At 30.7% G+C, this 230,686-nt stretch carries 184 protein-coding genes and 5 tRNA genes (2 of these 189 only partly in view); 71 read left to right on the top strand and 118 right to left on the bottom strand.

What is annotated here, in order from left to right; all coding sequences use genetic code 11:
• From AQ1685_RS07080 to AQ1685_RS07050, 7 genes are all read left to right on the top strand, one after another.
• On the top strand, positions 1 to 1,445 hold the 3' portion of the coding sequence (locus AQ1685_RS07080) for a flotillin family protein (protein WP_095070738.1). 625 nt of this gene lie to the left of the window's left edge; only the last 1,445 of its 2,070 coding nucleotides appear in the window; the start codon falls outside the window, past its left edge; its stop codon occupies positions 1,443 to 1,445.
• A 73-nt stretch (positions 1,446 to 1,518) separates the two neighbouring features.
• Positions 1,519 to 2,214 (top strand): hypothetical protein, encoded by a 696-nt coding sequence (locus AQ1685_RS07075; RefSeq protein ID WP_095070737.1) that lies wholly within the window; start codon positions 1,519 to 1,521, stop codon positions 2,212 to 2,214.
• A gap of 73 nt (positions 2,215 to 2,287) precedes the next feature.
• A complete protein-coding gene (locus AQ1685_RS07070; protein WP_095070735.1) occupies positions 2,288 to 7,141 on the top strand; it encodes a DNA repair ATPase in 4,854 nt (1,617 codons plus the stop codon).
• A gap of 59 nt (positions 7,142 to 7,200) precedes the next feature.
• Complete coding sequence (locus tag AQ1685_RS07065) at positions 7,201 to 7,926, top strand: hypothetical protein (RefSeq protein ID WP_095070734.1); 726 nt, start codon at positions 7,201 to 7,203, stop codon at positions 7,924 to 7,926.
• Between the two features lies 1 nt (position 7,927).
• Entirely contained in the window at positions 7,928 to 8,461 is a 534-nt protein-coding gene (locus AQ1685_RS07060; protein ID WP_095070732.1) for a hypothetical protein, read from the top strand.
• Positions 8,462 to 8,504: 43 nt separating this feature from the next.
• A complete protein-coding gene (locus AQ1685_RS07055; RefSeq protein ID WP_095070731.1) occupies positions 8,505 to 9,119 on the top strand; it encodes a hypothetical protein in 615 nt (204 codons plus the stop codon).
• Positions 9,120 to 9,274: 155 nt separating this feature from the next.
• Positions 9,275 to 9,490, top strand: coding sequence for a hypothetical protein (locus tag AQ1685_RS07050; RefSeq protein ID WP_095070729.1), 216 nt, complete (start codon positions 9,275 to 9,277; stop codon positions 9,488 to 9,490).
• Between the two features lie 52 nt (positions 9,491 to 9,542).
• Here the strand turns inward: AQ1685_RS07050 and AQ1685_RS07045 are convergent, their stop codons facing one another.
• The 9 genes from AQ1685_RS07045 to AQ1685_RS07005 all read right to left on the bottom strand — a co-directional run bounded on the left by AQ1685_RS07045 (position 9,543) and on the right by AQ1685_RS07005 (position 22,881).
• Positions 9,543 to 9,965 (bottom strand): secondary thiamine-phosphate synthase enzyme YjbQ, encoded by a 423-nt coding sequence (locus AQ1685_RS07045; protein WP_095070727.1) that lies wholly within the window; start codon positions 9,963 to 9,965, stop codon positions 9,543 to 9,545.
• An 11-nt stretch (positions 9,966 to 9,976) separates the two neighbouring features.
• Positions 9,977 to 10,504 carry a hypothetical protein gene (locus tag AQ1685_RS07040; protein ID WP_095070726.1) on the bottom strand — a complete coding sequence of 176 codons (528 nt, stop codon included), beginning with the start codon at positions 10,502 to 10,504 and terminating at the stop codon, positions 9,977 to 9,979.
• Positions 10,505 to 10,688: 184 nt separating this feature from the next.
• Positions 10,689 to 14,993, bottom strand: a complete 4,305-nt coding sequence (locus AQ1685_RS07035; protein ID WP_231970259.1) for an InlB B-repeat-containing protein — start codon at positions 14,991 to 14,993, stop codon at positions 10,689 to 10,691.
• Between the two features lie 116 nt (positions 14,994 to 15,109).
• Positions 15,110 to 15,850 carry a LytR/AlgR family response regulator transcription factor gene (locus AQ1685_RS07030; protein WP_095070723.1) on the bottom strand — a complete coding sequence of 247 codons (741 nt, stop codon included), beginning with the start codon at positions 15,848 to 15,850 and terminating at the stop codon, positions 15,110 to 15,112.
• Entirely contained in the window at positions 15,843 to 16,307 is a 465-nt protein-coding gene (locus AQ1685_RS07025) for a LytS family sensor histidine kinase (protein WP_095070722.1), read from the bottom strand. Before AQ1685_RS07025 ends, AQ1685_RS07030 begins: the two co-directional genes overlap by 8 nt.
• Positions 16,279 to 17,061 (bottom strand): histidine kinase, encoded by a 783-nt coding sequence (locus tag AQ1685_RS07020; RefSeq protein ID WP_095070721.1) that lies wholly within the window; start codon positions 17,059 to 17,061, stop codon positions 16,279 to 16,281. Before AQ1685_RS07020 ends, AQ1685_RS07025 begins: the two co-directional genes overlap by 29 nt.
• A 99-nt stretch (positions 17,062 to 17,160) precedes the next feature.
• Positions 17,161 to 20,079 (bottom strand): sensor histidine kinase, encoded by a 2,919-nt coding sequence (locus tag AQ1685_RS07015; protein ID WP_095070719.1) that lies wholly within the window; start codon positions 20,077 to 20,079, stop codon positions 17,161 to 17,163.
• Between the two features lie 157 nt (positions 20,080 to 20,236).
• The gene (gene dnaK, locus AQ1685_RS07010) at positions 20,237 to 22,150 is read right to left on the bottom strand and encodes a molecular chaperone DnaK (RefSeq protein ID WP_095070718.1); all 1,914 of its coding nucleotides are present in this window, start codon (positions 22,148 to 22,150) and stop codon (positions 20,237 to 20,239) included.
• A 125-nt stretch (positions 22,151 to 22,275) separates the two neighbouring features.
• The gene (locus AQ1685_RS07005; RefSeq protein ID WP_231970258.1) at positions 22,276 to 22,881 is read right to left on the bottom strand and encodes an NUDIX hydrolase; all 606 of its coding nucleotides are present in this window, start codon (positions 22,879 to 22,881) and stop codon (positions 22,276 to 22,278) included.
• Positions 22,882 to 22,888: 7 nt separating this feature from the next.
• Here AQ1685_RS07005 and pyrE point away from each other — a divergent pair, with 7 nt between their 5' ends.
• Together pyrE and AQ1685_RS06995 are read left to right on the top strand one after the other, a co-directional pair.
• Positions 22,889 to 23,530: an orotate phosphoribosyltransferase gene (pyrE, locus tag AQ1685_RS07000; protein WP_095070714.1), complete on the top strand. Its 642-nt coding sequence runs from the start codon at positions 22,889 to 22,891 to the stop codon at positions 23,528 to 23,530.
• Between the two features lie 31 nt (positions 23,531 to 23,561).
• The gene (locus AQ1685_RS06995; RefSeq protein WP_095070712.1) at positions 23,562 to 23,951 is read left to right on the top strand and encodes an orotate phosphoribosyltransferase; all 390 of its coding nucleotides are present in this window, start codon (positions 23,562 to 23,564) and stop codon (positions 23,949 to 23,951) included.
• Positions 23,952 to 23,954: 3 nt separating this feature from the next.
• Here the strand turns inward: AQ1685_RS06995 and AQ1685_RS06990 are convergent, their stop codons facing one another.
• Positions 23,955 to 24,689 (bottom strand): biotin--[acetyl-CoA-carboxylase] ligase, encoded by a 735-nt coding sequence (locus AQ1685_RS06990; protein ID WP_095070710.1) that lies wholly within the window; start codon positions 24,687 to 24,689, stop codon positions 23,955 to 23,957.
• An 87-nt stretch (positions 24,690 to 24,776) separates the two neighbouring features.
• On the opposite strand from AQ1685_RS06990, the gene rsfS reads away from it, so the two are divergent.
• The 10 genes from rsfS to AQ1685_RS06940 all read left to right on the top strand — a co-directional run bounded on the left by rsfS (position 24,777) and on the right by AQ1685_RS06940 (position 36,220).
• Complete coding sequence (gene rsfS, locus AQ1685_RS06985; protein WP_095070708.1) at positions 24,777 to 25,145, top strand: ribosome silencing factor; 369 nt, start codon at positions 24,777 to 24,779, stop codon at positions 25,143 to 25,145.
• A 24-nt stretch (positions 25,146 to 25,169) separates the two neighbouring features.
• Positions 25,170 to 27,116, top strand: a complete 1,947-nt coding sequence (gene ftsH, locus AQ1685_RS06980) for an ATP-dependent zinc metalloprotease FtsH (protein WP_095070706.1) — start codon at positions 25,170 to 25,172, stop codon at positions 27,114 to 27,116.
• Between the two features lie 19 nt (positions 27,117 to 27,135).
• Positions 27,136 to 27,723: an LUD domain-containing protein gene (locus AQ1685_RS06975; protein WP_095070704.1), complete on the top strand. Its 588-nt coding sequence runs from the start codon at positions 27,136 to 27,138 to the stop codon at positions 27,721 to 27,723.
• Positions 27,724 to 27,725: 2 nt separating this feature from the next.
• Entirely contained in the window at positions 27,726 to 28,523 is a 798-nt protein-coding gene (locus AQ1685_RS06970; RefSeq protein ID WP_095070701.1) for a phosphatidate cytidylyltransferase, read from the top strand.
• 1 nt (position 28,524) lies between these two features.
• Positions 28,525 to 28,785, top strand: a complete 261-nt coding sequence (locus AQ1685_RS06965; RefSeq protein ID WP_095070699.1) for an acyl-CoA-binding protein — start codon at positions 28,525 to 28,527, stop codon at positions 28,783 to 28,785.
• A gap of 75 nt (positions 28,786 to 28,860) precedes the next feature.
• Complete coding sequence (locus tag AQ1685_RS06960; RefSeq protein ID WP_095070697.1) at positions 28,861 to 29,496, top strand: YceI family protein; 636 nt, start codon at positions 28,861 to 28,863, stop codon at positions 29,494 to 29,496.
• 350 nt (positions 29,497 to 29,846) lie between these two features.
• Complete coding sequence (locus tag AQ1685_RS06955) at positions 29,847 to 30,824, top strand: hypothetical protein (RefSeq protein WP_095070695.1); 978 nt, start codon at positions 29,847 to 29,849, stop codon at positions 30,822 to 30,824.
• A 68-nt stretch (positions 30,825 to 30,892) separates the two neighbouring features.
• Positions 30,893 to 31,669, top strand: coding sequence for a hypothetical protein (locus AQ1685_RS06950; protein WP_095070693.1), 777 nt, complete (start codon positions 30,893 to 30,895; stop codon positions 31,667 to 31,669).
• A 302-nt stretch (positions 31,670 to 31,971) separates the two neighbouring features.
• A complete protein-coding gene (locus AQ1685_RS06945; protein WP_095070691.1) occupies positions 31,972 to 35,232 on the top strand; it encodes a cellulase family glycosylhydrolase in 3,261 nt (1,086 codons plus the stop codon).
• A 103-nt stretch (positions 35,233 to 35,335) separates the two neighbouring features.
• Complete coding sequence (locus AQ1685_RS06940; protein ID WP_157730138.1) at positions 35,336 to 36,220, top strand: hypothetical protein; 885 nt, start codon at positions 35,336 to 35,338, stop codon at positions 36,218 to 36,220.
• A gap of 69 nt (positions 36,221 to 36,289) precedes the next feature.
• Here AQ1685_RS06940 and AQ1685_RS06935 read toward each other — a convergent pair whose 3' ends face one another.
• The 3 genes from AQ1685_RS06935 to AQ1685_RS06925 all read right to left on the bottom strand — a co-directional run bounded on the left by AQ1685_RS06935 (position 36,290) and on the right by AQ1685_RS06925 (position 42,137).
• The gene (locus AQ1685_RS06935) at positions 36,290 to 40,315 is read right to left on the bottom strand and encodes a hybrid sensor histidine kinase/response regulator (RefSeq protein ID WP_162288556.1); all 4,026 of its coding nucleotides are present in this window, start codon (positions 40,313 to 40,315) and stop codon (positions 36,290 to 36,292) included.
• A 170-nt stretch (positions 40,316 to 40,485) separates the two neighbouring features.
• Entirely contained in the window at positions 40,486 to 41,574 is a 1,089-nt protein-coding gene (locus tag AQ1685_RS06930; RefSeq protein WP_095070685.1) for an amidohydrolase family protein, read from the bottom strand.
• Positions 41,575 to 41,603: 29 nt separating this feature from the next.
• A complete protein-coding gene (locus AQ1685_RS06925; protein ID WP_095070684.1) occupies positions 41,604 to 42,137 on the bottom strand; it encodes a 3-hydroxyanthranilate 3,4-dioxygenase in 534 nt (177 codons plus the stop codon).
• Between the two features lie 305 nt (positions 42,138 to 42,442).
• On the opposite strand from AQ1685_RS06925, the gene AQ1685_RS06920 reads away from it, so the two are divergent.
• From AQ1685_RS06920 to AQ1685_RS06905, 4 genes are all read left to right on the top strand, one after another.
• Positions 42,443 to 43,237: a hypothetical protein gene (locus AQ1685_RS06920; RefSeq protein ID WP_095070682.1), complete on the top strand. Its 795-nt coding sequence runs from the start codon at positions 42,443 to 42,445 to the stop codon at positions 43,235 to 43,237.
• 52 nt (positions 43,238 to 43,289) lie between these two features.
• Entirely contained in the window at positions 43,290 to 43,916 is a 627-nt protein-coding gene (locus AQ1685_RS06915) for a hypothetical protein (protein WP_095070681.1), read from the top strand.
• A gap of 465 nt (positions 43,917 to 44,381) precedes the next feature.
• On the top strand, positions 44,382 to 46,736 hold the full coding sequence (locus AQ1685_RS06910) for a penicillin acylase family protein (RefSeq protein WP_095070679.1): 2,355 nt from the start codon (positions 44,382 to 44,384) through the stop codon (positions 46,734 to 46,736).
• 18 nt (positions 46,737 to 46,754) lie between these two features.
• Entirely contained in the window at positions 46,755 to 47,198 is a 444-nt protein-coding gene (locus AQ1685_RS06905; protein WP_095070677.1) for a thioredoxin family protein, read from the top strand.
• A gap of 39 nt (positions 47,199 to 47,237) precedes the next feature.
• On the opposite strand, the gene AQ1685_RS06900 is transcribed toward AQ1685_RS06905, so the two are convergent.
• The 10 genes from AQ1685_RS06900 to kynU form a co-directional block, all read right to left on the bottom strand.
• The gene (locus AQ1685_RS06900; RefSeq protein WP_157730137.1) at positions 47,238 to 47,813 is read right to left on the bottom strand and encodes a hypothetical protein; all 576 of its coding nucleotides are present in this window, start codon (positions 47,811 to 47,813) and stop codon (positions 47,238 to 47,240) included.
• A 144-nt stretch (positions 47,814 to 47,957) separates the two neighbouring features.
• Positions 47,958 to 48,749, bottom strand: a complete 792-nt coding sequence (locus tag AQ1685_RS06895; protein WP_095070675.1) for an SDR family oxidoreductase — start codon at positions 48,747 to 48,749, stop codon at positions 47,958 to 47,960.
• Between the two features lie 9 nt (positions 48,750 to 48,758).
• Complete coding sequence (locus AQ1685_RS06890) at positions 48,759 to 50,198, bottom strand: aldehyde dehydrogenase (RefSeq protein WP_095075020.1); 1,440 nt, start codon at positions 50,196 to 50,198, stop codon at positions 48,759 to 48,761.
• Positions 50,199 to 50,206: 8 nt separating this feature from the next.
• Positions 50,207 to 50,890 (bottom strand): phytanoyl-CoA dioxygenase family protein, encoded by a 684-nt coding sequence (locus AQ1685_RS06885; RefSeq protein WP_317042157.1) that lies wholly within the window; start codon positions 50,888 to 50,890, stop codon positions 50,207 to 50,209.
• Positions 50,891 to 51,292 (bottom strand): RidA family protein, encoded by a 402-nt coding sequence (locus AQ1685_RS06880; protein ID WP_095070674.1) that lies wholly within the window; start codon positions 51,290 to 51,292, stop codon positions 50,891 to 50,893.
• Between the two features lie 9 nt (positions 51,293 to 51,301).
• Positions 51,302 to 51,505: a hypothetical protein gene (locus AQ1685_RS06875; RefSeq protein WP_095070672.1), complete on the bottom strand. Its 204-nt coding sequence runs from the start codon at positions 51,503 to 51,505 to the stop codon at positions 51,302 to 51,304.
• A 9-nt stretch (positions 51,506 to 51,514) separates the two neighbouring features.
• Positions 51,515 to 52,030, bottom strand: coding sequence for a DUF1697 domain-containing protein (locus tag AQ1685_RS06870; protein ID WP_095070671.1), 516 nt, complete (start codon positions 52,028 to 52,030; stop codon positions 51,515 to 51,517).
• Positions 52,030 to 53,442: an FAD-dependent oxidoreductase gene (locus tag AQ1685_RS06865; RefSeq protein WP_095070669.1), complete on the bottom strand. Its 1,413-nt coding sequence runs from the start codon at positions 53,440 to 53,442 to the stop codon at positions 52,030 to 52,032. The genes AQ1685_RS06870 and AQ1685_RS06865 overlap by 1 nt, the downstream gene beginning before the upstream one ends.
• Before the next feature lie 33 nt (positions 53,443 to 53,475).
• Positions 53,476 to 54,078, bottom strand: coding sequence for a hypothetical protein (locus AQ1685_RS06860; RefSeq protein WP_095070667.1), 603 nt, complete (start codon positions 54,076 to 54,078; stop codon positions 53,476 to 53,478).
• A gap of 1 nt (position 54,079) precedes the next feature.
• Positions 54,080 to 55,342 (bottom strand): kynureninase, encoded by a 1,263-nt coding sequence (gene kynU / locus AQ1685_RS06855; protein ID WP_095070666.1) that lies wholly within the window; start codon positions 55,340 to 55,342, stop codon positions 54,080 to 54,082.
• A 178-nt stretch (positions 55,343 to 55,520) separates the two neighbouring features.
• On the opposite strand from kynU, the gene AQ1685_RS06850 reads away from it, so the two are divergent.
• Positions 55,521 to 56,888, top strand: a complete 1,368-nt coding sequence (locus tag AQ1685_RS06850) for a hypothetical protein (RefSeq protein ID WP_095070664.1) — start codon at positions 55,521 to 55,523, stop codon at positions 56,886 to 56,888.
• A gap of 106 nt (positions 56,889 to 56,994) precedes the next feature.
• Here the strand turns inward: AQ1685_RS06850 and serA are convergent, their stop codons facing one another.
• The 8 genes from serA to AQ1685_RS06810 form a co-directional block, all read right to left on the bottom strand.
• Complete coding sequence (gene serA / locus AQ1685_RS06845; RefSeq protein WP_095070663.1) at positions 56,995 to 58,878, bottom strand: phosphoglycerate dehydrogenase; 1,884 nt, start codon at positions 58,876 to 58,878, stop codon at positions 56,995 to 56,997.
• 227 nt (positions 58,879 to 59,105) lie between these two features.
• Entirely contained in the window at positions 59,106 to 59,663 is a 558-nt protein-coding gene (locus tag AQ1685_RS06840; RefSeq protein ID WP_095070661.1) for a collagen-like protein, read from the bottom strand.
• A gap of 158 nt (positions 59,664 to 59,821) precedes the next feature.
• Complete coding sequence (locus AQ1685_RS06835; RefSeq protein WP_095070659.1) at positions 59,822 to 60,181, bottom strand: hypothetical protein; 360 nt, start codon at positions 60,179 to 60,181, stop codon at positions 59,822 to 59,824.
• A 220-nt stretch (positions 60,182 to 60,401) separates the two neighbouring features.
• Positions 60,402 to 62,093: an energy-dependent translational throttle protein EttA gene (gene ettA / locus AQ1685_RS06830; RefSeq protein WP_095070657.1), complete on the bottom strand. Its 1,692-nt coding sequence runs from the start codon at positions 62,091 to 62,093 to the stop codon at positions 60,402 to 60,404.
• 62 nt (positions 62,094 to 62,155) lie between these two features.
• Positions 62,156 to 62,335, bottom strand: coding sequence for a CAL67264 family membrane protein (locus tag AQ1685_RS06825; protein ID WP_095070655.1), 180 nt, complete (start codon positions 62,333 to 62,335; stop codon positions 62,156 to 62,158).
• 65 nt (positions 62,336 to 62,400) lie between these two features.
• A complete protein-coding gene (locus tag AQ1685_RS06820; RefSeq protein WP_095070653.1) occupies positions 62,401 to 63,351 on the bottom strand; it encodes a PorP/SprF family type IX secretion system membrane protein in 951 nt (316 codons plus the stop codon).
• A 2-nt stretch (positions 63,352 to 63,353) separates the two neighbouring features.
• Positions 63,354 to 65,435, bottom strand: coding sequence for a T9SS type B sorting domain-containing protein (locus AQ1685_RS06815; protein ID WP_095070651.1), 2,082 nt, complete (start codon positions 65,433 to 65,435; stop codon positions 63,354 to 63,356).
• Between the two features lie 147 nt (positions 65,436 to 65,582).
• The gene (locus tag AQ1685_RS06810; protein ID WP_095070649.1) at positions 65,583 to 67,610 is read right to left on the bottom strand and encodes an NADPH-dependent 2,4-dienoyl-CoA reductase; all 2,028 of its coding nucleotides are present in this window, start codon (positions 67,608 to 67,610) and stop codon (positions 65,583 to 65,585) included.
• A 156-nt stretch (positions 67,611 to 67,766) separates the two neighbouring features.
• On the opposite strand from AQ1685_RS06810, the gene AQ1685_RS06805 reads away from it, so the two are divergent.
• A complete protein-coding gene (locus AQ1685_RS06805; RefSeq protein ID WP_095070648.1) occupies positions 67,767 to 69,491 on the top strand; it encodes a T9SS type A sorting domain-containing protein in 1,725 nt (574 codons plus the stop codon).
• 66 nt (positions 69,492 to 69,557) lie between these two features.
• Here the strand turns inward: AQ1685_RS06805 and AQ1685_RS06800 are convergent, their stop codons facing one another.
• From AQ1685_RS06800 to AQ1685_RS06780, 5 genes are all read right to left on the bottom strand, one after another.
• On the bottom strand, positions 69,558 to 70,040 hold the full coding sequence (locus tag AQ1685_RS06800) for a hypothetical protein (RefSeq protein WP_095070646.1): 483 nt from the start codon (positions 70,038 to 70,040) through the stop codon (positions 69,558 to 69,560).
• Positions 70,041 to 70,250: 210 nt separating this feature from the next.
• Positions 70,251 to 70,973 carry a pirin family protein gene (locus AQ1685_RS06795; protein ID WP_095070644.1) on the bottom strand — a complete coding sequence of 241 codons (723 nt, stop codon included), beginning with the start codon at positions 70,971 to 70,973 and terminating at the stop codon, positions 70,251 to 70,253.
• Between the two features lie 6 nt (positions 70,974 to 70,979).
• Positions 70,980 to 71,420, bottom strand: coding sequence for a MarR family winged helix-turn-helix transcriptional regulator (locus AQ1685_RS06790; protein WP_095070642.1), 441 nt, complete (start codon positions 71,418 to 71,420; stop codon positions 70,980 to 70,982).
• 3 nt (positions 71,421 to 71,423) lie between these two features.
• Complete coding sequence (locus tag AQ1685_RS06785) at positions 71,424 to 71,954, bottom strand: NADPH-dependent FMN reductase (protein WP_095070640.1); 531 nt, start codon at positions 71,952 to 71,954, stop codon at positions 71,424 to 71,426.
• Positions 71,942 to 72,301: a DoxX family protein gene (locus AQ1685_RS06780; protein ID WP_095070638.1), complete on the bottom strand. Its 360-nt coding sequence runs from the start codon at positions 72,299 to 72,301 to the stop codon at positions 71,942 to 71,944. The genes AQ1685_RS06785 and AQ1685_RS06780 overlap by 13 nt, the downstream gene beginning before the upstream one ends.
• Before the next feature lie 132 nt (positions 72,302 to 72,433).
• Here AQ1685_RS06780 and AQ1685_RS20620 point away from each other — a divergent pair, with 132 nt between their 5' ends.
• Positions 72,434 to 73,387 (top strand): bifunctional helix-turn-helix transcriptional regulator/GNAT family N-acetyltransferase, encoded by a 954-nt coding sequence (locus tag AQ1685_RS20620; protein WP_162288555.1) that lies wholly within the window; start codon positions 72,434 to 72,436, stop codon positions 73,385 to 73,387.
• A 108-nt stretch (positions 73,388 to 73,495) separates the two neighbouring features.
• Positions 73,496 to 74,398, top strand: a complete 903-nt coding sequence (locus AQ1685_RS06770) for a DMT family transporter (protein WP_095070634.1) — start codon at positions 73,496 to 73,498, stop codon at positions 74,396 to 74,398.
• Here AQ1685_RS06770 and AQ1685_RS06765 read toward each other — a convergent pair.
• From AQ1685_RS06765 to AQ1685_RS06750, 4 genes are all read right to left on the bottom strand, one after another.
• A complete protein-coding gene (locus AQ1685_RS06765; protein ID WP_095070632.1) occupies positions 74,391 to 75,203 on the bottom strand; it encodes a helix-turn-helix domain-containing protein in 813 nt (270 codons plus the stop codon). The two genes, AQ1685_RS06770 and AQ1685_RS06765, sit on opposite strands and share 8 nt — an antisense overlap.
• A complete protein-coding gene (locus tag AQ1685_RS06760) occupies positions 75,203 to 75,481 on the bottom strand; it encodes a putative quinol monooxygenase (RefSeq protein WP_095070630.1) in 279 nt (92 codons plus the stop codon). The genes AQ1685_RS06765 and AQ1685_RS06760 overlap by 1 nt, the downstream gene beginning before the upstream one ends.
• Positions 75,482 to 75,568: 87 nt before the next feature.
• Positions 75,569 to 76,180 carry a hypothetical protein gene (locus AQ1685_RS06755; RefSeq protein WP_095070628.1) on the bottom strand — a complete coding sequence of 204 codons (612 nt, stop codon included), beginning with the start codon at positions 76,178 to 76,180 and terminating at the stop codon, positions 75,569 to 75,571.
• A gap of 63 nt (positions 76,181 to 76,243) precedes the next feature.
• Positions 76,244 to 76,678 (bottom strand): hypothetical protein, encoded by a 435-nt coding sequence (locus tag AQ1685_RS06750; protein ID WP_095070626.1) that lies wholly within the window; start codon positions 76,676 to 76,678, stop codon positions 76,244 to 76,246.
• Between the two features lie 191 nt (positions 76,679 to 76,869).
• Here AQ1685_RS06750 and AQ1685_RS06745 point away from each other — a divergent pair, with 191 nt between their 5' ends.
• Complete coding sequence (locus tag AQ1685_RS06745; protein ID WP_095070624.1) at positions 76,870 to 77,061, top strand: hypothetical protein; 192 nt, start codon at positions 76,870 to 76,872, stop codon at positions 77,059 to 77,061.
• Positions 77,062 to 77,188: 127 nt separating this feature from the next.
• Here the strand turns inward: AQ1685_RS06745 and AQ1685_RS06740 are convergent, their stop codons facing one another.
• The 12 genes from AQ1685_RS06740 to aceB all read right to left on the bottom strand — a co-directional run bounded on the left by AQ1685_RS06740 (position 77,189) and on the right by aceB (position 91,854).
• Positions 77,189 to 78,898, bottom strand: a complete 1,710-nt coding sequence (locus AQ1685_RS06740; RefSeq protein ID WP_095070622.1) for a hypothetical protein — start codon at positions 78,896 to 78,898, stop codon at positions 77,189 to 77,191.
• Between the two features lie 88 nt (positions 78,899 to 78,986).
• The gene (locus tag AQ1685_RS06735) at positions 78,987 to 79,511 is read right to left on the bottom strand and encodes a hypothetical protein (RefSeq protein WP_095070620.1); all 525 of its coding nucleotides are present in this window, start codon (positions 79,509 to 79,511) and stop codon (positions 78,987 to 78,989) included.
• An 83-nt stretch (positions 79,512 to 79,594) separates the two neighbouring features.
• Complete coding sequence (locus AQ1685_RS06730; protein ID WP_095070618.1) at positions 79,595 to 80,956, bottom strand: hypothetical protein; 1,362 nt, start codon at positions 80,954 to 80,956, stop codon at positions 79,595 to 79,597.
• Positions 80,957 to 80,983: 27 nt separating this feature from the next.
• Positions 80,984 to 82,219, bottom strand: coding sequence for a DUF6638 family protein (locus tag AQ1685_RS06725; RefSeq protein ID WP_095070616.1), 1,236 nt, complete (start codon positions 82,217 to 82,219; stop codon positions 80,984 to 80,986).
• A complete protein-coding gene (locus tag AQ1685_RS06720; RefSeq protein ID WP_095070614.1) occupies positions 82,212 to 82,682 on the bottom strand; it encodes an RDD family protein in 471 nt (156 codons plus the stop codon). Before AQ1685_RS06720 ends, AQ1685_RS06725 begins: the two co-directional genes overlap by 8 nt.
• Before the next feature lie 9 nt (positions 82,683 to 82,691).
• Positions 82,692 to 83,288 carry an NUDIX domain-containing protein gene (locus tag AQ1685_RS06715; protein ID WP_095070612.1) on the bottom strand — a complete coding sequence of 199 codons (597 nt, stop codon included), beginning with the start codon at positions 83,286 to 83,288 and terminating at the stop codon, positions 82,692 to 82,694.
• A gap of 173 nt (positions 83,289 to 83,461) precedes the next feature.
• Positions 83,462 to 85,423: an AAA family ATPase gene (locus AQ1685_RS06710; RefSeq protein WP_095070610.1), complete on the bottom strand. Its 1,962-nt coding sequence runs from the start codon at positions 85,421 to 85,423 to the stop codon at positions 83,462 to 83,464.
• 6 nt (positions 85,424 to 85,429) lie between these two features.
• Positions 85,430 to 85,702, bottom strand: coding sequence for a hypothetical protein (locus AQ1685_RS06705; protein WP_095070608.1), 273 nt, complete (start codon positions 85,700 to 85,702; stop codon positions 85,430 to 85,432).
• Positions 85,703 to 85,730: 28 nt separating this feature from the next.
• Positions 85,731 to 86,777, bottom strand: coding sequence for a hypothetical protein (locus tag AQ1685_RS06700; RefSeq protein WP_095070606.1), 1,047 nt, complete (start codon positions 86,775 to 86,777; stop codon positions 85,731 to 85,733).
• Between the two features lie 78 nt (positions 86,778 to 86,855).
• Positions 86,856 to 88,196 carry a microtubule-binding protein gene (locus AQ1685_RS06695; protein ID WP_095070604.1) on the bottom strand — a complete coding sequence of 447 codons (1,341 nt, stop codon included), beginning with the start codon at positions 88,194 to 88,196 and terminating at the stop codon, positions 86,856 to 86,858.
• 233 nt (positions 88,197 to 88,429) lie between these two features.
• A complete protein-coding gene (locus tag AQ1685_RS06690; protein ID WP_095075018.1) occupies positions 88,430 to 90,058 on the bottom strand; it encodes an isocitrate lyase in 1,629 nt (542 codons plus the stop codon).
• Positions 90,059 to 90,258: 200 nt separating this feature from the next.
• Entirely contained in the window at positions 90,259 to 91,854 is a 1,596-nt protein-coding gene (gene aceB / locus AQ1685_RS06685; RefSeq protein ID WP_095070602.1) for a malate synthase A, read from the bottom strand.
• A 127-nt stretch (positions 91,855 to 91,981) separates the two neighbouring features.
• Here aceB and AQ1685_RS06680 point away from each other — a divergent pair, with 127 nt between their 5' ends.
• Entirely contained in the window at positions 91,982 to 93,466 is a 1,485-nt protein-coding gene (locus AQ1685_RS06680) for a helix-turn-helix domain-containing protein (protein ID WP_095070600.1), read from the top strand.
• A gap of 62 nt (positions 93,467 to 93,528) precedes the next feature.
• Here the strand turns inward: AQ1685_RS06680 and AQ1685_RS06675 are convergent, their stop codons facing one another.
• Entirely contained in the window at positions 93,529 to 94,251 is a 723-nt protein-coding gene (locus AQ1685_RS06675) for a hypothetical protein (RefSeq protein WP_095070599.1), read from the bottom strand.
• A 208-nt stretch (positions 94,252 to 94,459) separates the two neighbouring features.
• On the opposite strand from AQ1685_RS06675, the gene AQ1685_RS06670 reads away from it, so the two are divergent.
• The 7 genes from AQ1685_RS06670 (at position 94,460) to AQ1685_RS06640 (ending at position 101,982) form a co-directional block, all read left to right on the top strand.
• Positions 94,460 to 96,103 (top strand): acyl-CoA carboxylase subunit beta, encoded by a 1,644-nt coding sequence (locus AQ1685_RS06670; protein WP_095070597.1) that lies wholly within the window; start codon positions 94,460 to 94,462, stop codon positions 96,101 to 96,103.
• Positions 96,104 to 96,142: 39 nt separating this feature from the next.
• Entirely contained in the window at positions 96,143 to 97,927 is a 1,785-nt protein-coding gene (locus tag AQ1685_RS06665) for a tetratricopeptide repeat-containing sensor histidine kinase (protein ID WP_162288554.1), read from the top strand.
• Entirely contained in the window at positions 97,927 to 98,661 is a 735-nt protein-coding gene (locus AQ1685_RS06660; protein ID WP_095070593.1) for a LytR/AlgR family response regulator transcription factor, read from the top strand. Before AQ1685_RS06665 ends, AQ1685_RS06660 begins: the two co-directional genes overlap by 1 nt.
• Before the next feature lie 164 nt (positions 98,662 to 98,825).
• Positions 98,826 to 100,013, top strand: a complete 1,188-nt coding sequence (locus tag AQ1685_RS06655; RefSeq protein ID WP_095070591.1) for an OmpA family protein — start codon at positions 98,826 to 98,828, stop codon at positions 100,011 to 100,013.
• A gap of 104 nt (positions 100,014 to 100,117) precedes the next feature.
• Positions 100,118 to 100,840: a YebC/PmpR family DNA-binding transcriptional regulator gene (locus AQ1685_RS06650; protein ID WP_095070589.1), complete on the top strand. Its 723-nt coding sequence runs from the start codon at positions 100,118 to 100,120 to the stop codon at positions 100,838 to 100,840.
• Between the two features lie 21 nt (positions 100,841 to 100,861).
• Positions 100,862 to 101,617: a hypothetical protein gene (locus tag AQ1685_RS06645; protein WP_157730136.1), complete on the top strand. Its 756-nt coding sequence runs from the start codon at positions 100,862 to 100,864 to the stop codon at positions 101,615 to 101,617.
• A 164-nt stretch (positions 101,618 to 101,781) separates the two neighbouring features.
• Positions 101,782 to 101,982, top strand: coding sequence for a hypothetical protein (locus AQ1685_RS06640; RefSeq protein ID WP_095070585.1), 201 nt, complete (start codon positions 101,782 to 101,784; stop codon positions 101,980 to 101,982).
• Positions 101,983 to 102,021: 39 nt separating this feature from the next.
• Here the strand turns inward: AQ1685_RS06640 and AQ1685_RS06635 are convergent, their stop codons facing one another.
• The 17 genes from AQ1685_RS06635 to AQ1685_RS06555 form a co-directional block, all read right to left on the bottom strand.
• The gene (locus tag AQ1685_RS06635; protein WP_095070583.1) at positions 102,022 to 104,118 is read right to left on the bottom strand and encodes a vWA domain-containing protein; all 2,097 of its coding nucleotides are present in this window, start codon (positions 104,116 to 104,118) and stop codon (positions 102,022 to 102,024) included.
• Positions 104,119 to 104,295: 177 nt separating this feature from the next.
• The gene (locus AQ1685_RS06630) at positions 104,296 to 107,715 is read right to left on the bottom strand and encodes a VIT domain-containing protein (RefSeq protein WP_095070581.1); all 3,420 of its coding nucleotides are present in this window, start codon (positions 107,713 to 107,715) and stop codon (positions 104,296 to 104,298) included.
• 146 nt (positions 107,716 to 107,861) lie between these two features.
• Positions 107,862 to 108,887, bottom strand: a complete 1,026-nt coding sequence (locus tag AQ1685_RS06625) for an AMP-binding protein (protein ID WP_095070579.1) — start codon at positions 108,885 to 108,887, stop codon at positions 107,862 to 107,864.
• Positions 108,877 to 109,857: a CPBP family intramembrane glutamic endopeptidase gene (locus AQ1685_RS06620; RefSeq protein ID WP_095070577.1), complete on the bottom strand. Its 981-nt coding sequence runs from the start codon at positions 109,855 to 109,857 to the stop codon at positions 108,877 to 108,879. The genes AQ1685_RS06625 and AQ1685_RS06620 overlap by 11 nt, the downstream gene beginning before the upstream one ends.
• A 6-nt stretch (positions 109,858 to 109,863) precedes the next feature.
• A complete protein-coding gene (locus AQ1685_RS06615; protein WP_095070575.1) occupies positions 109,864 to 110,904 on the bottom strand; it encodes an o-succinylbenzoate synthase in 1,041 nt (346 codons plus the stop codon).
• Positions 110,905 to 110,908: 4 nt separating this feature from the next.
• Positions 110,909 to 111,427 carry an SRPBCC family protein gene (locus tag AQ1685_RS06610; protein ID WP_095070573.1) on the bottom strand — a complete coding sequence of 173 codons (519 nt, stop codon included), beginning with the start codon at positions 111,425 to 111,427 and terminating at the stop codon, positions 110,909 to 110,911.
• A gap of 1 nt (position 111,428) precedes the next feature.
• Complete coding sequence (locus tag AQ1685_RS06605; RefSeq protein ID WP_095070571.1) at positions 111,429 to 112,106, bottom strand: metal-dependent hydrolase; 678 nt, start codon at positions 112,104 to 112,106, stop codon at positions 111,429 to 111,431.
• A 41-nt stretch (positions 112,107 to 112,147) separates the two neighbouring features.
• The gene (gene menA / locus AQ1685_RS06600) at positions 112,148 to 113,086 is read right to left on the bottom strand and encodes a 1,4-dihydroxy-2-naphthoate octaprenyltransferase (protein ID WP_095070569.1); all 939 of its coding nucleotides are present in this window, start codon (positions 113,084 to 113,086) and stop codon (positions 112,148 to 112,150) included.
• Positions 113,077 to 114,582: a PH domain-containing protein gene (locus tag AQ1685_RS06595; protein ID WP_095070567.1), complete on the bottom strand. Its 1,506-nt coding sequence runs from the start codon at positions 114,580 to 114,582 to the stop codon at positions 113,077 to 113,079. Before AQ1685_RS06595 ends, menA begins: the two co-directional genes overlap by 10 nt.
• Complete coding sequence (locus tag AQ1685_RS06590) at positions 114,575 to 115,090, bottom strand: PH domain-containing protein (protein ID WP_095070565.1); 516 nt, start codon at positions 115,088 to 115,090, stop codon at positions 114,575 to 114,577. Before AQ1685_RS06590 ends, AQ1685_RS06595 begins: the two co-directional genes overlap by 8 nt.
• 10 nt (positions 115,091 to 115,100) lie before the next feature.
• A complete protein-coding gene (locus tag AQ1685_RS06585; RefSeq protein ID WP_157730135.1) occupies positions 115,101 to 115,709 on the bottom strand; it encodes a hypothetical protein in 609 nt (202 codons plus the stop codon).
• 17 nt (positions 115,710 to 115,726) lie between these two features.
• A complete protein-coding gene (locus AQ1685_RS06580) occupies positions 115,727 to 116,506 on the bottom strand; it encodes a (Fe-S)-binding protein (RefSeq protein ID WP_095070561.1) in 780 nt (259 codons plus the stop codon).
• A 26-nt stretch (positions 116,507 to 116,532) separates the two neighbouring features.
• Positions 116,533 to 117,204 (bottom strand): hypothetical protein, encoded by a 672-nt coding sequence (locus tag AQ1685_RS06575; protein ID WP_095070560.1) that lies wholly within the window; start codon positions 117,202 to 117,204, stop codon positions 116,533 to 116,535.
• Positions 117,197 to 118,513: a (Fe-S)-binding protein gene (locus tag AQ1685_RS06570; RefSeq protein WP_095070558.1), complete on the bottom strand. Its 1,317-nt coding sequence runs from the start codon at positions 118,511 to 118,513 to the stop codon at positions 117,197 to 117,199. The genes AQ1685_RS06575 and AQ1685_RS06570 overlap by 8 nt, the downstream gene beginning before the upstream one ends.
• Positions 118,514 to 118,528: 15 nt before the next feature.
• Positions 118,529 to 119,128 (bottom strand): carboxymuconolactone decarboxylase family protein, encoded by a 600-nt coding sequence (locus AQ1685_RS06565; protein WP_095070556.1) that lies wholly within the window; start codon positions 119,126 to 119,128, stop codon positions 118,529 to 118,531.
• A 3-nt stretch (positions 119,129 to 119,131) separates the two neighbouring features.
• Entirely contained in the window at positions 119,132 to 120,100 is a 969-nt protein-coding gene (locus AQ1685_RS06560) for an MlaD family protein (protein ID WP_095070555.1), read from the bottom strand.
• A 66-nt stretch (positions 120,101 to 120,166) separates the two neighbouring features.
• Positions 120,167 to 121,528, bottom strand: a complete 1,362-nt coding sequence (locus tag AQ1685_RS06555) for an N-acetylmuramoyl-L-alanine amidase family protein (protein ID WP_095070553.1) — start codon at positions 121,526 to 121,528, stop codon at positions 120,167 to 120,169.
• 139 nt (positions 121,529 to 121,667) lie between these two features.
• On the opposite strand from AQ1685_RS06555, the gene AQ1685_RS06550 reads away from it, so the two are divergent.
• From AQ1685_RS06550 to AQ1685_RS06535, 4 genes are all read left to right on the top strand, one after another.
• Complete coding sequence (locus AQ1685_RS06550; protein ID WP_231970257.1) at positions 121,668 to 124,298, top strand: putative LPS assembly protein LptD; 2,631 nt, start codon at positions 121,668 to 121,670, stop codon at positions 124,296 to 124,298.
• Positions 124,299 to 124,320: 22 nt separating this feature from the next.
• Entirely contained in the window at positions 124,321 to 124,704 is a 384-nt protein-coding gene (locus AQ1685_RS06545; RefSeq protein WP_095070551.1) for a RidA family protein, read from the top strand.
• A gap of 81 nt (positions 124,705 to 124,785) precedes the next feature.
• Entirely contained in the window at positions 124,786 to 125,436 is a 651-nt protein-coding gene (locus AQ1685_RS06540) for a hypothetical protein (RefSeq protein WP_095070549.1), read from the top strand.
• Between the two features lie 57 nt (positions 125,437 to 125,493).
• The gene (locus AQ1685_RS06535; RefSeq protein ID WP_095070547.1) at positions 125,494 to 128,301 is read left to right on the top strand and encodes a CHAT domain-containing protein; all 2,808 of its coding nucleotides are present in this window, start codon (positions 125,494 to 125,496) and stop codon (positions 128,299 to 128,301) included.
• On the opposite strand, the gene AQ1685_RS06530 is transcribed toward AQ1685_RS06535, so the two are convergent.
• Positions 128,284 to 129,003 carry a tetratricopeptide repeat protein gene (locus AQ1685_RS06530; RefSeq protein ID WP_095070545.1) on the bottom strand — a complete coding sequence of 240 codons (720 nt, stop codon included), beginning with the start codon at positions 129,001 to 129,003 and terminating at the stop codon, positions 128,284 to 128,286. The two genes, AQ1685_RS06535 and AQ1685_RS06530, sit on opposite strands and share 18 nt — an antisense overlap.
• 314 nt (positions 129,004 to 129,317) lie before the next feature.
• On the opposite strand from AQ1685_RS06530, the gene AQ1685_RS06525 reads away from it, so the two are divergent.
• Positions 129,318 to 129,788 (top strand): outer membrane beta-barrel protein, encoded by a 471-nt coding sequence (locus AQ1685_RS06525; RefSeq protein WP_095070543.1) that lies wholly within the window; start codon positions 129,318 to 129,320, stop codon positions 129,786 to 129,788.
• 32 nt (positions 129,789 to 129,820) lie between these two features.
• The gene (locus tag AQ1685_RS06520) at positions 129,821 to 130,537 is read left to right on the top strand and encodes a hypothetical protein (RefSeq protein WP_095070541.1); all 717 of its coding nucleotides are present in this window, start codon (positions 129,821 to 129,823) and stop codon (positions 130,535 to 130,537) included.
• A gap of 174 nt (positions 130,538 to 130,711) precedes the next feature.
• Here the strand turns inward: AQ1685_RS06520 and gap are convergent, their stop codons facing one another.
• Both gap and pfkA read right to left on the bottom strand, forming a co-directional pair.
• Positions 130,712 to 131,704, bottom strand: coding sequence for a type I glyceraldehyde-3-phosphate dehydrogenase (gene gap, locus AQ1685_RS06515; protein ID WP_095070539.1), 993 nt, complete (start codon positions 131,702 to 131,704; stop codon positions 130,712 to 130,714).
• A gap of 23 nt (positions 131,705 to 131,727) precedes the next feature.
• A complete protein-coding gene (pfkA, locus tag AQ1685_RS06510) occupies positions 131,728 to 132,714 on the bottom strand; it encodes a 6-phosphofructokinase (RefSeq protein WP_095070537.1) in 987 nt (328 codons plus the stop codon).
• 127 nt (positions 132,715 to 132,841) lie between these two features.
• On the opposite strand from pfkA, the gene AQ1685_RS06505 reads away from it, so the two are divergent.
• The gene (locus AQ1685_RS06505; RefSeq protein ID WP_095070511.1) at positions 132,842 to 134,572 is read left to right on the top strand and encodes a sodium:solute symporter family protein; all 1,731 of its coding nucleotides are present in this window, start codon (positions 132,842 to 132,844) and stop codon (positions 134,570 to 134,572) included.
• On the opposite strand, the gene AQ1685_RS06500 is transcribed toward AQ1685_RS06505, so the two are convergent.
• Positions 134,561 to 135,904, bottom strand: coding sequence for a tetratricopeptide repeat protein (locus tag AQ1685_RS06500; protein ID WP_231970256.1), 1,344 nt, complete (start codon positions 135,902 to 135,904; stop codon positions 134,561 to 134,563). The two genes, AQ1685_RS06505 and AQ1685_RS06500, sit on opposite strands and share 12 nt — an antisense overlap.
• 236 nt (positions 135,905 to 136,140) lie before the next feature.
• Between AQ1685_RS06500 and AQ1685_RS06495 the strand changes: the two genes are divergently transcribed.
• The 3 genes from AQ1685_RS06495 to AQ1685_RS06485 all read left to right on the top strand — a co-directional run bounded on the left by AQ1685_RS06495 (position 136,141) and on the right by AQ1685_RS06485 (position 138,383).
• The gene (locus AQ1685_RS06495; protein WP_095070507.1) at positions 136,141 to 136,482 is read left to right on the top strand and encodes a DUF2853 family protein; all 342 of its coding nucleotides are present in this window, start codon (positions 136,141 to 136,143) and stop codon (positions 136,480 to 136,482) included.
• Positions 136,483 to 136,568: 86 nt separating this feature from the next.
• Positions 136,569 to 137,993, top strand: coding sequence for an L-serine ammonia-lyase (locus AQ1685_RS06490; RefSeq protein ID WP_095070505.1), 1,425 nt, complete (start codon positions 136,569 to 136,571; stop codon positions 137,991 to 137,993).
• A gap of 207 nt (positions 137,994 to 138,200) precedes the next feature.
• Positions 138,201 to 138,383 (top strand): hypothetical protein, encoded by a 183-nt coding sequence (locus AQ1685_RS06485; RefSeq protein WP_095070503.1) that lies wholly within the window; start codon positions 138,201 to 138,203, stop codon positions 138,381 to 138,383.
• Between the two features lie 86 nt (positions 138,384 to 138,469).
• Here AQ1685_RS06485 and yaaA read toward each other — a convergent pair whose 3' ends face one another.
• Positions 138,470 to 139,228: a peroxide stress protein YaaA gene (yaaA, locus tag AQ1685_RS06480; protein WP_095070501.1), complete on the bottom strand. Its 759-nt coding sequence runs from the start codon at positions 139,226 to 139,228 to the stop codon at positions 138,470 to 138,472.
• 167 nt (positions 139,229 to 139,395) lie between these two features.
• On the opposite strand from yaaA, the gene AQ1685_RS06475 reads away from it, so the two are divergent.
• Positions 139,396 to 140,193: a hypothetical protein gene (locus AQ1685_RS06475; RefSeq protein ID WP_095070499.1), complete on the top strand. Its 798-nt coding sequence runs from the start codon at positions 139,396 to 139,398 to the stop codon at positions 140,191 to 140,193.
• A gap of 43 nt (positions 140,194 to 140,236) precedes the next feature.
• Here the strand turns inward: AQ1685_RS06475 and AQ1685_RS06470 are convergent, their stop codons facing one another.
• Positions 140,237 to 141,049, bottom strand: a complete 813-nt coding sequence (locus tag AQ1685_RS06470; RefSeq protein ID WP_095070497.1) for a UbiA prenyltransferase family protein — start codon at positions 141,047 to 141,049, stop codon at positions 140,237 to 140,239.
• Positions 141,050 to 141,169: 120 nt separating this feature from the next.
• Here AQ1685_RS06470 and gcvP point away from each other — a divergent pair, with 120 nt between their 5' ends.
• Entirely contained in the window at positions 141,170 to 144,025 is a 2,856-nt protein-coding gene (gene gcvP / locus AQ1685_RS06465; protein WP_095070495.1) for an aminomethyl-transferring glycine dehydrogenase, read from the top strand.
• A 35-nt stretch (positions 144,026 to 144,060) separates the two neighbouring features.
• Here gcvP and AQ1685_RS06460 read toward each other — a convergent pair whose 3' ends face one another.
• Complete coding sequence (locus tag AQ1685_RS06460; protein ID WP_095070493.1) at positions 144,061 to 144,735, bottom strand: pirin family protein; 675 nt, start codon at positions 144,733 to 144,735, stop codon at positions 144,061 to 144,063.
• Positions 144,736 to 145,384: 649 nt separating this feature from the next.
• On the opposite strand from AQ1685_RS06460, the gene AQ1685_RS06455 reads away from it, so the two are divergent.
• Positions 145,385 to 146,182 (top strand): EcsC family protein, encoded by a 798-nt coding sequence (locus tag AQ1685_RS06455; RefSeq protein ID WP_095070491.1) that lies wholly within the window; start codon positions 145,385 to 145,387, stop codon positions 146,180 to 146,182.
• Positions 146,183 to 146,342: 160 nt separating this feature from the next.
• Positions 146,343 to 146,990, top strand: coding sequence for a DUF6850 family outer membrane beta-barrel protein (locus AQ1685_RS06450; RefSeq protein ID WP_095070489.1), 648 nt, complete (start codon positions 146,343 to 146,345; stop codon positions 146,988 to 146,990).
• A 66-nt stretch (positions 146,991 to 147,056) separates the two neighbouring features.
• Here the strand turns inward: AQ1685_RS06450 and AQ1685_RS06445 are convergent, their stop codons facing one another.
• Positions 147,057 to 147,344 carry a hypothetical protein gene (locus AQ1685_RS06445; protein ID WP_095070487.1) on the bottom strand — a complete coding sequence of 96 codons (288 nt, stop codon included), beginning with the start codon at positions 147,342 to 147,344 and terminating at the stop codon, positions 147,057 to 147,059.
• 266 nt (positions 147,345 to 147,610) lie between these two features.
• On the opposite strand from AQ1685_RS06445, the gene AQ1685_RS06440 reads away from it, so the two are divergent.
• Entirely contained in the window at positions 147,611 to 147,844 is a 234-nt protein-coding gene (locus AQ1685_RS06440; protein ID WP_095070485.1) for a hypothetical protein, read from the top strand.
• A gap of 8 nt (positions 147,845 to 147,852) precedes the next feature.
• Here the strand turns inward: AQ1685_RS06440 and AQ1685_RS06435 are convergent, their stop codons facing one another.
• The 3 genes from AQ1685_RS06435 to AQ1685_RS06425 form a co-directional block, all read right to left on the bottom strand.
• On the bottom strand, positions 147,853 to 148,950 hold the full coding sequence (locus AQ1685_RS06435) for a methyltransferase (RefSeq protein WP_095070483.1): 1,098 nt from the start codon (positions 148,948 to 148,950) through the stop codon (positions 147,853 to 147,855).
• Between the two features lie 16 nt (positions 148,951 to 148,966).
• The gene (locus tag AQ1685_RS06430) at positions 148,967 to 150,484 is read right to left on the bottom strand and encodes an FMN-binding glutamate synthase family protein (protein WP_095070481.1); all 1,518 of its coding nucleotides are present in this window, start codon (positions 150,482 to 150,484) and stop codon (positions 148,967 to 148,969) included.
• A gap of 100 nt (positions 150,485 to 150,584) precedes the next feature.
• Positions 150,585 to 150,836: a type B 50S ribosomal protein L31 gene (locus AQ1685_RS06425; protein WP_095070479.1), complete on the bottom strand. Its 252-nt coding sequence runs from the start codon at positions 150,834 to 150,836 to the stop codon at positions 150,585 to 150,587.
• A gap of 188 nt (positions 150,837 to 151,024) precedes the next feature.
• Here AQ1685_RS06425 and AQ1685_RS06420 point away from each other — a divergent pair, with 188 nt between their 5' ends.
• Both AQ1685_RS06420 and AQ1685_RS06415 read left to right on the top strand, forming a co-directional pair.
• Positions 151,025 to 152,080: a glutaminyl-peptide cyclotransferase gene (locus tag AQ1685_RS06420; protein ID WP_095070477.1), complete on the top strand. Its 1,056-nt coding sequence runs from the start codon at positions 151,025 to 151,027 to the stop codon at positions 152,078 to 152,080.
• A gap of 4 nt (positions 152,081 to 152,084) precedes the next feature.
• Positions 152,085 to 153,599 (top strand): hypothetical protein, encoded by a 1,515-nt coding sequence (locus AQ1685_RS06415; RefSeq protein ID WP_095070475.1) that lies wholly within the window; start codon positions 152,085 to 152,087, stop codon positions 153,597 to 153,599.
• A gap of 275 nt (positions 153,600 to 153,874) precedes the next feature.
• On the opposite strand, the gene AQ1685_RS06410 is transcribed toward AQ1685_RS06415, so the two are convergent.
• Positions 153,875 to 154,879, bottom strand: a complete 1,005-nt coding sequence (locus AQ1685_RS06410; RefSeq protein ID WP_157730134.1) for a hypothetical protein — start codon at positions 154,877 to 154,879, stop codon at positions 153,875 to 153,877.
• A 132-nt stretch (positions 154,880 to 155,011) separates the two neighbouring features.
• On the bottom strand, positions 155,012 to 156,295 hold the full coding sequence (locus AQ1685_RS06405) for a metal-dependent hydrolase family protein (protein ID WP_095070471.1): 1,284 nt from the start codon (positions 156,293 to 156,295) through the stop codon (positions 155,012 to 155,014).
• 107 nt (positions 156,296 to 156,402) lie between these two features.
• Here AQ1685_RS06405 and AQ1685_RS06400 point away from each other — a divergent pair, with 107 nt between their 5' ends.
• The 5 genes from AQ1685_RS06400 (at position 156,403) to AQ1685_RS06380 (ending at position 161,369) form a co-directional block, all read left to right on the top strand.
• On the top strand, positions 156,403 to 157,374 hold the full coding sequence (locus AQ1685_RS06400) for a YjgN family protein (RefSeq protein WP_095070469.1): 972 nt from the start codon (positions 156,403 to 156,405) through the stop codon (positions 157,372 to 157,374).
• 322 nt (positions 157,375 to 157,696) lie between these two features.
• On the top strand, positions 157,697 to 158,383 hold the full coding sequence (locus tag AQ1685_RS06395; RefSeq protein ID WP_095070466.1) for an SDR family NAD(P)-dependent oxidoreductase: 687 nt from the start codon (positions 157,697 to 157,699) through the stop codon (positions 158,381 to 158,383).
• Positions 158,384 to 158,751: 368 nt separating this feature from the next.
• Entirely contained in the window at positions 158,752 to 159,414 is a 663-nt protein-coding gene (locus AQ1685_RS06390) for an ATP-binding cassette domain-containing protein (protein ID WP_095070462.1), read from the top strand.
• Positions 159,415 to 159,682: 268 nt separating this feature from the next.
• Positions 159,683 to 160,279, top strand: a complete 597-nt coding sequence (locus AQ1685_RS06385; RefSeq protein WP_095070460.1) for a SprT-like domain-containing protein — start codon at positions 159,683 to 159,685, stop codon at positions 160,277 to 160,279.
• A gap of 13 nt (positions 160,280 to 160,292) precedes the next feature.
• Positions 160,293 to 161,369 (top strand): mannose-1-phosphate guanylyltransferase, encoded by a 1,077-nt coding sequence (locus AQ1685_RS06380; protein ID WP_095070459.1) that lies wholly within the window; start codon positions 160,293 to 160,295, stop codon positions 161,367 to 161,369.
• Between the two features lie 57 nt (positions 161,370 to 161,426).
• On the opposite strand, the gene AQ1685_RS06375 is transcribed toward AQ1685_RS06380, so the two are convergent.
• Entirely contained in the window at positions 161,427 to 161,903 is a 477-nt protein-coding gene (locus tag AQ1685_RS06375) for a thioredoxin family protein (protein ID WP_157730133.1), read from the bottom strand.
• Between the two features lie 51 nt (positions 161,904 to 161,954).
• Complete coding sequence (gene lpxK, locus AQ1685_RS06370; RefSeq protein ID WP_095070455.1) at positions 161,955 to 162,977, bottom strand: tetraacyldisaccharide 4'-kinase; 1,023 nt, start codon at positions 162,975 to 162,977, stop codon at positions 161,955 to 161,957.
• Between the two features lie 53 nt (positions 162,978 to 163,030).
• Here lpxK and AQ1685_RS06365 point away from each other — a divergent pair, with 53 nt between their 5' ends.
• On the top strand, positions 163,031 to 164,125 hold the full coding sequence (locus AQ1685_RS06365) for a Nif3-like dinuclear metal center hexameric protein (protein ID WP_095070454.1): 1,095 nt from the start codon (positions 163,031 to 163,033) through the stop codon (positions 164,123 to 164,125).
• A gap of 2 nt (positions 164,126 to 164,127) precedes the next feature.
• Positions 164,128 to 164,898: a zinc ribbon domain-containing protein gene (locus tag AQ1685_RS06360; RefSeq protein ID WP_095070452.1), complete on the top strand. Its 771-nt coding sequence runs from the start codon at positions 164,128 to 164,130 to the stop codon at positions 164,896 to 164,898.
• An 82-nt stretch (positions 164,899 to 164,980) separates the two neighbouring features.
• Here AQ1685_RS06360 and AQ1685_RS06355 read toward each other — a convergent pair whose 3' ends face one another.
• The 6 genes from AQ1685_RS06355 to AQ1685_RS06330 form a co-directional block, all read right to left on the bottom strand.
• On the bottom strand, positions 164,981 to 165,172 hold the full coding sequence (locus AQ1685_RS06355) for a bacteriocin (protein WP_095070450.1): 192 nt from the start codon (positions 165,170 to 165,172) through the stop codon (positions 164,981 to 164,983).
• Between the two features lie 496 nt (positions 165,173 to 165,668).
• A complete protein-coding gene (locus AQ1685_RS06350) occupies positions 165,669 to 167,522 on the bottom strand; it encodes a DUF349 domain-containing protein (RefSeq protein ID WP_095070448.1) in 1,854 nt (617 codons plus the stop codon).
• A gap of 107 nt (positions 167,523 to 167,629) precedes the next feature.
• Positions 167,630 to 168,385, bottom strand: a complete 756-nt coding sequence (locus AQ1685_RS06345; protein WP_095070446.1) for a shikimate dehydrogenase family protein — start codon at positions 168,383 to 168,385, stop codon at positions 167,630 to 167,632.
• Positions 168,366 to 169,373 (bottom strand): DUF368 domain-containing protein, encoded by a 1,008-nt coding sequence (locus AQ1685_RS06340; RefSeq protein ID WP_095070444.1) that lies wholly within the window; start codon positions 169,371 to 169,373, stop codon positions 168,366 to 168,368. The genes AQ1685_RS06345 and AQ1685_RS06340 overlap by 20 nt, the downstream gene beginning before the upstream one ends.
• Positions 169,374 to 169,392: 19 nt before the next feature.
• Positions 169,393 to 170,313 carry a DUF368 domain-containing protein gene (locus AQ1685_RS06335; RefSeq protein ID WP_095070442.1) on the bottom strand — a complete coding sequence of 307 codons (921 nt, stop codon included), beginning with the start codon at positions 170,311 to 170,313 and terminating at the stop codon, positions 169,393 to 169,395.
• Positions 170,310 to 174,740: a translocation/assembly module TamB domain-containing protein gene (locus tag AQ1685_RS06330; protein WP_095070440.1), complete on the bottom strand. Its 4,431-nt coding sequence runs from the start codon at positions 174,738 to 174,740 to the stop codon at positions 170,310 to 170,312. Before AQ1685_RS06330 ends, AQ1685_RS06335 begins: the two co-directional genes overlap by 4 nt.
• A 167-nt stretch (positions 174,741 to 174,907) precedes the next feature.
• Between AQ1685_RS06330 and tsaD the strand changes: the two genes are divergently transcribed.
• The gene (tsaD, locus tag AQ1685_RS06325; protein ID WP_095075016.1) at positions 174,908 to 175,936 is read left to right on the top strand and encodes a tRNA (adenosine(37)-N6)-threonylcarbamoyltransferase complex transferase subunit TsaD; all 1,029 of its coding nucleotides are present in this window, start codon (positions 174,908 to 174,910) and stop codon (positions 175,934 to 175,936) included.
• Positions 175,937 to 175,991: 55 nt separating this feature from the next.
• On the opposite strand, the gene AQ1685_RS06320 is transcribed toward tsaD, so the two are convergent.
• From AQ1685_RS06320 to AQ1685_RS06310, 3 genes are all read right to left on the bottom strand, one after another.
• Positions 175,992 to 177,131, bottom strand: coding sequence for a glycerophosphodiester phosphodiesterase (locus tag AQ1685_RS06320; protein ID WP_095070438.1), 1,140 nt, complete (start codon positions 177,129 to 177,131; stop codon positions 175,992 to 175,994).
• Positions 177,132 to 177,339: 208 nt separating this feature from the next.
• Complete coding sequence (locus AQ1685_RS06315; RefSeq protein WP_095070437.1) at positions 177,340 to 177,954, bottom strand: thioredoxin family protein; 615 nt, start codon at positions 177,952 to 177,954, stop codon at positions 177,340 to 177,342.
• 5 nt (positions 177,955 to 177,959) lie between these two features.
• A complete protein-coding gene (locus tag AQ1685_RS06310; protein ID WP_095070435.1) occupies positions 177,960 to 178,481 on the bottom strand; it encodes a TlpA disulfide reductase family protein in 522 nt (173 codons plus the stop codon).
• Between the two features lie 220 nt (positions 178,482 to 178,701).
• Here AQ1685_RS06310 and AQ1685_RS06305 point away from each other — a divergent pair, with 220 nt between their 5' ends.
• The 4 genes from AQ1685_RS06305 to AQ1685_RS06290 all read left to right on the top strand — a co-directional run bounded on the left by AQ1685_RS06305 (position 178,702) and on the right by AQ1685_RS06290 (position 180,494).
• The gene (locus tag AQ1685_RS06305; RefSeq protein ID WP_095070434.1) at positions 178,702 to 179,562 is read left to right on the top strand and encodes an SPFH domain-containing protein; all 861 of its coding nucleotides are present in this window, start codon (positions 178,702 to 178,704) and stop codon (positions 179,560 to 179,562) included.
• Between the two features lie 11 nt (positions 179,563 to 179,573).
• Positions 179,574 to 179,732, top strand: coding sequence for a DUF4177 domain-containing protein (locus AQ1685_RS06300; RefSeq protein ID WP_157730132.1), 159 nt, complete (start codon positions 179,574 to 179,576; stop codon positions 179,730 to 179,732).
• Between the two features lie 2 nt (positions 179,733 to 179,734).
• Positions 179,735 to 180,229 carry a hypothetical protein gene (locus tag AQ1685_RS20375; protein ID WP_173862346.1) on the top strand — a complete coding sequence of 165 codons (495 nt, stop codon included), beginning with the start codon at positions 179,735 to 179,737 and terminating at the stop codon, positions 180,227 to 180,229.
• Positions 180,230 to 180,326: 97 nt separating this feature from the next.
• Positions 180,327 to 180,494, top strand: a complete 168-nt coding sequence (locus AQ1685_RS06290) for an Arc family DNA binding domain-containing protein (protein WP_095070432.1) — start codon at positions 180,327 to 180,329, stop codon at positions 180,492 to 180,494.
• Positions 180,495 to 180,510: 16 nt separating this feature from the next.
• On the opposite strand, the gene AQ1685_RS06285 is transcribed toward AQ1685_RS06290, so the two are convergent.
• The gene (locus tag AQ1685_RS06285; RefSeq protein ID WP_157730131.1) at positions 180,511 to 182,202 is read right to left on the bottom strand and encodes a CocE/NonD family hydrolase; all 1,692 of its coding nucleotides are present in this window, start codon (positions 182,200 to 182,202) and stop codon (positions 180,511 to 180,513) included.
• A 218-nt stretch (positions 182,203 to 182,420) separates the two neighbouring features.
• Between AQ1685_RS06285 and AQ1685_RS06280 the strand changes: the two genes are divergently transcribed.
• The 6 genes from AQ1685_RS06280 (at position 182,421) to AQ1685_RS06255 (ending at position 191,088) form a co-directional block, all read left to right on the top strand.
• Positions 182,421 to 185,621, top strand: a complete 3,201-nt coding sequence (locus tag AQ1685_RS06280) for a VPS10 domain-containing protein (RefSeq protein ID WP_095070428.1) — start codon at positions 182,421 to 182,423, stop codon at positions 185,619 to 185,621.
• Positions 185,622 to 185,758: 137 nt separating this feature from the next.
• Positions 185,759 to 186,433, top strand: coding sequence for a DUF2490 domain-containing protein (locus tag AQ1685_RS06275; RefSeq protein ID WP_095070426.1), 675 nt, complete (start codon positions 185,759 to 185,761; stop codon positions 186,431 to 186,433).
• 18 nt (positions 186,434 to 186,451) lie between these two features.
• Entirely contained in the window at positions 186,452 to 187,843 is a 1,392-nt protein-coding gene (locus AQ1685_RS06270; RefSeq protein WP_095070424.1) for a DUF819 family protein, read from the top strand.
• Positions 187,844 to 187,886: 43 nt separating this feature from the next.
• A complete protein-coding gene (locus AQ1685_RS06265; protein ID WP_095070422.1) occupies positions 187,887 to 188,606 on the top strand; it encodes a DUF4369 domain-containing protein in 720 nt (239 codons plus the stop codon).
• Between the two features lie 102 nt (positions 188,607 to 188,708).
• Positions 188,709 to 189,854, top strand: a complete 1,146-nt coding sequence (locus AQ1685_RS06260; protein WP_095070420.1) for a DinB family protein — start codon at positions 188,709 to 188,711, stop codon at positions 189,852 to 189,854.
• Between the two features lie 115 nt (positions 189,855 to 189,969).
• Positions 189,970 to 191,088, top strand: a complete 1,119-nt coding sequence (locus AQ1685_RS06255; protein ID WP_157730130.1) for a hypothetical protein — start codon at positions 189,970 to 189,972, stop codon at positions 191,086 to 191,088.
• Between the two features lie 56 nt (positions 191,089 to 191,144).
• Here the strand turns inward: AQ1685_RS06255 and AQ1685_RS06250 are convergent, their stop codons facing one another.
• The 23 genes from AQ1685_RS06250 to AQ1685_RS06140 form a co-directional block, all read right to left on the bottom strand.
• Positions 191,145 to 191,792, bottom strand: coding sequence for a peroxiredoxin-like family protein (locus AQ1685_RS06250; RefSeq protein ID WP_095070416.1), 648 nt, complete (start codon positions 191,790 to 191,792; stop codon positions 191,145 to 191,147).
• A gap of 107 nt (positions 191,793 to 191,899) precedes the next feature.
• The gene (locus AQ1685_RS06245; RefSeq protein ID WP_095070414.1) at positions 191,900 to 193,732 is read right to left on the bottom strand and encodes a DUF885 domain-containing protein; all 1,833 of its coding nucleotides are present in this window, start codon (positions 193,730 to 193,732) and stop codon (positions 191,900 to 191,902) included.
• Positions 193,733 to 193,827: 95 nt separating this feature from the next.
• Entirely contained in the window at positions 193,828 to 195,792 is a 1,965-nt protein-coding gene (locus AQ1685_RS06240; protein WP_095075014.1) for an OmpA family protein, read from the bottom strand.
• 11 nt (positions 195,793 to 195,803) lie between these two features.
• Positions 195,804 to 196,745: a PorP/SprF family type IX secretion system membrane protein gene (locus AQ1685_RS06235; RefSeq protein WP_095075013.1), complete on the bottom strand. Its 942-nt coding sequence runs from the start codon at positions 196,743 to 196,745 to the stop codon at positions 195,804 to 195,806.
• 20 nt (positions 196,746 to 196,765) lie between these two features.
• The gene (locus AQ1685_RS06230) at positions 196,766 to 213,787 is read right to left on the bottom strand and encodes an Ig-like domain-containing protein (RefSeq protein WP_095070412.1); all 17,022 of its coding nucleotides are present in this window, start codon (positions 213,785 to 213,787) and stop codon (positions 196,766 to 196,768) included.
• Positions 213,788 to 214,356: 569 nt separating this feature from the next.
• Positions 214,357 to 216,321 carry an OmpA family protein gene (locus AQ1685_RS06225; RefSeq protein ID WP_095070410.1) on the bottom strand — a complete coding sequence of 655 codons (1,965 nt, stop codon included), beginning with the start codon at positions 216,319 to 216,321 and terminating at the stop codon, positions 214,357 to 214,359.
• A gap of 383 nt (positions 216,322 to 216,704) precedes the next feature.
• Positions 216,705 to 217,016, bottom strand: a complete 312-nt coding sequence (locus tag AQ1685_RS06220; protein WP_095070408.1) for a DUF3467 domain-containing protein — start codon at positions 217,014 to 217,016, stop codon at positions 216,705 to 216,707.
• A 47-nt stretch (positions 217,017 to 217,063) separates the two neighbouring features.
• On the bottom strand, positions 217,064 to 221,335 hold the full coding sequence (gene rpoC, locus AQ1685_RS06215) for a DNA-directed RNA polymerase subunit beta' (RefSeq protein ID WP_095070407.1): 4,272 nt from the start codon (positions 221,333 to 221,335) through the stop codon (positions 217,064 to 217,066).
• Positions 221,336 to 221,430: 95 nt separating this feature from the next.
• Positions 221,431 to 225,240 (bottom strand): DNA-directed RNA polymerase subunit beta, encoded by a 3,810-nt coding sequence (gene rpoB, locus AQ1685_RS06210; RefSeq protein ID WP_095070405.1) that lies wholly within the window; start codon positions 225,238 to 225,240, stop codon positions 221,431 to 221,433.
• A gap of 242 nt (positions 225,241 to 225,482) precedes the next feature.
• Complete coding sequence (gene rplL, locus AQ1685_RS06205; RefSeq protein WP_095070401.1) at positions 225,483 to 225,857, bottom strand: 50S ribosomal protein L7/L12; 375 nt, start codon at positions 225,855 to 225,857, stop codon at positions 225,483 to 225,485.
• Positions 225,858 to 225,902: 45 nt separating this feature from the next.
• Positions 225,903 to 226,418: a 50S ribosomal protein L10 gene (gene rplJ / locus AQ1685_RS06200; RefSeq protein WP_095070397.1), complete on the bottom strand. Its 516-nt coding sequence runs from the start codon at positions 226,416 to 226,418 to the stop codon at positions 225,903 to 225,905.
• 20 nt (positions 226,419 to 226,438) lie between these two features.
• Positions 226,439 to 227,131, bottom strand: a complete 693-nt coding sequence (gene rplA, locus AQ1685_RS06195) for a 50S ribosomal protein L1 (protein ID WP_095070395.1) — start codon at positions 227,129 to 227,131, stop codon at positions 226,439 to 226,441.
• A gap of 17 nt (positions 227,132 to 227,148) precedes the next feature.
• Entirely contained in the window at positions 227,149 to 227,586 is a 438-nt protein-coding gene (gene rplK / locus AQ1685_RS06190; protein WP_095070391.1) for a 50S ribosomal protein L11, read from the bottom strand.
• Between the two features lie 61 nt (positions 227,587 to 227,647).
• Positions 227,648 to 228,196, bottom strand: coding sequence for a transcription termination/antitermination protein NusG (gene nusG / locus AQ1685_RS06185; RefSeq protein ID WP_095070390.1), 549 nt, complete (start codon positions 228,194 to 228,196; stop codon positions 227,648 to 227,650).
• A 2-nt stretch (positions 228,197 to 228,198) separates the two neighbouring features.
• Positions 228,199 to 228,390 carry a preprotein translocase subunit SecE gene (gene secE, locus AQ1685_RS06180; RefSeq protein ID WP_095070389.1) on the bottom strand — a complete coding sequence of 64 codons (192 nt, stop codon included), beginning with the start codon at positions 228,388 to 228,390 and terminating at the stop codon, positions 228,199 to 228,201.
• Between the two features lie 15 nt (positions 228,391 to 228,405).
• Positions 228,406 to 228,478: transfer RNA gene (locus AQ1685_RS06175), tRNA-Trp, on the bottom strand.
• Positions 228,479 to 228,530: 52 nt separating this feature from the next.
• The gene (tuf, locus tag AQ1685_RS06170; protein WP_095070388.1) at positions 228,531 to 229,718 is read right to left on the bottom strand and encodes an elongation factor Tu; all 1,188 of its coding nucleotides are present in this window, start codon (positions 229,716 to 229,718) and stop codon (positions 228,531 to 228,533) included.
• A 62-nt stretch (positions 229,719 to 229,780) separates the two neighbouring features.
• A tRNA-Thr gene (locus AQ1685_RS06165) sits at positions 229,781 to 229,853 on the bottom strand.
• Between the two features lie 63 nt (positions 229,854 to 229,916).
• Positions 229,917 to 229,989: transfer RNA gene (locus tag AQ1685_RS06160), tRNA-Gly, on the bottom strand.
• Between the two features lie 17 nt (positions 229,990 to 230,006).
• Positions 230,007 to 230,089: transfer RNA gene (locus tag AQ1685_RS06155), tRNA-Tyr, on the bottom strand.
• Positions 230,090 to 230,132: 43 nt separating this feature from the next.
• Positions 230,133 to 230,206, bottom strand: a tRNA-Thr gene (locus AQ1685_RS06150).
• A 98-nt stretch (positions 230,207 to 230,304) separates the two neighbouring features.
• Positions 230,305 to 230,613 carry a ribosome hibernation-promoting factor, HPF/YfiA family gene (gene hpf, locus AQ1685_RS06145; protein WP_095070386.1) on the bottom strand — a complete coding sequence of 103 codons (309 nt, stop codon included), beginning with the start codon at positions 230,611 to 230,613 and terminating at the stop codon, positions 230,305 to 230,307.
• A gap of 5 nt (positions 230,614 to 230,618) precedes the next feature.
• Positions 230,619 to 230,686 carry the 3' portion of a tyrosine-type recombinase/integrase gene (locus AQ1685_RS06140; RefSeq protein ID WP_095070385.1) on the bottom strand. Its footprint extends 820 nt past the window's final position, so the window shows 68 of its 888 coding nt (coding positions 821-888); its start codon lies off the right edge, out of view; the stop codon is at positions 230,619 to 230,621.

Raw genomic sequence — 230,686 nt, 5'->3', positions numbered from 1 at the left:
TAACAGCCGAACAAAATATCCAAGCTAACTTAATTAAAAGAGACGAAGAAAAAGTAATTCGTAAACAGGATGTTGAAGCTCGCGAAGCAATCTTAGAATTAGATAAGCAATTAGCAGAAAAAGAAGAACAACAAAAACGTGAAATTGCAAATATTAAAGCTCGTGAAGAAGCTGAAACTTTAAAAGTTGCTGAAGAAGAGCGTTTAAAATCTGAAAGTGCAAGAATCGCAACTGAAGAGAAACTTCAAGTAGCAGAAGAAAACAAACAACGTCAAGTTATTGTTGCTGAGAAAAACAAATTACGTACAGATGCAGTAGAAGCTGAAAGAGTAGAAAAAGACAGAATGTTAGAAGCTACAGAAAGAGAGCGTATTGTAACTTTAGCACAAATAGAAAAAGAGAAAGTTGTTGAAGTAGAAAAGAAAAACATTCAAGATGTGATACGTGATCGCGTAATGTTAGAGAAAGGTGTGGTTGAAGAGCAAGAAAACATGAAAGATATTGAAGCTTTCAAAACTGCAGATCGTGAGAAGCAAGTTAAAATTACTATTGCTGAAGCTAACGCAGAAGAAGCATTAATTAAAACAATTAAGCAAGCAGAAGCTCAAAAAGAAGCTGCGAAACAAAAAGCTGAAGAAATTAATATTGAAGCTCAAGCTCAAAAAGAAGCTAGTGAAAAAGAAGCAGAAGCTCGTAAAACATTAGCAGAAGCAACAGCTAAAGAAGAAGCTACAATTGGTATGTCTGAAGCACAAGTAATGCATGCTAAAGCAGATGCTAATGAGCGTCAAGGATTAGTAGAAGCTACGATTATTGAAAAGAAAGCTAAAGCAGAAGCTGCTGGTATTTTAGCAAAAGCTGAAGCTATTAAAGAAGAAGGTTTAGCTGAAGCGCAAGTAATTAAAGAAAAAGCAATTGCAGATGCTGCTGGTATCGAAGAGAAAGCTGAAGCAATGAAGAAATTAGACGGTGTTGGTAAAGAGCACGAAGAGTTCAAGTTACGTTTAGAGAAAGAATTACAAGTAGACTTGGCTCAAATCAATGTTCAAAAAGATATCGCAGATGCACAAGCACTAGTTATTGGTGATGCTTTAAGAGCTGCTAATATTGATATCGTTGGTGGAGAAACAATGTTCTTTGATCAAATTATTGGACAGATTACTAAAGCTAAAGGAATCGATAGATTAGTTCAACACAGTGATAACATTCAAGATGTAAAAGATGCTATTTTAGGTAGCGACGATGTAAAAGGAAACTTATTAGAAAAAGTAAAAGATTTCGCTAATAAATACGGAATCTCTTCTGAAGACATCAAAAACTTAACAGTAGCAAATTTGTTAATGGACTTAAAAGATAGAGCAAACACTTCTGATGAAGAAGGATTATTCAGTAACCTTTTCAACCTTGCTAAAGGATTAGGATTATCTGACAAGAAATTATCTTAACAAATAGAAACAAGAGTCTAGTTTTAAGATACTAGACTCTTTATTTTTCTTAATTATACTATCCAAAATACATATGAAAAGTAAATTCGTTAAAGTATTACTTGTTATAAATGGTATACTCATCCCAATATTTATCATATATGTACTTGGAAATGTTTTGTACGATGAATTTAAAAATAATAGAACTTCGATAAGCAATCCTGAAAATGATGATTTACCTATTCTAAAAAATATTCGTAAGAAAAAACATAGCTCGCTGATAAAAATCCCTAACTCTGAAAATTATGCAACAGCTGAGTATTATGTAAAAGGTAATGATATGTTAGGTCTTGAAGTTGAAGAATTGAACCTTCCATATCAAGTACCAAAAAATACATCTAACATCATCTTTCTAGATTCTCAATTTAATCAAATTAGAAAGTTACTGAAAAAGAAAGGTTCAATAAAAGGTATATTCATTTCAAATATTTTTTCTTCTCATCATAACGAAGTCTTAAAAAAGCTTTCTCATCTTTCATTTTTTATAGCTGAAGAAGATTCTAATAACGATGGAATAATTAATGAATTTGACCAACATTATATTTACGTATCTGATCTTAATGGTGATAATTTAACTAAAGTAACTGATAAAATAGTAACACAATTCGAATGGGTTAATGGCGATGAAATATTATTAACTTTTGCTGAAGATAAAAACTCTAAATTAAGATATGGTCTTTACAACGTAAAAACCAAAACTATGACTATTCCAAAAACAATAGAAGATTAAATCATTCTTTTATTTCATAAAATATGTCTTATTAACTCAAGTATATAGCTAACCATATTGACTAAAACAATACATGGAAAACCAAAACAATCAACAATTAGACGGAGGAACATATGAAATCATTCAAGGTAGATTGCAAAAACAAAAGCAAGAACTACAAGATCGATTACATAAGCTAAATGATGCAAGAAAACATGTTTTTGGTAATATAGAAACCAAATTAATTGCTAACGATAGAATAAACACTGAAAATAACTGTATCGCCAGAGATATTGTTTCTTTTGGAAACACTTCAATCTTTGGATATAACGTACATTTTGGTTTACGTACAGATATTAAACTTTCAGATGTATTTAGTATTTATGAGTTTAAAGAAAATCATTTTCATTTACAGTCTTTAGACATGATTCATGATGAAACTTTCATCAGTGATTTCACCAACTTATATAAATACTATAGAAATACCATTTTCTCAAAATTCGCCATCATTGGAAACTATTTACATATGGTTTTTCAATTAAGTGAAAACACAAAGGATATTAAAACCTTTAAATGGTTAATTAACGATAATCAACTTCAGTATATAGACAACCGTAGTGAACACGAATACAAATTCCCTACGCAACATGAATTCAAATGGCAAGAAGTAACTCGTGATATGCATCGCTATGGAACGCATTCTCACATTTCTGTTCTTGACAAAGTTTTTGTAGAAACCATTGGAGGTGATTTAACCATAAAAATTGAAGACAATACAGACGATGGAAAAGGAATTCTTTCTGAGCCTGTTGAACATATAGATCAAACCTTAGATGACGGTCAGTTTCGCTATGGTGATTTAGGAAACTTAATCACTTTAGAAATAAAACCTTTCCAGGAAGATCCGCGTTACTTCGTGTACAATCATAAACTACAAGAAGTACAACGAATCGAAAGTATTAAAGATACAGCTGTTCAATTACCAGACGGACACGGTATTATTTTTCCAAACGGATACTATTTACAAACTGGAGAGTATAAAATATTCGAAAGTGATGTAAAAGAGGTAAAATTTCAAAAGAAAGTAAGTTCACCAAACGGTGAAGATTTCTTATATGTTTTTTACGCAACAATCCGTGGATTATACGTATTAATGTCGTACAATATTATTGAGCAAGAAGTTAAAACTCCAATTATTTGTAACGGATTTACCTTACTTGAAAACGGTGAATTATGTTATTTTAAAACTGAAAATGAACAAACCAAACATCATGTAGTTCAAATTTGGCAAACTCCGTATTTAAAAGGAGATTTTATGCCTTCACAACATACCGATAGTTTACTGTTCAAAATTGGAAATAAAGATATTGTTCGTGCCATGGCAGAATGTCACGAATTAATCAATCTTTTAAACAAAGAAGATAATTATACTGGTTTATATAATGATATTGCCAAAATATCTAAAGATATTAACGATACATATTATTGGTTACCAGAAGCAGATACGCATCAACTAAATGAACCTATTCTTCAAATTAACGAAGCAGCAAATGCCGCAATTGAAGAATTTGAAAAAGTAGTTCAGTTAAAAAAACAAGCTTCAAAAGAAACCAAAGAAATCAATAAGAAATCGGATGAACTTTTTAGCAAAATAAAAAGTACTTCATTTAAATCTATTGATGATTTTGTTGGATTATTAAGCCAATTAAGAACCTTGCGTGGTGAAGTTATTAGTTTACACGATGTTCGCTATATTCAAAAAGAACATTTAGAAGCTTTAGAAGAGCAAGTTGCTGAGCAAAACACATTAATTTCTAAGCGTTGTGTACAGTTTTTATTGAACGATAAAGCATTAGCTCCGTATCACAAACGTGTCGCTGAAAAAGAAGCTTCGTTACCAGAAATTAAGAAAGTAGTTGAAGCGAAAGCTTTAGAAAAAGAAGTCAATCAAATTACTGCTGATTTAGAAATGCTGATTGATATTGTTTCTAATCTTGAAATAGAAGACACTTCGCAATCAACGAAAATCATAGATAACATCTCTTTAATTTTTGCGACGCTAAATCAGTTAAAAGCAGGAATTAAAAACAGCATAAAAAGCTTAGGAAGTTCCGAAGCTAAAGCTGATTTTGTTGCACAGCTAAAGTTAATTGATCAAAGTATTATCAATTATATTGACATGGCTACAACACCAGAAAAGTGTGATGAGTTTTTAACAAAAACTGCCATTCAGCTTGAAGAATTAGAAGGTAAGTTTGCCGACTTTGAAGAGTTTATTACGCAGATTATAGAAAAACGTGAAGAAATTCATGCCGCTTTCGATACACGTAAAAACAACCTTATTGAAAAACGTAACAAGAAAGCAGTAGCTTTACAAACTGCTTCTGAACGTATTTTAAAAGGTGTTGAGAAAAAAGCACAGAGTTTCGATACTATTGAAGATATCAATGGATATTTCGCCGCGGATTTAATGATTAATAAAGTTAGAGACATTATTAATCAGTTACGTGAGTTAGACGACGCTGGAAAAGCAGAAGCTATAGAAACGAAATTAAAAGTCGCTAAAGAAGATGCACTTCGTAAACTTAAAGACAAACAAGAGTTATACGAGGATGGTGAAAACATCATCAAACTTGGTAAACATAAATTCGGAGTTAACAAACAAGTTTTAGATTTAACGATTGTATATAAAAACGAAGAATTATACTATCACTTAACAGGTACTGATTTTTACGATACTATTGAAAACGATATTTTATTACAATCTAAAAAATATTGGAATCAAGAATTAGTTTCTGAAAATAACGAAATATATCGTGCTGCTTATTTGGCGTATAAGATTTTCAAAAATATTCCAGAAACTGAATTAATCAATAAAACACAAGAAGAATTATTAACTGTTGTACAACAAGAAAGTAGTAATTTATATTCTGAAGGTTATGTAAAAGGGGTTCATGATAGTGATACTAGTCAGATTTTACATACATTAGTTCATAAACATCATGAATTAGGATTACTCACCTATTCGCCTAATACTAGAGCTTACGCACAATACTTTTGGAATTCTCTTTCTGAAGAAGCTCAAACTTTATTAAACACCAATATTAAAGCATCTGGTGAAGTATTAAGCGTTTTTCCAAACAGTGATTCTTTCGCTTTTATTATTGAAAATTTAAGTACTAAAATCACTGAATTCGCTCAACAAAGTAGATTGTTTTCTGAATCAGAAAGTGAGCAAATTGCAAATTATCTTTTTGAAGAATTGAAACAAAACAATTCATTCCAAATTAGTACAGATGCGTTTGGTTTAAAAGATGAGTTTGTAAAAACATTAAAGAAACAAGATGCTTATCATAAATTTAGAAACGGTGTTGATAAATCAAATGAATACACTGATAAAATTCATTTAACAAAACAATGGGTAAGTTCGTTCTTGTCTTCAGCAGAAAATTCGAAACAAAACTATATCAATGAAATTGTTGCAATTTTATTATTTGAGCACGAATCAACTTCTGAAGTTAAAGCAGTTCATCCGATAGAAGAAATAAAAGATTTAAGAGGAGATCACAGTACAATTACTGAAGGAACTTTTGTCTTTAACTATCATGATTTTATTTCGAATTTAGAACAATTCGCTACTGTAGAAGTTCCGAATTTCATCAGATATAAAGAAGCGAAGCAAGAAGTAACTGAACAATTAAAAGAAGATTTAAAACTAGAAGAATTTAAACCAAGAGTTTTATCATCTTTTGTAAGAAATAAATTAATTGATCAAGTATATTTCCCATTAATTGGAGATAATTTAGCCAAACAATTAGGAACAGTTGGTGATAATAAACGTACCGACAGAATGGGTATGTTATTATTAATTTCTCCTCCTGGTTACGGTAAAACTACCTTAATGGAATACATATCGAATCGTTTAGGTTTGGTATTTATGAAAATTAACGGTCCGGCAATTGGACATGAAGTGACTTCTGTTGATCCGATGTCTGCTAACAATTCTGCATCTAGAGAAGAATTAAAAAAGCTGAATTTAGCTTTTGAAATGGGTGACAATGTGATGCTTTATTTGGATGATATTCAACATTGTAATCCAGAGTTTTTACAAAAGTTTATTTCACTTTCCGATGGAACTCGTAAGATCGAAGGAGTTTTCAACGGAAAATCGAAAACGTATGATTTACGCGGAAAGAAATTCTGTGTAATTATGGCTGGTAATCCATATACTGAAAGTGGAGATCGTTTTCAGATTCCAGACATGTTAGCCAATCGTGCCGATATTTATAATTTAGGAGATATTATTGGAGATACAGCGCATTTATTCAAGTTAAGTTTAATAGAGAATTCATTAACATCGAACTCTGTTTTACACCAATTGAGCAGTAAATATTTTGAAGATGTGTATGCTTTAATTGATAAAGTAGAAAATAATACCGCTGATGTTGATTTAAAAGGAAATCATACCAAACAAGAAATTCAGGATTACACTTCTGTTTTAGAAAAAGTGATTACGGTTAGAGATACTGTTTTAAAGGTAAATCAGGCTTATATTCAATCGGCTGCCATGGAAGATCAATATAGAACAGAACCTTCATTTAAATTGCAAGGTTCGTATCGTGATATGAATAAATTGGTTGCGAAAGTGGTTCCTATTATGAATGATAGCGAACTACAACGTTTGTTATTATCACATTACGAAAGTGAATCACAAACCTTAACCTCTGCCGCGGAAGGAAACCTTTTAAAGTATAAAGAGTTAATCGATCAACTTTCTGATGAAGAATTAACAAGATGGACAAGCATTAAAGAAATCTTTTTGAAAAACAATAAACTAAAAGGTTTTGGAGATAAAAATGAAATGGCTCAAATTTTAAGTCAGATGATGGCGTTCTCTGAGAATTTAGAAGGGATTAAAGAAGCTTTACAGAAAGGATTGGAAAAATAATCTTATCACTTAAGATATAAAGTTCATTAGTTATGTAATTATCAAAATAGAATTTACACATGTTTTTGAACGAACCAAAATTTAGAAAGCCTAGTGAAATAGAGCAAAAAATAATTGATATTTGTATTAGGAATACACAAAAATCATATATTCAAATATTCATCGTATTTCTAATTTTAGATATCGTTATTTGGTCTATTACCTTTATTTTCTTCTCTGAAAGTTGGTTTATGGGGATATTAATGGTTCTGATAGGAATCGTAATTAGCCTGTTCTTATTAGGAATTAAAGAAACCATAGAAGACACTAAAATAAACTGCTCTTACTTAGTTTTTTCGGATAAAGGTGAGTGGAAAATTGAGATAGAAGGTAAAACTGCTAAGTCACAGCACTACGTTTCAAAAGTGAATGATAAAAAGATAGTAATGCCAGTTCCTTATATGTCGACTCCTCCTCTATATGGGAAACCTAAGAACATTGAATACGAATTTGTCCAGCTATTTGATTCTGCTCCTATCTTTGGAAACGATTCTATTTTCATAGCTATTGATGGAAAAGGGCTAGAAAATAAACATCTAAATTATATGGTACGTTTACAACCTATAGGTGTGCTATCGATTATAACAATTTCTTGTTTTTTTGTTTTTTTGATGCTCTGTATTATTTCTAGTTTTAGCATGGATTTTGCTCTTTATGGTTGTTTAGTGTTATTACCTATAGTGATTCATACGTTTATAAAATGGAGAAATAACAAAAAGATTAAAGAGAAATTAATGAAAAAGTAAAATGAAAGATTTTTTAAAAAGAATAAAACTTATAGATAATTTACAAACAGAATTAGAAATTGAAAGAACTGATTTTGTTCATAAATTAAGGCAACATGTAGATGAAGGAAGCACAGGGGTTTTCTCTGATGCTTTCGACATTTTCTCTAAAAGTAAAAATGAATACAAAGGAAAAGTAGACATAAACGGTTTTAAAATAAAACGAAGAAAAAGATTATTTGACACAAACATAAATCTTGCTGTTGCTAGCGGGACATATAATCAGAAAGAAAATAAATTAATTATCGACACTGAAATAAATGGGTTCTCTCCTATTTTTATTCCTTTCTTTATTTTTTGTCTTTTATTTTACCCCATTTTCATTACTCTTTTTCTATTCGCAGAAAATATTGATACGGCAACTATGCTTTTTGCTATTCCTTTTATTTTACTTCATGGAACTTTTATGTTAGGAATACCTTACTTTATGATGAGAAGAAGTGTAAAAAGACTGCAACGAGAATTAGAGAGAGAGTTTTTCTATTTAACGAAATAGGAATGATTATTTAATTCTGAACAAAAAACTAAAATGAACCGCTATGAAAAAGATTATTTACATGCTTCTTATTTTAGTATTAATAAATTGCTCTACTAAAAAAGAAAGTAACTCTCTTTACTCTGATGCTTTAATTCAAAAAACATTCACTAAAAATGAGATTAAAGATTTACAAAAAATCTTAGATTTCTTCAATAGTGAAATGTGTAAATCAGTACAAGAAAATATTAATGATTGTTATTTAACTTATTGCTCTAGAATTGAAGCTGAAGTTAAAAAACACGGAATGTATAAAGCTCATATTGATTTTAAAAAACAATATGAAGTATACAAGCAAATTAATTCTAATACATTTAGAGAAATATGGTTATTTCAGCAAAGTTTACCTTTAAGAGAAAGAAAAGACACATTAAAATATTTAGGTTTTAATCATAGTGGTAAATACATTAGATTCCTAAATGAATATGGTAAAGAAAATAAAGCTGTTAAACATTATATAGCAAACTTCAATACTGCTTTAGACTTTGGGCCATCAATGATCAATCAAGTGATTATGAATTATGAAACTTTTCAAATTGAAAATATCAAATCAAAACTATTGATTGCTATCCATTATTTAACATTGAATGATCAAAATCTAAGAAAAGAAGAATATTAAATGATATATATTTTTCTCCATATCATAACTATCACGCTTATCAAACGTTTTTCTTGCTTTATCACTAAAAATAAAACACTTATCATTTTTAACTAACTAGTTCATTACTAAAGTTAATAGATTTATACTAACAATGAATTTTAAATTTAATTATTATGAAAAAATCAATTTTAAGTTTAGGAAAAACTTTAGGAAAAAGTGAACAAAAAAATGTTTTTGGAGGTAAAACTATAGTTATAACACCAAGAGGACCTGGACCTGGCGCTTTATCCAATCCTAAAAAACCAGAATGTTATTCAGATTCTGATTGTGATCAACATTATCATTGCTATGGTTCTGTTTGTCTTTTTACAGCTGAAAAAGAGTTCTAAAATACATGTATTAAAAAGAGGTATAATCAAAATTGTACCTCTTTATCATTTTTTAACTTCCAAAGAGTGTAAGTACTACATTTCTTTGACCTCCATAATTTCTATGCTCTCCTAGATATATTCCTTGCCAAGTTCCTAAATTTAACTTTCCGTTTGTAACTGGAATTTGAACTTGACATCCTAACATCGAACTTTTTATATGTGCCGGCATATCATCTGCTCCTTCGTAATCGTGTTTATAATAAGACATATTTTCTGGAATCATTTTATTGATATGCGTTTCAAAATCTATTCGAACTGTAGGATCAGCATTTTCATTAATCGTTAAGCTTGCAGATGTGTGTTTTATAAAAACTTGTAGTTGTCCTGTTTTTATTTCTCTCAACTCAGGTATTTCATTTATCACAATATCTGTTATTAAGTGATAACCTCTCTTAAAAGCAGGTAAAGTAATTTCTTTTTGATAAAATTTCATTGATTGTAAAGTTAAGATAGTTCAAGTTTAATTTCTCGAAGTGATTTATTAGAAGTTAATATTCTTCTTATGATTTTCTCTTGTAAGACTTCTACTTCTTCATCATAATATTGCATCCATTTGGTATTTTTAAATACCTCTTCTACTTCCTTTTTCTTTTTAAAAATAACAGTCAAGTCAAACAATTCTTCTTTTGAACTATTCTCTGGTTTATAAATAATTACTTTTTTAGTTTCAAAATTAACTTTTAAACTAAATAATTTTTCTTCTGAAGTTAAGCTGAAAAAATCAGTCCATTTTGCATAGCCAACATAATAATTTTGATTCTGATATTTAGGAATACCATTTAACTTCCATCGACAATTTGCGACTCTGCCCCAATGATTCGAATACCTGTAAACTCCTTGTTCCGTATACACATAAGAACTCCCAGATTTACTCTTAAAGTTAATATTTTCTTCTTGTAAAAGGTTCAGTTCTTTATATTCAAACTGACAATATGTGTGTTTAAAAAAATTAGTTTTGTTGTATTTAGACATTCTGCACATTCAATATGAGCACAAACCTAAAACATTTATTAGTATAAATAAAAAAGCCTGAAAAGTTTTGTTTTTACTTTCCAGGCATAAGCAATTTAGAATATCGAAAATATGATAAAAAACACTAATGAGTACATTATCAATATCAGTATTTCTAGTTTATATTTTTTGATTATATCCAACATTACTTTTTAATAATCCTTTTAGAAGCTACACGTCCCTCCAAATTTGTCACTTTAAGTATATAAATTCCGCTTACTAAACTAGATAGATTTATCTTTCTCTCTTTACTCTCTATTACCTTCTTCCCTACTACACTATACAATACTAGTTGTTTAATTTCATTACCAGAACTTACTTCTATATTTAATATATATGATGTTGGCACTGGATAAATTTTCACCTCTCTATCGAATTCTTCATCAACAACACTAGCTGTAACCGCACTAAACATAGCTGTAACTGTTTTATCTGCATCCATAATAATATCAACAGGATTTACTGTACTAGTTATATCTCCACTCCAACCATCGAATTTATATCCAGCATCTGGGGTAGCAGTTAATCTTAATGTTGTTCCGTCATCAACCTGCCCTGTTGTCGGCGTATTATTTATACCTCTTATTGCGAATGGATTAGATATAGTTACCGTTCCATTTGTAGCATTAACTGTTAAAGTTCGTTGAATTCTACTGAATATTGCTGTTATTGTTTTGTCAGCATCCATAGTAATGCTTAAAGGATTGGTTGTTCCAGTTGCATCTCCACTCCATCCGTCAAATTGATATCCTGCTGCTGGTGTAGCTGTTAATTCAACTGAAGTCCCATCGTCATAAGTTCCTCCTGTAGCATTTGGATTTGTGCTAACTGATCCGTTAGCCGAATTGATTGTTAAAGTGCGTTGAACTTGTGTTACAGCATTTGATTCATAAGCACCTATATCTACTGTAGAGTCAAATATTCTTGAGTTACCTAATAAATCTGCTGTAACATTTGACGGTACTGCAGAATTTAATCCTCCATTAATAGCTAGTGAACTTGATTGTAATGTAAAATCGTTATTCGAATCTGTAAATAAAGGGTCTACATTAGAAGTACTTATTAAACTACTTGAAGCTATGTTTGAAAAACCATCTTCATCTATACTATTTGAAATTGTCAGTCCTGAGGGTAATGCTGTATCTGTTCTTTTCCCAAATGCTTTTGTAGTATTACCGTTCCTATCAACATTACCCCAAAAAATATTATTAGCGATACTTACTGTACCGAAAGTACCTGATTGTTGGCTTAATCCAAAAGTTGCAAAATCTGAAACTCCTGTACCTTCATTTTTATTGTTTACAAAAGTATTATTTACAATAACTGGATTGATAACACTTCCTGTGTTAAAAGATCTAACCCAAACAGCACTCAATCCGTGCCCTTTTGCAGCTCCATTGTCTACTGTGCGATTATTACTAAATAAAGAATTGGTTAAAGTAAAATTCATTGTAGTTTTTGCTTCTGGAAATACATAAATACCAGCCGCAACATTTGAGCTCAAATTATTCTCAAAAATACAAGCATCTATAATATAATTTATAGTATTACTAGACTGTGCTCTTAAATTTAATGCTCCTAACACACTTATGTTATTTATAATGCGTGAATTTTTCATTGTGAAATTATTTACACTATTATTCACACCTAATGCAGAACCAAACCTATTATTTCCTGTTCCAATAGCATTACCTCCAGAAATTGTAACTCCATCAATATCAACACCATCTGAAGTTACATTTATAACTCGCAAACTATTATCTGAACGCGTTGTATTATTAAAACTTATTACACTATTATCATTCCCAGCTAAATCACCACTTAAGACGGTAGCATTTGTCGTATGAATTAATGACATATCTCTATCTGCTAATAGGGTTTCGTTTCCTGAAAAACCTCCAAAGATTTTAATATTTTCCTTATCTAAAAGGAATGGGGTTAATCTACTGGATGTGTGAGGTGTATAAGTTCCTTTTGCGATCCAAATTTCCTTTACACGGTTCGGCAGGTTATCTAAAGCATCCTGTATTTTAGTATATGCATCTTGCCAAGAAGAACCATCATTCGCTCCTGTAGCATTTTCATCCACATATACTTTATCAATTATCTTAAACTTAAAATTAGCTATAACTGTTTTATCAGAATTCATAGTTACAGTTATTGGATTAGTTGATCCACTTACATCTCCACTCCAACTATCAAATTCATATCCTTTATTCGGAATTGCATTTATAGTTGCTGAAGTACCATCTACGAATGCACTACCACTAACTGGATTTACACTCCCCTCATTACCATTAACTTGGGTTGTTAAAAATTTTAAATTAACGCTAGATGAACCAAACTCATATGTACCAATATCAACTGAAGTATTGTGTATTCTATTGTTTCCTGATAAATCTGTTGTTGAATTAGATGGGATTAATGAATTATTTCCTGCATCAATAAAATCAGTATCTGTAGCATTAAGTGTAAAGTCATTATTAGTAAAATCATTAAATAAAACACTTTTACTAGAATCTAAATTGTTGTTTTCAGAAAAATTAGATGCATCTACAATATGAGAAAATTCTGAAGTTAAGCTATTTCCTGAAAAACCTCCACTTGCTGTTTCATCTACTTTTGTATAACTTAAACTTAAAGAACTTATTCTATCTGCAGTTCCATTATTTCCTGCTATTGAATAAAAAAATTTTGCAGGAGTCGCATTTACATTTTGTGTAATAATTGTATTATTAATTGCTACATTAAAAATATATTGAGGGTTACTAGCTTTAAAAACACGAATAGGAGTTGCTGTATTTAAATTATTATTTACTGCTTCTGTATTCTTAGTTAATGTACAATTATTAATATTTAGATTAAATGTTTTATTCCCAGTTGGACCACTACAATTTGCTAAAATAGTTCCACCGAAACCTTGGCGTGAATCAAGATCCTTTGCAGTATTATTATAAAATAACGAATTTGTAATATCAGCATCTAAAGTAGAATCTCCACCTGTCAAATTTAAAGATATCGCAGAACCAAATCGGCTTACATTACCAGAAAACTTACAATTTGAAACTATAAACTGATTATTTACTGAATTTGAAGCAAAGTTTGCGTAAACAGTACCATGTACCCTAGCTAAGTTATTCAAAAACTTACAATTTCTTATTACCAAAGAAGTAACATCATCTGCTTTATGAATTGCAGCTCCCCTGTTAAATTCATTTGTATCATTTTGTACATTTGAATATGCATGACCTCCTGTAAAAGTTATTCCATCTACGATACAATTCGCATTTAATCTTAAAATATTGTAGGTATTTTCATTTCTAAAGGAATCGTTATGCTCTGATACCTCATTATCATTATTATTTCGATCACCTGTAAAGGTTGTGACATTCGCATTGAAATCTCGTTGATTTAAAGTAGTTTCAGTGCCATTAAAACCTCCATATATTCTCGCGTCAGCTGAAAAAGTAAAAGGTGCTTGAGTACCTCCAACTACATATCTACCTTTAGCTATCCAAACTTCATCGTTTGGTACTGTAAAATTTGCAGCGTCATACATGCTTCTGTATGCGTTTTGCCAAGAAGTACCATCATTAGTTCCTGAAGCAGAAACATCTACATAAACTCTCCTTGCTGATCTATAAAAAAAGACTGATTTAGGTAAATCAATAAAAGGATCTATATTTTTGTTATCATTTGTTGTTTCTACATAATATTCTATACTATCTAGAATATCACTATACCTGTCATTTATTGGCTTTGAAAATGATTGATTATTTCCTATAACTAACTCTGAAGTATCATCAATAAAAACTCCCATTGGCTTAGCTAAGACTGTACTAAAATTTTCTATGTTTAAAACTTGATGTACTACGTTATCAACATATATTCTAATTATGTTTGATGCTTTATTTGTATTTGTATCTCGACTGTATTGTACCTGAATTCCTATTCTATGCCAATTCCCATCACTAATAACCTTAGGATGTGTTCCGTTACGATCTCTATAGGCTCCATCTCTAAAAATTCTAGTTTCTAGTACTACTTTACCATTTTGTAAAGAAACTTCAAATCCATTGTTATTTGATGATGTTGATTTTTGTGATAAAATAACTCTTTTATTACTATCATTTGTAGACGTTTTAACATTAAAGAATAAAAACTGTCTATAAAATTCATTTAAGGAAGACTTTCCTATAGATAAATTCAAAGGTGAATTACTTACTACTGGACCCGTAATAACATTCGCATTATTTGATAAATCAATTGCAGAATTTACATTATTGTCTGCATCAGTCACAGTAATTAATGAAGAAGATGAACCAAAATTAGATTTTGTAATAGATGAACCTGTATCTAACAAACTTCCATTTGTAAAATCCCATTTATGCAAAGGTGTTTGCCCATGTAAATGGGAAAAAAACAAACTTGCTATTATAAAAACTATCAATCGTATTTTTTTAAGCATAACTTTTATGATTATATAATTATGACACAAAAAAACACTCCTAATTTTACACCGTCAGCATTTTATTTCCGAATGAATATATATTATTTCCTAAATACTTATGAAGTAAATGAAGTTTCGAAAGATTCTTTATAGCCTTTGCTAACTGGTATTAGCTTTTCGTTAGTTAACTTTAGCTGACGCTCTCTTTTAGAGTAAATTAGAATATGATTTGTATTGACCATCCACGATCTATGAACTCTTACAAAAGCTTCTTCCTCTTGAAATAAATTCTCATAATAATTCAATTTTTTTGACGCTACATACGTTCTATTTTTAATAGTATGTATAATTGCATACATTCTGTCTGCTTGTATACAAATAATATCTTCAATAGCGATAATGGCATAATCATTCTTATAAGGAATTGCTATTTTTTGAAGACTCTTTCTATTTTCCTGAAGTATTTTTATTCTTGAATCCTTTGTATTCTGTTCTATACGAAATATCGCTTTTTTAACTGCGTTTTGAAGTAAAGATATATCTATTGGTTTTAATAAATAATCTATAGCTGCAACTTGAAAAGCCTTAATCGCATAATGATCGTAAGCAGTAACAAATATGACTTGAAAATCTATCTTATCGAATTCATTAAAAATTTGAAAACCATTCTTCTCAGGCATTTCAATATCTAGAAAAACTAAATCTGGTTTTTCTTTTTCTATTAAACGTACTGCATCATCTATATTTGAAGCTTCTGATACCACTGTTACCTCACTGCAAAAATCATGTAATAAATATCGTAAATTTTCTCTAGCATTTAACTCATCATCTACTAATATTGCCTTTACTTTATTCATGATCTATTATGTAAGGTATTTTTATTTTTACTTTAGTTCCTTCGTTTACTTTTTCATAGTGAAAACCGATATCAGTTTTATAATAATCTTTTAACAATAGCAACCTATCTTGTATTAAATTTGTGGATAATGAAACCTTTGCTACTTTGTTTTGTTCATTAATTTTTCTTGAAGCCATAATTCCTATTCCGTTATCTATTATCACACATTCTAAGACTTCTTTGATCAAGAAATGTAAAGTTAGTTTTTTCACTCCGTTTTTTTTGTGAAGTAAACCATGTTTAATTGCATTCTCTACAAATGGTTGAATAATCATGGAAGGTATTTTTATAGCCTCTTTTTCATTTTCTATGATAATCTTATATTCAAAATTACCTCTAAATCTTAATTCCTCTAGCTCTAAATACTTTTCTAATAATAATAATTCTTCATGAAAAGAAACAAAACTTTTTTTCACTCATATTTAAGTTCTCTCTAATCAAAGAAGCAAATTTTGTTAAATAATCATATGCTTTATGTTTATCTCCTTTTAAAATCAAATTTTGAATAGAGTTCATCGCATTAAACATAAAATGTGGGTTCATCTGTGCTTTTAGCGATTTTAATTGTAAATGTGCTAACTCGTTCTTTCTTTTCTCCTCTAACTCTAAATATGCTTGTTCTAGCTTCTTTTCATTAGATTGATTTAAATTTTTAAAAAAATTTACAACTAAAAATAATAACACAAAAAGAAATATCTTTTCTTCAGGCACAAAATTATCTATGTTCCTCTTATTAGTAATGTAATAGGGTATAAAAAACAAGAAAACCGAACTTATTAAAACGGTATAATGAATCCACTTTTTATCAAAAAAAAATAAAGCTAAAATTGGTAGGGCTAAATAATTGTACTCTGTATTTTCATATTCAAACAAGTAATGAGTTAATCCATACACAGAAACTGTGAATGAAAGCATAAATACTACTCTTGCAGCTACATAAAACTTTAACTTTTGAAGTGTAATTACAAAAATAAATAACAATAAATAAAAAAAATAATTGATTATTATTTTTTCATCGAGTGTATGCTCTATATATCGCTTTAAAGTAAAAAATAAAATATCTAAAACAACCATTAAACTACAGAAGTTTAAAGTAGTAACTCGTTTTGAGTCTAATCTATTTAAACTTGTATCTTGGTTATAAATATATTTTTTAAGGGTTTTTATCATTGGTAACCACAATTACCAATAAAATGGAGTAGAAATTTAAGAAAAACTTCCATCCGGTTAAAAAAAATTTCCGAACGTACTTTTTTATAAATTTAAAACCTAAAGTAAATATGGAATTTTAATAATTACTGTAGTACCTATCTCTACCTCTGGATACTCAACTCCTATATCTGTTTTATAATAGTCTCTTAAAAACGATAATCTTTCTTGAATTGATTTTGTTGAGAACGATTTCCTTTTTATGTTGTTGACTTCTTTAATTTCTTTAGATCTCTCTATACCAATTCCATTATCTATAATTTTGCTAACCAAAACACCTTCTTCAAGAGAAAATTCAATTCTAATTTTTTTAACACCTGATTTTTTATGTAGCAATCCATGTTTAATTGCATTTTCAACATAAGGTTGTATGATCATAGTTGGAATTTTAATTTCTTCTACATTTTCTCCAACAATTATATGGTATACAAAACTATCTTTAAAACGTAATTTTTCTAGCTCTAAATATCTATTGATTAGTGATAATTCTTGTTCAAAAACAACAAAATCCTGTGTGCTCAAATGTAGATTTTCACGGATTAAAGTTGAAAATTTAGTTAAGTAATTATAGGCTTCTTGCTTGTCGTTTTTTAAAATTAAATTTTGAATAGAATTTAACGCATTAAATGTAAAATGGGGATTCATCTGAGACCTTAAAGTTTCTAGTTTTGTAGAAACTAATTCTTTTTGTAGTCTTTCTTTTTCTAATGCTACTTCTTGTTTTCGTTTTATATTTTCTAGTCTTTTATAAAAACGATACCACAATATTGAAACAAACAATACAAATATTGAGAATATAAACCACCATTCTTTATAAAACGGTAATGCTATTGTAAATCGTACCGTTTTTAAAAACTCATGATTAGTATCATCTAAAGCTGTGGCTTTTAAATCAAAAATATAACTTCCTGGAGCAAGATTATTAAATGTTACTTGACTTATATTTTTATCTAATATATTCCACTTATTTTCTTCTTTTCCTTTTGATAATTTATATGCGTATTGAACATTTTCCTGAGATAAAAAACCATTATTATGAAAATTAAATTCTAGCTTATTTTCATTATGATTAAACTTATAATGTTTTTTGAGTTTTACAATAGTATCATTCACTAAAACTTTCGTGAAATAAAAACTTAAATTTTCTTTTTCCTTAAAAACTTTCTCTTTGTCTACTTGAAAAACTCCTCTGTTAGAACTGAAAAATAATTTGTTTTTAAAAGGAATGATCCCAGATATGTTGTAAGTGTTAATTCCGTCTTGACGAGTTAAGTTTTTAAACTTTTTAGTTTTTGTATTAAACACTTGAATACCATTATTAGTAGCAATCCATAAATTATCTCCATCTCCTTCAACCTTACTTGTTAAATTTGATAATAGTCCATTATTAGTATTGTAGTTGATATAAATGCTGTCGCCTCTTACACCAAAAATGCCTTTTTTGAAAGTCGATAACCATACGGTTCCGTCTTTTGTTTCTGTTATATCCGTAGTAAATATTTCTTTGCTTTCATTTAAAATCTTTATTTCATTTAGATTTTCATCGTAAGCTCGTATACCATCAACATAACCTATATATCTTCTTTCATTAAAAGAACTATAATGCGCTGTGTAAGAACGTTTATTACCTAATTGAATTACTTTGTTCTTTGGATGATTAAAAGATACTTCCAGTGCTGAATTATAGCAAGCTAACAATAACTTATTCTCTGCTACAACTGAGAAATCTTTGACTCCTGGAAAAAGTTTACTTGAAATATTTTCATGAGTAAAATCCTTTAGATCTAGTAATAATGTAAAGCCTTTCAAGGATATAACAGCTTTATCTTTGTTGACTGGTGTTATAGCAAAAACTTTTTCTTTCTTGTTATGTTCTAATCGAATTCTTTCAGATGTATTGGTATCAAAAACCTCTAATGTTCCTTCGGAAGTTCCAAAAATAATCTTATCCTTTGCTATTTTACTTATAGCAGTTACATTAATGTTATTTGCATCTATTTTAAACTCCTTTAAGTGAATATTCGGAATAATGTAAATCCCGTTATTTAATGTGGTAAACCAGTAGTTATTATTTTTGTCTTTAATGATTTTACTGATTTTCTCTCCTTTAAAAAAGTGATCTCTAATCGTGAATTTATAATTATCATAACTACATACAAATACACCATTCTCAGTAGCGAACCATATTAAATTTTCATATCTATAATAGTTAATTAACGGAATATCCGTCATGGTATTAGGCAATTGTATTTGGATAAGATTATCTTTCTTTTCCTCTACCATTGTATTTCCTTTTATCTTACCTCTTTTAGATATATCCTCTCGGGCCAAGAATATCCTTTTGTCTTTAAAAGAAAATAATTTCCAGCTTACATTGTAAAGATCAGTATGTAAGTTTTTATAGACTTGATTTAAAGCAAATGATTCTCCTGTTGTTGTTACATATTTTTTATTTTCTATAGTATAAAAAAGACTGTCATTAGCAATAAAAGTAAATATCGTTTTATCATTATCTCTTATCCGCTTTATCTGCTTTTTACTTTTAAGGTCTACGATCATAACCTCTCTAAAATGATGAATTACAAGATTCTCTTTGTAAAAATAAAAACTCGTCAATTCATTTTTTAGCTGATCTTTAATATCAATAAACAATTGTAGTGTATCATTTTCAATATAAAAAAACTGTCCAGAAATATTATTACACCACACTCTTCCTTCCTTATCTAATTTCAAACCAAACACGGAAAGCCCTCTCTTATCTGGATGCGAGTAATTTTTAAACTCTTTACCATCATACCGAAATAAACCTTTATCAGCAGCCAGCCATATAAATCCTTTACGATCTTCTAAAACATCATAAAATTCTACATCCGGAAGTCCGTCTTTTTCTGAAAGTTTCGTGAATACTGGGTGTTGAGCCTGTATCGCCGTAGAAATATTAATAAGAAACAAGAGTAATATCTTCCTTAAAATATGCATTAAATCATTTTCTATTCATCACAAAGTAAGAAAACTGAAGTCAATAAAAAAATTTGTTGGCGTGATGAACTTCCTAATCAACCTAAAACTCTTCCAGAAAAACAAAAACCAGCTTTACAAAAGTAAAACTGGTTTTAATATGATATGAAATGGTGAATTACTTCACTTCTTCGAAGTCTACGTCTTCAACATTATCGTTTGCATCACCTGCTTGACCTGCTCCTGCATCTGCACCTGGTTGTGGTCCACCTGCAGCACCTCCAGCTTGTTGCTGTGCAGCATACATTTCTTCAGAAGCAACTTTCCAAGCTTCATTGATTTTCTCCATTGCAGCGTCAATTTGAGCTAAATCTTTGCTTTCGTGTGCTTTCTTCAACTCTTCTAAAGCAGACTCGATTGGAGCTTTTTTATCAGCTGATAATTTATCTCCAAATTCTTTTAATTGCTTTTCAGTTTGGAAGATCATTGAATCAGCTCCGTTGATCTTATCAATACTTTCTTTAGCTTTTGCATCTGCTTCAGCATTAGCTTCAGCATCAGCTTTCATCTTTTGGATTTCTTCATCAGTTAATCCTGAAGAAGCTTCAATACGAATATTTTGCTCTTTATTAGTTCCTTTATCTTTTGCAGAAACATTAATAATACCATTCGCATCGATATCGAAAGTCACCTCAATTTGAGGAACTCCTCTTTGTGCTGGTGGAATACCATCTAAATGGAAACGACCAATAGTTTTGTTATCTGCAGCCATTGCTCTCTCTCCTTGTAATACATGGATCTCAACAGATGGTTGGTTATCTGCTGCTGTAGAGAATACTTGTGACTTCTTAGTTGGTATTGTTGTATTCGCCTCAATTAACTTGGTAAATACATTACCCATAGTCTCAATTCCTAAAGATAAAGGTGTAACATCTAATAATAATACATCTTTAACGTCTCCTGTTAAAACTCCACCTTGAATTGCAGCTCCTAAAGAAACTACTTCGTCTGGATTTACTCCTTTACTTGGTGCTTTTCCGAAGAATTTTTCAACAGCTTCTTGAATTGCAGGAATACGAGTTGAACCACCAACTAAAATAACTTCATCAATATCAGAAGTACTTAAATCTGCATTCTTTAATGCTGTTTGACATGGTTCAATAGTTCTTTTTACTAAATCGTCGATTAACTGCTCAAATTTAGCTCTACTTAATGTTCTAACTAAGTGTTTTGGTCCACTAGCTGTAGCTGTGATATATGGTAAGTTAATCTCTGTAGAAGTTGTACTAGATAATTCAATCTTAGCTTTCTCTGCAGCTTCCTTTAAACGTTGTAACGCCATAGGATCTTTACGTAAATCCATATTCTCTTCAGCGTTAAACTCATCTGCTAACCAGTTGATAATTTTTTCATCAACATCGTCACCTCCTAAGTGTGTATCTCCATCAGTAGCTAATACCTCAAATACTCCGTCTCCTAATTCTAAAATAGAAACGTCATGCGTACCTCCACCAAAATCAAATACTACTATTTTCTTGTCAGAATCAGCTTTATCTAATCCGTAAGCTAATGCAGCTGCCGTAGGTTCATTGATAATACGACGAACTTTTAATCCTGCAATTTCTCCTGCTTCTTTTGTCGCTTGACGCTGAGCATCGTTAAAATATGCTGGTACAGTAATAACTGCTTCGGCTACATCTTGACCTAAGTAGTCTTCAGCAGTTTTTTTCATTTTTTGTAACACCATTGCAGAAATTTCTTGCGGTGTATACAAACGATCGTCAATCTTTACACGAGGTGTATCGTTATCTCCTTTAACTACATCATAAGGTACTCTTTCTGCCTCTCGTAAACTTTCAGAATATTTATTCCCCATAAAACGCTTAATTGAATAAACTGTTTTTGTTGGGTTAGTTACTGCCTGACGTTTTGCTGGGTCTCCAACTTTACGTTCTCCTCCTTCTACGAAAGCAACAACAGAAGGTGTAGTTCTTTTCCCTTCTGAGTTAGGAATTACTACTGGCTCATTTCCTTCCATTACAGAAACGCATGAGTTGGTAGTACCTAAATCTATTCCTATAATTTTACTCATAACTTTATAATCGATTTTATTTTTAATCTAAATTTTACGAGTAGAAATAGTCAAAGGTTATGCCATTAGAAAAAATGAAATATTTTGACAGAAATACATCAAAATTAGTGACAGTGTGTCAGAAATCACTCTTTTAATTTATAATATTCTTTTAAAACACTTCTAACATTGGCATACGTATTTTGTAAAGCTGTTGATACTTGTATTGGATTTTTAAACTGTACTCTTTTAATACCTTCTTCAGATAATGGGGTTAATTTTCCCGAGTAATCTGTATACATTAAATACCAATAAATCTTTTTCAATCGTAATTTTCTCTCGTGATAGTAGAAATGGTATGTATTAAGTAAAAACTTTTTTATTGACACGCCACTAATACCACACTCTTCTTCAACTTCTCTTATTGCAGTTTCTTCTATATTTTCGTTTTGATGAATTCTACCTTTTGGTAAATCCCATTTTCTTGCTCTGAAAATAAAAAGAAGTTCTTTCTTTTGATTGCAAACTAGTCCTCCACCAGCCTTAATCATATTGTAGTCTTCGCAAAAAGATTGCCAATCTAACTCTAAAGTTTTTGAATAAAGATATACCCCCTTTAATTTACCTGTTTTTACCTGATTTATAATACGGCGTATTACAATATCTTTAATTTTTAACACAGGATAATTTTCTTCATTTTTTAATGAAGAAGTGAATATTATAGGTCGATCATTCACAAAAACTTTATACATTTGCGCTATGATTTTAAACAAAGATACTGCAAAAAAAACTGCTGAACTTCTTTTGCAGATTAAAGCCATCAAACTAAGTCCAAATGAGCCTTTTACATGGGCTTCTGGTTGGAAATCTCCAATTTATTGTGATAATAGAGTAACACTCTCTTATCCACCAGTAAGAAACTTCTTAAAGGAAAAAATAGCGAAATTAATTGAAGAGAAATATGGAAAACCAGATGTAATCGCAGGTGTTGCTACAGGTGCCATTGCAATTGGAGTATTAGTTGCACAGGAATTAGGTCTTCCTTTTGTTTATGTGAGACCAGAACCCAAAAAACATGGCCGTAAAAATCAAATTGAAGGTTTTTTAGAAAGCGGACAAAATGTTGTTGTTGTTGAAGATCTTATAAGTACAGGAAAAAGTAGTTTAAACGCAATTAAAGCTTTAAAGGAAGCTAATGCTACAGTTAAAGGTATGGTTGCTATTTTTTCTTACGGATTTTCTATCGCAGAAGAAACATTCAATGAATATAATTTAGACTTTTCTACGCTTAGTAATTATGAAAATTTACTAGAACAAGCTTTAGAAAGTAATTATATTACTCAAAAAGAATTACAAACCCTAGGAAATTGGAGATTGAATCCAAGTGAATGGGAACAATAATTATATATTGATCATTTAAATCTACCATAAAATGAATATTGAAGGAAATAACGTTAGTGTAAATAAATCTCAAAAAGATTTATACGAGTTTTTAGTTCAGTTAGAAAACTTTAAAGTATTGATGCCAGAAAATACTGAAAAGTTTGAAGTAGACGGAGAATCTTTTATTTTTGGTTTAAAAGGTATGCCAGAAATTAGATTGATAATGAAAGAAAAAACTGAATATTCAAATGTTACTCTAGGTGCAGCGAGTAGTAAATTACCTTTTACTTTAGCAGCAGACATTCAAGAAGTATCAGATAATCAAAGTAATGTTCAGCTAAAGTTTGAAAGTAGCTTCAATCCAATGATGGCTATGATGGTAAAAAAGCCTTTAACAAACTTTATTAATACACTTACTGAAAATTTAGGTAAATTATAATTATTAAATGAATAAAACTTCTTTAAGATGAAATGACCTTATAGTTTCATCTGCAAGTTCTATTAATAATTTTCCATTAGAAGTATCTACTTTTAATATTTTACCCATAAAAACAACACCTTTATCATCTTTAAACATGCTAGGGGTGTTTTTTTTATGTAAAACTTTGTGATATTCATCATTCAGAACATCATATTTACCTGTTGACAATAAAAAAACTTTCTCTTCAATTTTTTTTACAATTTCAAACAAAACATCTTCTACTTGAACAGTTTTTCCAGTAATATTTTTAATTGAATCTGCATTAGGTATTTCTGGTGGAAAATTTTGTTGATTGATATTAATTCCAAAACCAACTATAGAAGCATCAATTTTATTCCCTTTCAAGATATTTTCAATTAAAATACCACAAACCTTCTTTTTTCCTGACAGAATGTCGTTAGGCCATTTTATTTCTAAATCTGGCAGTTCAAAATGACTTAAACCTTCATGAATGGCTATTGCTATCGCAAAATTTAAATACACTTGTTTATGAATTGGATAGTCTGAAAGTGTGATATATATACTACTTAATAGATTTTTATTCGGTTCAGAAATCCATTTTGTATTCATTTGCCCTCGACCAGAAGTTTGCTTGTCGGTAACAACAACAGTAAAGTTTGATAGTTGAGAATTTACTGACAATTCTTTCAAAAAAGAGTTGGTAGATTCGGTGGCATCAAGTTTGATTATATTCATACACGATTAATAATAATGAACTCGTGTCAATATTACGTAAATTACTCACAAAAAAGTAATAACTTTGCTAAAACATAAAAATATTTAATGACAAAAACTCAAGCAAGTACAGACGATTTAATCGCTACAATAATCAAAGGGATAGACGATGTTAAGGGAGAAGATATTCAGTTACTAGACTTAAGAGATATCGAGAATACAGTATGTGATTATTTTGTAATTTGCACAGGAAATTCTAATACTCAAGTAAATGCTATATCAGGTTCGGTACAAAAAGTAGTTAGTAAAGAACTCAAAGATAAACCTTTTAATGTTGAAGGTCAAGGAAACTCAGAATGGGTTTTAATGGATTATGTAAATGTTGTTGTTCATATTTTCCAAAAACACGTTAGAGATTATTACGACATAGAAAGTCTTTGGGGAGATGCTAAAATTACCGAGATTAACCCCGCATAATTCTATAATTTTTCACCAACACTTATGAGCGAAAAGAAAAAAAACACTTCAAACTTTAATCTAGGATCAAACTGGATTTATATAATACTAATTTTATTTTTAGTAGGAATGACCCTTTTTGGTAGATCTAGTGGATTTACAGAAGGAAAAGATTTATCTTCAATAGCTTTCAATGAAATTTTAAATGACAATGACATTGATAAAGTTCTTATTTTAAACAATTCAAGAGCTGAAATTTATATCAAAGAAGATGCAATAAAAGCCAAGGAAAAATACACTAAAATTGTAAAAAATCCTTTTTACAGAAAAGGTAGCCCACTTTACGAATATAATTTTGGTGATCTTCAGAATTTTGAAAATAAAATAGAGAAAGCTAGAGAAAAATATAATTTGTCTTTAGATTATCAATACAAAGAAAGAACTAGTATTTTAGATACTATACTAGGCTTTTTACCTTTCATACTACTTATTGCTATTTGGTTGTTCTTTATGAGAAGAATGTCTGGTGGTGGAAGTGGCGCTGGAGGTGGCGGACAAATTTTCAATATCGGAAAATCTAGAGCTAAATTATTTGACGAAAACACCAAAGTAAAAACTACATTTAAAAATGTAGCTGGTTTAGAAGGAGCCAAAGAAGAAGTACAAGAAATTGTAGACTTTTTAAAGAATCCTGATAAATACACAAAATTAGGAGGTAAAATACCTAAAGGAGCTTTATTAGTAGGACCTCCTGGAACAGGTAAAACTTTATTAGCTAAAGCTGTAGCTGGTGAAGCTGGTGTGCCTTTTTTCTCACTTTCAGGTTCTGATTTTGTTGAAATGTTTGTTGGTGTTGGAGCTTCACGTGTTCGTGATCTATTCAAACAAGCAAAACAAAAATCACCTTCAATAATATTTATTGACGAAATAGATGCTATTGGACGTGCTCGTGGTAAAAATAGTATGACAGGTAGTAATGATGAACGTGAAAATACGCTTAACCAATTATTAACTGAAATGGATGGTTTTGGTACAGATACAAACGTTATAGTTTTAGCTGCTACAAACCGTGCAGAAATTCTTGATAAGGCCTTAATGCGTGCTGGTCGTTTTGACCGTCAAATTTATGTTGATTTACCTGATTTACATGAGCGTAAAGAAATTTTTGATGTACACATTAAACCATTAAAGCTTGCAGAGGACGTAAAGTTAGACTTCTTAGCGCAACAGACTCCTGGTTTTTCTGGTGCTGATATTGCTAATTTATGTAACGAAGCGGCTTTAATTGCTGCTCGAAATGATAAATCTGCTATTCATCATCAAGACTTTATGGATGCTGTAGATAGAATTGTTGGTGGTTTAGAAAAGAAAAATAAAGTAATAACTCCTAAAGAAAAGAAAGTTATTGCTTACCACGAAGCTGGTCATGCAACTGTAAGTTGGATGTTGAAATATGCAGCACCATTAGTAAAAGTTACTATTGTTCCTAGAGGACAATCATTAGGTGCGGCTTGGTATTTACCAGAAGAACGTAAAATAGTACAAACAGAGCAAATGCTCGATGAAATGTGTGCTACAATGGGTGGTAGAGCTGCTGAAAAGCTAATTTTTGATAAAATATCTACTGGTGCTTTGAGTGATTTAGAAAAAGTTACGAAGCAAGCACGCGCAATGGTTACTGTTTATGGTTTGAACGATGAAGTTGGTAATGTTACTTACTATGATTCTTCTGGAAATGATTCATTTGTAAAGCCATATAGTGAGGAAACAGCTAAAACAATTGACAAAGAGATTTCAAAAATTATTGAAGGACAATATCAAAGAGCAATTGAAATCTTAGATTTACACAAAGATAAATTAGATATTTTAGCACAGAAACTTCTAGAAAAAGAAGTAATTTTTAAAGATGATTTAGTAGAAATTTTCGGTAAGAGACCTTTTGAAAAAGATGAAAAAATATCTGATGAATTAAATTCTATTACTGAAGAATAGCATAAATAGTAACTTTTAAATGAATTTTTTAAGAAAGTTATTTAATATAAATAAAGAGTCGTCTAACGATAAATTGGTAAAAAAACAACCTGTCAATTTATCTTTGGACGATTCTTTTGTACATTATTTTATAAACAAAGGAGGTAAGTTTTTATACAGTACCAAAATAGAAGAAGTCGTACATAACCTTAATCACATTATTGTAGAAAATGGATGGAACGAAATTTCTTGTAATGATATTGATTTATTAAAACTAACCACAACTATACCAGTTACAATTAAAGAAAAACTAAACAACACTACTCCTATTTTTACTAGTTGTGAGCATTTAATTGCGAATTCTGGAGAAATATTATTTTCGTCAAATCAAATAGGAAGTCAAAAACTAGCCAGTCTTTCTAATGACTTTATTGTATATGCTACAACAAGTCAATTAGTAAAAAATATTGGAGAAGGTTTAACTGGTATCAAAATGAATTTTAAAGGAAATATTCCAACAAATATAAGTTCTATTAAAAATTATTCAATTTCTGAAACGAACGATAATATCTTAGAATTTAATCAAAATTCTAAAAATTTATATTTGCTGTTATTTGAAGATCTGTAATTATGAGTAATTTTTTAACAAGAATTATTTCAGCTATTATTTATGCTGCGCTGTTTATATTTTGTATAGTTTATTCTAAAGAAAGTTACATTTCTCTTATAGCGCTTTTTGGATGTATATGTATTTGGGAATTTTCCAAGATCATTAATACGCGATCTATTTTATCATTTATCCCAATACTTTTAGGAAGTATTTATCTAAAATATACTGAAATATTACCAAGTAATTTAAACTTTATTCTTTTAATAACAGCTACAGTTTATTCTTTATATCTTATTGTAAATTTATATGATAAAAAAGTAAGAAGTAGAGGATTGTTAAATAGGTTATTTTTAACTTTAAATTACTTGATTGTTCCTTTTTTATTCTTGGCATTTTTACCTTTTGTAACTGAAATATATCAACCTCAATTAATTGTATTTGTTATTTTGATTATTTGGACAAATGACAGCTTTGCATACATTGTTGGAAAAAACTTTGGAAAACGAAAACTATTTGAAAGAATATCTCCAAAAAAAACCATAGAAGGTTTTTTTGGTGGATTTATTTTTTCACTGTGTATAGGAATATTAATTGGGAGGTACACACAACTTTTGAGTTTAGGAAACTGGTTAGTTATAGCCACTTTAGTTTCTGTTTTTGGAACTTATGGAGATTTAGTAGAAAGTAAATTTAAACGATTAGCAAATGTTAAAGATAGTGGTACTATAATGCCAGGACACGGAGGTTTGTTAGATCGATTAGACAGCTTGTTTTTCCTAGCTCCATTCGTATATTTGTATATACATTACTGCATATAATATGAGTTCTAACTTAGACGAGCTTTTTTCTGAAGCATTTTCTAGAGCAAATGATACTAAAAAAAAATTTGCTCCAGATGTACAGTTACGTTTATACGCATATTATAAACAAGCAACTAAAGGCGATAATTTTTCTTTCAATAACGAGGAGGATAATTTAAAGAATGCTTTTAAGTTTAATGCTTGGATACAATTAAAAGGTATGAATGCAGATGAAGCTAAAAAAAATTATATTGAATTGGTAAATTCAATTTTAAAATAGATTATCATTATTCAAGAAAAATGAATAACAAAATAATTAGTATTAATTTAACTGTCAATCTAAAATAAATCCAAAATGAACAAATTCCTAACTATTGTAAGTATCGTAGCTTTATCGTTACAATTTACAGCATGTAAATCGGAAACAAAAAAAGAGGAGAAAAAAGAGCCAGAAGTTACAGCTCCTGTTGAAAAAACAGCTCCTTTTGCAATTAAAAATGCGACAAATAATATCAACTTTACCGCATACAAAACAACTGACAAAGTTCCTGTAAATGGTATTTTTAAAAGCATTGAAATTACTAGCGGAGGAGAAGGAAATTCTATAAAAGAAGCTATGAATGGTGCAGAATTTAAAATTCCAGTGAGTAGTTTAGAAACTAAAGACAACGGAAGAAACTTAAAAATTAGAAAGTTTTTCTTTTCTGTAATGGCGAATACAGTAGATTTAACAGGAAAAATTACTATTGATAACGATAGTTTAGGTACTGCTGAATTTACAATGAATAGCGTTACTGAAAAGCTTCCTTTTAAATACACAATTAAAGACAAAGTATTCTCTATGAGTACTACAATGGATATAGATAAATGGAATGCACAAAGTGCTATTGCTTCATTAAACAAAGTTTGTGAAGATTTACACAAAGGAGCTGATGGAGTTTCTAAAACATGGAGTGAAGTAGCAATTAATGTAACATCTACTTTTAATTAATCACTCTAAAACAAATCCAAAAAATTATTAAAAGACCGAAGTATTGAATAATACTTCGGTCTTTTTTATTTTTCAAAACAAAAATACAAAAAACTATAAATCAACACTTTGTATTTTTAAACACCTATTCTGAACAATCCTCCAAAAAAACATAAAACCTTAAAAAACAGCACATTAAACTAAACCACTCCTTTTTTCGAATTTAATTCATTTGAGATTCTTCTTACACTCAAAAAACAAGTTTTTTCTTTGCTACAACATTTTAGTTGAAGTACTAAAAAGATGTATATGCTTTACTCTATCCCAACTATAAAAAGAGTAAATATTAATAACCCATTAAACATTTTACAATGAAAAAACTAATCACTGCAATTAGTATCACATCAGCATTATTGTTTTTACAATCGTGCGACAATCAAGAAGAAGAATTAAATATTATTGAAAACGAAGCTAACATACACCCTGAACATGTGTATGGACCTGCTATAACCATTAAAGATAGTGAAGAATCTGGTTTAGCAAATAGAAACACTAACAGCATTAGCACAAACTGGAAAAGGATTTCGTATGATGATCTTCGAACTTTTGAAGATGAACATGGTAGAAAATCTTTCACAAATACAGATGGTTTAAAAAATAGATTCACATTTATTTTAAATAAAGGTAATAGAAGACCAAATAATGTTAGTATTAATGGTAGTAAGTTTGGATTTGGTTCTAACCCTAACGGTAGATTTAACTGGAATGCAGATTTTAGAGCTTCTGGTAAAAAAACCAAGAATTCTAACTCAACATATACACGTTGGAAGAGAATACAAGATATTCCAGCTAGATGGGATAGAAACCGATCTAAAAAGGGAAGATGGATGGAACTACAAGGTGAATGGAGAGTAGAAACTACTAACGAAACTAATTGGAGTGTTACAAATAGTTTTAGCCATAGTTTTAGTCTTGAAATTTCGGTTCCAGATACTTTTAAAGCTACAAATACTTTTACTGTTGGTTTAGATAGAACCAAAGGAGGTAGCGAATCAAGGAAAGTTACCGATGTATTAAGAGGTGGAAGAATTTGGGTTCCGGCAGGTAAATCTGTAGTTTGGGAAGCACAAGAACGCCATAAAACTAATAGATCTACTTGGAGTGTTCCTTTAGAATTTAGAGGAAGAATTGGTGCAGATTATGGGACTCAAAAACATCATGGAGCTCACTTTTGGAGCGTACCAGCTAAAAACTTCTTTTACGATTATACAGAAAGAGATCGTAAGTACGTGATTAACGTTAATGAAGATAATAGTAAACAAATAAGAGTTCACGCTTACATTCAATAAAAAATAAACATACATCTTTTTAGTACTTAAATAAAAATAATAAACCCAAACTAATACCCTCAAAAATTATGAAAACCTCTATTACAAAAAACATCTTAGCTTTTGCTACTCTATCAATTTTCATTTCTTGTTCATCAGAAGAATTAGTTACCAACAATGATATTCTTCAAGAACAAAACACTTCTAATCATTTAAACGAAACCAATACCATTCAGGCTAAAACTCCTAATGACAAAAGCCTTAAACTATTCTGTAAAATTGGTAGAAGTGTAAATATAAGTAAGAAACCCTCAGGTTCTCTAAAAAAGAGATTATCGCCTTTCTATACTGAGAACTCAAAAAGAACTTCTCAAACTTTTAAGTTAGGTGCTAACGATTTTATTTTTAGAAAAGACGGTAAAACAAAACACTCAAGGTGTGAAGCTTTCTTAGGCGCTCAAGCTCCTAGTAGAGGAAAGTATAAGGTTCTAGAAGCTCAAATGAAAGTAAATACTGCTTTAAAAGAAGAATTAACTTTAGCGCAATACTTTTCAGTAAATAAAAGTAAACCTCAAATCGCACTTAGAATAGATAAAAGAGGTCGTCTTAAAATTAATAGAACTGTACTAACTAATGAAAACATGGCTGGTAAATCTTTCTTTATAAGAATAGAAGCTGACGGTCATAAAGTAAGAGTTAAATACGCCAAGTCTTTAAGCGCTTTAAAAAAGAAAAGATCTTGGGATTACAATCAAAATGTTAGGTATAAGAATACAAGAAATCAGTTTAGATGGGGAGCATATTACAACTCTAAAACTGGAAAAAATGTTTCTAACACTGTAACAAATTTATTTACAAAACGTTAAACATCTCACAATAACATAAAGCCTATAAATAATTATAGGTTTTATGTTCCTTATATCCATTTTAACCTAAGTGATATACATTATAATAAGCTTTATTACTGATACAATGTAGCTGTATTTTATTCCCTGAGTTTATTAGTTTAACCTTAGACAAATTCTGGTAATAATTATCAGTTAACAACTCTTCTGTGTAATAATGCATATTTACATCAATTAATTTACAAACAAAACCTGTGCAAAAGCACAAAAAACTGACTTGCTATCAGTTAAAAACCAAATAAACAAACGAAAAACTTTAAATTATGAAACTTACAAACATAAGTATACCCTTATGCTTTTATGTAATTTTTTCTTTAATTACATTAAACCTATCAAGTCAAACTATCGTTGAAAAACACGGTAGATTACAAGTGAAAGGAAATACAATAGTAGATAAAAGTAATACTCCTGTCAGCTTAGCTGGTAATAGCTTATTTTGGAGTAACGCTGGCGATACATCAGACTTTTACAATGCTGAAACTGTTACACATTTATATAACAACTGGAATAGTTCTATAATTCGAGTTGCAATGGGTGTAAAAGAAAGTTGGGATTCTGGTAGAGGTTATATTGATAGTCCAGAAGCTCAAAAAGCTAAAATCAGAAAAGTTATCGATGCAGCTATCGATAATGGTATGTATGTTATTATAGATTGGCATACTCATGAAGCAGAAAAATATGAAGACGAAGCTGTTGTCTTTTTCAGAGAAATGGCTGCTTTATACGGAAATTACGATAACGTTATCTATGAAATTTATAACGAACCAATTCGTCAAACTTGGCAAGAAATTAAAAGCTACTCAACAGCTGTAATAGCTGCCATTAGAAGTGAAGATCCTGACAATTTAATTGTAGTTGGAACTCCAACTTGGTCACAAGATGTAGATTTAGCATCTCAAGATCCTATTAGTGATGTTAATGTTGCGTATACATTACATTTTTATTCAGGGACTCACACTCAATATTTAAGAGATAAAGCGCAAACTGCCTTAGATAATGGTATTGCTTTATTTGTTACAGAATGGGGAGCAGTTAATGCAACTGGTGATGGTGATGCAGATGTTTCTGAAACTGAACGTTGGATGGATTTTTTAAAAGAAAATCACATTAGTCATGCAAATTGGTCTGTTAGTGATAAACCTGAAGGAGCTTCTATTGTTTTAAAAGACAAAGGAATAAACGGTTTACAAAATGATGAATTAACAGAAACTGGTGTTTTTATTAAAAATTTAATCAAAAACTGGCAAAATGATACTGATACAGACCCAGACCCTGATACCAGTCACGGTAAAATAGAATGTTCTACTGTAGATTGTATCCTAAAAGCTATGAAAAATGCCAAACCAGGAGATGAAATTATTATAGCCGAAGGAATTTATATTCCTAAAGAAAAAGACAATACGAATGGTAGAGCTTCTAGGTTTTTCTCTGATAAAAATGGAACTCAAGAAAAACCAATTATTATTCGTGCTAAAAACCCTAACAAACCACCTATTTTAAAAGCTCCAGAAGGAAGCTATGATGGTTATGTAATGAGAATTCTTGGTGATTTTTGGCATGTTAAAGATCTTATTATGGAAGATGGTTCTAAAGGTTTAGTTTTTGATAACGCAAACAATGGAATTATTAGTAACATTACCGTTAGAGATATTGGCGAAGAAGGAATTCATTTAAGAGATGGTTCTAGTAATAATTTAGTTATCAACTGTAATGTTTCCAATACAGGAGTTAAAAAACCTGGTTTTGGTGAAGGTATTTATGTTGGTTCAGACAAATCTCAACACAACAATCCTTATGATCCAGATTGTGATAATAATACTATTGAAAATTGTGTGGTTGGACCAAATGTAGCTGCTGAATGCTTTGATATTAAAGAAGGGACTACAAATACAATTATAAGAAACTGTACTTTATCTGCTAAAGGTATTACAGGAGAAAATAGTGCAGATGCTTTTATTGATCTTAAAGGAACTTACACATTCGTTTACAACAATACTTTTAACTTAGAAAATTCTGATGTTATTAATGCTGTTATAGATTTTCAGGATAGAAAAACAGGTTATAAAACAGGAAATAGAAATGCTGTTTTTAATAATACCTTTAATTTAGGAAACAGAGCAGATGAAATTCCTTCAATGCGCGCTAAAGGTGGTAAACCGTCTGAAATTCATTTTTGGAATAATAAAAGAAATCCTACTGGGGTTGATCCTATTTCCAATTTCTCATTAAAAGCAATGGTATTATCATGTCCTTCTTGGAACATTGTTCCTTGTGAAGATAATACTAATATTAAGCCTGTTGTAACTATCTCCTCTCCTATTCAGAACGAAATATTTTATATTGAAGATAAAATTAATGTAAATGTTTCTGCTGAAGATACAGATGGAAGTATAGAAAATGTTGAGCTTTATCTTAACGGTGAAAAAATAGATGAAGATGACTTAAAGCCATACGAGTTTTCTATCTCGGATTTATCTGTTGGGAACTATACATTAACAGTTAAAGCTACTGATAACGAAGGGGCTTCTTCTGAAGACGAAGTTTCTATTGAAGTAAAAGAAAACAATAACACTAATGAAAAACCAACAGTAACAATTACTTCTCCAAATACCAATAGCACATTTATAGAAGACACAAATATTGAAGTTAGCGTAAACGCTGAAGATACTGATGGAAATATTGAAAATGTTGAGCTTTATGTTAATGGTGAAAAAATAGATGAAACGAATACTAAACCTTATCTATTTACTATTTCTAATCTTACAGCAGATGATTATACGATTTCTGTAAAAGCTACTGATGATAATGGCGCATTTTCGGAAGATGAAATTATTATTAAAGTTACATCAGAAGATAATAACAATAATTGCAACTTTGGTACGCCTATACAAAATGGTTTGCCTTCTTTTAATGATGTTTCTTTTTCTTATGCTCATATTTTAGGTAACAACGGACCTAGTTTAGCTAATTTAAGACGTTTTAGAATCAATTGGAATGCAGCTCAAGGTAGACTTAGAAGATTTGCAATAAATACTGATAATGGAATTCCTAAATACTATGTAGATTTAAAAAAGAACATGACATATGGTTTCTCTAATCCTAATCCATATGTTACTATTACCAATTCAAGAATAGATCGTTTAGATGGTTCGTACTGGGTTACAAAACATCAAAACAATTTTGTTATGGTTTCTAGAGATAAAGATTTTACAATCTACTTTAGTAATTCTGCAACAAAACCTAATTGTTCTCAAAACGAAATTACTTCAAGTTCTATCAATACTGATATTCAACCAACAGTTTTCCCTAATCCAAACAAAGGAAACTTATTGACAATAAAAAATCTTACTTCAGGAAAAAATAGTATTTCAATTATAAACTTTGATAATCAAGTTTTCCAAAAAGTAGAAGTTGAAAATGTAAATAGTACTCAAATAGATACGTCTTCTCTCAAAAAAGGTATATATGTAGTAGTTATTCAAAACAATGGAACGAAAAGAACCATTTTACTTTCTAAACTATAGCAATTAATACAAAGCCATCTTTTTAAGGTGGCTTTATAATCAAACTAAAAACAAATCTCCAACTATGTAAAACTATAAAAGAACACAAAAATAAAACCCTAAAATGAAATATCAATCTATTATATCAATTGTCAGCGCAAGTATGCTATTACTTGCTTGTCAAAATGAAAATGAGCTTATAAGTGCTCAAGAAGATAATAAACTATCCACAGAAGAAACTATCGATTTATACAATAGGAATTCAAATTTATCAAATTGTAATCCTGGTAAAAAAAATATGTTTACAAGAGAAGTAGACATAAAAAACCCAGTAAATGATGGTAAAATTGATGATCGAACTTGTTTCTCCGACTATTTTGAAACTAAAGAAGGAAATACCACTTATGGTAATTATCAAATAGCTGAGAATTCTAATCACTTTGGAAGTAGATTACAACCCAGAATGGAACGCTCTTTTCCTAGATCCAACAAGAAAAATGGAAGTTTTGTAGAATTTAAAGGAACTGTACGAATATTACAAGTTGGTAATACTACTTCTTCAGGTAATGATGGTACTTACATCGCTCAAGCTAAAGGAAAACATACAGGTGGAGTTGGCTCCCCAGACCCAGCTATTTGTTTATACCTAGCTAAACCAATTTACGGTAAAGATAAAAAAGGAAGAAGAACACAAGTTGCTTTTGATATTTATAGAGAACAAATTAATTACAGAGGTGGTTCTGGTAAAAATGGTCGAAAACTTGTTAAGTTAACTAGAATAGATAAAGGAAGACCTACCAATTTTGAATTAAAAGTTGGATTTAGAACTAAAAATGGTAAAAAAATACAATATGCTAATGCCGTTATTGGTAATAAAAACTTTTCTTGGAATATTCCTCAACCACAAAAGGGAAAGGAATCTGGAATTAGATACGGTGCATATCGTGTAAAAGGTGGTAAAGCCAGAATACAATGGGCTAACACATCTTTCAAAAGAGTAAACAAATAATAATTATGTAGTAATTTGTTTAATTTAGTTTGATTATAAAGGAAGGCCTGTAAATACAGCCTTCCTTTTTTATTTTAAGCACTCTGTAAAAAACTTGTCACGGTAAACACTAGGTGATAATTCATGATGTTGTTTAAACACTTTAGAGAAATGCTTGCAATCCTTATATCCAACTTTGTAAGCCACTTCTGAGATTGTAAAATCTTTATTTTCTAGCAATTTAGCAGCTCTTTTCATTCGTTTACATGTTATAAACTCTTTGGGTGTTTGATTTGTATATTCTTTTATTTTAGCAAATAACATTGTTCTACTTAACCCTAATTCATTTGCAAATAAAGCCACATTAAAGTTATAATCTTCAATATGTTTTTCTACTATGAAATGTGCTTTATTTATTAAATCATCTTCTTTAGAAACATAACTATTACTTTCTATTTGAATATCGTTCTCATTATTTATTTTACTAATAGCATTAACTTTTGTTTTTATTAAGTTACTTATTAATAAATTAAACTCACTTATATTGAAGGGTTTGGTAAAATAACCATCTGCTCCTACTAATAAACCATTAAACCTATCCACGTCAGAAGATAATGAAGTAAGAAGAATCACAGGAATGTGATTTGTATTTTCATTATGTTTTATTTTTTTACATAAATCTATTCCGTCCATTAATGGAATTTTTATGTCTGAAATTACTAAATCTATATGATGTTCAATAATTTTTTTGTAGCCTTCTTTCCCATCTTCAGCAATCTTAATATTATATTTATTTTTGAAATTATCGACTAGAAAATCTCTGAATTCAGTATTATCTTCAACAATTAAAACTGTTCTTTTATTTTTATCAAATTTTAAATTATCAATTTTTTTTATGTTTAATTTTTGTTCGTTTAATACGTCATATTGATAACATATTTCCGAATTTGAATTCTTTGTACTTTCCTCAATAAACACATTTTTATCAAAATGACTCTTCCCTTTTTTGATTTGTACTTTAAATACAATTTCTGAAGATTTTTTGTTACGTACTTTAATAATCCCTTTATGTAAATCGACAATTTTTTTAGCTACATAAAGTCCTATTCCAAAACCAGAATCATGGTCTTGATAAGAAATATTTGGATCTACTTTTGAATAAAAATTATTAAAAATATTACCAATCTCACTTTCTTTTAAAGGTGATTTTTGAAAATTAGACACTTCTATATTGATTACATCTTTCTTTTCTTTAATTCCTATTTTTACTTTACCATTTTTAGGTGAGTGCTTGAATGCATTTGAAATTAAATTATAAAATACTCTTTCTAAACTTAGCTTATTACAATATAGATTGACACAATCTGAGGAGGAAGTAAACGACAATTCAATATTTTTAAGCTCTGCAAAATCTTTAAATGAATTGCAAATATTTTTCACTATTGATATTATATTTTCTTCTTTAATTTTAAAACTCTTGCTTTCTTCTAAAGATCTAAAAAACAATACTTCATTAGATAATTTTAATAACTGATTTGCATTTCCTTCAATAACTTTAAGCTTCTTAAAGATTTCTATTTTCCCATTATAATCCTTAAGAATTTGTTGTAACGGTAATAAAATTAAGCTTAACGGAGTTCTTAAATCATGTGAAATATTAGTAAAGAAATCTATTTTGTTTTTATTTAAAATTTCTTGATTCTGGCTTTTTAATTTTTGCTTCTCTAACTTGAATTTAAGTTTTAGATTATTCTTATAATTAATACCATACAAATAAATCCCCACTATTATTAATAAAACATATAAACTGTAAGCCCAATACGTTTTCCACCAAGGTACCTTTATGTTTACTTGTATACTTTTTACTTGCGCATTTGGGATATCAGCTAACTTTACTTGAAAGATATAGTTTCCTGCTTTTTGCGGTATAAATGAAGCTTCATTTTGCTTCGTATATATCCATTCGGCATTTAACCCTTTTAATCTGTAAGCGTATGTATTTTTATGAAGATTGTTAAAATCTGGACAAGCAAATTGAATGGTAAAAAAATGTTCATTTGGATTTAAATACACAGTATTTAAACCTAATAAATTCTTATTTGAATCTTTTTGATTGATTTGAAAATTTGTGAGAATGATCTCTGTTTTCCTATCTTTTTTCTCTAATTTATCTGGATTAAACCTTATAACATTATTAACAGTCGAAAAATAAAAATCTCCATAATTATCTACACTGCAAGCCCCCATTAAAAAATCATTCCCCTTAAAAGTTTTAGATTCATTGTGAAGTCTTATCTCTTTTGTTATTAAATCATAACTAGTTATTCCTATATTACTTGTAAAAAAAACACTTGTTTTAACTTGACCGAGAATACTGTAAATTGAAGTAAGTTGAAATTTATCTTTATTTTGATAAACTGACTGAAATGAATTGTTTTCATACAAAAACAAGCCATTTTCATATGAACCTGCTATAATTTTCCCTTTGTTCGTTTTAAAAAATGATGTGATTTTATTTGCTAATACATCTCCATTATCATTTAAATAAAAAGATATTTTAGGTTTTTCAAATTTTTCATCAGCAGTAAATTGAAACTTTGTTATTCCTTTTTCAGTTCCTATCCATAGGTGATTATTTATAGAATCTAATAATAAACTTCTAATTTGATTGTGTGTTATAACTTTCCTTTCTGAAAATTTATTTTTAAACTGTTTAATAAACTTGAAGTTTTTTAAGTTATAAACGATCAACCCACTACCAAAGGTTCCTAATATTAAATAGTTTTTAAACTGTACAATATCGTATACACTAACTCCTTTAAAATTCGTATTGTAATGCTTTAAAATATCATTTTGCTCAAATTTTTCTGTTTCCAAATTGAAATAGAAAATTCCATTTTTTAAAGTAGTAATCCATAATTGAGATTTAACAATATTTATTTTTTTGATTTGTTTGTCTCGAAATCCAACGCTTAGTTTTTCACTCAACTCTTTTTTAAAAGTTTTTTCTTTACTAAACACCTTAATTCCTTTTGAAACAAAAAACATATTACCTTCTTTATCTCTTGTCATAGAATTACACAAGGATAACCTTTTAAAGCTATTCGCTTTCTTATAGTATATTTTATTAAAAGAAGAATCATTATTTAAAATATTAATTCCTCCATAATAAGTTCCTACAATTACTTCTCCAAGTTTATCGGTATAGATATCTTTGATACTATTTTTACTTAAACTTTCCTTTCTTCCTTTTTGATTGTATAGTTTTAGTAACTCATTTCTTTGATTTAAAACATAAAGTCCTTCAAAGGTTCCAATCCATAAATTATGATGACTATCATACTGTAATTTTCTAATATCTTTTGATTGTATTTTTGTTTCTAAGTCTGAAGAAATTAATCTAGATAGTTTTTTATTAAAAAGTTTTAATCCATCTTTTTTAGTGGCTAATAAAAGTTTATGAGTTTCAAAAAAAGTAATATCTTGAATATTTAATTCTTTTGTTTCACGATAGTATTCTAATTTATTTTCAAGTTTATTTAGTTTACAAAGTCCTTTATTTGTCGTTATCCACACATCATCTTTGTCTTCAAAAAAACTAGTAATTGTATGGTTTGATAAATCATACCCGTCGCTACTTTTTATACTAACGGGATTAAATGTATCCTGATCATTATCATATATAAAAAGCCCTCTAGAAGTTCCAATCCAAAGATTTCCATTTTTTAATTGAAAAATTGACTTTATAATTAAATGAGACAATTTGTCTTTTGTACATTTTATGATATATCTCTTAAACTCATTAGTTTTTAGATTATAACTGTTTAAACCAATGTTAGTTCCTATCCATAAAAGACCTATTTTATCTTTTTTTATAGCGGTAATATCATTACTTATCAAAGTATTTAATTTGCAATCATTTGCTTTAAAAACAGTGATATTTTCTCCATCAAATTTATTTAATCCATTGCGTGTACCAATCCACAATTGACCTAGATTATCTTTCTCTAAAGCAGTAATAATACTATTTGATATTCCATGCTCAGTATTAATTTTTATAAAATTATTGGGTACTTGAAAAGCATATATTTTCTGTACTAAGAAACAGAAAAACATAAAATAATAGATTCGGAGGGGGACCATTTTATTAAATATTTTGGGCAAAATACTTAATAATTTTACTTTTAAACAAAATTTAACACTAATATTAAAATTTTGAAACATCATTAACATAAAAAAAGCGTATATAAAAATTAAATACGCTTTTTTTTTATGTTTTTATAATATTACATTAAAATCTTATCTACCAGTTCTTGTTTTTTAGTTTCATTATCTCCAAACAACCATTGCAACACATTACACTGCCACATTTGATCTCTATCTTTTTCTGATATAATTTCTCTGTCAATTGCTAAATCTAAAATTTTCCCTGGATAAGATGATTGTTTATCGCTCTGCATTTCTCCTAATGGATAGGGATCGTCTAAACCTATTAATACCTGATCTACTCCTTGGTTTTTTATCAATAATTCTAAAGAACCCGTATCATGAACTAATGTATCAAAGAAAATATTCTTATGTCCTACTGCTTTTCTTGGATGTTCTTTACCATCAAATAAATCAGGACGTCCATCAAAACCTTGAATTCTTCTTCCTAAATTCATTTGTGCTAACTGACCTCCATGTGCAAAACATACACGCATGTTTGGGTATTTTTCGTAATACCCATTCAATGTTAAAAAGTGATAAGCATCTGCACACTGGGCTAACATCCAAATTAAATGAAAACGCCAACTTGTATTTTCTAATTTGATGAACTTTTCTCCGTCATAAGGATGAATTTCGACTGCCAAATTATATTTATCAGCTAATTCAAAAATAGGTTCATTCTCTTCATCAAAAATACAACGCCATGTTCCAATAGTATCCATGTAATGTGTTGGTAAACATAACAGATTCATTCCTAACTGTTCAACACATCGTTCTATCTCCCAACAAGCTCCACGAACAAAACCAGGATGGACTACAAAACCACAGGTAAATTTACTTGGATGATCTTGCTGAATTCTAGCATTAAAATCATTTTGAAAACGTAACGCTTGCTTCATTTCTTCTAAACGTAATCCGTTTCCATATAATTGAGATAAGTTTAAAACTACTGCATGATCAATTTTAAAATGCTCCATCCAAGCTAATTTTTCTTCTAAGAAAAAACTTGAATCTGTTACAGGACGACTCCAATCTTTCTGTAACATATACTTACGATCTTTATCAACCCAAAAAATACCTTTATCCTTCATGTACTGTGGAATTTCTTCTGGATACGGAAGTAAGTGTGAATGACCGTTTATACGTAGTTTTCGTTTAGCTTGCATTAGTTTCTTTTAAGGTTTCTATTTTTCAATTAAGAATTAACTTTTTTCTTTGGAGCTTCCATTACTGTTCCGCAGTTAGAACAAGTACATTTTTCTCTATCTGAATAATATTTATCAAAAATAATTGGCATATCTGTTTCAATATTATCTAAAGCAAACTCTTCTCTGTACAAAGGTGTACCACAATTCTCACAATACCATTCTAAAGCATCTAACATTCCTTCAGATCTTGGATATTCTATAACTAAACCAACTGTATTTTCTTTACGTTGAGGAGAGTGAGGTACTTTTGCTGGTAGCAAATAAATATCTCCTTCATTAATTTCTACATCAATCATTTCGCCTTTATCATCAATAATCTTTAATACCATGTCACCTTCTACTTGATAGAAAAATTCTGGTGTTTCATTGTAATGATAATCTTTTCTATTGTTTGGTCCACCAACAACCATAACGATATATTCTCCATTATCCCAAACCTGTTTGTTTCCCACTGGTGGTTTCAATAAATGACGATGTTCGTCTATCCACTTTTTAAAATTTAGGGGTTGTACTAAATTCATATTGTTTTCGTATTAAGTTATAAAATTAAATAAAAACTAAAGAGAAAAATATCCTTATTTCGTAATAATATAAAATTATTATAAATAAATAACTTCTTCATCTTTTTTATAAAAATCTCAAAATCCACTAAAACTTTGGTTTCCTGAATAAAAACTAAAATAATTAATACAAACAATAAGTTTTTCTAACGAAAATTACTACTACTACTTTGATAATAATTGATTAATTTTAAGGAAACAATTTTGGGAAACTCACAACTTTGAACGCTTCCCTAACAAACTTAATTCGATCAAAAAAAACAACAATGAAAACTAAACTATTTAATTTTTTTACAGCTTTTTGTATTCTTTTTTTATCCTTTTCTTCTTGTAAGAATAACGAAAAAGAGAAAAAAACAGTACAAGAGGAAAAAACAGAGAAAATCAGTATTGAAAAGCTTACTGAATCGCCTGCATATTCTGATGCTACTTTACAATTAAATCAGCCTGGTAGTATTGCTAATACCATAGATGGAAAAGTTGAATTTAATTTTGAAATCAACAACTATACACTTGGTGCACAAACAGACAGTCCAAATACTAAAAAGTTAGCTAATTCAGGAAAAGGACAACATATCCATTTCATCTTAAATAATCAACCTTACTCTGCTCACTATGAACCTAAGTTCACTAAAGAAATTCCTGAAGGCACACACCATCTTGTAGCTTTTTTAAGTCGTTCATATCATGAATCGGTTAAAAATGAAAACTCTGTTATTGTTAAGAAATTGGTTGTAGGAGAAAACTCAAAAGATAGTTTAACTTTTGACATAGCATCTCCAACACTAATTTACAGTAGGCCTAAAGGAACATATTCAGGTGAAGATGCAAAGCATTTATTATTAGATTTTTTTGTTTTAAATACGACACTTTCAGAAAAAGGTAATAAAGTTAAAGCTAATATTAACGGTGAGGAGTTTTTGATTACGGAATGGGCGCCCTATGTTATTAAAGGGCTTCCTTTGGGTGAAGTTACTATTCAATTAGAATTAATCGATGCACAAGGCAATCCAATTCCCGGACCATTTAATAAGGTTAAACGTACTGTTACGCTCAAATAATTTATAAATATCGAGAAACATTGAGTAAGCTTTCACATGAGAAAATGAATTTATGGAATTAGATATAATCAGAAAGTTAAATAATATTGATGGAAATGATTTTATAAATTTTGACAAGGACATTAAAATTCTTGAAAAAAATATTGGAGTTAAGTTACCAAAAGTAATACTTGATTTTTATAAAAATATAGGAATCCATTCTAGCCTTTTTAAATCGGTTTTAAACGGTTTAAAAATTAATAATTATGAAATTTTAGAACTTCATATTGATGAACAAACAGGCGAAAAATGGGGTTTGGATATTAATAGTAACTTATTATTCAAACCATACGACGGAAAATGGACTAATGTCAACTATTCTGTTGAAGATTTTTTATATAATGAGATTTTAAAAACCTCATCCTTTTCTCAAAAGTTTTCAGCTATGACAAAGTATTCGATTGACGATATTAAAACGGCTACTAATAATGGTTTTTTACATAAAATAAAAATTAAGCCTATTGATTTAGAAATAGCGAATATTCATGATCTGAAAATGTGTTTTTATCAATCTTGTCCGAATGACATTATCTCAGTTGGTGAGAATACCATTTATTACGGAGCTAATAATAAATCCGATTTTGAAAACTTTATATCATCGTTTGGAAAAAATTGGCACGCTCCGTGGTTAGGTCTATAAAACGATGGTTTACCAAAGATAAACTACATATAAAAACAAAGTACATCTTGGGTTAGATCAAATGGCTGTGTTTATTTACAAAATTTCAATAATTATTAAACCTTAACGAATAACAAAAAGAAGTAATCTTTAAAGATTACTTCTTTTTGTTTATAGGTATAACTTCTAAACAAACTGATTTAAAAACAATTAAAAGAAATGATTCGAATAACTTCAAAAAAGTATCATTTCAAAAACCATCTATTATTCATATTTACAATTTCTAATCCTTTTGAAAATCAATTTGAATAGCTATTTGTAACTATAAACTTATACAAAAGACAAAAATTTAATCTATAAACAGTAAATTCCTATTAAATTAGCGTCTAGAATTTAAAAAAATTAAGTGAATCGTTTTATATATTGCAGAAAATATAAAATAAAGTATTTCTAAAATTTCTAAGAAAAGACAAATCAATACCTCTTATGAAGAAAAAAATAATAATTGCATTAGCTATTCTTTTAATTATTTCAGTTGCTGCTTTTCTTTGGATAAAGAATAGTAACAATTTCAAAAGAAACGGAAAATTTGAAATAACAGTAAATGAAAAGCCTATTAAAATCATTCGTGACGAAAATGGTATTGCTTATGTAATTGCTGAAAATAAAGCAGATCTTTTTAGAGGACAAGCTTTTGTAACTGCTCAGGATCGACTATTCCAAATGGAGTTTTATCGAGCTTTAATTAAAGGAAAAGCTTCAGAATTAGTTGGATCATCTATGTTACAATCGGATATAAAAGTAAGAGTTCTTGATATTTATGGAAATGCAAAAAGAAGTTATGCATTTTTAAATCAAGAAACTAAAAATATTTTAAACTGGTATTGTGAAGGTTATAACGAATATTTAAAAGTAGCTAAAAATGAATATCCTTTAGAGTTAAGTTTATTAAACATAACACCTACAAAACTTTTACCCGAAGATATTATGTCTGTTGTACATTTTGTAGGTTTGTTTCAAGGTCAGAATATGAATGATGAAATTATCAGTCATAATTTAGCTGCACGATTAAATAATGCCTCAGAATTATTGCCGCTTTCTGTTAATATAGATAGAACAAAACCACTACAATTCGATTCTATTTCTAAACCTAAAGCCACAACTAAAGAGCTTGCTTATACGAAACTTCCAAATCCTTTAATTCCATATCCTAAATTAGGTTCTAATAACTGGGTCTTATCTGGAAAAAAAACACAATCGGGTAAACCTATTTTAGCAAATGATCCACATGTAGATTCTAGAATTTTACCTGGATTATTTCATCCTATAGGTTTGGTTTGTCCGGAATTTAAAGCTGTTGGTATTTCTACACCAGGAATTCCTGGACTACTATCTGGTCGAAATGAGTTTGTTTCTTTTGGGGTAACAAATGCTTATGGTGATAGCCAGGATTTATTTATAGAAAAAATAGATGGTGATTTTTATTTGGATAATAACAAAAAAGTTTCTTTAAATACGAGAAAAGAAATTATAAAAATAAAAGATAGTAGCAGTGTTGAATTATCAATACGATCTACTAAAAGAGGTCCAATTATCTCTGATTTCCCTATATTCAACATCCTCACAAAAGATGCTATAAGCTTACGTTGGTCTTTAGCTGAAACTCAAAGTAAAAGTATTGGTCAAATTGCACTTTTAGAAACAAAAAACACGACTTCTTTTAGAAAAGTTTTAGCGGACATGGATAATATGTTTTATAATTATGTTTTTGCCGATGTTAATGGAAATATTGCTCATCAAGCAACAGGATTGATTCCGATTAGAAGAAATAAAAATGGTGATTTACCACAAGCTATTGATTCATTAGATAACTGGAATGGTTTTATTTCTAAAAATGAATTACCTCATCTTATAAATCCTGAAAGAGGCTGGTTAGGGACTGCTAATCATGATACACGTCCAGATGATTATCAATACTACTATTCAAATCACTTCTCTCCTATTTACAGGTATGAAAGAATACATGAGCTTTTTGCCTCTGATAAAAAATATAATGCTGATGAATCTTGGGAATTACTCTTTGATGTAAAAAATGTACAAGCACAAAAAATAAATCCTTTATTTGTAAAAGCTTTAGAAGAGAATGAAACTACAAAAGAACTTTCTGAAATTTTAAAAACATGGGATTTAACTGAAGAAATTGATAAAGTTGGAGCCGCTGTTTACACTTTATTATATAATGAATTGGCGTATCTTATTTTAAATGACGAGTTACCTGATGAAGTTGAAGACATGTACTGGGAAAACTTATATTACTGGAACGAAAGGTTAGATAAAATAATACTTACCAATCACCGTTTTATTGACAATATAAATACTCCCGAAAAGGAAAATTTAGCTCAATTGATTGTAGAAGCAGGAATTACTACTCAAAAAATACTAACCGAACGATTCGGTAAAGATGCTAAAAACTGGACTTGGGGAAAATTACATACTGTAAAATTTGCGAGCCCAATTAGACAAAATGGTTTTGGAAGCGAATTTGTTGGTGGAGAATTATTACCAAAAGCAGGATCGAATCAAACACTAAATAGAGGTGGATTTGTAAAAAATAAAGAACATCTTTTTGAAACTTCTTGGTTTAGTTCTTTCCGAATGATTGCTGATATGAACGACAATGAAAAAATTATGGGAATTATAGCTGGAGGAAGTTCTGCAAGAGTTTTTCACCCTTATTATAAATCTCAACTTGAAAAATGGCATACCAAACAATGGATTCCGTATTGGTTTTCTAAAGAAAAAATAGAAGAGCATGCCAAATATGAACTTATTTTAGAATAATAATCACATAAATTTGAAATGAAAATTAGAATAATATTTATTATCTTTTTATTACTATTAACTCAATTTACTTTTAGTCAGGAAATCAATATGATTAAAGATTGGGATGAAGCAAAAACAATAGCCACTAAAGAAAATAAGCAAATCTTAATTATTTTAACGGGTAGTGAATGGTGTGCTCCTTGCAGAAAAATGGATAAAAAAGTAATTGCGCATCATGAATTTCAAGATTATGCTAAAAAAAATCTTGTATTATTTTTAATAGATTTGCCTGGTGGTGGGATAATTTACAACAGTAAAGTAAATCAAGATTATGAAAAATTTAAAAGTAAATTTCAAGCAGATGCCTTACCTTCTCTAATCTTAACTGATAAAAATGGAATTAAAATTAAGAACTTAAAAGGTAAAATGCATCGACTAAAAAATGTAATGAAGCAGTTGAAATCTAATAGATCATCTTAACTTATAGTACAAATTTAGAAATAATAATTTCTTTTTAAACTAACTAATCACTGCTTTTGACTTTTTACCTAAGCTAGATATGGTAATCTCATTATTTAACAAATTTTTGTAAGCCAATAGATTTTCTTTTCCTTTAGATTCTTTTACTATGGATACAGGAAAAGCGAATTCAGACACACTCAAATTGGTAATTTTATTTGCTTTAAGATTATTTTCGTAATTATTAATCAACAAATTAAACTCACTAGTTTGATACTCATTCAATATATAAAATTTGCTTTTGAATGTATTTCCTACTATTAAAGCCATTTCATTTTTTGGTGAACTTAAAAGACTCTTTTTAACTAAAGGTACCGCGTAGGAAGTGCTATTCAGCTTTATAATTTGAGTTTTACTATATTCATAATCTGAATTCTTTAATGATGTAGTTAAGCTATTAAAGGTATCTTGAATTCCTTTAGATAAATTTGCTACAGAGATATATTTTCCCTTATTCATTAAATATTTGAATTTAGAAAAATGACTTGTGTTAGTATTTGATAAGGCAAAACTAGGGCATACAGCGACTAAGCCAGCACCCATGATGCTAGAGGTAATAAATCTTCTACGATTCATAAAATGTAAATTTTGATTAGTGAAAACTTTTGATAATCAAATCTACAAAAAATACATACTCCTTTTTTAAATTTGACTTAAACGTAACCTTAACAGTCACATAAGTAACTAAAACTAGTACAAACGTAAATTACAAGTAAAAACTTATAGACTTTTTGTTCGTCCACCATCAACAGGAACATTAATTCCGTTGATGTAACTAGCTCGATCGCTAGCTAAAAAAACAATTGCATTAGCAACTTCTTCTGGTTGGGCAAAACGTTTAGCTGGTGCTGCATTTTTCATAGTTTCAATAACTTTATCTACAGATGTACCTGTTTTCTTAGCTTTATTATTTATAATTTCATTTAATCGTTCTGTTGCTGTTGCTCCAGGTAACACATTATTGACTGTAATGCCGAATTGGCCTAATTCATTCGCCATTGTTTTTGACCAATTTGCTACAGCTCCACGAATGGTATTTGAAACACCTAAACCATCTAAAGGTTGTTTTACTGAAGTAGAAATTACATTAATCACTCTTCCGTAACCTTCTTCTTTCATAAAGGGGACTAGAGCTTGAACTAACACATGATTACACTTTAAATGCATTGTAAATGCGCGTTCAAACTCATCGATCTGCGCATTAAAAACTGGTCCGCCTGCTGGTCCGCCTGTATTATTTATTAGAATATGAAAATTTAAAGATGAAGCTTCTATTTTCTCTTTTAATTCTTGTGGATTTGAAAAATCAGCTACGATATAATTATGTTCTCGACTGCGCTCGAACTGACATTTTTCATTAATTTCTTTAAGTACTGCTTTTAACTTTTCTTCATTACGCGCTACTAAAGTTACACTAACTCCTTCTTCAGCTAAAGCAATTGCAGATGCTTTTCCAATTCCTTGAGTACTACCGCAAACTAAGGCGTTTTTATTTTGAATTCTTAAATCCATTTTAGTTGTTTAATATTTTATACATATATTTTTTGGTTCAGTAAAAAAACGTAAAGCTTCAAAACCTCCTTCTCTTCCCACTCCACTTGCTTTTACACCTCCAAATGGAGTTCTTAAATCACGAAGCAACCAAGTATTTACCCAAACAATTCCAGCTTGCAATTCTTGAGTCATTCGCATCGTTCTATTTAAATTGTTCGTCCATAGTGTAGCTGATAAACCGTAACTTACATCATTAGCATACTCTAATACTTCTTCTTCTGTTTTAAAAGGCATGATTGTAACTACGGGACCAAATATTTCTTCTTGATTTAATTTACATGAATTATCCTGAATTTCAATTACAGTAGGTTGTAAATAATATCCATTTTCACTCCCTAATACAGTCACTTTTTTTCCTCCAAATAAAATCTTCCCACCTTCTTTTTCAGCAATATCTATATACGATTTTACTTTTTCTAAATGTGGTTTAGAAACTAAAGCACCGAGATTTGTATCAGCATCAAACGGATTGCCAACTTTGAGTTTTGAAACTTTATTTACAAAATCTTTTTTGAATTTTTCATAGATAGTTTCTTCTACAAAAATTCTACTTCCGCATAAACAAATCTGACCTTGATTGGCAAAAGATGACTTTACTGTTGTTGCTAACATTTCATCATAATCAGCGTCCGAAAAAATAATATTTGGATTCTTTCCTCCTAATTCTAACGATAACTTTTTAAACATTGGGGCCGCTGTTCTTGCAATATGAGCTCCTGTTGCAGTTCCACCTGTAAAAGAAATTGCTTTAATACTCTGGTGTTCAACAATAGCCTGACCAGTAGTTTGACCTAAACCATGTACAATATTTAACACACCTTTTGGCAAACCTGCTTCGTTACAAATTTCACCTAATAAATAAGCAGTCATTGGTGTAACTTCACTTGGTTTGGCAACCACACAATTTCCAGCAGCAATAGCAGGAGCAATTTTCCAAGTAAATAAGTACAAAGGTAAATTCCACGGAGAAATACAACCGACAACTCCGATTGGATGACGTAACGTAAAATTCATTGCATTCAAACCAACACTTTCATGAGCTTCAGAAGGAAACTGTGTGATCGCGTTAGCAAAAAAACGAAAATTAGAAGATGCTCTTGGAATATCAATAGTTTTTGCTAAACTCAATGGTTTCCCATTATCTTTAGTTTCTGCTTCTGCTAAAAAATCAAGCTTATCTGTTATTAAATCTGCAACTTTAAGTAATATACGACTTCGTTCTTCTAAAGTAGTTTTAGACCAAATAGGAAAAGCTTCTTTAGCTGCTTTATAAGCTAATTCAACATCTTCTATAGAAGAATTTGGTATTTGTCCGTATACTTCTCCAATAGAAGGATTAAAATTATCAATATAATTTCCATCAACTGGATCTATAAATTCTCCGTTTATGTAGTTTTTGATCGTCATTATACAATTTATTTTTCTAACCATTGCATTGGAATTTCTTGATTACAAAATTCTAAATGAATGACTCTTCGATTAAATGCTGATACAGATCTTTGCGATGCATGTAACAACAATGGTTTCATGACCATCACTCCTCCTTTATCAACATTACATAATACTTCTTTTTCTAATTTGTTTTTATTGAAAGTTTCATCAACTCTAATAATTCCTTTGTTATGACTTTTTGGAATTACATGTAAGGCTCCGTTAGTTTCATTTGTATCATCTAAATGAATTCGAAATGTAACTGTATTTTCTAAAACTTCTCTTGGCGGAATAACGCCTAATTGTCCGTTTTTATTCGTCCAATTAGAATATCCATGTGTTTCTTTTTTATTCTTTACGCTTATACTTAAATCTTGATGATAACTCACAAACCAATTCGACATTTTAGGTTTATTAAAAAAGATCGCTTTAGATAAGAAATACCTTTCATCACAAATACTCTTGTATAAGTTTTTAAAATGATCATTATTGAAAATTAACTCTTGAAGTTTAGGAACTTTCAATACCAACTGACGAATAGCAAAATTGTGATCAGATTGATCTATTAAATCACACATTTGTTTTAGTTCCTCATTTGAGAAAAGAGGTTTAGAAATAGAAAAACCTTCTGTTTCTAATATTATTTTATGTGAATCTATTTCGATCAATTACTGTTTTTTGTATGCAGTTACTTTGATCTCTACTACTAAATCTGGGTGTGGTAATTGATGAACAGCAACTGTAGTTCTTGTTGGTCCGGTTTGCTTATCGAAAAACTCTCCATAAGCTTTATTATAACCTGCAAAATCGTTCATATTTACTAAAAAAGTAGTGACATCTACAACATCTTTTAAACTTGCTCCAACCGTTTGTAAGTTTCTATCAATATTTTTTAAAACTTCTCTAGTTTGAACTTCAATATCTAATTTTTTGGTATTCATTTCGTCAATAAGTTCAACTCCAGCAATTGTATTATCTGGTCTTCTAGAACTTGTTCCTGAAACAAATATAAAATCTCCCACTACTTTTACATGTGGATATGCACCTCTTGGCGTTACTTTTTTTTCCATTTTTTAAACTTACTTTTTATTGAAAATTCCTAAAGTGATTAAACCTGCTCCAAAAAGAATAGAACCTCCTACAAAAGGGAATCCTGCTCCTACTAAATCTGCAATATTAGCTGACCATAAAAACGGAAAACAGAAAACCATTCCAAAACCTCCTGAAATTATTGCTAAAATTGACAAAATGTTGATTCCTTTTTTTATACTTTCTTCGTTCATGTTATAACTTTAGTTTACTAAACTTAATAGCTTTAATGTCGTTTTTAAATTTCTTGTGGTTGCTGTTACGTTCAGCTTCTTTTCAAACAAATTGTTTGTCAATTTTGTTTTTCCATAACCTCCAACTGCATTTACATATGCAACATCCTCAATTATTTGATAAGTATCTTCTTTTGCATCTATATCAAAATATTTGATTTCTGGAATCGCTGATAAAAATGTAAAATATTGTTGTTTTTCTTCTACTTCTGAATACGGATTATTAGCGATTGCTTTTTCCCATTGAGTAACTGTTCTAGCTAAAACTGGAACATCATAGCCGAAGGTTTTAGATATTCCTTTTTTGATTGTCTTTTCTACTTCTAAAGCTTCCTTCGAAGATTTTAAAACAATATTTCCACTTTGGATATACGTTTTAACTTCAGAAAATTCTAAACCTTCAAGCATAACTCGTAATTCTTGCATGGGAAGTTTATTTTTTCCTGAAACGTTTATTCCTCTGAGTATAACAATATATGTTTTCATTATTTCAATCCAGCAATTTTATCTTCAGTAAGAATCTCTTTTGTTTCGTGATTAACTTTATTCAATACGATTTCTAATTCTTGTGCTGACATATTTTCTGAAGTTGAAACCTCTGCATCAGCAATTAAATTTAGTAACGCTTTATCTTGTGCTCGTCCTTTTTTCATTGCCTCGTTGTAACCAATATCTTCATTAAAAGTTACCATAGAATACTTTGAATAATACGATTCTGGAAACTTTTCTTCTAAATCCATTTCTAACTTACGTTTTTGTTTGAATAACGGATTTGCAACATGATCTCGCATTTCATAATAATTATCTACAGCTAAATCTGCAATTGCATCAGTATCTTTTTTACGTTCTTGTTGATACGTTTTAAATATTTGCTCCCAATCATCCTCGAATCGCTCTAAAACACCATCAAAAACAGCTACATCTTCAAAAGAAGCATTCATTCCTTGTCCGTAAAACGGTACAATTGCATGAGCAGCGTCACCAATTATTAGTGTTTTATTCTTATACATCCATGGTGAACATTTTACTGTTCCCAAAGCACCTGTTGGATTATTGAAGAATTCGTCTTTAATGTTTGGAATTAAAGCTAATGCATCTGGAAATTGAGTTTCAAAGAAATGTGTAACTTCTTCTTCTGTAGTTAAATTTTCGAAATTAAACTTTCCTTCTTCATAACTTAAAAACAAGGTTACGGTAAAACTTCCATCTAAATTTGGCAACGCAATTAGCATATATTCACCTCTTGGCCAAATATGTAAATGATCTTTACTGATTTGATGATTGCCTAATTTATCTGCTGGAATTTCTAACTCTTTATATCCATGCGTTAGATAATCTTGACTATAACTGAATAGAAATTTACGTTCTAACTCATAACTTTTTCGAAGTATTGATCCTGCTCCATCAGCTCCAAAAATAATATCTGGATTTACAGAAAATTCTTCATCAGTTTTATAACTTTTGAAATGAGCTACGGTGTTTTCAATATCTATTCTTGTACATTTAGTATTGAAATGTATGTTTACATTTTCGTGTTTTTCAGCTTCATCAAGTAGTAAAGCATTTAAATCTTGACGCGAAACTGAGTTTATATATTCTCCTGTTCTACCTGAGTAGTTAGAAGCAAAAGTATTTCCTTCAATATCATGAATTAAACGGCCATACATTGGAATGCATAATGCTTTTGCTTGTTCTTCAACACCAGCTAATCGTAGTGATTTTAATCCTCTATCTGATAAAGCTAAGTTAATTGATCGACCGGCAGAAATATCTACTTTTCGTAAATCCGGTCTGCTTTCGTATACTTCTATTTTATATCCTCGTTGAGCTAAACGTAATGCTAATAAACTTCCGCATAAACCAGCTCCAACAATTAATATTTTGTCTTGTTTCGTCATGAATAATTAATTTTTAACGAATCTGTATTTTTTTTAAAAAACCTTTTCTTCAAGATACAATTGACTATTTAAAATTGATTCATAATACATATGAAAGGCTACATAAATACTTAATAACTCTTTATCTTCTTTTAACATTCTTGTAATTAAATCTTCATGTAATAAACTTTCAGCAACAATTGCACTTGAAATGTTTACCCCTTTATCATTTAACACTATAAAAAAGTCTTTAAATATTTCTGTTTTAGCTACACTTTCTAGACAAGAAAGATAATTTCCTTTTGCAATTTCATAATCTTCTTGTTTCAGTATTGATTGATCTGTTTTATTAATAGTCCAAAAGCTATGTATCTTATTTAATTTTCTCAATTTATCTATAAATTGTAACGCTTTAGTATTAGATTCTAACATTACTAAACTATCTGATGCAATTGTTAAATCTTCAAGATATACTTTATAGTTTTCCGCTAAATTCTTTTTTGAATAAAATTTCACTAAAGCTTCCTCAAAAATTGTTTTACCTTCATAAAGAAATTCTACTTCATTTTCATCTAAACATTCTTTCAAGTTTTCTTTACTTTTATTTGAACAACTAAATAGAAAAATTAAGATTGTAATACATATAAAACGCTCCATTTTACAACAAGCCTTTTAAAATCTCAACCATTCTAAATACATCTTCAAAACTATTATACATTGGCACTGGTGCGCAACGAATCACATCTGGTTCTCTCCAATCTGTGATGATATGATGATCTGTTAATTTTTGATGCAAACTTTTATCTGCATGCTGTACTTGGATTGATAATTGACAACCTCTTTCTTCCGGATTAGTAGGTGTGATAATTTTGATTCTATCCGTATCAATTTGATTAATCAAATATTCGAAATATCCTGTAAGTTTTTCTGATTTTTCTCGTAATGCATCCATTCCTACAGTATCAAATAAATCTAAAGACGAACGGATTGCTGCCATTGACAAAATTGGTGGATTTGATAATTGCCAACCTTCTGCTCCAGACATTACATCAAACGGTTGACGCATATTGAAACGTGTATCTTTATTATGATTCCACCAACCTGCAAATCTTGGTAACTCTCTGTTATGTGCATGTTTTTCATGCACAAATAATCCTGATAAACTTCCTGGTCCAGAATTTAAATATTTATAAGTACACCAAGCTGCAAAATCTACCCCACTATCATGTAAATTAGGTTGTACGTTTCCTGCTCCGTGAGCCAAATCAATTCCAACAATACATTTCTTAGCATGACCAATTTCTGCAATACGTTTAATATCTAAATATTGACCAGTATAATAATTTACACCGCCAATTAATAGTAACGCAATTTCATCACCTTGTTCTTCAACAATAGTTTCTAGATCTTCTATTCTCAATAGTTCTTCACCAGCTCTTGGTTTCCATTCTACCAATCCGTCTTCAATATCAAAACCATGGAATTTTAATTGTGATTGTACTGCATATCTATCCGAAGGAAAAGCATCACTTTCAATGACAATTTTATACTTCTGTTTTGTTGGTTGATAAAACGAAACCATTAATAAGTGTAGGTTTGTAGTTAGTGTATTCATAACTACAGTTTCTAATGGTTTGGCTCCAACAATCTTTGCCATTTTTTCTGTAAGAAATTCATGATACGGTAACCAAGGGGTTTCTCCTTCAAAATGTCCTTCTACTCCATATTTTGCCCAATCATCTAATTCTTGCTGAATGTATTTTTGTGTTTGCTTTGGTTGTAATCCAAGTGAGTTTCCTGTAAAGTATAGCCAATCGTTTCCTTTATCATCTTTAGGAATGTGAAATTGATTTCGTAAATAAGCTAATGGATCATCTTTGTCGAGTTGTTTAGTATAATCCAAAGAATTTTCGTAGTTCATCAAAAGAATGATTTTTATCAAAGATAAAAATTCATTTTCTGATGTAAAAAAACAAATGCAATGATCTCTCATAACTTAAATACTTACTCTGATGCTTTTTTTTACTTCACTGAAGCATTTTAGAGGAGAATCTATACTTCCTATTTGTAGATTTAGCATATAACTAACAAATACAGACATGAAATCTACAAAATTGGTGATCCTTTTTTTATGCTTAATTACAGTCGTCGCATGTAATAAAACAACAAAAAACAAGGATAAATCACATTCAAAAAAAGTTTACATTCCTGTTGATTATACATATCCTACTGATTCTATTACTATTAATAAATGGATAGCTAATAACGACTTTAACTCTATGTATAAACATAGTTGGGATGTATGGAAACATTTAACAACCCCCTTAAGTAATGGTACTTTAACGTATCAAACTTGGTCTAGTCCTAAGCAAATTTTACACAAGATGAATAATCCTAGTGCAAATAGTTTGGTTGGACTAGAATTTAATAAGCCTAACCAATTTAGTCATTCAAAAACCTCACAAACAATTTTTGATGACACTCAAACAGTAGAAGTTGTAGCTTATAATCCATCTGCTGAACAATATGCTATTGCTAATAAAATATTTTATTTATCTACTTTGAAAGCTATGCAAACTGGTGAATTTAGTCAAATACCAGAATTTCCTCACGATGCTATTACAATAAAACCTGTATACAAGGTGATTACACAAGATAAAGTATCTGATCAAGGAATTTACACTATGGCTGCTTGGCATGGACCAGAATATAAAAACAACGGATATCCTGAAAAAGAATGGAACTCTTGTATTCATGTTGATCTTAATACTACAAATAAATCAAATCCTAACGGTCGTTTAGATTATAAATGCGATACAATAACTCCAGAGAACACGTATTATTTAAATGATTTTATTCATTTCACTATAGATGAAACTTTAGCTAAATCATATAACAGTGAAAATAGTATAAAATCTACAGATCCTAAAGCAGCAAAAGCTGGAGATAAAGCTATATTAGTTGCGATGCATGTGGGAACAAAAGAAATTAAACGTTGGGTTTGGCAAACATTTTGGTGGTCTCCAACTCCTTTAACACCTTCTTTTCCTAGTTCAGATGATATCGCTTCTGCAAAACACGGAATAGCTTTACAAGGAGCTGCTAATCATTATGCTATGGATATAGCTTACTCTATGCTTATCCCAGCACAACCTTATATTGGAGGAAAAAATGAAGGAGAACTAGTTATTGGTTATAATCCTTATTTAGAATCTGGATTTGATACTAGTTTCTTTGATGAAGCTACGAGCTATGTTTACAATAAAGGAACTAAAATTGCTACTAATATTGGAACACTTTCTAATTGTATGAGTTGTCATATGTCTGCTACTATTAATACTAAAAATGGTAGTACTGCTCCATATGTTGGTGACACATATCTTAGCTATAAAGACTCTATTTTTCAGAAAAGATTAATGTTAGATTTTGCTTGGTCTATTCAATCTAATATTGACTCGTTAAAATAAAGTGAAACTTATTTAACCAAACTTTTTTATAAAGTTTACTACTAAAAAAAGCCTTGTTTTATAAAAACAAGGCTTTTAATATATTTAACTGTATTGAATTATATTTTTAGTATAAAACTCTAAAGCGAAGTGTTCCTTCAACATTTTTTAATTCTTGAATAACATCTTGGTTGTAATCTTTGTCTACATCAGTAATTACGTACCCAACTTTAGGATCTGTAGATAAATACTGACCAACGATATTTAAACCAAACTCTGCAACAACTTTGTTAATATTTGCCATAACACCAGACACATTTTTATGCATATGCAAAAAACGATGTGAATTTTGTTGTTTTGGTAAACGGATATTTGGGAAATTTACTGCATCCACAGTATTTCCAGAATTTATGTATGCCATAATCTTCCCAGGAACAAAATCTGCTATATCTCTTTGAGCTTCTTCTGTACTACCACCAACATGAGGTGTTAAAATTACATTAGGCAAACCTTTTAAATCGGTGTAAAAATCTCCATTTTTTCTAGGTTCTTCAGGATAAACATCTACAGCAGCTCCGGCTAACTTACCTGATTTTAATGCCTCTGTTAATGCTGGAATATCTACAACGAAACCTCTAGATAGATTTACTAAATGAGCTCCATCTTTCATTTGAGAAATTTCTTTAGCTCCTATGTAATTTCTATTTAAAGAATTGTCATCTACGTGTAATGTTACCACGTCTGAAATAGCTAATAAATCAGCTAAAGAATTCATTTTAGTAGCATTACCTAAAGCTAATTTATCTTCAACATCATAATAGTACACATCCATTCCTAAAGCTTCAGCTAAAACAGATAATTGTTTTCCTATATTTCCGTATCCTACGATACCTAGTTTTTTTCCTCTAACTTCTTTAGAACCTTGAGCGGTTTTGTTCCATTCTCCGTTATGAATTTCTGTACTACGTTGAAAAACACTACGCATCAACATAATAATTTCTCCAATGGCTAATTCAACTACAGATCTTGTATTACTGTAAGGAGCATTAAAAACGACTATTCCGTTTTCTTTACATGCGTCTAAATCAATCTGTTTTGTTCCAATACAAAATGCACCAACTGCCAATAATCTAGGAGCATTTTCAATTACTTTTTTTGTGATTTGAGTTTTCGAACGGATTCCAATTACATGAACATCTTGTAATTTTTCAATCAATTCTTCTTCAGATAAACTTCTTCCTACAGTTTCGACTGTAAAGCCATCGTTTGTAAATTTTTCGTACGCATCTGCATGTATGTTTTCTAATAGTAACATTTTGATGCGGTTTTTTGGATATGATATATTTCTTGGCAAATCGTTTATAAATAAAAATTCGTCTAAATTTGGTGTAATATAATCAGCGTTTTTAATTGTTTTTTCACGCTGAACATTTTCTGTATAAGCAAAAAACTTGTCGGCTACTCCTGCTTCTTTTGTGATATAATCGCTGTAACCATCTCCAATTACTTGGATTTCTCCATCTAATTGTAAATTTTGTAAACAAGCTATTTTACCGTTGTGTACAGAAAGAACGTTGTCTCTATCGAATCCTATAATTTCTCCATCTTGACTAAACTCAAAAGTATTCGCAAATACTCTTTCTGCTGGAATATTATATTCTGCAACTATAGGTATAATGAATTCTTTGAATCCTGCAGAAATTACATAAATATTCTCTGAGTAAGATTCGAAAAACTCTTTATTTCTTTCAATGGAACTGGAGACTCTTTTCTTTAGTTCTTGAATTAACAAATTTAAATCGGATCGTTTTGCATTAAGTAACTTTATTCTACGTTCTAACGACTGGGTAAAGGAGATATCTCCATCAATCCCAAGGTTTGTGATTTTGATAATTTCATTAATTACCTCTTCTTTTTTTGGATTGTTCGCTAAGGTTATTTCAGCTAAAACATCCAACGCTTCTACTTTAGTAAGCGTACTGTCGAAATCGAATATATAATATTTACTCATGGCATTAAATTGTCCATTAAGTCCGAAAATTACAATCTATTTGGTAGACAAAGAACACAAACATCAAGAAATCTTCTATTTTTATCAGTCTGATAATAAAACTTATATATTTTAAGAATATGCTAAAATTACACTCCATAAAAAAAGATAGATTAACAATAATCTATCTCTAAAATCTTTATTAAGATTTTTATGACCAAATTTACATTATTTCAGCATATACTATTTTATTCCAACAACTTAAATCGTTTTAATGCTTCTTCGTAAGAAAGTTTACTTAGATCCTCTCTTGATGCTACAGCAGAGTTTCCTTCAATAATAAAATAACGAATATCATCTATGCTTGCATTTAATGGTCCTGTAGACTTTAAAGCGTAAATATTAATTTTATTTAACTCATATGTAAAAGTAATTACTTCATCATTCCCATTATCAAAAGGAAACGCATATGTCATAGGATACCAAGCTTCTCCTGTAACTAATTTGAAATACACAAGGATTAATGAATTATCAAGTACTTCTTGAGTTATATCTGTGTCATTAATTTCAAAAAGATTTGCTTCTTGACCTAAAAAACTTCCTACTGTCCAAACAACATTATCTACAGTTTTTACGATAACATTTGCATTCCCGTCTTTACCGTCTGTTCCTGGTAAACCTTGTTCTCCTTGTGGACCTTGCATTCCATCTATACCATCCATGCCATCTTCTGAACTACAAGAAAAATTACATATTAACACAAGCATAATTAATAAATACGAAATTTTAAATTTTGTTTTTTTCATGATTTTATATGATTATTTATTAAATGATTTTGACTTTTAATGTTGATATCATGAAAAGGTTAACATAATTTAAAAGATCATTCTTGTTGGGCTCATCTTCAAAACAAAAACGCCAGTAAGCTTAAACTTACTGGCGTTAATAATTAAACTCTTATAAATTAAGAATTTTCTTCCTGAGATTTTAACTCTTTTAATCCTGTTATTTTATGTGTAATTTCTCCATCTTTCTCTTCTGAAAGATAAGTAATTTGAAAAAGTTTTCCTTTGTATTCGTCGGATTTTAGATCATAAGATTCTAATAACTCATCTGCTATCAAACTGAAAGTCATTGAATTTCCATCTTTCAATAAAAACTTAAATCCTTCTTCTGTATAGTCTTCAAAAGTTGCTACTAAATTTTTTTCATCCTGAATTGAAGTAACTTGATCTGATGGTTTTTCAAAAGCACTAACACTTCCATAAATTCCTGCACATAAGAATAGCATTAAAAAAGCTACTTTTCTAAAATAATTATTCATTTTTGATTGTTTTAAAATTAAACTTATTGATTGGTAGCTTATTGAATTAACTGCGCAGGAAATTGATAATCTACACTAATAAAACCCTGAGAAATTCATTTTATTTTCTAAAAATCAATACTTTAACTTTATTTAATATAACATCTCTTTATTTTAGAACTTTTAACGCTAATTAAGATTCTTTTAAAAAAAAGCTCACCGGAAAGGTGAGCTTCAGAAATTATCTAATTAATTTTTTATATTTAATTCGTTTCGGCATAATGTCTCCACCTAATCGTTTCTTCTTATTTTCTTCATATTCAGAGAACGATCCTTCGAAGAAATATACTTGAGAATCACCTTCAAAAGCAAGAATATGAGTACAAATTCTATCTAAGAACCAGCGGTCGTGAGATATAACAACTGCACATCCTGCAAAGTTTTCTAGTCCTTCTTCTAAAGCTCGAAGTGTATTTACATCTAAATCGTTAGTTGGCTCATCTAATAATAATACATTACCTTCTTCTTTTAGTGTCATGGCTAAATGTAAACGGTTACGTTCACCACCAGATAATGTATTTACTTTCTTATTTTGCTCGCTTCCAGAAAAATTAAATCGACTTAAATAAGCACGTGAATTTACTTGCTTTCCTCCCATCATGACTAAATCTTGACCATCAGAAAAGTTTTCCCAAATAGATTTATTAGGATCGATATTCGCATGATTTTGGTCTACATAAGCAATCTTTGCCGTTTCTCCAACAGAAAAAGTTCCAGCATCTGGATTTTCTTCTCCCATGATCATTCTAAAAATTGTTGTTTTACCGGCACCGTTTGGTCCAATGATACCAACAATTCCTGCTTGAGGTAAATTAAATTCTAAATTCTCGTATAATAATTTCTCGCCAAAAGCTTTAGAAACACCAGCAGCTTCGATTACATTAGTTCCTAAACGTGGACCGTTTGGAATGTAAATTTCAAGCTTCTCTTCTGTTTGCTTTTGGTCTTGATTCATTAACTTATCGTAGTTCTTTAAACGAGCTTTTGACTTTGCTTGACGCCCTTTTGGTGCCATACGAACCCATTCTAATTCTCGTTCTAAAGTTTTCTGACGTTTAGAAGCTGATTTGCTTTCTTGTTCTAAACGTTTTGCTTTTTGATCTAACCAAGAAGAGTAATTTCCTTTCCAAGGAATACCTTCACCTCTATCTAACTCTAAAATCCAACCTGCTACATTGTCTAAGAAGTAACGGTCGTGAGTTACTGCAATTACAGTTCCTTTATATTGTGCTAAATGATGCTCTAACCAATGTACAGATTCAGCATCTAAATGGTTGGTAGGCTCATCTAATAATAATATTTCAGGTTCTTGAAGTAATAATCTACAAAGTGCAACTCTTCTTCTTTCTCCTCCAGATAACACTCCAATCTTTTTATCAGGATCTGGAGTACGAAGTGCATCCATTGCGATTTCTAATTTTGTATCTAATTCCCAAGCATTAGTCGCATCAATTTTATCTTGCAATTCTGCTTGACGATCCATAAGTTTTTGCATCTTATCAGCATCAGAATATACCTCTTCTAAACCAAACATATCGTTGATTTTGTTGTATTCATCTAAAACTTCAACAACTTCTGCAACACCTTCTTTTACGATTTCTAATACTGTTTTGTCTTCATCTAGTTGAGGTTCTTGCTCTAGATATCCTACTTTATACCCTGGAGAAAAAACAACATCACCTTGGTAATTCTTTTCTACTCCAGCTATAATTTTAAGTAAAGTAGATTTACCTGATCCATTTAAACCTAAAATTCCAATTTTAGCTCCATAAAAAAAGCTTAAGTATATATCTTTTAAAACTTGTTTTCCAGTAGATTGATAGGTTTTAGAAACCTTATTCATGGAAAAAATGACTTTTTTATCGTCTGACATTTATGTAGTGGTTAATTTGTTTTGTAAAATTTAATTTGTGTCTATTTAAAAGTAATAATTTATTATACGCGTCCTTTTAAAGCGTTAAACACCCATGCTATAGCAAAGAAGCCCAATCCTATTGCTGCAAATCCCCAACCTATATCTTCGTATCTGTATGCTCCTAATCCTATTAATAAAACTCCAATAAAAATCATTAGTAGTGTAGCGTAGGCTAACACTGTGTTTTTGTTCATTGCCATAATCTCTTATTTTGTGTTACAAATATCGATAATTAATCATATTTGCCAATATTAAATAAAAAATCTTAAAAATTTAAAGGGCTACACCCCAAAGATGCGTATCTTTTTTCAAATAAATTAATTCCTAAAATGAACTGATGTGAATTGTAAAAGTTATTGAATTTGGTGCTTGTATCTAAATCAACAGAGTATCCAAAATTAAAATTTTTATAATCTATACCTGCAAAAAAAGTTAACGATGCAGAATTTAATCCGTCATTTATAAAGGTTTTATAAGAAGTTCCATACCAAATACTATATTTTGTTAATAACGGTTTATGATAAAATTTAGCGTTAATATCTAATTCAGTATCTAAACCTTCTATCTTTTTTATAAAAACTGAAGGCTCTAAAAAAAAAGTATCATTTGCATTAATACTTCTTATGTGACCTAAAATCAAAGAATATGATGTTTTGGAATTACTTCTTAAATTATCTGACAAATCATTAACTAACAATTGACTTATTGCTAAACCTCCATAGTAATTTTCATAAATAAAATAGCTTCCTAAGTTAAAGCCAAAATCAAAACCTTCATTAAAGTTTATTAATGCAGGATCATTTCCTTCTCTTTCTAAATCTAAACCGTTATGTCTTCCAGAAAAAGCTAATCCTAAACTCCAATATCTTTCATATTTATTATTAGTTCCTAAGTTGATTTGATATGAGGTAGCTAATTCAAAACCTGTTGTATTATGATTTCCATTTCTATCTTTAAAAATATATCCTCCAACTCCTAAATATCTATTTAATCTACCTTGATAACTAGCTGTTATGGTATTGGGTGAAGAAGGTTCACCTATCCATTGATTTCTATAAGTCAATCGTAATCTGTGATTGCTATTGATTCCGGCAACTGCGGGATTAATTAGAAAATAATTCCCCAGAAGGTATTGAGAGTGTATCGGTAAAAAATCTTGGGAATAACTATTAATTGTAGTAACTAAAATAAATAAAAGCGTTATTTTTCTTTTCATAACTAATTTAATTTAGAAAAATGACCCTTAAAAATTTGCCCATTTACATTTAAGAAATACCAATAATCATCTGAAACTAATTGTTCTCCTAAAAAAGTACCATCCCATAAAACTTCTTCATTTCTGAAACTTTTGATTGTTCTTCTGTAACGATCAAAAATTTGAAGTTCAAAATCTAAACTACCACGTAATTGAGGTATTTTGAAAACATCATTAATGCCATCTCCATTTGGAGAGAAGTATTTAGGAATAGTTAAATTAACTTCGAAATTACTTGACACTTTACAACCATTAACATCTATTACTTCTACAGTATGTTCTCCAAAAGATAAATTATTAAAAATGTTATTCTTCTGAGTAACACTTGAATCAAGAACATAAGTCAATGGTTCATTACCTGTAGCAGTTATTGTTACTGTATTATCAAATTCATCATAAAAAGTATCTTCTATTATTGGAGCTGCATTTTCTATCAAAGTAGTTTTAAGTTCGCCAACACAACAATTTCTATTACTCACTTTTACAGTATAAACTCCTGGATTCTTTATACTTATTTTTCGTGTGGTTTCACCAGTAGACCAAAGATAAGTTTCAAAAGGCCCTGCATCTACTTCGATTGGTTCTCCATTACTACAGATAAATACTTCTTTAGGTAAAGTATTCGAAGTTAGCTCATCTTTAATAGTTAAAGAGTTTGTGTACGTATGGATAACATTATTTATGTCTTCAACTCTAAGAGTAACTGTATAATTTCCAGCATTAGCATATGTATGAGTAGGCTTTTCTAGATTAGAAGTATTACCATCGCCAAAACTCCATTCATAACTAATAGCAGTTTCTATTAAATCTGAAGTAAATTCTGTTACATCGCCAAAACATAAATTCTTAAAGAAAAAATCTGATTTAAAATATGATTGTGGAAAAGAAGGTAAATCTGTTATGTTTAACGTAAGTGTATTTAACAATTCTGTTACGTTACTATTCTCTATTTTTCCTAAAAAAGTATAAATAGGTTGTCCTAAAACTGCAATATATAATTCATTATCTGGCGCTTCTTGAATATCGAAAATATTTGTTCTATTTCTTCTAAAAATATTTTTTTCAGTCGCTTTAATATCATTACTATTGAGATCATATTCATATAAAATATGCTCTGGAGGAAGGCCAAAAGGTAAAATTTTAGTTTTAATAGCTACATATAACTTTCCATCTTTGACACCTCCTAATAAAGGATTAAAAAGTCTAACTTTTGTATCTCCTTGTTCTATTTTAGTTTGTGAAAAAAAATCGCCAGTCTCGCCCGTATTTTTGTTAAAATCTACAATATGTATATAACCTTGTTCGTCTTTAAATTCATTTCTGGCTGTTACAAATCTATTATTTTGGATGAATGTTATTAACTTATCACCTTGTGGTGTTACTTTGATTTCATTAAAAACATTTAAAAACTGATTCACACCATCAATGAAATACTCAAAAATCTTTGGTTCTGCTACTCTACTTGAATTATGCTTTTCTGGACCTCGTTCATTGACTTCTATTGAAAAAATATTATTCCCATTTCTAACTATAACCCAAACTTTTTGTTTTTCTTCATTTACATAACAAGTTAAACCAGAATATATTTGAGTGTCAAAATATAGAACTTCTTCTTCTAAAACTTTAACATTCCCATTGTTATCTATTTCAAATTGAGAGTAATATAATCTAGGTATCACATTAATAGCTTGTTGTCTACCTGTAGATGGAGTTCTTATGGCTTTTGTTTCAAAAAGATAATATTTAGAGTTACAGCCTATTTTTTTAAAAATAACAGAGTTGTATGCTTTTGCAAATTTCTCATTGGATTTTACTATTTTTCCTTGGCGATCGTACAGATTGACTCCATCGTATGAAAGTAAAATTTTCCCTTCTGTATCTGCTATTGAAGATTGTGCACTAACTGTATTAGTAGTACTAGTTATTGTGGTATTGGTTGAATTATTAAAATTAATTTCCAATGTATTCAGTTCCCAAACATTACCCCTATTTTGAGAATGAATCACCACTACTGATATAAAAAAAAGTAGAAGTAACTTTTTCATTTTAAATTTTTACTTTAAAAGTAGTATTTTAACGTAAAAAATCAAAAAAGTTACTCCTATTTAACTTTTATTTGAAGTAAAACGACTAAAAACGAACTTAATTTAAATATTTATCATTTTTAGCTCTTGAAAATATTGATTTCTAAATTAAATTCTTGCGGCTAATCTGCTACCTTGGTCTATAGCGCGCTTAGCATCTAATTCTGCAGCAATATCTGCACCTCCAATAACATGAACTGTAATTCCTTTTGATTGTAATGGTTGTAATAACTCTTTAAATGGTAATTGTCCTGCACAAATAATTACATTGTCAACTTCTAAAACTTTTTGTTCTTCGTTTTGTGTGTAATGTAAACCTTGATCGTCTATTTTATCATATTGCACTTCGTTGATAAATTGCACATTTTTTTTCTTTAGGTTTGCTCTATGAATCCATCCAGTTGTTTTTCCTAAATTTCCACCAAATTTACCTTTACTACGTTTGAACATAAAGATTTCTCTTGGTGAAGGATGTACATGTTTTTCAACACCTTCAATACCACTTCTAGCTTCTAAACTTTTATCAATACCCCATTCATTCAACCATGCATCTATATTTTGAGAAGTACTTTCTCCTTCATGTGATAAATATTCCGATAAATCGAAACCTATACCTCCTGCTCCAATTACGGCAACACGTCTTCCTACTTCTTTTTTAAGTTTTAAAACATCAATATAATTTAGCACTTTTTCGTGGTCAACACCAGTAATTCTCGGTGTTCTTGGTGTAATTCCTGTAGCTAAAATAACTTCATCAAAATCACCTTGAGCTAAATCTTCAGCATTAACTCTTGTATTCAATTTTAGATTTACATCATGAAGTTCTATTTGTTTCCCGAAATATCGAATCGTTTCATAAAACTCTTCTTTACCTGGAATTTGTTTTGCTATGTTAAATTGACCTCCAATTTCACTCTCACCATCAAACAAAGTAACTTCATGTCCTCTTTGTGCAGCAACTGTTGAAGCCGCTAAACCAGCAGGACCAGCACCTACAACTGCTATTTTCTTCTTTTTATCTGTTGGTAAATAATTTAATTCTGTTTCGTGACAAGCTCTAGGATTTACCAAACAACTAGCTACTTTTTGTTCAAAAACATGATCTAAACAAGCTTGATTACATGCGATACAGGTGTTAATTTCATCATCTTTTTCCTGCTTAGCTTTATTCACCCATTCTGGATCAGCTAAAAACGGACGAGCCATAGAGATCATATCTGCATGACCTTCTGCCAAAACTTTTTCAGCAGTTTCAGGCATGTTAATTCTATTCGAAGTTATTAGAGGAATAGAGATTTCGCTTTTCATTTTCTTAGTCACCCAAGTAAAAGCTGCTCTTGGAACCGAAGTTGCTATTGTAGGAATTCTAGCTTCGTGCCAACCAATTCCTGTATTAATAATAGTTGCACCAGCTTTTTCTATTTCCTTTCCTAACATTACGATTTCGTCCCATGAACTTCCGTTCTCTACTAAATCTAACATTGAAAGTCTGTAAATGATAATAAAATTCTCACCTACTTTCTCTCTAGTTTGTTTAACTAGTTCGATAGGTAAACGCATACGATTTTCGTAGCTTCCTCCCCAATCGTCGTTTCTTTTATTTGTTCTTTTTGCAATAAACTGATTAATTAAATATCCTTCAGAACCCATAATTTCGATTCCATCATAACCTGCTTCTTTTGCTAAAGCAGCTGACTTAACAAAATCTTTAATTGTTCTTTTAATACCAGATTCTCTAAGCTTAAAAGGTTTAAAAGGTGTTATTGGCGACTTTATTGCAGACGGTCCCACGTTAAGTGGATGATAACCATATCTTCCTGCATGTAAAATCTGCATGCAAATTTTTCCTCCTTCTGCATGAACAGCTTCTGTAATTACTTTATGTCTTTCTGCATGTTTCTTAGTACTCATTCTAGCAGAAAAAGGTCCTGTCCATCCTTGTATATTTGGAGCAATTCCTCCGGTAACAATTAATCCTACTCCTCCTTTTGCTCTTTCTGCATAAAATCTGGCTATTTTATCGTATCCATTTTTTTCTTCTTCTAAACCAGTATGCATAGATCCCATTAGGATTCTATTTTTTATTGTAGTGAAACCTAAATCTAACGGCTCAAAAATATTTTTGTACTTAGTCATTCAGTCTGATTTTTAATTTTATTATGCATGCATAATAACTGCAAGATACTTTTATTTTTCGAATTTGTAAACCTTAACTTTCTTTTAATCTTACTTTTTTGTGTTATAATTTAATGAAAATATAAATTTGCTAACCTTTTTATAACGAAAAAATAAATGAACAAACTTTTCCTAACCCTTTTAATATTTGTGAATGTTTTTAGTTATGCGCAATCTGCATCAATCCGTATTGATGGAAATTTTGATGATTGGACGACTAACTTAACTACATTTACTGATACCAATGAATCTCTTAATGGAATTGATCTTTTAGAATTTCAAGTAACTAACGATGCTGAATATTTGTATATTAAAATTAAAGCAAACAAAGAGTTTGACTTAACAGATGGCGATATTATTCCTCATGACTTCTATTTATATTTAGATACAGATAATGATTCTAATACTGGTTTTAAAGTACGAGACGATTATGGTGCAGAATTGGGAATTCAATTTGGTGAGCGTACATTATTTAATAATTTTACTGGAACCCCTAAAAACCAAGTTAGTTTTTCTGAGGTAGGCTTAAGAGTTGCTCCTACAGTAACATCTAAAGAATTTGAAATTGCAATTCCTAGGGCGAGTGTTCCTGACGGAATTAATCCGTTATTTCCATCTTCTTCAGTAAAAATTTTAGTTCGTAATAGAAATAACTTCGATTGGTTACCGAATTTAAATAATGTATTTACTTATACTTTTAATGAAACTCCTACAACACCTTATCAACCAGTTGACATTAATAAATCTGATAATTCTTTCATAAGAATAGTAGCTTACAATACAAAATTAAATTCCTTACTAGATGCAAGTAAATTAGATGAATATGAACGTCTCATAACAGTTATTCAACCAGATATTATTGGATTTGTTGAGAGTGCGGATACAACTGTAGAATATATTAAATCTTTATTTGATTCTTGGATTCCTTTAGGTACAACTAACGGATGGTATGTAAAAAAACATGGTGGTGAAGTAACCGTTTCCCGTTGGGAAATTATACAAGAATGGGATTTAGACCGTCAATTTCCAGTGCTTATAGACTTGCCTGATAGTTATGGCACCAATTTATTATACACTAATGCACATTTAAATTGTTGCGGGGCTGATGATAGAAGACAAAGACAAGTTGATGAATATGCTGCGTTTGTATTGGAAGCCAAATCTCCTGGTGGACAAATTACATTGCCTAAAAATACTCCTATTGTATATTCTGGTGATTTGAATTTAGTTGGACTTTCAAGCCAATTAAATACCTTATTAACTGGTCAAATTCAAAATACTAATATTTATGGTTCTGGTGCTTATCTTGATTGGGACGGAACAGAACTTAAACACGATAATGCTTTACAAACGGATATTCCAATGGCCTATACTTGGAGATCTGATAGTTCTAATTTTCCGCCTGGAAAACTAGATTTTATAATTTATTCAGATTATGTATTGAATGCCGAAAAAACTTTTGTCATTCAAACAGAAGAAATGCCAAGTGACAGATTGAATCTTTTTGGTTTACAAGAGTTTGATACCAGTACCGCTTCAGATCACTTTCCTGTTGTAGCAGATTTTTCTATTAATAGAAATACATTGAGTACAAAAGAGAATTTTACTTTCATAAATAAAGTTTTTCCTAATCCTGCAGTTGATGAAATTAACATCCAGCTAAATACTTTTGATGAATATAGTATTCATTTATACAATGCTGTTGGAAATTTAATTGTAAGTACAACAGAAGAAACAAATTCAATACAACTAGACATAACTGCTATATCTGGAGGACTTTATCATTTAGCAATTACAAACTCTAAAGGAGAACGAAAGTTTATCAAAGTTCTTAAAAAATAAAATTACAACTTTTACTATAGAAAAAGACTGTCTAAAATTACACTTAGACAGTCTTTTTTTGTTGTATTAAAATTCGATAACAATTACGTCTATTATCATTCCATTAGCACATCTAATGATAATAATTATAATTATCCTTTTTCCATGAATCGTTTTTCCTTCAAGTTTATAAACAGGCTCTCTTTCGAATCTATGCGGTACGTTAATCACATTACCATCTTCCATTCTATGCTCTGCTAAACCAACTCCTGAGAATTCATCTTTTACAATTCTGTAATCTGACAACTCTTCCTTTTTAAGATCAGATTTTTCTAAAAAATCTTCTAAAGTAGGTTCTTCTTGTACTCCTTTTGGATTCATTGGGTATTCATGAGCTTTAACAACTCCATACTTTTCATGATAATCCAATCTTAATTTCTCTTTAGTACCTTCTCTTTGCACTAAAACAGTTTCCACTTCTTCATTTATATCGTTGATCTCATTTTTTTCACAAGATGTCATCATTAACGATACAATAAAAATGATTGCGATGCTTTTAAAAATTTTCATATTATTAATTTTAATTGGTTAATACAATCACAAAACTAAAACACAATAAACAACTAATTAACAATGTTTTACCTATTTAAATTTGATATAACCTCCTTTTTATTGGGGAAAAAGACTTTATTGAAATAGATTTTTTTTACACAAAACTCTTAACTAAAAAAGCTCTTGATTTCTCAAGAGCTTCTTAATAAATTATTTGATTTTTATTCTTTAAAAAGTCATAGGTATTTCAATAAAAAACAATTCTGAAGTTGTATTTGCTGTAATTTTAAATGAAGTAGTTTCAGAAATTCCTACAGCATCTCTATCTGAAAATATTTCGTCATTGATACTTATTTCTCCTGAAATGTTCATAACATAAATTCCATTCTTCTCTGAAGACAACTCATAAATAAATTCTTTGTTTTCATCTAAATCAATCCTTGATAGCTTGGCATTTTGATGCACTTTTAAACCATCAAAATTATCATCATCGATAGCACTCACTAAAACCTGAAGCTTATTTTTTCTATCTTCAGCTTTAAAAGCTTTTTGATTATATCTTGGTGAAATACCTTCCTGATTAGGAATGATCCAAATTTGAAATAAACTCAAATATGTATCAGTAGTACCATTCATTTCAGAATGATAAATACCTGTTCCGGCAGACATAACTTGAACTTCATTAGGATGTACATACAACCATTCGTTAGAAGTATTGTCTTTATGTTTTAGTACGCCACTTAATGGGATTGTAATAATCTCCATATTTTGATGTGGGTGTGTGCTGAATCCCATACTTGGAGCAATTAAATCGTCATTTAAAACACGTAATGCTCCGAAATTTGTTCTATTAGGATCATAAAAATTTGCAAAACTAAAAGAGTAATTCGCTTGCAACCAACCATGATTTACAAATCCGCGAGTATTTGCTGGAAACTTTTCTATTCGCATAATTATTTATCTTATTTTGTCTAATAAATCACTCAATAATTTAGCCTCGTTTTCAGTAAGTCGATCTAGAGGATTCAATGTATCTATTTCCTTATCTATTTCGGTTAACAATAATAAACCTTCATCTGAAATAGCCACATATACTTCTCTTCGATCTACTTCTCCTTTGGATCTATGAATTAAGTTTTTCTCAACCAATTTATCCATCAAACGAGTGGCATTAGGAGCTCTTTCTACCATTCGGTCTTTTACAACTTGAACTTTAATTTTATCTGCTGCTCCTCTTAAAATTCTAAGAATATTATATTGCTGTGGCGAAATACCATACGATTTAAAAAACTCTACCTCTTTACTATTAATCCAATTTGCTGTGTATTTAATATTGATGAAGGCTTTAAAACGATGGTTATCGAAAGTCGAATGAATATCCTTACTAATATCTCCCATTTTCTACAATGCTGACTCTAAATTTTTAACTGCTTCTGATAATTGATTTAATAAATCTGAATCTACAATTTTATCTTCTTTAAAATTATCATTGAAAGAAGGTAAACTAAAGCTCCCTTTAATATCTGCTCCAAAATGAGGAAAACTATTTAAAGCTGTATTTAATACAGTGGCACCTCCTCTACCACCTGGAGAAGTTGCTAAAACTAAAACAGGCTTATTCTTAAAAACAGTTTTATCTTTTCTAGATACCCAATCTAAAAGATTTTTAAATGCCGCTGTATAACTTCCATTATGCTCTGCTAAAGAAATTATAACAGCATCACTTTCTGCTAATTCATTATTAAATTTTATTGCTGCTTCAGGGAATTCATTTTCCACTTCTACATCAATACTATATAATGGAAGTTCATAATCATTAAGATCTAAAACTTTAAACTCATTACTTTTTAATAAACTTGCAGCAAATGTTGCTAACTTCTTGTTTATTGAATTTTTACTATTACTTCCTGCAAAAGCTATTACTTTTCCCATCTTTTTTTATTGAAATTATATGAAATTAATACTAATACGAAACCTATTGCAGCCAACATTTGTTGACTATCTTTTATCATTATATGTGCGAAGAATGCAAGAACTGTATTGAAAAAGAAACCTGCATAAGCCCACTCTTTTAATGATCTATTATTTATAAACCAAATTGTAACTAAGCCTAAAAGTTTAGCTATTGCTAAAGGATAAATGATATAAGTAGGATATCCCATTCCTTCAAAGGCTTTAACTATGTGTTCATGATTAAAAAAATACATCCCAGCAGAAAACAACATTAACAACGTTAATAATCCTGTAGATATATAAAAAATAATTTGATTTGTTTTCATTTTAAAAATTTTACACTACAAATATATTAAATATTTTCCATGGAAAATAAATTTTAATATTTATTTGTTTGATGACATCATATGAAAAATTTATATATTTGTATAAGTACTTATATATTTAAATATATTAATATGGATGCTTTACAAGGAATTGGTGAAATTGGTATAGGGTCTCGACTAAAGAGATTAAGTGAATACATGATGAAAGATACTCAAGTAGTTTACGATCATTTTGGTTTTGACTTTGATCCGTATTTGTTTCCAACATTTAAAATTATTCTTCATAAAGAAGAAGTGACAAACACAGAAATCAATCAGAGTTTAAAAACCTCTCAGCCAGCAACTACACAAGTCATTAATAAACTTGATAAAAAAGGATTGATTGTCCTTAAAGAACATCCTAATGATAAACGTAAAAAGTTGATTGCGCTTTCTGAGAAAGGAAAAAAATTAGCAGAGCAAATTCAACCATTATGGAAAAGTATAGAGTACACTATTAAAGACTACACAAGAATTACATCAGACTCTTTAATTGAACATATTAATAAACTAGAAAAGAAATTCATTCAAAAAAAATTTAGTGATGCTATTATGGAACATTACATTGCAAACAACAAAAAGCAACTAGAAATTATAAACTTCTCAGAGGAGTTTGCCTCTAGTTTTTACGATTTAAACATTGAATGGTTGCAGACTTATTTTTACGTAGAACCTTTCGATGAAGAAGTTTTAGGAAAACCAAAACAATATATTATTGATAAAGGTGGACATATATTTTTCGCAAAACTAAACGACGAAATTGTAGGAACCGTAGCATTGATGCCTCTTGATGAAAACGGAACTTTTGAACTTACAAAAATGGCTGTTTCTCCTGAACATAGAGGTCATAAAATTGGGCAGAAATTAATTACAAAATGTATTGAATTTGCTAAGCAAGAACAATTCAACACACTCCTACTCTACTCAAATACTTTGTTAGAAAATGCTATTTATATTTACAGAAAATATGGTTTTGTAGAAGTTCCTTTAGAAGCTAATTCACCTTACAAGCGTAGCGATATTAAAATGGTATATAAAGGACTTTAAATTACGATAACGCTTGCGTGATTTAATTTTAAAACTTTTAAAAAATTAAGGTCTAAATCATTCATAATATCTAGTTTTGCAGCCTGAAAAGCAAAATTTACAGGAATTATGTGGATGTATTTAGGCCTTTTAGCTGCCTTATTTTTAGGTTTACACAACTTATGCAAAAAACACGCAGTAAAAAATAATGAAGTCTATCCTGTATTACTGGGGACTTTAATTAGCGGACTTTTAATTTTACTACCTTTTTATATTGGAACTCATTTTTTTCCAGAAGCAACATTAAAAGCTGGTTTTCTAATCCAGGATATTCCTTTAGAAAAACATGGTTACATTTTTATAAAATCTATGATTATGTGTTCTTCATGGATTTTAGCTTATCAGGCACTTAAACATTTACCTTTAACAATTGTTGCTCCGATTCGTTCTGGTGGGCCATTTTTTACTTTTTTAGGAGCTATATTTTTATATCAAGAACGCCCAAATTTATATCAATGGATTGGTTTTTTCTTAATTATTTTTTCTGTGTATTTATATTCTCAAGTAGGAAAAAAAGAAGGAATAATTTTTAAAAATAATAAATGGATTTACGCTATAATCGGCGCTACTTTTTTAGGAGCTTCTAGTGGATTATATGATAAATTTTTAATTCAGAAAATTCATTTAAATCCGCAAACTTTACAATTCTGGTTCTGTTTTTATTGTATACTTATTCTCTTAATCATTTTAAGTATTATTTGGTTTCCGAAGATTGAGAAACGTAAGGCTTTTAAATGGCGTTGGTCGATTCCAGCTGTTGGAGTTTTATTACAAACTGCAGATTATTTTTATTTTAAAGCATTACAAGATCCAGAAGCCTTAATTATGTTGTTATCGGCTATTAAAAGAAGTCAATTAATTATTGCTGTAGTATTAGGTGGAATTTTATTTAAAGAAAAGAATAAACGTAAGAAATTATTACCATTGGCAGGAATTATGATTGGTGTTGCCTTGATTTTATATTCTAATTAGAGCTAATAGACTTGTGGTAAAAATTTGTTGTAAAGTTCTGTTCATTAAAATATTCTAAGGGTTTTCTTTTTACCATGGCTTTAAAATCTTTGATGAAATGACTTTGATCAAAATAACCGCTATCATATATTGTACTTAAATAATTCTTATCGTTATTCAATAGTCCTTTTTTTACAATACTTTGCATTCTTGCTATTTGTTGAAATTTCTTAGGAGTAATTCCAAATTGACTCTTAAAGTTTCTTTGAAATTGACGAATACTTAATTGTAGTTTATTTGAAAGATCTGCTAGATTAATAGCATTGTATTGATAATACAATTCATCAATAATTGGATTCCATTTTTCATCATCTGAATTGTAATTTTCATTGAACATTTTTAATAAAAAAGTATCGATACACCTAATTTTGGCTTCAATAGATTTGAGGTTTTTCAATCTTGTGATCAATTCGCTTCCAATATTTCCCCAGAGTTTATCAACTGAAATAAACTGGTCATTTAAATCTAAAAAACTCCATTTAGTAAAATGTCGAAATCTCCCACTTTTAAAACGAACTGATAAAAAAGAAGCCTTATCTGTTTTATCAAAAGAAATACTTTTTCTTGGACAAATCGTATGAGCTTCAGGTAATACAATATTGTTGACAGATAACGTTGTTTCTAAATGAAAAACCAACTCTAAACCTGTACCTGGTAAAATCTTTGGTAACTGAAATAAATCGTTATCCTCTTTTTCAAAAAGATAATAACGATCTATATATTTTTCTAATTGTTTTCCTGGTAAATAAGATGTATTAGAATACATTAATAAATTTCTATTACAGGTTCTTTAGCTAAAATAGGCATTACAAAACTGATATACTTTTTATAATGTTCACTTTCTTTATGATCATCAAAAGCTTTATTATTTTCATAAACTTCGTAAATCATAAATTTATTTTCTGAATAACAATTTTCTAGTACATTGTATTCTAAACACCCTATTTCTTCTTTACTTTTTGATGTTATTGAAAAAGTTTCTTTCATGAAGCTCTCTCTACTTTCTTGTTTAATCTCCAAATGGACTATAATTACTTTTTTCATTTTATTTGTTTTTATATCGCAAATATGAATCGAAAAAATAATGTTCAATAGTAAAAAAACGACATCAATATAGTATGCACTCAAAAATTACTTTAAGGTTTTATAAAACTCTTTCATGTAATAATTCTCTTTTGCTTTTCTTTTGTAAAAGAGCTTTAGGATTTCATCCTTTTCCTCTTCTGAAAGTTTTATTTCTGGTGGATTATATCTTGGAGGGACTCCTTTATCGATATTAGCTATAAAATTAATCACATAATCTGAAAGCATAGCTCCAGAACCTTCACAACCGTACTGAGAAAACACAAATGTTAACGTGTCGTTTAATGATCGCTTAAATAGAGGATACTTTTTTACTTTTGGATTGTACATTAATCCTTCATAAGCAATGGCTTTTACAGCTCCGCTTGGATAATCTAATAAATTATACAACTCACTTGGTGTAGCATTTTTTAATATCCATTTTTGTCTATAAAATTGTTGCGGCGTTCTTCCTGCATAACCTACTGCATCCCCTGTAATTGTTCCATAAGTATCTAACGCGATAATTGAATCTTTGATTTCATTTCTAATTCCTTTCCATTTAAAATTCCATTTTGGTGTATAAAAATTAGAAAAAATAAAGAGTATTGCTACGCAAAAAAAAGTAACTATCGGAAATAAGGAACTCGTTTCTTTTATATTCGGCTTTCTTTTTCTCATTTCAAATGTTTTTTATTACAGATCTGCAACAAAAAACATTCCAGAAATAAATATCGTTTATAGTTATTTCTCAGTTAAAAAGTGTCTGTATAGAAATAATGCTACTAATGCAATTACGATGTAAAAGAAGTTTATCGGAGACATTTGATAAACATAAAAATAGAAGCTGATAGTAAATAATTCGTACACTAAATGTATTCCATCATACAATTTGAATGAATTAACTGATATTTCTTTTACACGTTCAGGAAAAGCTTTTCTTTTTACAACTAAAAGATAATGCAAACCAACTAATAAAACTGCAAGCAATATTACACCGATATCAAATATTTGATTTCCTAAAAAGTTTACTTTAAAATCGAAATGTAATACGATTAAAAAAATATTTACAGTATGTAAAAATGAAGTATGACATAATGCTAACCATGAAGGTGGTATTAATTTTATATGTTCTAGATAATAATATCTGGTAGTTAGTATTTTGGTATATATATTCATTTTTAAGCTAATTTTTAAAATTTAATACATTGTATTAAATAACTCTTTTCTTTTTACGCGTTTTTTTTAAGAAATAAAGAACCAAAAACACAAATTCTTTTAACATTTTTAAAATATATTATGTTTTATTTAACAAATTCGTAATATCTAAATATGTACATTTAACAACATTAACCTTTAAAAATATATCTATGTTAAAAAACATTTCAAATTTAGGGAAAAAGCTTAACAAAAAAGAGCAAACTACAATTACAGGAGGAGAGTTCTGTATGATCCATTGTCTTGACGAGTGTATATCTGGTTTAGATAACTACACTAGCGAAGGTGGACAATATTGTAGTCAATTATGTATTAGACTTTCTGGTGGTAACGGAGGATTTTAATTTATTTTCCGATATACTATTTTAGAATAAAATACAAACCATACTATTTCATACATAGTATGGTTTTTTATTTTGCCAAACTCTTTCAATCACAAGTATTGAAAATTTTTAAGTCTTTATTTTGTTATTACTCTGTTTTAGGTTCTTTTCCTAAAGCTTTTATAGAATCAATTTGTTGTTGTAATTTTTGTATCTGTAGTTTATTTTCAAGTTCATTCAGTTTTGTACTCATTGAATCTAACACAACAGATTTTTCTTTTTCAAAAAGTTTAGAATTAATCTTGAAATAATCGTTAGATGTTTCACTTTCTTTCCAAGCTTCTCCCAATTGTTCAAAAACATTTTCATCCCATTTGCTTGGATGCTTAGCATCTATCCAAACGACATCTCTATATTCACTATCAATTAACGCTAAATCTGGAGTTGCAGAACCATCGAAATTACTAGATTCGTCTCGAATTGCTGAAATAGTTCCTAAGAAAAACATACGTTTTCTTCCAGCAATATTTTTAATGTACGGTCTAAACTCTACGGGTTTATTTACAGACCAATCAAATTCTTTTCTCGATTCAATTACTTTTAAAGGCATTGCTGAAACTCCTGCATAACCTTGTTTTTTTGCCGCATGATCATAATAATATAATTTATCTGTTCCATCGGCAGGAATAAATACACTAAAACTTAAACTCGTTCGCTCATCTCCAACAGGTTCTAAACCAAACCAATGATATAATCCACTGTAGGCATCTAAACTAGTATCGGAAAAATCAAAATCTGTTACAAAAGGCTGCTGATTTTGATCATCTGCTAAATCTGGAATTTTAACTGCTGTTTTCATATTCCATGGTAAAGGATCGCTAAATCCACCCAAGAATTTTAAAGATTCTGCTTGTAAACGAGAAACTTTCTCTGCTAAAGTATTTTGACGTGTTAAAAATGGATATTTCTTCATGTCTTTTGGAGCGACAAAAGTTCCTTTACCGAAGAAAATACGTTCTACATAATCATTAAAATCGTGTGCTCCATTTTCAATAATCATCACTCCACCAAAAGTTGGATAAGGAAAAAAGAATCCTCTCCATCTTATTAAACTTACTACTTGAACCCAAGCTCCTTTATCGTTTTTCATATAATAGGTATCACTAGGTTCCATCGTAAATAACTGAAAAATATTGAAGCGCTGTACTACAGCATTGTATGTATTTCTACTAAATTTTAAAGATTCACCAATTGAAAAAGTAACCGGAATTCTATTTTCACTAGAAAACCTAGGAAAAGGTGTTGTACTAGATACGGCAAAAACTTCTTCTGTATTATCTGTCATTCCTTGCCAAGCGTATTTTTCTGTAGGCTGAATTGCCATTGTCCATTTATTTACAGAATCTATACGAACTAAATGTGGTAATGACACGTCTTTTGTTTCTCCTACCGACTCATTTGCCATAGAAAAAATATTCATTAAAGGCTGTATACGTTCGTTCTGAGTTAACGGTAACTCACTGATTTCATACTTATTTAAATCGTTAAATACATTATATGTTTTAATATAATCGTACATTTTGTATTGCCATCCAACGAAATATAATATTCCAAAAAACACAATCATTCCGAATAAAGAAACTATTCTACCTCCAGCTCCGGCTGTTCTTCGGAATTTTCTGATTCCTAAAAATAGTACGGTAAATGATAATAGAATTATAAAAATATATTTCCTAAGAAAAAGTAAAGCTGGCTGAAAATCGTCTCTTAATATAAATAAGGCCAATAAAATCACTAAAGTCCAAAATATGACAACGAACTTTTGTTTGCTTCCTTTATTCCAATATCTTTTGATCATTTTGTTAGATGTATTTGATTTTGATTTCGATTGAACTCGATTTCAAATGATGTTATTCTTAATTAAGTTTTGAACTCAAATGGTTAAACTATAAATATCCTTTGTCTTTTAAACGCTCTCTAGCACTCTTTTTTTCTTCTTTAGGTGTTTCTTCTTTTTTAACCTCTTCTTTAATTCCTTCTTTGGTATCTGACTTTAAATCTTCAATAAAATCTTTTCCTTTTTCTATGGTATTTTGAACTAAATCTTCTAGTGAATCTGAATGTTCATCAATTACTTCAGCAGATTTAAAAACTCCACCTGCAACATAAGTTCCTATTAAAGTACCTACGATCATAGAAGCAAAAGCAGAAATTGTGGCAATATCTATAGGGATTAAAAAGCGTACGATTAAAATACCAATGATAAAAAGTACTGCAACAAATACTAAACGTAATAAAAAAGGTTGACCATAAACAAATCCTTTTGTTTCTGTTGCTTTCATTTGTAATTCTTTTGAATTCATCAACTTGTTAAAAAATCGATAAATCCCATTTCCCTTAGATTCTTTCCAATACCATACAATTCCGAATAAAATCGCTGCTACAAAAAGTATAATTTCTAGTGTTAACATATGCTGTTGCAAGTTTAGCGTTTGAAATAAGTAAGTTATTATTTAAAAAACTCTTATCATCAAACTTAGTTAATTATTTGTTTTTATGATGCAATGCTTCCTTGTAATTGAAACATTCCGGTTAATTTCATTCCTACATGTAATTCAGAGAATCGCATATTTTCTTTTGCCACGTACATATCAATAGTAAAAAAGTCTTTCACATCTTGATTTGTAATTAACCTAACATTCAATAAATAGCCTTTACTACTTTTATCGTTTAAAAGATAACTCTCTTTAAAACTCTCTAATTCTCCTATAAAATCGAAACATCCATAGTTTGGTAGATCATTACTAGGCATGTACATCGTAAAATCTTTGCTATATTTTACTTCACTGTTTGAAGTATCGCCATTATGAATATCTAAGACGAATACAATTCCACTTAAATTAACATTGATCTTTTTTTGAGTTAAATATATTGCTCTGTTTTCTGCATAATCTGTCGCGAAATACCATAATCCAAAAGTATCTCTACCTCTTCCTGAAACTATAGCTTCAAGATTATCTATATTTTCCCATTCAACAATTTCTTTTGTTTCAAAGTTTAATTGATATGCTGTTTTTACTACTGGTAAAATCGTTTTAAGTTCACCTTGATGGGTTATAGCTTTAAAATTAACATCATCAAATTCTACTTCAGATATTGATAAATTATCTCTTTTTAATTTAGGTTCTTTGGTTAATGCAAAAGCGAAATATTCATGTAATATTTTACTGCCCTCTTCTGTTCTATATGTTTCAAAACCAAAAACACCTCCCCATGTATTACTTAAACTTAATGTATTTGCTTTTTTAACAATTATTCCTGATTCATTTTCAAAACTTGGCGCTGTAATTTCTATTCTATCTTCAAAATAATTTTTGCCTTCGAGTAGATTCGTCTTCAAAATATCATTATTCTGACTTGTTGTAAACTCCGCAAATTCTCCATAATTAATTTTATCCTTATCAAAAACATAAGGTAAGCCAATTTTACCTTTTTGATGATTATTAAAGTTGTATGTGATAGAAATTGCTTTTAACTCTTCGTCTGTATTTGCAATTGCATGATTGTTATCGTTGTTAAATTGAGAATGATAAAAAATGGTATACGAAACTATTTTGTTTTGTTTTAACAACTGTTCAAAACGTTCTTCCATTTTTAGTATTGCCATATCAGCAGACAATACATAAGAATTATCATCTCCAACAGTATATAAGAAACCTACAATTTCTCCATCATTATTTTCATAAGCAGATATGGGCGCATAGTTTCCTTGAAGTTGCATATTCATAAATAACTTGATATGCTCGCTATACTTTTGCATTGAAAGAAAAAAATCACTTTTTCCAACGTTATTTTCTTTTGATTCTTTTTTCGATGAATCGTTTTTTTTATTGCTTAAAAAATCAAATAATCCCATACCAATTTTGCTTTTTCTTTTTTTGAATTAAATATTATTTTTAATCGTTTGAATAACCCAATCTTTCATTGAGTCACTCCAATTTTTATAACGTTTATAAAACTCTTCTTTATCGTACCAATACAAGAATAAAACATCTTTTGGAGAAATACTTACCAATAATTTCCAAATTAAATCTTGTTCGCTTGGTTTTAATGATGAATGTGGACTATGTAATGCTACACGTACTTCTTCATCTATAATATCTTCAACTTTTACAAAAGTTCCTGAACTCTTCTTTTCTAAATATCGATCGACACTCATTACTTTTTTTCTAGCGCTAATATCAATCTTATTCAAATAGCTCTTAAACAACATTGGATCTTCTAAAATATCCTTCATTTCATGAGTTGTATTTTCTAAATGTTTTGAAAGTAAAAACTTTTTTACACGTTCATGTCTTCTTTTTGTGATTTCTGAATTTAAGTCAAATTCTATAATTAAATGTGACTGTAGTTTTTCTATCAATTGATCATGACCAATATGGTACATTAATACATCATGACTTGTATCTTTTATCGCTTCTTTGTAAGCATCTATATCTTGGAACACTAAAATTGGAGATAGGAAACTTTTAATTACGAAAATCCCTCCGAATGCTTCGGTAAAAAATGAATCTACATTAAATGTGATGTCCTTAATATCTATGACTCTTTCTCTTAAATCACCATACGTATTTGCAGATTCTAATAATTTTTGATGAATTTCTTCATCGACAAAATTATTATCTCTTTTAAATAATTCTATCAGCTCTAATTGTTCTTTTTGTGCTTGATCTAAATTATCTACCAAACGAAAACGTACAATTATGTCTTTGTATTTCAATACATCTAAAGGTTCATAAAACACATCTATTCTTTGATCGAAATCAACACAAATAGCAGAATCTCTAGTTATATTTTCTATATTCGTTTGATGCGTTTTAAATACTTGTTTCATTAATTCTCTATCGAAAGAATGAAATGGATTGTACACTGGTAATCCTTTTTGAAGTGGAGTAATGATAATACAATGCGGATTCGCTTCTCCATTATTTAAATAATGAATTTCCCCTTTTTCTTCTGCAACTTCGGGACTCCATCCAATTCCATCGATAAAAAAAGATGTTAACTTAGTTTCAGTAAAACCTAATTTTACCAAACACTTATTGTAACGTTCTACTAGTTTACCACTAATAGGAATTAATTCTCCTTTATATAAATCTGCTTCTTTTAGTTTATCCATTGTATTTACTCTGTATTACCGAAGTATCTGCCAAAATATCCCCTAATCTATTATTTCTTTTATCAAAAATAGCAACTACTATTCCCAGAAGAAAAATTAAATCAACAAAACCTAATAAAAAACGTACAAAAGCTCTTCCTATATGCATTGATTTATCTTTATTCGCTATTACTTTTATATCTAATAATCTTTTCCCAATGGTTTGTCCATATAAACCTTCACTAACAGGCCATAAAAAAACACCTATACCTAAAAACAAAAGTATAAATACACCACTTAAGTTTAAAGATAATATAACAGTACTATGATCTGTACCAGACAATAAACCAATAGCTTTACCTATCATGAAAAAAAACAAAAAATCTAAAATAAAAGCAAAAACTCGAGTATGAATCTCTGCTATTTTAGGTTCTTTATATAAGTTTTCAAACTTATCAAAGGCGCTTTCGTTCATAACTTTCATACATTAACCTTATACTTTTAGTAACTTATGTATTTGAGCATATTGTACCATCATAATTGTTCTTGCGTCTTTTATTTCTTTTTCTTCAATCATTTGTAACACTTTTTGAAAAGAAAGTTCTAACACTTCAATTTCTTCATCTTCTTCCTCTACTCCACCTCCCGAATCTACTTTCATATCTTCTGTATATTCTGCCACATACATGTAAGATTTTTCAGTTGTAGCGCCTGGAGAAATATGTGTTTCAAAAACTCTTTTTACTTTTTTAATTTCGTAACCAACCTCTTCCTTTACCTCTCTAATTACGCAATCGTCTGGGTTTTCATTATCATCAATAGATCCTGCACAAACTTCAATAGACATTCCTTCTTCAGAAGAATTTTCATTGTAAATGGCCATACGAAACTGCCTCGTTAAGATAACAGTTCCTTTTTCTCTGTTAAACAATAAAATACATGTTCCGCTTCCTCGATCGTAAGTTTCTCTGGAGAGGTTTTTCCATTTTCCATCTTTAAATAAAAAATCGAAGTTAACTTTATAAAGTGTTCCCCATTCATTAGACAAAATACTTCGTGTGATATTTTTGAGTCTATTTTTAATTGTCATTATAGTTTTTCTCTTTTTAAGTAAAAAATATATGATTTACTTTATTCTTTATCCATTTATAAACTTGTAATACTATTTTGAATATTCCATAGATAAAAAATTCTAAAATAATTTCAATTACAATAACTCTGAAGAAACCAATGACAAACTCTGATATAAAAGTCATTTAGTTCTTATCGTTTTTCAAACTGTGCTCTTGCCTCTAATTCAATATTCATTTGATTTACTCGAGCATCTACTTTTCTCTTGAAATCAGTATCTGCAATAGTTGCCACATTATCTAAATAACGTACCACTTCTTGACGTCTAATTTCAGAGAAATCTAATCCTTTCATATTCTCTTTCATCAGTTCTTTTAGCATATTGAATTTCGTCTCGTAATCTTTCTTAAAATAAATCTCAGGATTATCGAACCAATCTTGCTCTAGATCGAAATCGGTTAAACGTAATGAAATTGCAGATTGAATATTTCTCACATCTCTTGAAGAGAAAAACGGAAACGCTTTTTGCATTTCTTTATATAAACTTGCGAAGAACATATGCTCGTTAGTTTTAAATTGTTTTTCTACACGATCGTAAACTTCATGAACACGAGCTTCTGTAGGTTTTTCTATGCTATTTAAAACATCTCCCATCGTTTTTACAAATCCTTGATCTGCTAAATAGTTATAACCAGAAGGTCCTGCCATATTTACAAATTCTGGCATTGTTTTCTCAAACTTTCTCCACCAAATATGGTCTTGATCTAAAAAGTCATTTTCTGTTCTTGCACCATCAATTTTAAACCTTCCTTGTACACGAGAAATCACAGCTTTATCTAGCATTTCTGGTAGATTCGTAAATAACCCAATCGAACTATTCCCATAATTAACCGCGTAAGCTCCTTCTGTGTAACGTAAGAAAACACCTATAACTTCTTTTACACCAGCAGAAACACCTTGTGCAGTTCGCTCTTGTAAATTATTTTCCGCATCATCAATTGGTGCAAAAATTAATTTCGTTGGGTCTTGCATTGGTTTCATCCATTCTACCATTTTTTCTGCTGATCCTCCTTGAAAAGTAGAGATTAATGTATCTGGCATTGGATGAAATAAGAACGGAATCTCTAAATTATCTGAATGCTCTTTTAATCGCGTAGCAATTGCAGCAATTAACATACTTTTTCCGGTACCCGGAATTCCGTATCCCATAAATACAGGCATAAAGCCACCCAATTCTTGGAATGGATTCTTCTGAGCATCAAAATCGTAACTTAACATACGTTCTGTTAAACGACGAGCAAAATGTTTTGCATCTTTATTTCCTACGATTTGCTCGAACTGAATTTTATTAAACTCAACACTCTTTGCTGTTCCGCTAAATGTATTTTCCCATCCTGAAACAGCAAAGTCAGAATTTTCTAATTTGTAAGTTCTGTCTGTAATTGTCTCAGTATATTCTAAACTGCTTTTTCTTAAATTAATTTCATCAATTAAAGCTTCAAAATACACTACAGTGAAATCTATTACATCTTTATCTGACTTAATGATATCTGGATGTGATAAATATTTTTCATAATAAAACAGACAACATGAAATTCCTTTTAATGGTGTTAAAAAAGACACCTCTGGAATTCCAGCAAATTTCTGCTTCATCACAGACAAATCATCTGAAGCATGTTCTTTTAAGTCGTGCAGTATTTTATATGATGTAGCAAATAACTGAAAAGCTGTAGCAGTTTGCATTTTACTTTCAAACTCTCTTCTTCCATTTGCATCTAATGCAGATTTTCTTTCAGATAAACTTGATAAACCTGACGCATCTGTAAAACTATCTTTAATCCAAATTCCTAAAGTTAATCCTTCTTGAACTGCAAATAAAGTTTGATTTAAATACACAGGAATAGCAATTGAATCTGGTAATAACCTTTTCTTTAATGCTAATATAGTTTTAGAAACAGATGTAATTTCTGAACTTCCACTTCCTCCTTTTGCCTTCGATAAAAACAATAAAATTGATTCATCTTTAGCATCTTTATCTTTATTTTTTGCTCGTTGACTTTGTTCCCATTGAATACTTTTTAAATATCCACTTGCTTCATCGCGAAGCACATCTAATTCATTTTGTTTTATAGGGAAAGTTGAGTTGTGTTCCATTTTTCTTTAGTTGATTATTTTATTTTCTTTTTCTCTAGAATTTAATTCTTTCTTTATTTCCTTTATATTTTTGAAATCTTTGTAAATCATTGAAATGTATAGCATACTAATTACAAACAAGGGTAAAAACACATCTCCTTTTAAATAGAAATAGACATAACCAAAACCTATATAAGAGATTATTAAAAGACCTAATTGAATTTTATAAGTCATTTTTCTATTTTTCAAAAGAGAACCTAATTCTTCAGTCAGTTTATCTGTAAGATTTTTTTTATTCATTTTTAAATCTTTTTCAAGTAGAATATAATTACATACTTATTTTTAAATCTGAAGTTTGAATCGGCTCTTTTGCCAACTTGTTTAATACCTCAGGAGTTTTACTATGTAATAATTGAATGATTCTGTGCGGTGCAAAGACGTATTTTCTACGATCAACTTCATTCCATTTTTGATAGGTTTGTTTTGAGAAAAAACCGCCTTCAGTAAATGTACTACCAGAAAAAACCTCATCAGTTTTAAATGATAAAGCATACGATTCTAATGGAATTTGTTTTTTAGCAATTCCTTCTAATATTGCATGTGTTATCTTATTTTCATCTTTAGCAAACACATTGTGAAGCGGACCTAAATCTAATCGTTTGATATATTTCGGGTGAATATCACCAAGTTTTCTATCGATATTATGCGCCATAGTATCTAAGGCCATTTTTCTATCGGCAGTTTCTTTTAATACTTTATATAAAGGTTCTTTAAAATCATTTGACCTTTTTCCTTCATAATCAAAATACATAAAGCAGATGTAAGGTCTGTTATCAGACACATCATAAAAACTCCAACTCGTAATATATTTTGCAGGGCTATTTTCTGGTGCATTAATCACTTTTCCTTGTACAAATTTTTTGAAAATGTACTTAGGATTTACAGAGTTATAATACACAATTGAAGCTGCTTGAAACAATCTTCTTCTCTTAATAGGCTCTTTCTTACGTAATAGTGTATCTAAAAATTCCTCCTTAATATCATCTACATTTTCAAGCTTACTTATATATTCGTTTCTTAAATCTAAATCATTGTAGAGATATCTGAATTCTAAATAATTGGGAAAACCAGACTCTGTAAGATCTATTTTCATATTCTCTTCTTCATCATACATATATTTAATACGCATGGCTTCTATGGAATACAAGAATAAATCTGAATATTGTTTAAATATGGTTAATTCTTGATGACTACATAAATTCTGCTTTTGAATGTTCACTAAAAGTTCTTTCAGAACAAAGTCTAACATTTTATGGTAAAACACATATTGTTCTTTTGAATCTAATGTAGCAGAATCTAAAGGAGTTACAATCATATTCTATATTGTATTACTAAAAATCTTATAAATATTTTGGATAAAAAAAGCGGTAAAAGATTACCGCTTTAATATTTGTTACGATAATAAATCGTCATCACTTGTTTCTGGCTCTGGATCATTTGAAGGCTCATCTCCTCCAGTTGGAGCAGTTCCGTCAGCTTTATAATAATCTTCAAACAATTCTTTCATATCAATTCCGTAACGATCTGCAAAGTTCTTTTGAATCTCAGAATCTTTCTCTCTAATTTCTTGTAATGCTTCTGCATAAGAACTATATACACCTTGCATTACTTTTTCGTGTACTGGAATATTATCCATCATTTCTTGACGAGCTTTAGCACTTGCTGTGTGCATAGCCGCTAAAGTTTCACCAATATGCTCATCTGTTTTAACACCTAAATGTTCTAAAATAGCAGCAAACTCTTGATCTGTTCTAGCTTTTAAAGCTACGATATAACCATCGTAATATTTTAAACGCTCTTCAGTATCTGATTTTAATTTTGCTCTATGTGTTTGTAAATTACTACGTAAAGATGTTAATACTTTAATTGTTAAGTTATGCTTGTGCACAAAACTATCTTTACTCGCTGCTAAAGTGGTGTAAGCACTTTTTAAACCTTCTAATTCTTCTACTTTTTGCTCTAAAGATGTTACTTTACCAATAGCCTCTGAATATTCAGTTGACTGCTTATCTGCAATCTCTTCTAATTCTTGACGCGCTTGTTTTAATAAAGCATACTGCTCTTCTAACTGAGCTTCAACTTCTTTTTTCTTCTCTAAAGCTTTCGTATGATTTTTTGAAGCTTCTACAATAGCTGTTTGTAATTTCTCTTCAACCTCTTTGATTTCAATTTCACGGTTCTTTAAACGTGTTACAGCTGCTTGAGATTTATATGATAATTCACCTAATAAAGTTTGAACATCTGCACTTTCAATACGCTCTTGAAACTTAGCTTTGGCTTTATTATCTGCACTACTACGTGTTTTTTCAGCTTGTTTTAATTCTTCTTCAGCCTTTTGAATTTTACTTTTTCTTCCCCAGAGGTTATTCCACCAAGTATCTGGTTTATTTTGAGCATCCTCTAATTCAATTTTTGCTCTCTCTAATGCCTTTTGAGCATCGTCGATAATTTTTTGTTCTTCTGCGTTTAATGAAGAAAATTTTTCAAAAATAATACCTACTTCGTCTTGATAGTCTGTTAAATCCTTAATTGCATCTAATAAAGTAGTTCTATCTTTTTCCGCCATATTTACAACATCATCTAATGTTGCATTTAATATTTTTTGACGTGTTTGCGGATCGTCTTCTTGAGCAAGCTTAGACTTCATACTATCTATAGCTTTCCCCCAGTTCACATCTACTTTTTCAGTTCTCTCGCTAGAATTTGTTTCTAGTAAATCAAAATCATCAGACATTTCGTGTAAGTTTTTTTAGTTGTACAATTTTTAAAGTTAGCAATTTCGTTAAAAAAAATTATTTCAAGAAATAATTATTCAACAATTATAAGTATCGTTTTTACTTAAAATGTTACAATAATTCTATAAAAAAAGAAAAGCTACCTAAAAAATTAAGTAGCTTTTCACTTCAAACTAGAAATTTATGTAAACAAACAACTCTCTAAAACTCAAAAAAAGTTTCAGCGTTAATTTTAAATATTTACTGAAGTTTCTTCTAAAACTGCTTCAGTACTTTTCACTTCAAATTGATTTGATGTATTCTTCTCTCCTCCTGCTTTTAACGCATTATCTCCTGAGAAGAATGTTTTATGATCGTCACCTAAATCAGAACCTGCCATTCTTTGGTGCTTCACACAAGAAACTCCTTTTCTAATTTCTTGTCTTTGTACACCTTTCACATAAGCTAACATTCCTTCTTCACCGAAGTAACCTTCAGTTAAATCATTCATATGTAAAGCAGTTGTATGATATGTTGGTAACGTAATTAAGTGATGGAAGATTCCAGCTTCTTTAGAACCATCTTGTTGGAAAGTTCTAATTTTCTCATCTGCTCGATTAGATAACTCAGTTCCATCATAAGCCACATCCATTAAATTAGCTCTATCGTATGCAGATACATCTTCTCCAGCTTCTACCATTGCATCATAAACTTGCGTACGGAAGTTTAATGTCCAGTTAAATGAAGGTGAATTGTTATATACTAATTTTGCATTTGGAATTACTTCTCTAACTCTATTTACCATTGCAGCAATCTGACCTACGTGTGGCGTTGGAGTTTCAATCCATAATAAATCTGCTCCATTTTGTAAACTTGTAATACAATCTAAAACTACTCTATCAATATTTGTTCCTTCTCTGAACTTATATAATCCGTTCGCTAATCTTACAGGACGAACTAATTTTCCATCTCTTTTTAATAATACTTCGTTGTTAGAAACCTCATCGATAGAAACTTCTTCACACTCTACGAAATCTAAATATTGAGAAGCTAAATCTCCTGGCTCTTGACTTACTGGTAATTTTTGAGTTAAGCCAGCTCCTTCAGAGTCTGTTCTCGCTACGATAACTCCATCTTCAACACCTAATTCTAGAAACGCGTAACGAACTGCATTTAATTTTGCCACGAAATCTTCGTGTGGTACAGTTACTTTTCCATCTTGGTGACCACATTGTTTTGCGTCAGAAACTTGGTTTTCGATCTGAATAGCACATGCACCAGCCTGAATCATTTTTTTAGCTAATAAATAAGTAGCTTCTTCGTTTCCGAAACCAGCATCAATATCAGCAATAATTGGCACTACATGAGTTTCAAAATTATCGATTTGATCTTGTACATCTTCTCCAGCCTCTAACCTTCTGAATAAATCATTTAATTCTATAGCATCTGCCTGACGTAAGAAATCATAAATCTCTTCGATTAATCCTGGCACAGCTGTTTTTTCATGCATTGATTGATCAGGTAACGGTCCGAATTCAGAACGTAACGCAGCTACCATCCAACCAGATAAGTATAAATATCTTTTACTAGTAGTTTTGTAATGTTTCTTTACTGAAATCATTTTTTGCTGAGCTACAAATCCATGCCAGCATCCTAATGATTGTGTGTAATTAGCAGGATCAGCATCATAAGCATCCATATCTTCTCTCATGATAGAAGCGGTGTACTTAGCAATATCTAAACCAGTTTTAAAACGATTTTGAGTTGCCATTCTTGCTGCATTTTCAGGACTAATAGCACTCCATGAATTCCCGAATTTTTCCTTTAAAGTTCTTACAGTTTCTAAAGTTGAACTATAACTTCCTTGTGCTAAATTTTTCATAATATTGTATTTCGCTATTGAGTTATTTAATTTATTAATGACTCGCCCTTTAAATGTTGCCGCATTTTTAGGGCTTTTTTTATTCAATGGATTGAAACCCATTGATATTATTGTATCATTACGAGACATTAATTAATCTTCTTGTTAAGAAATTACAGATTACTTTTTTCGTTTTAATAATCCCGTAATGAAGTTATTATCTATATGTATTTGTACGCTGGTAAGGTTAAAAATTCTTCAAAGTCTTCTGACAACACTAAGTCATCAAACAATTGAATTGCTAATTCAAATCTTCTAGAAGTAAAAGCCGCTTCACCAACTAATTCTTTAATTTTTTCTACCTCTTGAGCTTTAAACTCGTTGTACATTTCTATATCAAAAGCTCTTTCGTCTTCTAATCGAACTCCTTTGTGTAGCCATTGCCAAATTTGTGTTCTTGAAATTTCTGCCGTTGCTGCATCTTCCATTAAATTATATAATGCTGCTGCTCCATTTCCTGACAACCAACTTTCGATATACAAAATACCCACATTGATATTCTCACGAATTCCTTTTTCAGTTACAGTTCCTGTTGGTAATTCAACTAACTCTTCTTCTGTAACCACTAAATCTTCACGCTTGTTGTCAATTTGATTTGGAGTTGGCATGTGTTCATTGAAAACATCCATAGCTACTTTTACTAAAGCTGGATGTGCAACCCAAGTTCCATCGTGACCATTTTTTACTTCTTGAAGTTTATCACGCTCTACTTTTGCATAAGCTGCACTGTTTGCTTCTTCATTATTTTTAACAGGAATTTGCGCTGCCATTCCTCCCATTGCATGAACTCTTCTTACATGACAACGTTGAACTACACGTTGAGAATATGCTTTCATAAATGGCGAGCTCATTGTTACCTGAGCACGATCTGGAACTAAAAACCCTTCATGATTTCTAAACTTCTTTATATAAGAGAAGATGTAATCCCATCGACCACAATTAAGCCCAGCCATATGATCTTTTAATTCGTATATAATTTCATCTAATTGAAAACTTGCTGTAATTGTTTCAACAAGAACTGTAGCTTTGATAGTATCTTGAGCAATACCTAAATAATCTTGCGCAAAAACAAAAACTTCATTCCACCAACGAGCTTCTAAATAATGTTCTAATTTTGGCAAATAAAAATAAGTTGCTGAACCTTGTTCTTGTAATACTTTAATATTATGAAAGAAGTACAATCCGAAATCAACTAAAGAACCCGACATCTCTTCTCCATCAACTACAAAATGTCTTTCATTTAAATGTAAACCTCTAGGTCTTACTAACAATAATGCTGTTTCTTCATTCAACTGATACGTTTTATCTTTCTTTTCATTGTAGAACGAAATCGTTTTCGTATTAGCATCAAATAAATTTTGCTGACCATTTAATATATTAGAAATTGTTGGAGCATTACTATCTTCAAAATCTGCCATAAAAGTTTTAGCACCAGAATTTAAAGCGTTAATCACCATTTTTCTATCAACCGGACCTGTAATCTCAACTCTTCTATCTAATAAATCTTGAGGCAAAGGTTTACAAACCCAATCTGAATTTCTTATTGAAGCTGTTTCTTCTGGAAACGAAGGAAAATTTCCTTCATCAAAATACACTTGCATCTTGACTCTTTCCTTTAGCAACTCCAATCTTTTAGCATTAAACCTATTGTGTAACTCGACTAAAAAAACTTTAGCTTCTGGAGTTAAAATTGATTGATAAGACTGTTCTTCAAATCCTTTGAATTGAATCTCATTTAACATTGCTTTTGTTTCCATTTTTCTTCTTTTTAAAAAACTACACTACAATGATATAAAATATTTTTGGTCTCCACAAGCGAACGTTCGCTAAATTTTAAAAAATTTTAATTTTTATAAGTTCGCTTTATTTTTTACATTTGATTTTATGATCATAGAAGACGAATATATTCGCCTAATTTTTGGGCTAAAACTGAAGCAAATACGAACAGAGAAAAACCTTTCATTATTTGGCTTGGCTAAACTTACAGGTTTATCTAAATCGTATTTAAATGAAATAGAGAAAGGGAAAAAATATCCTAAAACAGATAAGATTGCAATTCTTTCGGATAGTTTAGAAGTTCCTTATGATCATTTGGTTTCTTTAAAGCTTGATAAAAACTTAGCTCCTATTGGAGAAATTTTACAGTCTAAAATTTTAAAAGAAATTCCATTAGACTTATTCGGTATTCAAGAAAATAACTTGATAGATATTGTTGCTAACGCTCCTGCTAAAGTGAATGCTTTTATTAGTACAATAATTAAGATATCTCAGAATTATAACTTAACCCGGGAAAGTTTCTTCTTAGCATCTTTACGCTCTTACCAAGAAGCACACAACAATTATTTTGAAGATATTGAAGATAGTGTTGAGAAATTTGCAAAGTCGTACCATATAGATTTAACTAAAGAAATTACTTCTGCAGATTTAGAAGAAGTTTTAAAAGAAGAATTCAATTATAAAATAGATACCGAAGAGTTATCTAAACATAAAAACTTAACAGATTTACGTAACATATACATTCCTAAAAAGAATACTCTTTTATTAACTAATGAAATTTCTGAAGCTCAAAGAACTTTTATTCTTGCCAAAGAAATTGCCTATAACTTTTTAAAAATTGAAGATCGTTTGTATACTTTTCCTTGGATAAAATTTGAAAGTTTCGATCAGGTTTTAAATAATTTTATTGCTTCCTATTTTGCTGGAGCATTAATTATTCCAAAGAAAAAATTAATTCAGCAATTAAAAGAATTATTCGATAAAGAAGATTGGAATCCGCTACGATTACATAAAATCATTAAAAGTTATAATTGTTCAGACGAGACTTTTTATCAGCGTTTAACTAATATTTTACCAAAAGCTTTTAATATTAAAAACCTATTCTTTTTACGATTCACTTATAAAAAAGGTGCTCCGAAATATCGTTTAAGTAAAGAATTACATATTACACAACAGCAATCACCACACGCAAATAGAAATCAAGAACACTATTGTAGAAGATGGGTTTCCTTGAAAACCATTCAAAACTTTATCACTTCAGATCAACAGAAATCTGCATCAGGAATTCAGATTTCTTCATACCAAAATTCAAATAACGAATATTTAGTATTGTCTTCTGCTAACAAAGATCCGTTCAAAAAAGACATCTATAGAAGTATCAGTATCGGTATGCTATTATCTCCACATTTAAAAAGAAAAGTAAACTTTTTAAAAGAAGACACTTTTGAAAAACAATTGGTAGGTGTTACTTGTGAGTCATGTGCTGTAAAAGATTGTACTGATCGTGTTTCAGAACCATGGATTTTAGAAAAAAGAGCTAGATATAAAGAAATAGAGAATTCAGTAAAAGATATTATTAATTCTTATAATTAAAATACAATCTAAAACTAATAAAAAAAGTGCAAATATACAGTTAGTATTATTGCACTTTTACATTACTGTACTCTAAATGTAATTGGTAAAGCATATCTTAATTTTATAGGCTTATTTCTTTTCTCTCCAGGTTTCATAACTGGCAATATCTTAACAATGCGTTCTACCTCTTTTTTTAATCTAGGGTGTGGTGCTTTTATTGAAATAATATCAATTTTACCTAATTTATTAATCTCAAAAACTACTAATAGTCTTTTTACTCCTTCTGGCAAACCAATTTCATTAGCTATTCCGGCATTAAACTTTCTTACTACGTGCTTGTTTATTTTTCTCTGAAAACATTTTTGATACTTTGACTCTCCTACATTCTCACAACCTGGATAAATAGCATACTGATCTGGTACAACTATAATTAATTTAAACTTTTCTAATGCTTTCTCGTATTTGCTATCAAAATTTTCTTCTTTGTTAACAAAACTCATCATTTCTCTAACATCATCAACTAAAATAATTACTTCTTTTGCATCTCTAGGAATTACTTTTTCTAAAACAGGATAATTTTCATCTGTTTTCACAACTATAGTTCCTCCTTCTTTTGGATATTTAAGTTTAAAATTTCCCTTTCTGTCAAAACTACTTTCCTCCTTTGAGTTTTTAATATGAATTGAATATGAACTAGGACTAAACTCACTTGATTCTTCTAGATTCTCAAAATAACCTTTTAATTCTTTAGTACTGCTACACCCCACAACAATAACAAGGAGCAATAACTTAATATATCTCATATTTCTATTTTTAAACGAAATTAAAATAATTTACTCCTTTCTTTCTTAAGTAATCATTATTCGTACGATACGAATTAAATTTCGCTTCATATTTTATCAGTATTCGTTATTTCATAGAATAAATCAACCTTAATCTAGTAACTAATAAGGTTTAAAAATCTGCATTGATTTTGTTATTTTAGCAATCACAAAACAAACAGACTACTTTATGGATATTAACTTCAATAAAAACGAAGATCATAATAAACTATTAGCATCGGACCTAAGACAACGATTAGCTAAAGTTAAATTAGGTGGTGGTGAAAAAAGAATTCAAAAACACCACGAAAAAGGAAAGTTAACTGCCCGTGAACGAATTGAATATTTATTAGATGACGATACAGACAGCATAGAAATTGGTGCTTTCGCTGGAGAAGGAATGTATGCCGAACACGGTGGATGTCCTTCGGGAGGTGTAGTTATTAAAATTGGTTATGTAAAAGGTAAACAATGTATCGTTGTAGCAAATGATGCGACCGTAAAAGCTGGAGCTTGGTTTCCTATCACTGGAAAGAAAAATTTAAGAGCTCAAGAAATCGCAATAGAAAATAGATTACCAATTATTTACTTAGTGGATTCTGCTGGTGTGTATTTACCAATGCAAGATGAGATTTTTCCTGACAAAGAACATTTCGGAAGAATTTTTAGAAATAATGCTGTAATGAGTAGCATGGGAATTACTCAAATTGCTGCTGTTATGGGAAGCTGTGTTGCTGGTGGTGCTTATTTACCAATTATGAGTGATGAAGCTTTAATTGTAGACAAAACAGGAAGTATTTTCTTAGCAGGAAGCTATTTAGTGAAAGCCGCTATTGGTGAAGCAATTGATAACGAAACTTTAGGTGGAGCAACTACACATTGTGAGATTTCTGGAGTTACTGATTATAAAGCTAAAGATGATAAAGATGCTTTAGATAGAATCAAAAATGTAATGGATAAAATTGGTGATTTTGAAAAAGCTGGATACAACAGAACTGAAAGCAAAGCACCTGCAAAAGATGAAAATGAAATCTTTGGAATTTTACCAAAAGCTCGTAATGAGCAATACGATATGATGGAAATCATAGAGCGTTTAGTTGATGATTCTGAATTTGATGAATATAAAGCTGGTTACGGACAAACAATAATTACAGGTTATGCAAGAATTGATGGTTGGGCTGTTGGAATTGTAGCAAATCAACGAAAGATTGTAAAGTCAAAAGGAGCTAAAACTAAACCAAGCGAAATGCAATTTGGTGGAGTAATTTACTCTGATTCTGCGGATAAAGCGACTCGTTTTATAGCGAACTGTAATCAAAAGAAAATTCCTTTAGTTTTCTTACAAGATGTAACTGGATTTATGGTAGGAAGTAAATCTGAACACGGAGGAATTATTAAAGACGGGGCAAAAATGGTAAACGCCGTAAGTAATTCGGTTGTTCCTAAGTTTACTATTGTAATAGGAAATTCATATGGTGCTGGAAACTATGCCATGTGCGGAAAAGCTTACGATCCAAGATTAATCGCAGCTTGGCCAAGTGCAGAGTTAGCCGTGATGAGTGGAGCTTCAGCTGCAAAAGTTTTATTACAAATAGAAACAGCTGCTTTAAAGAAAAAAGGTGAAGAAATTACGAAGGAAAAAGAAGCAGAATTATTTAATAAAATAAAATCTAGATACGACGAACAAATCTCTCCTTACTACGCTGCGGCAAGAATTTGGACAGACGGAGTTATTAATCCATTAGACACGAGAAAATGGGTTTCAATGGGAATTGAAGCCGCTAATCATGCTCCAATTGAAAAACCTTTTAACTTAGGTGTAATTCAAGTATAAATGAATTTTAAAAGGAAACTTTTTCTAGCTTTCTGTTTTATGTACTTGACCAGCTTAAAAGGTCAAAACACTGTATCTGAAAAGGTAGAAAACAACATCAAAACATCTAAGAATTTCCTTCTAAAGAATTTAGACAGTGCCTTTTTCTATTCTGAAAAAGCACTGTCTTTCGCAAAAGAGACAAATCTAGATACTTTAATAACTAAAGCCCAAATTCAAAAAAGTAGCGTTTACATTTTTAGAAATGAATTTAATAAAGCAGATTCAATACTAACTTCGCTACTTTCTAAATCTTCACCCCTTCACATAGAAGGACAGATATGGCATAATTTAGCAACTGTACTATATAGAAAACGCGATTTAGAACAAGCGCTTAAACTTTACGTAAAAGCTGCTTCTTTAACTGAAAAATCGCAACAACAGCAATTACTTCTTAACACTTACTCTAATATTGGAGTTATTAATGCTCAACTTAAAAATTACGAAAAAGCACAAGATTATTTAGAAAAAGTAGTTGATTTAGCAGAAAAAAACGAGCTACTAAAGCTCCAAATACTTTCAAATCTTGCAAATATCTATCGTGAGAACAAAAAATATACAAAATTTAAAAAAGCATCTTTAGAAGCTGAAAGTTTAGCAATTAAACATCATATTAATGGTGTTTTAGGTGTCATTTATTCTAATCTTTCTTTGTATTATACCGACGTAGAAAACAATTACAACAAAGGATTATTTTACGGTAAACAAAGTTTAGATTTAAAGAAAAAAACTACGAATAAAAACCTTTCGCTTACATACAACAATATTGCACATACATATTTACTAAAAAAGGAATATCAAAAAGCAATTACTTATTTAGATAGCGCTTTACCCAAATCAAATGGAGTTCTAAAAAGCTATATTTATAACAATTACAAAAAGGCTTACACTGGATTAAAAAATTATAAAAAAGCGCTAGATTTTTCTGAATTAAAAGATCAAACTAAAGATTCTTTAACTAAGAAGAAAGAAAAAGAGAAAATCACAGAAATCACTGAAAAATACGAGTCTGATAAAAAAGAGCAACAAATCAACTTATTGAATACTAAAAATGAACTTCAAGAAAGTAAAATAAAAAATCAAAACAATCTTTTAATTGGAGGAATTGTAACTATTTTCTTGTTAGGAACACTTTTATTTTTATGGTTCAAAAATGAAAAAACCAAACAATCTTTACAAAAAGCTTTTTTACAGAACAAACTTCTTCAAACACAATTAAATCCACACTTTTTATTTCACTCTTTGAATAATATTCAATCTTATATTTATAAAAATCAGAAAGAAACATCTTTAAACTACCTTTCTAATTACAGTAAGTTAATGCGTTCAATGTTTGAAAATACTTCAAAAGATTTCATTACTGTGAGAGAAGATTTTGATGCAATGCAAGCTTATTTAAATTTACAAAAGAGTAATTTTCAGAATAATGTAGCGTTCTCAATAGAAAGTAGTGATGAAATTTCAGAATATTTAATTCCTCCTATGCTAATTCAACCATTTATAGAAAATGCATTACAACATGGAATTAAAGATATAGAAAACGGATTGGTTTCTGTTAGTTATCACAATAATAATGACTTTATAAGAGTTATTGTTAGTGATAATGGAAAGGGAGTAAAAAGTAAAAGCAATAACCAATTATTAGAACGATATTCAAGCTCAGATGTAATAGAAGAACGTATTAAAAACTTATCCAAAACCCATAACTATTTCATACAAAAAGAGATCAAATCTAATTCTAGCGGTACAACAGTTTCTTTATTATTCCCTAAGAAAAGCTACTAATGAATTGTATAATTATTGAAGACAACAAAAATACTGTAGATGTGTTACAGGATATCATAAAAAATAACTTTCCTTCAATTAAAGTTTTGGGTACTGCCACTTCAATAGAAAAAGGCATTTCTATTTTAAATACATATAAACCAGATTTTATTTTCTTAGATATCAACTTAGATGATGGTGAAGGTTTTTCCATTCTTAAGGAATTTCCTAATGCTGATTTTAAAATTATTTTTATCACTTCTTACAGTAAATACGCTATTCAAGCTTTTAAGTTTAGTGCTTTAGATTTTATTTTAAAGCCATTCACTCCAAACGAAATATGCCAAGCAATTGATAAGGTAATTGAAAATAAAATCAACAACGATCAAAAAGAAAAATTAGATACTTTTTTACACAATTATAATTCTCAAAGTAAGAAAATAGTTTTATCAGATATTGATCATTTACATGTTGTTCCTATTGAAGAAATTATTTATGCTTCATCAGAAAATAGCTACACGATTTTCACCTTAAAAAATAAAGAGGAAATTGTAGTTTCTAAATCTTTAAAGTCTTTTGATGAAAAATTAGCTCCTTATTCTTTTATAAGAATTCATCAGCGCTACTTAATCAATATTGAATACGTAGAGAAATTTCACAAAAAAAATGAAGAAATCCTTTTATCAAACAAAACTATTCTTCCTGTTTCTAAAGCGAAAAAAGAACAATTAATTCGAGCATTAAAAAAACTATAATACCGTCTCAAAAGAAATCGCTTCAAATTCAAAACAATCCTCTTGTAATTCAATAAAGACCTCTTCCACAATTCACAAAACAGTTATTTTAAAATTACAATAAATCTAATAATCTTATTTAATTCCTCTCAACTAGAATTAAATACAACTAAAAACAAATAACTATGAACAGAATTGTAAAGATTCTTATCATCTGCTGTACTTTTTTTTTCGGTTTCAATATTAACGTTCAAGCACAATTTTGGAAAAAACTAAAGAAAAAAGCAGAAAAAATAGTAGAAAAAGAAATCGATGAAACTATTAACCCAAACAGTAAAACTAAAGATAGTAAAGGTAAAAAAGCTTCTTCAGAAAAAATTTCAGCAGACGCTCCTAACTTGTGGAGAAATTTCAAATTTGTTCCTGGTGAAAACGTAATTTTTTACGACGATTTACAATTTGAAGAAACTGGAGAATTTCCTTCTCGTTGGGATTTGGTTAAAGGAAATGCCGAAGTAGCAAAATTAAACGGAGAAAAAGTTATTATTCTGACTGCCGAAAATGCCAATATTATTAAACCTTTATTTGATAAAACTGGGTATTTAGGAGATGAATTCACAATAGAATATGATGTATTAATTCCTAACTTCTTTGATGAAAAAATTTGGCATATGGAGAATGAAATATTCTTTGATTCACGTATTTACAACAAGAGTATTGAAGTTGTTTTTGATGAATCTACTAAAAAAACTAGAGGTTGGGCATCTAACAAAAACTTTAAAGTTGAAGGAGTTCCGTTAGGAAATCAGAATGATTGGCATCATATTTCTATTTCATATTACAAGGGGAAATTTAAAATGTACTATGATAATAAACGTATTTCTAACATTCCTAAATTCGATAGTAATCCAGAAATTTTTGCTTTAAACTTATGGTGCTATTATCAAGGAAAAAAACAACATCCTTATTTAGCTATAAAAAACATTCGTATTGCTCATGGAGGCGGACAAATGTATAAGCGAATAGTTGCTGATGGAAAATATGTAACTAATGGAATTATTTTTGATAGTGGAACATCAAACATTAAAAAATCATCTTTAGGAATCATAAATAAAGTAGTGAATGTTTTAAATGAAAATAAAGATTGGAAGTTTGATATTATTGGTCATACTGATAATGATGGTGATGACGAAAGCAATATTAAATTATCTTCTGACCGAGCTGAAGCTGTAAAAAAAGCTATTATTGATCAAGGTATAGATGCAGCACGTTTATCCATTATTGGAAAAGGTGAAAGCGAGCCATTAAATACGAATAAAACGCCTGAAGAAAAAGCCAACAACAGAAGAGTCGAATTTGTAAAAAAACAATAACGAATAAAATCACTAAAAACACCATCTTAAACGGATGGTGTTTCTTTTTTATAAGTACTTTGATTTTTTTACATTTGCTAACATTAAATTAATCACAGTAAGAAATGGGAAGAGCATTTGAATTTAGAAAAGCACGAAAAATGAAACGTTGGTCAGCAATGGCGAAAACTTTTACTAGAATTGGTAAAGATATCGTAATGGCTGTTAAAGAAGGTGGACCGAATCCAGAAACCAATTCTCGTTTACGTGTTGTTATTCAAAATGCAAAGGCTGCTAACATGCCAAAAGATAATGTAGCACGTGCCATTAAAAAAGCTTCAGATAAAGATACTGCAAACTATAAAGAGGTTTTGTTTGAAGGATACGCTCCTCATGGAATTGCTATCGTTGTAGAAACTGCAACAAATAACAATAATAGAACTGTAGCAAATGTAAGAGCTGCTTTTAATAAATGTAACGGAAACTTAGGAACTTCTGGATCTGTAGTTTTTATGTTCGATCATGTAGTGAATTTTAAAGTAAAAGAGGAATCTTTAGGAATGGATCTTGAAGAATTTGAAATGGAAATGATCGATTTTGAAGTGGAAGAAGTTTTTACTGATGAAGAAGATAATAGTGTAATGTTATATGCTCCATTTGGACAGTTTGGTGCCATTCAAGGATATTTAGAAGAAAATAATATAGAAATCGTTTCTTCAGAATTTGAAAGAATTCCAACTACAACAACCAAACTTTCTGCTGAACAACAAGAAGATGTTGAAAAATTATTAGAGCGTCTCGAAGAAGATGATGATGTCAATCAAGTGTATCATAGTATGGAAGCATAATAAGATATACTGCAAAAAACTATGAAAAAATTATTTTATGTTGTTTGCTTTGTAATTTTGTCCGCTTGTGGACCAGCTGAAAATGGGACAGAAGATGGAAGCCCGTTAGTAAGTAGAGTAACTTCTACTATTTATGACAGCAATGACATGCTTATTTCTAGAAGAGTTTCTGACTATTTCTACAATTCAGATAATTTGGTTACAAGAATTGATATTAAGTCAGATAATTTTCAAAGTCCTGGAAGAAGTTCAGAATATACAATACACATTAATTTAAAAGATAACGAAAGTGATTATGAAACTTACAGTTATACTTTAAAAAGAGAAAACACGAATAGTATTGAACGAATTGATTATAATTACGAAGGTGATCTAATTACTTCTACTACTTCTACATTTGATAATAACGAACAAGAAGATCAATTTTATGAATACAATACTAGAGATTTAGTTGTAGAATCAACTAGAAATAATGTGACATACACATTTGAATATGATAGTCAAGATCAATTAATAAAAAGAGTTTTTAACATACGTTTTCCTGATGGAACAATAAATTCATCAAGAATTACAAGGTATTCATATTCAGATATTAAAAACCCATTTTATAATAGTGTTTCAAGTTCTTCCAAAAGAATAAGAAATACACCTCAGTTTATTAGATATAGAGATGATGAAAAACTTGTAGATATAGAAGTTAACGAATTCAATCTACCTATGAATATTACTTTTTTAAAGAGTGACAATAGTAGAAGAGAAACGAATTATCAATATTAAAAAAGCACCGCAATTGCGGTGTTTTTTTTAATTATAAGTTGAATTTGGCTTTTTATACATCACGTAATCACTTTTACAGTTTTTAAATACGCTTTTGAAGTCAATCTTGCTTTCAGCAATTCTGTTTACTTATTTAGATATGAATTTTTTTAAAAATACATATTATGATTAAAAACATCTCAAACTTAGGAATTACGATACAAAAGAAACAACAAAAACAAATTCATGGAGGAATGCTTAGTCCTGTAACTTGCACGGAAATTATGGCTGAGTGTAATGCTTGTCACCCTAATAATTATAATCATTTCTTGGAATGTATGACAGATTTAGGCTGTGCTGGCGGTAATGAATTCCCTTCAAGATAAAGTCAACAAAAAACACCGCTAATTAGCGGTGTTTTTTGTTTAATTAGTACTTGTGTGAGCTTTAACCAATCGAATAAATTCTCCTCTGAATCCTTCTTCATCATTACCTTTACCTTTCTTAGCAAGTTGAATAATATCTTCTATTCTTGAATCTCCTTTATATTTTGAATTTCTTAAATGCATTCCAAATAGAGCAACTGCTGATGCAAAATTCATATCTTCCGTTGCTTTAGTTACTTTATCTTTTACTGTTTTTATTAACGCAATACTTTTTTCACCTTTTGGTTTCTTATATCTAAACTTTACCGTTAACAACTCGTCATTATAATCGTTAACTAGAGCCTTTGTATACTTTAAATCTGGAATTGTTTTTAAATATTCGCTATTTACACCAACAGGAATAACTTCGTATAAAGCAGTTACACTATGATTACTACCTAATTCACCTGCATCTTTGGTATCATCTACAAAGTCTTCGTCATTTAGTAATCTATTTTCATAACCTATTAAACGATAAGCTTGAACTTTTTTAGGATTAAATTCTACTTGAATTTTTACATCTTTAGCAATTGTATACAAAGTACCTCCAAATTCTTTTCCAAACACTTTTTGAGCTTCTTGCATCGTATCTATATAAGCATGATTTCCATTTCCTTTATCTGCTAAAGTTTCTAGCTTACTGTCTTTATAATTTCCATAACCGAAACCTAAAACCGATAAAAATACTCCCGACTTTCTCTTTTCTTCTATTAATGTTTTCATTGCTTTATCTGATGATGCACCAACATTAAAGTCTCCATCAGTGGCTAGAATTACTCTATTATTTCCATTTCTTTTAAAGTTTCTCTCCGCAAGTTTGTATGCTAAATTAATTCCTTTCCCTCCTGCTGTTGAACCTCCAGCTCTAAGATTATTTAATGCTTTTAAAATTTTTTCTTTATTATTCCCTGATGTAGGCTCTAACACAACTCCAGCCGCTCCTGCATAAACAACTATCGAAACTTTATCTTTCGCTCGTAATTGATTTACTAATAATTTAAATGCTTTTTTTAACAATGGTAATTTATTAGCTCCTCGCATAGAACCAGAAACATCTATTAAAAAAGTAAGATTAGAAGCTGGTAATTCATCTTGCTCATATTTTTTTCCTTGTAAACCTATACGAACCAACTTTGTAACATTATTCCATGGTGTTTTAGTGAATTCTGTAGTTATTGAAAATGGATGTTTATCTTTTGGTTGTGGATATTTATAATCGAAATAATTAATCATTTCTTCTATCTTAACAGCATCTGCAGGAATGGAATTCCCATTATTTATCATTCTTCTAATATTACTGTAAGATGCTTTGTCGACATCAATTGAAAATGTAGATAAAGGAGATAATGTTACTCTTTCAAAATGATTCTCGTTAATTTCTTGATAACTTTCTTGATCTTCTACACGATAATTCCCACTTCTAGTAGTTATAATTACACAACCGTTTCTTCCTGAAATACCATATAACTGCTGAGCTTTTTGGGGCTTTAAAACATTTACGTTTTTTATTTTTTCTGGATCAATATTCTGAATTGTTTTATTTAAATTCTTTTTAATAGGAATTCCATCAATTATAAAAAGAGGATCTTTTGTGCCTTCTAAACTAGAAGTTCCTCTAATTTTTAACTCTTTAGCTAGTGAAGAAACAAACCAATTTGCAGACATATTATTTCGTCTTACTCTTCCTCTTCTAATTTTTTCTTTTTTAGGTGCTGGAATCACTTTATTATATTGAATTGACTCTTGAATATCATCCTCTACAACTTCGATTACTTCCTGTACCATAACAATTTCTTCTAACTGAGGTGATTCCGCGGTTTTTAAAGTAACATTAATAACAGAAGCTCCATTTACTTTCCTCTCTACTGTTTTATATCTTAAAGAAGAAAAAACTAATACATCTTTATGAGATGCCTTTATTGTATACTTTCCGTTAATATCTGTTGTGGTTCCTTTTTTGGTGTTCTTTACAAGTACATTTACATATGGCAATATGTTATTCAACTCATCTGAAACTACTCCTGTTATTGTTTTTTCTTGAGCGAATGAACAAGGAATGTATAGTATTAAAACTAATATTTGAATTATTTTCTTCATAACTACAAAATTTATGCAACCAAAACTATCTATAGTTACCTTCTTTTAAAACAAGGAATTAGCGAAATGGTTATTTGAATGAGTAAACGGATTTTTATTTTGTGAGATTTTCAAAAAAATGAAAAGGCCAGTAGCTATGTAATACTGACCCTTTCTTCAACTAACTAAACACTAAAATTAGAAAGTTATGTTTCCAATTTCAATTTTATCATCTTTGTTGGTTAAGCGAATAACTTTAACTTCTTTTACCTGATTTACTCTTCCATAATTCTTATAAATTGACAGTTTTAAAGTAGTGGGCCCAGATATTTTTTGCTGTGAACTAGAATAATAATCAACTGCAATTTTGTATTTTCCTTTTATTGCTTTTTTTAACATGAAAGCCTCAGGACCAAAACCTTCTGTCATATCATTAGTTATATAACCTCCAATTTTTGTTTCACTATGTCTGTAAGAACATTCTTCTCCGTTTGGATCTGTTACCCATAAATCGATATCTGTATCATTATGATTCCAATCTATAGTAATGACCAAATCTAGAGCTACATCTTTTAAGAATCTTTTATCAAAATGTTCTATTTGAAGTTTTTCTCTGTGGATACGTATCATTTTATTTAACTCAAATAATGCTACAGTTTCAATCCCTTCATATCTTCTATCTTCATCTTTATCAACAAACTCACCATTTACAATTTGATATAATAAATCCACTGCTTTTTGATATTCTCCGACATCTCCATAAACTAAAGCTAAATCACGATACGACTGAATATCTTCTGGTCTTAACTCTACAATTTGCTTATACATATGAATGGCTGAACTATACATTTTATATTCTTCAAATTTGTAAGCTAATGATCGTAATAACTCATAATTATCTAATTCTATTTCCGCTACATTAGATAAAACTTGAATTGCTTTTTCTTCTTGATTTCTTTCTTTGAAGAAATCTGCTACATCTATATAAAATGATGGAGCATTGCTATACTTATTTCGTAATTCTAAATACTTACTAAAAGCTTCATTAGTATTCTGGATTTTTTTAAGCTCTTTTAAATATGGTGTATCAGGGTTCCAACCTTTCAATTCAATTTTACCTTCCACCATAGCTTCAAAAGCTTCTATATTTTTTTCGTCTTTACTTTTAGCTTCATGTGTTGTAATCACAATCACTCCATTAGCCGCTCTACTTCCATAAATTTTTTGTCCATCTTCATCTTTAATCACATAAATAGAAGCGATTTCATTTGGACTTAATCTCGGGTTTCCATCTACTAATTTCCCATTCACAACATATAATGGTTTAGTACTTGATGAAATTGAACTTGCACCTCTTATCGCTAACGCTTTTTCTTTACTACCAGCTAGAACAACTCCATCATTATCTTCTGAAACTTCTTCTATAGCTTCACTTGCCACCATAGATACGGCAGCGGTAACTGTTCTTTCTTTAACTGGTACATATCCTACAACTACCACTTCATCTAAAACATTGTCGCTAGTTAATACTACATTATAAGGGTTTGTATTTGCTATTACTCTTTCTTCTGTTTTCATTCCTATATAACTATATACCAATACATCTCCTTTTTTTACTGAAATAGAAAAATTTCCATCGAAATCTGTTTCTGTTCCAGTTGTAGTTCCTTTTATAAGAATGTTAACTCCTGGCATTGGACCAGTTTCATCACTTACTGTTCCTTTTACTAAAAATGTCTCACCCTCTCCTGTTCTTACATTAGCTTGATTTGTTTGAGAATTCTCTTCGTTTGAAGTGTTGTTTGTTTCAACTCTTTCTACCGTAGCATTCACAGTCATATCTGTTTGTGCTACATATTTTGGAGCTACATCATTTCTTGGTATTTCTTTATAGTCTTTACTATACCATTCTAAAATTTCATCATAATCATCAAATAAATCATTTTGTAAACGTGCAATTCTTTCTTTCTTGTCATTTACTTTTATACTTAATAATCTATTGTATTCTTCTAGTAATTCATTGGGCGGTGTAATTTCATGAGTTACATAATCCTCAATTCTATCTAAAACTAACAGAGAAGTAAATGGACTTATAATTTGATACTCTTTACTTAATTTTACTATAGCTCTTCTATTTTCTTCTTTTTGCACACTTAAATAATCAAGTTTTTTTTGTGCCCAAATTTTAGAGATGTAATTGTTTTTTTTCTCGCTTCTCTTTAGCTTAAAACGTAATGTTCTTAAAGTATCTTTTCCTTTTCCTAAATAAACATATATAATATCTTTTGTTTTAAACCCTTTTCCTAATAAGGTGAAGTTTGCTCCTATTCTACTACCTATTTCTGGATAAGTCTCTATATTTTCATTTAAATCAGTTCCCAAAAATTGTAGTTTATTCTGCTGAAACTTTTGAAATGCTTTTTTTATAGATTCATTCTTTAAATTGATATAATCTCCACCAGATTTTACAGCTGCATACTTTAATACATTATGATCTGCACTGCGTAGACTATTGACTACATATGTTTTTTTCTTAAAATTTATTTGACTTTCATCTAACGTATTTAATCCATTGGTAAAAAAGATATGTAAGCTATTACTGTCTTGATATGACTCTAAAAAATCAAAAGATGTTCCTCCATCAAAAGCTGTTGCTTTTAATTCTTCCTTTAATGATTTCCATACTCCATTCGAAACTGAATATGTTAATTCGGTATGTTTCTTCAGATTAAACTTTACTAATTTTACTGATGCATTTTTTGCTTTTTGAAAATACGTTTCTAGTAATTCTAATTCAGCATCTAGCTTTTTACTTTCTTGAGATAAAGATGTATCCCAAAAAATAGTAATGCTGTTTTCTAACTCATTATTCGTTCTTACATCTTTTAAAACTTTAGCGCAATAAAAATATTCGTTTGTTGCAATTACTTTTTCTTTTGAAGTATTTAAAGGAATTTTAACCAATACTGGCTCTTTAACTTTAATACTTTTTCCTTGGTATTTACTTTGAAACTCGTCTTTTTCAGTATTATATTTAAAACTCGATAGTAATCCTTTTTTAACTTTAGGTTTTCCTTTTTGATTTAAAACCTTGATATCTAAAGCATATTCTTCCATTTTATTTTTAAACTGAAAAGGAAGTTCATAGTAATAATTCTTATTATTTAAAATCAATTGTTGCTGAACGCCTATTACTATTCTTTTGTAACCTTTAGCCGGAATTGGATAAATTCTACTTTTGTAGTTATTTCCTTTTGTTTTCTCTAATAAGGCTGGATCTATTTTTTGTCGAATTGTACTTTCAAAAGCAACTCTTGCTTTTTCTTTTTCTACAATAACTGCTTCTCTTAAACTCCCATTAATATCTAAAGCATATCGAATTACTGATTGATTTTCTCCTAAAGGAAATAACAACTCTCCTTCTAAAACTCTATCATTCGGGTTATAAAAAGACATATCATAAGTAGTGAACGCTATATCTCCAATAATTGAAGTTTCTATTTTCAACTTCTTTACAGAGATTTCTTTTTCGTCTATTTTTATCACAGGAACTTCCTGAGCATGAACCTGACTCACTAAAGTAAGTACAAGTATAAAAAGGGTAAATTTTGATTTCATACAATTTGATTTTCGATAAATGTATGAGAATTTACACTATAAAAAAGTAATGAATGAGTTACAACCTATTTTTGATTAGTGAAAATGTATTTTTAGAAAGTTAGCGGTAATTTCCGCTTTTAAGTAATCAAAAAAGCTAATTTGAATTATAATTTGAGTTTTTCAAGTGTTTTTTTACGCTGAATTTTTTGAGTTTCTGTTTCTATAAAATTGGATAAAAAATATACTTCTTTAGGAATTTCATATTTTGATAAACCTTTTACACTAGATAGTGAAAGATCATATTTTTCTCCTTCTACGATAAGAATTAACTTTTCTCCTAAAGTTTCATCTGGAAAACCAATAACAAAGAATCTACCATGAATTATTTGTGATAATTTTTCTTCTATTTTTTCTGGATTTAGCTTTACTCCTCCAGAATTAATAATATTATCAAACCTCCCCAACCATTCAAATTGATTATCTGAAACTAGCTGAACAACATCATTTGTCACCACCAATTCATCTGATACTTTTGGCGCTTTAATAACCAAACAACTTCGATGATCTATGCCAATTTCAACATTGGGCAAACTTTGGTAAAAAACTGGTTTTTCATTAAAATCATTCAATTTTTTCACAGCAATATGTGTAATGGTTTCTGTCATTCCATAGGTTGCAAAAATCTGAGTTTGATTATCCTGAATTTTACTTATCAATGTATTAGAAACTACTCCACCACCAACAATTATTTTTTTTATGCGATGTAAATCCTGCAAAGAATTTTGCAATTGCATTGGAACCATTGCTGAAAAATCATAATCTTCTTTTGTCTTTGAAAGTGGATTAGAATCTACACTTACAACATCAAGCGACCAACCTAAAATTAACGCTCTAACCAACATCATTTTTCCGGCAATATAATCTGCAGAAAGACATAATAATGCTTTTGTGTCTTCTTTTACATTGAAAAAGTTTCCAGTAGCTATTGCAGAGTTTTTCATAAACTCTTTCTTCAAAGAAATTGGTTTAGGTTTTCCTGTAGAACCAGAAGTTGTTACAACTAAATAATCTTCTTGATTGAACCAGTCAATAAAGAAAGAATATATACTCTTTGAAATTGTTTTTGAATATGCTATTAATTCCTCTTCAGACTGAAAAGAAATTCCATTCAATTTAAAATTAAGATGCATTTTCCTCTACACCTTTTATGTCAATAATATTTTCTTGTGCAACAGGAACAGTAATATTTCCGAATAGTTTATCTTTCATATTTGTCCACCCATATTTTTTCGACAAAAAGAAAATTACAGCTGGATATATTACAAATACTGGTAAAAACATTTCTATACCAACAGAAGGTTCTGAATGATCTACATACAAGGCTTCTGTTTGAAAAACAGTCCAATTCGCTGTTACAAATACTGCAGCTATAATATTATTCGCTGCATGAAATCCTAAAGCAAGCTCTGTTCCTTCATCTAAAAGTGTTAGTATTCCAAAAAACAAACCTGTTCCGATGTAAAAGACCATACTGATGTATCCTAGCTTTTCAACTTCTGGATTTGCTCCATGTAATAATCCGAAAACCACAGACGTTATAATAAGTGGCACCCATCTATTTTTAAAAAGAACTCCAAATCCTTGTAATAAATATCCTCTAAACAGTAACTCTTCAAAACTTGTTTGAAAAGGTAAAAACAAAAAAGAAACCAATAATAATGTAAAAAAAGGAACGGGTTTAAAATTCCATACATAATCTTCAGGAGACATTAAAATTCCGACAGTAGTAATAATAATTGCTATAACTGCCCAAATTACGAACGCGAACCAAAAGCGCTTCCAATCTATTTTTTTTCTTGAAGTAACTAAGGTTGTGAATTTTCTCTTGTGTATATATTTTATACAAACAATTAACGCGAGTAAACCAAAAATAAACATTAATATCATTAGGAAGAGATATAAATTACTATCAATACCAATTCCTAAAAAATTATTTTCAGCAGCTTTAGTAAAACCTCCAACACCATCTGAAAAAAGCACGGCAGTTATCAGTAATGGAATTCCTCCAATTATTTGCCAACCGAATAAAATTAAGAAGATACTTATTAGATATAAATACCATTCGTTTCTTCCTTTAAATGCTTGCTGAATGTAGTTCATTGTATTTTATTTTAAATTAAAGTTCCAATCCAAGGTAGTATTGTATTGTAACTTTCCATTTTTCACCTCTAATGGACTATCGAAATTATTTGTAAACAAACTTCCAGTTCCTAATCCTTGAGGCATTTTACTTTTTAAAGTATATGTCCACTGTGCAATGGCATTTAAACCAATGTTACTTTCTAATGCAGAAGTAATCCACCAGTCGATATTATTATGTTCTGCAATATCAATCCATTCTTGACTTCCTTTAAATCCACCAACTAAAGTAGGTTTTAAAATAATGTATTGCGGATTAATATTTTGAATAAGCTTTTTCTTTTCTTCAGTTAAAAAAACACCAATCAATTCTTCATCTAAGGCAATTGGCAAAGGAGTTTTCTCACACAGTTTTGCCATTTCTTCATATTGACCTTGTTTTATCGGTTGCTCTATAGAATGTAATTCTAACTCAGACAAACGCTTTAATTTCTCTAATGCTTCATTTGGTGCGAAAGCTCCATTTGCATCTACACGCAATTCAATCTCTTTTGAAGAAAATTCTTTTCTAATACTTTTTAATAATGCTAATTCTTCTTCAAAATTAATGGCACCAATTTTCATTTTTATACAAGAAAAGCCTTCATTTAATTTGTCTTGAATTTGAGATTTCATAAAATCTGCATCCCCCATCCAAATTAATCCATTAATTGAAATTGGGTCTTTTTTTTGTGTGAAATCAGAAGGAAATAATTCAAACTTATCTTGAGAATTTAATGATAAAAAAGCTTGTTCAACACCAATTTGAATAGAAGGAAACTCGATAAGTTCTTGTAACAATTTCTCTAAACCTAAATTGATATTATTGCAAGTCCAAATTAACTTCTCATCATAATCTGGTCTATCATCAGCACTTAAACCTTTAAACACTCCACATTCTCCAATTCCTTGCTTATCACCTTCACTTAAAAGAAGTAAATACGTTTCTTTTACTCTTAAAACACCTCTTGAAGTCCCACTCGGACGTTTAAACTCTAAAGTATATTTTTGAAATTTAGCTTGAATCAATCTCTTAGTTTTTTTCTATAAAAGCTTTAAAATTATTTAAGTATTCTTGATCGATACTTTGTAATTTTCCTTTGAAATAAGGAAACAGACAACTTAAAATATAAGAACCACCGATACATCTTGAATTATTCTGAATTGTAGTATTTCCATCAGTAAAACTAAAAACGTAATCATCCGTTTTTAACATTGTTGGCGATTTAAATCGTAAAGTTACTTTCTCGTTAGGTACAAAAGCAATTACTTTTTCTTCTAAAGCAATTTCTTCACCATTATTATTCTTTACAACCATTTTATAAGTACTTCCTGTTTTTTCAGGTTTTTCATCAATAGCTTCTATTGATTGTACATCTGGAATCCAGTTTTTTATTTTAGACGTATCATTAAACAATGAAAAAACTTCGTCTATTGGTTTGTTTACTGTGATTTGAGTCGTATAGGCTGTTTCTTTAAAGAAAAGTCCTGTTGAAAAAAACACAATAGTTAAAGCTGCAATTACTCCTAAGATTATTTTAATTCTTTTCATTTTAGATTGTTATTGAAGCTCCTATTTCTACAATATTTAATTCTTTTCCTGCATCTGAAAATTGTTGTTTAGCATTATCTACATCAATTTCAATTGGTGGAAAAGTATTGAAATGACATCCTATTACTGAATCACACTCTACTAAATCACTTGCGATAATCGCGTCTGTAACTCCCATTGTAAAATTATCTCCGATTGGAAAAATTGAAGCTGTTAATTTAGTTGTCATAGGAATTAATTTCATATCCATCGTTACCGCTGTATCACCAGCAATATATAACGATTTATCACCTGCAGTAATTACAAAACCGCCTGGCTGACCACCATAAGAACCATCTGCAAATGAAGACGTATGAATAGCATTTACATATTTAGCTGAAAAATTCTCTGTTTTAAAAGTTCCTCCATGATTAACTGGATGTCCTTTTAAGTCTTTTGCTCCATAATACATTACAATTTCGTAATTAGAAACAATAGTAGCTCCAGTTCTCTCTGCTAGAACCTCTACATCTAAAACATGATCTTGATGTGCATGTGTTACTAAAATATAATCTGCTTTAATTGAATTTATATCAATGTCTTGTGCTAACGGATTTCCGGTAATAAAAGGATCAACTATAATGTTAGTATTATTAATTTCTATGCCGAAACAAGCATGACCGTAAAATGTAATCTTCATGTTTTTTTGAATTGTTGTTTGTTTTTGTAGCGTAAGTAAAATTACAAAACGTTACCTAGACCAAAAAGAATCGCAAACAAAAAAGTACTTAATGCTACTTTCTTTAACTCTCCGTCTAATAAAGGTTCATTTTCATTCTTATACACAAATAATAAATGCTTAGCTAGTGGTATATAAGCTACCAAAAATAAGAATTGCCAAGGTGTTCTATAGTGAATTCCTACATATAAGAAAGAGAATAAAAACGATGAAACTATCAAATAATAATGATAATATTTAGCGAATTCTGCTCCTATTTTTACTACAATAGTATTTTTTCCTGATTTTTCATCATTAACACGATCTCTCATATTATTTAAATTAAGTACAGCTGTACTTAATAATCCAACTGAAAAAGCTGGGAGAAAAATTGTAAAATTGATTTCTTTGGTATATAAAAAATAAGTTCCTACAACTGCTAATAAACCAAAGAAAAGGAAAACAAATATATCACCAAATCCGCTGTAACCGTAAGCAGATTTACCAACTGTATATTTAATAGCAGCCACAATTGACGTAATCCCTAAACCGAAAAACAATAGAGAATAAATAAAATTGTCTTTACCAAATGCCACATAAATTAAAGCAATTGCCACAATTAGAGTGAGAATAGTAGTTATTATCATTGCTCTTTTCATTTGTTGCGGTGTTATTGCTCCAGACGCAACCATACGTGCTTCTCCTTCTCTATCTTTATCAGTTCCCTTTATTCCATCTCCATAATCGTTTGCAAAATTTGACAATACTTGAAAACCTATTGTCGTTAGAATAGCTAACCAGAAAATTAATGTTGTATATGATTTTGGACACCCAAAACAACATTTAAAAGCTAGATTTTTGACCGAGTCGTAATTTCCCAATGATGCTCCAACAATTATTCCTGAGATTGAAAGCGGTAATGTTCGTAATCTTGCTGCTTTTATATAACTTTTTACATCCATTCTTTTGTACTCGTTTCTATTGTATATAAAATATGATTATAAAGTTCGTTTGCTCTTTGTTCTTTTATACTTGGTAATTTTATTTTTCCTGAAGCTGTTTGTAAGATTACATCAGCTACTTTTCTTCTTCTCTGGAAAATACTTTGTTGAATTTTCACATTTTGCACTTTAAACATTTCTAAATATGTACTACTTGTTTCAATAGCTCCTCCACCAACTAGCAGCATATCTTTAGATACCTTAAAGAATAACTTTCGTATTTTCTTATAAAACAATGTTCCTATAATCAGAAGCAAAAATACATTTACAAATACTTGATTTTTTCCATCAAAAATAAAATAGAAGAATACGTTAAAACACAAAAGAATTAATGTAGTTCTAAGTATGATTCTATATGTGAAATACCAATGTGGTTTTTCTTTAGTGACATTTTCAAAATCGTAAGATGTGTACAAAGTCTCTTTTATTTTATCTAGATGTTCTTTCTTACAACCTACTATTTTTATGAGCTTGTCTGTCTTTTTTACTTTTCCGCTGATGGCTTGTTTAAAAATAACATATGAAATACCCAATCTTCTTTTTAAAGGGTTTGTAATAATAGTGATAAACTGAACTTTTTCCTTTTTAAGGATAATCGCTTTCTTATTAGTTAGGCCTTGTTGAATTTCAAAAGCTCTATTTTTAATTGAAAAAGTTAAGTTGAAATGTCTAAGAAAAACACGAACAAATGAACTTATGATGGCTACTATCGATAAAAAGATTAGTAAACCTAACAGTAATAGTAAACTTCCTGTAAGTAAATCTTTTCCTTTGTTTACGTAATTGTCTAAAATTTCTTCTCCAATGAAGTTTTGAAAAACATCTTGTATTTGTTGATAAAACCCAAATAAAAAAGCTGTTAAAAGTAATAAACTTTGTAGGTGATTTTCAGTAATACTTACTTTCAATAAATCATTTACTCCAATAGAAAGTAAGGGTTTTTCTTTAACCAACTCATTTTCTTCAACTATCGATTGTTCTTGAGTTTTTCCATCCGTAATTTTTTTTCGGAGTGCTTTTGCTTGATCAAGCGATAATGCTTTGATTGAAATTTCTGTTTTATCTGAACCTGCTGTTTCTATATCGACCTGATAAACATTGATTAACTGATGAATTACATTCTGTGAAAAATTCACATTTTGAATTCTATCAAAGGCAATTGCTGTATTGTTTTTAGCTATAATTCCTTTCTTTAAAACAAAGGAATCTCCATCTATTTTAAATTTAAAGTTCTTGTAAACTAGGTATGATCTAATTAGGATAAAGAGTAATATTCCTATGATTCCAAAATAAAAATAAAGGATATTTATTGATGATAATTTAGAAGCTTTTGTGATAAAAAGGAATAATAAAACCCATGTTGCTTTTAAAACTCGAAAGAGAATTTTACCGTAGATAATTACAATACCTTTTAACGATTGTGTTCTAAATTCTGAAAAGTCTATTTCATTACTCATTAATCTTACTGCTAATAAACTCTTTAATTTTTAATGCTTGATCTTTCGATAGTCCTCTTATTTCAAGATCATCACTACTATCTCCGGCAGTGTAAACACTTAAAGAAGCCAATTTAAAAATTCTTGAAAATATTCCTTCGTCTATTTCAACGTGCTGAATTCTAGAAAAAGGAACTGTAACCATGGTTCTAGTGATGAATCCACTTTTATATGTAATATCCTGTTCTCTTATTACATATTTACGTTTTGGAAAACCGAGTATTATATTTAGAATGTAAAGTATAGTCAACACTATTAAAGAAATGTAAATTATGTAAAAAGGAAAACCTTCTTCTTTTTTACGGATTACTTTTTCTAAAAATAAAACAGATCCTAAAACTATAAATAAGATATAAGAAAAAGCACTTAAAAGTAGTACTTTCAAATAGCGTTTTTCTATGCTTTTAAATGTTACATTTGAAATATCTGGGAAGTTGATCACTTCATTATTTTGAAATTGGTCTTCCATACTCTAGGGTTTATAAAAACTCTACTTTTGAAACTTTCTTTCTAACAATATACTCTTTTAATTTTGGTGAAAAGTACTCTACATCTTCATAAAATATTTTCACTTTTTTTCCTTTTACTTTTTTATCTAATTCAATAAGTTCATCTGAACCCTCGAAGTTATTTAACCAAAGAAACTTTTGGGTTTTACCTGAAGTATCTTTTATTTCGATAACATATAATTCTTCACCAGAGATTTTCTTAATTTCACCTTCTAGGTAGAGAATACTCGCAACTTCTTGCATCTCATCTTCTCCATCGTCAGCAAAAGCAGCTAATACCTCTGGACAAAATTTTATCATACTAAAAGCTACTTTCTCTGCATAACTTTCAATACCTTTTTGGTCTTCATTTAACTCAAACTCTAAACCTTCAGATTTTAATTCCTTTTCATACTTAGAGTATAACTTTATGATTTGTATACCTAGTTTTATTTCTAAATCTTTTTTAGATAATGATTTAAAATCAACTTCATTCAAATATTCACAAGTTTCCTTAGCTATTTTATCTAAAGTAGCCTCTTGAGCACTTAAAATAAGTGTAAAAAACACTACTCCTAGTAACAAGATTTTCTTTTTCATAACATTTTTATTGTCTTTTATAGATTGTTAGCTTCAGCAATAAGTTCAGCAATATCTTTAACAACAATTTGATCCTCTTTCAGATTAAACTTAACTCCATCTGTCATCATTGTATTACAATACGGACAACCTGTAGCTATAATCTCTGGATTTGTTTCTAAAGCATCTTTTGTACGTAAAAGATTAATATCCATATCACCTTTTTCAGGTTCTTTAAACATTTGTGCTCCACCAGCACCACAACATAAAGCTGTAGATTTATGACGCTTCATTTCTGTAGATTTAACACCTAACTGACGAATTAAATCTCGTGGAGTTTCATATACATCATTAGCACGACCTAAATAACAAGGATCATGATATGTTAATCTTTTATTTTTTAAGTTTTCTCCCTCAATAGATAACCTACCATCTGCAATTAACTTACTAATATATTGTGTATGGTGGTATACTTCATATTTCCCTCCTAAACTAGGATATTCATTTTTAAGTGTGTTAAAAGAGTGAGGATCACATGTAACAATAGTTTTTACTTCGTAAGCATTTAAAATTTCAATATTTGTCATTGCTTGCATCTGGAATAAAAACTCATTTCCTGCTCTTTTTGCAGCATCACCAGTAGAACTTTCTTCAGTACCTAATACTGCAAAATCAACATTAGCTTGGTGTAAAATCTTCACAAAAGACTTTGTGATTTTTTTAGCTCTATCATCATAACTTCCAGCTGCTCCGACCCAAAACAACACTTCTGGTTGCTTTCCTTGAGCCATCATATCTGCCATTGTTGGTACGTTCATAATATAATATTGTTTAAGTTTGATCTTTAATTTTCTTGTTTCTTCTTATTCTCTAGCATTAAATCCTGTTTGTATGTTTTAGCTTTTTCTAAAACAACCGAGGATAATATTTGATAAAATAGTGGCGAATCTGGATCGTAATTAATCATTACCCACTTATTTTTAGTTACCTTATCTTTAAGAACAATAGTCATTCTATTATTCATTAAAACATTCATTGCGTTATTGGAAATAAAAGTAACATCCATATCTTTAGATTTCATAACGCCTGCCATCACTTTTTTTGCTTCATCGTCAAAAGTTTGGTTATGAAAAGTCATTTTCATAGTCATATCATAAGTAATAAAAGCATATGATAGATTATTTTCACTCTCTTTGAATATTTTTGAGATTTTGAAATCAGGTGTTTCCTTTGGTATTTCAATAGAATATTCATTACCACCCTCAAAAGTACTTTTCAGGACAGTTTTCATTTGATCTTTAGAAATAATTTCAAAAACTTTGGGATGAGTCATTTCTAAAATAGCATCATAATCCCTACTATTCATATCTTCAAACATCTTGTTTGCTATCTGTCTTATTTCTCCTACTTCTTGAGCGAAAGCTGATGTAGAAAAAGATAAGAAACAAATAAGAAGACTAAAACAGTAATTTTTAATTAATCCTATTTTCATATTTGACATTTTAAGATTACTCATCTTTCCAGTTTAACCTATCCATTTGACTGTACTGCCAAGGCGCACCATTATTTTCGATGTTTGTCATCATCATGTTTAACTCTTGCGGTGCTGCAGATTCTTCCATTACTAAGTATCTTCTCATATCCATGATAATAGATAAAGGATCTATGTTTACTGGACATTCTTGTACACATGCATTACAGCTTGTACAAGCCCAAAGTTCTTCTCTAGTAATATAATCATCTAATAATTGCTTTCCATCAGACTTAAACACACCATCGTTAGCATCGATATTTTTCCCAACCTCTTCTAATCGATCACGAGTATCCATCATGATTTTACGAGGCGATAATTTTTTCCCTGTTAAATTCGCTGGACAAGATGAAGTACAACGTCCGCATTCAGTACATGTATATGCGTTCATTAACTGAACCCAGTTTAAATCTGTAACATCAGACGCTCCAAATTTTTCTGGTACTTCCTCATCTGCTCCATCTTCTGGCATTGCATAAGGATCTGCACTTGGATCCATCATCATTTTTACTTCGTTAGTTACAGACTCTAAGTTTGTAAATTCTCCTTTTGGTTTTAAGTTAGCAAAGAATGTGTTTGGGAAAGCCAATAAGATATGTAAATGCTTAGAGTAGTATAAATAGTTAAGGAAAATTAAAATTCCTACAATGTGTAACCACCAAGCTGTTTTTTCTATTGTATGTAAACTTTCAAGAGAAAAATCATTGAACCATGGTGCTATAAACTGAGAAATAATATTACCAGCTCCTGCCTCTTGAAAAGGTACATCTGTAGCATTCATTATTAAAAATAATGACATTAATACAACCTCAAAATACAGAATAATATTACCGTCTCTTTTTGGCCATCCTTTCATTTCTGCACTCCAGAAACGTTTGATTCTTTCAATATTTCTTCTGAACCAAAAGATAATTACTGCTACTAATACAAGTACAGATAGAATTTCAAAAGTTCCTATTAAGAACCCATAAATTCCATTTCCTAATGCTGGTTGAAATACACGATGAGTTCCAAATAATCCATCGATAACGATTTCGAGCACCTCTATATTAATAAGAATAAAACCTACATAGACCACTATATGTAGAACTCCTGATAATGGTCTAGTAACCATTTTGTATTGTCCTAAGGCAATTTTTGCCATATTTTTCCAACGTTCAGGTTTCCTATCCGTTCGATCTATATCCTTTCCTAATTTAATGTTACGAATTAACTTTCGAACATTCGTCACAAAATACCCTATACCTGCGATTAAAATAAATGCAAAAAAAATGTTTGGTACGTATTTCTCCATTTCCTTATTTGTTAGTTATTGATGTTTCCAATTATCTTCTTGAGAACTGTTAGGTGATAATCCTAAAATGTCTCCTTTTGTAGTTACTCCTAATCCTAAAACAGTTCTGTTCGCGTAATTAAAATAACTTACTACTTGATTTATTTCTAGAATTTCTGCATCAGAAATTCCATTTTCCTTAAGTTTATTTATGTCTTCTTCTTTGAGTTCTGAAGGATTTACAGTTAACTTTTCAGCATATTTTAATCCTTCAGCATAAGCAATTGATAACTCGTTAAAAGAATTTACTTTTAGTTCTTCTTTTATCTTACTTGCCTTGTTGTTATCATTTAATAATCGCTTTAGTCCTTCAAAATGGTGATCAATACAATATTCACAATGGTTTAGTATGCTTACGTAAACCCCAATAGTTTCTAAATACCACTTAGGTAAAGTATTATCGCTGTGATGTAATACTTTCTTGTAAATAGCCATATGACCTTCCATAGTATTTGATCTAAGACTATGAACCATCATAATATTATCTACATTATTATTTGGACCTGTTACGCGTTCGTAAAGTTTTTTTAGTTTTCCTTCTGCTTTTTCAAAAGGAATAATATTTATCCAACTCATTTATCATTTATCGTTACTCACATTCTTTTTGTTATTTTCTTCATTATATGGTTTTGGTTTTTTCCCAAATAATGAAAAATGAACAAAACGTTTAGGGTTTAATTTCATTTCCCTTAGCAACTCTTCCATTTCTTTTGTTGCATTAGCTAAGTTAGTGTATAGTTTATCATCAGAAACTAACTTACCTAAAGTACCTTTTCCTTCCTTCATTCCTAACAATAATCCGTTTGCATTATCGATAGTATTTTCTAACTTCTTAATTGTTTTTCCTAGTTCTGCTTTAGCTAAATCTTCGGTTATCTTAGAAACGTTTTCTGTAATTTTCTTTGTGTTATCTAGAGTAACACCAACCTTAACTTTATTGTCCTCAAGAAGTTTATTAATAGATCGCATTGTTTTGTTAAGGTTGTATACTGTTCCTTCAAAACCTAAAATACTTCTATTTAAACTATTTCTTGCTTCTTTATTAAGAGTTTGATTAAAACCAACAACTAAAGAATCAACATGCACAAGCACATTTTCTAATTTAGATTGAATTGGATTAAACTTTTCTCCAACTGCTGAGAATAAATCAGATTTAATTTCTCCTACAAGATAATCTCCTGAAACAGCCATTTCTCCTGTGTAATCTGGTATGATTGCTAAATTCTGTCCGCCCATTAATCCGGCAGGATAAATTTTAGCAATACTTTTATTAGAGAATTCAAAGTTATTTTGAAGTGAAAACTTTACAAGTAAGCTTCCCTTTTTTTCTGGATTAGTATTAAAAGTTATTTGATCTACTTTTCCAACTTGTAAACCATTAATAGTAACTATGCTTGCTTCACTAAGTCCGTTTATATTATCATATTCAACGAAAAAGTGACGAGCGCTACCTTTAAATACATCTTGTCTTTTTAAAAAATTATATCCCCAGATTCCTAAAGCTATAATTAATAAGGTTATTATCCCTGTTTTAAGTTCTTTTGACATAAGCAAAATTTACTACCGACGAAATTACTAATTATTTTTCGTAGAATAGAATAGATTTTTTCTAAATTACTGTTTTCTTAAGGCTTCTTTGACTGAAATCTTCTTTCCGTTTTCAAAAGCAACAATAAAGCAATCTTTATGTCCAGCTTTTCTAGCGACTTGAAAATTCTTTTTTACTTGCTTAAAACTTTGAGTGCTACCGAAATAATATTTATAATATTCATCGATCACTAGAACCTCAACATCTTCTAAACCTCTAAAATTAAAATTTTTGTTAGTTAAATATTCTCTTGAAGCTGCTATTTGAACTTTAAATTCTATGAGAGAAGGAACTGGTTCTTTTGGTTTTTCTGGTATTTGCTTTTCTTTTTCTTTAATTTTAGTTGACGTTTGAACCACCTCTTTTTCTTTTTTAGGTGTTTCTACTTTCTTTTTATCAGAATTAACTTTTACTGGTATTTTCTTAGTTTCTGTTTTAGCAACAACTACAGGTGTTTTCTTGCTTGTTTTAGAATTATCTTTAGCTGTATTTTTTACTCTTTCATAAGTTACTTTACGCTCTACAGTATTTTTTATTTTAGGATTATTTGTTTTTCCAGAAGATTTCACTTTTACTGTAGATTTTGTTTCTTCTCCAACAGTATTCAACTTTAATTGTTTGATATATCTTTCAATTGCATCTGTTATGGAATTAGCCATACGAGCTTGTCCCACTTGTGAATTTAAAAATCGTCCTTCGGCTTTGTTGGTTAAAAATCCAAGTTCTATTAACACACTTGGCATCACAGTTTCACGTAATACTAGAAAGTTATTTTGTTTTACACTTCGATCAAATCGTTTTGCATTTGAAAAATTATTCTGTACTAATTGAGCAAATGCTAAACTTTCATCTAAATTTTCTTCTTGTTGAATTGAAAGATTAATTACTGCTTCGGGTGAATCTGGATTATAATCATAATTCTTTTTATAATTCGCCTCTAATTTAATTACCGCATTCTCTCTTTTAGCTATTTCTAAGTTTTGTCGATTACCACTTAATCCTAATACAAAGGTACCTGCTCCAAATGCTTTAGCACTTCGATAGGAATCACAATGTATCGAAACAAATAAATCAGCCTTGCTTTCATTTGCTATCTTAGCTCTGTTATGTAATTCTACAAAGACATCTTTTTTCCTTGTGTAAATAACCTTAATATCTTTATTTTTTCTTTCCAAGGCTTTACCTACTAATAAAACAACTTTTAAAGCTATTTTTGATTCTTTATAACCATTACCTAAGTTCCCTGGATCTTTTCCTCCATGCCCTGCATCTAAGACAACAGTATACTTTTTCTGTGAATATGAATCATTTACATGAGCTACGAATACAAACAGAAAAGTTAGTAAATATGTATTAATATGATATTTGGTGAATTTTAAGAATTGCATCAATAAAATTTAACTATTTTTGGCTTCTGTTATTTGGCACTTCAAACATTGAGCCATACTTTTATTAAACACAAAAATAGCATTTATCGAATTGAAAGCAAATTCATTGTACATACTTTTAATTTTATCATTTTTTTGTTTGAAAATAAATTTTGCTCAAGAAATTGGAAAAGATAAAATTCCGAATCAACCAGTTGTAAAAAGAGACTCTGCTAAAGCTCTGGTAAAGAATTCAAAACTTAATATAAAAAAAGATAGTATTCCAACTATTAAGTCTGATTCCATTGTAAAAGATTCAATAATTAAACCTAAAGAAGTTATTGATCATATCATTACACATGATGCTGAAGACTACACCATACAGGATGCCAAAAATAAAACCGTTACATTATATAATAATGCACATTTAGTATATGGTGATATAGACTTGAAGGCTGGTAAGATTATTATTAGTTATAAGAACAATACAGTTTATGCTACTGGTATAAAAGATAGTACTGGATATGCACAACGTCCAGTTTTTAAACAAGGCGGACAAGAATCTGAACAAGACTCTATTCTTTTCAATTTTAAAACAAAAAAAGCCTTAGTTTATGGTGTAAAAACGGTGCAAGGTGAAATGATAACTTATGGTGAAAAAACCAAAAAGGTTAATGATTCTACCATATATATGAGTAGGCTTCGTTTCACCACTTCAAAAAAAGATAGACCAGATTATCATATTGCAACAAATAAGGCTAAGTTAGTGCCTGGTAAAAAAATTATCGTGGGAGGAAGTAATTTAGTAATCGCAGATGTTCCTACACCTTTATATTTACCTTTCGCTTATTTTCCTTTAACAGAGAAAAGATCTTCAGGATTTATTATTCCTTCTTGGGGAGAAAACAATCAGCAAGGTTTCTTTTTACAAAATGGAGGATATTATTTCGCTATTAACGATTATTTTGACTTAGAACTTACTAGTGACATATACTCTAATGGAAGTTGGGCATTAAATGCAAGTTCAAATTATAATTTACGTTATAAATTTTCTGGTGGTGTGAGTATTCGTTTTCAAAATCTAACCAATAGTATTAGAGGTTTTAGTGATTTTTCTAAATCGACAAACTTTAATATTACGTGGAATCATCAGCAAGATCCAAAATCGAGTCCAAATTCCAATCTTAGAGCGCGTGTAAATGTAAGTAGTAGTAGCCAATTTTTTAGACAATCTTTAAATCAAATTGATCAAAATCAAACCTTAAGAAACTCATTTGACTCATCTATAAGTTACTATAAAAAGTTTGTTGGTACTCCATTCAATATGAATGTTACTCTAACTCATAGTCAGAACTCAAATAATAATATTGTAAATCTTACACTACCTAGTTTACAGGTAAATATGGATAGAATTTATCCTTTTGCTGGTACTGGTGGTGTAAAGAAAAATGCGTTACAAAAAATAGGTGTTACGTATACTTTACAAGGAAGATATAGTATTAGTACTGAAGAAGATAATTTTTTCACTTCAAAAATGTTTGAAGATGCAAGAGCTGGTGTTCAACATGAAGTTCGAGCGAACACAAATATTAAAGCTTTTAAATATTTTACTTTATCTCCTAACTTTAATTACACCGACATTTGGAATTTTGCAACCATAAAAAAAAGATTTGATCCTGAACAAAACAGAGCTGTAAATGATACTATTAATGGTTTCAAACGCTTTAACAGATATAACTTTGGTGTAGGTTTAACTACTAATATATATGGTGATTTTAAATTTAAAGGAAGAATAAAAGCAATTCGTCATACTGTTCGACCAACAGTTTCTTGGAGTTATGCTCCAAACTTTGCTGCTCCTTTTCAGGAACGAGTTAGAGACAGATCTGGAATTATTACTTATACTCCTTTTGATGATAATATTGGAATTTTTGGGCAACCCAGTAGTGGTGTTTCTAACCTATTAAATTTTGGTATAAATAATGTAATAGAAGCTAAAGTGAAACCTGGTGAAGATGATGATTCTGAAGAGGATAAAAAAATAACAATCCTTAATAACTTAAATTTTAACACCAGTTATAATATGGCTGCAGACAGTTTACGATGGAGTAATGTAAACTTTTCTGCTGGAACACAATTGTTTAAAAATAAAATGTCTGTCAACTTATCTGGTAGTTTAGACCCTTATCAAGTTACCTCTCAAGGAGTTCGGATAGATAAATTTAATTCTTCTCTTTTTAGATTAAGTAGCGCTACATTAACTGCTAACTATAGTTTCTCTAGTAAAGATTTTGATAAGGATAATAAAGACAATAAAAATCAAAATAACAATCCTAATAATCCTCCTGATGTTTTTGGAATAAATGACAATCAAGCTATTAATGGATTTTCTACACAACAGCCTTCAAGACCTGGCGAAGTGAAGGAAAAAACAGCAGATTTATATCGTTCTAAAATACCTTGGAATTTAAGTTTTGTATATTCTACTAATTATTCTAACAACGGATTTAATAGAGCTGGTATTCAAAATCATACAGTAGGTTTTAACGGAAGTATAGATTTGACTCCTAAATGGAAAGTTAATTTTAGATCTTCTTATGATATTTTGAATGGTGCTTTTTCATTTACCACTTTAAATTTCTCTAGAGATTTAGATAGCTGGCGATTCAACTTTAACTGGGTTCCGTTTGGAAACTTTACTTCATATAACTTTTTTATTGGAGTTAAATCATCGATGTTAAGCGATTTGAAATGGGATAAACGTCAACCACCAGATAGAAGATTATTCTAAAACATAAACCAACTTTATTCTAATGAAAAAAATAATAAATACTAAAAACGCTCCAGCTCCGATAGGACCATACAATCAAGCAGTTTTAACTGGAAACACTTTATATACTTCTGGACAAATAGCTATTAACCCTGAAACTGGAGAATTAGTTTTAAATGATATTAAATCAGAAACTAAACAAGTTTTAGAAAACATGAAAGCTGTTTTAACTGAAGCAGGAATGACATTTGATAACGTAGTTAAAACTTCAATTTTTATTTCTGATATGCACAATTTCTCAGCTATAAACGAAGTTTACGCAACTTATTTTGATGAAAATACTGCTCCTGCTAGAGAAACTGTAGAAGTTGCAAACCTTCCGAAATTTGTGAATGTTGAGATCAGTATGATTGCCATAAAAAGCTAATTATTATTTTTTTCTTTTTTTTGTGTTAACTTTTGAAGTTTAGTTTATACTAACGTTTAGGAACATATAATTTAACACAAAATGAAAACATCACTAATTAAACTATTAATTGTACCAGTTTTAATTTTTTCTTGTTCAAATAACTCAGAGCTAGAAAATATAGATGAAACTATTACTTCTAATGAAAACAAAAAAGTTTTACTTATTAGAAGTGAAGAACCTAATCAGGATAATTCTTACTATGAAGAGGATTTGTATATTTTTTATTTAGAAAATACAATTGTAAAACAGCACAAATTAAAAGAAGATCTACTCCTTAAAATTGAACAAGGCGAAGAGGAATTGATTGAAAAACTAGAGGCGTTACAAAAAAGTATAGAAAAAAATCAGCAGACGCTTAAATTTTTCAGAATACGTCCAAGAGTACCAGGTTTACCTCCTCCACCAGTACCTTGTCCTAAAAAGATAACAAGTTGTAGAATACCTTTAAGTAGTTATAATTTTATCGTCACAAACAAAGATCTTAAAGGAATTTTAGTAAAAATTAAAACTAAAGAAGGAGAAGTTATTAGTTATAACAAAGAATTATTTCCTGCTGAAAATTTTGAAGGATTACCAACTATTAGATTGGAGAAAAAAGATTATTCTGGTGATGTAACATTAAGTATTACTAAGTTTTCACCAGTACATGAAAGAGAAATTACTTATGACATTAACGCAACTATAGATTAATAAAAATTCCTCTATTCATTAAATAATTAGTAGTTTAGCTTCATACCAAACTGGATTATGAGAGCTAAACTACTTTTTTTATTCCTCCTACTCTACTTTTTTTCTGAAGCGCAAAACGATTCTATAAACACTCTAAAATTTGAAAAACATACAGCTGATGCTTATCGCTATATATATTCTAATCAAGACAGCGCTTATTACTATTTTAACGAAGCTTTAAAGTTAGCGAATCAACAAAAATGGTATGATAGTAAAGCTAATGTATTGTCGTACATAATTTATGTTAGTGATTATCATTACAACTTGCCTGTTTTAAAAAGTAACTTAAATAACTTAGAAAAATTACTAAAGCAAAATAGAGATTCATTTCCTGCTGAAAACTATGATGGAATGTTATCACATCTTGAATTAAATAAAGGGAATTATTATTTTAAATTAGAAGATTACAAACGATCTAAACCTATTTTTTTAAAGTTATACAACACATTAAAATCGCAAACTAACTCTAAAGAAAATATTACAAATCTAAGTAGTATTTATTCTTTTTTAACCAGTATATACACAAGTGAAGGGAAATATAATTCTGCTATTAATTTTCACGATAAAGCCAATCTTCTTTTAGAAAAATATCCTGATTTTTTTGAAGATGTTGAATCTAGAAAAATGTTACTGAAAGGTTACATGGCTAAAATTTACAATTCCCGTAAGCAGTACGATAAAGGAATTAGTTTATTAAGAGAACTTCTACAGTTTTACAAACAAAAAAATTATACCAACTCACTTATCACTTCTTATCAAGCTTTAATAAACGCATACACACTTTCTAATAATACCGATGAAGCACTTCAACTCTTATCAAATTCAGAAAAAGTGTATCGAAAAAAAGATCCTTTTTACAAGATTCTTCTCGAATTATACGGTGATGTATACGCAAAAAAAGGTGCCCATGTAGATGCTTTGCATTACTATAACCAAAGTTTACAAGCCTACAAAATATATAGAAATAATAGTAAACATATTGACATCGCTTTAATTTTACATAAAATAGCCGATATTCATTATCGATCTGAAGATTATGAAAAAGCTTTAATCATTGTAAATAAAGCCATTGAAAATTTGACTTTTATAGGAGATAAAAACGATTCAGAAAATCTGTCTATTCAGCAAATTTTCACCAATGGTAATACTATTAAAATCCTACATTTAAAATCAAAAATACTCACTAAATTTTATGAGAACTCTATAAACGTTAGCTATTTAGAAAAAGCACTGACTACAAGTCTATTTACAATTAAGGTTCTCGATGAAATTAAACCTACTTTGGAACATAAAAATGATAAACAATTTCTAATTAATAATGTGTATCCAATTTTTGAAACTGCTTTAAATGAGTGTTTCTTGCTCTATAATAAAACACAAGAAATCTCTTACTTAAATCATGCTTTCTTTATATTAGAGAAGAGTAAATCCACACAACTCTTAGAGGTTTTAAACCTGACTAAAGCTATAATTTTCAATAATATCCCTCAGGAACTTATTGATAAAGAGCAACAATTACAAGCGAATATTTCTAAAATAGAAACCGATATTTATGTATCAAAAACTTCTAAAGAAAAACAAAAAGAACTCATTGAAGCCAGAGAGATATATAACAACTACTTAGATTCTATAAAAGTAACACAACCCAAATATCATAACTTAAAATATAATTATGAGGTTATTTCCTTAGATAAAATAAAATCTAACTTATCTAAATCTGAAGGTAAGATTTCTTTCTTGTATGGAAAAAAACATATTTATCAGTTCATAATTACTAAGAATAATATCGACTTTTTAAGATTTGAAAATAATGCAAAATTTCAAAAAGAAGTGTTGCTTTTTTATGAAATAGTTTCAAACTTTAAAAACAAATACCAGAATAAAAGTTCTTATGAGTTATACGATAAATTAATCCCTGATGTTATAAAAAACAAAGCTGACTTAACTATTTTACCAGATGGTTTTTTACACTATATTCCATTTGAAGCTTTATCAATTTCTCCTAAGGAAATTGACTATGTAGTTAATTCTAAAACGATAAGTTATGGTAACTCTTTTACTCTACAAGAAGAAATAAATCAGATTCAATACAATCATGACAACGCAAATAAAATATTGGCTGTAGCTCCTGAGTTTAACAATACCAACACTAATGCTGTTAGTAGAGCAGATTTTAGTCCGTTAATTTTTAACAAAAGAGAAGTCGAAAATATTGCTCGCATTTTTAAAACCGATACTATTATAGGTAAAGATGCAATACTCAATAATATTGAAAGTAAATTAAAAGACTATCAAATTTTACATTTTGCTACTCATGCTTCTGCTAACGATGAATTTCCTGATTTTTCATATTTAGCTTTTACCCCCAACAAAAAGCAAAGTAACTTATGGTATGTTAAAGATATTTATAATACAAAGCTAAATGCAGATTTGGTCACTTTAAGCGCTTGCCAAACAGGAATTGGAAAATTAGAAAATGGAGAAGGTAGTATCAGTTTAGCAAGAGCCTTTACCTTTGCAGGAGCAAAATCGCTAGTAAAGAGTTTATGGAAAGTAAATGATAAATCTTCAGCTGAAATAATGAGTACTTTTTACAGTGAGTTAAATAAAGGATCTAGTAAATCTAAAGCGCTACAAAATGCAAAAAAAGATTACTTACAGAAAAGTATTAAAGAACTAAAACATCCGTTTTTTTGGGCTGGCTTTGTTATAAATGGTAATACGGATGCAATAGTTAATACTAACTATTACTGGTTGTTTTATGTAATCCTTCCACTAGTTTTAATTCTTATTTTCAAAAAACGTTTTTCACAACTTTTCAAGTAAATCTTTAGCATCTTTATTTTTAAAACCTTGAGAAAGTCTTATCACTATACTAAGATGTTTTTTTGTGTGATTTTTTTTATTCAATGCTAAATTTCCTAGAGCTAGGTACCAATGCGCATGAGAAATATACTTTCCTTGTGTTGTTAAATATTCTTGCAATATTAAATTTGCTTTTTCAAACTCTTTAACGGCTAAATAAGAAATTCCTATATACAAGAACATTTCTTCATTATTTGTTTTATTATATACTTTTTTAAACCCTTCAATAGCTTTGAAAAACTCCTTATTTTCATAATAAATAAATGCCTCTTTCCCTAGACTATTCCTTAAATCATCTCTATTTAATGGATAAATTACATTTTCGAATATTGTAAAATTTTGGGTGTATAAATCTGTATGATAGTCATCTGAGGAAATAAAAAAAGATGCGCCTATACATGTTAAAATTGCTATTGATGCTGCCAATAACCATTTCAAAGAAAAACTGACTGAATTTTTCTTAAAATTTTCTCTTTCGATACCCTGTAAATACTTTTTAATGTTTTCTCTTTCTAAGATAGCAATTGCTGTTGCTACATTTTTTTGGAAATAAAATTCTTTATAGAAATCAGAATCATTTTTAAGTAATTTCTCTAAAATTAAACGTTCTTCTGATGACAATGAATTTTGAAAATATTTATCAATTAAGGAGGATTTATTCATTTACTATTCTGTTTAATATTTTATTCAAACAATGATTTAATAGGAGTATTGTTAAATATATTATTGAATATATTTTGATAATTAATGTATTAGCTCAAAAAAAGTAAACAAATTTCTTTATCAATTTTTATTTAAAGTAATTATGATTGTACATAGCTGCATCTAGCTTGATAAGAACTAAAAATTGAATTGACATTTCAATCTTATTTATCTGTAAATACTCCGTCAGCTTATAAAATTCAAAAAAAAGTTTCTTAAAATGTTTACCTCTTTCTTTTTTCATCATTAAAGGATGTAAAACAACAAATAATACGATGAAAAAATTAACATTTACTTTTTTATTTATGATGATTTCAATAGCAATGTTTTCACAAACAAAAGTTGGAATCCAAGCTGCATACGGAACTAGCGCTGAATTTGGAATTGGTGCTAAAGCTACGTTTAGAATAACTGATAAATTTCACGCTTCTCCATCATTCAATTATTTCTTTGGAGAAAGTACTCAAGGAGCTAGCTCTTCTTTAATTGGAATTAATGCAGATGCACATTACGTACTATCACAAAAAGATGGATTATCGTTATATCCATTGGCTGGTTTAAACGTAACTCGATCTAGTGCTTCCGCTTTTGGTTTTAGTGCTTCAGTCACTGAAATAGGATTTAACGTTGGTGGTGGTTTAAACTACAACTTATCTTCTTCTTTAACTGGTGTATTTGAAGCTAAATATGTTTTAAGTGCATTTGATCAAGCCTTATTTAGTATAGGTGTTATGTATAACTTATAAATAAAAACGACAAACAATAAAAAACAGAAACAATGAAAAATTTAAAAAACTTTTTAATCGCATTTAGTTTAGTAGCGCTAACAGCATGTAGTGATAGTGATGATGACACTAATCTTATAAATGATAGAGATCTTTCAGAAGTTAATGATAGTCTTGTAGAGGAAATTACTTCTATAGAATTACCTAGTAATTTAACCAGTAGTTCTAATACAGGAGCTCAACAAACTGTAGCCATATTTGGAACTTTTCAAGCATTAGGTACATCTTTCACTTCATTGTTTGCTATTCCTTCTAATGCAGTTGAGCAAAGAACAAATTTAGCTTCTAGAAATAGTAATGCTTCAAATTCTCAGACATATACTTGGTCAGATGGTATTACTACTGTAAACTACAACATTACTGAATTAGTAGATCGATTTACTTTTGTTTATAATGTGGAAGGTCCTGAATTTAATGGTAAATTCATGGATGGATATAATTTAAAAGACGGTAGCCTTGCTGAATTTAATATATACGATACTGAAAATGGAGGTGTTGCCTTAAATTTTAGATTATCTGTTACTGAAACTTCAGTTACTTGTGAGTTCACCGATAACCAAGGAAGTAGATTTGTATTAGTTTCTAATAGTGACAACTCTGGAAGTCTTGAAATTTTTGAAAATAATACACTTACAATCAAATCTTCTTGGAATGCTAATGGTAACGGTACCTTAACTGATTTTTCAACTGGTGAAACTTTCACTTGGTAAAAATAATTTGTTTTCATATTAATTATTTTAATTTTAAAAAGGCTCATTGGTCTTAATAAATGAAAAATGGGCCTTTAATCTTATTAAAACATCTCATATAATCCTTATAAAATAATACCCCATAAAAAAAGCACCTTAAATAAGGTGCTTTTTATTCATTTCAAATATTTCTAATTATAATGAAGCTGCATGCTCTAATAAGTCTACAATCTTAGTAGCATAGCCATATTCATTATCATACCAAGAAATCACTTTAAAGAAGTTCTCATTTAACTCGATACTTGCTCCAGCATCAACAATAGAAGTTCTAATATCAGAAACAAAATCTTGAGAAACCACTTCATCAGTTGTATAACCAATTACATTTTTTAATTCCCCTTTAGAAGCTTCTTCTAACTTAGCTAAAATTTCATTTAGTGATGTAGCTTCTTTTGTTCTGAAAGTTAAATCTACTAAAGATACATCTGCAGTAGGAACACGAACAGCCATACCTGTTAACTTTCCTTCTAAAGCAGGAATAACCTTAGTAACTGCAACAGCAGCTCCGGTAGAAGTAGGTATCATATTACGTAATACAGAACGACCTCTTCTCCACTTAGAATTTGGTCCATCTACAGCATCTTGACCAGAAGTTGCAGCATGTATTGTAGTCATTAATCCTTCTTCTAAACCAAAATTATCATGAATTACTTTAGCTAAAGGAGCTAAACAATTAGTTGTACAAGAAGCGTTAGATATTATAGTTTCATCTGCTGTTAATGTATCATGGTTAACTCCCATTACATACATGTTAGCATCTTTAGATGGTGCAGAAATTATTACTTTTTTTGCTCCACCTTTAATATGTAAATTAGCTTTTTCTTTAGTTAAAAAGAAACCTGTAGATTCAATAACATACTCAGCACCAACTTCATCCCACTTTAAGTTCTCTGGATTTCTGTCGGCAGTAATTCTAATTGTTTGTCCATTTACAACCAAATTACCATCTTTTACTTCTACAGTTCCATTGAAACGACCATGAACAGAATCATATCTTAATAAATAAGCTAAGTAATCTACATCTAATAAATCGTTAATTGCAACTATCTGAATATTGTCTCTTTGGATCGCAGAACGGAAAGCTAATCTTCCTATTCTTCCGAATCCATTAATTCCTATTTTAATCATTTTTATTGTTTGTTTTATTTGATTTATGTCGTCATGATATCCGACACTCTTAATAATTCTTTATCTATTGAGTTTTGTCCCTTGATTGCTTTTTCTAAATCAGTCGAAACAACTTCGTTATCCTTTAAACCTACCATTACATTAGATTTACCATCAATTAGTAGTTCGACAGCTCTAACACCTAATCTAGAAGCTAAAACGCGATCGAAACAGGTTGGTGAACCTCCTCTTTGCATGTGTCCTAAAACAGAAACTCTAACTTCGTACTCTGGCATATTCTCCTCTACATAATCTGCAAGTTGATAAACATTTTTACCTGATTTATCACCTTCTGCAACAACCACGATACTAGACGACTTTCCTGATCTTCTACTTTTCTTTAAAGATTCTAGCATACGTTCTAAACCTAAATCTTCTTCAGGAATTAAAATCTCTTCAGCTCCTGCTCCAACTCCAGTATTTAAAGCTATAAAACCTGCATCTCTTCCCATTACTTCAACAAAAAATAATCTGTTATGAGAAGAAGCTGTGTCTCTAATTTTATCTATAGCTTCCATTGCTGTATTCAAAGCTGTGTCGTAACCTAAAGTATGAGAAGTTCCATAAATATCGTTATCTATTGTCCCTGGAATACCAATTACAGGAAAATTATATTCACTATTAAAAACAACGCCTCCTGTAAAAGAACCATCACCTCCAATAATTACTAATCCTTCTATGCCTTCTTCTTTAAGGTTTTCATAAGCTTTCGCTCTACCTTCTTTAGTCATGAATTCTTTAGAACGAGCTGATTTTAAAATCGTTCCTCCTTTGTGAATTATATTGTTGACACTACGAGCTGACATTGGAGTGAAATCTCCTTCAATCATCCCTTGATATCCTCTATATATTCCGATACATTCTGTTCGATAATATGCTGCTGCCCTTACAACAGATCTTATTGCTGCATTCATCCCTGGAGAATCTCCTCCAGAAGTCATAACTGCTATCTTTTTTACTTTTTGTCCCATAAATGTTGATATCAAAGTTACTTATATTTTGCTGTTTTCTGAGATAAAAATGCGAAATCGTTTTCGATTTTTTACGTATTTCTTCCCTTTTTAAAATAATTATTTACATTAGCATAAACTTACTCAAATGAAGCTCACTTTTCTAGATTATTCAATAATTATAATTTTCTTTTTACTTTCTCTTTACATTGGAATAAGAGCATCTAAATCGGCGAAGAAAAGTAGTGCTGATTTTTTTCTTTCAGGCAGGAACATGCCTTGGTGGCTATTAGGTATTTCTATGGTTGCTACAACTTTTGCTGCTGATACTCCAGGCTTGGTTACTGAGCTTGTAAGAACTCATGGTGTATCTGGAAACTGGGTCTGGTGGGCTTTATTATTAACAGGAATGTTAACCGTATTTTTTTATGCTAAGCTTTGGAGAAAATCTGGAATAACCACAGATTTAGAATTTTACGAATTACGATATTCTGGTAAAACAGCTAGCTTTTTAAGAGGTTTTAGAGCTATTTATTTAGGAGTTATTTTCAATGTTATCACAATGGCTGGAGTGTGTTTGGCTGGAGCAAAAATTGCAACCATTTTACTAGACTTATCACGAACAGAAACATTATTATATTCTTCTATAGTTATTGTTATTTACTCTTCTTTAGGTGGCTTAAAAGGTGTTTTACTAACCGATTTTGTTCAATTTATTATTGCAATGGTTGGTTCTGTTTGGGCAACTATATATATAGTAAATCTTCCTGAGGTTGGTGGAATTCAAGAACTTTTAGCACATACTTCTGTTGAAAGCAAATTAAATTTATTACCTGACTTTTCAAATAAAGAAACTTTAATCACTTTATTTATTATTCCTTTTGCGGTTCAATGGTGGAGTACTTGGTATCCTGGTGCTGAACCTGGAGGCGGCGGATATATCGCACAACGAATGTTAGCTGCAAAAGATGAAAAAAATGCGACTTGGGCTACTTTATTTTTCAATTTTGCACATTACGCAATTAGACCTTGGCCATGGATTTTAGTTGGTTTAGCATCATTAGTTGTTTTTCCTGATTTAGTTAGTATTAACAATACTTTTCCTAATCTAACAGAAGAAATGAGAGGTGACGATGTAGCTTATGCTGCAATGATGACGTATTTGCCTGCTGGTTTATTAGGCTTGGTGTTAACTTCGTTAATTGCTGCTTTTATGAGTACTATTTCTACACAGTTAAACTGGGGAAGTTCTTATGTTGTAAATGATTTTTACAGTCGTTTTATCAATAAGGATGCTTCAGAAAAACAAAAAGTAATTGTAGGTAGAATTTCTACAGTTATATTAATGATTATGGCTGCTTCTTTCTCTTATTTTTTAGAATCAGCCAAAGATGTTTTTGATTTATTATTACAAATCGGAGCAGGAACTGGACTTTTATTCATTTTAAGGTGGTTTTGGCATAGAATAAATCCATATAGCGAAATTGCTGCTATGGCTGTATCTTTTTTAATCGCTATTTTCTTTTTTATAAATAACAAGATGGCGGAACCTCTTATAGAAAAAAATTATTGGCAACTAATTATAGGTGTTTTTCTTACTACTGCAGCATGGATAATTGTTACGTTAACAACTAAACCTACAGATAAAAACACTTTAGATAATTTTAATCAGTTGATTTTTGGTAATGAAAGTAAGTTTAAAAATATTGGCGCTAAAATTGTTGCTTTTTTCTGTAGCATAATAGGAATTTATGGTTTCTTATTTGCTACTGGAAATTGGATTTATGGTAAAACAGGAACTGCTTTGGTGCTTTCTGTGCTAACAATTATATCTGGAATAATTATCCAGCAATTATGGAAAAGAAAACTATTGGAGTAAACTAAAGTTTGTAATAAAACTCTGAGTTTCTTTGTCTTTATAAACAGAAGGAAATAAATCTTTAATCATTTCGTGATGGTCAAAGTCTATTTCTAGTGCTTTTCTTAAATGTAGAAAAGCATATTCATCTTTATGATTTATTTTGAACAAACCAAATAATCTATATTCTATCTCTGCAAAATCTTTGTATACTTTTTTTGCTTTCAAAAGGATATTTAGTGCATCTTCAAATTCTCCTAAAAACAGTAATACATCTGCTAATGCTAGATAAATTTCAATATCAATATCACCTAAATTCACACACATTTGAAAAGCTTTCACTGCTTCTTCATAAAAGTTAAGCTTGATATTTATATCTGCATATTTTCTCCAATAAACAGGATTTGAATCATCAATTTGTAACGCTTTGTTAATGTAGTAAACTGCTTTATTATAATTTCCTTCAGAGTAATAAATATTAGTTAATAACAACCAGCCTCTATCTAATAAAGGATCTTCATAAACAGCTTTTTTGTAGTAACTAATTGCTGTTTCTTTATTGTCTAGTTTATTGTAACATTCTCCTATTCTTGTATATGCATATGCTGTAGGATCATCTAGTTCTAGAGTAACTATATAATTTTCAATAGCCTCTTCATAACGTTGCAAATTTTCTAACACTTTTGCCTTTTCTAAATATCCACCAATAAAACTATCATCAATCAAAACTGCATATTCAAATGCCTGTAATGCATCTTCATATTTATTTAATTCATAATACTGTTTACCTAATTGATGCCAAGCGACCTCACTATATGGATTTTTTTCAATGTATGTTCTCAGGTAATTAATTGATTCTTCATAATTCTCTTCCATCTCAAAACAATACACAATATTGTAGAGTGAAGAATAATCTTCGAAGTCTACATCAATACACTTAGCAAAATTGAATCTTGCATTTTCATAATCATCTAAATACAAATATTCCATTCCTATCATAGCCCAAACATCTATAGGATCTTGAACAAACTCTAACGATTGTTTTAAAATCTCAATAGCTTCTTTATGTTTTTTATGCTTTGATAAGATTGTTGCTTTCTGAATAAAAACCTCGTCGTTGTGAGGTTCTATAGCTTCGATATCGGATAGCAAATTGACTGCTTTTTCAATTTCATTATCAAATATCAAGATTTCTACTCTTAATAATTTTAAATTAATTGATTCAGGGTGCTGTTCTAATCCTAACTGTAGAGCTTTCTTTGCTAAAGAATGTTTCCCAATATTTAAATAATGTTCCACTATATTTTCAAACTCAGAAGTATCGAAAAAGTATACTTCATTGGTTTTTAACATAGATTCAAATTTGGATAACGACATTAGTTATAAAATTGATATAATATAAAGCTACTACAAGATCATCTTCTTTTTACCTGTAGCCTTGTTTAGTTTTCAACAAAATAATTAACAAAAACACTCAATAAAATAAGGACAAGTCTTTTTCTCCGCCAACTATTTCAATTTGATTTACCTAATTATTTTTCTATATTTGGAATGATGTTGAAAAACAAAATAACTAATATTAAAAAATTATGAGCAAATTTGACGAAAAAGTGGAACTGTACACGAAATTTATGAATGATAAAAACTTAAGTTTTGATGCAGATTTATTAACCGCTGTTACCAAAGGTTTAGGACCTTCTATTTACAAAAGAGACGCTGAAACTGTTTCTGGTTCTGATCCTAAAGAACTTGAAACTGTTAAAAAGAACTTTTTAATAAAAAAATTAGGTTTAGCTGATGGTTCTGAGTTAGATGATGCAATCGCTGAGGTTGTAGAACAAATTGGTAAGTCAGAAAGAAATAAATATCGTGCAGTAGTTTACTACCTTTTAACTAAAAAGTTTGGTAAAGAGTCTGTATACGGAATGTAATTTTTACGTTTCTTTAACTTATAGAAAAACCTGTATTGAAATTCAATACAGGTTTTTTATTTTTGTTTTACAAACAACTGAAACTTATGTCACAATTCATTAGCGTTTTTGATATGCTAAAAGTAGGTGTAGGACCTTCGAGTTCACATACTTTAGGCCCATGGAGAGCTGCTCAACAATGGATTCAAAAAATAAAAAAAGAACAATTATTTGATGAAGTTCATTCCATTAAAGTTGATTTATACGGTTCATTATCATTAACAGGTAAAGGTCATGCCACAGATTTAGCTATTTTACTAGGTTTAAGTGGAACTGATCCTGAATTTATACCAATAGCATCAATTGATGCTATCATTCAAAAGATAAAAGATACTAATACTCTTTTTTTTAATCTTGAGAAAGAAATCGATTTCGTAAATGAAAGTATCGAATTTCACAGACAATTTTTGCCTTTTCATTCAAATGGATTAACATTCAAAGCCTTCAATGAAAAAAAAGAAGAAATTTCATTTGAAACTTATTATTCAATTGGTGGCGGTTTTGTAATACAAGAGGAAACAAATGAAATAGCTTCTGAAAATAACGAAATCTCTTTTCCTTATCCGATTAGTAAAGCTGTAGATTTAGATAAATATTGTAAAGAACAAGAAAAATCTATCTCTGAAATAGTACGAGCTAACGAAATTGTTTTACGTTCTGAACATGAAGTAAATGCTAAACTTGATACTATTTGGGATACCATGCTTGAATGTATGTATATTGGTTGTCATACTGAAGGAATTTTACCTGGAGGTCTTAATGTAAAGCGAAGAGCGTTTACTACACATGAAAAATTAATTAAAGGCAGTAAATACAATAACAAAGAAGAATGGATCTCTGCTATTCGAAATACTGAAGTTAAATTCAGGGAAATTTTAAAATGGGTAAGTTGTTTAGCATTGTCTGTTAATGAAGTAAATGCTTCTTTAGGACGTGTAGTAACGGCTCCAACTAATGGAAGTGCTGGAGTTATTCCTGCAGTACTTATGTATTATATGGTTATTGAAAACCATGATGCTACTATTGATCATGTTCGAAGATTTTTATTAGTTGCTGGAGAAATAGGAAGTATATTTAAGAAAAATGCAACTATTTCTGCTGCTATGGGAGGTTGTCAAGCTGAAATTGGAGTTTCCTCAGCCATGGCTGCAGCTGCCTTAACTGAATTACTTGGAGGTACACCTTCACAATGTTTAGAAGCTTCTGAAATAGCCATGGAACATCATCTAGGCTTAACATGCGATCCTATTGGTGGATTAGTACAAATTCCATGTATTGAAAGAAATGCAATGGGAGCTATAAAAGCAATTAATGCTGCAGAATTAGCTTTGGAAGGAAATCCGGAAGATGCGATTGTTCCTTTAGACAAGGTTATAGAAACGATGTGGGAAACGGCAAAAGACATGAATAAAAATTATAAAGAAACTTCTGAAGGTGGATTGGCCATTACTGTTGGTTTAGCAGACTGTTAATAAGAATTTCTTTACACATATATTATTTAGATAGCCTACAATCTTTTCTTTGTAGGCTATTTAGTTTCCTAACTATTCTTCCAACTCTTATAATGAAAAATAACTAACGAATATAAACTGTTAACTATCGATTATAGATTCTACATTAACAACAAAACTTACTTTATTTAGCTTTAGAGTAATATCAATAAATTAAATTTTTAAATTATGAAAAAAACACTCTCAAACTTAGGAAAAGAATTAAGTAAACAAGATCAACAATCTATTAATGGAGGTATTTTTAGTTTTGGATGTAGTAATGTTTGTAAAACTGCTAAACGAGGAACAAGATGCTTTCAAGATGGGTACTTAGCTGCTTGTGATGGAAGAGGTGGTTTTGTTTACTATTAAACTTTAGCAACTAATTAGATACAACATTATACTTTTTAGAAAGGTATCATGTTGTATCTTTTTATATAAATGAACTACAAGCAATATTATCTAACAAAAACCAATTCATTTTCTTTAGACATTTCTTCAGAAAACCCATAACCTTCTACATTAAATCCTTTAAGTTCTGCTATAGTTTCTACATCATTATCTATGATATAACGTACCATTAAACCTCTAGCTTTTTTAGCAAAAGTCATGATCGTTTTGTATTGCCCATTTTTAAAGTCTTTGAAAACAGGAGTAATCATTGGAACTTTCAATGTTTTTTTAGGTAAAGCTTTAAAATATTCGGCACTAGCAAGATTAACTAATAACTCTCCATCTTCAAGTTCTTCATTTAAAGAATTGGCAAGAGTATCTCCCCAAAACTGATATAAATTTTCTTTTCGTCCTACTTTTAATTTAGTACCCATTTCAAGTCGATATGGCTGTATTAAATCCAATGGCTTTAATAATCCGTATAAACCCGATAAAATTCTAAGCTTGTTTTGCATCTCAGGAATTTTAGCCTCACTTAAAGTATTTACATCTATACCTCTATAAACTTCACCTGTAAAACTAAATACAGCTTGCTTCGCATTATTTAAATCAAATGGTAAAGTCCAAGCTTGGTTTCTCTCATAATTTAAAGCGCTTAAATCATCAGATATTTTCATTAATTCTGATAATTTCTTTCTAGATAATGTCTTTAATTTTTTGTTTAGTTTTTCAGATTCATTTAAAAAATTAGAGGTAGAAAAATTTTCAGTTGTAGCTTTAGTTTCAAAATCTAAAGACTTCGCTGGTGAAATAATTATTTTCATGATTGCTTTAATTTTATTCGAAAAAGTAAAAATACAATCCTTTTGTTGATAAAACAATCTGCTAAATTACATTCCAGTTAATTTTAATTTTTGATTAAAAAGTATTGACTTTTTTAAAATTTGTATATATTTGCCCATCAATTAATTAATCAATAAAAACTTAAATTATGAGGGGGATATTTTATGTTTTTATATCTGCATTGTTATTATCTATAACTGGATGTAACAACAATGAAGATGTAAACGAACTTCCACAAGAGTCAAATTTACAAGAAACAACATTATTAGAAAGAACAGCTATTGAAATAGGCAATCAAGGCTTAACTGATGATGTACAGCAAACAATTGCTGAGGAACAAGGTCTAATTCTAGAACAAGATGAGTCTTTTATAGAAAGAAGAGAAAATGTTTTAGGTACTGATCAAATCGGAGAACTACAAAATGTAGTTACTGAAGTACAAGTAGAATTACCTGAAGAGATTAAATTAGCATCTAGAACAGCAGTTCCTGTTGGACCTGGAGGTAGATTTAACAAAACTGCTGATATTATTATCGGAAGAAATTATAAAGCAGGTAAGCTAACTATAACTTCAGATAGAGTTAACTTAATTGTTAAGTACGAAGCAAATCATTGCTGGTCTATTTGGGCTACAAATCTTTATGTTGGTGATAAAAGAGGAATTCCTTTAACAAGAAATGGATATCCTAACTATTATCAATTCCCATACAGAGATTATCACAAAAGAGTTAAAGAATTTACATACGAAATTCCACTTTCTGACTTAAGAGGTGTGGACTGTATTACTGTTGCGGCTCATTCTTTCCTTGGAATTTATTCAAGAAGAAGTAGAAGATGTTGGATTTTCTCAGCATGGGGAGATGGTGAACGCTTCGAAAACACAAGATGTCCTGCTACTTACATCCCACTTTGTGAGAGCACTGAACCACCAGTGGACACAAAATAAAAAATATTCTTTTGAAGAAAGCTCTGATTATTCAGAGCTTTTTTTATTTCATTAAACTCAATAATAAGAACCAAAAAATAGGAATGCCTTCTATCCAAAAAGAAGCGTAATATTTAGATTGTTTTGTCTTAGCTTTTTGTAAGAACAATAACAAAGTAAAGAATACGATCATAAATCCAAATTTTAAACTTGAATTTGGAGTTATAAAAAACTCAATCACAACAGTGATTAGCAATAGAATCGACCCGAACTTTTTAGCACGCTCCACTCCTATTATTTGTGGTATAGTTTGTAAATATTTTTTATCATATCGCATATCGCGAATATCAAAAGGTAATGTTAACACGACCACAAATAAAAAACGTTGTACACTAAAAAGTACTTCATGTACACCTAACTTATATTTGCTTGCTAAAGGAATTAGTGCAGTAACTCCAGACCATACTAATGCTATAACAAAAATTTTTAACGTTCCTATATTTCTTAGATTTTTAGTTACTCCTTTCAAAACAGGAACAGCATAAAAAAAAGTCAATAATGAAAAAGGAATAAAGTACAGCAGAACTTTTATGTTTAATAAAGTCAAATAAAAACACATCATTAAAAAACACAAAAGAGAAAATATCTGAATTAATCTCAAGTTTTTTGTCAAACTCATGTGATGTAATTTTGCAATACCAGCATACTTAACAAAATTATATCCTGTTATAGTTCCGTAGAAAATAAAATAATTTAAAGTTTCATTGTAGGGTAAATCAAAGTAAAACTCTGTAATTCTAAGTAATGCATAAACCGATAAAGCTACATGTAAACTCGAATTGATATAAAAATCAAAAATTATCTTCAAATATTTCACAGCGTAAATGTAATTATTTGTTTAGAACTATTATGGATAGTTAAAAACTTGTTAGCTAAGATTTAAAAGATTTTCAATAAATGGTTATTTTTGCACATCAAAATTAACAACACAACAATAATGAATACAAATTTATTTCAATTACGACATATTGGGCCTAGAGATCATGAAAAGGATATTATGTTGAAAGCAATTGGTGTAGATAGTATTGACCAATTAATTTACGAAACTATACCAGACGATATTCGTTTGCAAAATGAATTAGATTTGCCTGAAGCATTAAGTGAGTATGAATATTTACAACACATAAATGAGTTAGGTGCTAAAAACAAAATTTTCAAGAGTTATATTGGTCTTGGGTATCATGAAGCGATTACCCCAAGTGTAATTCAAAGAAATATTTTAGAAAACCCAGGATGGTATACAGCTTATACTCCTTACCAAGCAGAAATTGCTCAAGGTAGATTAGAAGCTTTGTTAAATTATCAAACTATGGTTTGTGATTTAACAGGAATGGAGTTAGCGAATGCGTCTTTATTAGATGAAGGTACAGCTGCTGCTGAAGCAATGGCTTTATTGTTTGATGTTAGAGAAAGAGCGAAAAAGAAAGCTGGTGCTAACAAATTCTTTGTTTCTGAAGAAATTTTACCACAAACATTATCGGTTTTAAAAACACGTGCTATTCCTATCGGAATAGAGTTAGTAATAGGTAATCATGAAAAATTCGATTTTTCTGATGATTTTTATGGTGCTATTCTTCAATACCCTGGAAAAAATGGTAGTGTAGTTGATTATTCTACTTTTGTAGCTAAAGCAAACGAGAATAATATTAAAGTTGCTGTAGCTGCAGATATTCTATCTCTTGCAGTTTTAAAAGCTCCAGGAGAATTTGGAGTTGATGTTGTCGTTGGAACTACACAAAGATTCGGTATTCCATTAGGATATGGAGGACCACATGCTGGGTATTTTGCTACTAAAGAAGCTTACAAACGTAGTATTCCAGGGCGTATTATTGGAGTTACAAAAGATAAAGATGGTGAGCCAGCTTTAAGAATGGCTTTACAAACTAGAGAGCAACACATAAAACGTGAAAGAGCAACTTCTAATATTTGTACAGCTCAAGTTTTATTGGCTGTTATGGCCGGAATGTATGCTGTTTATCATGGTAAAGAAGGAATTCAATTTATTGCAAATAGAGTTCATTCGGCTTCACAAACTTTAGCTGCTGCATTAAATCGCTTAGGATTTAAACAAAAAAACACAGCATATTTTGATACTATTTTGGTTGAAGTTGAGGCTGAAAAATTGAGAGCTACAGCAGAAGCTAACCAAGTTAACTTTAATTATGTTGATAAAAATCATGTTGCTATTTCTTTAAACGAAACTGTAGGTTTAAAAGAAATTAATGCAATTGTTGATTGTTTTGAGCAAGCTTTTAACATTCAAGATATTACAATTACGGAGTTTATTTCAGAAAATATTCTTCCAGAAAATATAAAAAGAAATACATCTTTCTTAGATCACGAAGTATTTAACACATATCATTCAGAAACTGATATGATGCGTTACATCAAGAAATTAGAAAGAAAAGATTTAGCTTTAAACCACTCGATGATTTCTTTAGGTTCATGTACAATGAAGCTTAATGCTGCTTCTGAAATGTTGCCTTTAAGTAATCCTCAATGGGGAAATATTCATCCTTTTGTTCCTTTAAATCAAGCAGAAGGTTATCAAATCGTGTTAAAAAACCTAGAACAACAATTAAACGTGGTTACTGGTTTTGCTGGAACATCATTACAACCTAACTCAGGAGCTCAAGGAGAATTTGCGGGGTTAATGGTTATTAGAGCTTATCACGAAGCAAACGGAGATACGCATAGAAATATCTGTTTAATTCCATCTTCTGCACACGGTACAAATCCAGCTTCTGCTGTTATGGCAGGAATGAAAGTAGTTGTTACTAAGACAGATGAAAAAGGAAATATAGATGTTGAAGATTTAAGAGCTAAAGCCGAATTACACAAAGATAACTTAGCTGCTTTGATGGTAACTTACCCTTCTACACATGGTGTATTTGAAAAAGCTATTAAAGAAATTACTTCTATAGTTCACGATAATGGCGGACAAGTATATATGGATGGTGCAAATATGAATGCACAGGTAGGATTAACAAATCCTGCAACTATTGGTGCTGATGTTTGTCACTTAAATTTACATAAAACTTTTGCTATTCCACATGGTGGTGGCGGACCTGGTGTTGGGCCAATTTGTGTAGCTCCACAACTTGTTCCATTTTTACCAACTAATCCTGTAATTACAACAGGTGGAGGGAATCCAATTACAGCAATTTCTGCTGCTCCTTGGGGATCTGCACTAGCTTGTTTGATTTCTTATGGATACATTACAATGTTAGGTTCAAAAGGTTTAACTGACTCTACTAAAATTGCAATCTTAAATGCAAATTATATGAAAGAGCGTTTACAACAACATTTCCAAACATTATACACTGGTGAAATGGGACGTGCTGCTCATGAGATGATTTTAGATTGTAGAGAATTTAAGCAAAAAGGAATCGAAGTAGTTGATATCGCTAAACGTTTAATGGATTACGGATTCCATGCTCCAACTGTTTCTTTCCCTGTGGCAGGTACAATTATGGTAGAACCTACAGAAAGTGAAAGTTTAGTTGAATTAGATCGTTTTTGTGATGCTTTAATTTCTATTAGAAAGGAAATAGATGCTACTTCTAAAGAAGATGAAAACAATGTATTAAAAAACGCTCCTCATACATTAGCTATGCTTACTAATGATGACTGGAGTTTCCCATATTCAAGACAAGAAGCTGCTTATCCTTTAGAATATATTATGGATAATAAATTTTGGCCATCTGTTAGAAGAGTTGATGACGCTTATGGAGACAGAAACTTAATTTGTTCATGTAACCCTATAGAAGATTATATGGAAGCCGAAGCATAAAATCAAAAAGCCTTGCTAGTTTAGCAAGGCTTTTTTTATTCTTTTACATAAACACTAATCAATATGCTTTCTTTATTACAATGAATGATATCTTTATCAAGATTCAACATTATTCCTTCTGATATATCTTCTTCATCTACTCTAACATTTCCAGTAACTACATAAACTAAACTTTCCTCTTTAGCTATATAAAGTTCGCCTTCAGATAAATAAACAACATCTATATGAGTAGAGTTTCTATCTCTAACTCCATACACATTTGTAATCAACCCCTTCTCTGCTCTATGAACTCTAAAACTTGATTTTTGCTCTATTTGTTCTGGTAACAACCAAAGTTGTAACATTCGAGTTGTTATACTTCCTTTATTTATTTCATTATGAAGAAAACCTTCTTTTCCAGATTTTTGTACTTGAAAATCTAAAGATTTTAAACTTATTCCATGTTTTAATGAACCTTCATGATCTAATCTTCCCTCAACTATAAAAGTTAAAACATCTATATATTGATGAGGATGTAAACCTGTCTCCACTCCTTCCTTAAACCAACTATCAGCAAAATACACAAGATTTCCTATACCTTCCCAAGTTCCTTTCTTTACTCCAGATTTAGGTCCAAACTTAGAATTAACAATTAACCGCTTCTGTAAAATACCATGAAAACCTCCTGTTTCAATAGTATTTCTATCTAATAATTGTAATGTATTCCCCATTATTTAACTATTTCTATAGGCTAATAGTCAAATCTTTGAAAGATTAATTACATTCATGAATGTTAAAATTTTTAAAAAAGAAACCGCAACTCAGAAGTTCTAAAATTATTGAGTTGCGGCAAAAATTGAACTGTTAGCTATAACACTACGATTTACCCCAAAAATGATTCGTGTTATATGAAGTTTTCAATTTTTTAGCTAAGTAATTTCTTGAATCAAACCAACCCTTAAGATTTAAATTCATGTAGCTTTTTAAAAAGTTTATCCTTAATAAACCCAAACTGTATAATCATAAATAATTGAAAGCTAAATAGCAATTACTTTCATAGCTGATATAAAAGTATTAATTCAATTCTTATTAGCATGTTAATGCATTACTAAAATTATCTTAATTTATAGTAGTTATCCATTAATAAAAAAGGAAACGATTTTATAAAATAAAATCATTTCCTTTTCCCAAGTGTTAATAATCTGTAATAATCCCTATTTAAATTTACACAAACAATAAAAACAACTCATTAATTTACAGATAAATACCTGAAAAAGCTTAGTTCAAATTAACATATGTTAAGATGAATGTTTTTTTATAATAATTCTATCAATTAAAAAGAATAAAATACTTTAGTATATTTATGTATATATAAATTGTATGAATAAACTAGAAAAAAATATTTCTGAAGAAGATCTTCAAAATTTAATTATTGCTAAGCGCTTATTAGAAAATCCTGGAATAGCAATAAAGCTCAGTAATATTATTGGTAATCCTATTCAAAAAGGATTAGATGCTTTACCAAAAAATTGGAATAGTAAATTAAACAATATTACCAAAACATCTCTTTTAAAAGCTGCTGAAGCTGCAATTTTCACAATTAAAGAAGAAAGTACAGATAAATCTTACGATTTAATGCATAAAGTAGCAGTTGGAGCTACGGGCACTATTGGAGGTTTATTTGGTTTGACTGGATTAGCTGTAGAGCTTCCTTTAACAACAACTATAATATTAAGATCTATAGCAGACATTGCTCGCTCAAATGGAGAACCTATAAAAGAAACTGATACTAAATTAGCTTGCTTAGAAGTCTTTGCTTTGGGCGGTAATAGTATTGAAGATGATAATGTAGAATCTAGTTATTATGCAACTAGAGCATTTCTTTCAAATTCTATAGTACAAACTAATAAATTTGTTGCTGAACATGGTGTTTTTCATGAAGGAACTACTGTATTTTTAAATATAATAGGTAAAATAGCAGAACGCTTTGGTATACAAGTAACTGAAAAAACAATTGCGCAATCTGTTCCAGTAATTGGTGCAGCAGGAGGCGCTTTAATAAATACTTTGTTTATTACACACTTTCAAGAAATGGCTAAAGGTCATTTTACAGTTAGGAAATTAGAACGTAAATATGGAAAAGAGTTGATAGAACAACTCTATAAACTTCATAAATAGTTTCGTTAAATTTTTATTTCTTAATATAAATTAAGATAAAAATCTAATTAACTAGCTTTTTTTATAACCGCACTAACTTTTTATTAACGCAATATTGGGATAAAAACAATACCTAAAGGATAGTTTTGAAATTAATAAAAACCAATAAAATTTATTAATTATGAAAAAACTACTATTCTTAAAACTCTTCATTTGCATTTTTGCTATGAATGCACAGGACAATGAGGGGAAACTTGCTATTGAAAAAGGAACATGGAATATTGGAGGACGATTTGCTATAAGCTCTAATAATAATACTAACACCGCAACTCCTAATGCCGAAGCCAATAATTTTGGTTTTAGTATAACACCTAGCGCTGCTTATTTTTTACATAACAACGTCTCAATAGGTCTAGCTCTAGGATACGGGTATTTTGAAAGTGAAAATATTTCTGGAACAAATGAAAGTCTCAATTTTAGAAATCAATATTCTATTGCTCCTACAATAAAAAAATTATTTCCTGTAAGTAAAAATTTTGCTTTCTCGTTACAAGGTGAATTAGGTTATAGTTATTCTGAAAGTAAAGCTTCAGCTTCTTCTTTAAAATTCAAAGAAAATAGTTATTCAATATCAATAAGACCTGGTATTGATTTTTTTGTTACCAAAAAATTAGCTTTACAAGCGAATATAGGTGCCTTACAATATTTAAATATCAATCGTAAAGCTGAAGATTCATCAAATGTAAATTTAAGTGAAGGCAATTCACAAAACTTTGATTTCAACTTAAATTCATCAACAATTTTATTTGGATTATCCTATTATTTATAATCAAAGTAAAAAACCCAATAAGGATTTCTTATTGGGTTTTCATTAATTCAAATAATTTTCTTCTTTTCAAGCCACACTAATAATTCTCTGTAATGGTATTAAAGTAGATTTTTTAAGAATTACAGCTTTATCTGTAACTCCCCAAACTGTGGTTTCTACTCTTTTGTACCCATCTTGATCTACAAAAACAATTTTTACTTTTTGTCGCTCTAGATTTCCAAGTGATAGCGCTCTGTTTAATTCTATCTTTCTATTAATTTGCTCATTTCGTTGCGCTAAAACTTCTGTTTTTGGGAACTTAAAATACTTTATTTGTTCTTTCTCAACATTTTGTACACTATTGTTTAATTTCATAAGGGATAGGGATTAAAATTAATTATAGAATAAAGTGTTAACAAACACGTTATTGCAATATAAGATTATTATTTTACATTTTTACAATAGAGTAGTCATAAAAAAAACAGTTAACTAACAAAACACCTTAATTATTTAGATAAATTTAACAAAAAGCATTTTTGATTAAAGTTTTAATAAAATAGATTTAAAACATCTTTCGCGAGAAGTAGACACAACCTTGAATGTCTTAAAAATCAAGGATTTTAAATTTAAATTATTTAATTATGAAAAAACAAATTTTAAATCTAGGTAAAGCTTTAAATAAAGCTGAACAAAAAGAAGTTAATGGAGGAATGTTAAGTCCAATAGTACAGTTATGCTTTGGTAGTGGAACTGGTGGAGTAAGTTCTGAAGGATACTCTGCAGCGTGTATTGGTAAACCGGTAGGAACTAAATGTACTATAAATGGTTATTTAGCTGCTTGTTCTAATAAAAAAGGTGGTTTTTGGTTCTACTAAAAAACCTATTATTTTGAACAGGATATAATTTCAAACTTTTTATTGGAGTTGACTACAGTTACTTCAGTAAAAAGTTTTTTCAAATGCACTTTATAATTCAAATGCTTGTTTGCTACTAAAACAAAACGACCTCGATCTTTTAAACAATCTTTAACTTGAGAAAATAAATTTAAACTGACTTCTATATTATTCTCATATTCAAAATGAAAAGGAGGATTACTCACCGCTAAATCAAAGTTATTTTTCTTTAATGTGAGTAAATTATTGTCACAAATAAATGTTGACTTTTCTTCTGGTAAATTAAATTTAGACGATGCTATGGCTAAATTAAAATCGTCAATAAGTGTAGGCTCGCAATTCTCATTCAACTTTAATAATTCACGAGCTATAATTCCATTTCCTGAAGCCACATCTAAAACCTTGATTTCATCTTTTGTAACTTCTAAATTCTCCAATAGAAACTGTGTTCCTATATCTATACTTTTAGATGAAAAAACACCATAATATTGATCTAATACCTCTCCTTTCCAAGAAACTTGATTGATAAACTTTTTTTCATTTATCAGTTCTTTTTTTGGTTTTTTTAAAATTAATAATCTAGCTTTTTTCCATGCTTTAGTCTGCTGAATGTCGCTAAAATAATTTTCAGCAATTTTAAGATAAGAAGCACTAAAATATTTGGTCATAAAACAACACACAACCTCTGTATTTTCTTTCGATGCTTTATGAATTTTAGCCAAAAAAAGTTCAAACAACTCCAGAGATTTAGGTATTTTAACCAAAGCACAATCTATAGTCCCGTATTCATCTAATGGATGAATAAATGATGAATCATCTACAACTATTCTATTAAACTGTAAATTCTTTTGAATAGCTTTTTTCTGGCTAGCGTAAGTCCAAATTGTTTTTACAGGTTTATTTTTTAGCAAACAATTCCAAACCCCAAAACGATCATTAAAGAGATGATAATGACTAAATTTTGCGTCCTCTAGATAATTTAAGGCTAAAAGCTCTGCGTTACTCCAAGCTTTTAAAGAATTATCTTTTGTATCTGGATACCTTTCTAAATGATATATCGTATTATTAAATTCTAAAGTTGTTTCCAAAAATATATTTGTAATACTAGTTTTCTGAAAAATAAATTTGCTCTAAAGAGGTTAAATCACCTGCCTTATTTCTCCTAAAAACATCTTTGGAAGTAATGTCATTAATAGAAGATTTCCCCATAGCAGAAACTAACTCCTTTAATGCTAAAATGGTCTTTGCATGATAATTTTTTACTCTTACATTTTTATCTTCTACAACCAAAGCTTCAACTAAATCTTCATCTTGAGTTGCTACACCAACAGGACAAGTATCTAAGTTACATTCACGAGCTTGAATACAACCTAAACTCAACATAAAACTTCTAGCCATTCCGATAGCATCTGCTCCTAAAGCTTTAAACTTTACAATATCGAAAGCGTCAATAGCTTTTCCGCTAGCTATAATTTTAATTTGATCTTTCAACTTATATTTAATCAGCATTTTGTTCACAAAAGCAAGTCCTTCTAACAATGGTGTTCCCACATAATTAGAAAATTCTAATGGTGCAGATCCCGTTCCTCCTTCTCCTCCATCTACAGCTATAAAATCTGGATAATTATTTGCATCAGCAAAAGCTTTTATCATTTGTTCTATTTCTTCATTATTTCCAACACAAAATTTAATACCAATAGGCTTCCCGTTACTTAACTCACGTACTTTTTGTAAAAAAGTAATCATTTCATTAAAGTTAGAAAAAGAAGAATGTGAAGGTGGAGAGTCTACTCTAGTGAAAGGCTCAACTGAACGTATTTTAGCAATCTCCTCTGTATTCTTTTTTGCTGGTAAAATTCCACCGTGACCGGGTTTTGCACCTTGAGATAATTTAATCTCAATCATTTTTACCTCTGGTCTTATTGCATTTTCTCTAAATATTTCATCATCAAAATAACGCTTACCGTCAATTGTTTTACCTGCTCCAAAATAACCTGTACCTACTTGAAAAATTAAATCTCCTCCTTGCAAGTGGTAAGGAGAAATTCCTCCTTCACCAGTATTATGAGCGAACGCTCCCATTTTAGCTCCTTGATTTAAAGCTTTAATTGCATTTTTACTTAAAGAACCGAATGACATTGCAGAAATATTTATGATAGAACTTTCATATTTCTGAGAGCATTTATCTGAACCAAAAACAATATTTTCTCCTTCTACTTTGTGGTGATCTGTAGGAAATAAAGAATGTTTTACAAATTCGTATCCTTTTTCATACACATTATGTTGTGTACCAAAAGGAACTGTTTCAACTTCTTTTTTAGCTCTTTGATACACAATACTTCTTTTCTCTCTATTGATTGGCGTACCATTTAAATCGTCTTCTATAAAATACTGTTGAATTTTCTCTCGTTCTTCTTCAAAAAACCAACGTAGTCTGGCTACAATTGGAAATGCTCTCATTAAAGAATGATTCTTTTGAATAAAAGCATCATAAAATGCGAGTAAAGTAATAGCTGACGCTATAGTTAATAAGATATAATTCCCAAGATCTGGAACAAAATATACTAATACTCCACATAATAAATTAATTATGATAACTACTGCTAAAATAGTATCTCTCATTTTATTGAATTTTGTTGGTTTATAGGCTAAGATACAAGATTTATACAATAAAAAAAGCACTAACAATGTTAGCGCTTTCCTATTTTTATGTTTGAAAAGTTTATTTCTTAAACTTCGCGTATTTGTTCTTGAACTTATCAATACGTCCTGCAGTATCTACTAACTTAGACTTACCTGTGTAAAATGGGTGAGATGTTCTAGAAATTTCCAATTTAACTAATGGATATTCAACTCCATCTACATCAAGAGTTTCTTTTGTGTTAGCAGTAGACCTTGTTAAAAATACATCTCCGTTAGACATATCTTTGAAAGCCACCATTCTATAATTTTCTGGGTGTATACCTTTTTTCATCTTTAAAACTTTTAATTTAGTGTGAATTTGTTTAAAATTGGTAAAGCTTTAAACGCCTTCAAGTAAAATCAAAAACCTGCAATGGCTATTTGAGGGTGCAAATTTAACCCTTTTTTTTAAATTCCAAACAAATAAATTGTTTTATTTGTAATATAAATAAAGAACTAATATACTCAACCCAATATTATATGAAAATCTCATGTTTTTCTGGTATTTTAATCGCTTTAGCTTTCACCTTAACTTCTTGTAGTGAAAACAATTATAAGTTTAAACTACAAAATAAAAAGAAAGTAGCTTTAGGAGAAAAAGTTCAGATAGATTTTAATGAATTAAATGGAAAAAAAGCAGATAGTGTAAAACTATACCTAGGAAAAAAACAATTAACTTTAAATGAAAACAAGACAACAGTGAATACTGCTGATTTTGGAATAGGAAAACATCCTATCACTGCGCTTGCTTTTGTTCCTGGAAAAGTTAAAAAAATACGCTCTTCTGTAGAAATATATTCTAACGTAACTCCAAAGGTTTACAGCTACAGAATTGTAAATACATTTCCTCATGATAAAACTTCATACACTCAAGGTTTAGAATATCATAATGGTCATTTATATGAAACTACAGGACGAAAAGGTAAATCTAGATTACGTAAATTAGATATTGAGACAGGTAAAGTTCTTCAACAATATGACTTAAGTGATAAATATTTTGGAGAAGGTATGACTATTTTTAATAATGAAATTTTCTGGTTAACCTGGCAAGCAAGAAAGGGGTTTGTTTTTGATTTAGAAACATTCAAACTTAAAAAAGAATTTCCTTATGAGAATAGTTTTGAAGGTTGGGGATTGTCTCATACAAACTCTGAGTTAATCAAAACAGATGGAACTAACAAAATTTGGTTTTTAGATCCAGCTACTCAAAAAGAAAAAAGAAGTATACAAGTTTATGCATTAAAGAAACCTATAGATAAACTTAATGAGATAGAATATATTGACGGAAAAATTTATTCTAATTATTGGAAAACTGGTAAAGAAATAAAGCCTACTATAGCTATTATTAATGCAGAAAGTGGAATAGTTGAAGCTTTAGTAGATATGAAAAGCTTAAGACAAACCATTTTAAAAGAACAAAAATTAGAATCTGACGATGTATTAAATGGTATAGCTTACGATACTAAAAACAATCGTTTATTCGTTACAGGTAAACATTGGGGTAAATTATTTGAAATTGAAATTTTAAAAGAGTAAAACTATGACCAAGCTTATACAAACTGTATTAATTATCGCACTTATAACTATTGTTAGTTCTTGTAGAAAAGATTTTAGCACAGTGCCTAGCTTTGGTAGTTTAGAATTCTCTAGAGATACAGTTTTTTTAGATACAATTTTTACTAACATTGGATCTGCTACTTATAACTTAAGAGTTTACAATAGAAGTGATAAAGCTATTACTGTTCCTGATATCCGACTGGAAAATGGAGCCACTTCTAATTATAGATTAAATGTAGATGGTGTTCCTGGAAAAATGTTTCAAGATGTGGAGATTTTAGCAAAGGATAGCATTTTTATTTTTGTAGAAACTACAATAGACTTTAATGCTGTTCCTGATCCTTTGTATACTGATAAAATTCTCTTTGATAATGGTACGAATCAACAAGATGTAGATCTCGTAACCTTGGTTCAAGATGCTACATTTATTTTCCCAGATAGAGACCCAATATCTATGGTTATTGATAATCTTTCTTTGGATGGAGAATTAACTTCTATACAAGGTAGATTTTTAGAAGACAGTGAACTTACTTTTACCAAAGACAGACCTTATGTAATTTATGGTTATGCTGCAGTTCCTGCTAATAGAACTCTAACAATTGAAGCAGGAGCTAGAATTCATTTTCATGATAACTCAGGGTTAATTATAGATAAAGATGCAACATTAAAAGTTGAAGGAACTTTAGATGAAAAAGTTGTTTTTGAAGGAGATAGACTTGAAAATTCTTTTAGTCGTGTATCTGGACAATGGGGAACAATATGGATGCGAGCAGGAAGTAAAGACAACGAAGTAAATCATGCTCAGATCAAAAATGGTGTTATTGGTATTTTAGTAGATAGTATAGGTTCTAACTCTGCTCCTACTTTACGTTTAACCAACACAGAAATATACAATCAAACAAGTTTTGGAATATTAGGCAGACAAGCAAATATTGTTGGTGAAAATGTAGTGATAGGAAATGCTGGTCAAGCTTCTTTTGCAGGAACTGTTGGTGGAGCTTATAACTTTACCCACTCCACTTTTGCTAATTACTGGAATAGAAGTTTACGTTCTTTGCCAGCCGTATTGGTTAATAATTTTTTCACTTTTCAAGATGAAAATGGTCAAGAAATCATAGAAACAAGAGATTTAACAGCTGCGAACTTCACCAACTGTATTATAACTGGAAATAATAATATTGAGTTTATTCTAGATCGTGTACAAAGTGGAAGTGCTTTCAATTACTCAGTTCAAAACTGTTTAATTCAGTTTGATGATTTCAATAATAATTTTCAAAACAATAATGAATTAAACTTTAGCGATACTTCTCGCTATTTGAATATAATTTTAAATGGTAATCCTGATTTTAAAGATATTAGTCTTGAAGAATTCATTATAGGTAGCAATAGTGATGCTATTAATAGTGCTATTGCAACTCCAGTAACTTTAGATATTTTAGGTGTTAATAGAGCTTCAAACCCTGATTTAGGCGCTTATCAGCATATAACTTTCAACTAAACTAAATTTCGTGTTGATCTAAGGAAAATCTACCATTCATCGAAATAAAAACAAATCATTTAAGCTTTGAGCTATCTTTATATCAAAGTTTGTTTCATTATAAATTATTTATAGTAGTTAATTTGGTTTGTTAAGAAGAACTATTTATTACTGAAAAGAAGATGAATAGTTCTTTTTTATTTAAAAAAAGATAATAATTACAGAAGATATATAATCGGTTTACAGTTTCGGGGGGAATATGTAAACAAATAAAAAGAAGCCTTTAAGGCTTCTTTTTATTTGTTTATAAGATTTTGAACTCTCTCAATAAAAGTTACTTTATCATCTACTATAAGAGCTAAACTGTTACACTTCTTCTTTACTCCATAAAAATAATTATAACTGATTTCTTCCTTAAAATCTATAATTATATTGGCTCCTGTAAACGAGCCAATAAAAGATAAGTGATCAATATTTTCAGTATTGTAAGAAGCTGAACGCACACTTTTTATAGTTCTAAAATCAACCTCTACTTTTCCTAAAAAACCAAATCTTAGATATAATTTTTGATTTTCCTCATCTACAACGATTCTTCTACTTCTTATAGATTTTAAAATAGCTACTACCTGTATAAAGGTATAAATACTAAAACCACTAAAAATCCAAGCTGTAACTATACTCCATTCCGCTACTAACACATGCAATACAAACGTTTCAATTACAATCACTAGTAAAATTCCAAGTAATATACCTGTGTAAGTTCCTTCTTTATGATATGTAAATTCATTATTTCTAACAGTTGTAGATTTCCATTTGAAAAAAGCATAATAAAAAACTGTTATTTCTGTAGCTAAAAAGGAAGCTATTTTACTAGGAAAAATTTCTAAACTTGCTGTATGAATTGTCTCAAAAAAATCATGATTCTGTGTGTTGTTATTTTTATATCCTTGATATAATTTTCTAACTTTTAATAATATAGTAGAAAAAACTACTAACTCAAGAATTGGAATTATATATAATTTCGCTAACTCTAGTATGCCTTGATTTTCAATTGGAATTAAAAAACTAGAAAACAAAACACCTAAAATAAAAACAGAAACTACAGTGAATTTATGAATGTCTTTTTTTCGAATTAGCAAAAAATAAACTACGGGAATAGTAAATAAAAAGTCTATTATAAAATACGGAGCTATTTCTGGATTGGATTGAAAATTTAAGCTGAGTATGATTAATGATATCAATAATAATAGTGGTATAAAGATAAAATTATATCTACTTAAAAATGGGGTGATTTTAATCATAACTAAGTAATTTTTAATTTCACTTTATAAGTCTTTCTTTAGAGGAAATAGTTACATAAAATTTAAATTAATTATATAATAAAAAGGCTTTTACAAAAATGTAAAAGCCTTTTTTATAAACTCTTTTTATGTCTATTCATTCTTATAAACTTCTCCATTTTTCATAACAAAAACAACATTTTCAATTGTTTTTACATTCTTTAATGGATTTTCATTTACAGCGATAATATCAGCAAAGAAACCTTTTTCCACCTGTCCTACCTCACTCTCCATTTTTAAAATTTTTGCATTTGTTATTGTTGCAGATTGTATTGCTTCAATTTCAGGCATTCCTGCTTCAACCATATAACCAAACTCTTTTGCGTTTTTTCCATGCTTGAATACTCCTGCATCTGTTCCAAAAGCAATCCCTACTCCTCTTTTATATGCTTTTGCAAAAGTTCCTTGAATTTGTGGTCCAACTGCCAATGCTTTAGGTACAACAATAGCAGGATAATATCCTTCAATTTTTGCTTTTTCTTCCACTTCTTTACCAGCAGTTATCGTTGGAACTAAATAAGCATTATACTTTTTCATTAAATCCATCGTGGCTTCACTCATGTAAGTTCCATGTTCAATTGTTTTTACACCACCAATTACGGCACGTTGCATTCCTACATCTCCATGAGCATGAGCAGCTACATGCATTCCATAGTCTTTAGCTGTTTCACAAATAGCTTTTACTTCTTCAATGGTAAACTGCGGATTATCTCCACTTTTCGCTACACTTAACACACCTCCTGTAGCCGTAATTTTTATACAATCGGCTCCGTTTTTATAACGTTGACGCACTGCTTTTTTGGCATCATCAACACTATTAACAACGCCTTCTTTCGGTCCAGGATTTCCTATTAAGACTCTTCTACTTCCGTTTGTTGGATCTGCATGTCCGCCAGTAGATGCTATCATCTTACCTGCTGTTATTACTCTTGGACCAGGAATTTTTCCTTTATTAATTGCTTTACGAATAGATATATTAACACCTGTTCCTCCTAAATCTCTTACAGTCGTAAATCCTTTTAATAATGTTGTTTTGGCAAATCCTACAGAATTAAAAGCAATGTCAGCCTCGTCTAAAATATAACGATCTAAACGTGTTGTTGGTCCAAACTCATTTTCTATATGCACATGCATATCAATTAAACCCGGAAGTACATACTTGTTTTTTAAATCAATAGTTTTATCCTTTTTACTTTTTGGTTTGGTGTAACCAGAAACTACATCTACAATTTTATTTTTTTCAATGATAATGGTTTGTTTTGATAATAGTTTACCAGACTTTGTATCTAAAAGGTTTCCACAGAAAATGTATGTTTTTTGAGCAAAAACAGCACTCTGTAAAAACACTAGTACGTACAATAAAAAATATTTTCTCATTAGTATTTAGTTTTTTGGGAGTTAAATAATCAAAGTTATAGTAAAATTCTAAAAGTTGTATACTTTAAAATATTATTGCATTTTTACGTTGTATTATATAAGTTTCTATGGATTTTCTTAATCGTTTACAATCAGAAAAAAAGCGTTTTACATATTTTGGAAAAGGTGGTGAGTTTGCCGCTATTTTCTTTAAAAACCTATTCTTAACTCTTGTTAGTTTTGGTTTATATTATCCTTGGGCTAAAGTTGAGTTTTTAAAATATCATTATCAGTCAACAGAATTAGATAAGGCCAGATTCGCATTTCATGGAACGGGAAAGGAAGTTTTTAAAGGGTTTATTAAAGTATATGTTTTCTTACTTCTACTTTATGTTTTTTTGATCTACGGAGTTGTAAGTAATAACCCTACAACATTCGGTATTTCTATAGGAGTATTTTATCTTTTTATTATTTTATTGATTCCTTTTGCAATTCATGGAGCTATGCGTTACAGAACTTCTAGGAGTTCATGGAAAGGTATTTATTTTAAATACTTAGGGAATAGAATGGAGTTATTCTGGAAATTTTTAATCGGATTATTATTAACTATTTTAACTTTAGGTATTTATTCTCCTTGGTTTGCTGTAGATATACGTAAATATATTTTCAGCCACCTACGTTTGGGGAATTTATCTTTTGATTTTAAAGGTGAAGGAAGCACTTTATTTTGGATGAATCTTAAATTCTTTTTCTTGTTTTATCTTACTCTGGGAATTTATACATTTTGGTACTATAAAGAATTATTAGCTTATTATGCCAACAATACAGAAATTACACAAAATGGAAGAAAAGTAAAGTTTTCATTAGAAATGAAAGCTGGCGATGTCTTTGAATTAATTATAGTTAATTTTTTATTAATCATTTTTACTTTTGGAATTGCTACACCTTGGGTTATCATTAGAACATATAAAATTATATTTCGCTTTTTACAAATAGAAGAAGGTTTAGACACTAACGGAATTAAACAAGTACAATACGACAATTACGATAATGCTGCAGGTGACAATTTCTTAGATTTTTTAGATCTTGATTTAATATAAAATATCGTTTTCTATATCTTTTTTGATCAAACTTCTTCCTAATATGATGAAGTAAGGAATTAAGTAAATCAACTTGAATAGACAATTCTTTTTACACTTAAAGATGATCTACATGAATTTAAAAAAAGATATTATTTAGAAAAACCGACGTAATCAAAAAGTCAAAAGTGTGTACAAAAAACTTCCGTTCTTCTCCAATATTAGATAATCAGATTTAGCATTCACAGGAAATAGTAAACACGAAAAATAAAATCAGAAACAACTCTTTATTAAAAGAAAGTGAAATACTCTAAAACATCGCTTAGATTAAAACATAAAACACATGAGTAAACATATTGTTATTACAGGAACTAGTAGAGGAATTGGCTATGAATTAGCACTACAATTTGCAAATAACGGACACAAAGTTCTGGCGTTGTCTAGAAACACAAGTTCTTTAGCTAAAGTAAGTCATGAAAACATAACGACTATTGCTACGGATATTTCTAAGGAAGACGATATTTTGAATGCAGCTGATTTCGTGAAAAATCAATGGAATTCTACTGTAGATATTTTGGTGAATAATGCTGGTATGTTAATAAATAAACCTTTTCATGAATTAACAACTGATGATTTCTTAAAAGTATATCAAGTTAATGTGTTTGGAGTGGCTTCTCTTACTAAAAGCTTACTTCCATTTATGAAATCTGGAAGTCATGTGGTAACAATAAGTAGTATGGGAGGAATACAAGGTAGTATGAAATTCCCTGGTTTAGCAGCATATAGTTCTGCAAAAGGAGCTGTTATTACGTTATCAGAATTACTTGCTGAAGAATACAAAGAACAACAAGTAGCTTTTAACGTACTTGCTATAGGTGCAGTTCAAACTGAAATGTTGGAAGAAGCTTTTCCTGGTTATCAAGCTCCATTATCTCCAACTGAAATGGCTGACTATATTTATAACTTTTCACTAACTGGAAATAAATTTTATAATGGAAAGGTTCTTCAAGTTTCTAGCTCTACACCTTAAATAGAAACTAAAATCATATTTAACATATAATTATTACTGTAATCGCAGAGCTAAATATATTATTGTAATGAATTACAAATACAATTGTATGAATTATACTGCTTTTTTGAAATATTACATTGATATTAATTTTCTAAATCTTGTATTTTCTCTAGTAATAGGTTTATTTTCAAATGCATTATGGGGTGTCCTTAACTTTGCGTCATTTGGTATATTCGTTGGCTATTGGGGTTTTCATCTTTTTAAAGAGAACGAATATTATATATATCATAATTTGGGATTTACTAAGAAAAACTTAGTTTTCAATGTATTTCTTATCAATAGTATTGTCTCATTATTAGTTTCTATTTTACTTTTTCTTTTTTAATATGAAACTAAAAGCTTCCAACATAAACATTTATTTTCGTGACAAACAAATATTAAACAACGTTGCTATTGAATGTAATACAGGAGATATTATTGGTGTTTTTGGAAGAAATGGTTCAGGTAAATCAACACTTTTAAAAGCTTTGTTTGGCACACTTCAAGTTAGTCGTATTTCCATTAAAATTAATAATGAAATCATTACACAAAAAGACATCATAAAACGTCGACTGATTGGATATTTACCTCAAAACACATTTTTACCCAAAGAGAAAAAAGTAAGAACTATAATTCCTTTATTTTTTTCGAAACCAGAAGATCAAGAAAAGGTTTTTTATGATCAGAAAATTGCAAGTTTTGAAAATCAAAAGATTGGTACATTGTCCATTGGAGAACTACGTTACTTAGAAATAGTATTAATTGGTCAGTTAAATCATCCGTTTTTATTGTTAGATGAACCTTTTTCGATGGTAGAACCTAACTACATAAAAATCATATCTGATTTACTCATGAAGCTGAAAGAAAAGAAGGGAATTATTATCACAGACCATTATTATAATGATGTTTTAAAAATCACTAATATAAATTACATTATTAAAAATGGAGAAAAGCACTTGGTAAAAAATCAATCTGACTTGGTGAAATATAATTACCTATCAAAAAAATAATTTATAGCTTATTTTTACTCAAAAATCACCATAACAACTTTAATAAGAAATGAATTCTAAGAAGTATTTTATCTTATTTTCAAGTGTATATATTTTCTTAAAATAATAATTCATTTTCTTTAAAATGAAAGTAGTAAAAATTTCAATGATTTTTTTCATTTTAATAGTCTAAAACTAGTATAAAGTTAATTTTTATTATAGTTTTAGAATTTTATAATTCACGCTAAAGTGAACTTATAACTTTTTCTTATCTAAGAACTTAATACAATTGAGAGCAACACTTATCCCATACATACCAGAAAATTCTTTTCCTTTAGTAGAATATTTAATTAAGAAGTATGCGATTAATCTTAAAATTGTAAACGAACGACAAACTAAGCATGGTGATTTTAGAACATTTGCTAATGGTAAAACTCAGATTACTGTAAATAATAATTTAAATAAATATCAATTTTTACTTACGCTTGTTCACGAAATTGCTCATCATGTAACCTATAAAAAATTTGGTAGAGTGCAACCTCATGGTAAAGAATGGAAAACTGTTTTTCAGCATTTAATGCTTCCTTTTTTACGTCCTGATATTTATCCAAATCACATACTCCCATTACTTGCAAACCATTTTAAAAACCCCAAAGCAAGCACTGATTCTGATCCAAAACTAGCTTTAGCTTTAAAAGGAAATACCGCTAAAACTGGAAAGAACTTTGTTTTTGAAATCCCTGAAGGAGCTTTTTTTCAATACAAGAAAAACACCTATAAAATGGGAAAAAGGCGTAGAACTCGATATGAATGCTTAAATTTAAAAAACAAACAAGTATATCTCTTTAATCAAAATATAGAAGTTTCAATTGTTGAATTGACATAAAAACACACCCACTATGACTAAAAATTATTACGCTATTATAATGGCCGGAGGAGTTGGCTCAAGGTTCTGGCCTGTAAGTACACAAAAATTCCCTAAACAATTTCATGACATGTTGGGAACTGGTCAATCTTTAATTCAAAGAACTTTTGAACGTATTAATGAACTTGTACCTACCAGTAATATTTTAATTGCAACAAACACTAATTATGAAAAATTAGTGCTACAACAATTACCTCAACTTGGTAACAGACAACTCTTATTAGAACCTGTAATGCGTAATACAGCACCTTGTATATTGTATGCTGCTTTAAAAATTTATAATCAAAATCCTGACGCAGTAATGTTAGTTGCTCCTTCTGATCATTGGATAAAAGATGAAGGTGAGTTTTTACGAAACATTAAAACTTCTTTTGAAGCATGTTCTAAAGAAGACATTTTGATGACTTTAGGAATTCAGCCAGATCATCCTAATACAGGTTATGGTTATATTCGTTACGAAAGAAACTCTACAGAGATAAAAAAAGTAACTCGATTTACAGAAAAACCTGATTTAGAAACCGCTCAACAATTTTTAGAAAGTGGAGATTACTTATGGAATGCAGGGATTTTCATTTGGTCTGCTAAAAGTATTATAGAAGCATTTAAAACATACTTACCTGAAATGGTTGATGTTCTTGATGATAACAACAAGGCTTATAACACAGATTTTGAAGATGATTTTATTCAAAACAATTATGGAAAATGTGAAAATATTTCGATAGATTTTGCTGTTATGGAAAGAGCCAATAATGTTCATGTGCTTCCTGTTGATTTTGGCTGGAATGATCTAGGAACTTGGGGATCTTTATATGGAAAACTGAAAAAAGACGAACAAGAAAATGCAGTTGTAGGGGCCAACGTTATTTTTAGAGATGCTAAAGGAAACATGATTCGTACACAAAACGGAAAACGAGTTGTTGTTCAAGGATTACAAGACTTTATTGTTGTTGAGAAAAAAGATGTTATTATGATTTGTCCAAGAAAAGATGATCAAGATATCAAAAAAATCATGGCAGAAGCAAGAGAATCTTTTGGTAAAAAATATGTTTAATTAAAAAACTAAACAACAGTATAAAATGTCATTTTGATTCTTATTCAAGATGACATTTTATTTGTATTGACTGACTATTTTTTCAAAGAAGGGAAAATAGTATTCTGGTAAATAAGCCCCATTTTTTCTTCCTAACACTTCACCTTTAGCATCAACCAATATTATAGTAGGAAAAGAACTTTGATCATACCTGTGAATTAGTTCTTTGTTTATTTTTCTATTTTCTTTGCTTACTAAATCTCTGTTTCTAGGAAAATCTGCTGTATATAAAGCTAGATTTTCAGTAGCAAACTCTTCAAATTTTTCTGTATGAAATAAATTTTTGTCTAAATTAATACATGGTCCACACCAATCTGAACCTGTGAAATAAATTAAAATAGGCTTATTTTCTGTAGTTGCTTTTTCAATTGCGGCTTTCATTGTAGGCGACCAAATACTTTTTTCAGCATCGGTTTTTACTTCATTTTCCTGTTGAGCATGTAAACCTAATGTTACTGAAAAAACTAATAATAAAGTGTAAATTATTCTTCCCATTGAATTCATTTTATATATGCTCGGGAGCAAAAACAATGCCAATATACAAATTTAACCTTTTATAAAATCTACAATATCAGATGTAAAAAGCTTTTCTTCAGCTAAAAACCTAGTTTCAATAGAAATGTATACTAAGTTGGAGATTTTATCTTGTAATCTCATATAATCTTTTTCTGTAGTTAAGATTAATTTCTTTTCAGAAACAATTGAATTTAAAGTTTTTTCTATTTTAGAAATATCTGAGTCTGTAAAATTATGATGATCAGGATAGTTGATATGAGTAAACCTTAGTTCGTTCTTTTTTAAATATGCCAATAATGGATCTGGATTTGCAATTCCTGTAACTAATACCAAATCTTTATCTTGTAATTCTTCAAGAGTTATATTTTCTGATCCTTTTAATTGTTTGTTGTAACCTATTGTGGAAAAATATACTTTTTGATTATCACCTACCTTTAATTTCTTTCGAATAGTCGTCATTTCAGCTTCAGAAAGATGTTCAGGACATTTGGTTACGATAATACTATTTGCTCTTTTACTTCCTCTTCTACTCTCTCTTAAATTTCCTGTTGGTAGTATAAAATCATCACAATACAACTCATTAAATTTTGTGAGCAATATATAATAACCTGCTTTTACTTTTCTGTGTTGAAAAGCATCATCTAGTAAAATCACTTCCGGATTAACTGTAGATATCAGTTGTTGTATGCCATTAGTTCTGTCAGCATCCACCGCAACAGTCACATCTTCTTTAAACTTTGAAAAAAATTGTAAAGGCTCATCTCCCACATCTTCTGCATTATGACGATCATTTAATACAATAAACCCTTTAGTTCTTCTCTTATAGCCTCTACTTAAAACCGCAACTTTATAATCATCTTTCAACAAACGAATTAAATATTCTATTTGCGGAGATTTTCCAGTTCCTCCTGTGCTTAAATTTCCAACAGCGATAACTGGTAAATCAAATTCTGTAGATTTAAATATTCCTTTATCATAAAATAAATTACGGAGAGTAGTTATAAAATCATAAATAATTGCAAAAGGAAATAATAGATATCTAATGGCTTTCATTAGAGCGAAAATACATTAAAAATATTAACTTTACCCTTAGGAAAACAGATACTATGATCGTAAGAGATATTACAAATTATATAGAAGAATTAGCTCCTTTAGCTTATGCTGAGGACTTTGATAACGTAGGATTATTAGTTGGAAACTACAATACTAAAGTAACTGGTGTATTGGTAACTTTAGATACTTTAGAAAAAACCGTAGATGAAGCCATTGCAAAGAATTGTAATTTAATTGTAAGCTTTCATCCTATTATTTTTGGTGGTTTAAAGAAATTGAATGGGAATAATTATGTAGAACGTGTGGTTTTAAAAGCCATTAAAAATGATATTGCTATTTATGCTACTCATACCGCTTTAGATAATTCTAACAATGGTGTTTCTGCAAAAATGTGCGAAGTTTTAGGTTTAGAAAACACTAAAGTTCTAATTCCTAAAAAGAAACAAATAAAAAAGCTAACAACTTATGTGCCTAACAACAATGCTGATGAATTAAGAAATGCTTTATTTGAAGTTGGTGCTGGGAACATTGGAAATTATGATCAATGCTCTTTTAATATTGAAGGAAAAGGTAGTTACAGAGGAAACGAAAACTCAAATCCTACAATTGGACAAAAAGGAACATTGCATTTTGAAGAAGAAACTTGTATAAGTGTTACCTATGAAAATCATGTAGAAGGAAAAATTTTAAATGCATTACATAAGAATCATCCATATGAAGAAGTAGCTTATGAAATTATCACTTTAGATAATAAAAATCAATTAGTAGGAATGGGAATGATTGGCGAGTTTAGTTCTCCTATGCAAGAAAATGAATTTTTAAAATTTGTAAAATCTACTTTCAAAACTGGTTGTGTTAGACACTCAGAACTCTTAAATAAACCTATACAAAAAGTAGCCGTTTTAGGAGGTTCTGGTAGTTTTGCAATTTCTAATGCCATACGAGAAAAAGCAGATGCATACATTAGTGCAGATTTCAAATATCATGAATTCTATAAGGCTGAACATAAGATTTTACTTACAGATATTGGACATTATGAAAGTGAACAGTATACAAAAAACCTTTTAGTTGATTATCTTACGAAAAAATTTACTAATTTTGCAATTATTTTAAGCGAAGAAAATACGAATCCAATACATTATATTTAAAGATGGCAAAAAAAGAAGTAACGGTAGAACAAAAGCTAAGAGCGTTATACGACTTACAGTTAATCGATTCTAGAATTGATGAAATTAGAAATGTTCGCGGAGAATTACCTTTAGAAGTAGAAGATTTAGAAGATGATGTTGCCGGATTAAATACCAGACTTTCTAACTTAGCACAAGATATTTCTAACTTAGATACTGACATTAGTAACAAAAAGTTAGTTATTGAAGAGGCTAAATCTCTAATTAAGAAATATCAAGAACAACAAAAAAATGTTCGTAACAATAGAGAGTTTGATTCTTTAAGCAAAGAAACTGAATATCAAGAGTTAGAAATTCAATTAGCTGAAAAAAGAATTAAAGAGTTTAAGGCTAAAATTTCTCAGAAGAAACAAGTAGTTGAAAACACCAAAGAAAAATTAGCTCAACAAGAAGGACACTTAAATGCTAAGAAATCTGAGTTAGACGCTATTTTAAAAGAAACTGAAAAAGAAGAAAAATTATTACAGGAAAAGTCTGTAGAATTTTCAGAATCTATAGACAGACATTTATTAACAGCTTACAAAAGAATTCGTAATAAAGTTAAAAATGGATTAGCTGTAGTTTCTATTGAGCGTGGAGCTGCTGGTGGGTCTTTCTTTACTATTCCTCCACAAGTACAATTAGAAATAGCTAATAGAAAAAAGATTACAATAGATGAGCACAGTGGTAGAATCTTAGTTGACGCTGCTTTAGCTGCTGAAGAGAAAGAAAAAATTGATAATTTATTCTCTTAATATCTAGAAACATATATTAAAAACCTCGAAGTCTATTCGAGGTTTTTCTTTTAATGATAAATCAAGGAGCTAATACACTACTTTAACTTGAACACAAATCCCAACAGTCTAAAGAACACTCAATATCTTCCAATATATCACCTGAACCTCCCGCAATGCAAGCCGCATCACATGTCCAAAAACATGCATTATCACCATTACCTCCGTTAATTTGCTTTAAACTTTTCTTGTTTAATACTTTTACCCCATCTAAATTTAAAATTGTTTTCTTCATAAAAATTGAATTTATATTATCATTTTACTTTACATTAATGCTAAATAAAAATAGAATTACTACAAACCAATAGTCATTCGTACCTTAAGCATGTGATATAAAAATGTAAAATAAGTACTGATTAAAAATTATATAAACTTAATCCCAGTAATAATTGGGACCAATTTGTACTTATTTGGGATAAAAATTAATAATATTCGTAAATGAGGAAGTAGTATGAGAATCTATTATAATATAGGTCAAAGTGGGACCTCTACTCTTAAGAATCACAAAACTTTATTGCCGAAGCATTAACGGAACGTAAAGAGTTTCCTATATATACTGATTAAGAAAGAAACTGTCTAAAAGATTATTTTTTCGTCAAACTGAACTTGATTCAGTTTCTCATCATAACTGATAATCAGAAAAATGGGATTCCAAAATAAATTTAGAATCCCATTTTCAACTACTTTTCAAGCAGCCTGTTTTTATTATATTTATTCAATGTTAGAACTTACTAATAATCTAACTTTTTTAAATAATCTAACTTCATTTGCCAGATATCTAATTCGTCTTTAAATCCTTGAATTCCTTTTCTTACATTTTGGACTAAAGGATTGTCTTCAGTTGCATTAGAAATAAAACTTAAATTATTCTCTAATTGTTGCATTTCTCTCACAGTTTCAGTAATCTTCTTACGAATAAAGAATTGCTCACTATCTAATTTTCTATAATCTTCTTGAGCTAAATATCCATCAACAACATTTTTGAACTTCATTAGTTCAATTTCTTCTCTACCTAAATTTAATTTAGCTAAGCTTTCGTCAACTGCTTTGTTAAATTTTCCATCTAAATGTCGAGCATTTCTAGGTAAAGGGCCTAAAGCTCTCCATTTTTGGATGTATTCTTGAACTTGTTCAATAGTTAATCCTTCTAAAGCTTTAAAATCATCTAAGAATTTCTTCTTTTCTGAAACTATTGCTTCTTGCTCTTGACTTACACCATCTCTATGCGCATTTAAACGATCAAAATATGCATTACAAGCAGCTTTAAAACGATTCCAAATTTCGTCAGAATACTTTCGAGGAACATGACCAATCTTTTTCCAATCTGCTTGAATACGCTTCATTGTATTGGTTGTAGTTTCCCAATCGTCACTATCTTTTAAACTTTCAGCTAGCTCTACCAACTCCATTTTCTTCTTTAAGTTATCTGTTTGAGAAGATTTTTCTTGCTTGTAGAATTTATTTTTTGCTGTATTGAAACGTTTTGTAGCTTCTTTTAACTTTTGCCAAACTACTTCGCTTTTATTGTATGGTAACTTACCTGCATCGAAATATTCCTTACGTAAAGCTTCTACTTCACGGATACTTTTCTGCCAGTCTTTATGTGTTTGATTTTGTGTGAAATCATAGTTATTGATTTTATCTACAATAACTAACTTGGCATCTATAATTTCTTGATGTTTAGAGCGTAAATCTTTATAGTAGTCATGACGCTTATCATGTAATTTTTTAGTTACATCACTAAAACGATTCCAAACGTCTTCTCTAAATTCTCTGTTTACAGGTCCTACATCTTCTTTCCAAATACGATGTAATTCTTGTAACTCTTTAAAGGCAACATTTACATCTTCTACTTCCAGCAAAGCTTCTGCTCTAGCGATTAACTTTTGCTTTTCTTCTAAGTTATGCTTAAAATCTAGTTCTCTAAAATCTTTGTTTAAGTGTAATAAATCATAGAAACGCTCTACATGATGATGGTAAATTTTCCATGTATCGTTGTAACGATCTCTTGGAACTGCTCCTATATTTTTCCAACGCTCCTGAATTTTTTGAAATTCATTATACATTGTCTTTGGATTTGCATTTTCTATTAAAGATTTTAATTCATCTATAATAGTATTACGTTTTTCTAAATTACCTTTAAGCTGATCTTCAACTTGTTTGTAGTATGCGTCTCTTTTTACTTTGTATTCTCTTAAGAGACCGTTGTATTCAACTTTTACTGGACTAGAAAACTGAAAATCTATCGAATTCCCTCCTTCTGCTAAGAATTGTTCTTTCTTTTCTGATAAAAGTTTACCAAATTTTACATTAAATGCATTCTTAATTTCATCTGCATTATTTTTAATTAGGTGAACTGGATGATTTTTCAATAGTTTTTTCAACTCTACTACAAGTTGATCTAATTCCATTGCATTGTAATCTAGCATAGGAATTTCTTCCTTCTTCTCTTCCTTTTCGGAATTTTCTGCTACAATATTTTCAACTTCATTAACTGCAGACTGAGTAGCCTCAGAAACTGTTTCGTTATTAGTTAATGCATCAGCTGAATTGTCATCAGTACTTTTATCTTTGTTTTCTAACATATTAAAAATGTTTATAGTTCCATTTGATTTCGAACATAAAGATAAGGAATATTGAATATATCTTGATTCTAAATAAGGCAATCCTTTTATTTAGACATAAAAAAATATTAGTTCCAGATATCCCAAGCCTTTTCAGCTTGTAACTCTAGCATTTGTAATCCGTTTTTAATTGTAGCTCCGTTATCTTTTCCAGATTTTAAAAATGCTGTTTCAGCAGGATTATAAATTAAATCATAAAGTATATGATCTTTTGCTATAAATTCATAAGGAATGTTAGGCTTTTCTGAAATGTTTGGTGAAGTTCCTAAAGGAGTACAATTGACAATTATTAAATGATCTTCAATTATTGACTGATTTAAATCATCATAAGTAAGCATCGTTTCATCTTTTGCCTTTCTAGTAACATAGGTATATTCTATATCTAATTTTTTTAATGCATAAGCAACTGCTTTTGATGCTCCTCCAGTACCCAGAATTAAAGCTTTTTTGTGCTTCTTTTTTAACAACGGTTTTAATGAATTTTTAAAACCATAATAATCAGTATTATATCCTTTTAATTTTCCTTTCTTAGTAATTTTAACGGTATTTACGGCTCCTATCTTTTTAGCTTTTTTATCAACCTTATCTAAAAAAGGAAGTATTTCTTCTTTATAAGGTATGGTAACATTCATTCCTTTTAAACTAGAATCGTGTTCTTTTAAAACATCATCTAACTCATTGATAACAGTAAGGTCAAAATTTACATACTCATGATCTTGTAAATTTAATTTCTGAAATTTTTCTGCAAAATATCCTCTGGAAAACGAATAGGAAATGTTTTTTCCTACTAATCCGAATAATTTTTTATTTCTTTTTTCTGCCATAAAAATCAATAATTAAAATAAGTAGTACTCCAGCTGCAATAAAACCTATAGTAATCCATGTATCTAACTCTCCTATATTTGGTATGAATCTCTCATAATTTTCTACTATTTCATTCCCTTTACTATCTAATAAGAGTTTACCATCTTCTTGTTTATAAATAGTTTTTTTCCAAGGCCAAACAATACCTAAGGAACCGCTTATAAACCCAATAATAACAGCTGTTACAATATTTTTATAATGTTTTAATACATATCCTAAAAGATGGGAAATTGAAACTAAGCCAAAGGCCGAACCCAAAGTAAATACAGATATAATTTTCAAATATCTTACTTTTACTGCGTCTTTAAATGCTGAAAAATCTCCAGATAAAGCACTGGCAATTACTCCTCCAAAAACATTTACGCTATCGACTAAAAGCAACACATAATTTCCCAATAAAATAAGAATAAATGAACCTGATAAACCTGGGAGAGTCATTCCGGAAACACCTATAATTCCACACACGAAAACGAACCATAAATTATCATTCTCCTTTGCAGGAGTCATAAAACTTATGGCTAATCCAATGCTAGCTCCAATAATTAAGGAAAGTATACTTTTATAATTCCAATTGCCAAAATCTTTAGAAATGTAGTAGATAGAACCTATAATCATTCCGAAAAACCATGCCCAAACGTAAAGTTCATAATTCTTAAGAAAATAATCGAGTATTAGAGAAACACTAAAATAACTACACATGCTTCCCAACATAACCCAAACTAAAAACTGAAAGTTTGTATACTTTGAAAAACTTCTAAATTTGCCTCTGATTAATAGTTTAAAAGCTGTTTTATTTACTCTTTGAAAAGTATAAATCAATTCTTCATAGAAGCCCATAACAAAAGCTACCATTCCTCCAGATACTCCAGGAACTTTATTGGCTCCTCCCATGGTTAAACCTTTTAAAAAAAGATTTAATTTTTCAAGAAATGTTCGCTCTTTATACATACCTCTAAGGTATCAATAATTACTCTTTAACTGCTAATTTTTCTAAAAGAATAATTAAGCTAAAACCAATGATTGATAAAATTACTGCATAAGTTAATTGCGGATCACCATCAAAAGAAAAAGGGGATACTGATAATTCGTTAAAAGCTTCTTTTTCTCCATGAGAATTAGTTCTGTAGGTTAAAACCTTTTTCCAAGGCCAGATCTTGTTTAATGAACCGATAATAAAACCTGTTAATGCTGCTAACGTATAGTTTTTATAATTTGCAAATAACCATTTTAATACTCTTGAAAATGATAACAATCCAACTATAGATCCTAATGCAACAAAAGCAATAGTTACAAAATCTCTAGAACTTACCGCATTTAATATTGGCTTGTAAGCTCCTAACAGGACCAAAATAAAAGACCCTGAAATTCCAGGTAAAATCATAGCGCAAATTGCTATCGCACCAGAAAGAAATAAAAATATATTTGATGAGCTTTCAGAAACTAATGGAGGTAAAGTTGTTATTATATAAGCTGTTACAGCAGCTGAAACTATTAAAATGAATGATAATATATTCCATTGTTTGATTTGTCTTCCAACATAAATAACACTTGCTAAAACTAAGCCAAAGAAAAAAGACCATACTAAAATTGGTTTGGTTTCTAATAACCAAGAAATGATTTTAGCTAGTGACAAAACACTTATAAGAATACCTGAAAATAGTGCTAGTAAAAAATTCCCATTTAGTTGCTGCCAAGCTGTTTTCAACCCTTCTTTTTTTAGGGTTTTAAACAAACTTAAATTTATATTACTTATAGATTGTAGTAATTCTTCGTAAATTCCTGAAATAAATGCTATTGTTCCTCCTGATACTCCTGGCACAACGTCTGCTGCCCCCATTGCCATTCCTTTTAAAGCTAAAACTATATAGTTTTTAGTTGTTCGGCTCATTCTTTTATTTTTGTAGTGTCTTGTTTTTTTTTGAATTTTATCAAACTTCTCTTTACAATAATACTATCTTTTTTTACTTCTTTTTTCTTTTTTTGCTTCTTTTTCTTTAGCCCTAGCTTCTCACCTAATTCTCCTAAAGTATTGAAATTTACTTGATAAGACAAACCTAAACCTTGGGTATATCCTTCATTATCAATATCAAATTGAATATCATTAGGTTTATTAAAGAATGTTCCTCTTAAAGTACCTTCTTCATTTAACAATACTTCTACCTTTACATCTACTACGCTTGTTTGTGTATTTGTTCCAATAGGAACACCTAAAGCTCCATTTACTAAAACACGATCTGAAATTTGAGTTGAAAAGGATAAATCGACCTGATCGTCTATATTATTTTGAAGTTGTTCAACATTTGTTCTATCTCCTTGTGTGTACGCAACTCCTATTTTAAATTTACTATCTTCTTTATTTATTACACTTGATAAAATATTTGAAGCCACTTGAGCTGCAGTACCTGTTAATCCGTTTGAGGCACTATTTCCTATATTTTCTTCATTATAAAACGTACCAAAAGCCATTAAAAAAGTAAAATGCTGCATTTTGGTATTGATATCATTTTCGTTTAATTTAAATTCAAGTTCTGAAGCTACTGTAGAATTTGCGTTAGGAATTCTTATATCAAATTCTTGTTTAGAGTCAAATAATCCTCCTGTGATATGTGTGTAAAGATCGATAGGTATTTTTCTTGTCGAATTTATATTATCTAATAATTGAGCAGGATTGGCCTTGGTTTGATAAATCGCTGTTAAATCGAGCTGTGCTTTTAAAGGATCTCCAGTCCACGAAATTGTACCTCCACGTTGTACTTGAAAAGGTTTACTAATAATTCCTCCGTATTTAAAATTATAAACTCCATTATCAATCGTAATAGCACCATCCATAATAAATTTACCACGTGTATCAATTTCTATATGCAAATTTCCATTTCCACTACCTTTTAAATCACTTCCAGAAACTTTATCAATTACAACTTGGGCAATAGCATCTTTAGTAACATCTAAATCAAATTTAAGATTCACTCCTTTGATTTTTTCAATACTTATTTCTTCTTGATTTACTTCTTCATTTGTTTTAAAACGAATTAATTTGTAGTTATCAATTGTAGTAACATCATTTAAAGGAATAACAAATAAAGTTCCTTTTTCTGTTCTTCCATTAACATTTATACTTAAATTACTTGTTAAACCTCGTATTCTAGCATTTCCTCTAATAAACCCTTTTCCGTAGTATGGAATATCTTCAGCTTCTTTTGTATCTAAGACTAATAAATTAGGCGTATCTAGATCAAGTTTTAAATACCATTGTTCGAAATTACTGTGTGTAATTGTTCCGTTTAAATACCCTTTAGTATCATACTTGGTATCTTTTATTATGATATTACCAATATAGAATGTTTGATTTTCTAGTTTAATTTTAGTGTTTTCAATAAGGTCAAAGTCAATATTTAAATATGGAAACGTTAAACCAGCATCATCAAGTTGTAATTCTCCTTTAAAATCAGGATTATAAGCTAATCCTTTAGCTGTAAAATCTCCAGATAAACGTCCTCTTATATTCGAAATTACTTCACCACCAAAATCAGTAAAACCATTTAATTCATATTCTTTAAAGTTAACTTTAAAATCAATTTGAGGCTTTTTGGTATTTGTAAAATCTATACCACCTTTTACTTTTACGTTATCAAAATTATAATCACGTAAAGAGATATCAACATTATACTTATTTAATGAGTTTTCTCCTTCAATTTTTGCCTTCAGAGTACCTTGTGAAAAATCATTCACTAAAACATCATTGATAACAATATCTGCTTTAGGTTCTATTTTTCCTCCTTTTTCTTTAAGTGCAACATTACCATTTAATGCTCCTCCTAAAGTTAACCCTTCCATTTCTGGAAGAAAACTTAATAATTCTACCTGTTTAAAACTGGCTTTAATATCTTTTTCGTGCTCTCCTATTAAAGTTCCTTCTAAATCTATTTTTTGTTCTCCTGATATTAGTTGTAATGGACTGAGTTTATAAACATTTTGTTTTAAGTTAAAAGCTAACTTATTGTTTTTATCTGCTTTTGGGTTAATTATCCAATCAAAATTATTGTGATTGAATGTCGATTTTTGTAAACCGACAACAGATTCATGAGCTGGATTTATAGTATAGAAGAAATTCAAGTCATAACTCTCTTTCTCTTTTTTTCCTCCCTTAAATGTAGACTTAAAAAATAATGTATCGTTTGCTGTTCTATTTACTAAATTAAGTTTGCTAATATCATAATATTTATTAGCTATTTTCTGTGCAGTTAAATGTGTGTTGTATAGTTTGTTTTTATTATCTACTCTTAATACTACATCTTTAACGTCGTTCTCGTAGGCTTTTATATTCGGTGAAGAAAATGTGAGTTTAACCGCATTTTTATCTGAATTAATTCTTCCTTTTATTCTAGTATTTTTTCCAATAGATATATCGGGTAAAAATACACCTACAATTTGATTATAAATTGTAAAATCAAAATTTAAGAACTGATGTTTATCAATTGGTATAGCTTCATAGTTAGTGTAAACACTACCTAAAGCATTTTGAAATACTGGTAATATATCATTAAAGTAGAATTTCCCTTCTAACTTTCCTTTTACAATATCAGACGAATTCACTTCAATAGTTTTAATGCTATCTTTTACTGATGATTTAATATTGAAGTTTTTAAATGAAAAAGTTTTCTTTTCATTTTTGTAAATAAGATTTTCAAAAGTTGCTTTTCCGATAATATCATCAAAAGTATTTCCGACAAGATCTAATTGAATTTTTCCTTTTAACTCAGAGATACTATCACGATCAAAAAAATTGGTTTTCTTTAAATCTAGTTTATCAATATCTGCAATAAAATCGAACTTATGAGTTTCAGAAGAAAAATCAGCTAGTCCTTTAAAATCCAGTTTAAAATTTTCGTCACTTGATTGTAGATATCCGTCAAACTTTCTATTTTGAAACTGACCATTTACATTAAGATCTTGATATGTATATCCTCTAAAATCTAATCGAGTAACTTTTCCTATAATAGATGAATTGATATTATCTACGTTGAATCCACTTCCTTGTACATCGGCTTTAAGTGAAACTTTTTTTAAATCTTTACTTTCTGCAAATTTTCCAATATCAAAATCAACAAATTCAATAACTCCATCGTAAGTTGCTTCGTCTATCGCATCTATATTTGTAAATAATAAATCTGAAACTGTACTTCCTAACTCAGAATCTAAACTTAGTGTAGCATCCATTTGATCTGGAGTTAAACTTAATAAACCTGATAAAGAGAAGTTACCTATTCTTTTGAAATTACTTGGTAATGTTTTCCCTAATACATTTGGTAAAATACTCTTTAACTGATTATAATTTGAAGACACTTTTACTATATCTGCATCAAATAAAAAACCTCTATCTGTATTAAATGCATTGACAAAATCCATATCTCCACGGATGATCATTCCGTTCTTTGAGTACATATTAATATTTCTTGCGCTAAAGTTATTCAACGTTCCAGCTACATAACCAGTAAAAATTAATTTATCATTCCCTCTAAGTTCTCCATAGAATTTGTTTGCATCTTTAACAGCAAGTGTACTTTTCTTAAAGTTTGCTTTAATTTTTACTTTGTCTGTAAAACTGGCTAAATCTTTTCGTTTGTAATCGAAAATAATGTCTGCTTTTAAAAATGTTCCATTATTAGTCTTAATGGTCGTATTTTTAAAATCCATTTCAGTTTTACTGTAAAAAAAATCGGTTGTTAAATTTGTAATATGTAAACCTCTATCATCAGTTAAATATAACCCTCTTATATTGGCATATACATCTGGACCTATGAGTTTAAAATCTTGAATACTTCCACCTGCATTATATGCTGCATATTGTAAAGGACTCCTCCTATTATCATCTGAGATTTTATAATTTAAATCTTCTAAGTAAATGTTTTTTGCATTTAAAGTAAAAGGAGTATCACTTTTTTTATCATCACTTCCATCTTCAAAGCTTTTTATAAAAACTGCTAAATTATCTTCTTTTTCATCTTTATAAATCTTCATATAAAAGTGAACTCCAGATAAACTAACATCTCCTAAATTTACTTTATTGTCTACAACTTTTTTGGCATTTTGAAGTGAAGTTTTAAGGTTTTTTACGAAAATTAGGGTATCGTTATGGTGGTCTCTAATTTCAACATCTTTCAACTGAACATTACCTAAAAAAGATAAATCAATTTTTTTAATGATAATATTTGTATTGAAATCTTCGTTTATACGTTTTGTAGCGATTTTAGCTAATTTACTTTGAACAGCTGGAATAGATAATACTATTACTAAAAGTAATAAAAGAGCTGCCAATACTGCTAAAACTCTAAACGTTATTTTTCTTATTCTTCTAATGATACCGAACTCCTAATTTTTCAGAAAGAAACTACAAAAATTTTGCCTTATTGCAAAGAAACGCCAATTTTAACGAATATCTAACGTATTATGAATATTTTTGCATTGATAAAATTCAAACAGTTTTGAGCGAAAAATCTATTTATATTTTAGGTATAGAAAGTTCTTGTGACGATACTAGTGCTGCTGTAATTCACAATGGTAAAGTTTTGAGTAATGTTGTAGCAAACCAAGAAGTTCATGCTAAGTATGGTGGTGTAGTTCCTGAATTAGCTTCGAGAGCTCACCAACAACATATTGTTCCCGTGGTTCAACAGGCGATAGCACAAGCTGGAATTACAAAATCTGATTTAAGAGGAATTGCTTTTACAAGAGGTCCTGGTTTAATGGGTTCACTTCTTGTGGGAACATCTTTTGCCAAATCTTTAGCTCTTGGTTTAAATATTCCTTTATTGGATGTAAACCATATGCAAGGTCATGTTTTAGCACATTTTATAGAAGAAGAAGGCAGTAAAATTCCTCCTTTCCCTTTTATTTGTTTAACCATTAGTGGTGGACATACACAGATTGTGAAAATTTCGAATCATTTTGAAATGGAAGTTCTTGGAGAAACCATAGATGACGCTGTTGGAGAAGCTTTTGATAAATCTGCAAAAATTTTAGGTTTACCTTATCCAGGCGGACCTTTAATTGACAAATACGCCAAAGAAGGAAATCCTAAAGCATTTGCTTTTACACAACCAAAAGTTGGTGATTTAGAGTTTAGTTTTAGTGGTTTAAAAACTCAGATTTTATATTTTGTTCAGAAAAATGTAAAAGAGAATCCGAATTTTATAGAAGAAAACTTAGTTGATATTTGTGCCTCTATACAACATACAATTGTAGAAATATTAATGAAGAAATTAAAAAACACTGTAAAACAAACAGGCATAAAACATATTGCTATTGCTGGTGGTGTTTCTGCAAATTCTGAAATTAGAAAACGACTACAATTAGCAGAGAAACATTGGGGATGGACAACTTACATTCCAAAGTTTCAATATACAACTGATAATGCTGCTATGATTGCTATAGTTGGTTATTTAAAATATTTAAACAATGATTTTGCAGATTTTTCTGTTTCTGCAAAAGCTCGTTTAAAAGTAACAGAATAAAAAAACTACTTTACATTCTCTGTAAAGTAGTTTTCATTGTTATCATATTATTTTTTTACTCTTTATTTTGTTTCCAAGTTTGTAATGCTTTTACAGCTTCATCAGTGTAATCAGTAAATAATCCATCTACACCTGCATTGAAAAACAAATGATATTCAGTTTCTGGGTTTCCTCCACTCCACTGTGTGTTTTCATTTCTAAATGTGTAAGGATGTACTTGTAAATCGTAATCATGAGCTAATTCAATGAAGTTTGTTGGCTCTAAAACTGTAATATTATTTGCATCTGTCTTGTAAGAAATAATAAAAGGTTTCCATGGCCCAATTCCATCGGCATAACTAGCTGTAAATTCCATTCCTTCTTTGGTTGTAAAAAACTCATATGTTCTTTGATCTCCGTTTATAAAAAAATCATAAGGAGAACCATAAGAAATGAAATCTCCGTCTGGAACATTAAAATCTAGAGATCCATCTTGATTAATATTATAAGTAGAAATCAACTGTACTAACTTCACAGGTGATTTTGTATTGATATATTGTAATGGTTCAACTTCAAAACACTGAACAAAAATTGCAGATTCAATTGTATTGTAATCATTCTCTTTTAAAACTTTGATTAATTCATCTTCCATATAATGCGCACCAAAAACTTCGTTATGGAAATACGGATGTTTAATTTCTGGATAAATTCCAATAGTTCTACCTGTAGTTTGTGTTTGTGTTTTTGCTAAAGTAATTACCTCTTCAAATGTTGGAATATCAAACTGATTATCAAAATTAGTTGGTCTTCCTGCATAAGCTTGTTTTGCTTTTAATTGTTTGATTTGTGCTAAGGTAAAATCTATAGCAAACCAATCGGTTACCATTTTACCATCTAAGTTTTTTGTTGTTTTTAAATTTGCGAATGCTTCTACATCTGCTACGTTAGTTGTTCCAGATAACATAGGCTCATGCCTAACGATTAAATGACCGTCTTTAGTTAAAACTAAATCTGGTTCAATAAAATCTGCTTCTAATTCAATTGCTTTTGTGAAACCTTCAATCGTATGCTCTGGTAAAATAGATTGTGCTCCTCTGTGAGCAATAATTAATGGTCTTTTTTCGCTGTCATTATCATTGTTATCATTATCATCTGAACAAGATGTAAACATGCTAATAGCTAGAACAGCTAAGGGAATAAATTTAAATAGATTCATTTTGGGACTAATTTTTTAATTCGTCCAAATAACAAAATCTAGCATTCATTCAAGTTAAGATAAAATCACCCTATTTCAATAAAAAGTTAAAGAGAATATTATGAAGTTTATAAGATTGTTAAGTCATATTTTTAGAAAATTAAGAAATAAAAAATCCCACACATTTCGTGTGGGATTGATTTATAAAATTATAATTTCTAAATAATTTTTATTTCTTTGTTTTAATAGAGCATCCGATAGCTTTAGTTTCAGTTTTTGTAGGCATATCACCATCTATTAAACTTAAAATTGCTTCTTCTACATACTTAACGCTGGCATTACTCGCATCCCTTGCATTGTTATCAATGGCTCCAATGTAAGATAAAATAAAGTCTTTCTTTTTTCTCTTTAGAATAAAAGTATGAGGTGTTTTTGTAGCACCAAATTTTGGATATACTTTTTGCCCTTCATCGAATAAATATGGAAAAGTAAATCCTTTTTCTTTAGCTCTTACTTTCATAGATTCATAATCATCTCCTTGAGAAACACTAGGATCATTTGGGTTTATTGCTACAACTGGGAACCCCATGTCCTTATATGTCTTATCTAAAGCTATAATTCTATCTTCATACATTTTAGAATACGGACAATGATTACATGTGAATATGACTACTACTCCACTAACATTGTTATAGTCACTTAAAGAAACCATTTTACCGTCGATATTTTTAAGCATAAAATTATCTACTTTATCGCCAATTTTATAAGCTCCTTTATCTTTAACTGTAAAAGCTACACTAGCTACTAATACTAGTAATACAAATACTGATTTAAAAATTTTCATAATATTTAGTTTAAAAATTGTTGTAATTCTTTATTTAATAAATCATAATTAAATGATTGCTCGTAAAAAGCTCTCTTACCATTCTTATAAATGATAGTTGCAGGAATTGCTCCAGACCATTCTGTAGAAATACCATTAATCCATTTATCTTGATCTGGATCATCTAAAACCACAACTTCTGGTTTTAATTCGTGCTCTTTTATAAATGGTAATAATTCACTCTGAATTTGATTAGGAAAGTCTAAACTTACAAGTAATAATTCTACATTTTTATCCTTGTATTCTTCATTCAATTTTTCAAATGCAGGTAACTCTTCTACACATGGCTTACACCAAGTAGCCCAAAAATTAACTACATGAACTTTATCATCTTGCTGTTCTAATAAGGGTTTTAATTGATCGTAATTTAAGATTCTTATAGCTCCATCTGTCACTTTTAAATCTGCTGAAGTTGTTTTCTTGTTTTTCGTATTACAAGAAGCAATAAAAGTTGAAGCTAATACCAATAAAATTAATCTGAATTTCATCTTTTAAAATTAAGTAATCTCATAAAATATCGAAAAAGTATTAACGCTTTTTAACTAAAAAAAATCCTCTTTTTCTTCACTTTTTACTCTATTCCATGAATTCACTCTTCAATATACCATTTTATCTATCTCTAAAGCACTTTATTTCAAAAGTTTGCAAATTCAAAAAAAATAATATATCTTTATGATATCAAAATAATATCATTATAAATTAAAACTTATGAAATCAGAAAAAATCATCAAACCAGCTAGTGGATATTTAATGCTGTTAGTATTCTTTATTTTGTTTATTGGAAGTATAGTTGCTATGATAAAATTAGAAAGTCCTCTTTTTATAATTTCATTATTAGCTTCTATTATTATGTTATTCGGATTTATTCTAGTGAATCCAAATACTTCTAAAGTTGTTTTACTTTTTGGAAAATACATTGGAACTATAAAACAAAACGGATTGTATTGGGCTAATCCTTTCTATACAAAAAAGAAAATTTCTTTACGTGCTAGTAATTTTGATAGTGAACGATTAAAGGTTAACGATAAGCTAGGAAATCCAGTAATGATTAGTACCATTTTAGTATGGCGTGTTACAGATACTTACAAGGCTGCATTCGATGTAGACAATTATGAAAACTTTGTTCGTGTACAAACTGATGCTGCAGTAAGAAAGTTAGCTAGTATGTATCCTTATGATAATTTTGCCGATGAAGGTCATGAAGAAGATATTACTTTACGTTCGAGTGTAAACGAAGTAAGTGAAACTTTAGAAAAAGAATTGGAAGAGCGTTTAGCTATTGCTGGAATAGAAGTTTTAGAAGCTCGAATTGGTTACTTAGCTTATGCGCAAGAAATCGCCAATGCCATGTTAAAAAGACAACAAGCTACTGCTATTGTAGCTGCAAGACATAAAATTGTTGAAGGTGCCGTAAGTATGGTAGAAATGGCTCTTGAAGAATTAAACAAAAAAGAAATTATTGAACTGGATGAAGAACGTAAAGCTGCAATGGTTAGTAATTTAATGATTGTACTTTGTGGTGATAAAGATGCTTCTCCGGTAGTGAATACAGGAACATTAAATCATTAAAAAATAAAATTATGAAAGAATATAAAGTTGTTAAACCAAAACTGGGATTACATAATAGATATCAAAAAATGGAAGATTTGTTGAATCAATACGCACGAGAAGGTTGGGTTGTTAAACATATCGCTGAAAGTTGGATTCATATAGTCTTAGAAAGAGATAAAAACAGATAGTTATGAGGATATTTAAAGAAGAGCAACGTTTTACACAACAATGGCTAATTGCACTTTTAGTAATTGGTCTTATTGTGCCTATTATCATTCTTTCTAAGGCATACGCTGAAGAAAAAATGGAATTAATTGATTTTATTATTGCTATGTGCTTAATTATTATTCCTACAGGTGCAATACTCTTTTTTAAATTAAAAACTCGAATTGATGAACATGGAATTCATTATCGATTTATTCCTTTTCATTTTAAAAATCAAACTATTCATTGGAACGATATTGAAAAAATTCACATCCGAAAATATGATGCAATTACTGAATATGGAGGATGGGGAATGAAAGGTGGTTTATTCTGGAAGAAAAAAAACGGAACAGCTTATAATGTATCAGGTGATATTGGAATTCAAATCGAATTAAAAAACGGAAAACGTATTTTAATAGGTACACAATTGCAAGAGCAAGTTAACACAACAATTAATCATTATAACAATCAAGAGATATGATACGCTTATTATTACTTTTACTATTGTATTTCATTACAATTTTTTGGTCTTTTGTACTTATATAAAATTGTTGAAAAATTAATAATTTAAAATTCTTATGGCTAAAAAGAAAGCATTTGCGTTACGAATAAATGAAGACATGCTTAAGGCTGTTGAAAAATGGGCTGCAGATGAGTTTCGTTCTACAAACGGACAAATAGAATGGATGCTTATGAAAGCCTTAAAAGAAGCAAAAAGAGAACCTAAGAAAAAAGAAGAGGAGTAAAATTACTCCTCTTTTTTTATTTTTTTATTGGTACTATAATTTTACTGGGATACTTCTTGTTATGAAATAACTTAATTATTGCTGTTTTAGCTTTTTGTGCTATTTGTGATGCTGGATCTTCTTTGTAATTAAAATTCTTTTGAACATTCGGATTATCAATAGTTGAAAAAATCAAACGCAACCTACTTCCTTTTTTCACAACTCTACTAAACATGTTTTCTCCTTCAAACAGATATTTATTAATTGTATTTCTTTTAGGAAAATCAACTTTTTTTAGTCCATTTCTATAACGTGCTCTTAGTTGATCGGTTTGTAAAAAAATCGATTCATTATCTTTAGTAATTTCATATACTGAAACTTCAAAATCTGTATCATCTACATCCAATTCAATATAAGCTTCAAAAGCAATTTTTCCATTAATGTTTAAATCTTCTTTTAAAGGTGCAGAATGGTAAATCAAAACTTCTTTATCATTCACATAACTCTGATCTTTATAAAAATCTTTGTTATCACTAGTATAACTTGGATTATCAATCCCATTATTCGCTAGAGGATTATAAACAATTTCGTCTGGATTTTTATCTGAATCCTCAGGTGATTCTATCAATTTACCAGAGTTAAATATACTTTTAGCATCTGTATTTGTAGAACTTAAATAAAATTCTTTCTTCGCGTTCGCTATGTTTTTAAAATCAGAAGTATAATTCCAAACGTTTGTACCCATGGTATAATACGCTACTCTATCTTTTAAAAACTCAGGTTTCTTTCCTTTCTTTAACGTCCAATCAAACCAATTTAAATGTAAAGCATTCATATTTAAAACAGCATTTTCTTTAAACTGAAAACCTCCCAACTCTTTTGCAGGCCTTCTAGTTCCTCCATGACTCCAAGGACCGACAATTAAATAATGATTTAATCTGGCTTGATTGTTTCCATCTTTCATATGGTCTGTGTAATATTTCATTGCGCCAGGTTGATCAGAATCAAAATGACCTGTAATACTTAAAATTGGAATATTTATTTGCTTAGATTCTTCTGGTTTAAAATAATATTGCTGCCAAAATTCATCATGACTAGGATGGGAAATCCAGTTTTGAAAAACTTCTTTCGGATATCCAACTATATCATCATAACTATTAAACTTTGCATTTTTCTTATATAATTCTTCCTGTTTTTGTGTCCAAAAATCAGCTCCAAATAATTTCTGATTGATAGTTTTTTCACTCGTTAACATTAACCAACGCATTACATATGGATAGAAAATATTATTGTATTTCGGAAAATCTAAACCTGGTCCAACTGAAGCAGTAGGAATAATTGTTTTTAAATACTTTGGAAATTCTTTTAATACGAACCATTGATTCATTCCTCTGTAAGAACCTCCCATCATTCCAACTTTTCCGTTACTCCATGGTTGCTCACCAATCCAATTAACTACTTCTGCCCCATCTTTAGCATCATCTTGAAAAGGAATAAATTTACCTTCAGAATTACCTCTACCTCTACAATCTACTGTAATAAATACATAACCATTACGAGAAAAAAACAAACCTCTTTCATGATTTTCATCTGAAACATAAGGTGTAATTACAAGAATTGTTGGATACTTTTTTTGATTGGTATAATCTTCAGGAAGATAAATGTTAGATGATAATTTGGTTCCATCTGAAAGCTTTATTTTTTGATAAAACTTAATTTTTATGTTCAAAGAATCTGAGGAATTTTCAGCTTTAGCAATGAGACTATAAAAAAATATACATAGCAATATTAAAAATTTAGAGTGTTTCATAGTTTATCTGATTTATGTCAAAAATAATTTTCCTTTTTAGCCATACAAAACTAAACAAAGTCATTAACAGTTTTTTAAGAAATTACAAATCATTAAGCTGTATTTTTAGCTTTCTTAATCAACTAATTCATTTTTCGATGAAAAAAATTATTATACCTCTACTTTTATTCATCTCATGTTTTGTTACCGCACAGGAACTTTCTATGGATGTTTTAAAAAATATGAAGCCAAGAAATATTGGTCCTGGTGGAATGAGTGGAAGAGTTACATCTATTGATGTCGTACATAAAAACCCAGATGTTATGTACGTAGGAACTGCCTCTGGTGGTTTATGGAAATCTACTTCTGGTGGAATTAAATGGGAACCTATTTTTGAAAAAGAAGTTACTGCATCTATTGGTGCTGTAGCTATTCAACAATCAAATCCAAGTGTAATTTGGGTTGGAACAGGAGAAGGAAATCCAAGAAACAGTTTAAATGGCGGATATGGAATTTACAAGTCTTTAGACGGTGGTAAAACTTGGAAATCTATGGGGTTAGAAAAAACTCGTCATATTCACAGAGTAATTATCGATCCTACAAATCCTGATATTGTTTATGCTGCTGCTATTGGATCTCCTTGGGGAGAACATCCTGAAAGAGGAGTTTTTAAAACTGTAGACGGAGGTAAAACTTGGAAAAAAGTTTTATACAGTAACAATAAAACTGGTGCTGCTGATTTAGTTATGGATCCTTCAAACCCTAACAAATTAATTGCTGCGATGTGGGAACACAAGCGTGATCCTTGGTTTTTTAAATCTGGAGGAAAAGGAAGTGGATTATACATTACTTATGATGGTGGAGAAAACTGGAAAAAAGTAACTGATAAAGAAGGTTTTCCTAAAGGAGACTTAGGAAGAATTGGTGTTGCTATTTCTAGAAGTAATCCAAATACAATTTACGCTTTAGTAGAATCTAAAAAGAATGCTTTATATAAAAGTGAAGATGGTGGATTTAAATGGAAAAAAATAAATCATAAACCAGGAATTGGTAACCGTCCTTTCTATTATTCAGAAATTTATGCTGATCCTCAGAATGAAAACAGGTTATATTCAATTTTCACTTATGTAAATGTTTCTCAAGATGGAGGAAAAAGTTTCAAGCAATTAATGCCTGCATATGGAGCAAATAATGGCGTACACCCAGATCACCACGCTTGGTGGATTCATCCAGAGAATGGAAAATTCATGATCGATGGAAATGATGGTGGTTTAAATATTACCCGTGATGGTGGTAAAACTTGGCGTTTTATAGGAAACTTACCAGTAGCACAATTTTACCATATAAATGTAGATAATGAATATCCGTATAATGTTTATGGAGGAATGCAAGACAACGGTTCTTGGAGAGGACCAGCTTATGTATGGAAAGCTCAAGGAATTCGTAATTCATACTGGCAAGAAATTAGTTTTGGAGACGGTTTTGATGTAGTTCCAGATAGAGACGATTCTCGTTACGGATGGTCGATGAGTCAGCAAGGTTTTGTTTCTCGTTACGATTACAAAACTGGAAACAATTATACTGTAAAACCAACACATCCTGACCCAGAAGTAAAATTACGTTTCAACTGGAATTCAGCAATTAACATAGATCCTTTTGATAATTCAACTATTTACTTCGGAAGTCAATTTGTACATAAATCAACAGATAAAGGTTTAACTTGGGAAGTAATTTCTCCAGATTTAACTACTAATGATAAAAGTAAACAAAAACAACACGAAAGTGGTGGATTAACAATTGATGCTACTGGTGCTGAAAATCACTGTACTGTTTTAGTTATTGAGCCTTCTCCTGTTGAAAAAAACATGCTTTGGGCTGCTACAGATGATGGACGAGTTCACGTAACTCAAAACGGTGGTTCAACTTGGACAGATGTTTCTAAAAACATTAAAGGTTTACCAGCAAATAGTTGGATTGTTCAAATTAAAGCTTCAAACAAAAATAAAGGAGAAGCTTTATTAATTGCGAACGATTATCGTCGTTTTAACTATACTCCTTATGCGTATAGAACTAAAAACTATGGAAAGACTTGGGAACGCATTGTTGATGAAAATGATGTAAAAAGTTACACGTTAAGTATTGTTGAAGATCCTGTAGAATCTAACTTATTATTCTTAGGTACAGACGATGGATTATATGTTTCTGTAGATGCTGGTAAAAAATGGACAAAATGGACGGCGGGATTCCCTACTGTTTCTGTAAAAGATTTAGTGATTCATCCAAGAGAACACGATTTGGTGATTGGTACTTTTGGTAGAGCTGCTTGGGTATTAGATGATATTCGTCCTTTACGTGCTATTGCTTCAAATAAAAATATCTTAACTAAAAAATTCGATGTATTTACGCCACCAACTGCATATCAAGCGAGTTACCAACAACCAACAGGAAGTCGTTTTGGTGCAGATGCTTTATACAATGGTGAAAACAGACCTTTTGGAGCTCGAATCAAGTTCTATATGAACAAGCCTAAAATGGCTAAAAAACCAGTAAAGAAATCTAAAGAAGATCTTAAGAAAAAAGACGAAGACAAAAAGAAAATTAAATGGGACTCTATTAAGTTTGAAATTTATGATGGAACTCGTTTAATAAGAACTTTAAAAAGAAAAGCACCAAAAGAAAATGGAATTCATACTCAAACTTGGTTTATGAATGAAAAAGGTGTGGCTCGTCCTTCAAGAAGAATTAGAAAATCTAAATCTGAACCAAGTGGAGTTCCTGTTAAACCTGGAACTTATAAAATTAAAGCAACGTTTGGTGATCAAACTGCAGAAACAAATATCACTGTAAAATACGATCCGAGATTAGAAATATCTCAAGCTGCAATTGATGAAAAATACAACACTTCTAAAACACTTCAAAAACATCAAAAAGTTATAGCTGATGCCGTAAAACAACTGGTAGAAAGTAAAAAAATAGCAGAAGATTATCAAAAAGAGCTGTCTACTAAAGATAAAAAGAAGTACGAAGCTCAAATAAAATCTTCAAAAGAGATTATCAAAAAGATTGATACTTTATTAAATACATTCTTAGGAAAAGTTGATAAACGTCAAGGAATTATTAGAAGCCCAGAAGTAAATGTAGTTCAACGTTTAGGAACAGCTAACTGGTATTCTAGCAGCAGATTTGGTAAACAAACTGCAACTGAAAAAAGGTTAATCGAACAGTTTAAAACATCATTAAATAAAGTTTTAACTAAAACCAATACATTCTTTAACAAGGAATGGCCTACTTATAAAAATGAAGTAGAAAAAATTACTATTTCTCCTTTTAAGGAAACTAAAATTTTCTCTATTAATTAAGTAAATCACATACTTTTAAAATCCGTTTATTCTTTGAATAGACGGATTTTTTTATTCAAAAAAACTTGATAAAAATCAACAATATTAAAAACTGTATTTTTATCACTTTATTCTAAACAAACAACCTGTAAATTTATATGAAAAAATATATTCTAATAGCCATTGTAATTTGGGGCGTGAATATAAACGCACAAACAACATTGCCTAATCCTGTAGAAGAATTAGGAGTTTGGTATATGTATAATGGTTCGCATCGAGTATCTGAAAAATTTAGTATTAAATCTATGGCGCATTTTCGCTTTTTTGAATTTGGTGAAGATATGCAACAGTTTATTGGCCGTTTTGGGGCAAATTATAAAATAAATAAAACATTTGGTGCTACTTTAGGATATGCATATTTAAATACAGACACATCTTACGAAGTAGACGAAGGAACTTTTGGGGATCATAGGATTTATGAAGATTTATTAGCAAATCATAAAATAGGGGCTTTAAAATTTGCACATCGTTTACGTGCTGAACAGCGATTTTTCAGATCTCAAACTGGACATTTCATTCGATATCAATTAGGTTTAAGTTACCCATTGAGCAATAAATGGTCTACGTATTTATATGATGAGGTTTTCTTTGATTTTACAGGACAATCATACAATCAAAACTGGTTAGGTGCTGGAGTGAAATATCAATTATCTAAAGTTGTGAAATTACAATTAGGCTATATGAGCATTAATACAGATGCTAGTCAGAATTTTGATAGAATTCAAATAGGAATTGCTATAAGTACAGATCACAGAAAGAAAGAAAAAAATTAATCCTTTTAAATTTAAAAAATGAAAATTTCTGAAATTAATAATGACATTCCTGTATTCCATAATGATACAGTTATATTCGGAATGCTAATGATAACACTTGCTGTTATATTTTTTTCATCTGAATTAAAATCATTCAAAAAGTTTTATCAAGTAGTTCCTACCCTACTTTTGTGTTACTTTTTACCTTCTATTCTTACTTCTTTAGGTTTAATAGCCGATAAATGGATAGATGTGCAAGCCACTATCGATCATTTAAGTAGTACTTATAACTTAAACAATGTAAATTCTCTTGAAAGCTTAAAAGTTTTTATTGCAGATAACAACATTGATCAATCTGAATATCAAAAATTTATGGGTGGTAGTAAATTGTATTATATCGCTTCAAGATTTTTACTTCCAGCTTCTCTAATATTTTTAACGCTAAGTATAGATTTAAAAGGAATAATTAAACTAGGACCTAAAGCTTTAATTATGTTCTTAACAGCTACTATAGGAGTTATCATTGGAGGACCATTAGCTATTTTATTCTTTAAATTCGTTTACCCTGATTTAATTACAAATATTGAAGGAACAGAATTATGGAGAGGTTTGTCTACTGTTGCTGGTAGTTGGATTGGTGGTGGTGCTAATCAATTAGCCATGAAAGAACAATGGAATGTTAGCGATAATTTATTTAGTATTATGGTTGTTGTAGACGTTTTAGTTGCTGAAGTTTGGATGGCTTTTTTACTGATAGGAATTGCTAAATCAAAAAAAATAGATTCATTTTTTAAAGCTGACAATTCATCTATAGAAATTTTAAAACAAAAAATGGAGAAGTTTACTTTAGAGACTTCAAGAATTCCAACTTTTAATGAATTAATCATATTATTAGGAATTGGATTTGGTTTTACTTCTCTAAGTCATTTTTTTGGCGATAATCTTAGTCAATTTATTAAAGAAAACATACCTTCTTTAGTTAATTTTGGATTAGGAAGTTCTTTCTTCTGGTTGATCATTCTAGCGACTAGTTTTGGCGTTTTATTATCATTTTCTAAAGCAAAAAATTATGAAGGTGCCGGAGCTAGTAAAATTGGAAGTGTATTTATCTACATTCTTGTAGCCACTATAGGAATGAAAATGAATATCAATGCTATTATAGATAACTTAGGCTTATTTGCTTTAGGTTTTGTGTGGATGATTATTCATGTAGGATTATTATTCGTAGTGGCCAAATTAATTAAAGCTCCTTATTTCTTTTTAGCTGTAGGCTCTAAAGCTAATATTGGTGGAGCTGCAAGTGCGCCAGTAGTTGCAGGAGCCTTTCATCCTTCTTTGGCTCCAGTTGGTGTTTTATTAGCTGTTTTAGGATATGCACTCGGAACTTATGGTGCATTTGCATGTGCATTACTAATGAAATGGGTAAGTTAATACGGTTTTTTTTAGCATATTTGCATTCGAAAATAACGATCCAATGAAAAAAATTATCATAGCTTGTATTGTTTCTCTAATAGCTTTTTCTTGTAGTAGCAAGAAGAAAGGAAACATGGTAGTGAAAGGTGAAATAAAAGGTATAAAAAAAGGTACCTTATACTTACAAAAAATGATTGATACGGTTTTAGTTTCTGCTGATTCTATACAATTATTTGGAGACAATAAATTTGAACTATCAGACAATGTAGACTCTCCAGTAATGTATTATTTGACCTTTAAAAGTGGTGATAATGAACCTAAAAAATTAATGTTCTTTGGTGAAAAAGGTGAAATTATTATTAATGATGAGATTGAAAAATTTGGTTTTAAACCTTCTATAACAGGATCAGAAAATCAAAAAGTAATGGATGAATTTAATAAGATTAATCATCAATTTAAAATGAGACGCCTAGATTTTATTGCAAAAGATATTGAAGCTAGAGCAAAAAAAGATTCTGTAGTTATAGATAGTTTAGAAAAGGCTTATAAGAAAATGGTTCGTAGACGTTTTTTATATACTACAAATTTTGCTGTGTCTAATGCAGATTCTGAAGCAGCTCCTTACATTGCTCTTTCAGAACTTTTTGACGCTAACATTTATTTACTAGATACCATTAATAATAGTTTAACTGGTAACGTAAAAAAATCTGATTACGGTAAACGATTGCAAAAATTCATTGATGATATTAAAAAATCTGAAAATGAAACTCAGAAAAAATAAAATAAGACTTAAAAAGTCTCTTAAAAAAGTTCAATATTATTAAATATTGAACTTTTTTTTATTTTTGTGCCTTCCAAAAAACCATTTAAAACTATATAAACTATGAAAAGGTATACACTTTTATACATTTCAGTATTGTTATTTACCAACATTTTATTTGCACAATCAAAAAAAGCAATCTCTAGAGATTGGACTTCTTTTGGTCAAAGCATTGAAATTACTTCTAATACTGAAAAAAAATTCAAATTAGTTGGACATTTAAAAACTGAACCAAAAGACAAATCTGCTTGGTCTGGCCTGTGGGCTAGAGTTGATACTAAAAACGACGAACCTGGCTTTTTCGACAATATGAGAAATCGACCAGTAAAAACTAATACTTGGAAAGAATATACTATCGAAGGTGTTATTAATAAAAATTCTAAAACATTAAATTTTGGAGGATTATGTTTAAACAACGGTAAATTTTACTTTGATAATATCAAACTTTTTATTGAAGATAAAAACGGAAAATTTCAAGAAATGCCTTTCCTAAACAGTGATTTTGAAGATACTATTAAAGATAATACCGTTAAAAATTGGTTCGAATCTACAAGAAATAAAACTACAGTTAGAGTAAAAGAATTTACACTAGAAGGAAGTAATGATGCTGTATCTGGAAAACAATCTTTATTAATTACTGGATCTGGAATAAAAGTTTCAGAATACGAATTAGGTAAAATAGGAAAAGAGAATGCAGAAAACCCTCAAATCGATAACATGATTGCTATGTTAGAAGATTTGAAAGGTAGACTTGAAAGTATTGTTAAAAATTTACCTCAAGAACATGTGGATCATTTACATGACGATAAAGCAAACCGTTTTGGTGCTTTAGTTATGCATTTAGCAGCTGCAGAAGTATACTATCAAAAATATACTTTTGGTTCTTCTACTTTTGATGAAGAAAATCCGGAAATGTGGAAAGTTGGTTTAGATTTAGGTGATAAAGCTAGAGAAATGTTTAAAGATAAACCTATGAGTTATTATTTAGATCTATTTGATAAAGTTAGAGCTAAAACTATTGAAGAATTACGTAAAAGAGATGATAAATGGTTTAAGCAAGTAAATGCAGGAAACAGTATATCTAATCAATATTCTTGGTTTCATGTAATGGAACATCAGTCTAGTCATTTAGGTCAGATTTTATTTTTACGTAAAAGACTTCCTCCTTTAAATGAAGAAGTAAAACTTAAAAAAGAAATTAAAAACTAAAATATAAATCCTGCTAATCAGCAGGATTTTTTAATTTTAGAGAACTAAAAACATATAATTGCTATCTAATTTTTCAGAAAAACTTTCTAAAAAATTAAGCTTAACTAAAAATATTATGGATCAGAATCAATTACCAACAGCCATTGTTTTACCTAGTTTAGATATCAACATAGAAGATCAATGGGAAAAAACAAGAGGAATAGCTACACCTCGTTTTTCAACAGTTTCAGAAATATATCCAAATCAAAACTTCCAAATTATTATAGTACTTGGAAAGTATAAAATAGTAGACAATAAAATTCGAGTTAATATTACCTGTGATGTTGAAAGTACTGATGGAAAAACTACTTTACCTAGTGACTTTAATATTACGTTAGAAGCCAATTTAGAGAAGTTTATCGGTTTAATTCTTTTGCCTAAGCTTCCTGTTTTTACATTTAATTCTACTTATCCTGAAGGTGAATATAAAGTAATTGTAAAAGTAAACGATACACAAACAGAAGAAGATGTAGAAGTTATTGAAAACACTGTTACACTTCGTAAAGATTTTCCAAATAAACCTCTAGAATTAAAAGATGAATTAGAAACATGGAGACAGAACTATTATTTAGATCCGAAACCGAATGAGTTGCTTCACGCCTATTTTAAATCTTTAGATGAAATCGGAATTAACAATGATGCAAGTATTCTGTTTTATGTAGAAGCTTTAAATAATTCTTTATTTCTTGCTGATGATATTAATAGACTTTTAGCTGATGAAAATTTACCCCAACTACATCGAAACGGATTAAATATTTTACTGGCAAGATCAAATTATAAAAATGTAGACCTAGAAAACTTCTCTGATCAAGAATTAAAGATACTTCATGAAATTCGTGAAGAAGGTTTTTACAATCCTTTATTGTTAGAAGAAACTGTATCACATCCAAGAGGATTAGATATGCTTTGGAGTTTATTCTTCGCCAATGGTAAATATGAAAATATTGAAAAAATTATTGATGCATTAGCGCTTACTGAAGGAAAAGATCCTGAAAATTTAAAAGATTTACCACAAGAAGAAGCTATTGCTTTCGCCATTGGATCGGCAAGTTTTTGGTCGTTAGGTGTAAATGGGAAACATCATCCTTTAGTTAAAACCTTTATGATTTACAAAGTAAATCAACCGAATATTCCTGAATATGTAAAAGATTCATTAATCTCTATTCTGACAGAAATGGACGCAGAAGAAAACTAAAATTAAAACAAAAAAAATCCCACAGATTTGTGGGATTTTTTTATTGTAGCTTATTCTTAAATATTTTCTAAAGCTTTTCTTATTTCAGAAATCTCAGCTCTTTTTGTGTAATCTTCTTTTACAAAAGCATATTGGATTACATGATCATTATCTATTACATAAGTAGCTGCCATAGGTAACTCTCCAGTTGTATTTTGATTATGCTTTTCTAAATCGATTTTAAATTCGTTACTATAGATATTTTCTAATTCTTCATCTAGTTTAAAAACTAATCCAAGCTCTTTTCCTAATTTATTATCTATATCGCTTAACACTTCAAAAGTTAGTTCGTTCTTCTCTTCTGTAGTTAAAGAACTATCTGGTGTTTCAGGAGAAATTGCTACTAAATTTGCTCCTAAATTTTTAAACTCTGGTAATGCTTGTTGAAGTGCTTGTAACTCTAAATTACAATACGGACACCAACCGCCTCTATAAAAAGAAATCACTGTAGCCTTCTCTCCTTTTACGGTATTTAGACTAACTTCTTGAGACTTTACGTTAGGCAATTCAAAAGAAGGAAAAGTATCTCCAACTTTAAATGCTTGGGCTGATATTTCTTGTGTAATTAAATCGTTGGTTGTTTTATCCATCACCTCTAAAATAGAGGTTGGTATTTTCTTTCTTCCTAAAGCTACTCGTGCTTCTAAAGCTTCTGTTAAACTCATATTATTTAGATTTATCTTATGGTATTATAGTCTTAAAATCTCAGAAAAGATTACAAAAAAATCCATCGAATTAAGTCGACGGATTTTAATTTTATAAATAGTATAAATTACTTTTCTGAAGAAATATAATTATCTACTAAGTTTTCTAAAACATTTAATGGTAATGGACCGTTGGTTAATACTACATCATGGAATTTTCTAATATCAAATTTATCGCCTAAAGCCTTTTTTGCTTTTTCACGCAATTCTATAATTTTTATCATTCCAATTTTATATGCTGTAGCTTGACTTGGCATCACAATATGACGTTCTACCATTTTAATAGCGTCTGATTCTGCATTTGGTGTATTATCTGTATAATATTTGATTCCTTCTTCACGAGTCCATTTTTTAGCATGAATTCCCGTATCTACCACTAAACGACAAGCTCTCCATAATTCCATTGCTAAACGACCAAAATCTGAATATGGATCTGAATAGAATCCCATTTCCTTAGGAATAAACTCAGAGTATAATCCCCAACCTTCAACATAAGCTGTATAACGACCTAATTTTCTAAACATTGGAATATCTTTTAATTCTTGAGCGATAGCGATTTGCATATGATGTCCTGGAATTCCTTCATGATATGCTAATGCTTCCATTTGATAAGAAGGCATACTTGCCATATCGTACATATTTGCATAATATGTTCCTGGTCGAGAACCATCTAAAGCAGGTTGCTGATAAAATGCTTTTCCTGCAGATTTTTCTCTAAATGCTTCTACAGCTTTTACCTGTAAATCAGCTTTTGGTTTTGTAATAAATAATTCATCTAAACGAGTTTTCATGCTATCGATGATAAACTCAGCTTTATCCATATATTCTTTTCTACCTTTATCGCTATCTGCAAAGTAAAACTGTTGATCTGTTTTCATGAATTTGAAAAAGTCTTGTAAACTTCCTTTAAAACCAACTTTTTCTTTAATAATATTCATTTCATTATGAATTCTAGCAACCTCTTTTAATCCGATTTCATGAATTTCATCTGCTGTTAAATTTGTTGTTGTTGTTCTTTTTAGTGCATTGTTATAAAAAGCAGCTCCGTTAGGAAACTTCCAAACGCCATCTTCTGTACTTGCAACCTTTTCTTGTGCTTCTAATGTTTTGATTAAATTCATGTATCCGGCAAAAACATTCTCTTTTAATGCTTTTTTTGCATCTGTAATTAAAGTTGATTTTTCTGCTGGATCAATTTTTAATTTAGAAACTTTATTTTCAAAATCGTTTAATAAAGTACTCTTCTCTTTAGAAGTATCGAAAGGCTGACCTTTGATTAAGTTTTTTGAATCATCTAAAACACGAGCAAAAACAAACTTAGGAATCATAATTCCTGCTTCTTGTCTTTTCTTTAATCCTTTAACTAATTCAGCAAACATTGGTTCTATTCCTCTTAATCTACTGATATAGTTTTCTGCATCTTTCTTCGATCTAATTTGATGCATATTGATTAAAAATGCTGGAATTTCTGCTTGAGAACCATGCATTTGGTTTACAGGATACGTGTATAATCTATATTTATCATCTTCAATTGTTTCCTCTAAACTTTGTTTAAAAAGATCGTAGCTCAACTTCGTCGGCTCATCTAAAGCTTTTACGTTTACAGAATCAGTAATCCATTGTAAAGCTTGTTTTGTAAATTCTAATTCCTTGTCTTGAAATTCTTCTGAAATATCATCCCACTTATCTGCATCTTTACTCGATCCTAAATACGTTTGATACATTGGATGACGATCTTGATTCGCTGTAAATTGCTTTTGAAAGAAGTCATTTACTTTTTTTGATTCTTTCTGAATGGCTTCTTGGGAGAAAACTATTTCTTTTTCTTCGTTGGTTTTACACGATCCGAAAAGAAATAGAGAAGCAACTACTAAAGTTGATTTACTATAATTTAATCTCATTATTATAAATTGAATTGATTTTTAACGTAAATATAGCTAATAAAAAAAGCACTCCTAAACGAAGTGCTTTTTCAAGTTATCAAACATGTATCTATTTATTGGTTACTCGAGGTGACATTTTTTCCTCCACTAACTATATAAAAGTACGATCTTCTATTTCGTTGATGTTCTTCTTTAGAACAACGTTTTTGATTGGCGTCATTACAGTGATTTAATAATTGATCTTCTCCATATCCTATAGCACTTTCTATTCTATTAGATGCAATTCCTCGTGATATTAAATAAGCTCTTGTGGACTTTGCTCTGTTGGTAGATAAAGTTCTGTTGTAAGCTTTGGTTCCTCTACTATCGGTATGAGATTCTATTTTGATCACCATATCTGGATGGTTTTTCATTACGGTTACAATATGTTCTAACTCGTACTCGGCATCTTCTCTGATGTTATATAAATCAAAATCAAAGTAAATAGGATTGATTACTATTTGTGGCTGCTCTTTCGGCGTTTCTACGATTAATGATTCTAAAACTAAATCTGCCTGAATTGTTTTTTTATCAATATCTTCTGTAGCTGTATCTTTTTTATCGTTTCTGTAGTCGTCTTTTGAAGCAGTTACTGTATAGTTATTTTCACAAGCTATGTCTTTAAAAGTATATCGACCATCGGCTATAGTAACTTGTTTGCTAATTGGCTCTCCTTTTTCATTTATTAAACGAACTGTAGCTCCTGATATAGGCACTCCTGTTCTTGAGTCGGTAACAACACCTGTAATGTCTTCTTTACATCTGTAAATTACAAAACTATAAATATCATCATCACCTTTTCCTCCTGTTCTATTTGATGAAAAATAACCGTATGATTTATCTTCACTTATAACAAAACTAAAATCATCTAAAGGACTATTTACTGGGGAACCTAAATTTACTGGAGCTGTAAACTTATTATCTGAAATTTTTGATTCGAAAACATCTAAAGCTCCTAAACCTAAATGACCATCTGAAGCAAAATATATGGTGTTTTCATTGTCGACATAAGGAAACATTTCTCTACTTTCTGTATTAATTGGTCTTCCTAAATTTACTGGACTTCCATAGGTTCCATCATTTCTAATCTTAACTGAATAAATATCTGTTGCTCCGTAACCACCGGGCATATCTGAAACGAAATATAAAGTTTTACCATCTGGACTTAAAGCTGGATGTCCACAGGAATATAAATCACTATTAAATGGCAATTCTTCAAGGTTTTTCCATTCGCCATCTATATTTTCTGCTTTATAAATTTTTAAATGGGTAACTTTATCGTCGTCTCCTCTTAATTTGTCTCCATCGTAATTATCTCTAGTAAAATATAATGTATTTCCGTCGCTAGTCAATATTGCATTGGATTCATGATATCTTGTATTTACATCAGAAAATCGAGTAGCATTTGAAACCTGTAAACCCTGTTCTACATTTCCTATTTCTTCATCGGCAGTATATATATTCAAAAAAGGTTGATCGTTCCATTTATAAATTTTTTTATCATATTTAGTACCTTCTGGTTTTGTTGAAGCAAAGTATAGTTTATCTCCATATATAAATCCTCCGAAATCTGAATATTTAGTATTTGTTGATAGGTTTTTTACATTAACAAACGTTTTTTTTCTGTTGGAATATTCCACAAAATAATTTCTATTTTTCTCTAACTCAAGTGCTCTTGAATCGTCTTTATTGACTTCTTTAAGTTTTTCTAACCAACGATCAGATTCTTTTATTTTCCCATTACTCTTTAGTGTTTGAGCATATCTAAATAAATATTCTGGTGTAACTTCGTTTGCATATTTATCCATTAACAATGAATACCATTTTTCGGCTTTTTCAGATTCTGTATTGTAATAATATGAATCTCCTAATCTACTTATGACTAATTGAGAATCATCACCTTTATCGTATATAGTTTTATATAACTCAGCTGATTTTTTGTAAGCAAACTCATTAAAATAACGGTCTGCTGCATACTTGCGTTGTCCTAAAGCTATTATGCTTATAAACAATGTATAGAATAAAATAACTTTTTTCATAATTAACATGTTTAAAAGAATCTAGGTGATTTCATTATACGCTGTCTGAAAATATCCCATCGTAGCATTAATTCATAAGTACCTGAATTATAATTACTATAATTTGAAGTTGTTAAGTCGTAAGCGAAACCTATATTAAAGTTTTCTGTTGCTTGAAAACCTAGTAGCGCACTAATTGAGTCATCCCATCTCCAAGCCAAACCTGCAGCAAATTTATTATTGAACAAGAAGTTTGCAGATAGATCTACTGATATTGGAGCTCCGTTTACCACTTTAGCTAATGCAGCTGGCTTAAATTTAAGTGTTTCACTTAAGTCAAAAACATAACCTAAAATTCCGAAGAAGTGTAAACGTTCTTCTGCTACATCTCCAAAACCAGATGTACTAGTCGCAATAGTATCATCGTAATGTTCGGTTCTTAGAAAGTTTGGTATGGCTACTCCTACGTACCAATTAGATTCGTAGTAATAAATACCAGCTCCTATGGTAGGTAAAAAACGACTTACTGTACCTTCAAAAATACGTTCTTGTTGTAATGCTGTACCTTTACTCCAATCTATAGAAAGATGTCTACCTCCTAATTTTAAACCAAAAGCTAAGTTTCCATCATCGCTAGTTCGTACCGTGTACGATATATTAGCATCTAAATAAATTTCATTAGAAGGACCGATTCGGTCATTTGTTAAATTTATTCCCAATCCAACTCCAGTGTAACCTAATACGGTATCATAACTTAATGTTTGAGAGTCTGGTGCTCCATCTAATCCAACCCACTGAGTTCTACCCAGTGCGGTGATTACTGTATGACCATTAGATCCTGCATAGGCTGGATTTACACTCATTGTATTATACATATATTGAGTATATTGAGGATCTTGTTGACTAAAAATTATATCAACTGATAATAAAACCAAAATAGGTAATACTCTTTTTAAATATACTATCGTATTCATATTTTTAATAATAATTTCAATTATCGATTTATATATAACCATCCTGCTTTTGGCTTTTTATTTTCGTCTCCATAATCAATTACATAATAGTAAGTACCTACAGGTAATTTAGAATCTACACTTATTGTTACCCTACCATTTGAAACTCCTCTAAAGGCAACCGTTTCGTTATTATATCCACTAGCTTTATATACTGTGTTCCCCCATCTGTTAAATATCTCTACAGTATTATTTGGGAAATTTTCTATACCAGCTATAAAGAATACTCCATTAGTATTATTTCCATCATCAGAAACTAAATTAAATACATCATTCTCTGGACCATTAACCGTTATAGTAACTGTAGCTGTTTTACAATTTGGCGGAACATCATCATCACAAATCTGATATACAAATGTGTCTGTACCAGTAAAACCTGGATTTGGAGTATAAATAATTGTATCATCACTAGGGTCATCTGGAGTACCTCCATCGTCTATAGTCACAGTACCATTTGAAGGATCACTAGTAATAGTCGTATCGCCTGTACTAGGAACATTAGTATCATTATTTGTAATATCCACTTCGATTGGTGTATCAAACTCGGTAACATCTGAATCATCATTTAAAATAAAATCAGAGTTTATAATTGTAATTGTTGCTGAATCACTGTTACCTTCAGCATCTTCAATATTGTATGTAATTGGTGTTGGATCACCCATAAAGCCTGGATCTGGTGTAAATACAACTTCTCCTGTACTTGGGTCAACACTCCAAACTCCTTCGCCTGGAACTGTTACTTCTATACAATCACCTTCTGCATCTGTAGCCGTACAACTTGAACCGGCTGGTAAACCTGTAGTGTCTAAACTAACGGTGCTTGGATCAACTGGATCGCCACTAGTATCATTTCCTGCAACATTAATTGGATCACTTGGACTTCCTGGTGTGTAATCTCCTGTGTCATCGGTAGCAACTGGTAAAGGATCTGCAACTACTGTAATCGTCCCTGAATCACTGTTACCTTCAGCATCTTCAATATCGTATGTAATTGGTGTTGGATCACCCATATAACCTGTCTCTGGTGTAAATACGACTTCGCCTGTACTTGGATCAACACTCCAAACTCCTTCGCCTGGAACTGTTACTTCTATACAATCACCTTCTGCATCGGTAGCTGTACAACTTGAACCGGCTGGTAAACCTGTAATGTCTAAACTAACAGTACTTGGGTCAACTGTATCTCCACTTATATCATTTCCTGCAACATCAATTGGATCACTTGGACTTCCTGGGGTATAATCTCCTGTGTCATCGGTAGCAACTGGTAATGGATCTGAACTTAATGTTATTGTCGCTTCATTTGAAATATTACCTTCTGCGTCTTCAACTGTATAACTGACTACTGTTGGAGTACCTGTGAAACTTCCATCTGGTGTGAAGATTACATTACCACTACTATCAACTGTCCAAACTCCTTCGCCTGGAACTGTTAACGTCTTACCGTCTGGACTTACACTTGAACCAGCTGGTAAGCCTGTTGTCGTAAATACAACTGTGCTTGGATCAACCGTATCTCCTGTTGTGTCATTATTCGTAACATTAATTGGGTTACTTGTTGTTCCCGGAGTATAAACTCCTGTGTCATTTGTCGCTATTGGTAATGGATCTGCAACTACTGTAATTGTTCCTGAATCACTGTTACCTTCAGCATCTTCAATATCATATGTAATTGGTGTTGGGTCACCTGTAAAACTTAGATCTGGTGTAAATACAACTTCTCCTGTACTTGGGTCAACACTCCAAACTCCTTCGCCTGGAACTGTTACTTCTATACAATCACCTTCTACATCTGTAGCCGTACAACTTGAACCGGCTGGTAAACCTGTAGTGTCTAAACTAACGGTGCTTGGATCAACTGGATCGCCACTAGTATCATTTCCTGCAACATTAATTGGATCACTAGGACTTCCTGGTGTGTAATCTCCTGTGTCATCGGTAGCAACTGGTAAAGGATCTGCAACTACTGTAATCGTCCCTGAATCACTGTTACCTTCAGCATCTTCAATATCGTATGTAATTGGTGTTGGATCACCCATATAACCTGTCTCTGGTGTAAATACGACTTCGCCTGTACTTGGATCAACACTCCAAACTCCTTCGCCTGGAACTGTTACTTCTATACAATCACCTTCTGCATCGGTAGCTGTACAACTTGAACCGGCTGGTAAACCTGTAATGTCTAAACTAACAGTACTTGGGTCAACTGTATCTCCACTTATATCATTTCCTGCAACATCAATTGGATCACTTGGACTTCCTGGGGTATAATCTCCTGTGTCATCGGTAGCAACTGGTAATGGATCTGAACTTAATGTTATTGTCGCTTCATTTGAAATATTACCTTCTGCGTCTTCAACTGTATAACTGACTACTGTTGGAGTACCTGTGAAACTTCCATCTGGTGTGAAGATTACATTACCACTACTATCAACTGTCCAAACTCCTTCGCCTGGAACTGTTAACGTCTTACCGTCTGGACTTACACTTGAACCAGCTGGTAAGCCTGTTGTCGTAAATACAACTGTGCTTGGATCAACCGTATCTCCTGTTGTGTCATTATTCGTAACATTAATTAGGTTACTTGTTGTTCCCGGAGTATAAACTCCTGTGTCATTTGTCGCTATTGGTAATGGATCTGCAACTACTGTAATTGTTCCTGAATCACTGTTACCTTCAGCATCTTCAATATCATATGTAATTGGTGTTGGATCACCCATAAAGCTTAGATCTGGTGTAAATACAACTTCTCCTGTACTTGGGTCAACACTCCAAACTCCTTCGCCTGGAACTGTTACTTCTATACAATCACCTTCTGCATCTGTAGCCGTACAACTTGAACCGGCTGGTAAACCTGTAGTGTCTAAACTAACGGTGCTTGGATCAACTGGATCGCCACTAGTATCATTTCCTGCAACATTAATTGGATCACTAGGACTTCCTGGTGTATAACCTCCTGTGTCATCGGTAGCAACTGGTAAAGGATCTGCAACTACTGTAATCGTCCCTGAATCACTGTTACCTTCAGCATCTTCAATATCGTATGTAATTGGTGTTGGATCACCCATATAACCTGTCTCTGGTGTAAATACGACTTCGCCTGTACTTGGATCAACACTCCAAACTCCTTCGCCTGGAACTGTTACTTCTATACAATCACCTTCTGCATCGGTAGCTGTACAACTTGAACCGGCTGGTAAACCTGTAATGTCTAAACTAACAGTACTTGGGTCAACTGTATCTCCACTTATATCATTTCCTGCAACATCAATTGGATCACTTGGACTTCCTGGGGTATAATCTCCTGTGTCATCGGTAGCAACTGGTAATGGATCTGAACTTAATGTTATTGTCGCTTCATTTGAAATATTACCTTCTGCGTCTTCAACTGTATAACTGACTACTGTTGGAGTACCTGTGAAACTTCCATCTGGTGTGAAGATTACATTACCACTACTATCAACTGTCCAAACTCCTTCGCCTGGAACTGTTAACGTCTTACCGTCTGGACTTACACTTGAACCAGCTGGTAAGCCTGTTGTCGTAAATACAACTGTGCTTGGATCAACCGTATCTCCTGTTGTGTCATTATTTGTAACATTAATTGGGTTACTTGTTGTTCCCGGAGTATAAACTCCTGTGTCATTTGTCGCTATTGGTAATGGATCTGCAACTACTGTAATTGTTCCTGAATCACTGTTACCTTCAGCATCTTCAATATCATATGTAATTGGTGTTGGGTCACCTGTAAAGCTTAGATCTGGTGTAAATACGACTTCGCCTGTACTTGGATCAACACTCCAAACTCCTTCGCCTGGAACTGTTACTTCTATACAATCACCTTCTGCATCGGTAGCTGTACAACTTGAACCGGCTGGTAAACCTGTAATGTCTAAACTAACAGTACTTGGGTCAACTGTATCTCCACTTATATCATTTCCTGCAACATTAATTGGATCACTAGGACTTCCTGGTGTGTAATCTCCTGTATCATCGGTAGCAACTGGTAAAGGATCTGCAACTACTGTAATTATTCCTGAATCACTGTTACCTTCAGCATCTTCAATATCGTATGTAATTGAAGTTGGATCACCCATAAAGCCTGGATCTGGGGTAAATACGACTTCTCCTGTACTTGGGTCAACACTCCAAACTCCTTCGCCTGGAACTGTAACTTCTATACAATCACCTTCTGCATCTGTAGTTGTACAACTTGAACCGGCTGGTAAACCTATAGTGTCTAAACTAACTGTACTTGGATCAACTGTATCGCCACTAGTATCATTTCCTGCAACATTAATTGGATCACTTGGACTTCCTGGTGTGTAATCTCCTGTATCATCGGTAGCAACTGGTAAAGGATCTGCAACTACTGTAATTGTTCCTGAATCACTATTACCTTCAGCGTCTTCAATATCGTATGCAATTGGTGTTGGATCACCCATATAACCTGTCTCTGGTGTAAATATAACTTCTCCTGTACTTGGATCAACAGTCCAAACTCCTTCACCTGGAACTGTAACTTCTATGCAATCACCTTCTGCATCTGTAGCTGTACAACTTGAACCGGCTGGTAAACCTGTAGTGTCTAAACTAACGGTGCTTGGGTCAACTGTGTCTCCTGTGGTATCATTTCCTGCAACATCAATTGGATCACTTGGACTTCCTGGGGTATAATCGCCTGTATCATCTGTGGCGATTGGATCAGCATCTAATGTGATTGTAGCTTCGTTTGAAACATTACCTTCTGCATCTTCAACTGTATAACTTGCTGGGGTTGGATCGCCTGTGAAACTTCCGTCTGGTGTAAAGATCACATTGCCGCTTCCATCAACATTCCAAGTTCCTTCACCTGGAACTGTTAAGGTCTTACCATCAGGGCTTACACTTGAACCTGCTGGTAAACCTGTAGTGGTAAATACAACTGTACTTGGATCAACTGTGTCGCCTGTGGTATCATTACTTGTAACATTTAATGCCATACTTGGACTTCCTGGAGTGTAAACCCCGCTATCATTGCTTGCGATTGGATCGGCATCTAATGTGATTGTAGCTTCATTTGAAACATTACCTTCGGCATCTTCAACTGTATAACTCGCTGGTGTTGGATCTCCTGTGAAACTTCCATCTGGTGTAAAGATCACATTACCACTTCCATCAACACTCCAAGTTCCTTCACCTGGAACTGTTAATGTCTTGCCATCAGGGCTTACACTTGAACCAGCTGGTAAACCTGTAGTGGTAAATACAACCGTGCTTGGATCAACTGTGTCTCCTGTAGTATCATTACTTGTAACATTTAATACCATACTTGGGCTTCCTGGTGTGTAAACTCCACTATCATTGCTCGCTATTGGATCGGCATCTAATGTGATTGTAGCTTCATTTGAAACATTTCCTTCTGCATCTTCAACTGTATAACTTGCTGGTGTTGGATCTCCTGTGAAACTTCCGTCCGGTGTGAAGATCACATTACCACTTCCATCAACATTCCAAGTTCCTTCACCTGGAACTGTTAAGGTCTTGCCATCAGGACTTACACTTGAACCCGCTGGTAAACCTGTAGTGGTAAATACAACTGTACTTGGATCAACTGTGTCTCCTGTGGTATCATTACTCGTAACATTTAGTGCCATACTTGGACTTCCTGGAGTGTAAACTCCACTATCATTGCTTGCTATTGGATCGGCATCTAATGTGATTGTAGCTTCATTTGAAACATTACCCTCGGTATCTTCAACTGTATAACTTGCTGGTGTTGGATCGCCTGTGAAACTTCCGTCTGGTGTAAAGATCACATTACCACTTCCATCAACATTCCAAGTTCCTTCACCTGGAACTGTTAAGGTCTTGCCATCAGGGCTTACACTTGAACCCGCTGGTAAGCCTGTAGTGGTAAATACAACTGTACTTGGATCAACTGTGTCGCCTGTAGTATCATTACTTGTAACATTTAATGCCATACTTGGACTTCCTGGAGTGTAAACTCCACTATCATTACTTGCTATTGGATCAGCATCTAATGTGATTGTAGCTTCATTTGAAACATTACCTTCTGCATCCTCAACTGTATAACTTGCTGGTGTTGGATCACCTGTGAAACTTCCATCTGGTGTGAAGATCACATTACCACTTCCATCAACATTCCAAGTTCCTTCACCTGGAACTGTTAAGGTCTTGCCATCAGGACTTACACTTGAACCCGCTGGTAAACCTGTAGTGGTAAATACAACTGTACTTGGATCAACTGTGTCGCCTGTAGTATCATTACTTGTAACATTTAATGCCATACTTGGGCTTCCTGGTGTGTAAACTCCACTATCATTGCTCGCTATTGGATCGGCATCTAATGTGATTGTAGCTTCGTTTGAAACATTTCCTTCTGCATCTTCAACTGTATAACTCGCTGGTGTTGGATCTCCTGTGAAACTTCCGTCCGGTGTGAAGATCACATTACCACTTCCATCAACATTCCAAGTTCCTTCACCTGGAACTGTTAAGGTCTTGCCATCAGGACTTACACTTGAACCCGCTGGTAAACCTGTAGTGGTAAATACAACTGTACTTGGATCAACTGTGTCGCCTGTAGTATCATTACTTGTAACATTTAATGCCATACTTGGACTTCCTGGAGTGTAAACTCCACTATCATTGCTTGCTATTGGATCGGCATCTAATGTGATTGTAGCTTCGTTTGAAACATTTCCTTCTGCATCTTCAACTGTATAACTCGCTGGTGTTGGATCGCCTGTGAAACTTCCGTCTGGTGTAAAGATCACATTGCCGCTTCCATCAACATTCCAAGTTCCTTCACCTGGAACTGTTAAGGTCTTACCATCAGGGCTTACACTTGAACCTGCTGGTAAACCTGTAGTGGTAAATACAACTGTACTTGGATCAACTGTGTCGCCTGTGGTATCATTACTTGTAACATTTAATGCCATACTTGGACTTCCTGGAGTGTAAACCCCGCTATCATTGCTTGCGATTGGATCGGCATCTAATGTGATTGTAGCTTCATTTGAAACATTACCTTCGGCATCTTCAACTGTATAACTCGCTGGTGTTGGATCTCCTGTGAAACTTCCATCTGGTGTAAAGATCACATTACCACTTCCATCAACACTCCAAGTTCCTTCACCTGGAACTGTTAATGTCTTGCCATCAGGGCTTACACTTGAACCAGCTGGTAAACCTGTAGTGGTAAATACAACCGTGCTTGGATCAACTGTGTCTCCTGTAGTATCATTACTTGTAACATTTAATACCATACTTGGACTTCCTGGAGTGTAAACCCCGCTATCATTGCTCGCTATTGGATCGGCATCTAATGTGATTGTAGCTTCATTTGAAACATTTCCTTCTGCATCTTCAACTGTATAACTTGCTGGTGTTGGATCTCCTGTGAAACTTCCGTCCGGTGTGAAGATCACATTACCACTTCCATCAACATTCCAAGTTCCTTCACCTGGAACTGTTAAGGTCTTACCATCAAGACTTACACTTGAACCAGCTGGTAAACCTGTAGTGGTAAATACAACTGTACTTGGATCAACTGTGTCTCCTGTGGTATCATTACTCGTAACATTTAGTGCCATACTTGGACTTCCTGGAGTGTAAACTCCACTATCATTGCTTGCTATTGGATCGGCATCTAATGTGATTGTAGCTTCATTTGAAACATTACCCTCGGTATCTTCAACTGTATAACTTGCTGGTGTTGGATCGCCTGTGAAACTTCCGTCTGGTGTAAAGATCACATTACCACTTCCATCAACATTCCAAGTTCCTTCACCTGGAACTGTTAAGGTCTTGCCATCAGGGCTTACACTTGAACCCGCTGGTAAGCCTGTAGTGGTAAATACAACTGTACTTGGATCAACTGTGTCGCCTGTAGTATCATTACTTGTAACATTTAATGCCATACTTGGACTTCCTGGTGTGTAAACTCCACTATCATTACTTGCTATTGGATCGGCATCTAATGTGATTGTAGCTTCATTTGAAACATTACCCTCGGTATCTTCAACTGTATAACTTGCTGGTGTTGGATCGCCTGTGAAACTTCCGTCTGGTGTAAAGATCACATTACCACTTCCATCAACATTCCAAGTTCCTTCACCTGGAACTGTTAAGGTCTTGCCATCAGGGCTTACACTTGAACCCGCTGGTAAGCCTGTAGTGGTAAATACAACTGTACTTGGATCAACTGTGTCGCCTGTAGTATCATTACTTGTAACATTTAATGCCATACTTGGACTTCCTGGTGTGTAAACTCCACTATCATTACTTGCTATTGGATCAGCATCTAATGTGATTGTAGCTTCATTTGAAACATTACCTTCTGCATCCTCAACTGTATAACTTGCTGGTGTTGGATCACCTGTGAAACTTCCATCTGGTGTGAAGATCACATTACCACTTCCATCAACATTCCAAGTTCCTTCACCTGGAACTGTTAAGGTCTTACCATCAAGACTTACACTTGAACCAGCTGGTAAACCTGTAGTGGTAAATACAACCGTGCTTGGATCAACTGTGTCTCCTGTAGTATCATTACTTGTAACATTTAGTGCCATACTTGGACTTCCTGGTGTGTAAACTCCACTATCATTACTTGCTATTGGTAGTTGATCTATGGTTATTGTAAATGTATCTGTACCACTACAACCATTTGAATCTATATATGTGATAACTCCGTTATATGTATTTGCTGATGCACCGCCTGGAATAACATAAGTTGCGCCTGTTAAACTTGTGGCACTACTAACGTCTACAAATCCTGCTGCTTCTGCTGCTGCATCATAATCTATTGTATAATCAACTGGACTTCCACTGGTAGCGGTAACTGTTAAAGCTGATGAAGTTGTACCTGGTACAACAGTAACATCATTTACTGTAGCTACTGGATTTGCATTGATTGTAACTGTAAATGTATCTGTACCACTACAACCATTTGAATCTATATATGTGATAACTCCGTTATATGTATTCACTGATGCACCGCCTGGAATCACATAAGTTGCGCCTGTTAAACTTGTGGCACTACTAACGTCTACAAATCCTGCTGCTTCTGCTGCTACATCATAATCTATTGTATAATCAACTGGACTTCCACTGGTAGCGGTAACTGTTAAAGCTGATGATGTGTCTCCAGAACAAACCTCTGCATCATTTACTGTAGCTACTGGATTTGCATTGATTGTAACTGTAAATGTATCTGTACCACTACAACCATTTGAATCTATATAGGTAATAACTCCGTTATATGTATTCGCTGCTGCACCGCCTGGAATCACATAAGTTGCGCCTGATAAACTTGTAGCACTACTAACATCTACAAATCCCACTGCCTCTGCTGCTGCATCATAATCTATTGTATAATTAACCGGACTTCCACTAGTAGCGGTAACTGTTAAAGCTGATGATGTGTCTCCAGAACAAACCTCTGCATCATTTACTGTAGCTACTGGATTTGCATTGATTGTAACTGTAAATGCATCTGTACCACTACAACCATTTGAATCTATATAGGTGATAACTCCGTTATATGTATTCGCTGATGCTCCGCCTGGAATCACATAAGTTGCCCCTGTTAAACTTGTGGCACTACTAACATCCACAAATCCCGCTGCCTCTGCTGCTGCATCATAATCTATTGTATAATTAACCGGACTTCCACTAGTAGCGGTAACTGTTAAAGCTGATGATGTGTCTCCAGAACAAACCTCTGCATCATTTACTGTAGCTACTGGATTTGCATTGATTGTAACTGTAAATGCATCGGTACCACTACAACCATTTGAATCTATATATGTAATAACTCCGTTATATGTATTCGCTGATGCTCCGCCTGGAATCACATAAGTTGCGCCTGATAAACTTGTGGCACTACTAACATCTACAAATCCCACTGCCTCTGCTGCTGCATCATAATCTATTGTATAATTAACCGGACTTCCACTAGTAGCGGTAACTGTTAATGAAGATGAAGTTGTACCCATACATACTTCTGGATCATTTACTGTAGCTACTGGATTTGCATTGATTGTAACTGTAAATGCATCGGTACCACTACAACCATTTGAATCTATATATGTAATAACTCCGTTATATGTATTCGCTGATGCTCCGCCTGGAATCACATAAGTTGCGCCTGTTAAACTTGTGGCACTACTAACATCCACAAATCCCGCTGCCTCTGCTGCTGCATCATAATCTATTGTATAATTAACCGGACTTCCACTAGTAGCGGTAACTGTTAATGAAGATGAAGTTGTACCCATACATACTTCTGGATCATTTACTGTAGCTACTGGATTTGCATTGATTGTAACTGTAAATGCATCGGTACCACTACAACCATTTGAATCTATATATGTAATAACTCCGTTATATGTATTCGCTGATGCTCCGCCTGGAATCACATAAGTTGCGCCTGTTAAACTTGTGGCACTACTAACATCCACAAATCCCGCTGCCTCTGCTGCTGCATCATAATCTATTGTATAATTAACCGGACTTCCACTAGTAGCGGTAACTGTTAATGAAGATGAAGTTGTACCCATACATACTTCTGGATCATTTACTGTAGCTACTGGATTTGCATTGATTGTAACTGTAAATGCATCTGTACCACTACAACCATTTGAATCTATATATGTAATAACTCCGTTATATGTATTCGCTGATGCACCGCCTGGAATCACATAAGTTGCCCCTGATAAACTTGTGGCGCTACTAACATCTACAAATCCTGCTGCCTCTGCTGCTGCATCATAATCTATTGTATAATTTATTGGTGTTCCTGTAGTCGCTGTAACTGTTAAAGCTGATGATGTATCTCCTGAACAAACCTCTGCATCATTTACTGTAGCTACTGGATTTGCATTGATTGTAACTGTAAATGCATCGGTACCACTACATCCATTTGAATCTATATATGTAATAACTCCGTTATATGTATTCGCTGATGCACCGCCTGGAATCACATAAGTTGCGCCTGATAAACTTGTAGCACTACTAACATCTACAAATCCTGCTGCCTCTGCTGCTGCATCATAATCTATTGTATAATTTATTGGTGTTCCTGTAGTCGCTATAACTGTTAATGAAGATGAAGTTGTACCCATACATACTTCTGGATCATTTACTGTAGCTACTGGATTTGCATTGATTGTAACTGTAAATGCATCGGTACCACTACATCCATTTGAATCTATATAGGTGATAACTCCGTTATATGTATTCGCTGATGCTCCGCCTGGAATCACATAAGTTGCGCCTGATAAACTTGTGGCGCTACTAACATCTACAAATCCCGCTGCCTCTGCTGCTGCATCATAATCTATTGTATAATTTATTGGTGTTCCTGTAGTCGCTGTAACTGTTAGTGAAGACGAAGTTGTCCCCATACATACTTCTGGATCATTTACTGTAGCTACTGGATTTGGGTTTACAGTAGTTAATGTTACTGTATCAACTTCAGGGCACGAATTTCCTGTAGTTGTTACCTCTACTCTATACATATTTCCTGCTAATGCACTTGTTGCTGTTACTGTTAACATAGAAGTATTGGTCCCTGAATAAGGTGCTCCATCTGTTAATGGAGTTGTGCTAGCACCCAAAAACCATCTGTAAGTATAATCTCCTGCTGGAATTGGCACAGTAGTGTCATCTGTTGTAGCACCAGTTGTACCAAAATCTGTAACCCTTACACCTGTTGCTGTTGCTGTAAAAACAATATCTGAACCTTCGCAGGCTTCACCTGAAGTTGGTGAGGCTGATACTGAAAAAGTATCACTTGCTGTTTCTGTACCGTTAACTCCATCATAACCTCCAACAGAACTTCCGTTAGTTACTTGTCCTGATGTTGGACTTCCTAAAGCACCTACTGTAGGATGTCCATTTAATCTTCCATCATCGTTATCATCTGTTCCTCCAGACTCTACCACATCATTACATCCATCATTATCACTATCTATATCTAAGTAATCTGGAGTCCCATCCATATCTGTATCTAAAGGATCACATAAAACAGATTGAAATGCAACATTATCAATAGTTATAGAGCCTGCATTTGCTGGTGGATTGTTATATAAGAAAATTCTTATTGTGTATTTTGTTATTGGCTGTAAATCAACATTATTTGTAGCTGGTACTCTAAATGTAGAAGCTGCAACTGTAGCTTCATCGAATAATACTGTACTAGTTGCAAAATTATCATCAGAAATTTCTACTTGATAGCTATATCCTGTTCTGTAATCTACAGCTGGTATACCTACTGGTTCTCCGAAGAAAAATAGTTGTACTATTCTATATCCTTCATCTCCTGTAATAAAATTATATTCTACATAATCGTTATCTGCTTTTGCACCTGCTAAATCTGCTTGATCAACACCTTGTAAATCTACATAACCTCCACTTGTATTATTTGCATCATTACTGTAATTAACTCCAGATCCAAATAACTGGTTAGATAATGCATTTGGAGTAAAGAAATCTCCATCTACGGTAGTAGGTGTTTGTAAACCTCCTGTATTATCATAAAGTACCATTAATTTTCTTGAAGAGTTAACGATTCTACAAAACGATTCATTTGTATCTAATATTCCATCGTTGTCATCATCTAAATCACATATGTCACTTATTCCATCTGAATCAGCATCGTCTCCATTAATCGTAATTACAAAACTATCAGTTCCTTCACAACCATTAGCATCAGTAAAAGAAATTACACCATTATATGTAGCTGCACCTGTTGACGCTGCTGCTGGAATTATAAAAGTTGCTCCTGTTAAACTCGTTGCGCTTGTAACATCTGTAAATCCGGCTCCTTCTGCTGCTGCATCATAATCTATTGTGTAGGTAACTGGATCTAAACCTGATCTAGTACTTAGTAACAACTCTGCAGAAGTTCTACCCATACACACTTCTGGATCATTAACAACTGCTACTGGATTTGCATTCACAGTCACTGTAAAAGCATCTGTACCGCTACAACCGTTTGCATCTATGTAAGTAATAATACCATTATATATAGCTTCTGGCGCTGCTGCTGGAATTACAAAAGTCGCTCCTGTTAAACTTGATGCGCTTGTAACATCTGTAAATCCTGCTCCTTCTGCTGCTGCATCATAATCTATTGTATAATTTATTGGTGTTCCTGTAGTCGCTGTAACTGTTAATGAAGATGAAGTTGTACCCATACATACTTCTGGATCATTTACTGTAGCTACTGGATTTTCGTTAATTTCAATAGTAAAAGCATCGGTTCCACTACAACCATTAGCATCTATATATGTAATTACCCCATTATATGTATTTGCAGCTGCACCTCCTGGAATAACAAAAGTTGCTCCAGATAAACTTGTGGCACTACTAACATCTGTAAAACCTACAGCTTCTGCTGCTGCGTCATAATCTATTGTATAATTTGTTGGTGTTCCTGTAGTCGCTGTAACTGTTAATGAAGATGAAGTTGTACCCATACATACTTCTGGATCATTTACTGTAGCCACTGGATTTGGATTTACAGTAGTTAATGTTCCTGTATCTTCTTGAGGACACGAATTACCTGTAGTTGTTACTTCAACTCTATATGCATTTCCAGCTAAGGCACTTGTTGCTGTAATTGTTAGCATAGATGTATTAGTTCCTGAATATGGTGCTCCATCTGTTAACGGAGTAGTACTTGCTCCTAAAAACCATCGATAAGTATAATCTCCTGCCGGAATTGGAATCGTAGTATCGTCTGTTGTAGCTCCTGATGCTCCAAAATCTGTAACTCTTGTGCCTGTTGCCGTTGCTGTAAATACAATATCGGAACCTTCGCAGGCTTCACCTGAAGTTGGTGTAACTGATACTGAAAAATTATCGCTAACTATTTCTGTTCCATTAGCTCCGTCATATCCCCCAACAGTACTTCCATTAGTTACTTGACCTGATGTAGCTGTACCGGCAGCATCTACCGTAGGATGTCCGTTTAATCTTCCATCATTATTATCATCTGTACCTCCGGATTCTACAACATCATTACATCCGTCATTATCACTATCTAAATCTAAATAATCAGGAGTTCCATCCATATCAGTGTCACGTGCAAAACAATAACTAAATTCTGTGAATTGCATAGTTACATTTGATAAATCTCCATTTCTTTTACCAGCTACAATTACAAATGTGTCTACTGCTCCTAAAGAGTTTACTGATACTACATTATTTGGTGCATTTGCTCCTGGTGATGTACTCAATACTGACTGTGGACCATCTGGTTGGGAAAAATTTGCTCCTGGTATATTTACATTTGTAATTTCAATTGGTACATTTACTCCACCTAAAGTAGCTGAAAAGTCTACTCTATCGCTATTGTCTATTCCTCCCCATTTAAATTCTGAAACATGTATAGGATTATCGAAAGTAAAAGTATAAACTGCTACATCAATAGTTGCTGCATCTGCAGGATAAGAAGTTCCTGCTGGAAAATTTGTGTTTCGTGGTTGCACATTGATATAATTCCCGTCGACACCAGCTGTTGGACCTTGGCTTCTGACTCCTGAGCTCCAAACTGCATTATTTAACACTTCAAAACTAAATGTTCCGGTGACTCCATTTTCACTGTATACATTATTAACAGTACCTGAAGCATTACCACCTGTCGTTGTTCCTGTACTAGCTTGAGTAAATGTTTGACCTAAAGGAACAAAAGTTCCTGAAGGACAGTCAAATTCTTCTGTATCTAAAATACCATCATTATCATCATCTAAATCTGCTAGATCAGAAATTCCATCTAAATCAGAATCTGTTCCTGATCCATTTATGGTGATCGTTAAATTAGCATCATCTGTATTAAAACCATCAAACAGTGTATAATTAAATACTTCTGTAAGACTTTGTCCTGTTAAAAGATTTTGTACTGCTGGATTTGTATTATCTAACGTATAGGTATAACCACCATCGGAATTCATTACGATACTTCCATATGTTCCTGCATATGAAACTCCCAAATTACCAGCATTACCATCTACTTGAGTTACTTCAATTGAAGCTTCTCCTTGCCAAAATATATCAGATACACCTGCTATTTGTAAACCTTTATCAAAGTCAGTAGCATCTGGTCCATAATTATAATTTAGAACTAATTGATCTATTGGCTGATCGAAGAATATATTGACATTTCCTGTAGCATCTTCTGGAACAGCATTTCCAGTTCCATAAAAAGTTCCTGTACTCGGATTTACTACTCCACCAGTTGTTATAAAATTGAATGGAACAGAAGTACCTGACAAAGAACCTTGAATATTAATTTGATCTTGCCACGTAGTACCTTGTGAATAATCTATATCTACAACTAGGAAACCTAAATTAAATACAGGTTTTGTAAAATCGATCGTAAGTGATACATCAGCTGTTGGGCTTGTACTAGGATCTATTGAGTAACGAAAATATCCTTCATGTCCACCATTCAATCCATTTGGATTTCCTCGATAAACTACAAAATTTCTATCAGGAATACCAACATTATCTGGATCTGATGTTGTAAAATTCAATGTAACATCGTTAGGAGCTGTACCTATTGTTCTTGATTGCCCGTTTACAGGACCTGAAACATCTAAAAAAACGGGTTGATCTGTAAATTCATTTTCCCAAACTAGCGTATTTAATCCTCTATCAATTGCATCAACTGCTCCACCTGGACCTGGATCTGTTATAACGTTTCCTGTAGCATTAGGATCTACAAAAGCTGTCATTGAATCTGTATTATCTACAGCATTAGGTAATTCATCTACACCATTAATAGTTATGGTTATATATGCATAATCTAAATCATTATCTGGAACAGACCTTTCTACAGTGTAAGAAATAATATCATCTATACTTTCTCCATTTCTTAAACCTGTAACGGCTGGATTTGTTTCATCTACATCATAAGTATAACTACCATCTGAATTTATAGTTATAGAACCAAATAATGTTGTATAACTGTTACCAACAGCAGCTGGATATACATCAACTTCTGTTACACTTAAAGTACCATTCCTTGGAGTGGTTTCATTAGTTAGTACATTACCACTAATTGTTCCTGTATTATTTGCTGCTACAGAATTAGTATCGTTAACAGCAACTATATCATCAAAAGCTCTAATCGTTGTTTGTGCACTTGCTGTATCTGTATTAGTATCTGTTATAGTGATAGACATGGTTCTTATACCTTCTGTAAAAGGATCAACTAAGTCTCCATAAAAAAGTAACTCTAAGAAATCTTCAAAATCTGCATTAGGGATTGCACCTCCAAACTGTCTGGTTACAGAAAATGTAGTGTCTGTTAATTGTGTTACTAAAACTGTAGTAGTTCCTACTGTATAGGTAAATGTATCGTAAGGTGTATTGAAAAAATATAAATCGAAACCTGGTGCATTATTATTTATAGCTAATAATTCTTGATCTGGTGTATCGAGTATACCTGTAAAACTGATTGTAGCACTCACGATTCCTGCATCGGATGTAACCACAGGTGCATTTACAACAGGAAATACGTTACCTGTAGTTGGTTGCACAGTAATATCATTATCATTACCAGCTGTAAAGCCGTTTAAGTCTATAGTAGGTAAGGCAAATAATGAAAGTGGATTTGTGAAAATATTATCTCTTTTCTTATTGAGAAATACTTTTTTATTTTCATGTACATAATAATGCCCACCGTGAAATACCTTCTTTGTATTATTAACCTTTGATTTGTTAGGATTCTTTTTATAGTTAATCGTATTATCATCAGCATAACTGAAAACAAAACTAAACACTAACAATAAAAAAATGAGAAAATCTTTTTCTCTGTTTTCAAATCTTTTTTTTTGATGAAACAAAGCATTTAATTGGGATTGATTATTATCTCCGTAGAAATTTTCATCAAAAAATACTTTGTTCGCTTTATTGTAAACCTTAATTTTGAAATCTTTCAGTTTACAAAATAATATAGGTATTACCTTACTAAAATAAATAATCATAATGATCAGTTTATTAATTGATTGTTATATTCATGCCCTACTTTTGTTTCCGCTCGCCAAAGTGTAACAATTGTGGGGTTTTATTTTTATATCATACCACAGCCATAACATGTAACTCTAGTGAGCTACATATAGCTTGCCAATAAATTTTATAGTAATTGTTTGGTAAAGTGAATCTTTTCTACAATAGAAACTTACATGAATTATTGATATGTGAAAAGACGACTGAGATTTGTTTTTCTAAGGTATTTTTTTGCATAGATTCGGGGGGTTAGGTATTGTAAATTTTTATACTAATATAATTAATCAAAGTTTATTTAACAAATTAAATTTTGCTTTAAAACACTTTAAATGAAGTACTAAATACTTCAAATAAATAGACATCAAATTAATATAATTATTTAGGGGAGCTAGTTTGTTGTATTGTGATTTTTATGTCATCACACTACTAATATAATATTTTTTTTAACATACATTAACTTTTTTTCAAAAAAAAATCAAAATTTAATATATGCGCATAAAAAAAGCATGCACTATGCATGCTTTTTTATTATTCTGTCTCTCTTTATTTATTGATTATTTGTTTTTACGTTTTTTCCGCCTTTAACAATATAGAAATATGATCTTCTATTTCGTTGATGTTCTTCTTTAGAACAACGTTTTTGATTGGCGTCATTACAGTGATTTAATAATTGATCTTCTCCATATCCTATAGCACTTTCTATTCTATTAGATGCAATTCCTCGTGATATTAAATAAGCTCTTGTGGACTTTGCTCTATTGGTAGATAAAGTTCTGTTGTAAGCTTTGGTTCCTCTACTATCAGTATGAGATTCTATTTTGATCACCATATCTGGATGGTTTTTCATTACGGTTACGATATGTTCTAATTCGTACTCGGCATCTTCTCTGATGTTATATAAATCAAAATCAAAGTAAATCGGATTGATTACTATTTGTGATTGTTCTTTTGGTGTTTCTACGATGAGTGACTCTAAAACTAAATCTGCCTGAATTGCTTTTTTATCAATATCTTCTGTAGCTGTATCTTTTTTATCGTTTCTGTAGTCGTCTTTTGAAGCAGTTACTGTATAGTTATTTTCACAGGCTATATCTTTAAATGTATATCGACCATCAGCTAAAGTAACCTGTTTGCTAATTGGCTCACCTTTTTCATCTATTAAACGAACTGTAGCTCCTGATATAGGCACTCCTGTTCTAGAATCGGTAACAACACCTGTAATGTCTTCTTTACATCTATAAATTACAAAACTATAAATATCATCATCACCTTTTCCTCCTGTTCTATTTGATGAAAAATAACCGTATGATTTATCTTCACTTATTACAAAACTAAAATCATCTAAAGGACTATTTACTGGAGAACCTAAATTTACTGGAGTTGTAAATTTATTATCTGAAATTTTTGATTCGAAAACATCTAAAGCTCCTAAACCTAAATGACCATCTGAAGCAAAGTATATGGTGTTTTCATTGTCAACATAAGGAAACATTTCTCTTCCTTCTGTATTGATTTCTTTTCCTAAGTTAAAAGGAGTTCCATAAGTTCCATCTGGATTTATGGCCACACCATATATATCTGTTGCTCCTGCACCACCAGGCATATCTGAAACAAAATATAAAGTTTTACCATCTGTACTAAGAGCTGGATGGCCACAGGAATATAAATCACTATTAAAGGGCAATTCCTCAAGGTTTTTCCATTCGCCATCTATATTTTCTGCTTTATAAATTTTTAAATGGGTTACTTTTTCTTTATCACCTCTTAATTTATCTCCATCGTAATTATCTCTCGTAAAATATAATGTATTTCCATCGGCAGTTAATAAAGCGTTAGATTCATGATATCTAGTACTTATTTCTTCAAACTTACTTACATTACCTAATTCTAACCCTTCAGCGATATCACTAAACTCTTCTTCTGCAGTATATACGTTTAGGAAAGGTTGATTATTCCATTTATATTTTCTACGATCAAATTTTGTTCCGCTAGGTTTTGTTGATGCGTAGTATAACTTGTTACCATAAATAAAGCCTCCGAAATCTGAAAACTCTGTATTAATAGATAAGTTTTTTACGTTGACAAATGTTTTTTTTCTGTTAGAGTATTCGACAAAATAATTTCTATTCTTTGTTAATTCTATAGCACGAGAATCGTTTTTATCTAACTCTTTGAGTTTTTCTAACCATAAATCAGACTCTTTAACTTTACCATTACTTTTAAGCGCTTGTGCATATCTAAATAAATATTCTGGTAAAACTTTATCTTGGTACTTTTCCATTAGAAGTTTATACCACTTTTCTGCTTCTTCAGATTCTGTATTATAATAATATGAATCCCCTAGTCTACTTATGACCAATTGAGAATCATCACCTTTATCATATAAAATTTTATATAATTCTGCTGACTTTTTGTATGCAAATTCATTAAAATAACGATCTGCAGCATATCTACGTTGTGTGTAAGCAAAAGCTGTTACAAACAATAAATAGAATAAAATGACTCTTTTCATTAGATACTTAAGTTTAAATTTTAAAAGCTTTGTAAACCTTTAAAAATTGATATAATTTCTCTCTATTAATATTTTATTACATTATACAATGTTACTCTCATTAAGCTATATAATGGATAACATGCTCATTAATTTAAATATGAACTTAATTAAAATATTTTCAATCTTCTTATACTTTTAAGAGGGGGGAAAGAATATCAAAAACAATGTAGTAATAGTTTGATTTTATCAGAAGTTAATACTATTAAATCATATAGAATAGATTTACTTCATAGGGCAAATATAATTTTTTTACATAAAAAACGAAAATTATATAAAGTTTTAAGTTAAAGTAGTGTATTTATTAAAATAAAAAAACCGAGATAAATCTCGATTTTTTTATGTTAAGCTTCTCCAGTAGTACCTCCAAAATTCATTGGTATTGGTGGTTGCTCGTATTCTTTAATTTCACCATGTACTTGCTCGAACTTACGAACATTATCTGCTAATGCTTTTGTTAAGCGTTTGGCGTGTTGTGGTGTTAATATTATTCTTGACTTAACTTTTGCCTTTGGAACACCTGGCATGATATTAATAAAGTCAACAATAAACTCAGAAACTGAGTGATTAATTATAGCTAAGTTACTATAGGTTCCTTCTGCTACTTCTTGATCTAACTCAATATTAATTTGTGGGTCGTTATTTTTATCTTCCATATTTGTGTAATAAAAAAAGACCTCTTAGTTAAGAGGTCTTTATAGTTTTATAAACTCTGTTGGATTTCGTCTTTTGGTCCAACTATGATTTGTTCATAATTTCTTAGACCTGTTCCTGCTGGTATACGTTTACCAACAATCACATTTTCTTTTAATCCTTCTAGGTTATCAATCTTTCCATTTACAGCTGCTTCATTTAATACTTTTGTAGTTTCTTGGAAAGAAGCTGCAGAAATAAATGATTTAGTCTGTAATGAAGCTCTTGTTATACCTTGTAGTACTTGTTCTGCAGTAGCAGGCTGAGCATCTCTAGCCTCTACTAAGTTCTTATCATTTCTTCGTAAAATAGAATTTTCATCTCTTAATTCACGAGCAGTGATTAACTGACCTGCTTTTAAGTTATCAGAATCTCCAGAATCTTCAACTACTTTCATACCGTAAATCTTATCGTTTTCTTCGATAAAATCGTTTTTATGAACTAATTGGTTTTCTAAGAATAATGTATCTCCTGAATCAATAATTTTTACTTTACGCATCATCTGACGAACAACAACTTCAAAGTGCTTGTCGTTAATCTTCACCCCTTGTAAACGATATACTTCTTGGATCTCATTTACAAGATATTCTTGAACTGCAGAAGGTCCTTTAATTCTTAAAATATCTGCTGGAGTTGTAGCTCCATCTGATAATGGCATTCCTGCTTTGATAAAATCGTTCTCTTGAACTAAAATCTGGTTCGATAGCTTTACTAAGTATTTCTTAATCTCTCCTGTCTTAGACTCAACTATGATTTCTCTGTTACCACGTTTGATTTTTCCGAATGCAACAACTCCGTCAATTTCAGCAACTACAGCTGGATTCGAAGGATTTCTTGCTTCAAATAATTCAGTTACACGAGGAAGACCTCCTGTAATATCTCCTGCTTTACCAGATTTACGAGGAATCTTAACTAAAGTTTTACCAGATTCTACAGCATCTCCGTTTTCTACCATTAAGTGTGCTCCTACTGGTAAACTGTATGAACGTAAAGCGTTACCATCAGCATCTTCAATGATTAAAGAAGGAATAATCTTCTTATTCTTAGAATCAGTAATTACTTTTTCTTGTTTTCCAGTTTGCTCATCAACTTCAACAGAGTAGTTAATACCTTGCTCTAAGTTATCGAACTTAACTTTTCCTCCAAATTCAGAAACTATGATTCCGTTAAATGGATCCCATTGACAAATTGTATCACCTTTACTGATTGATTTTCTATCCAAATCAAAGATAGTTGAACCATAAGGAATATTATTTGCACTTAATGTAATTCCAGTCTTCTTATCTAAAATTTTAATTTCAGCAGTACGAGAAATAACGATATCTATATCTTGTCCTTCGTTATCTATACCTTTAACGGTACGTAAATCTTCTATTTTTACATTACCATCAAATTTAGCTATTAACTTGTTGTCTTCTGAAATGTTTCCTGCTACCCCTCCAACGTGGAAAGTACGAAGTGTTAACTGTGTACCAGGCTCTCCAATAGACTGTGCTGCGATAACTCCAACTGCTTCTCCTTTTTGTACTTTTTTGGCAGTAGATAAACTCTTACCATAACATTGTGCACAAATTCCTCTCTTAGATTCACAAGTTAGTGGAGAACGTACTTCAACTCTATCAATTCCAGATTCTTGTATCAAAGAAGCCGATTGATATGTAATTAATTCTCCTGCTGTTACTAAAATTTCATCAGTTGTTGGGTGATAAACATCATGTAACGAAACTCTACCTTCTATTCTATCAGCTAAAGATTCTACGATTTCATCATTCTTCTTTAAAGGCATTACCTCTAAACCTCTTAACGTACCACAATCTTCTTCATTTACGATTACATCCTGAGATACATCTACTAAACGACGTGTTAAATATCCTGCATCGGCAGTTTTTAATGCTGTATCGGCTAATCCTTTACGAGCACCGTGAGTAGAGATAAAATATTCTAAAATTGAAAGTCCTTCTTTAAAGTTAGAAAGAATCGGGTTTTCAATAATTTCTCCACCACCTGCTGTAGATTTTTTAGGTTTTGCCATTAATCCACGCATACCAGTTAACTGACGAATTTGCTCTTTAGATCCACGAGCTCCAGAATCTAACATCATAAATACAGAGTTGAATCCTTGTTGATCTTCACGTAAACGCTTCATCGATAACTCTGTTAATTGATTGTTAGTTCTACCCCAAATATCAATTACTTTATTGTAACGTTCTTTTTGGGTTAATAATCCCATGTTATAGTTCATTACAATTTCATCAACTTTCTGGTTAGCCGTAGAAATCATTGTATGCTTTTCCTCTGGAATAATGATATCACCTAATGAAAATGATAAACCTCCTTGGAATGCGAACATATATCCCATGTTCTTAATTTCATCTAAGAATCTTCCTACAGACGGTATATCAGTAACTTTTAAAATACCACCAATAATTCCACGTAATGATTTCTTAGTTAAAACTTGATTTATATATCCAGCAGCTTCAGGTACAACTTCATTAAATAAAACTCTACCAACTGTTGTTTTAATTATTTTAGTAACTACTTTTCCGTCTTCTACATCTTTAGTACGAACGCTTATTCCTGCATTTAAATCAACTCTCTTCTCGTTGAAAGCGATAGTAACTTCTTCTGGTGAATAGAAAGTTAAACCTTCTCCTTTGATTTCTAATTCAGGAGTAGATTTACGCTCTTTAGTCATATAGTAAAGACCTAATACCATATCCTGAGAAGGTACTGTAATTGGAGCACCATTTGCAGGGTTTAAGATATTATGAGAAGCTAACATTAATAATTGTGCTTCTAAAATAGCTTCTGGTCCTAAAGGTAAGTGAACCGCCATCTGATCTCCATCGAAATCGGCATTGAAGGCCGTACATACTAATGGGTGTAAACGAATTGCTTTACCTTCTATTAATTTAGGTTGAAATGCTTGAATACCTAAACGGTGTAATGTAGGGGCACGGTTTAATAAAACTGGATGACCTTTAATTACATTTTCAAGAATATCCCAAACTACAGGTTCTTTTCTATCTATTATTTTCTTTGCAGATTTAACTGTCTTTACAATACCTCTTTCAATTAATTTACGAATTACAAAAGGTTTGTATAATTCAGCAGCCATATCTTTTGGCAATCCACATTCGTATAATTTTAATTCTGGTCCAACAACAATTACAGAACGAGCAGAATAATCAACACGTTTTCCTAATAAATTCTGACGGAAACGTCCTTGTTTACCTTTTAACGAATCAGATAACGATTTTAAAGGTCTGTTAGATTCTGTTTTAACTGCTGATGACTTACGTGTATTATCAAATAATGAATCTACAGATTCTTGTAACATACGCTTTTCGTTTCTTAAGATTACTTCTGGAGCTTTAATCTCCATTAATCTTTTTAAACGATTGTTACGAATAATTACACGACGATATAAATCATTTAAATCTGAAGTTGCAAAACGACCTCCATCTAACGGTACTAATGGACGTAATTCTGGTGGAATTACAGGAACCACTTTCATGATCATCCACTCTGGCTTATTCTCTCTATTTTTTTGAGATTCTCTAAAGGCCTCAACAACGTTTAAACGCTTTAATGCTTCATTTTTACGTTGTTTAGATGTTTCTGTATTCGCTTTGTGTCTTAATTGATAAGATAATTCATCTAAATCAATACGAGCTAATAATTCAATTAAACACTCAGCTCCCATCTTAGCGATAAACTTATTAGGATCTGAATCCTCTAGATATTGATTGTCTTGAGGTAATGAATCAGCTATATCTAAATATTCTTCTTCAGTTAAGAAGTCTAATTTTTGTAATGGCTCACCTTCAGCATTTTTTGCTATACCTGGTTGTATAACTACATAACGCTCATAATAAATGATCATATCTAACTTCTTAGATGGTAAACCTAATAAATATCCCATCTTGTTAGGTAATGATCTGAAGTACCATATATGAGCAACTGGTACTACTAAATTAATGTGACCAACTCTATCTCTACGAACTTTTTTCTCAGTTACTTCTACTCCACATCGATCACAAACGATTCCTTTATATCGGATTCTTTTATATTTACCACAAGCACACTCGTAATCTTTAACAGGACCAAAAATTCTTTCACAGAAAAGTCCATCTCTTTCAGGTTTGTGTGTACGGTAATTTATTGTTTCTGGCTTTAAAACTTCCCCTTTAGATGCTTCTAAAATAGATTCAGGAGATGCTAAACCAATTGAAATTTTGTTAAATTTCTTAACAGTGTATTTTTCGTTTTTTCTTGCCATAATAGTTTGCAAAATGCTTTAAGCTATATGCTTAAATTATAAATTATATTAACACTGAAACCAAGATTGCATTACTGCAATCTTGATTATCTTTTTTACTCTTCTAACTTAACGTCTAATCCTAAACCTTTAAGTTCGTGCATTAATACGTTAAATGATTCTGGTAATCCAGGTTCTGGCATAGCTTCACCTTTTACTATACTTTCGTAAGCTTTAGCTCTACCTAATACATCATCTGATTTTACAGTTAAGATCTCACGTAAGATACTTGATGCTCCATATGCTTCAAGAGCCCATACCTCCATTTCTCCAAAACGCTGACCTCCAAATTGAGCTTTACCTCCTAATGGCTGCTGTGTAATTAAAGAGTATGGTCCGATAGAACGTGCATGCATCTTATCTTCAATCATGTGACCTAACTTAATCATATAAATTACTCCAACTGTTGCTGGCTGATCAAAGCGTTGTCCTGTTCCTCCATCATATAAATAAGTATGACCGAATCTTGGAATTCCAGCTTCATCAGTTAATTTATTGATCTCATCTAAAGAAGCACCGTCGAAAATTGGAGTTGCGTATTTCTGACCTAATTTTTGTCCTGCCCATCCAAGAACAGTTTCATAAATCTGACCGATGTTCATACGAGATGGTACCCCTAACGGATTTAATACGATATCTACTGGTGTTCCATCTTCTAAGAAAGGCATATCTTCTTGACGTACAATACGAGCAACAATACCTTTGTTACCGTGACGTCCTGCCATCTTATCTCCTACTTTCAGTTTACGCTTTTTAGCGATATAAATCTTAGCTAACTTCAGAATACCTGCTGGTAATTCGTCTCCTACAGAAATTGTAAACTTCTCACGACGTAAAACTCCTTGTAAATCGTTAACTTTAATTTTATAGTTATGAATTAATTCTACAACTAAAGCATTTAATTCTTTGTCTGTAGTCCAAACTCCACTTAAGTGTGTAAAATCATCAACAGAATTTAACATCTTTTGAGTGAATTTTTTACCTTTTGGTAATACTTCTTCACCTAAATCATTAAATATTCCTTGAGATGTTTTTCCACTGATTAAATGGAATAATTTTTCAATTAAGCGATCTTTTAAATCTTCAAATTTAGAAACAAAAGAAGCTTCTAAAGTAGCTACAGCTTCTTTATCTCTAGCTCTCTTATTTTTATCTTTTACCGCTCTCTTGAATAATTTCTTATTGATTACAATACCTTTTAAAGAAGGAGAAGCTTTTAAAGAAGCATCTTTAACATCTCCTGCTTTATCACCAAAGATAGCTCTTAATAACTTTTCTTCAGGTGTTGGATCACTTTCTCCTTTTGGTGTAATCTTACCAATTAAAATATCCCCAGGTTTAACTTCTGCTCCTATACGGATCATTCCGTTTTCATCTAGATCTTTTGTAGCTTCTTCAGAAACATTTGGAATATCATTTGTTAATTCTTCAGCTCCTAACTTTGTGTCACGAACATCTAAAGAATATTCATCAATATGAATTGATGTAAAGATATCTTCACGAACAACTTTTTCTGAAATTACAATTGCATCCTCAAAGTTATATCCTTTCCAAGGCATGAAGGCAACCTTCATATTTCTACCAAGAGCTAATTCTCCTTGTTGTGTAGCATAACCTTCACAAAGTACTTGACCTTTTTCAACTCTATCACCTTTTCTTACGATTGGTTTTAAGTTAATGTTAGTCCCCTGATTCGTTTTTCTAAACTTAATTAGATCGTATGATTTGTCATCTGTATCAAAGCTAACTAAACGCTCATCATCTGTTCTATCGTATTTGATAGTAACTGTATTAGCATCTACATATTCAACAACACCATTACCTTCTGCATTGATTAAGATTCTTGAATCTTTTGCTACTCTTCTTTCTAATCCTGTTCCAACAATTGGTGCATCTGGTCTTAATAATGGAACTGCCTGACGCATCATGTTAGATCCCATTAAGGCACGGTTTGCATCATCATGTTCTAAGAAAGGAATTAAAGATGCAGAAATTGAAGCGATTTGGTTAGGAGCTACGTCCATGTAGTTCACTACATTAGGAGTAACTACAGGGAAATCTCCTTCCTCTCTTGCAATAACCTTATCTTTATCAATTGCTCCCTCTTCATTAACTTCGATATTTGACTGCGCAAACTTCATTCCTTCTTCTTCTTCAGCACTCAAATAGATAGGTCCTTCGTCTAAAACTTTACCTTCAGTTACCTTTTTGTATGGTGTTTCAATGAATCCCATTGGGTTTACTTTAGCGTATACGGCTAAAGAAGAAATAAGACCAATATTTGGACCTTCAGGTGTTTCAATCGGACATAAACGACCGTAATGTGTATAGTGAACATCACGAACCTCAAATCCAGCTCTTTCTCTAGATAATCCTCCAGGTCCTAAAGCAGATAAACGACGTTTGTGTGTAATTTCAGCAAGTGGATTCGTTTGATCCATAAACTGAGATAACTGATTCGTTCCGAAGAATGAATTTATTACAGAAGAAAGAGTTTTTGCATTTATTAAATCAATTGGCGTGAATACTTCGTTATCACGAACATTCATTCTTTCACGAATAGTACGAGCCATACGAGCTAAACCTACACCAAACTGACCTGCTAATTGTTCACCTACCGTACGAACACGACGATTAGATAAGTGATCAATATCATCTACTTCTGCTTTTGAGTTAATTAACTCGATTAAGTATTTAACAATTGTGATAATATCATTCTTTGTTAATACTTTTTGATCTATATCTTCGTTTAGTTGAAGTTTAGTGTTCATTCTAAAACGACCAACTTCTCCTAAGTTATATCTTTGCTCTGAGAAGAATAATTTATCTATGATACCTCTTGCTGTTTCCTCATCTGGTGGTTCAGCATTACGTAATTGGCGATAAATATGTTCTACAGCTTCTTTTTCAGAGTTCGTAGGATCTTTTTGTAATGTATTATGAATAATAGCATAATCTGCCATATCATTATCTTCTTTGTGTAATAATATGGTTTTAGCACCTGCTTCAATTATTTCATCTACATGTTCCTTCTCTAAGATAGTATCACGATCGAAAATAATCTCATTACGCTCGATAGAAACTACCTCTCCTGTATCCTCATCTACGAAATCTTCGTGCCAAGTTTTTAAAACTCTTGCAGCTAATTTTCTTCCTAAGACTTTTTTTAATCCAGCTTTAGAAACTTTTACTTCCTCTGCTAAATCAAAAATCTCTAAGATATCTTTATCTCTTTCGTAACCTATTGCTCTGAATAATGTAGTTACAGGTAATTTTTTCTTTCTATCAATATAAGCATACATTACCTGATTAATATCCGTAGCAAATTCAATCCAAGAACCTTTAAAAGGTATTACCCTTGCTGAATATAATTTTGTTCCATTTGCATGGAAAGACTGACCAAAGAAAACTCCAGGAGATCTGTGTAATTGGGATACAACAACTCTCTCTGCTCCATTTATGATGAATGTTCCTGATCCACTCATATAAGGTATAGTACCTAAGTACACATCTTGAACAATGGTTTCGAAATCTTCATGTTCAGGGTCTGTACAATATAACTTTAACCTTGCTTTAAGAGGTACACTGTAAGTTAAACCTCTTTCGATACATTCTTGTATACTGTATCTTGGTGGGTCAACAAAATAATCTAAAAATTCTAATACGAATTGATTTCTTGTATCTGTGATTGGGAAGTTATCCATGAAGGTTTTGTATAAACCTTCTTCTCCTCTTTCTTCAGCTTTTGTTTGTAATTGGAAAAAATCTTGGAAAGATTTAATTTGAATATCCAAAAAATCTGGATAATCTGCTCCAATGCGTGAAGATGCGAAGTTGATTCTTTCAGTAGTTTTTGTCGTTGCCAAAAGAGAAACTATTTTTGAATTAAAAATATCTTATTAAACTAATAAAGTTTTTTTCTAATAGTTTACAACTAAATTTAAGAATTAACGATTTGATAATTAAAAATTAAAAGTTGTAAAAAAACACAAACGAATTGAATGTGATTTTAAGAACAAATATATACACAAAATGGTTTAGGTCTAGAACTTTTGTTCTAGAACCTAAACCTATATTTTGTTTTCCCACTTTATTGTGGGGAGTAAGCTTACTTTAACTCTACTTCAGCTCCTGCTTCTTCTAAAGACTTCTTAAGACCTTCAGCCTCATCTTTAGATACTCCTTCTTTTACTGGAGCTGGTGCGCTATCAACGATTCCTTTAGCTTCTTTTAATCCTAAACCAGTTAATTCCTTAACTAATTTAACAACTGCTAATTTAGAACCTCCTGCTGCTTTTAAGATTACGTCGAACTCAGACTTCTCTTCAGCTGCTTCACCACCACCACCTGGTCCAGCTGCTACTGCTACTGCTGCTGCTGCAGGCTCGATACCATACTCTTCTTTTAAGATATCTGCTAATTCATTAACTTCTTTTACTGTTAAGTTAACTAATTGTTCTGCGAATTCTTTTAAATCTGCCATTTTAATTGTTTTAATTTTTTATTATTAGTTTATTAGTGCGCGTATTTATTTTTCTGATAATGTCTTTAAGATACCAGATAATTTACTACCTCCTGATTGTAACGCTGATACAACATTCTTAGCAGGCGATTGTAATAATGTGATAATATCACCGATAAGCTCTTCACGTGACTTAATGTTTACAAGAGCGTCTAATTGATCATCTCCAACGTAAACTGCCTCTTCTACATAAGCACCTTTTAATAAAGGCTTATCTGATTTTTTTCTAAACTCTTTGATAACTTTAGCAGGAGCATTAGCAGCTTCTGCAATCATCATTGAAGTGTTTCCTTTTAAAACTTCTGGTAATTCACCAAAATCTTTATCTGAAACTTCCATTGCTTTTTCTAGCAATGTATTTTTAACAACAGCCAATGTAACGTTAGCTTTAAAACAAGCTCTACGTAAGTTAGATGTAGTTACAGCATCTAATCCAGAAATATCTGCTAAATAGATTGTACTTGTATCTGCTAATTGCGCTGTTAAATCTTGTATTACTTGTGATTTTTCCTCTCTAGTCATGATATATAGATTTTAACTGCCTATGAAACAGATTTCACATCTACAGGAACACTAGGACTCATTGTTGATGACATAAAAATGCTCTTAATGTAAGTGCCTTTTGCTGCTGTTGGCTTTAATTTTAAAAGTGTTTGAACTAATTCATTTGCATTTTCGGCAATTTTCTCAGCATCGAAAGATGCTTTACCGATTGCAGCATGTACGATACCAGTTTTATCAACTTTAAAATCGATTTTACCAGCTTTTACCTCTTTCACTGCTTTTGCAACATCCATAGTAACTGTACCTGTCTTAGGGTTTGGCATTAAACCTCTTGGTCCTAATATACGACCTAAAGGACCTAATTTACCCATTACGCTAGGCATAGTAATGATGACATCTACGTCTGTCCAACCTCCTTTGATTTTCTGAAGGTATTCGTCTAATCCAACATAATCAGCACCCGCTGCTTGAGCTTCTGCTTCTTTATCTGGAGTAACTAAAGCTAAAACTTTCACATCTTTACCTGTTCCGTGTGGTAATGTTACAACTCCACGAACCATTTGATTAGCTTTTCTAGGATCTACTCCTAAACGTACAGCTAAATCTACAGATGCATCAAACTTTACATTAGTAATATTTTTTATTAAGGCTGATGCTTCATTTAAGTCATAAACTTTAGAGCTGTCAATCTTAGCACGAGCTTCTTTTTGCTTTCTTGTTAATCTTGCCATTATAATTCTCTTTTAGTTTAAGCAGGTGCATCACCTGTTACTGTTAATCCCATAGAGCGAGCTGTTCCTGCGATCATTCTCATTGCTGATTCGATTTCGAAAGCATTTAAATCTGCCATCTTATCTTCAGCAATAGTTTTTACTTGATCCCAAGTAACACTTGCTACTTTTTTTCTATTAGGCTCTCCTGAACCTTTCTTAATTTTGGCCGCTTCTAGTAATTGCACTGCAGCTGGTGGAGTTTTAACAACAAATTCGAATGATTTATCAGTATATACTGTAATCACAACAGGTAAAACTTTACCTTGTTTGTCCTGCGTACGAGCATTAAACTGCTTACAGAACTCCATGATGTTAACTCCGGCAGCACCTAAAGCGGGTCCAACTGGTGGCGACGGATTCGCAGCACCTCCCCTAACTTGTAGTTTAACTAATTTACTTACTTCTTTTGCCATTGTTTAAGTTTTAATGATATATCTATGGAAGCGATATATCAAATAAAATATATATTAATTGTTATATTTTCTCTACTTGCATGTAACTTAATTCTAATGGTGTTTTTCTACCGAAAATTTTCACCATTACCTCAAGTTTACGTTTTTCCTCATTTACATTTTCAACTATTCCATCGAAACCATTAAAAGGACCGTCAACAACCTTCACAGTTTCACCTACTGTATAAGGAATAGCAACGTTTTCTTCGTTAACTGAAAGTTCATCAACTTTACCAAGCATTCTGTTAACTTCTGACTTACGCATAGGAACTGGATCTCCTCCTTTAGTTTCACCTAAAAAACCAATTACACCTGTAACCGATTTTATTACGTGAGGAACTTCCCCAGCTAAATTTGCTTCAACCATTATATAGCCTGGAAAGTAAACTCTTTCTCTGTTTATTTTCTTACCATTTCTGATTTGAACAACTTTCTCTGTAGGAACGATAACTTGGCTTACGTAGTCTGATAATCCATGCCTAGCTATCTCAGTTTCGATATAAGACTTGACTTTATTCTCCTGTCCACCTATCGCTCTCACGACATACCATTTCATAACTGAATCAGCCATCCTTAAAATAAATTAAAAAATTTATCTAAACTAGTTTGAAAAACTTTATCAATAACTGCAACAGCTAATGCAAAAACTATTGTAAAAACTGCCACTACAACTGTTGATTTCTGTGCTTCTTCGCGTGAAATCCAAGTCATATTTGTGCTTAATTCTTCGAAAGAATCTTTAATGTATTGTATAAAGTTGTTCATCACTTTTAAAATTTGCACGGGTTGAGAGGCTCGAACTCCCGACACCTGGTTTTGGAGACCAGTGCTCTACCAACTGAGCTAAACCCGTATTATAAAGACGTCCCGGCTGGGACGCCTCTAATTTATTCACTAATTAATTATTAGTCTAAAATTTCAGTTACCTGACCAGCACCTACTGTTCTACCTCCTTCACGGATAGCGAACTGTAAACCGATGTTTAATGCAATTGGTTGGATTAAATCAACATTGATTGTTAAGTTATCACCAGGCATTACCATTTCTACTCCATCAGGTAAACCAATGTTACCAGTTACGTCAGTTGTACGTACGTAGAATTGTGGACGGTAGTTATTATGGAAAGGAGTGTGACGACCACCTTCTTCTTTCTTTAAGATATATACCTCAGCTTTAAACTTAGCATGTGGAGTAACAGATCCAGGCTTAGTAATCACCATACCTCTTTTGATATCTGTCTTGTCAATACCTCTTAATAAGATACCTGCGTTATCTCCAGCTTCACCTCTATCTAAGATTTGACGGAACATTTCGATTCCAGTCACTGTAGAAGTTAACTTCTCAGAACCCATACCGATGATCTCTACAGGATCTCCAGAGTTGATGATACCAGTTTCAATACGACCAGTAGCAACAGTACCACGACCTGTAATAGAGAATACATCTTCAATCGGCATTAAGAAATCTTTCTCAGTATCTCTTGGCGGCTCCTCAATCCAAGTATCAACAGCTTCCATTAATTCTAATACTGTATCAACCCACTTTTGCTCTCCATTTAAAGCTCCTAAAGCAGAACCTTGGATTACAGGACTATTATCTCCATCATACTCATAGAAAGATAATAACTCTCTAACTTCCATCTCAACTAACTCTAATAACTCCTCATCATCAACCATATCAACTTTGTTTAAGAAAACAACGATACGTGGAATACCAACCTGACGACCTAATAAGATGTGCTCACGAGTTTGAGGCATTGGTCCATCTGTAGCAGCAACTACTAAGATAGCACCATCCATTTGTGCAGCACCAGTTACCATGTTCTTTACATAATCGGCGTGACCTGGACAATCAACGTGTGCGTAGTGACGGTTTGCAGTAGCATACTCTACGTGAGAAGAGTTAATTGTAATACCTCTTTCTTTCTCTTCAGGAGCATTATCGATTTGATCAAATGCTCTTTGCTCTGAATATCCTGCATCAGCTAATACTTTAGTAATAGCAGCAGTTAATGTAGTTTTACCGTGATCTACGTGACCGATTGTACCTACGTTTAAGTGCGGTTTCGAACGATCGTAAGTTCCTTTTGCCATGATTATTAATTTTAATTCTTAGTTAAATATATTTAGTGTTATCGTAAACTCTATTTTATTTGAGCCAATGACGGGACTTGAACCCGTGACCTCATCCCTACCAAGGATGCGCTCTACCAGCTGAGCTACACCGGCGTCACATTTACTATTATTTTGTTTTGACACTCAACTTCAAAAACCAAACAGTAAATGATTTTGAGCGGGAGACCGGGTTCGAACCGGCGACATTCAGCTTGGAAGGCTGACGCTCTACCAACTGAGCTACTCCCGCATTAATTTTAAGATTAGTGGGGAGAGCAGGATTCGAACCTGCGAAGTCGAAAGACAACGGAGTTACAGTCCGTCCCATTTGGCCGCTCTGGAATCTCCCCTTTAAATCTTAAATTTAATATTTTAATGAACTTTTGTTTTTTGAGCCGATAGAGGGACTCGAACCCACGACCTGCTGATTACAAATCAGCTGCTCTAGCCAGCTGAGCTATATCGGCTTTTTGTTATAAAAAAACAATCCGTTATTTCTAACGGACTGCAAATTTATAAAGTAATTTTGAATTTATAAAACTTTTTGCATTTTTTTTATAAACTTTTATAGTACCAAAGATACTCTTTTTTTTTCTTTTGACTTTCTTAATTGTCTTTTTAATGATTCAACCCCAAGACTCACGCCTTCTTCGAAGGTTTTGTTCATTTTTTTAACAATTAATTCATTTCCTGGAATATTTATTTTAATCTCTGTAAATTTATTTTCTTTATCACTAGTTTTTTGAACTTTTAAGAAAACTTCCGCATCAACTATCTTATCGTGGAACTTTTCTAAACCTCCCACTTTCTTCTCAATGAAATTAACTAAATCTCCATCTACTTTAAAATTTACCGATTGTGTGAATACCTTCATAATCTTCAGTCTTTTTTTTTGCTCCTAGGATGAGCTTTGTTAAACACTTGTTTTAATTGTTCCAAGTTATTGT

Origin of the sequence: Tenacibaculum jejuense (assembly GCF_900198195.1) — a bacterium.
GTDB classification, from domain to species: domain Bacteria; phylum Bacteroidota; class Bacteroidia; order Flavobacteriales; family Flavobacteriaceae; genus Polaribacter; species Polaribacter jejuensis.
Note: the sequence above shows the minus strand (reverse complement) of the source record. Positions and strands in the feature narration are given on the sequence as shown.

Bases quoted from the DNA above. Each gene is read 5' to 3' on its own strand.
- AQ1685_RS07075 (WP_095070737.1), top strand. From the start codon at position 1,519: ATGAAAAGTAAATTCGTTAAAGTATTACTTGTTATAAATGGTATACTC.
- AQ1685_RS07070 (WP_095070735.1), top strand. From the start codon at position 2,288: ATGGAAAACCAAAACAATCAACAATTAGACGGAGGAACATATGAAATC.
- AQ1685_RS07065 (WP_095070734.1), top strand. From the start codon at position 7,201: ATGTTTTTGAACGAACCAAAATTTAGAAAGCCTAGTGAAATAGAGCAA.
- AQ1685_RS07060 (WP_095070732.1), top strand. From the start codon at position 7,928: ATGAAAGATTTTTTAAAAAGAATAAAACTTATAGATAATTTACAAACA.
- AQ1685_RS07055 (WP_095070731.1), top strand. From the start codon at position 8,505: ATGAAAAAGATTATTTACATGCTTCTTATTTTAGTATTAATAAATTGC.
- AQ1685_RS07050 (WP_095070729.1), top strand. From the start codon at position 9,275: ATGAAAAAATCAATTTTAAGTTTAGGAAAAACTTTAGGAAAAAGTGAA.
- AQ1685_RS07045 (WP_095070727.1), bottom strand. From the start codon at position 9,965: ATGAAATTTTATCAAAAAGAAATTACTTTACCTGCTTTTAAGAGAGGT.
- AQ1685_RS07040 (WP_095070726.1), bottom strand. From the start codon at position 10,504: ATGTCTAAATACAACAAAACTAATTTTTTTAAACACACATATTGTCAG.
- AQ1685_RS07030 (WP_095070723.1), bottom strand. From the start codon at position 15,850: ATGAATAAAGTAAAGGCAATATTAGTAGATGATGAGTTAAATGCTAGA.
- AQ1685_RS07020 (WP_095070721.1), bottom strand. From the start codon at position 17,061: ATGATAAAAACCCTTAAAAAATATATTTATAACCAAGATACAAGTTTA.
- AQ1685_RS07015 (WP_095070719.1), bottom strand. From the start codon at position 20,079: ATGCATATTTTAAGGAAGATATTACTCTTGTTTCTTATTAATATTTCT.
- dnaK (WP_095070718.1), bottom strand. From the start codon at position 22,150: ATGAGTAAAATTATAGGAATAGATTTAGGTACTACCAACTCATGCGTT.
- AQ1685_RS07005 (WP_231970258.1), bottom strand. From the start codon at position 22,881: ATGTATAAAGTTTTTGTGAATGATCGACCTATAATATTCACTTCTTCA.
- pyrE (WP_095070714.1), top strand. From the start codon at position 22,889: ATGATTTTAAACAAAGATACTGCAAAAAAAACTGCTGAACTTCTTTTG.
- AQ1685_RS06995 (WP_095070712.1), top strand. From the start codon at position 23,562: ATGAATATTGAAGGAAATAACGTTAGTGTAAATAAATCTCAAAAAGAT.
- AQ1685_RS06990 (WP_095070710.1), bottom strand. From the start codon at position 24,689: ATGAATATAATCAAACTTGATGCCACCGAATCTACCAACTCTTTTTTG.
- rsfS (WP_095070708.1), top strand. From the start codon at position 24,777: ATGACAAAAACTCAAGCAAGTACAGACGATTTAATCGCTACAATAATC.
- ftsH (WP_095070706.1), top strand. From the start codon at position 25,170: ATGAGCGAAAAGAAAAAAAACACTTCAAACTTTAATCTAGGATCAAAC.
- AQ1685_RS06975 (WP_095070704.1), top strand. From the start codon at position 27,136: ATGAATTTTTTAAGAAAGTTATTTAATATAAATAAAGAGTCGTCTAAC.
- AQ1685_RS06970 (WP_095070701.1), top strand. From the start codon at position 27,726: ATGAGTAATTTTTTAACAAGAATTATTTCAGCTATTATTTATGCTGCG.
- AQ1685_RS06965 (WP_095070699.1), top strand. From the start codon at position 28,525: ATGAGTTCTAACTTAGACGAGCTTTTTTCTGAAGCATTTTCTAGAGCA.
- AQ1685_RS06960 (WP_095070697.1), top strand. From the start codon at position 28,861: ATGAACAAATTCCTAACTATTGTAAGTATCGTAGCTTTATCGTTACAA.
- AQ1685_RS06955 (WP_095070695.1), top strand. From the start codon at position 29,847: ATGAAAAAACTAATCACTGCAATTAGTATCACATCAGCATTATTGTTT.
- AQ1685_RS06950 (WP_095070693.1), top strand. From the start codon at position 30,893: ATGAAAACCTCTATTACAAAAAACATCTTAGCTTTTGCTACTCTATCA.
- AQ1685_RS06945 (WP_095070691.1), top strand. From the start codon at position 31,972: ATGAAACTTACAAACATAAGTATACCCTTATGCTTTTATGTAATTTTT.
- AQ1685_RS06940 (WP_157730138.1), top strand. From the start codon at position 35,336: ATGAAATATCAATCTATTATATCAATTGTCAGCGCAAGTATGCTATTA.
- AQ1685_RS06935 (WP_162288556.1), bottom strand. From the start codon at position 40,315: ATGTTTTTCTGTTTCTTAGTACAGAAAATATATGCTTTTCAAGTACCC.
- AQ1685_RS06930 (WP_095070685.1), bottom strand. From the start codon at position 41,574: ATGCAAGCTAAACGAAAACTACGTATAAACGGTCATTCACACTTACTT.
- AQ1685_RS06925 (WP_095070684.1), bottom strand. From the start codon at position 42,137: ATGAATTTAGTACAACCCCTAAATTTTAAAAAGTGGATAGACGAACAT.
- AQ1685_RS06920 (WP_095070682.1), top strand. From the start codon at position 42,443: ATGAAAACTAAACTATTTAATTTTTTTACAGCTTTTTGTATTCTTTTT.
- AQ1685_RS06915 (WP_095070681.1), top strand. From the start codon at position 43,290: ATGGAATTAGATATAATCAGAAAGTTAAATAATATTGATGGAAATGAT.
- AQ1685_RS06910 (WP_095070679.1), top strand. From the start codon at position 44,382: ATGAAGAAAAAAATAATAATTGCATTAGCTATTCTTTTAATTATTTCA.
- AQ1685_RS06905 (WP_095070677.1), top strand. From the start codon at position 46,755: ATGAAAATTAGAATAATATTTATTATCTTTTTATTACTATTAACTCAA.
- AQ1685_RS06900 (WP_157730137.1), bottom strand. From the start codon at position 47,813: ATGAATCGTAGAAGATTTATTACCTCTAGCATCATGGGTGCTGGCTTA.
- AQ1685_RS06895 (WP_095070675.1), bottom strand. From the start codon at position 48,749: ATGGATTTAAGAATTCAAAATAAAAACGCCTTAGTTTGCGGTAGTACT.
- AQ1685_RS06890 (WP_095075020.1), bottom strand. From the start codon at position 50,198: ATGACGATCAAAAACTACATAAACGGAGAATTTATAGATCCAGTTGAT.
- AQ1685_RS06880 (WP_095070674.1), bottom strand. From the start codon at position 51,292: ATGGAAAAAAAAGTAACGCCAAGAGGTGCATATCCACATGTAAAAGTA.
- AQ1685_RS06875 (WP_095070672.1), bottom strand. From the start codon at position 51,505: ATGAACGAAGAAAGTATAAAAAAAGGAATCAACATTTTGTCAATTTTA.
- AQ1685_RS06870 (WP_095070671.1), bottom strand. From the start codon at position 52,030: ATGAAAACATATATTGTTATACTCAGAGGAATAAACGTTTCAGGAAAA.
- AQ1685_RS06865 (WP_095070669.1), bottom strand. From the start codon at position 53,442: ATGACGAAACAAGACAAAATATTAATTGTTGGAGCTGGTTTATGCGGA.
- AQ1685_RS06860 (WP_095070667.1), bottom strand. From the start codon at position 54,078: ATGGAGCGTTTTATATGTATTACAATCTTAATTTTTCTATTTAGTTGT.
- kynU (WP_095070666.1), bottom strand. From the start codon at position 55,342: ATGAACTACGAAAATTCTTTGGATTATACTAAACAACTCGACAAAGAT.
- AQ1685_RS06850 (WP_095070664.1), top strand. From the start codon at position 55,521: ATGAAATCTACAAAATTGGTGATCCTTTTTTTATGCTTAATTACAGTC.
- serA (WP_095070663.1), bottom strand. From the start codon at position 58,878: ATGAGTAAATATTATATATTCGATTTCGACAGTACGCTTACTAAAGTA.
- AQ1685_RS06840 (WP_095070661.1), bottom strand. From the start codon at position 59,663: ATGAAAAAAACAAAATTTAAAATTTCGTATTTATTAATTATGCTTGTG.
- AQ1685_RS06835 (WP_095070659.1), bottom strand. From the start codon at position 60,181: ATGAATAATTATTTTAGAAAAGTAGCTTTTTTAATGCTATTCTTATGT.
- ettA (WP_095070657.1), bottom strand. From the start codon at position 62,093: ATGTCAGACGATAAAAAAGTCATTTTTTCCATGAATAAGGTTTCTAAA.
- AQ1685_RS06825 (WP_095070655.1), bottom strand. From the start codon at position 62,335: ATGGCAATGAACAAAAACACAGTGTTAGCCTACGCTACACTACTAATG.
- AQ1685_RS06820 (WP_095070653.1), bottom strand. From the start codon at position 63,351: ATGAAAAGAAAAATAACGCTTTTATTTATTTTAGTTACTACAATTAAT.
- AQ1685_RS06815 (WP_095070651.1), bottom strand. From the start codon at position 65,435: ATGAAAAAGTTACTTCTACTTTTTTTTATATCAGTAGTGGTGATTCAT.
- AQ1685_RS06810 (WP_095070649.1), bottom strand. From the start codon at position 67,610: ATGACTAAGTACAAAAATATTTTTGAGCCGTTAGATTTAGGTTTCACT.
- AQ1685_RS06805 (WP_095070648.1), top strand. From the start codon at position 67,767: ATGAACAAACTTTTCCTAACCCTTTTAATATTTGTGAATGTTTTTAGT.
- AQ1685_RS06800 (WP_095070646.1), bottom strand. From the start codon at position 70,040: ATGAAAATTTTTAAAAGCATCGCAATCATTTTTATTGTATCGTTAATG.
- AQ1685_RS06795 (WP_095070644.1), bottom strand. From the start codon at position 70,973: ATGCGAATAGAAAAGTTTCCAGCAAATACTCGCGGATTTGTAAATCAT.
- AQ1685_RS06790 (WP_095070642.1), bottom strand. From the start codon at position 71,420: ATGGGAGATATTAGTAAGGATATTCATTCGACTTTCGATAACCATCGT.
- AQ1685_RS06785 (WP_095070640.1), bottom strand. From the start codon at position 71,954: ATGGGAAAAGTAATAGCTTTTGCAGGAAGTAATAGTAAAAATTCAATA.
- AQ1685_RS06780 (WP_095070638.1), bottom strand. From the start codon at position 72,301: ATGAAAACAAATCAAATTATTTTTTATATATCTACAGGATTATTAACG.
- AQ1685_RS20620 (WP_162288555.1), top strand. From the start codon at position 72,434: ATGGATGCTTTACAAGGAATTGGTGAAATTGGTATAGGGTCTCGACTA.
- AQ1685_RS06770 (WP_095070634.1), top strand. From the start codon at position 73,496: ATGTGGATGTATTTAGGCCTTTTAGCTGCCTTATTTTTAGGTTTACAC.
- AQ1685_RS06765 (WP_095070632.1), bottom strand. From the start codon at position 75,203: ATGTATTCTAATACATCTTATTTACCAGGAAAACAATTAGAAAAATAT.
- AQ1685_RS06760 (WP_095070630.1), bottom strand. From the start codon at position 75,481: ATGAAAAAAGTAATTATAGTCCATTTGGAGATTAAACAAGAAAGTAGA.
- AQ1685_RS06755 (WP_095070628.1), bottom strand. From the start codon at position 76,180: ATGAGAAAAAGAAAGCCGAATATAAAAGAAACGAGTTCCTTATTTCCG.
- AQ1685_RS06750 (WP_095070626.1), bottom strand. From the start codon at position 76,678: ATGAATATATATACCAAAATACTAACTACCAGATATTATTATCTAGAA.
- AQ1685_RS06745 (WP_095070624.1), top strand. From the start codon at position 76,870: ATGTTAAAAAACATTTCAAATTTAGGGAAAAAGCTTAACAAAAAAGAG.
- AQ1685_RS06740 (WP_095070622.1), bottom strand. From the start codon at position 78,898: ATGATCAAAAGATATTGGAATAAAGGAAGCAAACAAAAGTTCGTTGTC.
- AQ1685_RS06735 (WP_095070620.1), bottom strand. From the start codon at position 79,511: ATGTTAACACTAGAAATTATACTTTTTGTAGCAGCGATTTTATTCGGA.
- AQ1685_RS06730 (WP_095070618.1), bottom strand. From the start codon at position 80,956: ATGGGATTATTTGATTTTTTAAGCAATAAAAAAAACGATTCATCGAAA.
- AQ1685_RS06725 (WP_095070616.1), bottom strand. From the start codon at position 82,219: ATGGATAAACTAAAAGAAGCAGATTTATATAAAGGAGAATTAATTCCT.
- AQ1685_RS06720 (WP_095070614.1), bottom strand. From the start codon at position 82,682: ATGAAAGTTATGAACGAAAGCGCCTTTGATAAGTTTGAAAACTTATAT.
- AQ1685_RS06715 (WP_095070612.1), bottom strand. From the start codon at position 83,288: ATGACAATTAAAAATAGACTCAAAAATATCACACGAAGTATTTTGTCT.
- AQ1685_RS06710 (WP_095070610.1), bottom strand. From the start codon at position 85,423: ATGGAACACAACTCAACTTTCCCTATAAAACAAAATGAATTAGATGTG.
- AQ1685_RS06705 (WP_095070608.1), bottom strand. From the start codon at position 85,702: ATGAATAAAAAAAATCTTACAGATAAACTGACTGAAGAATTAGGTTCT.
- AQ1685_RS06700 (WP_095070606.1), bottom strand. From the start codon at position 86,777: ATGATTGTAACTCCTTTAGATTCTGCTACATTAGATTCAAAAGAACAA.
- AQ1685_RS06695 (WP_095070604.1), bottom strand. From the start codon at position 88,196: ATGTCTGATGATTTTGATTTACTAGAAACAAATTCTAGCGAGAGAACT.
- AQ1685_RS06690 (WP_095075018.1), bottom strand. From the start codon at position 90,058: ATGAAAAATTTAGCACAAGGAAGTTATAGTTCAACTTTAGAAACTGTA.
- aceB (WP_095070602.1), bottom strand. From the start codon at position 91,854: ATGGAAACAAAAGCAATGTTAAATGAGATTCAATTCAAAGGATTTGAA.
- AQ1685_RS06680 (WP_095070600.1), top strand. From the start codon at position 91,982: ATGATCATAGAAGACGAATATATTCGCCTAATTTTTGGGCTAAAACTG.
- AQ1685_RS06675 (WP_095070599.1), bottom strand. From the start codon at position 94,251: ATGAGATATATTAAGTTATTGCTCCTTGTTATTGTTGTGGGGTGTAGC.
- AQ1685_RS06670 (WP_095070597.1), top strand. From the start codon at position 94,460: ATGGATATTAACTTCAATAAAAACGAAGATCATAATAAACTATTAGCA.
- AQ1685_RS06665 (WP_162288554.1), top strand. From the start codon at position 96,143: ATGTACTTGACCAGCTTAAAAGGTCAAAACACTGTATCTGAAAAGGTA.
- AQ1685_RS06660 (WP_095070593.1), top strand. From the start codon at position 97,927: ATGAATTGTATAATTATTGAAGACAACAAAAATACTGTAGATGTGTTA.
- AQ1685_RS06655 (WP_095070591.1), top strand. From the start codon at position 98,826: ATGAACAGAATTGTAAAGATTCTTATCATCTGCTGTACTTTTTTTTTC.
- AQ1685_RS06650 (WP_095070589.1), top strand. From the start codon at position 100,118: ATGGGAAGAGCATTTGAATTTAGAAAAGCACGAAAAATGAAACGTTGG.
- AQ1685_RS06645 (WP_157730136.1), top strand. From the start codon at position 100,862: ATGAAAAAATTATTTTATGTTGTTTGCTTTGTAATTTTGTCCGCTTGT.
- AQ1685_RS06640 (WP_095070585.1), top strand. From the start codon at position 101,782: ATGATTAAAAACATCTCAAACTTAGGAATTACGATACAAAAGAAACAA.
- AQ1685_RS06635 (WP_095070583.1), bottom strand. From the start codon at position 104,118: ATGAAGAAAATAATTCAAATATTAGTTTTAATACTATACATTCCTTGT.
- AQ1685_RS06630 (WP_095070581.1), bottom strand. From the start codon at position 107,715: ATGAAATCAAAATTTACCCTTTTTATACTTGTACTTACTTTAGTGAGT.
- AQ1685_RS06625 (WP_095070579.1), bottom strand. From the start codon at position 108,887: ATGCATCTTAATTTTAAATTGAATGGAATTTCTTTTCAGTCTGAAGAG.
- AQ1685_RS06620 (WP_095070577.1), bottom strand. From the start codon at position 109,857: ATGAACTACATTCAGCAAGCATTTAAAGGAAGAAACGAATGGTATTTA.
- AQ1685_RS06610 (WP_095070573.1), bottom strand. From the start codon at position 111,427: ATGAAAAGAATTAAAATAATCTTAGGAGTAATTGCAGCTTTAACTATT.
- AQ1685_RS06605 (WP_095070571.1), bottom strand. From the start codon at position 112,106: ATGAAGATTACATTTTACGGTCATGCTTGTTTCGGCATAGAAATTAAT.
- menA (WP_095070569.1), bottom strand. From the start codon at position 113,086: ATGGATGTAAAAAGTTATATAAAAGCAGCAAGATTACGAACATTACCG.
- AQ1685_RS06595 (WP_095070567.1), bottom strand. From the start codon at position 114,582: ATGAGTAATGAAATAGACTTTTCAGAATTTAGAACACAATCGTTAAAA.
- AQ1685_RS06590 (WP_095070565.1), bottom strand. From the start codon at position 115,090: ATGGAAGACCAATTTCAAAATAATGAAGTGATCAACTTCCCAGATATT.
- AQ1685_RS06585 (WP_157730135.1), bottom strand. From the start codon at position 115,709: ATGAAAAAGAAAATCTTGTTACTAGGAGTAGTGTTTTTTACACTTATT.
- AQ1685_RS06580 (WP_095070561.1), bottom strand. From the start codon at position 116,506: ATGAACGTACCAACAATGGCAGATATGATGGCTCAAGGAAAGCAACCA.
- AQ1685_RS06575 (WP_095070560.1), bottom strand. From the start codon at position 117,204: ATGAGTAATCTTAAAATGTCAAATATGAAAATAGGATTAATTAAAAAT.
- AQ1685_RS06570 (WP_095070558.1), bottom strand. From the start codon at position 118,513: ATGGAGAAATACGTACCAAACATTTTTTTTGCATTTATTTTAATCGCA.
- AQ1685_RS06565 (WP_095070556.1), bottom strand. From the start codon at position 119,128: ATGAGTTGGATAAATATTATTCCTTTTGAAAAAGCAGAAGGAAAACTA.
- AQ1685_RS06560 (WP_095070555.1), bottom strand. From the start codon at position 120,100: ATGTCAAAAGAACTTAAAACAGGGATAATAACCTTATTAATTATAGCT.
- AQ1685_RS06555 (WP_095070553.1), bottom strand. From the start codon at position 121,528: ATGCAATTCTTAAAATTCACCAAATATCATATTAATACATATTTACTA.
- AQ1685_RS06545 (WP_095070551.1), top strand. From the start codon at position 124,321: ATGAAAAAAATAATAAATACTAAAAACGCTCCAGCTCCGATAGGACCA.
- AQ1685_RS06540 (WP_095070549.1), top strand. From the start codon at position 124,786: ATGAAAACATCACTAATTAAACTATTAATTGTACCAGTTTTAATTTTT.
- AQ1685_RS06535 (WP_095070547.1), top strand. From the start codon at position 125,494: ATGAGAGCTAAACTACTTTTTTTATTCCTCCTACTCTACTTTTTTTCT.
- AQ1685_RS06530 (WP_095070545.1), bottom strand. From the start codon at position 129,003: ATGAATAAATCCTCCTTAATTGATAAATATTTTCAAAATTCATTGTCA.
- AQ1685_RS06525 (WP_095070543.1), top strand. From the start codon at position 129,318: ATGAAAAAATTAACATTTACTTTTTTATTTATGATGATTTCAATAGCA.
- AQ1685_RS06520 (WP_095070541.1), top strand. From the start codon at position 129,821: ATGAAAAATTTAAAAAACTTTTTAATCGCATTTAGTTTAGTAGCGCTA.
- gap (WP_095070539.1), bottom strand. From the start codon at position 131,704: ATGATTAAAATAGGAATTAATGGATTCGGAAGAATAGGAAGATTAGCT.
- pfkA (WP_095070537.1), bottom strand. From the start codon at position 132,714: ATGGGACAAAAAGTAAAAAAGATAGCAGTTATGACTTCTGGAGGAGAT.
- AQ1685_RS06505 (WP_095070511.1), top strand. From the start codon at position 132,842: ATGAAGCTCACTTTTCTAGATTATTCAATAATTATAATTTTCTTTTTA.
- AQ1685_RS06500 (WP_231970256.1), bottom strand. From the start codon at position 135,904: ATGTTAAAAACCAATGAAGTATACTTTTTCGATACTTCTGAGTTTGAA.
- AQ1685_RS06495 (WP_095070507.1), top strand. From the start codon at position 136,141: ATGAGCAAATTTGACGAAAAAGTGGAACTGTACACGAAATTTATGAAT.
- AQ1685_RS06490 (WP_095070505.1), top strand. From the start codon at position 136,569: ATGTCACAATTCATTAGCGTTTTTGATATGCTAAAAGTAGGTGTAGGA.
- AQ1685_RS06485 (WP_095070503.1), top strand. From the start codon at position 138,201: ATGAAAAAAACACTCTCAAACTTAGGAAAAGAATTAAGTAAACAAGAT.
- yaaA (WP_095070501.1), bottom strand. From the start codon at position 139,228: ATGAAAATAATTATTTCACCAGCGAAGTCTTTAGATTTTGAAACTAAA.
- AQ1685_RS06475 (WP_095070499.1), top strand. From the start codon at position 139,396: ATGAGGGGGATATTTTATGTTTTTATATCTGCATTGTTATTATCTATA.
- gcvP (WP_095070495.1), top strand. From the start codon at position 141,170: ATGAATACAAATTTATTTCAATTACGACATATTGGGCCTAGAGATCAT.
- AQ1685_RS06460 (WP_095070493.1), bottom strand. From the start codon at position 144,735: ATGGGGAATACATTACAATTATTAGATAGAAATACTATTGAAACAGGA.
- AQ1685_RS06455 (WP_095070491.1), top strand. From the start codon at position 145,385: ATGAATAAACTAGAAAAAAATATTTCTGAAGAAGATCTTCAAAATTTA.
- AQ1685_RS06450 (WP_095070489.1), top strand. From the start codon at position 146,343: ATGAAAAAACTACTATTCTTAAAACTCTTCATTTGCATTTTTGCTATG.
- AQ1685_RS06445 (WP_095070487.1), bottom strand. From the start codon at position 147,344: ATGAAATTAAACAATAGTGTACAAAATGTTGAGAAAGAACAAATAAAG.
- AQ1685_RS06440 (WP_095070485.1), top strand. From the start codon at position 147,611: ATGAAAAAACAAATTTTAAATCTAGGTAAAGCTTTAAATAAAGCTGAA.
- AQ1685_RS06430 (WP_095070481.1), bottom strand. From the start codon at position 150,484: ATGAGAGATACTATTTTAGCAGTAGTTATCATAATTAATTTATTATGT.
- AQ1685_RS06425 (WP_095070479.1), bottom strand. From the start codon at position 150,836: ATGAAAAAAGGTATACACCCAGAAAATTATAGAATGGTGGCTTTCAAA.
- AQ1685_RS06420 (WP_095070477.1), top strand. From the start codon at position 151,025: ATGAAAATCTCATGTTTTTCTGGTATTTTAATCGCTTTAGCTTTCACC.
- AQ1685_RS06415 (WP_095070475.1), top strand. From the start codon at position 152,085: ATGACCAAGCTTATACAAACTGTATTAATTATCGCACTTATAACTATT.
- AQ1685_RS06410 (WP_157730134.1), bottom strand. From the start codon at position 154,879: ATGATTAAAATCACCCCATTTTTAAGTAGATATAATTTTATCTTTATA.
- AQ1685_RS06405 (WP_095070471.1), bottom strand. From the start codon at position 156,295: ATGAGAAAATATTTTTTATTGTACGTACTAGTGTTTTTACAGAGTGCT.
- AQ1685_RS06400 (WP_095070469.1), top strand. From the start codon at position 156,403: ATGGATTTTCTTAATCGTTTACAATCAGAAAAAAAGCGTTTTACATAT.
- AQ1685_RS06395 (WP_095070466.1), top strand. From the start codon at position 157,697: ATGAGTAAACATATTGTTATTACAGGAACTAGTAGAGGAATTGGCTAT.
- AQ1685_RS06390 (WP_095070462.1), top strand. From the start codon at position 158,752: ATGAAACTAAAAGCTTCCAACATAAACATTTATTTTCGTGACAAACAA.
- AQ1685_RS06380 (WP_095070459.1), top strand. From the start codon at position 160,293: ATGACTAAAAATTATTACGCTATTATAATGGCCGGAGGAGTTGGCTCA.
- AQ1685_RS06375 (WP_157730133.1), bottom strand. From the start codon at position 161,903: ATGGGAAGAATAATTTACACTTTATTATTAGTTTTTTCAGTAACATTA.
- lpxK (WP_095070455.1), bottom strand. From the start codon at position 162,977: ATGAAAGCCATTAGATATCTATTATTTCCTTTTGCAATTATTTATGAT.
- AQ1685_RS06365 (WP_095070454.1), top strand. From the start codon at position 163,031: ATGATCGTAAGAGATATTACAAATTATATAGAAGAATTAGCTCCTTTA.
- AQ1685_RS06360 (WP_095070452.1), top strand. From the start codon at position 164,128: ATGGCAAAAAAAGAAGTAACGGTAGAACAAAAGCTAAGAGCGTTATAC.
- AQ1685_RS06355 (WP_095070450.1), bottom strand. From the start codon at position 165,172: ATGAAGAAAACAATTTTAAATTTAGATGGGGTAAAAGTATTAAACAAG.
- AQ1685_RS06350 (WP_095070448.1), bottom strand. From the start codon at position 167,522: ATGTTAGAAAACAAAGATAAAAGTACTGATGACAATTCAGCTGATGCA.
- AQ1685_RS06345 (WP_095070446.1), bottom strand. From the start codon at position 168,385: ATGGCAGAAAAAAGAAATAAAAAATTATTCGGATTAGTAGGAAAAAAC.
- AQ1685_RS06340 (WP_095070444.1), bottom strand. From the start codon at position 169,373: ATGTATAAAGAGCGAACATTTCTTGAAAAATTAAATCTTTTTTTAAAA.
- AQ1685_RS06335 (WP_095070442.1), bottom strand. From the start codon at position 170,313: ATGAGCCGAACAACTAAAAACTATATAGTTTTAGCTTTAAAAGGAATG.
- AQ1685_RS06320 (WP_095070438.1), bottom strand. From the start codon at position 177,131: ATGAATCTATTTAAATTTATTCCCTTAGCTGTTCTAGCTATTAGCATG.
- AQ1685_RS06315 (WP_095070437.1), bottom strand. From the start codon at position 177,954: ATGAAAATTTTTAAATCAGTATTTGTATTACTAGTATTAGTAGCTAGT.
- AQ1685_RS06310 (WP_095070435.1), bottom strand. From the start codon at position 178,481: ATGAAATTCAGATTAATTTTATTGGTATTAGCTTCAACTTTTATTGCT.
- AQ1685_RS06305 (WP_095070434.1), top strand. From the start codon at position 178,702: ATGAAATCAGAAAAAATCATCAAACCAGCTAGTGGATATTTAATGCTG.
- AQ1685_RS06300 (WP_157730132.1), top strand. From the start codon at position 179,574: ATGAAAGAATATAAAGTTGTTAAACCAAAACTGGGATTACATAATAGA.
- AQ1685_RS20375 (WP_173862346.1), top strand. From the start codon at position 179,735: ATGAGGATATTTAAAGAAGAGCAACGTTTTACACAACAATGGCTAATT.
- AQ1685_RS06290 (WP_095070432.1), top strand. From the start codon at position 180,327: ATGGCTAAAAAGAAAGCATTTGCGTTACGAATAAATGAAGACATGCTT.
- AQ1685_RS06280 (WP_095070428.1), top strand. From the start codon at position 182,421: ATGAAAAAAATTATTATACCTCTACTTTTATTCATCTCATGTTTTGTT.
- AQ1685_RS06275 (WP_095070426.1), top strand. From the start codon at position 185,759: ATGAAAAAATATATTCTAATAGCCATTGTAATTTGGGGCGTGAATATA.
- AQ1685_RS06270 (WP_095070424.1), top strand. From the start codon at position 186,452: ATGAAAATTTCTGAAATTAATAATGACATTCCTGTATTCCATAATGAT.
- AQ1685_RS06265 (WP_095070422.1), top strand. From the start codon at position 187,887: ATGAAAAAAATTATCATAGCTTGTATTGTTTCTCTAATAGCTTTTTCT.
- AQ1685_RS06260 (WP_095070420.1), top strand. From the start codon at position 188,709: ATGAAAAGGTATACACTTTTATACATTTCAGTATTGTTATTTACCAAC.
- AQ1685_RS06255 (WP_157730130.1), top strand. From the start codon at position 189,970: ATGGATCAGAATCAATTACCAACAGCCATTGTTTTACCTAGTTTAGAT.
- AQ1685_RS06250 (WP_095070416.1), bottom strand. From the start codon at position 191,792: ATGAGTTTAACAGAAGCTTTAGAAGCACGAGTAGCTTTAGGAAGAAAG.
- AQ1685_RS06245 (WP_095070414.1), bottom strand. From the start codon at position 193,732: ATGAGATTAAATTATAGTAAATCAACTTTAGTAGTTGCTTCTCTATTT.
- AQ1685_RS06240 (WP_095075014.1), bottom strand. From the start codon at position 195,792: ATGAAAAAAGTTATTTTATTCTATACATTGTTTATAAGCATAATAGCT.
- AQ1685_RS06235 (WP_095075013.1), bottom strand. From the start codon at position 196,745: ATGAATACGATAGTATATTTAAAAAGAGTATTACCTATTTTGGTTTTA.
- AQ1685_RS06230 (WP_095070412.1), bottom strand. From the start codon at position 213,787: ATGATTATTTATTTTAGTAAGGTAATACCTATATTATTTTGTAAACTG.
- AQ1685_RS06225 (WP_095070410.1), bottom strand. From the start codon at position 216,321: ATGAAAAGAGTCATTTTATTCTATTTATTGTTTGTAACAGCTTTTGCT.
- AQ1685_RS06220 (WP_095070408.1), bottom strand. From the start codon at position 217,016: ATGGAAGATAAAAATAACGACCCACAAATTAATATTGAGTTAGATCAA.
- rpoC (WP_095070407.1), bottom strand. From the start codon at position 221,335: ATGGCAAGAAAAAACGAAAAATACACTGTTAAGAAATTTAACAAAATT.
- rplL (WP_095070401.1), bottom strand. From the start codon at position 225,857: ATGGCAGATTTAAAAGAATTCGCAGAACAATTAGTTAACTTAACAGTA.
- rplJ (WP_095070397.1), bottom strand. From the start codon at position 226,418: ATGACTAGAGAGGAAAAATCACAAGTAATACAAGATTTAACAGCGCAA.
- rplA (WP_095070395.1), bottom strand. From the start codon at position 227,131: ATGGCAAGATTAACAAGAAAGCAAAAAGAAGCTCGTGCTAAGATTGAC.
- rplK (WP_095070391.1), bottom strand. From the start codon at position 227,586: ATGGCAAAAGAAGTAAGTAAATTAGTTAAACTACAAGTTAGGGGAGGT.
- nusG (WP_095070390.1), bottom strand. From the start codon at position 228,196: ATGGCTGATTCAGTTATGAAATGGTATGTCGTGAGAGCGATAGGTGGA.
- secE (WP_095070389.1), bottom strand. From the start codon at position 228,390: ATGAACAACTTTATACAATACATTAAAGATTCTTTCGAAGAATTAAGC.
- tuf (WP_095070388.1), bottom strand. From the start codon at position 229,718: ATGGCAAAAGGAACTTACGATCGTTCGAAACCGCACTTAAACGTAGGT.
- hpf (WP_095070386.1), bottom strand. From the start codon at position 230,613: ATGAAGGTATTCACACAATCGGTAAATTTTAAAGTAGATGGAGATTTA.